We start from the raw sequence: 230,686 nt of genomic DNA on the forward strand, positions 1-230,686 counted from the left end.
TATCAAAGTTAGTTGTAAAAACATTAGCTTGATAATTCATACCACTAATCAATGGAATATTAATATCCTCATTAACCAATGTTACCCCTTTCATTTTTACTAGTACTTGTTTAGGAATTTGTAGAGAAGCAACCAGATATTGCATACCATCTTCTATACCTTTGGGATAATATATTGAAATTATAATTGCCTGTTTACTCTCCTGTTTTATTGCAACAAGTTCTCCATTTTGACCTTTACTAATATCCCAGTGATCTTTTAAATTAACTACAATATTTTTATATTTTACTTCTTGAGCATATGTCGAAGTAAGTAAATTAAAAAAAATAAATGATAGTAATAATATTCTCTTCATAATAATTTCCTTTTTTTATTCATGAAGAATAATATTAAATATCACTAAAATAGTCTAATCTATTCAATAATTTAATATTTTTAGTCTTATGATTGATTAATCATTGTATGTGCCCATAACGATAAAGACTCTAAAACAGGCTTAAAAGACTGGCCTAATTCTGTCATTTCATAGACCACTTTAATCGGTGCTTTTTCACCATAAACGGTTCGAGAGATTAAGCCACTTTGCTCTAATTGCTTGAGTTGAAGGCTTAAGGTCATTTCTGTGATCGTTGGCATTAATTGATTGATTTCATTAAAACGTTTTGGCCCATCTTTTAGATAATACAAAATAACGCCTTTCCATTTTCCACCCACCAAATCCATAGCCATACTGATATGACATGGATAAGTTTTTCCATTCATGCTGATTTCACATTTATTTTCAGTATTTGCCATTTTTAACGCCACCTATCAACTTTGATAGTTATTGTACACGCATACTATAAAAATTATAGTGACTATGATTTTTATAGCTACAAGGCATTATTATGGCTTTACTTATTTTGGCCCATCCCTACTACGCTCAATCAATTGCAAATAAAACGATAGTGAATGAACTTATAAAAACCTATCCGGACCTTGAAGTCCGAGATATTTTTCAGCTTTATCCAGACTATAAAATTGACGTCAGCGCTGAACAAGAAGCGTTGTTACGCCATGACACCATCATTCTGCAATATCCAATGTTCTGGTTTAATATGCCGGCAATTTTGAAGTTATGGTTTGATGAAGTCTTTACGTATCAGTTTGCTTATGGCTCTCAGGGCGACAAATTAAAAGATAAAAAAGTCATTATTAGTATGACAGTCGGGCAGAAAGAAGCAGATATGGTAAATGAACGAGAAAACTTAATTGATAGCTTTTTAAAATCGGTTCAATATTCAATTCAATATACGCAAATGCAGTTAAGCAGCACATTCTTGCTTTATGAAGTTTCTCCGTTATCAGGTCATTCAGAGTCTGAAATTAAGTTAAAAGCGGTTGAACATGGTCATAAAGTATTAAAGCATTTGACCGAAGCATAATAAAAAAGAGAGCATCGGTATTGATGCTCTCTTTTGGTTTAAGCAACTGGTGCCAAGGTAAATAGCACTTGTCCCGTTTTTACAGTTTGACCTTTTTCAATAGTAATGGTTTCAACTTTCATGCGTTCGGGTGCAATAATTGGAATTTCAATTTTCATTGCCTCAATCACTGCAAGGGTTGCACCTTCTTCAACAATATCTCCTGATGCACATTCGATTTTCCAGATTGAACCCGGCATGTGTGATTCGACTGCACAGCCTCCTTCAGGGATCACCACGGTTTCACCTTCATCAACAGCATCTAGGCTTTCAGAAATATATTCTTGCAAGCCCGCTTCGTGCCAACGGCGGCGTTCAGCCTCAAAGTTAGCTTGTTGCATATCTTTAAAGGCTTGAATACTGTCGTGATGTGTTTTTAAAAACTCGTTGTATTCTTTTAAGTTGAGCACACCCTCTTCAATACGAAGTTGTAGGCGGCCCGCCTTAAAGTCTTCACGCATTTTTAAAAGTTCAGCCTCAGAAACTTCATAAAACTTAACTTGGTCAAAAAAGCGTAATAACCACGGTTTACCTTCTTCGAAGTTGGCATTTTTACGGTAACGACTCCACATTTGAGTGGTACGACCAACAAACTGGTAGCCACCCGGCCCTTCCATACCGTATACACACATATAAGCACCGCCAATGCCGACCGCATTTTCAGGTGTCCAAGTTCGCGCAGGGTTATATTTTGTGGTCACTAAACGTTGGCGTGGGTCGAGCGGTGTCGCCACGGGTGCACCTAAATACACATCGCCTAAACCCATTACTAAATAGTTCGCACTATAGACCACATCTTTAACTGCTTGCTTAGAAGCTAAGCCATTAATACGGCGAATAAACTCGACGTTGTCTGGGCACCACGGCGCATCTGGTCGAACAATTTGTGTGTAGCGTTCGGTGGCAAGCTGAGTTTGCGAATCTTCCCAAGCCAAAGGCAAATAGACAGTGCGTGAAGGTACCTGCATATTTTGAATATCGGGTAACTCGGCTTCTGCTTGCTGAAGTTTCTGTAGAAGCTCCAGTTGATCGAGTTGAATTGAATCAAAATGAATTTGTAGTGAACGAATACCCGGTGTTAAGTCGATAATACCCTGAATGTTTTGATCTTTGACCCATTGCATGAGCGCATGAATACGGAAACGTAAATTTAGGTCGAGTACTAACTCACCATATTCCACCAACAAATAGCTATTTCCTGCTGGTCGATAGGTCACGCTTGGTAAGTCAGCTTTACCGTCTAAAGTGGCTAAAACTGCATCTTTTAAAGTGGCTGGTTCTGCTTGAATGATTGGGTTGAAATCAAGACAAGTTGTATCAGCCGCGATTAAACTTTGATGATATTTTTGGTCGAGTGCTTTTGCTTGCGCATAACTTACAGGGACAAATTTAACTTTATCGCCTGCTTTTAGCTGCCCAATTTTCCAAAGCTCGGAATGAATGACTACCGCAGGGCAAACAAAACCACCTAAGCTCGGACCATCCGGCCCCAAAATAATTGGCATATCGCCCGTAAAATCAATTGCCCCAATCGCATAAGCGTTATCGTGAATATTGGAAGGATGTAAGCCTGCCTCACCACCGTCTTCACGTGCCCACTCAGGTTTTGGCCCAATTAAACGAATGCCTGTACGGCTTGAGTTATAGTGAATTTCAAACTCATTGGCAAAGAACGTATCAATATCTTGTTTGGTGAAAAAATCTGGCGCACCATGTGGGCCATACATCACTGCAATTTCCCAATTTTGGGTAAAGCTAGGAATTTGTGCTTGAGCTAAAGCTGTGGTCGATTGAGCGGAATATTCAGTAATCGGCAGCATATCACCAATTAATAAATTACGGCCCGCGTGTCCACCAAATTGCCCTAAAGTGAAAGTTGCCTGTGAACCTAAGTAGTCAGGAACATCGAAACCACCTTTAATGCCTATATAGCTACGGCAACCTGAACGGATAATCCCACATTTTAAAATCTGGCCTTTTTTCACATTAATGGTTTGCCACATCGGCACAAGTTCACCATCAAGTTTTGAAGGCATATCACCGCCCGTAATCACAATTTGGCTGTCGCAGTGAAACTTTAAAGTTGGCCCTTGCAAGGTACATTCAAGCCCTGCGGTATTTGGCTCATTGGCTAAAAGCTGGTTTGCTACAGTTAAACTGAGTGGGTCGATGGCACCTGATGGTGGCACACCAACATCCCAATAACCTAACCGACCTGTTACGTCTTGAATGGCAGTTTGAATACCAGCCTGCAACACCTCAATTTTTTGAGTTTTCCATTCAAACGTATTTAAAAACCGAGTGGTTTGAGTACCTAAAGCAAACACATCACAAGCAATAATGTTTTGTAAATATTCCAAATTGGTTTCGATACCAGCCACTTGCGTGTTGGCAAGACTGGCACTCATTGCCTGTATAGCTTGGTCCCGTGTTGCAGCAGTTACAATGATTTTGGCAATCATTGGGTCATAAAAAGATGACACCGTTGAACCTGTTTCCACCCATGTTTCGACTCGGGCTTGCGGGTCAAATTTAACATGTGTGAGTAGACCTGCACTCGGCTGGAACTGTTTAATCGGGTCTTCGGCATAAAGACGAACTTGAATGGAATGTCCTGTTGGCTCTAACTTTTCAGTGGGTGCTGACCAGTCACCGCTTGCCAAAGTAACCATCCACTCCACTAAGTCGACACCAAACACTTGCTCGGTCACACCGTGCTCGACTTGCAAACGCGTGTTGACCTCTAAGAAATAAAATTCTTGGGTTTCGGTGTCCATGACAAACTCAACCGTGCCTGCCGAACGGTAGTTCACCGATTGCATGAGTTGAATCGCAACTTTTTGCAGGTAGTCACGTTGCTGCTCATTTAGGTGTGGAGCGGGTGTTTCTTCAATCACCTTTTGATTACGGCGTTGCACCGAACAATCACGCTCACCCAACGCTAAAACTTGCCCTTTCCCATCACCAAAAATTTGCACTTCGATATGGCGTGCGTGTTGTACAAATTTTTCTAAATACAAACCCGCATCTTTAAAATTGACCTGTGCCAAATAAGACACGGTTTGATAGGCATCTTTTAACTCGGTTTCGTTCCAGACCAGACGCATACCAATACCACCACCGCCCGCGGTACTTTTCAGCATGACTGGATAACCAATACGAGCTGCCTCAAACAAGGCCTCGGCTTCATCGGCAAGTAATGAGCTACCCGGAAGTAAAGGCACATTGCTTTTAATAGCCAGCTCACGCGCGGTATGTTTTAAACCAAAATCGAGCATTTGGCTTGAAGTTGGCCCAATAAACGCAATACCTTGGCTTTCGCACAAATCACAAAACTCGGCATTTTCAGACAAAAATCCATAACCGGGGTGAATGGCTTCAGCTCCCGACTGTTTTGCTACCTCAAGGATTTTTTCAATATTTAAATAACTTTGATGCGCAGGTGCAGGCCCAATGAGGAAAGCCTCATCGGCCAAAGTCATGTGTAAAGAATCACGGTCGGCCTCAGAATAAACCGCAACCGAAGCGATCCCGAGTTTTTTAAGGGTGCGAATGACGCGACAGGCAATTGCACCGCGGTTAGCAATCAGAACTTTTTTGAACATGCTTACACCCCTTCCGCTTCACGGACAACCAGTTGAATTTTGGTTGGGTTATAGGCATTACATGGGTTATTGAGCTGCGGACAATTTGAAATTAAAACAATCAAATCCATTTCCGCCCGAACTTCGACATATTTACCCGGTCCTGAAATTCCATCATCAAATTTAAGCTGACCGTCTGGCGTAACAGGCACATTCATAAAAAAGTTAATGTTTGGGCCAATATGACGAACATTTAGCCCATGCTTTTTTGCAATCGGGTGTTTTGCCAAGGCATACATAAAGTTGTTACGGCAACTATGCATAGGGTACGTTTCATGTGCATAGCGAACCGTATTACTCTCACATGAACAAGCACCGCCAATCGTGTCATGGCGCCCGCAGTTATCATCATGAATAACCGCAATTGGTCGGCCAAAGTTACTATAGAGCTTAGTACCTTTTTCTAAATAGATTTGTTGGTTGATAGCCAGAGTGTCCATTGCGCTATAACGCTCAGTCGGGTTTTCGGCACTCATAAACAAAGTATCGACTGCTTGGTTTCCCTCAAGGTCAATAATACGAAAATATTGGCCCTTTTTAACCTCGCACATCCACGCTTCGCCAGCAGGACAAACTTCATTTAAAACTGCTTTTTCAAATGATTGTAAAACTGTCATGATGCTTCTCCTGATTTAAATATTGCTAAGTGCGTAGTAGCGGGCTGTGTTTTGGAATGCACGCTGATTTTGCGAACATGCATCACGACAAATATCGCTGTCTGTTAGAGAATTGGCTTTAAATAAACTAAGTTGAATATCGGCAGGTTGATAGCTTGGGCTGGTGTCTAAACCATGCGGTGCAGCAGATAAAAATAGCAAGCAGTCCATTTCAAAGCGCAGTTCAATGCTTTGATCGGTATTGTCAGAACTGACATAAGACAAAGCGCCGTTTTCATCTGGCACAACTTTAGAAAATAGGTTAACCGCGGCACTCAGGTCTTGGCTGGCAAGCCCGTATTTACACATTTCAATGAGTAAACTGTCTAAGCCATTTTGGTACATATCATTGCGGGCATCTTGAAAGGTGCGCGTACCAAATTGCTTTTCAACTTGTTCTGGTCGGCTTGGGCCACAAAGTGCATCATTCCAACCATGGTCATCATGAACAATGGAAGCCATGACACGGCCATGGTCTGAGTACAATACGTTGGAAGCTTTTAAATAGGCGGTGTGTTGCCCTTTTAAACTGTCAGGCATGTTAAAACGTTCAAGCACATCGGCAGCATTTACACAAAACAAAGAAACATTTGCCTGAGCGCCAAGCGATGTAAATCTAAGAATGGTTCCCTTTTGGATACGACCCGACCAGTGATGTCCTCCGGGTAAAAGTTCGGTCCAAATCGCCTGATTGTTATGATAACTTGCAGTGTTCATAGCTACTCCTGTCGGATAGTTTTAGACTTCCTCCCGGGCTTTTATCCCTCCGTGTAGTTCGCTAGGAACCGTGAACTCTCGGTCCAGTCATACGTAAAGTATCGGAACCCTAGATCACTTTTGATTGCTTAAGACTATGCAAAGGACATGCCAGCTTAGTATTACGGTTTTGGTTAAAAGTAATACTAATTTTGGGCAATTTGAGTGCGATTTAAAACACAAGATAAAAATCTGCACTCAAAATTGTGCATTTAAAAGTAACTGAACAAAAATTCCACACTATTAAAAAGCGTGATAATATTCAAATTCTGACAATTACTCATGTCAAATTTACTTTAGAGGGAACAAGATGTTAAAAACTCAAAAAATCAACATCGTACAAGAATTTGATGCACCTATAGACAAGGTTTTTGCAGCCTTGAGTGAACATGAAAACCTAAGCAAACTTTTTGCTCCTGCTAAAGTCACTCGTATTAGTAATGGCAAGGATGCACGTAACGGTGTTGGCTCTGCCCGCAAGATGTCTATTCCGTTTACACCTTCATTTGTTGAAACAAATTTAGTCTATAAAGAAAATGAACTGATCGAGTACGCGATTACAAGCGGCATTAGCCCAATTAAGGCGCATCGCGGTGTGATGCAATTTACTGACTTGGGAAATAACCGAACTCGTTTGAATTATACCATTAGCTTTAAAGGCCGCGTTCCTTTTATTGGCCCGATTATTAAAGGCGCTCTACAAAATGGCGTGAGTCGTGGTCTTAAAAAACTTAAGTTTTAACTCGTCCTATCAAATAAAAGCCCTATTACGGGCTTTTATTTTTTTAAATATTTCTACGAAAGAATTGCTATGAAATATGCGAATTGCTTATCCCGCTCATCTATATGGTTATCGGTGAGCCTTTGAATAATAGTTCCTTCAATTATATGCAGAAGTAGTTTGGCATCGTGAAATGAGGCATCGGCTTTTAGTAATCTAAGCTGGCTATAGATTTCATTGGTCAGCCAAGTTCTATATCGAATGGCAGTTTGGTAGGCGTTGGAATATGTATTTTTAGTTTCAAAAATGGTTTTAAATAACAGGTAATAAGACCCTTCTAAGTCAGTGTGTAAATAATACAATTTGTTGAGTTTGTCTCTCACGCTTGAGTCTTGGTCGTATTCCACCGTTGCAATGACTTTGTCTTGTAGCCGTTCTTTTTGCACGAGTAGGCAGATTTCAATAAACCGCGCTTTAGACTGGAAGTGATGATAAAAAGTCATTTTTGTAATTTCAGACTCTTTGATAATTCTATCGACGCCTACTAAATGGAATCCGTGATGGTGAAATAAATCAATTGCTTTATTCACAACTTTTAAAGCACGTGTAGAAAGTACTAAAGGTGACATAGTTGTACCGTTTAAAATAATTTTTTGTTGTATATAAAAGAGATAGAAATGCCATCACTCTTAAATTGAGTGCTAAAAACAGGCATGCAAAAGCAGCACAATAAAGGTGTGCTCGCCTATCTCGGGTTTATTGTTGCTATGATTTTTGAGTCTTAACGATTCTTAAGGTGTAGAAAACCTAGAGTCGATTAAACCGATTTAGAGAGTATTTAAACGGTATAAATAGAGAGCGTTTGGCAAAGGCCAAAAATTGAGAAGAATTAGTACGCATAGCGGACTCCTTTGGCTATAAAAGAAGTTTCACCGCATTACTGCTAAATAATGGTGGTGAAACGAAAGAGGGTTAGCAGACTGGAGCCAAAGAATCCAGCACACCCGAGGGTGTCCCCCTTCCGTTCCACCGCAAAGGGGGGCACACAGGGATTTCCACAAAAAAGTTACTACTTTTTCGTGTACTTTGGCTGATGGTCTGCTAAAACCAACTGGCAATGTAGGCCAGCCCGCAAAGGATAGTATTCGCTTTTGTTATCGTCAAGCGTAGGAAATGACAATCGTATTAAAGTAGAGCGGTTGGGGAATAAAATTTATTTAATAGGTTTAAGTTATAGTTTAGTTCATTATGAAATTTCTAATATTTTAGTATGATATATTTTCATTATAAAAATGATTAGAGTTATCTAATGACATTAAAGTCTTTATATATCGAGCTTTATTATGGAGAATATTCAGCTCAAGAAAGAACGAAAAAGATTAATAAATACATTGAAGAAAATGAAGATGTTCATATAGATTTTTTTACCGAATTACTACTACCATTTAATGACTATAATTCTTTATTACTACGAATCATAAACTTAACAGACCCTATTTTTTCATATAATTGTATTGAAGCAGAAATATTAGCAGCTAGATTTTTTTTAGATATTTTAAATAATTATCAAGAAAACAACCTAAGCCCAGTTCAGTTATGTACTATTTTCAATAATTTAGAAACAGGTTTTATGGGCGCACCAAGAAATCTTCCAGACAACATAATTTATTACCCTACTTGGCTCGAATCTTTCTACGATGCTTGCGATTGGTGCGATGAAACATGGACTTTAGAGAATTATCCTCACCTAATTGAAACCTCAAAACAGCAAGTCCATATCATAGAAAAATGGCTATTCTTCAAATAGTGATAAGGCATCTTTATTGCCATTTTCAGCTGCTTTTCTTAGCCACTTTTCAGCTAATTTTCTATGTTTTCCCAAAGTTACTCTATGAACATATATCATTGCCATCCTCCTGTATTTGAGAGAAGATATAGAATATTCTTATTGAGCACGAATATAAAACTGTAATACTAATTAATGCATTCACGTACAAAGCTTTCTTCGTCACCTTTAGAAGAAAATATATTGTGATCTTTAATACAAAAATTTAATGTTTGCATTACCACCCCAGGTTCATTAAAAAGTCCCTCTCTTGAAATAGAAATATAGTAAGGTTTCTTTTCTTCAATTCCGTTGCTTTTATAATTACCAATAACAATCTCGGCTACTCTTTTTTCAACATTTTTTTGCAAAATTTCCTTATATTCTAAACTATTTTCTTTCTTATCAACCAAGCTTCTTACTTCATACCCATGAACTATTATTCCATCTTTATTTAATAGAAAATGGATATCTGAGTTACTTATATTTACCTTAATTTTATTTTCTTCTTTTTTAGAAAAAAAACCAAATGCGATATAGCATAAATACAAGAAAAATATACCAAAAATAACCAATATTACTTTATTACCAACAGACGAATTTTTCACTTTAATAGTTCCTCGTGTATTTATTTTATTACTTGACGAATTTTTTGTTCATACATAGCAAGAACTTTATCTCTACTCTTACCTACAACATTCTTTCTATTTCTTTCAAGCATATAACTCACATCATAATTATTTTTAAACAACCAATAGTCAGCCAAAATTTCAGCCTGTGATTCTAAATTATAGTCTAAAAATCTTTTAGTCGTATTTTTATATTTAACAAACTCAGCAACAGTTGGGCTTTCCCATATATTGTATATATAAGGATCATATTTAAAATTACTAAGAACAGAACAAGCTTGCAAAGAATGGTATTCGCTTGTGTTGTCGTCAAGCGCGTGAAATGACAATCGTATTAAAGTAGAGTGTTTGTGGAAATAGAAAAGCCATTACTGGGTAGGTAATGGCTTGGTATCAGATAGATTTATTTTAAAATTTTAATTACATGTCGTATCTTCTGGACTTACGGCTTTAGCACTTAAAATACTTTTCTTTTTAGATATACAGATTAACTTAGAGAAATTTTTATTAGACTCTAAATTAATATCATATACCTTTTTATCTTCAAAAACTGAAGCAGGAATAGATAAACAATCTTCTGATTTAATAGGAAATTTTACACCTTTACCTTGATAAGTTTTATCATAAATACTTTCAAATTTTTGGTTCGGCTTATATTCTCCAACAAAGACAATGAAATAATTATCTGGATCAAGATATGTATTTTTATTATCAGTATAGATACATAAATCATTGTTTTTAACAATGGCTTTTAGCTCATGACTAATCGGTTGGGCACATCCAACATTCATTAAAATAGTGCAGATTAAAGCTAGAGATAGTTTTATTTTACGCATAATTATGATTTCGGCAGTAATGATTTATCATGAGGGTTATGCAAGAAATCTCTTAAAATTCTTTCAACATACCCTAAAAGTTTTAAACTTTTTTGGTGATGAGGTCTAGTCGGAAAATTATTTTGTAAATAACAAGCATCAAACCATAACTCAATAATCCGTCCTTGTTGTTCAAAATTAAAATCGCTAAATTTTTTATTTAAATCTCTTCCAGTTATATCTGTATCATAAGCTTTTAACTCATTGCTTCCAGAATCTGCAGAATTAACTTGTGAAGTATAACCGCCTTTACATAATTGCTTAAGACCCAACCAACCATTCGATACACCCATTTGATATTGCCATACATGCACCATTTCATGAATGAACCAATGTTGTGCATTTCCTTTTGCTGCACTGAAATCTGGATTTTGTATATAGTCATCTTTAGGCAAATACATTTCCCCTGCTGGAGTCATCGCATTACCAGTTTTAGTATGTATCATTCCACCAATGTGAATCCATACTTTCGAATAATCAATTGCATCTTTAAAGACTAACCGTGACATTGCTATTTCACCTGGGGTTAGTTGTCTTTTAGTATTAAGTTTAATAACTGAAGCTTTGGCCTTCATATCCCCATCTAGTTTTTTTAATTTGTCACTGAAAGTTGCAATAATATTACCCATGTGAATGCTCCTTAGAGATAATTCTTAACTCGATTTCTTCCATCTCATTACTTGTTATTAAATCAGTGTAACCATTTTTATCTGTTGTGCCGTGAACTACACTGCCATTTTTTTTATGTATTTCATAACATACCGTAGCTAAAGGCTCTCCAGTTAATTCATCCTGTAATAGAAATCTTTGCCCATATTCATGTTTTGTTTCCTCGACAAAATTATTCTGTGTAGTTGTCTTTGATGAAGAAGAATATGGACTACCACTCTCACCAACAACATGACTTTGTTGAGGTAAAAGTGTAGCCCCACACGACAGTTTATCACCTACATAAGCAACTGGTTTTCCATCAAAAATCACATGATCATGACTTTTAATAACTGTAGACCAACACCTACACTTAGGACAAACATGCCCATCCCCAGCACGAACAAATAAGTTACCCATTTGGGAACTTATCATTTGAGTTGAGGGAACAACTCCACCATGATCAGTAATAGCATTATGGATTGCAAAACCTTTCGACATCTTACTTATCCATTTATTTATTATTTAAAAAATCTAAAGGTTTTGGCCCATCATTATATATACATATATAAACTGACTTATTTGGACTCTCTATAATTTCATCATTATTATCTAAACGGGAACCAATTAAAGCTACTGATTGCCCTTCTATAGTTAAAGCTTCACCAGCACCTGTAATAATTTTTGCTGTTGTACCATCTGCATAAATTGCTTCATCACCCACCAATGCTAGTGAAATTCCTTTTAATTTTGAATGGTGTCCAGAAGCTCGAATAAGCCCACCATTTTTTGTTTTGGCACCATTTACTGCAATATAATATTTAGTAAATGGCTTATTTTGCCAATATAAATTTTCTGCATTTAAAATCTGTTGAATATCATTTTCTGAAAGATCTTGTAATTGTTCGTAAGAAAGATCTCTTAAAAAAGTAGGACTTGTCATTTTTTTACCATTCTAATTTTTTCAAAATTAATAATAGCAAAAATTTATTAATATAAAAAATAAACTAAACGTACTTTTAAAATAAAATTCTCATATTTAAATATAAAAAATAGGCCAGATTATAATCAAGCCTATTTAAAACCCTTTCTAATCCATCAGCTTTTTACGGCGATACAACCCACAATCCCCTGAAAATAGTGCAGCTAATAAACAGGTAATAATCGCATAAGTGGCAACATTCATTCCAAATAGCTCTATGGCTAAAATAATAGACGTTAACGGTGCCTTACTTGCCCCTGAAAACAAACTGACTAACCCTAAGCCTGCAAGCAGTGAAATGGGTAGGTTTAAAACTGCACCTAAAGCATTACCCAATGTCGCACCAACATAAAACAATGGCGTAATTTCACCACCTTTAAAGCCTGAACCTAAAGTAATGGCTGTAAAAACAGTCTTGTTAAAAAAGTCGTAAAATTCAATCGGCACATAGAAAGATGCAATGATTTTATCTGTACCCAAACCGTTGTACTGCTGATGTGCAGTGAACAACGTAAGTAGCATAATGATAATACCGCCTACCATTGTTCTTAATGGCAAATAGCGAATGTATTTATAAAAGAGGTCACTCGCCAAATGAATGGCAGCAATAAAGAAACGTGCAGCAAAGCCAAATACTAACCCCGCTGCAATTAAGCTCATGAGCGTGCCAAAATGAATGGCTGGAAACTCACTTATGACGTAAAAAACATGTGGATGAACTATATCGAATAGCTCAGGAATGGTGGAAGCAATCAGAGCAGACACAAAACATGGAAAAATAGCTGAGTATCTTAAATTACCTAAAGCGGTAATTTCTAAACCATAAATTGCACCAGCCATAGGCAAACCAAACACGCCAGCAAAACCAGCACCAATACTGGCGATTAAACAGATTTTGCGATTGTCTTCAGAGATTTTTAAAATATGGCTTAAGTGATCAATTAGAGCACCCGAAAGCTGTACCGCTGGTGCCTCACGCCCTGCGGAACCACCAAATAACTGCGTTAAAATTGACGTAATAAAAATGATGGGGCTCATTCGTTTTGGAATAAACGACTTGGGTTGATGAATCTCATCTATGAGTAAATGTGTTCCGCGTTCAATGGGCGATCCATATTTTTTAATGAGATAACCAATACCAAAACCCACGAAAGGCAAAAAGTAGATGAGCCAGTGATGCAAACTTCTGACTTTATTTGAAATATCAAAAGCCACAAAAATTGAGGTCGATGCCAGCCCCGCGACGACTCCAATCACAATGGATATGACGAGCCAATAAACACTGTATTTTAGAATTTGATCATATTCAGATGAAGGTAGAATTTTCATTCGCTTTCTTCAATTCGCCTTTGAGTGAGTGCCAAATTCTCAAATTATTTTTTATGCAGCCAGCTCATTAAGTGAGAAATGCTTAAACTGGGCTAAAAATTAAAGCTCGCATAAGCGAGCTTTAAATACAGTGATCAATATTTATATCACTTAACTGTGATAAATATCTCATAACCAGTACAGGCTTTCAAGTTGAAATTGGTTAATGAAAGGTTAAAACCATCGACTCAATTAATTAATAAACAATCAATAAAGTAAATAATTAATTAATACTCGCAATCACGGTTTCAGCATGGCAGGTCGCACCTTTCTCTGCGCTAATCTGAATCACACCACTACGGTGTGCCAGTACCTGCACTTCCATTTTCATGGCTTCCATAATGGCAACTACTTGCCCTTCGGTCACTTGCTCACCATTTTCGACTTTCCAAGCGCTAATCACTCCATTAATTGGGGCAAGTAAATGCTCGGCACTGACTTCTGGCTCGGCAATCTGCGCTTGAGCTGCGGTTACTGGGCCTTGTGCAAACATACCCGCAGGTAAACCTAAACGGTGTAACTTGCCATCAATTTCAATGTAGCTGAGTAACATCGGTTGTTGATGGTTTGGAATACCACGTTTGGTTGGCTTTAACTCTTGCTTAAAGTCATTTTCAATCCAACGCGTATGTACATTAAATTCATTTGTAAAGTCAGGTTCATTAAGTACCGCACGGTGGAAGTCTAAAACTGAAGCCACACCTTCAATTTTAAATTGCTTCAAAGCACGTTTAGCACGAGCAATTGCAACTTCTCGGGTTGGACCCGTCACAATCAGTTTTGCCATGAGTGAGTCAAAGTGACTAGAAACTAATGAACCAGTGCGAACACCTGTGTCCACGCGTACCCCGTTACCAAACGGCGCTTCAAACAAACTCAACACGCCAAAGGCCGGAATAAAACCACGTGCTGGGTCTTCGGCATTTATACGAAACTCAATGGCATGACCTTGTGCTTTTGGTGTTTCTTTAATCGAAAGCTCATGGCCCTGTGCCACGCGAATTTGCTCAACCACCAAATCGACTTTTGAAGTTTCTTCAGTCACTGGATGTTCAACTTGCAAGCGCGTATTTACTTCTAAAAATGAAAGCTTTCCATCACGGCTCAGTAAATATTCAACTGTTCCCGCACCCACATAGTTTGCAGCCTGACAAATATTTTTTGCCGAACTTAAAATTTGTTGATAAATCTCATCGCTAATAAATGGCGCTGGCGCTTCTTCGACTAACTTTTGGTTACGGCGTTGCAACGAACAATCACGTGTACCAAGCACCACAATATTGCCATGTTGGTCGGCTATGACTTGCGCTTCTACATGACGCGGTTTATCTAAATATTGCTCGACAAAACACTCACCACGGCCAAAGGCAGCTTTTGCTTCACGTACTGCTGACTCATAAAGTTCTTTGACTTCTTCGAGTTTCCACGCGACTTTTAAGCCACGGCCACCACCACCAAATGCGGCTTTAATGGCAATCGGCAAACCAAACTGCTTGGCAAACTCTAAAGCTTCATCTGCATTGTTGAGTGGGTCTTGCGTACCCTGAACTAACGGCGCACCCACCGAAGCAGCAATTTTACGTGCTTCGATTTTATCGCCTAGTTTTTCAATGGCACTTGGTGATGGCCCTACCCATTTTAAACCTGCATCAATCACGGCTTGAGCAAACTCGGCACGTTCAGATAAAAAGCCATAACCCGGATGAATCATGGTTGCTTTCGATTTTTTTGCAACTTCAATAATGGCAGGAATATTTAAATAGGTTTCACTAGCAGTCGCACCAGCCAAGCCCCATGCTTCATCTGCAAGTTCGACATGCATACTGCCAATATCGTCATCTGCATATAACGCCACCGATGCAATTCCCATATCACGGCAAGCATGAATAATACGAACAGCAATTTCACCACGGTTAGCAATCAATAATTTTTCTGTATTCATCATTCATTCTCAAAATCTGTAAATTCGGCAATTTTTTTAAATTTGATGTGGCAACCTGCCGGAATCTGTGCCACCAAGTCCCAATGGTGTTTAGCAACAGAGGCAATGACCGGATATCCGCCCGTTAAAGGATGATCATTCATAAACAAAACGGGCTGACCACTCGGTGGAATTTGCAAAGCGCCAATGCAAGTGCCTTCACTTTCCAACTCGTAGGTAATTTTGCGAGTTAGGGGCTGTTCACCTGAAAGTCTGAGCCCAACTCGGTTGCTTTCATTGGTCACGAGCCATTCTTGCTGACAGAGCAGTTCAATACTGTCTTGTTCGAACCAGTCTGTGCGTGGCCCCATTACAATATCTAGCTCAACCATTTCACCAACTTTTGGCAAATCGCTTTTGCCCACTTCATTTACGCTAATGTTGGCCGCCTTCACCTGTCCTTGATAAATGGTATCTCCAAGCTTTAAAGGCTCTGGCCCTAATACTGCCAAGCTGTCAAACGAAGCACTATTCAGTACTGGTTCAACGTGTATTCCACCACGAACAGCCAAATAGTTTCTTAAGCCTGCTGTTGGTGGCTGAATTTGAAATTCATCGCCTTCATCCAAATCAATCAGTTGATAGCTTGCAAAGTCTGCGGTTTGACCATCGGCAAATTTCACACGAATGTTTGAAATAGCCCCAGCCACCGCAATAACGCCAGCATGCTGCATTTTGGCTTTTAGGCCGCCATTTAAAACTTCAATGACTGGTGTATCGGTTGGATTACCGACAATACGGTTAGCACTATGCATGGCAGATAAGTCCATTGCACCCGCTACACCAACCCCAATATTGGTCTGGTTTAGGCGCCCTTCGTCTTGAATGAGCATCTGTAAACTTGGCGCAGTAATCGTAAATAGTGGCAGAGATTGTTTCGGCTCAACCTTATGTGTGATTTGCTGCGGTACATTTACAGTGGTTGGACTATGCGTAACATCTTCAAAATGTACAGTCATGCCCGGTAACAACAATGCAGGATTTTTACGCTCTAAATCCCACATTTTTTCTGATGTTGTCCCAATCAGCTGCCAGCCACCCGGACTGTCTTTTGGGTAAATACCAGAGTATTTTCCAGCCAAACCCAAAGAGCCTGACGGTATTTTTTTACGGGGAATAGTTAAACGTGGAATATCGGTAAAAGGCTTATCGGGACTACTCATATAAGCAAAGCCCGGCGCAAAACCAATAAAAGCCACGTTCCACACACTTTGGTGATGTTTTCTAATCACATCAGCTACAGACAGCCCTTGTAACTCGGCAACCTGAGCAAGGTCTTCGCCATCGTAACGAATCGTAACAATCACTTCTTGGCTACTGCGCTCAAATCCAGAATCAACTTTAAGGCTCTGAATTGAAGCAACCAGCGTTTTAAAGTTGGTTTCGATCTCATTGAAAAAAACCAAAATTGTTTTGGCAGCAGGGACTAAGTCTTTAATTCCATTCAATTGCGTATTTTGCAATTTATTGTACAACGCCAAAGTTTCTTCTAGGCTCGCAAGCTCAATCAAGAAACAATCGGCGTTTACCGATAAAAAACGCATTTGCTTATCCTTTTAATTCTTCTTTAGTCCAATTAGCCAATCCAAGCGCGGTCAGGAATGTCGGTAATAAACATATGACCCGGTGCATGGCTAATCGCAAAAGGAATTTTCGAGTTCATCACCGCAGCTTGCGGTGTTACCCCACACGCCCAAAACACGGGAATTTCACCTGCTTCAATACGAGAAGCATCGCCAAAGTCTGGCTTGCTTACATCCTTAATGCCTAAGCTTTCAGGGTGCCCAATATGGACAGGTGCACCATGCACACTTGGCATACGCGATGTAATTTGTACCGCTTCACTAATTTGATGGGATGGAATTGGTCGCATGGAAACCACCATATTTCCTGAAATACGCCCTGCTGGTTCACACTGTATGTTGCTCAAATACATCGGCACATTGGTGTCGTCATGAATATGGCGAACTTCAATACCCGCTTCTTGCAGAGCGGTTTCAAACGAAAAACTACAGCCAATTAAGAAAGTCACCAAATCAGGATGAGCGTTATAAATCTCACTTGCATCGGTCACTTCATCGACCATTTCGCCATCTTTCCAAATGCGATAGCGCGGAAAGTCGGTTCGAATGTCTGAGTCTGCTGCAAGCTTAGTTGCATAAATGCCTTCTTCGAGCACATCAAGCACTGGGCAGCTTTGAGGGTTACGGTGTGCATAGAGCAAAAAGTCATATGCCCACTCTTTTGGCACCGAGATCATGTTGACCTGCGTCATACCTGCGGCCATGCCCGCTGTTGGTTTATCGAAACCTGCACGGATTTTTAAACGCGCATCTAAAGCGGCTTCAAGCTGAGCTGGGTCGACTTTAATATCCTTATACATGATGCTCATCCTTATGCTTTGTTTACAAATGGGCGGATTTCAATATTATTTTTTACAAGCTCGGCTTTAATGGCTGCCGACATCTCTAGCGCACCGTCGGTATCACCATGTAAGCAAATGGTGTCGGCTTGAATTGGGGTAAATACGCCGTCAATTGACTCAACTCCACCATTTTTAAGCATAGACACCACACGGCTTGCGACAAATGCCGAGTCGTGTAAAACCGCACCTTCTAGACGGCGAGATACCAATGAACCATCGCTGGTATAAGCACGGTCTGCAAATGCCTCAGATACCACTTTTAAACCAGCCGCTCGTGCTTGTTCCACTAAGTTCGAACCTGCCAAAGCCACTAAAACCAGTTCAGGGTTATACATTTTAATCGCATCAATTACTGCAGCTGCCTGTGCTTGGTCATGTGCAATAGTGTTATAAAGTGCGCCATGTGGTTTAACGTATTGCACTTTTGAACCTGCCACTTTAGCCAAGCCATCCAGTGCAGAAATTTGATAAAGCACATCTGCAATCAGTTCATCACGTGATAAATCCATATTACGGCGGCCAAAGCCTACAAGGTCTGGGTAAGACACGTGAGCACCAATAGTTACGCCAAGCTCCACTGCTTTACGAACCGTTTTTAAAATACCCAGCGGGTCGCCAGCATGGAAGCCACAAGCAATATTGGCACTGGTCACGACTGGTAAAATCTGGTCATCATTACCCATTTTCCATGAGCCAAAGCTTTCACCCAAATCACTATTTAAATCTACAAACATGGCATTATTCCTTTATTACTTTACGCAGTCTGGCTTAAAGCTTGGTCAAATAGTTAAATACTGTCGTAAATGACATATAACCCATCCACCACGTCAACAGACATGTTAAACCACCCAAAATAAGTAACCATTTTGGATAGTTATAATTACCCATCAAATCTTTTCGGCATGCAGCAACATACACAAAAATTGTAAGACCAATTGGCAACACCAAACCGTTAAAACCACCTACAAAAATGAGCAGACCTGCTGGAGTTGCACCCAATAACACATACAACAATAAAGCCAATGCGATAAAGGTAATGGTCGTATAGTTGGTTTGTTTTGGAGTTAAATTCTTTTTAAATGCAGTAAAGAATGAAACCGAAGTATATGCTGCGCCGATGGTGCTACTAATACCTGCTGCCCAGAAAATTAAACCAAATAATTTAAAACCAAATGTACCCGCTGCATATTGGAATGCTTGAGCTGCCGGATTGGCATCATGGCTCGCTAAATCAATAGTTGCACCGCTCACCACCACACCTAAGAATGCTAAGAACAGCACATAGCGCATGATACCGACAACAATAATGCCCTTGGTCGCAGCTTTTGCAACTTCATCAATATTTTCAGGGCCAACCGCGCCTTTATCGAGTAAACGATGTGCGCCTGCATAGCAGATATAGCCACCAACCGTACCGCCAACAATAGTGGTAATAATGGCAAAGTCGATATGATCTGGAGCAAAGGTTTGATGTACAGCTTGCCCAACTGGAGGCATTACAATGACGGCAACAATAATAATCAGAAGGATTTTAAGCAATCCCAACACAATCATGCTTTTATCCATGGCAAGCGTTGCTTTTCTTGATGCAAAAATCAAAATCGCTAAAGCACCACTTAAAATACCGCCCCACTTTGTGTCTAGGCCAAAAAGTGCATTTAAACCTAAAGCCGCACCTGCAATGTTACCGACACTAAAGAAAAAACCGCCCAAAATCACCAGAAACGCCAGTAAATAACCACTACCCGGTAATGCTTTATTGGCAATATCTGATGCACGCATTTGAGTGAGTGTGACCACTCGCCAAATGTTTTGTTGAACGACATAATCAATGAGAATGGAAACTAAAATTGCAAAGCCAAATGCAGCGCCTAACTTTACTGTAAATACAGCAGTTTGGGTTAAAAATCCGGGCCCCATTGCAGAGGTCGCCATCATAAAGATTGAGGCAACAATGGCCCATTGGCGATCTGATAAAAAAGAAGATTTTAGTAAAGACATATTAATGCGTTCCTCATCCATTTGAGCTTAACAACGCTATTTCAAGTTGAACCAAGAACACCATTTTTTGTCCCAAACGATATTCTTTAATCCTTTAAAATGACAAAGATTCCCTATTCCCCAATCAACTTAATCGGTGATCAAATCTTGTATCTCAAATAAAAACATAGCTCATCCCTACGGACAATAAGACTTTTTACATAAATTAAAATTTATAAGTATTTAATTTTTATTATTTTTTAATTTCATTAAAAGTCAGGATAAATTTTACTTATCGACTTTCATAAGCTGCCTTTATGACTTTGCATACAAGCAGCGATAATTTAGAGAAGAAAAATGAGATGAAAAGATCACCGATTCTACTTATTTTTTAATTTGCTCATTCAGCCTTTTCATGGCACTCGCTGAGACTTTAACAGCGACCTCGGTTAATTTTTCTTTCAAGGCAACGTCATTTCCGTGAATATAAATAGACGTGAAATGAAAGGTTTTTAAGCGAATAGGCGTATCTAATATTTCCAATCGCCCGTCTGTAATTTCCTTTAAAGCCGTTAAGGTCGGTACGACTGCAATACCTAAACCTTGCTCAGCAAGACGCAACAACGTCGCTAATGAATAACTGGTAATTGAAAGCGGCTCATCAATGCCCTGTTCTTTCATTTTGGCCTTTAATTCCTTATAGGGATAGGTAATTTTTGGATAGGTTAAAATGGTATGCGACATTAAGGCTTTAAAAGACATTTGCCCAATTCCACCTTTAAACGATGGTGCTGCTAAGAAACTGAGTTCAAAGTTACAAAGGGACTGCTCAATACATTCAAAAGCCAAGGTTGGGCCAAGTAAAAAGGCCATATCCAAGTCACCTGTACGAATGCCTTCTTGTAAATTAGGTGTCAGGTCAACCACAATTTCGACCGAAACTTTTGGAAATTCTTGTTGAACTTTTTCGATATATTCAACCAACCACGTATACACAATGGTTTCGGAAACGCCTAAACGTATGGTTCCCGTCAGATGCTGGTTTTCGGTAAGCTCTGCGACCAGATCGGTTTCTAAACGCATAAACTTTTCGGCATATTTAAATAAAGTCATACCTTTATGGGTCAGTTTAAACTGCCGCAAGCTTCGGTCTAAAACCTTAAAACCTAATTCATTTTCAAGAGATGTGATTTTTTGAGAGACAGCAGGCTGCGTCGTTTGTAATTTAATTGCCGCCTTATTGAAGCTATTTAACGTCACAACCCAATAAAATGCTTCAAGATTCTTTAAATTCACGTTTCATCCTGTCTTAAAAATTCCTTTACTTTTATAGTATGTAAGCTTTTAACCTGTTAAGGCCAGCAATAAATAAATTTTTAACTAAAGTTAGTTATCCAAATTTTTAAATGCTTTGGAAAGCTGACTAATTGTTTTGATCTGTTTTGCATAACGGCGGCATGATCGGCATGCCAACAAATGCAGTTGTAAACTACTTTGCTCACGTAAAAAAAGCGGTCTATCTTGTTTTTCAGACAACAGTTGAGTGGCTTGTCGACATGTCAACATGAACAATGCTCCTTCAGTAACCATTTATTTTCTAAGCATTCCCGTAAACGGGTACGACTTCGATACATCAACACATTAAAGTTTGAAATAGATAACTCCAGCTTGCTACAAATTTCGTTAGAACTCAGCTCTATCATTTCTCTCATCATAAAAACTTGAGCATATTTGGCTGGTAAATGATCTAAGCAAGCTTCAAAAACTATCCAAAAATCTGACTGCTCTATCATTTCTTCAGGGCTTTGCCATGCTTGAGGTGCTTCATATTTATGCCAGTGTCCTGAAGCATCAAATAATTCATCAACACTGAGTTCACTTTCTTCGTCTTTAAATAATTCAGACATGGCAACCAAGCGCGACTTTTGCCGAAGTACATCAATAATTTTATTTTTTAAAATAGAAAATACCCATGTTTTGAACGCAGCTCGCCCTTTAAATGAATCTAAATGTTGAAAAGCGCTCGTTAATGCTTCTTGCACCACATCTTCAGCTTGCGGAAGTGAGGACAACTGTAAAAAAGCAAATTTAATCATTTGCTGCCTTAAATCTTGTAAAAAGGCTGGGTTATGCAGTTGATCCCCTAGGTCGTCATGATGTGATGCCGCGGCCGAAGTCATCCTTGTACCTCTTTAAAATCATGGGGAATTTGAATTAATTTTAGTCGTGTTAAGAGGTTTTTGAGTTCTTGAATTTGCAGATAAATTTCAGGCTCAGACAAGTCAGTAAGTACAGAATGAATGAGTATGAAAATATCATGGTCAGTTAACGCTATATTTTTCGTTAACTGTTCAATCAGCATAGCAAACAAAGGCGAAAGCTGTTCTATACATACTTTATCTTGTTGATCGCGCCAGACCATTACTGCACCTGGTGCAAGTTCAACTTGTTGTGGCGTCATCAAAGTCGTCCACGTATAAACGGGATATTGATAAACCAATACCCATACTTTGGTGGTTAACTGCCAAGCACAATTTTCGTGTAAAACATCATTTTCAATTTCGACAGTATCTAAATACAGTTCAAGCCATTCAAACTGCAATAATTCAGCCAACCAAGGATATTCTTGCAATATTGGATGCTGTTGCTCTGTTAAATACTCTCTAAATTCTAAAGAAATATCATTATATAAAGGTGAGCGGCTCTTAGCTTTTTGAAAGAACTCTAACAGCAATTGCTGCCACTTTAATTCTGGCAACATCGCACGAGCTACCGGATAAACTAACTCAATAAATGAGCTGACATTATTAAAAAGTAAGTCCCGATAAATTTGCATTCTTTGAGGAGGAAGTGCTTGAGGTAATTCCAAATCAGGGTCACGAATCCAGTCACAAAACTGTTGCTGCATGGTTTGGAAGGATATTTGATTTCCCTTCATAGCCAGTCTCCTGTTGTTGAATGAGTTTGATTTTGGCGAGTTCCTCTTCTAATTCTTGCCATGATGGAATATTAAAATCGCGTTCCAATAATGTCGGTTTTATTCCGCATACTTGATAGGTATATCTCAACAACTCCCAAACACGGTCACAAACTTCCGCCCCATGGGTATCGATTAATAAGTTCTTCTGAACTTTTTCATGTCCAGCAATATGTAAGTAACGAATTCGTTCCTTTGGCATGTTCTGAATAAATCCGAATGCATCGCTACCATGATTGGTACTGTTGACATAGACATTATTTACATCAAGAAGCAAATCACAGTCAGCATGTTGAATCACTTCACGAATAAATTCGGCTTCACTCATTTCGGCATTCGGCATGACGTAAGTAGAAACATTCTCTATGACTAATCTTTTCCCTAAAATATCCTGTACACGCAAAATGCGTTCAGCCACATATTTAACAGCGGCTTCTGTCATAGGTATTGGCAACAAATCGTATAAATAGCCACCATCATTTGTATAGCTTAAATGTTCAGAATAAATAGGCACTTCGTATTGCTCTAAAAAGTTTTTTACTCGACCTATAAATTCGATATTAAGTGGATGCGGCCCCCCAATAGATAATGACAAGCCGTGACAAATTAATGGCGCTTTTTCAGCACATTGTGCGAGTAATTTTGCATGTCGACCACCAAAACCTAACCAATTTTCTGGGGCAACCTCAATAAAGTCGGGATATGTTTTTGCCGTTAGAAATGCATTTATAAAGTCACGTCTTAAACCAAGCCCTACACCATTCAACTGCATCATGGTGACTTCTCCTTTTGGAAATGATGCCGACACTTAATAGAAGGCCGACATCATCCATGATCAGATGGTTTACTTAGCGCCACACTTGCCATCAGCAACTTTTTTATCTGCACCGCACTTACCGTCCGCTGCTTTTTTAGTTGCACCACATTTACCATCTGCTGCTTTTTTAGCTGCTCCACATTTTGCTTCCGCAGATTTTTCATGTTTTTTCATTTTGTTAGCTCCGCATTTCGCTTCACCACATTTACCATCAGCTGCTTTAGTTGCATGTACTTCAGTTGTTGTATTGGTTGCTGCTACAGCCATTTGCGTAGCACCTGCAACTGAAAGTGCTAATAATGCTGCCACTGAAGTCATTGAGTTGAGTTTGTTCATTTTCGTATTCCTTTAATGCTAATTTCTCGGTTTGTACACATGTACATAAAGTTAGACGGACCAAATCCTTTTTTATTACACCGTAAATAAAAAAATTTTTATGTAAGAAATACAGTTTCCATCCGACTAATTATTATTCAATCGCATTGGATGTGAAATTATCATGAAGAACTTTATTTATGTCTTATCTCAATATTATCAAAATCTCGGTAAGTCTTTACAACATATTGATGGCATTGCAGCACTTGCTCTTCGATTGTACCTCGTCCCTATATTTTGGATGGCGGGTACAAATAAATTGATGCACTTCAATGACATTGTAGAATGGTTTGGCAGTTCAGATGGAGGATTGGGCCTTCCCTTTCCCTATTTAATGGCCGTGCTTGCAACGTCAACTGAACTAGCAGGTGCCATACTTTTAACATTAGGTTTATTTACCCGTTTAATTAGTATTCCTCTTATTATTACCATGTTAGTTGCAATATTTACGGTACACCTCCCAAATGGATGGCAAGCAATTGCAGACCCGCATGCTCCCTTCGCGAACATGCAAGTATTGGCTTCCGCTGAAAAGTTAAATAAAGCTCGAGAGATCTTACAGAACTATGGCAACTATGACTGGCTTACATCGAGCGGCTCGTTTGTTATTTTAAATAACGGAATTGAATTTGCCGCGACCTATATGATTATGCTACTTGCCCTTCTTGTACTTGGAGGCGGCCGTTATTTCAGTTTAGATTATTGGATTAAAAATAAACTACGCTAATCGATTATTGTGCCAGCAGTCATGTTTACAACCGTTGCGGTCATTGAGTTCGCATGTTCCGATGCAAGAAAAGCAACGGTTTCTGCAACTTGTGAAAGTGTCGGTAGTCGTTTTAACATGGTGCTCTGAGCAGCACCTTCAAGCCATTGCCCTATGCTGAGCCCCATGGCCTGTGCTTTAGACTCAAACAATTCGCGCGTATAAGAACCCGCTTGAACAGCATCAATAATTGCATGTGAGCGCACACCGAGTACCCGTATATTCTTAGGGCCTAGCTCACTTGCAAGCGCTTTAATAAATGCCTCAATACCAGCACAGCCCACAATATGTCCTAAATGTCCTGGTATCGCCATTCGTGCTGAAGGTGCCACAATTGAAATGATGGTTCCGCCGCGCTTACCGCCCATATAAGGAACCACAGCTTTAGAGATATTAAACTGTGCTGTAAGAAATGGCTGTATTCCCCCGACAAACTCCTCAAGGTTTAATTCTAAAATTTCTTTGCCTTGATTATGAATAAAACTGGTCGCATTGATGACGATATCTAAACCACTCGTCGCTTGAGCAATTTGAGCAACTACCTCACTGATTGCTTGACTATCTAACACATCGACACTGACGGTATGTACCGCGCCTTCGTATTTTTGCAGTTGTGTCGCAATGTTTTGCAGTTTATTTAAATCCCTTGCGCATAAATAAACATGTGCTCCTTCACGAAGGAAAACCTGCGCAATCGCAGTGCCAATTGCACCACTGCCTCCAAAAATTACTGCTACTTTTCCCTTGAGCAACATACGGCATCCTCTTGTTATTGTGCGCCATAGTTAGGTTATGACACACAATCAAAAGTGATGCAATTTTATACAGATTAAAGTTTGTATGAGCTTATGGCAGATGAACAAAAATAACGTCTAAGTCTTGTTTTGGTACAAACTTGGTTTTGGCCATTTGAAATTGAGTCGGACTAATTTTGTTGACTTTGCCATCCCAACAAAATGAAACCAGTTCGTCTTTATCACGCTCAATCGTTAACTTAAAGTTTTCAATAGGCTTTGCCCAATTTGCGCCTGTCGTCAAAATATAACCTAAAGCACTAAACGGCGAATGTTCTGCCTGAGCTTTTTTAAGACCCTGCTTAAATTGTTTATCCATGCAAAATTGTTTGCTATCTTCGTCTGGATAAAGCGCAACAGAACCGCCGACCAAAGGTTTATATTCATGATGAATTTTAGTTAAACCATTTACTTTAAAAGTTTGCTTCCAGCTATAAATGACTTGAGATGACCACGGAATCACATCATCTTTTTCAAATTGGGCTACAATTTTCTGCATTTGTGGTTTATTACATTGTTTTAGCTTATCTACATAATCGTCATAATTATCATTGTTGCGCGTCCATGGATTGAGCATGTCTTTTTCAGTAAAACCACATTGCTTAAACTCATCGGTTACATCCAGTAAAGGCGATTTTTCATCTTTTTGAATAAACGTTCTGACATGCATTTCGGGTTTTATATTTTGGCCATCCACTACAATTTTAAAGCTTTTTAAAAGTGCTTCAGTATTTGCAAAATCTGCTTCAAAAAAGTTATCAACACGTGGCAGCGGAAATAAAACGGTTTCAGTGACATCCTTGTTACTTAAATTTTTATATAGATAATCGACTTTAATTATCTTTTTACTAATAAATAAATCTTCACTTTGCATCGCAACTTGTGCGTTTTTTAAATACTGAATGCCACCTGTGCCGACATAACCCGTAGAGTCATTGGCGAAGCTACAGCTTGAGAGTGGAACCAAAACAGCTAAAGTGATTGCAAGCTTTTTCATTTTAAAGTCTCTATATCGTTTTTCATTATGGAGTATCAATCTCATATAAATAATAACGGTTTAGCTGTGCCGCAGTAAGCATTACATAATGCTATTTAAGAAAAATAAGTAATAGATAAGAAAATCTTTATTTATATATAACTAGATTGCTTATTTTGAAGCTTTTTTAATTTTCAATTTATTAACTTCAGAAACAATAAAACCGCCATACACTCATAATGCTTATTTAGCATTACACTAACATTCGCAAATATTAGTTACGGGTGTTACGACGGTTTTAAGAATAATTGATTAAAGTTTATTTTGTGGGGACTTCTTCATGACTATGGCTCTCTTCTTCATCTTTAGCCAAGAAGCAAACACCAGCAAAAATAAGAATAGCGCCAGTAACTTTTGTAAATGTTAATGGTTCATTAAACAGCCAAATCGACAAAAACATCACCGTGATGAGTTCTAAATGTGAAGCTGCAAAAGCCGGTCCAATAGGCGCATGCTTTAATAAATTCATCCAGATAAAAAAGGCACCTATATATCCAATAAAAGCCCCATAAATCCAAGGATGCCCAAAAACTCTGATTAGCCAATGTACATCAAAAGTCAAAGGCATCGCATGAATGGAAGCTAGCTTAAAACTGATCTGAGCCAAAGTATCGAAGAGCATTAATATTAAAAAACCAATAATATAAAATTTTTTCATGCCCCAATCCCAACAATAGTGACACCGATCGCTATCAGAACTACACCAATTAATCGATTTCGAGTTAATTTTTCATTAAAAAACAAGCGTCCAGCAAGCATAATCACAACAATGTTGATACAACCTAACATGACCCCAACAGAAAGTGGAACCAGCGAGAGGAAAGCAAGCCAAACGACAAACTCAAAGATATAACAAAAAACACCAAGCCATATCCATGGACGTTTCGCCATGAACCACCAATGCTCAAGCCCTTCATTGGTTTTACTTTCGTGAGCAGCGGCCTTAAAAGCCAACTGCCCAACAGTATCAATCAAAATGGTTAGCATCCATACACTGAACACTACAATATTCATAAAAGCTCACCAATTTTTTCAGGTGAAGTTCTACGTTCTTGACGAGTTGATGGATGCTCTAACTGCTTTTTTGGATGTTGGTACTGTTCAATAAATCGAATGGATTCATCAATCACTTGTTTTCGATCATTATCAATTGTAATCATGTGATAGCTGTTATAAAGCCAGATTAAGGTCTTAGGCCCCTTCACTTTGGCATAAATTAACTCACTATTTCTTCGGTGAGCAATATCATCGTCATAGGCATGTAATAACAGACATGGAGCCGTAATATTTGAGAGATTTTTACGAACATTCCGCGAAAGACGTTGTAACTGGAACAATGAATGCCAAGGGTTACCCGGCAAACCAGCTTCACTACTTTCGCCGCTGTTCATAGCCTGAACAATACGCGAACGCAATGCCTTATTTTTGATGCCATAAGGTTCAGCTTCGTCAAAAGTATTGTTACGACAAATATTTAAATAATGAACACTTGGCAGAACAATAGGTGCAAGCACTTTTGACCACAAAGGAATACTCCAACCGTCGTATTGGAAGGTCGGACTATAGGCAATGACGCCAGCAACTGGATAAGCCGATGCATATTTTAATGCCAGCAAAGAACCCATTGATAAACCGGCAACAAATATCTGATCTGCATGTTCTTTTAACTTTTCTGCGGCTGCAACAACACTATTAAACCAATCTTCCCATTGGCTATTTACCAAATCTTCAACATCGCCACAGTGTCCAGCCAACTGCACACCATATACGCTATAGCCTGCCTGATGAAGTACTCGCGCAATTCCTCTCATTTCATTCGGTGTACCCGTCAAACCATGAATGAGTAAAATACCAGTTCGGTTTCCCGATAAAAAAAATGAATTGTCTTTTATCATGTAATCACCGTTACTGGAGTATCTATTCCAAAATCACTACTGAGTAGCTTAGCCAAGGGTTGGCAAATTTCTACAAAGTTTTCAAACTTTGTGTGGAAAATCTGGTTTTCTTTGCAATGGTCTATTAGAGATTTCTTTGCAAAAACATAGTCTGCATTTCCCGCTAGACAATAATCTGAACGTCCATCGCCAATCAAGATAATATGCTTTTGAGGTTTTTGATTTGCAACCTTACATTTGCATGTTCCACTTTGACTTACGCAACTCGCTTCTTGATTTGGAAACTCTAATTTCCATGACCTTTCATCTGTCTGAATCAAATGATTTGCAATAATAGGTAAATGGTCTAACTGATATTTTTTTAAAATATGGCGAATAACAAAATCGAGCCCATCACTCACAATAGTCAACGGAATTTTATACTGAGCAGTGATCTTCACTAATTCGATGAAGCCAAGGTCAATTTCAATTTGATCAAGGCAATCGCGCAGCTCATCAATAGAGACATCCAAGAGTTCGATCTGTTTTTGCATACAAACTTTGGAACCAATTTTCCCTTGCTCCCACTCTTCCTCAATTTCTTCCCAACCAGCTTTTGCATAAGTTTCAAGCAAATAGTCCGTTGTATCTTTTAAACTGATTGTTCCATCAAAGTCACATAAAATATGCCAAGGTACAGTGTGATCTGTATAGTAATGCTGGTCGACCATGAACATAAAATGCCTCACACAAATAATTTAAGAATTTTTATAAAAATTACAATTTGACTTTATGCGGGAAATCTTAAAAATTCTTTAATTAATAGTATTCAAAAAAAATTTGAATAAAGTATTATATGATTCAACTAATTACAAAAGCATAAATAGTGAACAAATGAGTTAAAATTTTCAAACATACCAAGCATTTAATTTATTTAAAATCAACAATTTAAAAACATTTTTTAATAAAATTAACATTTATACTTTCACATTTAGAGTGTTTTTTATTCAGAAATCAAATTATTTGACTGAAAAATACAAAATTAAGTTATTTTTAATTTTTTATTAAGATTTGTATAAGAATTAACTTTTATATTCAAAAAAATTTTGAACAGAACACAACCAAACATCGACCATTTTTTATCATAGAAAGACTGAATATGATTAAACCATTGAAAAGAATTTCCATAGCAATAGTAATGAGCAGTAGCTGTTTTTACTGTTCTGCTTATGCACAAGATGCGCAAGAAGAAAGCTCATCACCAGATTTCACAATGGGTTTTAACTATTCTGTAAATTTTCAAGCTTATAAAGGTCATAAAACCTCTCAAACGCTTTTACCTGTTTTTTTCTATGACAATGACAAATTTTATATTGAAGGCGATGATGCCGGTTATTACCTGTTCAAAGATGATAAAAATCAATTACGCCTCGATGCTCACTATGATGGCAACACTTATGATCCAAGCGGCGAACTCTATCTATTAGATAAACGCAAATGGTCTGTTCTAGCAGGTGCAAGTTATATGCGAATTACACCATATGGCGGTTTTAAAGCACGGCTTAATACCGATACGTTATCCCGTAGTAAAGGAACCATTTTAAGAGCTTCTTACCTTACTGAATTAGACAGAGGTAATTTAACCGTCTATCCAGAAGCTGGTTTTCAGTGGAACAACGCAAAATATAACCAATATTACTATGGCGTCAGTGATGCTGAAAGTAAACGTAGTGGTATCGCAGCATATGAGCCGGGCCAAAGTATATCGCCTTTTGTAAGCATGACAGCCAACTACAAACTTTCCAAACATGTGAATGCTTTTAGTTCTGTTGAATTTAATTATCTATCAAACGAACAGTTTAAAAGTCCGATGGTAAAAAAACGCACAGATATTACACCAGCTGTGGGGCTTACCTTTACCTTTTAAACACGACAACTCTTTTCACTCAGCCTCTGTATCTAAAACATACATACTGAAAATACCAACCGTAAAAGGAATAGAAGTATGAACAACAATCATACATTCAAACAAGAACGCACTTCTGCAACTAGTTCTAATAACCGCGTTCCACTAGATGAAGCGCAACTTCTAGCAGATGAGGCAAAGTATTGTTCACACGGCGATACAGTACACTATGTAAACCCACCTAAAATTTTTACGGATTGTCAGGGTAGCTATATTTTTGATGACCAGAATATCCCATATCTAGACTTACAAATGTGGTATTCAGCGGTCAACTTTGGTTATAAAAACCCACGTTTAGATCAAGCGCTTATCGACCAAATTCATAAACTTCCTCAAATTGCCAGCCAATATTTACATCCAACTAAAATTGAACTCAGTAAAGTGATTGCTGAAGACATACTCAAAAAGACGGGTGTACAAGGTCGTGTTCACTACAACGTTGGTGGTTCTCAAGCAATTGAAGACTCTCTAAAAGTTGTACGTAACTTTACTAAAGGCAAAAGCCGTATGTTCGCTTTCGAGGGCGGTTATCATGGCCGTACTTTAGGTGCATCTTCAATTACTTCAAGCTATCGCTACCGTCGCCGTTATGGTCATTTTGGTGAGCGTGCCCAATTCATTCCATTCCCATATCCTTTCCGTCGTCCTAAAGGTATGACACCAGAAGAATATGCAGATAAGTTAGTTGCCGAATTTGCACGTCTTTTTGAAAATGAATACCACGGCGTTTGGGATCCTAAAGTTCGTGAAAGTGAATTTGCTGCTTTCTATATCGAAACAATTCAGGGTACTGGCGGTTATGTTATTCCACCGAAGAACTTCTACAAAGGTTTGAAAAAAGTTCTAGATGATCATGGTATTTTATTGGTTGTAGACGAAATTCAAATGGGCTTCTACCGTACCGGTAAACTTTGGTCTTTCGAACATTTCGATATTACGCCAGACGTTGTTGCATTTGGTAAAGCGTTGACCAACGGATTAAACCCTCTTGCTGGTATTTGGGCAAAAGAAGAAATGATTAATCCTGAGATTTTCCCAGTGGGTTCAACTCACTCGACGTTTGCATCTAACCCGCTTGGTACGGCAGTAGGTCTTGAAGTCATGAACATGTTGGCTGAAAAAGACTATGAAAAACAAATTATGGAAAGTGGTGCTTATTTCCTAGAAGGTCTAAAAGAATTACAATCACGTCATCCAGAAATTGGTGATGTTGATGGTTTAGGGCTAGCATTGCGTGCAGAAATTTGTCAGGCTGATGGTTTTACTCCAAACAAAGAATTGTTGGATAAAATGGTTGATATCGGTCTTTCAGGTACCCTTGAATATCAAGGACAGCAATGTGGTTTGGTGTTAGATGTAGGTGGTTATTACAAGAACGTAATTACTTTCGCACCTTCACTAGAGATCTCAAGAGCCGAAATCGATCAAGCAATGGTATTACTTGACCAATTATTAGTTCGAGCTAAACGGGAAATATAAAATTACTTTATGACTATAAACCTGAATCAGTTAGAACCTCAGGCAGTGGTGGATGCTTTTTTAAAGCATCCACCTTTAAGTTTTCAGGTTCATTCGCCTAGCGATTTTTTACCTTATTTTTATACAGAGTTTGATTTATTAACGACTCTAGATACAGACCTTCTTAAAAAAATTAAAGCATTGCCAGGATATTCAACCTGGGGGAAAATTCTTCATTTTAAAACATGTTTTATCGGGACAACGGTCACAGAATACAGCTTATTACCTAGTGAACTTCCTCTAGACTCAATAGCAGATTTTTTAAAGAATAATGATCAAAACATTAAGTTAGGTATTATTAAAGATCTTCCGTTAGATTCACCTTTACTCAGCGAACTTGAAAATAATTACAGTCACAATTTTATTCAAGAAGCAGAAAAAAAAGGTTTTATATCTGTAGAAGGACAAGCTTTAGCTTATGTCCCTATCGATTTTTCAAGCCGTGAAGAATATCTCTCTAGATTATCTAGGCCACGCCGTAAAAACTTTAAACGCAAACTCAAAAGTTTAAATGAATTAAACATTGAACAATTGTCTACAGGCGATGAACGCTTTAATGATCCTGAGTTTAGAACATATTTATATGAACTCTATCTAGCCGTTTATCACCAAAGCGAAATACATTTTGACCTACTTAGCCCTGAGTTTTTTTCAGAAATTCTTCAAGATGTGCACAGTGGCGGTAAAGTCTTTTTATATTGGGCAGATACAACTCTAGTCGGTTATAACATTTGTTATGAATACAAAGACAATCTGGTTGATAAATATATTGGTCTCAATTACCCGCTCGCAAAAGAATACAATTTATATTTTATTAGTTGGTTCGTAAATTTAGATTATGCATTAGCTAACAACCTCAAGTACTACATTGCAGGATGGACAGACCCTGAAGTCAAAGCCCAACTCGGGGCTAAATTTACATTTACCCGTCATCTGGTGTGGATACATTCCCCTGCCTTACGTTTTGTTTTAAAAAAATTACGACCTTTATTTGAAGCAGATCATCATTGGCATGTTAAACAGGAAACACGATCATGAGTTCAGTAAATAACAGAACACCTGTCGTTTTAAATTTTGACGATTCTGCGGGTGATCCTGATGATGCGGTACGTATTGACCTAACTTCATGGCAAGAAGTGATTCGCTTTGGTTGTAAATTAAAAGAATTTGATGAGTTACGTACACACATTAACCAGCATTTACCTTCAAAACTGGGTTGTGTTCTTTTAGGTAGCGGTGATTATCACCACGTTACTCAGCTTTTACTCGAAAGACTGCCGTCTGCTGAACCTCTTCACCTCATTGTCTGCGATAACCACCCTGACAACATGCGTTACCCTTTTGGTATTCACTGTGGCTCATGGGTGTATTGGGCAAGCAAGCTTCCTCAAGTTGCCAGAATTGACGTGCTTGGGATTAGTTCAAGTGATATTGGATGGCTACACGCCGTAGAAAACCATTGGTCGCCTTTACTAAAAGGCAAACTGCATTATTGGAGTATTCAGCAAAATGCATCATGGGTGCGTTTTACAGGCAAAAAGAAAGCATGGCAAAACTTCGATCATCCAGATGAGTTACTAACTGCATTTCTCACAGAAATAAAAGCATCGAACTTACCTGTTTATTTATCGATTGATAAGGACGTGCTGTCGAGCGAAGTCGTCATGACAAACTGGGACCAAGGTAAGTTTCTAGAGAAGCACTTACAGAGCTTAATTGAAGCATGCAAGGGCCGATTAGTAGCAGCTGATATTACAGGTGACGTTTCTGCCTATCATTATAAAAACTACTTTAAACGGTTTTTAGCAGCTTCGGATGGACAACAAGAACCAACTGCCGAAGAACTCTCAAATTGGCAATTAGAACAGAAAGCACTGAACCTACGGTTAATTGATGCCATAGATTCAGCTTGGTCAAATCAATAAGAAAAAATCCACAATCTGTGGGTTCTCTTTTAATTATTGTGCTGCATTCACACCAACAATAAACTGGCTACAATTAGAACCTTCAGAGGCATTGCCTAACTGCTTTTCAGAAAACTTAAATTTTGATGCTACAGAAGCATAATCTTTCTTAAGAGTTTGACCTGTAAGCTCACCTAACTCTTTTACTTGTTCAGGCTTTAAAATCTCGTGTTCAACTGCTTGATTGACCATTACACATGCTGTGGTCATCGCATCATAACGTGCAGCAGTTTTAGAATAACCTAGAGCACCCACTACACCACCAACAATTAAACCGACTACTACAGCCAAAGTTACATGCATTTTATTCATTTTAAATACCTAAAAATTTAACGAAAAGACGAGCACCTTAAGAGTTTGTGCCCAAGTACAATTAAGATAACTGCTTTTATTTGATATAAAAAGTTAGATTCTGTCAGATTTATTGATAGTTGAGGTGTCTGTTGAATTTCAAAAAACTTGTTGTGATTGCCATTCTTTATATTTTAAGTTCTTTCTTGTACCAGCATTTATTTTAACTACCAGCGTTACATTTTAATAACTAATTAATTCAGTCCTCATTTAATTCTCACCATCCCAGCACCAATGCACTTCACCCCAGTGCATTTCTGAAAGTATTGGCAATATGGCTCCTTGCGTAAAATACAGTCGTGTATCAGGTTTAGCTGAAGTAATCCAATAGCCTGTTTTAATACAAGCTTCGCCACCTTTTACTTTTATACGTTCTAGCTGTTCCTCATTTGGAACCACATTTGATTGTGTACGCGCAAAATCAACTAAGTCTTTTGGATAGAACTCATGCTCACGATATAAGGTATCATCTATACCTAACAACCATGTCACAGCTGCTGCTTCCCATGACCAATATCCGAAATAGCTAATGCCCGACCTCAAATCAGTTTGTGGATGTTGATCATGATAAGGTTCTCGACGACTCGCCTCATACCAGCTTTCTAAATATTGCAGCATTAAAGCTGGGCGTTGTTCAGGTGCAGCATTAAATACTTTGATTAACTTTCGATAAGGTAAATGTCTTCTGGCCTCATCAGGTGGAGTTCCACGGTCTGCTACAAATGGGGCAATCAAACGCTCGATTAAACCATCTTTCTCTTGCCCTTCTGGTGTGGCTTCAACATAGTCAATAATCGGCATAATACGTGCCATTTGATCAGCATAGCCAGTCAACAAACCAAAACAGATCAACCGTAAAGCAATATACCAATAATCTTCTGTACCTAAACTGATATGCCAGACATAACGCCCCCCAGCATCAGGACTTAGATTATATAAATGGCTGGTTTCAGCATATTCCTCAGTCCAATGTAGTAAGTAGGGATACAGTTCCTTGATAAAGCCGATATCCCCACCCGCTGAATATTGTAAAGACATTAAATCTAATACATCTTGTAAGCGTTGATGCCCTGCACTCATCATTTTTCCAGCTTTGGCATTAGCTTTATATTTCCGAAAACCATCAGTCACTGAGTAAATACCATTTAGAATGGTATTAAATCTTCTTTGATACATTTCTGCTTCTAGAAAACTATCTCTATAACTATCTGAATCTTTGATTTCCTGATCAAACCACTTCTGCCAATCTATTTCCTGATTATTGACTGTTATTGACATTCTTAACGCTCCAGCATTTCATTTGGCATTAAAAATTCTAAAGTAATTGCATGTGCAGTCACTGTACGAGTACATTTCGGTTTATGAATCAGTTGCAAATAAAAATGCCCTTGTGGACATTCAATTAATCCTCACCATCCCAAGTCCAATAAACTTCCCCCCAATCAGTTACTAACTGAGGAAAAGCATCGCCTTGTTTAAAATAAGCTCTCGAATTAGGTTTCGCAACTGTATACCAATATCCAGTTTTAGGACATTTTTCGTTTGCATTCACAGTTAAAGATATTTTTTTATATTCTTTGTTATCTGGATGATCAAAAATTTTCCAAGAATTTCCATCATATCTACCTATAAGTTTATTAGTAAAAATCCATAATGTATTCTCAGTAGAATCTACTTTAAAAACAAGATTATTATCTATTTCCTCATGAATATTCACTTTAGTAATTTTATTTTCATAAAATTCATATAAACCGCATGCTGAACCTATATAAAGAATATCGTTAAATTCAGTTAAAGAATAAAAATCATCTTTAATACTTAAGTTTGTTTTCCGATTAAGAGTAGCATCCTGATTAATTTCTATTAAATTTCCATATGTTCCACATGCTATTAATTTTCCATCTTTTTTCGGAATAATTGAATATAATGTAGCAGGTTTAACTTTTTTCAATACATTCCATAGTTTACCATCATAATTAGCAATTAATCCATTATCTCCGATACGACCTACACAGAAATAATTACCACTTATTTCACATATATCTATAACAGAAATATCATCTTCATTTTCAAGAGATTCAAAATCTAGTATTTGATTATTACTCGATTTTAAACCATTTGATAAGTCAAGCCAGTTAAATTCGTTAATATAAACTTGCCCATCATAGCCACAAGCAAACAACTTATTATTTTGAAATTTTATTGTGGAGAGATAACCACGACCTTTACTCCACTCTTGATTTAAACCAGCTCCATCTATATTTTTAAAATTACTAACTTCACCATCAAACTCTTCAATTTCACCTTCATCACTTAATGCTATTAACTTTTTATTATTTTCAACATTATAAAAACATACATCAACTACAATAAAATTAACATCATGATAATACCATCCCTCTCCATTCTCTTCTGTATAATCGTACATAAACAATCGACTAAATTGTTGATTGTCATCAAAGTTATCCAGTGAGCTTGCTACATATACCATATCATCTGAGATAGCACATCCTGAATTAAAAGTAATAGGTGTTTTTTTCATATCCCAATAACTTCACTATTTTTTCACGTTTGCATTCATATATTTAAAAATAGAATAATGAAAAGCCCTAACGGGCTTTAATCATCCTTTCCTAGGCCTTGTTCATCCACAAATTTCCCGATATCGAGCATCATTCGTGGTGTATCAAGAGAAGCTAAAAATTGTAAATGTGAAATAATCGGTAACTTGCGAACATTTTCCAGTTTTGCTTCACCACCTAAAACTAATGCAGGTTCAAAGCCAAAGATCTCGTTCTTGGTCAGTTCACCGTATTTTTTAACAGCCCGATCAAATAATGGTTTGTTTTTATAGTCTTTTATATCTATAAATCTTTTTTCTTTAGAAGACATAAAAATTCTTATTAGTAAATCTCCCTCATCTTTTTCCATAATTTCCATACTTGGAAATATTTGATTTACAAGTGGCGAAATAGTAAAGCATTGCCCATGTATAGTCCCCCATACACTTAAATCACCAAAGGCTGTTCGGGCAATCACAAAATATTCTTCGTGAGGAGGGAGTTCAACATGCTCCAACCAAGCATCCAAAACATCTTGGTAATCCTCGGGATTTACCAGCCAAAATAATCCATTTCCCCATCCTGAAAAACCATAGACTTTCCAGTATTCAAGTAATTGATTAGGTAATTTCCCTTGATATTTTTTTATGGTTTCTTCGGAAACAGTTTCTGAATAAATTGGTGGTCCAAAACTCTCATCGTGATAGAAAATTTCAAAATTTTCATCCATTATAACTTCACTCATTTTTTACACCTTTCCAATTTTGCATTTATGTCTTTAGAAAATACAAAATAGAATAATGAAAAGCCCTAACGGGCTTTAATCATTCTTTCCTAGACCTTGTTCATCCACAAATTTTCCGATATCGAGCATCATTCGTGGTGTATCAAGAGAAGCTAGAAATTGTAAATGTGAAATAATCGGTAACTTGCGAACATTTTCCAGTTTTGCTTCACCACCTAAAATTAAAGCGGGTTCGAAACCAAACATTTCATTTTTATTCAATTCCCCATATTTTTTTACTGCTCGATCAAATAAAGGCTTATTTTTCCAGTCTTTAAAATCGAATGTTTTTTTTGTTGGAGTTGAAATGTAATTTCGTAGTATAAAATCTTCTTCACCTTGCTCCATTTCTTCCATATTTGGGAATATTTGATTCGTGACAGAAGATATTTTTAAACAACGACCATGTCTAGTTCCCCAAATAATTAAGTCACCAAATGCACTGCGCGCAAAAACAAAATACTCTTCATGGGGTGGCAACTCTATATGCTCTAACCAAGCATCCAAAACATCTTGATAATCCTCTGGATTTACAAACCAGAATAATCCATTGCCCCATCCTGAAAAACCATAGACTTTCCAGTACTCAAGTAGTTGATTAGGTAATTTCCCTTGATATTTTTTGAGAGTCTCCTCATGTACAGGTTCAGAAGTAATAGGTGGTCCAAACCCTTTATCATTATAAAAATAATCAAAATCTTCATCTATTAACAATTCACTCATTTTTTACACCTTTCCAATTTTGCATTTATGTCTTTAGAAAATACAAAATAGAATAATGAAAAGCCCTAACGGGCTTTAATCATCCTTTCCTAGACCATGTTCATCCACAAATTTCCCGATATCGAGCATCATTCGTGGTGTATCAAGAGAAGCTAGAAATTGTAAATGTGAAATAATCGGTAACTTGCGAACATTTTCCAGTTTTGCTTCACCACCTAAAATTAAAGCGGGTTCAAAACCAAACATCTCATTCTTGCTCAGTTCACCGTATTTTTTAACAGCCCGATCAAATAACGGTTTGTTTTTGTAATCATTTATATCTAATGAGTCTTTATCTTTTGACGAAAAAAATATCTTGATAAGTAAGTCTTCCTCACCTTGCTCCATTTTTTCCATTTTTGGAAAAATTTGTGAAGTCGTTGCCGAAATAGTAAAGCATCGACCATGAATTGTTCCCCATACGCTTAAATCTCCAAAAGCTGTACGAGCGATCACAAAATACTCTTCATGGGGTGGCAACTCTATATGCTCTAACCAAGCATCTAATACATCTTGGTAGTCTTCTGGGTTAACCAACCAGAACAATCCATTCCCCCAACCAGAAAAACCAAAAGCTTTCCAATACTCAAGCAGTTGATTTGGTAGTTTGCCTTGATACTTTTTCAGAGTTTCTTCTGATACAGGTTCTACAAAAACTGGCGGTCCAAAACCTTCATCATGATAAAAAATTTCAAAATTTTCATCCATTATAAACTCACTCATTTCTTACACCTTTCCAGTTTTGCATTCATCCCTGTCGTACTTCTTTCACTAACAGGAACTTTTGCTGCCGCTTCATCTAATGCTTGAACTCTGGTTTTCCACTGACTACCAATAGAGGAATTGACATTTTTTAGACCAATTGCTTTGGTATCAACTTTATTTGCCCCACCTACAAGCTGATCAGGGTTATGTAGAGCAGCCATTTCATTCATGATTCGTCCTGACTTTTCCTTAGCAAGTTTCTTTGCTTCTCGAGCACCTATATTTTGTTGCTGATATTCTTTCTCATATTTTTCAGCAAGGTCAGCCCCATATTTTTTTCTAGCTTGCTCAGCAGGTGCACCACCACCACGCCCCTCTGTATTAAAAGCCTTCCGTCCTTCAATATAGTCCTCTACACTCATCTCATTGAGACCTTTTTGTTGATTTGCCAACTGCCAATCAGTCTCTTTATTTAAGTATTCTTCAACCGCTAGACTGTTACTGTCCTTCGGGTAGTTTTCTTTAATCATCTTATCAGCATTTTTTCTTGCAGAAGATGTATTAACAGGATTAAAGCATTTTACCTTTGTCTCAGGCATCTTCTTGGTAATCGGCTCTTTCACTTTTGGCTGATGTACATTTTCAGGTGTTTTTCTCGCAGCACTCGAAGCTGTGCCTGCACTATGTGCAGCATTTGCCTGAGCAGTTTGAGGGAAAGATGGTCTAACTGTTTGAGTAGGCGCAGGAACAGGCTTCACCTTTGTACCCACAGTAGCATAAGCAGGTTCATACTTAACTGATTGCTTTAATAAGTTTTGCAAATGCTCATCAAATTCTTTAAAGCCTTGTTTAATTTTTATGGCTGATTTTTGGATCATTGAAACTAAAGCGGCCTCAAATCTCTCCATTCTTACATAAATAGATTTAGCCCATCCTAAACCCATCCAATTAATTTTAGCTCCATAGCTTAACAGTGACTTAACACGTTTTACCAAACCTAATAATTGATTAAGTATTGACGTGATAATATTAGTAACAGAGGTAGCATAATCTGAATACTTTATCCTTTTCAGTGTCGGAATAATATTTCCTTTCATAAAACCGTTTAGTTTAGAGACTATCGTCGCTAAATGAGGTGTTTTTTTAATAAGGAATAATCCCACACATTTAACTACATTACCTATTTCACTACCAACAGCCCCACCAATAAGACCACCCACACCAGCTCCGGGAGCTGCACCAACACCACCAAAAACAGCCCCACCTGCTCCACCAGTTGCCGCACCTGTCGTGGCAGTCACACCAACTAAAACAAATGGAAGTAAGTAAACAGCTAATAACATCCATTCCTGTACATCATCTTGTTTCTTGGGATCATTTAGCATCCGCATTATGACTGCAACCGCATCACGAGCACTAAATACAAGAACTGTCCCAGGAACAAAACCTGTAAGCATTTCTGTGACAATCACAGAGACAGGGCGTTCATCGGTATTGAACTCCCCATAAATAAAACTTTTAACCCAACTTTGAGCACCGTCTAAAGATTTACTATACTGTGCAATAAGCTCATTAAGCTCTTTCTCTATCCATGTTGCTGTCTGATTAAAATTGGATTGCAAACTGATGACAGATTGATTAAAACTTTTCTGAAGCTGTCTTTGATAACCACTAAATGTCTGTAACATATCCATAATTAATCTTCTGCTTGATCATCTGCAAGTGGGAGTACAAAAATTTCAGTTTTAAATAAGTTATCTATCTCTTGCTCAAACCTCATTTCTAACGCTGAACCTAATGGGTTCCGATCTTCCCCATATTCAATGACAGCACGTCCATTTTTCTGGTCATTATAAAACGCCATACCATTCGAATCAGTTTTACCCTTTTGTGTGGTTCCATCAGGCAAATGAATTGTATAAGGAATATTTGGACTAGGCATACCATCCGCATATACCTTTCTAAATTCAAGCTGTTTCTTAGGTATTGAGAAAGCAGGTAAAATTGGTAAGTTCTGTGTTGCTGATGCTCCTCCCATAAACACATGCTGCCCAGCCTTCACCTCAAACTTACCACCAGTGACAGGGAAAATACCCGAACCATTAATCTTGATTTGAGAACTACCGGCTGTAATAACAATTTCTTTAGAAGCATTAATAGCAATTTTGTCTTCTGTTGAAATAATCTGAATGCCTTTACGAGCAATTAAATCTGCTCCATCACCTTGGGCTTGTATTTCAACTTTTCCTTTGCCCGCATACAACCGCGCTCCCTGTTGCGCTGCAAAAAGGCTAATTTTATTTTGGGCGTGTGCAATCAGGTTCTTTTGAGTGCTTAGGTTAATGCTGTCTCCAGCGCTTTGGCTTAACTGAGCATCTGCACTTAAATGAATGTCTTCATTACTGGCTAGAGCAATACTGTTAGGTGCGCTTAATATCATAATCGCTTGCTTAAATAGAGCAGCTTTGTCTTTATCTTGTTGCTCAATTTGTTCCAAGAAAGTTTTTAAGTTCTCAAGCACTTCCAATGGGTCAGTTTGCTGGTTTTTAGCAACTTCACTCAGTGCCTTAGCATTATTAAGGCCACCTTCTATTTGTTGCTTAGCGTTGGCTGCGTCTAAATGTGTGCCTTGAGCTTGGTCTTGTTTATGAGTGGTAATGAGTAAGCCTTTGCCTGCTCTAACAGCACCCCACTGGTCAGTTCTCAGTTCAAAACCTTCACCACGACCATCACTTGTCGCACTGGCTTTTGGATGGCTTAAGTTACCCAAATTTAGCTGACTGGCCGCATGGCTACTTTGTAACTGGGCACTAATTTGTCCAGTAGTATCATCAAGACGTAACTGGTTAAAACCTTTACCACCTACTTCTTCTGAGCGGATGCCACTCAATTTCTTAGTGTCTGGTAGCTGTCCTTTCTGGTCAAACTGGGTTGGATGCCGTTCAGCTTCGTGAATGCGGCCCGCCACAAACGGGCGGTCAATATTGCCATCAAAGAAATTAATTACAACGATTTCACCCACGCGTGGTAAAAACCGTGCCCCATAACCCTTTCCAGCCCACGGAGTTACCACATCGACCCAAGCCGAATCAGTGTCATTGCCGTTACTTCCAGCCCCCCCATCATGGCGATGGTCATCACTGCGGGTGAACAAGAAACGAACTTTAATGCGTCCCCATTGATCGACATGAATTTGCTCACCCTCTGGCCCTACGACTATGGCACGTTGCACAGAGGCGTGAGGTCGATTCTCTAAAGGTTGATACGCAGGCACAACCTTAATATTACGGCGTTGTAAAATCAGTTCATTACCTTGGCGCTCGTCTGTATGACCAACTTGCCAATGGCTTTGTTGAACTAAAGCTTGAATTTGCTGGTTTAAATCTTTGGGTAAGTTATTTTGGTTGTAGTAATGCTTCCCGATAATCAGAAACTCTTTATCTGCACCGTCATGAAGATCAATTTCAGGATGTTCATTGAGTTCAAACCAGTAGCCAACTTGGGTATCCCGTACTGTGGTTTTTGCAATAAACTGCTTAGACTGAGCATCATGATAAGCACTTAGGTTCTGATTGAACTTTTCTAGTTGTTGGTTACTTGCTGAGGTTGCCCCATCTTCGCCTTTTAAATCCTGCATCCATGCCGGGCTAAAGTGCCATGCATCTTCAAGACTTAAGCTTTGATTGTCATAGTTGGCACTATGTTGATGTGTACTTTGTACACTGCCTACCCCATCTGTTTGCTCTAATACATCTGACTGCCAACGCTGCACAAAAACAGAAGTCGGCTGTAAACTACGATCAGCCATTAGACTAGTCATACTGTCAAATTGTTCAGTTGCATGACTTCGATGGTAGCGAATTGTTCTTCTTGTTAAAGCTTGATATTGGTTATTGTCATCAATAAGACCTAACTTTTGTGGCTGAATATGATCTGTATTGCTTGGTACAGTAAGCTCAGCTTCATCAATGAGCCAGTTAATGCCTTCACTACGCCATAAACGAGTTAAAAAGTCATAGTCACTTTCATTGAGCTGCATTACAAAAGGACGGACATCGTAGGTCTGTTTCAACCCGCTCAAATCTAAAGTCAGACTAGATGCAAATAATGGACTTTTCCCCTGCCATTCCTGAAAAAGAATCTCACTAATTTCTTTCACACTCTTGTTCATAAACACACGACTGTTTCTGCGTTTATGCCAGAGATAAGTTGGATCACTTATGGTGAGTTTATATAAGGTTAGAGCACCATCACTTTGCCCCTGTGATGCTCCTGTAATAATACCTGTAGTACGGAAAAAACTTCCTCAATCTGTTACTTGGTCAACAGCAACCCGCACTCCAATAAATGTCTTGAGTGCAATATGGGCATTAGTTGATAAGCAAATCAGCTCGGCTCTCATGCCCTGATTAAGAGAATGTTGCCCATCTATACGTTGTAAGAAAACCTGACTATTCAGTGATGCATCTGAAAACTGGAGATACACCGAACGATGTTGTGAGAGAAAACCTATACTCTCTAAAACTTGGGAAATATTATTAAACATTACATTTTTATAAATTGGGGTCATAATCAACTATATTTTATAACAAAATATACAGAACTGTCTATTTTATGGTATTTAAAAATAGGTTTACATGCTGATGAATTACACCTAATTAATACTAAATTAATGGTGAGCACTGCTCACCTACAATGCTCGCACTTCAGTAATCTCAAGCTCTACCATTAATTTAAAAAATTCATTTATGTTAAACAGATAGGCTTAAAGAAATACTCCACGGCTACATCCCTGTGTTCCAAACTGTTTGTACCTAAAAACTCAAACATTAAACCATCTATTAAGTTTAAAACCATCTCAGCATCTGGTTTTAACGCATGTATTTCTAAGCTAAAAATCAAATCAAAAATCTCATGAAGCAACCATTTCCTATACTCAACTGCCATACGATAAGCCTGCGGGTAAGCTACTTTAATTTCAAAAAAGGCTTTAAGTAACAAGTGATACAGACTATTAGAGTTAACATGTAGTACCACTATTTCTTTGAGTTTATCGATAGGCGTGCGGTAATGGCTCGAATAAATAATGGCGAGCACTTCTTCTTTAAGTAAACTTTTTTGAAAGGCAATGCACATTTCAATCAGGCCCTCTTTTGAACGAAAGTAGTTGTAAAGCGTAGCTTTTTGAACTTCGGACTCTTTGGCAATCAGATCTACGCCTGCTGTGTGGAATCCGTAAGTTGTAAATAGTCGAATAGACGTACGGATAATGTGTAATTTTTTGAAAGAGGTTTCTAAATTTCGCATAGTTTTTACCGTTATAAATTCTTGTTGTTTCTAAAAGAGAAAAAAGCCTGTGCCCTTTTTGGAAGAAAAAAAGGCACAGCAAAGCCATAAAGACTGTGCTTGGCACATCTCAAGTTTTATTGTTGATACAAATTTTTGAGCCGTAATGACTTAAAGCCTGAAAACCCTAAAGGCAATCAAGCTGTTTAAAGATGATTTAAGTAGTGTCGTTATAGCTTTTGGCATCGAGAGCCAAGAAATAATGGATGTGCAAAGCCAACTCCTTCTATTGGGAGTTTTGCCAGACATTAAAATTATGGTGGCAGAACGGAAGCGGGTTGACAGACTGGTAGGACTCCAGCACACACGAATGTGTCCCTCTCCCGTCCTACCGCTACGGGAGGGAACGAGAAGTACACATAGAAGTATCCCTCAGAAAGGAATAAATCTGATGCGGTCCTAAGTGGTCTGTCAAAACCACCTGGCAATGTAGGCCAGTTCGGAAAGGATATTATCCAAGTTACGTGCAGTCAAGCTTATAAAATGACATTTGCTTTAAAATAAATCATTAAAAAGTAAGGGTAAATAATTTAATTTTATTATTAAATTAGGGTTTATAAAATCGAAGAAATTTATATAGATATATAAATTTTGATGCGTCAAAATGAATGCTTATTTTAAAGCCATTTATAAAAAACTGTAGATGAGTCTAAATATAAGAGGACATTGAATGAAGAACTTTCTCACCAAGAAAATGTACACAACTATAGCTTTATTTTTTGCTGTAGGCGTTATGGCTTTAAATGTTTCCCCTATTGTTATTTCTACTACTCATGCAGCGACAGAACAAAAAATGGATACTTTATCGACTAAGCTTTCATCAATTTTTGCAGATAAACCCGTAGAGCCTGCTTTATTTAGTCCTCAATTTTTAGGACAAGTTTCCATAACACAAATTCAAAAAATTGTTGATGATTTAAAAGCCTCTTTAGGTTCTCTTAAAAGTATTAATGTTTCAAATGGCTCTGGGACGATTGATTTTGAAAAAGGAGAATTACCTGTTTCAATTAGCTTAGATCAGCAAGGGCAAATTAGTACCCTTTGGTTTAGCGCGCCTCATTTTAAAACAGTAAGCCTAGACGAAATGGTTAAAGGACTACATGAAAACGCAGTCGGTAAAACCTCTCTTTTAGTTGTTGTAGATAACAAACCTGTGATTGTTGAAAATGATAAAACTCCAATGGCTGTGGGTTCAACTTTTAAGTTACTCGTTTTAAAAGCGTATGAAGATGCGATAAAAAAAGGTGAATTAAAAAGAGAAACTATCGTTTCTTTAAAAGGAAAAAATCGCTCATTGCCAACTGGAGTTTTACAAAACTTGCCTGATGGCACACCTGTAAATCTGGAACTTCTCGCGCAGCTAATGATACAAATTAGCGATAATACAGCGACCGATAGTCTTATAGATGTATTAAAAAAGCCTCGTATAGAAGCACTATCACCTAGAAACACCCCGATGCTAACTACAAGAGAGCTATTTCAACTGATTGACCCAAGCAACGAAAAGCTAAAAAATAAGTTTAAAACAGGTACAAAGTCGGCTCGTTTAGAAGTGCTCTCTGAGCTAGACAAACTGCCACTTCCGAGTGTGAGTAGCATTGGAAAATCGGCTACTTGGCAAGATGCTGAATGGTATATGTCAGCCAATGAGATTTGTCCTCTGCTTGAAAGTGTTCAAGATGCGCCTGCTCTGAACAGTTCTTTAAATCCATTGTTTAAAAATTTAAATTGGCAAAAAATTGGTTTTAAAGGTGGTTCCGAATACGGCGTGATTAACTTTTCTGTGATTGGTAAAACTCAAAAAGGTCATAAAGTTTGTGCAGTATTTACCGCAAATGGAAATGAGCCGCAGCCTGAGTCAAAACTGGCAATATTATTTACAGGCATACTTCAAGCAGTTGATTCTATGAACCGTTAAGCATATAAGCCCATCATGAGTGGCTTTTAGCAACTCTTTATGATGGGTTGATTTGGAGTTATACAGATACTCGCGTACAGTCGTTTTTGAAGAATTTATTATTAAATAAATAATTGGTGATTAAGATGCCATTAATTATACCCGTAGCGATTAAAATAAAAATGAGTTATAGCTATAACTCATTCCTATAAAAGTTTATAAAATAACTTTAAGACACAACATCATTATACCTTTTCTCAACCTCATCATATACCTGTTCTACTTTCCAATCTGCATAACTCTTAAATCGATTATTTTTCTTAATATAAGCCAAGGACTCGTGTACTAACTGATCATATAGAGGATCATTTAAGTATTTAGCAAAGGTTAATCGATTAAATACTGCACCACTTGTAATATATTCTTTCTCATCCCCATGATTAAACCATTGATTCAAAGTTTCTAAATCTTTATGTTGTTCCGCATCATAAATTAAAAACTCATAAATTTGCTTAAAAATACTTTCAAGCTGTTGAGTATTCGTTATTGCTAAAGGTTTGCCTTCTATACCATGGAGTTCTGGTATAGATTGTAAAGTAAAGCCTTTAATAAAATGATCTCTAGGTATCCACAAAGCTTTATTTTCAGAATACTGAATATAACTACTCAATGAAATTTTTGAGAAACCTAACTCATATTTAGATAAATTTGATGCAGTTATTATGAGAATCTTCTCATATGAAATTTTACTAAAATCTCTACAAAAACCAAATTTATCATTATATTGATGCTTTTTTTCTTTCTCTGAAAATCCTAATTTTTTTTTCGTTCCTCTTTAACCATAGATGAAAAAATTGCACCAATTTATCTTGATTAGCCGGTAATATTTTAAACTGGTTTAACTGATCTTTAGTAATCGATTGAATGGTATGCAACCAATGTTTAATATCGGTCTGTTCCGGAAATATATTATCTTTACTAAAGAAAATATATGCCCCTGCATCAAAGCCCACTACATCATATTTTATAATCGCTTCAACAACAATTTTATATAAATATGGACTTTTTTCAAAAAAGTAACGATCTATATCTAATACATTTTGTTGTGTTGGGACAATATAACCTTCGGCATTATCAAAAAAATCTATAATATCTTGATCAAAATTTTCTACAAGTTCTGGGTCAGTCACTATTTGAATGATAGAGCGTAAACATTGCTGTAGTTTTTTGCTGTATCCCGTATTCTTTGGATGAGTTGCGTAATACTCAGCTTGTTCAAGATTATTAATTTGGACATCAGGATGATGCTCATTTGCGTCCCAAATATAAAATAATGATGACACGTGATTCCCCTTATAAAATTAAAACAAAGAAAAGATAAATGAATTTTCTTTTCTTTTATAATTAGAATAATTTTTCCGATGCTGTTTTTCAAAACGTCCAATCAAGCATCAAGTTATTCTTTCTAATCAAATAGAATCAAATCTTCTTTATCATTTTGATAAAAGATTTAACTCTAGTTAGATTGAACGCATTCTATGAAAAAAATTTCTTAAAAGTAAATCTTTATTATTTAATTCCGTATAAAAAATATTATTCAAGTATATAAATAAAACTCCATTAAATACTTAGGTGAACTATTATCCTCATAAAGCCTATTTGCAAACTACTTTTTAAATAAAAAAACCGCCCCAGAAGGCGGTCACTGAGTATAAACCAGCAGGTATATAGAAGTATGGTGGACGAATACTTCTATATTCTTTTATGAAGGATTTTTCTCGGTTTTCAGAAAATCTTTCGATTTAAAATAGCTAATAATCATATCTGCATGCTGTTCTTTTTGAGGCGCAGCGACTACAGGGAATGATTCTTTCGACATCTTAAATCCATGTGGAATGAGCTGTGAAATTGGCGGAAATTTAGGTTTTCCCCCTTCTGTAATCCGTTCAATAAAACTTGCCAACCAAAGTAAATACTCTCCTTCATTTTCAAACTTAGGCATTACACTTAAATCAACTTTGACTTTGCACTCACTGATTGGTTTAGTTAATTGCTCATCAAAATCGATGTAATTAAACTTAAGTTTAAACTCAGTCCCTTTAATGGCCTTACGTATCTGACTGATCAAACAATTCAGATTTTGTGTAAGGTCATTGGTGAATAAGTCGTCTTTTTGAATGTTCTTATAAACCTTTTCAGCCACGGCTAAATATTTTGGCATTTTTAACCTCCTCGATCTCAATTGTTATAAAGTTTTGATCTTAAAATGATTTATGGTTCTGATTATGATGAAACAAATGTAAAGGAGTGAAATGTTATTATTATTGAATGTAATTAGTTAAAGTGTTCTGTAAACCTTGCTAAACAATCACCTAAAAAAAGTATGGTTTTGATAACTCATCCACAATTTTTCTAAATTATTAAGATTTCTTGAAACATTTATTTTCAATTAAAATTTACCATTTGGTAAAATTAATAAGGCCGCATTTGCTGATCTCTTCTGACTAAACCCAAAACCGATCTACGAATCCTAATTTCTTCTTCAGAAAATGGCAAATGTTCTTTTAACTCATCTATAGAAAGCGAGTTATTTTCTATTAAAAAACAGTCTTGTTCAGTTGTCCAATGTGAAGCAGCCGATTCAATTTGTTTGTAGTATCGTTTCATATAGCTAAGTAAATTTATGACTTTAAAAAGCTTAGGAATAGAGCAAGCTTTTTATAAGTTTTGAGCAGAAAGAAGAATAGGAATATTACCGAAATACGCCACAACAAAAAAGCCAAACATTGCAGTAAAGCCCTGTTTGGCACTTCTAAAAAATGAGCTTAATCTAACTCTAACTGTAGTCTTAGCTTTAAAATATCGACTAGCCCTTTATCTCTTTTTTGAGATAAGTCGACATGTTTATAGTGGGTTAAAAGCTCTTTTGTTTGTGCTTCTAGCATCTCTGTAGTCTCATCAGAATGCTGAAACGCCTGCATATCATTCCACCATTCGGTCATAGGTGGCCCTAAGTGATGAATTGCCTCTTTAAAACCCTTCTGGTTTGCAAGTTCCATATTTATATAAGGGCCAAATAATGCCCATCTCAGCCCTGGCCCACTGGTAATTGCAATATCAACATCTTCGGCTGAACACACACCTTCTTTAACAAGTGAAAATGCTTCTCGCCATAAGGCTGCTTGCAAGCGGTTCGCAACATGACCTTTTACTTCTTTATTTAAAATAATTGGGTGCTTACCAATGCTCTGATAAAACTCGGCTGCGCGTCTTAAATGCTGTGGGTCTGTTAAATTTCCGCCTACAATTTCTATCAAAGGTAATAGATGAGGTGGATTAAATGGATGACCTAAAAGTATACGCTCGGGATGAGCTGCCTCTTTTTGAAAGTCTGAAACTTTTAGACCGGAAGAACTTGAGGCAATCAGCGTCTTTTCAGGACAATATGATGTGATGTCTTGATATAACTTTTGCTTTAAATCTAAACGCTCTGGTGCATTTTCTTGAATAAAATCGACATCGGCTACGGCATCTTTTAAGTTGTTGTGAAACTCTAGATTTGAAAGAACATCTTGCAAAGAATGGCTAGGCCGCGTTTGCAAATCTAAGTCTCGTAAATCATTTAAATTTGCTTGTATTCTCTTTTTAAATAATTCTTCATCTATGGGGTATGGGTCATATACCTTTACTTTAAAGCCTTTATATAAAAATAATGCTGTCCAACTTGCGCCAATGACACCGACACCAACCACACCGATTGTTTTAATTTCTTCCATACTTTCCTCACAACCCTATTACTTTTAAAAACTGTCCTTATTTCCTTACACGACTATAAAAATAGTCGACTTCTCATCTTATCTTGGTTACTTAAAGCCATTTAATAATAGGCAAGCTGAACCCAAAGTTCATATCATTATTGTACTTTTCTTGCATTATATTCATTTTTTAACAGCTAAAGATTGCAGCCCTAGAAGCGCTAAACGTGTATGATTGGCAGGGTTTTGAGCGATTTAAATTTCATATGACAAATACATTTTCTGACCACCAGCAAGTTGAGGTGGTGTCTACTTTTACTGAACTTGTAAATATACATTTTCAAGGACATAAGAATGCTATTTGTTGGCACAGAAATTTGCTTGGCGACTTTAAAGAAATTGTGGCTAAACTTCATTTAAAAGAGAATATTACCGAAATTTCTACTGAAGACTTGCTAGCACTTGAGCTTTCAAAACAAGGTGATTTGGCTCGAGACATTATTTTAAAAGACATGCAGCTCTTAACTGATATGGGTGCATCACCTGTTCTTAATTTACTTAAACACTATGAACGTGATGAAGAGCTAGATTTTATTTCAACAGATGTCTATTCGTTTCATGTTGATCGCTCGCCTATAGAAACCGATACTTTCTTATGTACCTATTACGGTGCGGCTAGTGATATTGTGCCTAACGATCAGGTTGAGCAAAAAGTTTTAATTCCAGAAATTAGAGGCAAACTCAAAGCATTACATGACGGCCCAGAAGCCGAATTTGAAAGCTTTTTAACAGAGTATTTTTTTGATTTACATTACCAGCCTAAAGCCCATGCACAACCAATAAATTTGGGTACAGGTCACTTGTGGCGTTTGGCAGTAGACCACCCTACTCAAAAGGTATTGCCTTGTGTTCATCGGGCACCTGTTGAAAGAGAAGGTGAATATCGGTTGCTGTTGATTTGTTAAGTATTCTCGCAACTGCGTTATATCGAGTTCCGACATGAGTTCTAATTCAATTAACATAGCTTTTTCATACCTGAATTACCCTGCCAGTAAATAGCATTTTTACAAGTTAAGATATATATCCATAAATAAAAAAGCCTACCCATCTGGATAAGCTTTTTTGAATGAAGCGATTGCTATGTGACGTTAACCTTACGCCAGCTTCTTTGTTTCAATAAAATGAATATCTGACATTTGAACATCCCAAAATTCATTCCATAAAGCGCAATACTCCATACACAGCTTGGTAAGACTTTCATAATCATCTTTGGTTATGCCTTGAGCCAGTGCAAACCACAAGTCATCTTCATGATCATCATCTGCTGCTTCTGATGTCTCGTCAGTCGACACACCATGTACATGGTAATAGCCACCACCCTCAACCTCAATTCCAACAGCTTTAGTCGCCTCACGTAGCGGAGGACTAAAAAGAATAACTTCTTCTTCTGCAACCGCAAGCAATGCAACAACTTTAATATAACTATCGTATGAAGATTCTAAAAATGTTCTTACCTGATCTGCGATTTTTGAAGGATGGTATGATCTTCGATCTTGTTCATTTAGACCATAATCATTAAGTAAATCTTCATAAAGTGGATAATGTGCATATTCAGGATTACCCAAATAATAATTATCTTGGTCTGTTCCAGGTCGAAAACCAAATTCATCTAGTATATTTAAACTTAATAAAACACGTGGGAACATTTTAGCTCCAGAGTGTAATTTCGGTTCTAATTGCTTAGTCTGAAATTGAGCCATTAATAAAGCATCCGTAAATACTTGTACAATAGCGTGACGATATTCCAAATGAATTTTTGTTAAGGTAAATTTATCAAGCTGTCCGTTATTTAAAATTTCAATTGCTGGATGTGTACATACTGGTAATTTAGCAATTTTTTCTCTTAATTGTTTGAGAAATGCTAGATTTTCTTCCCACTGTTGTGAAGGAATACTATTCTTCATCCCCAGTAAAGCTTTTTGTCTTGGATTATTAAAATCTTCAAATTTTTTTGACATAATCATTCTCAATAACAAATTAATTCTTATAGTTAGGTTTTGAGTTCTCCATTATTTTAATTGCGCATTCATTTGCTACTCAATAAAATTGTATACTCATCCCTAAACAATTCGATATTAGGTTTATTATTTACACAAATCAATCCATGTTTTAATAAATTTTTTTAATAAATTAATTAACAATTGATAGCAAAAAATATTGTCATTTTTATTATTTCATCTGTTGTATTACGACAATCTTTTCAATATGATTGAAATTAACTTTTATAAGAGACCACTTTAAAAAGAAACGGAATTCAAAAGTTTACAATGGGGAAATTGATGTCAAAAAGAGACACTATTATAACAACAGCTATAGCCCTTTTTAATCAGAAAAGCTATAACGGCATTGGAATTGACAAAATTATTGCTGAATCTAATGTAGCAAAAATGACATTCTACAAATATTTTCCATCCAAGGAAAATTTAATAGAATCATGCCTTTACAAGAGAAATTTCGATATTCAGGCAGCTATATTAGAAAGAATCAATACTAAAGATTTGCCTTTAGTTCAGCTCAGGAACTTATTTGATTGGTATATTGACTGGATTTATACCGACGATTTTAATGGCTGCTTATTTAAAAAGGCGACCATGGAAGTTGTACAAGTTTATCCTTCAGTAAAAAATCCTATTAACGACTATCGTAAATGGATCTATACGCTTGTTTTTTCGATATTAATTAAAGTTTATGTTGAGGATCCTGAAGCATTAACTACACTCTTTCTGAATATTCTTGATGGCATTATTATTGATGGCACAATTGATAAAGGTTTAGTTAATCGGGAAAAAACATGGTCTTATATTATTAAAATAATTGAGCTTGAAAAAACTGAAGCACGCATCGCTAGTTAAATTATATAAAAGAGATTTTTACATCAATTAAGAGATCTCTTTTAAAATTTCAGTTAACATCAAATTTATTAAAGCCTTATATTTACTCAATGTAATATAAGGTTTTATATACATCTTATATTATTCTAATACGATTAAGCGATTTTTTAAGTTTCAGGATGAGAAACCCTTGAGCTAACAGATTCAATTTAAAATTGTCCATTTCTTTTCATCAAAAGGTCTTAGTACAAATCATTCAGGCAATACTTGATTAGAGTTTGTGGGGCTAAGATGAAATTATTCTTTTTTTGTCAATAAAAAAGCCCTCAAATGAGGGCTTTTTCTATTCTACAGTACTAATTACTGAGGAATGATGTTTGTAGCGCTAGGGCCTTTTTGACCTTGCACAACATTAAAAGTCACGCGTTGACCTTCATGTAAAGTTTTGAAGCCAGAAGAAGCGATTTCTTTGAAGTGAGCAAAAACGTCTGGACCTGAATCTTGTTGGATAAAACCGAAACCTTTAGTTTCGTTGAACCACTTAACTGTACCAGTAGCTGTGTTGTTAGACATGATATACATCCTATTGATTTTTAAGAACTTGTGCCATGAGACATGACGGGTTTAACTTGGAAAAAATAACGAATTGAGCTTAAGATCTTAAAAACGGAGGATTATGAATAAAGCTTCGATACTAAAAGAGGATTTACTAAACTAATAAGTCTTTTTTCTAGTTGACTTCATTATACATCAAAAGAACACTTATTCAAGCAATTTATATAAATTAATTTACTGATTCTACAGAAAACATTCGCTTACATTTGTAAAAAACAATTACAATTTATTATATAAACAAATAGTAAATAATTTTCTATTTAATAGTTTAAAATTTTAAAACTATACTAAATAGAAATATAACTACAAATAATGAATAAAAAAACAGACTCATAGTCTTTATCAAATACAACAACTTACAATTTTTAAGTATATTTTTATATAATGTTAAACATCATTATTACTTATTAATTTTTTTAATAAGCACATAAATAAAAATAGTTAAAAAATTTATCTTTAAATCACAATTAAAACAAGAAAAATTAAATATATTTTAAAATTATTAAATAAATTAAATGATTATTTTTATTTTATATTCTTTTTTTAAATAATCGAATTAGCAATAACTGCAAAGAATATACCAAACTGGACCATATAACTTTGAAAAACTGGATGTGTTCACTAGCCCTTAAGCTTCATAACCTATCTTTGGCTTAGATCTAGCAATAAACCTATCTATACCTTCTTTAAATTTAGGGAACTATCATGCACCTACATTTTATTGTTCATGAAGATTTTGAAGCACCTGGTGCATATGAAATTTGGGGTCAAAATAATCACTGCAAAATGACATATTCAAGAGTGTATTTAAATGACCCCTTACCTTCTAAGGTTGAAGACATAGATTTCCTGATTGTGATGGGTGGCCCACAAAGTCCAGATACTACAGTTGAAATGTGTCCTCATTTTAATTCACTCGCTGAACAAGCGGTTATTAAGAAAGCCATCCAAGCAAAAAAAGTCGTTTTAGGGGTATGTTTAGGTTCACAGCTGATTGGTGAAGCTTTAGGTGCCAAGTTTGAACATAGCCCTGAAAGAGAAATTGGTAAGTTTCCTATTATGCTGACAGAGTATGGTTTTAAAAATTCTCTATTTTCACATTTAGGAAAAATGACAGAAGTTGGCCACTGGCACAATGATATGCCCGGGTTAACCAACGATGCAAAAATTATTGCTTTTAGTGCAGGTTGTCCGCGACAAATCGTTGAATACTCAAAATTAGTTTATGGTTTTCAATGTCATATGGAACTAACGCCTGAAGTTGTTGAATTACTCATTCAACATTCAGCAACTGAACTCAATCAAGCTCATGATTATAAATTTGTTAATACCCGAGAAGAATTGAGGAGTCATGACTACCAAGAAATGAACCAAAACTTGTTTATTTTCCTAGATAAATTAAAAGATGAGTATTTAAAACTTAGCTAAATGATGGCAAAGCCCTTTTAATAGGGCTTTCTTTCATAAAATTAGATGATCTATAAAGTTTAAATTCGCTTTTGCACCGACAGTAAACGAACATAATATCGCAGCAACAGAATCCCAGTTAGTAGATGGTCGCTATACAATATCTAATAAAATAATAGCCCCTGTCACACATAAAGCGGCTGATGTGCCAAGTTAGCCTTTAGACTTTAAGATACCTATATAACACTTTCAACAAGCCTTTGTTCTGCGCACTTTAGTGCATATTCCAAATCTTTTTGTAAATCGACTACCGATTCTAGTCCGATATTTAAACGTACTAAATAACCATCTTTAGGTAGATTGGTATGGGTTCGATAAGCTTGTCCAACAGGTAAAATCAGACTTTCAAATCCACCCCAAGACAAACCAATGTGAAATAATTGCAACGAATCAAAGAATTTTTGCACATAAGAAGATTCAGACTCTTTTAAATAAAAAGCAAATACTCCAGATGAGCCATGAAAATCTCTTAACCACAAATCATGATAAGGGCTGGTTTCTAAGCCCGGATGAAGCACTTCCTTAACAGCCGGATGTGTTGTTAGAAATTGAGCAATAGTTAGAGCACTATTTTGATGCTGTTTTAATCTTACTGCCAAACTTCGCAGGCCACGTGAAGCCAAATAAATGTCGTCTGGGCTTGTGGTCTCTCCAAACAAATGACCTGTTTTCGTAAGTTGTTCGTATGTTTCGGCATTTGCAGTAGCCACGCCCATGAGTATGTCAGAATGGCCACCAATGTATTTGGTTACGGACTGAATAGAAATATCAGCACCATGCTTTAAGGGTTGAAAAAGTAACGGCGTTGCCCAAGAGTTATCGACTAATACTTTTGCGCCATATTGATGACTAATTGCAGAAATTGCCGCAACATCACTCAGTTCAAATGTCATTGAACCCGGTGACTCAATGAACACCACACTAGTACGATGATTAATTTTTTCAGTTAATGCCTCAAGGTTAGTAGAGTCAAAATATTCAACACTTACCCCCATTCGGACTAATATATTGTCAGCAAAGTTTCGCGTTGGGCCATAGATGTTGTCGGCAATCAAGACATGGCTATTTGCCTCTACACAAGCCATAAGTGCATGTGTACATGCCGATAACCCAGAAGGAAACACCATACTACCAGCACCACCCTCAAGCGCATTGATTGCGCTTTCAAAAGATTTAGCTGTTGCAGCACCGAAACGGCCGTAATGTCGATACACCCCACCATTGCGTTTAAATTCTTCCCACTCACTAAAGCTATTTACAACAATAGTCGAACCGCGAAAAACAGGTGTATTGACTAGACCATCAAAGCGCTCGGGTGTTCGTCCTAAATTAATGACATCTGTGCTGAATTGATTCACTTTTATATTCCAAGAAACATATCAACTTTATTACCAATTCATGATAGTGAGGTTTCAATGGATATAAATTTTAATCTTTTCTATTTTTTATCTAAAAATTAGATTTATATTTCTTATTTTTACTTAAAATTAGAATTTTAATCCAATATTTATTTCTTATAGTAAAATATTATCTTATAGCGTACTTTGTGTTGATCTACTGGTTGTCCAAACTTGCTGTTATAAAAGGTATTTCTCACACTATTCTTCATCCATGATTTGCCTTAATTTGTACCGAACGTAAATAAGGTTTAGCTTCTAGCATTTTTGCTGGTCCTTAATTTTTAATAGTATTCGCAGTGTTTATTAGAAAAAATTTAAAGGAAGTTCTGTCGTATATTTAATTTGCTCCATAGCAAAGCTAGAACTCACATCGGCCAATCCGTTAATTTCAATTAATTTTTTATATACTTTATCGAACTCGGCAACATCCGATACAGCAACTTTAAGTAAATAATCTGTTTCACCTGCCATTCTATACACTTCGATCACTTCATCGATGCTATAGATATGAGAGTGAAATTTTTGAATCCACTCAATATTGTGTTGAGCAGTTTTAATAAACACCATCACAATCACATTAATGTTGAGTTTTTTACGGTCTAGCAAAGCGACTTTTGCACGAATAATACCCTCTTCTTCCATTTTATGTATTCTGCGCCAACAAGCCGTGTTGCTTAATCCCACCTTTTCAGCAATATCACCTATTGCCAATGTGCAGTCCTTCTGCAGAAGATCTAATATTACACGGTCATATTTATCTAAATTTAACTTCATACCTTCAAGCTTCTCTGCACTATGTATTTGCAATAAATCAAATCAATGAACAATATATTAGATTGTTATTCTAATTTTAATAAAAAAGATATTTACCCCACATTTTAAACGATCACTTCTCATTCGAGAGCATTTATTTCAATTGTTCACTAAATAATCTATTTTTAAAGCTTGAAAGTTTAGATGAGCTTTCATTATTATCTTGTACATATTCGGTACAATAAAAGAGACAAGAAAAATGCCAAATCAATTTGATGCTGTTTCTATAACAAAAAAAGCGAATGTTCATTACGAGGGACACTCTATTAGTCATGTTATTGAACTTGAAGATGGTACAAAAAAGACTTTAGGAGTAATTCTTCCAACAGAAAAAGCTTTAACTTTTAAAACCCATGTTTCAGAACGCATTGAGATCATTTCAGGGAAATGTAGTGTTCAAATTGGCGATGATCCAGATACTAAAGTCTATTCAAGTGGTGAATCTTTTAATGTTCCCGAAAATAGTAAATTTAAAATTATCACAGATGAAGTGATTGATTACGTCTGCCATTTAGAATGAATCAACATTACAAAGCCACACCTTTCATAGGATTTGGTTTTCCTATGAATATATTCATCTTTTCTTAAAAACTAGACGAGATGAAGTTTAAATTTTAGTATTTAAGCACTTTTACAATTATCTATAAGCTTCCACCACCATCAACATTGAGAACTTGGCCGGTAATAAAACCTGCATGATCTGACAATAAAAAAGCGACTGCATGTGCAACATCTTGTGGTGTGCCAATCCGTCCTAAAGGAATGCTTTCTAATATCGCTTTTTCAGCTTCACTTCCAACAGGTCGGGTTTTTCTAAAAAGTTCCGTTTCAATCGGCCCTGGTGCTATACAGTTTACCGTTATTCCAAACTCAGCTAACTCGAGTGCCCAAGTTTTAGTACACCCGACCAATGCGCTTTTTGCTGCCGAGTATGCTGTCCGTTGTTTTGCTCCGTAAATTGCTCTGCTGCCAATATTAATAATTCGTCCAAAGCGCTGTGCTTTTAGTTGCGCAACAAAATGCTGAGTCACTTGTATAGCCGCTCTTACATTTAAGTTCCAAACCTCCTCCAAGGCAAGAAAGGAAATCTGGCCTAAAGGTTGAGGCAAGCTAATTCCTGAGTTATTTACAATTCCATGTATGACATGAGATTTAGCAATTAATGCTATGGTTTCTTCAGTTTGTTCTATATTGGATAAATCACAACTAAAAAGCTGTCCGGGAAAGTCTATATGGTCGATATTTCTGGCAATGCCAATGACATGATGTCCCTGCAAGGACAGTTCTTCGCTAATTGCTTTTCCAATACCTTTTGTAGCGCCTGTCACTAAATAAGTGTTTTTCATAGCGGATCCTTATTAAACATAAAAATAGTTTCTGATTTGTTCTCCCCTGTTAACTACAAAAATAATAAAACACTCACTATGATTTTTTATGACGATAAACAGATTTATATAAATTCAAGAAAACTATAATCAATATCCCCAAAATGGACATGACTTTATTTTGATTTTCTTATTTGAAATGAAGAAGTGGTTGTATTTGTATACATTAAAAAGTTGTTATAGTCATTCGACTTGAGTTGGTCTTTCAATCTCTTAGTTTAAAGGCAAAATTGAGTGACTAAGTTTAAGTAAATACATTAAAAAGAGTAAGAAATAATGAAAAATTCAGTCGATGAGAAAAGAAAAATTTTCCGCGATCTCCATAAAGACGGATGCTTTATTTTACCCAACCCTTGGGATGCAGGCAGTGCAAAAATACTCGAACAACTGGGCTATAAAGCACTGGCAACAACAAGCTCAGGTTATGCATGGTCTTGCGGAAAGGCTGATGGTCAACTCGACCGAGATGAAACCTTGGCACATCTACGTTATATGGTTCAGTCCACTAACCTACCTATCAATGCTGACTTTGAAAGTGGCTTTTCAGATACAACTCAAGGCGTCATTGAAAATGTTCTAATGGCAATTGATACAGATATAGCGGGTATTTCTATTGAAGATTCAACGGGAAATAGTGAAAAGCCGCTTCGTGGTATTCCTGACGCAGTTGAAAGAATACGAGCGGCTCGCGTAGCGATCGACCAAAGCGGAACTAACGTCATGCTTATTGGTCGTGCTGAAAACTTCTTTGTGGGTGTACCCGATTTAGAAGATACCATTAACAGGTTAAAAGCATATTCAGAAGCTGGTGCTGACTGCCTATATGCGCCTGGTATTAAAACTCGTGAACAAATCATCGCTGTGGTGAATGCCGTTTCACCAAAACCTGTAAACGTTTTAATTGGTTGGGATAGTGATTTAACGGCAGCAGAACTTGCAGCCTTGGGTGTAAGACGTATTAGTCTTGGTGGAGCATTAGCTCGTTCAGCTTGGGATGGTTTTATTAAAACAGCAAGTGCGATTGCCGAGTCAGGCAATTTCCATTCGCTCAATACTTCTGTTTCAAGTGGCGATCTTAATAGTCGATTTAAATAAGATTTGGATAAACGGCTTTATTTAGTACTTTTTAGCTAGGACCTCTGTTATGCCTTTAAACATAACTCTTTCAAGCCATCGTATACGACTACGCATATTAACTATTGAAGATTCAAGAGACTTAGTTACCGCTGCTTCAGATGGAGAACTATGGAACCTCCCTTTCACTGTAGTCCCTTCAGCAGAAACCGTAGATGACTATATTCAGCATGCACTAGAAGGTTACCAAGCGGGTACGGTACTTCCTTTTGTAGTCGAAGATATTGCTACAGGAAAAATCATTGGGTCTACCAGATTTTGGAAAATAGATAGAAAAAATTTAAAGTTAGAAATTGGAAGTACTTGGTACTCAAAATCGTGGCAACGAACATACGCAAATACAGAAGCAAAATATTTGCTGCTTCAATATGCCTTTGAAGAGCTAAATTGCGTTAGAGTTCAGTTCACAACAGATGTACTGAATGAAAAATCACAGAATGCGATTTTAAGACTAGGCGCCCAAAAAGAAGGTGTTGTTAGAAATGAGCGAATTATGCCTAATGGTAGAAAAAGGAATTCTGTCAGGTTTAGTATCATCGATGAAGAATGGCAGAGCATAAAAGACAATCTAATTAAAAAGTTAAATTATTATTAATTTTTCCTACGGCTTTATTGCCTGCAAACCATTGCAAATGAGTCTCATTTATATATACTTTACTCACTTTTTTGAGTCTAGTCAGCACTCTTGTTTGTTCGCTTGAATAGTCGCTCTTTTTAGCCTTTCACGATTTTTATATCACTTAGGTATACTTATGTTTGCTTTCTCCCCGCGTAAAAATTTAATTACTGTTGAAATTTTAAAACATAGTAGCCCCTTACTTTTATCCCTCATCCCAATGATGTCTTGGGCAGAAACAACCGCGATTCAACCAGCACAACTAGAAACGATTAAGGTTCAGGCTGAAGCAGACTCAAGTTATATCGCAACACAAACGGCGTCGACGCTTAGAGGCAAACAAAAAAATTTAGAAAGCCCGCAAACTGTAAACGTTGTATCGAAGCAATACATGAAAGATTATTTGCCTGCAAACTTGGACAATGCATTGACCCAAGTCAGCGGCATTACGCAGGGCAATACTTTAGGTGGTACGCAAGATACCGTAATGAAACGCGGCTTTGGTGATAACCGTGACGGTTCAATTACTGTAAATGGCATGCCAATTGTGCAAGGCCGAACCATGAATGCGGCAGTTGAACAAGTTGAAGTTTTAAAAGGCCCATCTTCATTACTCTATGGCATTATGGACCCAGGTGGTGTGGTCAATGTCATTACAAAAAAACCTGAGACTACCCAGAAAACTGAACTTTCCGTATACGGCTCAAGCTTTGCTGCGGGTAAAAATGGTCTAGGTGCAAGCATAGATACCACAGGTGCAATTAGCGACAGTAACTTTGCTTATCGCTTTATTGCAGATCATTCCGACGCTGACTATTGGCGTAATTTTGGTAATCTCAAACAGACTTTAATTGCTCCGTCTGTCGCATGGGATAATGGTCAAACTAAAGTGAACCTGAGTTATCAATATCGTCACTTTGATGTACCTTTTGACCGCTCTACCGTTTTTGACCCGAAAACCAATAAAGCCCTACCGATCTCTAAATATCAACGTCTAGATGAAGCATTTAACCAAATGAAAGGTGAAGATCATTTGGCGCAATTGTTGGTAGATCACCAAATTAATGATAACTGGTCGGCTCACTTTGGTTATACCTACAACTACGAAACTTATGATGCTAACCAATTACGTGTAACCAAGTTAGATACAACTAAACACACCGTGACACGCCGTACCGATGCGACTTTAAATGCCCAAAGCGTAGATAGTAATGCTCAAGCATATATTAATGGTTCAACCAATTTGTTTGGTTTAAAGCATGATATTCAATTCGGTTCAGACATCGAATACCGTAAGTATTTCCGTCCAGATATGGTTCGTGGCAATACCTCAACTTTAGATTATTTAAATCCAAGTTTTGGAACTGTTGAGCCATCTCAAAATGTTGTGGCATCAGATAGTGACCAAACCGATAAACTGCATACCTACGGTTTTTATGTACAAGATGCAATTCACTTAAATGAAAAATGGATTGCTGTGCTTGGTGGTCGTTACCTGAACTATCAACAAACTGCTGGGCGTGGCAGACCGTTTAAAGAAAATACCAACACTAACGATGATGCTTGGCTACCACATGCAGGTTTAGTTTATAAATGGAATGACCAGCTTTCATTTTATGGTAGCTATACCGAGTCACTTAAGCCTTCTTCTTCAATTGCACCTTTGGGTGGCGATGCTGTTATTAACTCTGATGTTCAACCTGAACAAGCCAAGTCTTATGAAGTTGGCGCGAAATATGAGTTAAATGACCGTATCAAAGCTAACTTTGCACTCTACGATATTAAAAAGCGTAATGTTTTAGCTAAAGTGACTAACTCATCAACTGGTGAAGTTGAACTACATACTACGGGTGCCGTACGTTCTAAAGGTGCTGAACTTGACCTTACTGGCCGTATAACTGATCAACTTGATGCGACCCTAACCTATGCCTATACAGATGCGAAAGTAACTGAAGATGAAAGCGGCCTTGAAGGCAATCGCTTAAATAATGTAGCGAAAAATACTGCTTCTTTAGCATTAGCCTATAACTATGGTGAACTTTACAACGGTAATTTACGTTTTGGCGTAAGCGGTAATTATGTGGGTAAACGTGCTGGCGATTCGGAAAATACCTTTGACCTACCTGATTATACCCTTGCCAATGCCTTTGTAAGTTATGACACGACTATTGCCAAACAAGCAGTCACGTTCCAATTTAATTTAAATAATATCTTTGACAAAACCTACTACACAGCCAGTGTAAATAATTTGGCCGTGTCTCAAGGTGACTCTCGCCAAGCAGTATTACGTGCAACCTTTAAATTTTAAAACATGGGATCAGAGCAGTGCCTAAATCACTGCTCTTTTGAGAACATTATGAAAAAGCTTCTTTCCGTTGTCTTGTTGATTGGTACATTGTTTAGCTCAGCAGTTTATGCTCAAACACGAATAGCCCTCATCTCTCAAGTTAAAGGTGCATCGGCTGGTACAGATATTGCCATTCAAAAATACTTGCAAAGCAAGGGCTATCAAGTTGAGGTATTAGATCAATCTGTTTCACCCAATAGTTTAAAGAACACAGATTTAGTCATTATTTCATCTACAGTTGCTTCTAAAAACCTTCAATCTGGTTGGCGTCAACTGCCCCTTCCACTCATGACTTGGGAAAACGATTATCTAGATGACTTGGCTATGACAGGTAAACGTATAAATACAGATTTTGGCGAAGTCGAGAAAGAACGTTATTTGTGGTTGGTCAATGCCCCACACCCATTGTCTGCACAGCTTCCCGCCGGAACCCGCAATGTGTATAAAGCTCAAGCGCCTATGAGTTGGGGTAAGCCGGGTTTAGGTGCCACCATTATCGCAACGATTTATGGACAACCTGAGAAAGTCGCAATTTGGGGATATGAAAAAGGTGCAACCATGGATTATGAATCTTTAGCGCCAGCAAAACGGCTCATGTTCTTTCTTAACAATGACACGTTTACCAATCTATCTGACGATGGCTTAAAACTGTTTGATGCCTCAATTCAATGGCTCACTAACAAATAAAATCATTTATACAGCTCTCAAGGTCTTATTGATTACACCTTGCAGAGCTGCGATTAGTAGACAACATTCACACGAACCCAGTCTTCATACTTTGTAGCCTGCACATTGGTACTCGACTGAATGACTCCATAAATAGGAATATTTTCTTTCATTCCTGTTGCGATTCCTGAGTGCATTTTACTTGCTACATTTCCCCAAATTTGAGTATGCCCTGCATCTTGATACAGTATATATGCGACAGAGGCAGGACTTGTAGCAGATTTAAGCTCAAAATTATTGTCGGAAGTTACGGCCAATTGATACGGTGTATTATGGTTACATTGGACAGTTACATCGGTTCTAGCGGCAGCGACTGGCTGCGCACGTACAACAGAACCGAAATCTAAATTTCCTTGTGTTGAGACTTCGCAACTTTCTACAATAGTTAAGCTAACCTTTAATGAAGTAGATGCGCTTGCAGCCTCTGCACTATTTATTAAGAGTATTCCCATAAGAGAAAATAAGGCATGTTTAATGAGTTTCATTTCTTCTCCTTATCTTTATGTTCTAATGTCTTTTCAAATTTATAATGTCATTTTTCTGTTTTACTAAAGAAACAGTTTTTTCAGGTTCGTTTTATTTATAAAGCTTAATATTGCATACTGTCAATCGATAATAATCACATGATTTTCATATTATTCTTATAATTTGTGATGGGTTAAACGTAATTTATTTAGTTTAAAAAGTAGTTGATGTTTTTTATTTGTATTAATTACATTTCTTCACTTATTTAAGAATTACTCAATTAATCTTCCGAGAAATTAAAGTTTTATGATTATATTTTTAGATAAAATATTTGTATTCAAGTTATTAAAATTTCGCTCCACAAACTCATATAAAATTTTTAACAATTAGAGGGTTTTACAAATACTTTTAAAGCAATCTGTACAAGACAATAAAAAACAATCAGTTATTCCTTATTGTTTAAAGATTTTAGCTGATTTATCAATAAGTTTAGAAACTTGATCTGTGTGAGAAATTAGGGATAAATGATTCGAATTGACTTCTATTGCACTTGAGTGAGTTTGTTTTGAAATTAACCCCTATGTTCGAGGCTTCAGTGCATTATCGTTAGTCGTGATCAAATACTATGTTGGTTTTACACGCCATGCGACTTCAGAAATTTTGAGGCTGAGTAATTCTGTACATTCTCGCAATTGCATAAAAAAGGTGATCAAAATAATATAAAGCCCAATAAAATATAACTTTACATATTGTTTAGTTTATAGATTCAATACTAAGAAAACTGTGAAGTTAAATTTAAAATGAATAATTCTAGTGAATAAAATCATCCACCTTTAACTCGAGAAATCATGGATATGAAAAAATATTTATTATTACTTTTACTTAGCTTCTATTCGATACATTCATTTGCTTCGGACAAACTACATGGCAGTGTTTGGAAAACCATTGATGATGAAACAAATCAGCCTAGAGCACTGGTAAAATTTAGTGAAGATAAAAATGGGCTTCTTACTGCAAACATTGAAAAAATCCTTGTTCCAAGCGAAGCCAACAAATGTACGATGTGTGAAGGCACTTATAAAAACAAATCTTTAGTTGGTCTAACCATTGTCAAAAATTTAAAAAGCGTAGGTAAAAATAAATATGACAAAGGATCTATTCTCGACCCTCAGTCAGACAAAACTTATCGCTTTAGCGTAACTGTATCTCCAGACGGCGAAAAACTTACCGCGCGTGGCTATATTGGTATTTCTGCAATTGGCCGAAATCAAACGTGGTATCGAGTTAAATAACTCTTGAACTAGCTTGTGACCTACTCTCTTTAGCCACTCACCGATCATAATTACGGTCTATATGTGCACTATATAAATGATGTATGAAGACATTGTTATGATCGGTATTTAGCCTGAACACTCAGCATGATAATGACAAATAGCGAAGGTATTGCAGCAATCACAAATAAATGGGTAATGACCAAAAATTGAGAGAGATACCCACCAAATAGCGGGCCAATAACCGACCCTAAACGAGCAATTCCAATACTCCAACCTACTCCTGTAGTACGAAGTGAAACTGGATAATAGCTTGCAGACAGTGCATTAATAGCAGGCTGCCCACCAACAATTGCGAAGCCAGCTATAAAAATAATTATAAATAGTAAAGCAATATGGCTAACAGCATAGCCAATTAGAGCAACACTCATCACGGCAACGATAAAAACAGGAATGAGTACTTTATAGAATCCTGTCTTATCAATTTTAAGTCCCATCACAACACTACCAATCGTCCCGCCTAACTGTAAAGTGGAACCAATCATTAATGCCTGATTTAATGAAAGACCTGACTCTTTGGCTAAGGTGGGTAGCCAATTCGCCAGAAAATAGAGACTGATCATATTTAAAATACTGATGATCCAGATAGAATAGGTAAAAAATGCGCGCTGATTTTTAAACAATTCAAGCGGCGACTTTTTAACCTCGACTTCAGTGTTATTAATGATTTTTATTTGTGAATTGAATGTTAATGCAGGATAAAATTTCTTTAACCAAAATAAAATTTTAGGCGTGTTTTTGTTATCTTCACTCAGAAAATATAAAGATTCTGGCATCTTAAAGTATGTAATAAAGAAAATAATTAAAGGGATAATACCGCCAAAATAAAAAATCGACTGCCAACCGCCCCAAGGAACGAGTAAGGCGGATATACCGCCCCCCAACATTGCGCCGACTGTATAGCCACAAGAAATGACCATCATGGTAAAAATACGAGATTTGTGTGGAACAATTTCGGAGCTATAAGCCATCACATTTGGCATGATGCCGCCTAAAAAAATTCCTGTAACAAAGCGGATTACGGTCAATTGCTCAATATTGCCGACATGTGGTGTTAACAGCATTAGTACCGAGAACATAAAGGTCGAAATCAGTAGTATCGGACGGCGACCAAAACGATCAGAAAGTGAACTTAATAAAAATGATCCGACAAACAAACCAAATAAGCTTGCACTAAATACCACCCCTAACATGGTTTTTTGAACACCCCAGTCTTCTATAATCATTGGGGCTGCGTAAGCCATAGACTGAATGTCATAGCCATCCATAATCATGAGTAACAAACAGGTGATCAGAATAAATTTTTGATAACGTCCAACTTTTTGCTGATTGATCAAATCACTTAATGCAACTTCTTTCATGGTATTCCCTTCTCCATGACATGCTTTAAATTAATCCATTTTAATTACGTTATTCGTAATTTATTTACGATTGGCGTAATTAAAAATAGCAATATTACTCCCATAAAGTCAAAAAAATATTTTTTTGTAATATAAACAATATATTAAGTGAAATTGTAATTTTCTCCAATTCATCACGTCAGCTTATTGCAAGCGGCCTTTGGTCTGCTTATCTGGCAAAAATCAAGCAGACCATACATGCTATTACTTACATTATTTTAAAATTCAGACAGATGTTTTAAAAAACTGCTCCATCACAGCATCTCTTTCTTCCAAACTATTTGAGCTTAAAACTTGTAGCAGCAAACCATCTATTAGGTTTACCACCATGTGAGCATCGAATTTTGGCTCGCGAATTTCTTCATTAAAAATCAAATCAAAAATTTCATGGAGCAGCCACTTTCGATATTCAACTGCCATGCGATATGCCTGCGGGTAAAGCAGTTTTATTTCAAAAATAGCTTTAAGTAAAAAGTTATACAGACTGTTTAAATTGGCATGGAAAACCACTATTTCTTTGAGTTTATCGATTGGTGTTCGGTAATGGTTTGAATAAATAATAGAGAGCACTTTTTCTTTGAGCAGGCTCTTTTGAAAGGCAATACACATTTCGATTAAGCGTTCTTTAGAGTGGAAATAGTTGTAAAGCGTACCTTTTGCAATTTGGGTTTCTTTAACAATCAGGTCCACACCTACATGATGAAACCCATGTATCGTAATGAGTTGTATGGTGGTTTGAACGACATGTAGTTTTTTGGAAGAGGTTTCTAAATTTCGCATAGTTTTACCGTTATAAAATTCTTGTTGTTTCTAAATGAAAAAAACTGTGCCCTTTTGGGAGAAAAAAAGGCACAGCAAAGCCTTAAGACAGTGCATGGCACATCTCAAGTTTTTTGTTGCTAAGTTTTAAGTAAAAATGACTTAAAGCCTGAAAACCTTATAGAGTTCAAGCTGCTGTAAATTTTTAAGCTGTGTCGTTATAGCTTTTGGCAAAGGCTGCCAAGAAATAATGGATGTGCAAAGCCAACTCCTTTTTTATTGGGAGTTCTGCCGACATTAAAATTATGGTGGCAGAACGAGAAAGGGTTAGCAGACTGGTGAAAGATATAACCAGCACACCCGAAGGTGTCCCTCTCCCGTCCTACCGCTACGGGAGGAGACTAGGAGTTTACACATAAGAGTATTCCTCAGACGGAATAACTCTGATGCGATCTTTCATCACGGTCTGCTAAAACCGACTGGCAATGTGGCCAGCAGGCAAAGAATAGTGCCCAAGTTTATTGGCGTCAAGCACACAAAATGACATTTGTTTTAAATTAGATCATTAAAAAAGTAAGGCTAAACAATGAGTAGGTTATTGTTAAATTGGGTTTATAAAGCAGGCATTCTATCTCCATTACAACCTCTACTCTACAAATAGTACTTTGAAATAAAGTGCAAAACCTTTCTTGCTCATGCAACCAATTTACTTAAAAAAGTTTTATAGGCAATATAATTTAAGGTTTTGGTTTAAAAATTAGGTCTCACAATTTTTCTATCAATAGATTTCTAATTTCTTGTTAAATCTAGTTTGTTATCTTTTGATCTATTTCAGACTAAAAATTATGTGATTTCTATTATTTAAAAATCAAAATTTATTAACTTAAATTAAAAATCTTAAATTTAAAAATGTTAACCAATCAACATTTCCAAGATAAAAATAGGACTTATCCTTTCATTTTAAATTCAATTTTAATATAAGAACAATAACTCATTTTATTAAAACTTAAATAGATTTTTAATTACTCATTTTTCCTTTTTAATTTAATTATTTCAACACTAAGATAATTCAAATAATTTTAATAAAACAATTTCCAATTCCTCTACCAAGTTTATTATTTTTATGAGAAAATTACAAAAACATACAATTTTTTACATGATGAACAAATTCACCACTTTATTTTTACAAAACACATTTGCTGGGGCACTCTCTCTTTTAGCAATAAACTCTGCTCAAGCAGATGATTTATATACATTATTTAATAAAGCAAAATTATATTCCCCGCATTTACCATTGGCCTATACTCAAAGTGAAATTGCTAAACAAAAAACAAACCAAGCACTTGCCAGTAAAGATCCAAAAATCAATTTTACAGCTCAAGAGAAAAAGGGATTTAATAAACAACCAGCCCACGAAGAAACCGATTATCGTTCAAGAAATTATGCGGTTCAGTTTTCTATTCCCGTTTATAACAAATCTCAAGATGAAGCAATTAAAACAAATAAAATTGGAGAGAAAATTGCTTTAGAGCAACTACAAGCAAACTACAATGAACTCTTACAAAATATTGTGGAGCAGTATTTTAAAATTTTAAATCTCAACTCTAAGCTTAACCTTATTCAACAACAGCAAATTTTAGTTCTTGAACAAAAGAAAATGGCAACTGCAAATTTTAATCAGGGAATGGTATCTATTACTGATTTAAGAGAAGCAGAAGCAAAGCTATCTACCCTGCAAAGTCAAGAAAATAGTATGCGTTTTGAAATAGCGAAAGAAAAAAGTATATTAGCCGAGTTTATAGGAACTGATACCATCAGTTTTGTTGAAAATAAAACATCTTTAGAAAAACTCCCTCCTCTCTCATATACCGATCAGGCACACTACAATCAGTTACTACTAGAAAAGAATAATCAAATTAAGTTATCAGAACTCAATCTAGATGTAGCTAAAGGTGAGATTAAACAATCTGAAGCAGAAAGATATCCTGTTTTAAATTTTTCTGCGAAATTAACTAGAAATCTGGACTCACAAGATTCTGCGTTTACTAGTAAACAAAATGGCCTAGATTACTTATATGGCTTTGAATTAAATATTCCAATGTATAACACTGAAACGTCTTATAAAATTAAGGAGAAAAGAGCAAGTTTAGAAAAAAGTAGATATGAACTACAACTCTCAACTCAAAAACAAAAAGCACAGATGCTCGATGCCTTTTACAGCACTTTATCTGCAATTAATAAAGCAAACGGCATGAAAGATGCCGAAGATTCATCTCAAAAAGCATGGATTGCCAATAAGCGTGCCTATGAAGTAGGAATGCGAGTAAATGCTGAGGTCTTGGAAGCACAAGCAAAATATTTTGAAAACAAACAAGAACGTTTAAGTGCTTGGTATGAGGCTTGGCAAAACTATATCAAACTGAAAATTACGACAGGTATTTTAACTGAACAGCAAATCATTGATATAGACCATATTTTTTATTCAACCTCTTCCCAATTAAGTTCTCGTTATGACAGATAATAATTTACAAAATTTACCAGATACTATTCAGCACTGGTTACTTAACCTTAAACGTCTGAATATTAATGTATTGGCTGTTTGTTATGAAAATTTAACAGATTTTGGTAGTCATGCTTTTGAAGACTCTCAAATTAATGAGTTATGGAATGTAATCAAACAACAGTTAACACTAGATAAACCTGTTGCTATTCAAAAAAGTGAACAAGGTTATCTTATTGGCTATTTACTGATAAATTCTAGCTCATCCTCGTATCTTGGGTTATCCATCACACCACCTATTCATGAAACGACGCTGGAACTTATACGAACCAGCATGGGGTGGTTATTTTACGAGCAACAAAGTCAAAAGCTTCAACATGCGATTCAAGCAGAACAACTTCTTGAAATTTTTGCACATGTCATTAATCAAACACAGTTCCAAATTGCGGCACAAGAATGGGTCAATCAAACCACGACTCAAATTCGTAAACAGTTTGCGCAATATCAGGATATTCAATTAAATTATTTCTTAGTTAAAGATGCTCATAAAGTGAAATGGGTTGTCTCCTCTGAACTGTCATGGACAGAAAAAGGAGCAGCAGAAATGCAAAAACTCAATGAAATCGCATTACAAGCATTATTTTTACAGCATGACCTCAAAGAATATCAGTGGTTCGCCTATCCTATTTTTCATCATGGAAAAATTCAGGCTATTTTAGTGGCGAAAGACCGTGATTTTGAACAATGTGAAGTACATAATGCGTTAAGCTTATACTTAAAAAGCAATATCGATTTAATTCATCCGCTTTTACAACATTGGTATCAATCCGAACAAAGCCTTCTTCAACATAGCTTCAAGTCTGGAAAAAATATATTAAAAAAATACAGCACTGAAGGTCACTATGCTTGGAAAATTATTACAGGCCTTATTGTTGTATTTTTACTGTGTATTACTTTAATTCCGGTTGATAAGTTAGTCACTGCTAACCTAAATGTTGAAGGGAAAACTCGCTGGATTATTTCTGCACCAACTCAAGGTTTTATACAAACAGTCTTTGTCCGCCCTGGAGATAAAGTTAAGAAAGATCAAGCCTTAATCCAACTCGATAATACTGATCTAAAAATACAAATTGCTGAACAACAAAGTTTACTTGATCAGGCACAACATCAGTTCCGTGTGGCTATGGCAGATCAGAATCTGACAGATAGTGGTTTAGCTGCCAATCAGATTAGGCAACAAGAGGCAAAAATCCAGACCATTCAAAGAAAGATTAATCAAACTAAAGTAACTGCACCAATTACTGGAACCGTTATTGACGGCGACTGGGTTCAACAAATTGGAACACCTGTTGAAGATGGTAAAGAATTATTCCAGATCGCATCACAAGATGCCTATAAAGTCATTTTGCATGTTGCTGACAAAGACATTCACTTCATTCAAAAAAACCAGAACGGCGTTTTAAAGCTAACAGGTTTACCAGATCAAACTTTTCCAATTCGTATTACCCGTATTACTCCGGTTGCTTCAGTTCAAAACAATATAAATGGCTTTAAAGTTGAAGCTGCATGGATAGGTTCTCCGCCTGCCCTAACCCCCGGTATGCAAGGTGTTGGGAAAATTACAGTGGGTAAAACCAATCTACTCTTTCGCTGGTCACGAGATTTCATTAACTGGATGAAATTAAAGATCTGGTCAAATTGGTAAAGTCATGCAAAGTTTGTTTTCAGAACACTGGCATCTTGTACGTCATTTAAAACCTCAGTTGCGACAGAATGTTGAGGTTTTACCACGTATTTTACGAGGCCGTGCTTGGTTTTTATTATTTGAACCGATGTCACAACGTTTCGTTAGAGTTAACCCCGAAACATGGTATGTGATTACTCTTTTAGATGGCAAAACTAATGTTGAACAAATATGGGATAAAGCGGCTGAATATATTGAAAAACAAAATGTCAATCTCGACCAACACTACCGAGCAATTAGTCAAAATGAGTTAGTACAATTACTCACTCAGCTTTATAACAATGACTTATTACAAACTGAAGTGTCTTTTGACTCTGAAGAACTATTTAAGCGTTATAAAAAACAAAAATTTAATAAATTAAAGCAATCATTTTTAAACCCAATTAGTTTAAAAATACCTCTGCTTTATCCCGATGCTTTTTTTGGTCAATTAAGTAAATTAGCGCGTTCCATTTTTAGTGTATGGGGATTTTTACTCTGGTTTTTAGTCGTAACTCCTGCACTTTTATTGCTGAGTGAGCACTGGCAAAGTTTAACGAGTAATTTATCGGACCGAGTGTTATCAACCAGTAACCTTTTTATTCTTTGGCTGACATATCCAATTGTTAAATTAATACATGAATTTGCTCATGGTTTAGCAATAAAAGCCTGGAATGGAAATGTCAGAGAAATGGGACTTATGTTCATTATGTTCATTCCCATTCCCTATGTCGATGCGACCTCTTCTTACCACTTTGTTTCTAAATGGCAAAGGATTGTGGTATCGGCTGCAGGAATTCTCACTGAGCTTTTACTGGGCGCAATCGCAATTTATATCTGGCTATCGACTGAACAAGGCTTGATTCACGCATTTGCTTACAACGTCATTTTTATTGCCACTATTTCTACAGTATTAGTAAATGGTAACCCACTCATGCGCTATGACGGTTACTACATTTTGTCAGACTTGCTCGAGATTCCCAATTTGGCAGGTCGAGCGACTAAATATTGGATTTATTTATCAGACCATTATTTGTTTGGTGCAAAAACAGTACAGCCACCTTATGCAACTGAAAATGAAAGATTTTGGTTATTCATTTACGGTTTGCTGTCTCCTATTTACCGCATCACTATCATGTTCAGTTTAGTCTGGTTTATAGCACAAAAGTACTTTTTCTTTGGTGTGATACTGGCTGCTATCTCTGGTTTTATGACTATTGTTTTACCTCTATACAAAGGAATAAAACATATTTATCAAGGAGCGACCTTGTCAAAATATCGTGAACAGGCCATTCAACGTTTATGGATTATTATTGCGGCAATTGTTCTTATATTTTTTATTATCCCGTTTCCATATTACAGTACTCAGCAAGCTATTGTATGGATGCCAGAAGAATCTATTATTCGTGCGAATGAGTCAGGGCATATCCAAAGCATTAATTTTAAGAACAACCAGATTCAACAAAACCAAATCCTTTTTCAACTTTCTAACCCCGATTTACTTGAAAAATATGAGTTACAAAAACTTCAAGTTGAAGAGTTAGATTACAAGCTAAGACAAGCCTCTTTGGATGATCTGGCTCAACGTCGCAAATTAGAATATCAAAAGCAAGGTGCCGTTCAGCAGCTTCAACAGTACCAATATAAAATTGAACAGCTTCAAGTCACGAGCACAGTTTCCGGAAAATGGTTTGCTAAAGATGCTACTGAGATCAAGCAAAGATACTATAAACGTGGGGATATTATTGGTTATGTTATTAATCAACCTGCACAAATTGTTCGTAGTGCGGTTTTACAGCAAGATTATGATTTAATTCAGAACCGCTTAAAAAATATTGAAATCCGCTTTAAAAATCATTTTGATGTGATTTATACAGGGAAAATCATTAGAAGTACCCCGCAAACACAAAAGAAACTTTTATCTTCAGCATTAGGTAGTCAAGCGGGTGGAAATATTACAGTTGATCCTAATGATCAGGAAGGCAAAACAGCTTTACAGAATTATTTTGATTTAGATATTCAACTGTCACAACCATTAGACTCTTCTGTTTTCGGTGATATTGCATATGTTCGTTATCATTTAGGCTACTCGCCTCTTGCATGGCAGTGGACTAGAAAATTGCGTCAATTATTTTTGGAGCAATTCTATGTCTAATCTACGGGCCATCAAAAATATGTCACTGCACCCTTTTTATTTATCGAATGTGGCGCGAGTAGAACAAAAAGATATAGAGCTACATAAGCTTGAAATATTTTTTGCAAACTTATTAGGCTGGATTCCCGCAAAGAAAATTTCTAGAAGGCATATTCATAAATTTGCACAAGCAATAGCAGTTCATAAAGATGCTTTAAAAGAGCTAGACCAATCACAACTTATACAGAAATTTCAGCATACTGTTCAATTATTATCACGCGAGACCAATCATAATCAGTCTATCGCCTTAATATTTGCATATGTTGGAGAAGCGATTTCTCGCGTTTTTAATATCTATCCGCATCCTGTTCAATTTATGGGGGCATATATATTACTAACAGGTAGACTAGCTGAAATGCCTACAGGTGAAGGAAAAACACTTGTCGCAAGTATAGCCGCAACCATTATGGCTGCAACTGGTAATTTCGTTCATGTTTTAACTACAAATGCTTATTTGGCTCAACGTGATGAAGAAGAATTACGTCCCCTATTTGAGTTTTTCCAACTCAGCAGCGGTGCAATTCATAGTGAAATGGAAGTTCCGGAAAGGAAGGAAAATTATCAAAAGCAAATTTGCTATGTCAGTGCAAATGAAATCGTTTTTGATTACTTAAAAGACCACATTTCTGGAAAAGGTACTCAACCTAGACAAATTGAAAACTTACGTTCATTGGCAACTGGAAAAATCGCTGATGATACGATGATTGTACCAGCCCTACACTTTTGTATTGTAGATGAAGCTGACAGCGTGTTTATTGATGAAGCCCAAACACCAATGGTGATTTCGCAAGAAACCGAAGGCCTTATTGAAGCACCAGTTATTCATTGGGCAATTGCCCAAGCAAGAGCGCTTATTCGAGATGTCGATTTCACGATAATTGAATCTGAACACCATGTTGAAATAGAAAATATTTCTCCAGAAAAACAGGTTCCCTTACCTCAGGATGTCAGACCAATCTGGTATAACCATGCATGGAAAATGCTACTGGTTAAACAAGCACTTACTGCTTTATATCTTTATCATAAAGACCAGCATTATATTATTCAGGATAATAAAATTCAGATTGTGGATGAGTCTACAGGCCGAATTATGGCTGATCGCTCATGGGAACAAGGATTACATCAACTCATCGAAGCTAAAGAAAATATTGAGCTCACCAAAGGCCGAGACACTCTAGCCCGAATGACCTTTCAACGTTTCTTTAGAAGATATTTACTTTTATCAGGCTTAACAGGAACTGGGCTAGAAGTTGCACGGGAACTGTGGATGATCTACCGTTTAAAAGTATGTCAGATTCCTCCAAATATTCCGTCCAAACGTAAACAATTTAGACACCGATACTTTAAAACTAATGAACAGAAATATCAGGCGATTGCTAAACATGCTAAAGCAATTGCCGATACCAAGCGTTCAGTTTTAGTCGGCACACGTAGCATTGAAGCCTCCGAAGCGATTTCGGAAGCACTTACCCGACTCAGCATTGAACATATTGTATTAAATGCCCGCCAAGATGCGCACGAAGCTTCAATTATTGCTGAAGCTGGACACAGTGGAAAAATTACAATAGCCACCAATATGGCTGGGCGTGGTACAGATATTAAATTGCGTCCTGAAACCAAACAAGCCGGTGGCCTACAAGTCATTTTGACGGAGTTTCACGAATCAGCTCGAATTGACCGACAACTTTATGGTCGGGCTGGTCGTCAAGGTGATCAAGGATCATGTGTTGCCTATATTTCTGGTGAAGATCAGTTAATGCAGCAAAATATCCCATGGCTTATAAAGTTTATAAACTTCATTCCCTTCATTTATTTGCAATATATTTTTTTAATTTTTGCGGTAAAACGTATGCAAAAAAAATGTCAGAAACGTGCTTACCGAAACCGTATATCCATGTTTAAACATGACAAAAAATTAAATTCTCAAATTGGCTTTGCAGGAAAAATTTATTAAATGAAATATTCTTTTATTGTTCCTATTACGCTTCTTTTATCGGGTACGACTTATGCAGAAGCTATCAATTTCGCTTGTATGATACAACCGGCTAAAATTGTTGAAGTACGAAGTCCAATTACGGGGGTCTTACAAAATGTTCCTGTAAAAGCAGGAAGTCCGATTAAAAAAGGACAAGTTCTCGCTCAAATCGAATCGAGTGTTGAAAAATCTGCAACTCAATCTGCTTACTATAAAACCCAGCTTAAAGGTTCAGCCAACATAGCAAGATCTAAAATTGAGCATGCTGAAAGTAAAGTACAACGTATGAAACAATTATTAGCAGAAAATTTTGTTTCCCGCCAAGCATATGAAGATGCTTATAGTGAGCTACAACAAGCTCGCTCAGAGCTACAATCAGCTCAAGAAAATATCAAGCAAGCAGAATATGAATACAAACAAAGCCAAGCTGATTTAAACCGTAGAAAAATTTATAGTCCTTTTAATGGCGTAGTTATACAACAGTACATCCATGCAGGTAGCTTAGTCAGCCCAACCGAGGGTAAAAACCCAATTTTAAAAATTGCTCAAACTGACCAATTTAAAATAAATGCAATTGTGCCTTTAAAGTACTTTAATCAGATTAAAAAAGGTCAAAAAGTAAAAATTGTGCCTGAAAGCCCGTTTGAGAAGTTTGCTACTACCATTCAACTTGACCACGTTGATCAAGTCATTGATGCAAGCTCAGGTACTTTTAGTACAGGGGCAACTATAAAAAGTAATAGCGTAAAATTTCCAAGTGGTATTCGCTGTAAGATGTATTTATAACTTTGTGCTAACTTTCTTTAAATGTATGAGTATAAAAAGACATGAATATCCTTTTATACTCATACAGTATATTAACTTTCTAAAATATTCTGAATTTCTTGTTCCAATCTTTCATGAAACTGCTCTACCGTCATATCTTTAAAATACCTATTTCTACTTACATAAGGTATAGCTTCGCGAACCAATTGGTCATATAAAGGATCATTCACATATTTTGCCAACACTAAACGAGAGATTGCCCCTAAACCTGTAATATATTCTTTTTCATCACCATGGTTCAGCCATTGATTTAATGTTTCTATATCTTGATGTTTCTTTGCATCGTAGATTAAAAAATCATGTACTTGATCTAAAACATGCTTTAATTGACTAGGTTCACTAAAATGGCTTGGCTCACCTGTTGTACCATGAAGTTTTGGTAAATATTGTAAGGTGTCATCATTAATTAAATGCTGCCGTAATATCCGTATTGCTTTTTCAGGTGAAATTTGAATATAGCTTGTTAAGTTTACTTGACGATAAGCTAAAGTATCAGTTTTATTAGTCCCTAATATTATTATCCCTTCATAAATTTGATCATCGAACTCTCTAAAATAATTAGTTATTTGATTAAATTGATTACTTTTTCTCTTTCGTGTAAAACCTAAAGCTGCTTTATTTAACTCTATCCAGTGATCTGCAAATATACTCAATTTTTCTTTAGTTGAAGGTATTGCTTTAAACTGTTCAAGTTCTTCTTTAGTAACAGGCTTTACCGCATCTAACATTTGTTCAACGCTTTGCTGATCAGGGAATATTTTTTCACGACTGAAAAATATATATGACCTTACATCAAAGGCAACCAAGTCATGTTGGCGTAAAGTTTCAACTAAAACTTTATATAAATATTTACTTTTAGCCAACAGGCCTTGTTCAATACAAAATACATTTTCGGAATAATCAAAATAAGCTTTTACATTTGTAAATGAACTGATAATTTCTTCATCAAAGTTAGCTGCTAGTTCTGACTGATCCACAATACTTTCAACTGCCAATAACCAGTTTTTTAACTTGTCTGTTAAACCTGTTACTTGGGCATGAATTGCATAATATTCTGCTTGTTCTAATGTAGTAATTTTCACATCAGGATGATGCTCATTTGCATCCCAAATATAAAATAATGATGACACGTGATTCCCCTTTTTAATAAAAATAAAGAAGGGATGAATGAATCATCCCTTCTTTTTTAATTAAAACAATTGTTTCCAGTTTTGTTGTGCAGTCTGCTCCAAAGCTTTTAACCATGCCTCAGATTGCTCTTCCTGACCAAGTATAATCAGATCTTCGTCTTCATCTTTTGGCAGAATATTTAAATCTAACTGGGTTGAAAGCAGTGGAATCTGACATGACCAATGCGCTTTAACCTGTAATGGAATAGATTCAACGTGGTTCACCCATGTAGAAACAAAACCATTTACCAATTGCCAAGGGCTTACACATGCTTGTCCACCTAACATTTTCACGACGACTGTTTTTAAAGTACTCGCACTTTGCTGGTTACTTTGCTCAATTGACTTGGCCTTAACCTGAATAGTCATATCCTGATTAGAATCACTTGCAAAGTGGATTTGACTCCAGTCCCATAGTGTTATATCAACCAGTTGTTGAGTTGAACTTACAGTAGCGTAATGTGTTCCATCGGTGAGCACCGTACCTTGGTTAAAACCACTAAGCTCTAGCTTAAGTTGCTCTGAACCATCTTGGTCATTACTGCGGGCAGCAATTATTGGTAAATAACTGGTTTGCCCAATCATTGCATAGACCAAATTTTCAGTTGAGGTGTAAGTTTCAACTAAGCGAATATTGCTTATAAAAGCAGTTCGACCAAATGTATTACCCTCTAGCTGTAAACGAATTGTACGATTACAACCATTCCCCTCAAAAGACACCTGTTGCTCTTGCCAATTTAATGCATTTTGACCGCTAGCAGCATCAAATACCGCAATCTGCTGCCCATCAACATAAACTCCGACACGCCCCATATTTGCTGCTTGACCTAACAGACCAGCTAAATCAAAACTTAAGCTATAAGTTGTACCAGCGACTGTATTTACTTGACGTTCTATTGCAGTTTGCTGATATAGCGTATCTTTACCATCATTTAAACGAATCCAGACATTTGAGTTTAAACCTTGTAAAGGAATGTTTTGACCAGAAGTATTTTTGAGTTGGTCACCAGAGTGCCACACCTCAAAGGCATCTAATTTAAACAATTGCTCTTTGTGGGTTGTCCAACCATCCGAGCTCCAACCATAAACAACGGTCGGATTTTTATTTAGGATTGAGTTATACACTCCACGCCATTCTGTATGGAAAACTTCTCGACTCGTTAAAGCATGCTGAGATTGGTGAGTTTCTAAATTTGGCGCATCTGCAACTGCTTCTACAAATACAGTAAGCTCCTGAGTAGATGTAGCAATACTTGAATTTGATTGTTCAATACTACTTGCAATGACTTGTAACTTTAACTCTCCACTAAAATCTTTTGGTGGTGTCAATTTCAAGGTATCGAGATTCCAATTGGTAATATCTACTACCGTATGCAGTTCGTTTACTGTGAACTTATTTACACCATCATTAAGTTTACTACCTAATGGTAAGCCTGCTAACGCAAGTTTCAGTTGCTCTGAACCATCGTTATCTGTCAATTTGGCATGAATACTCGATAGCGCAATTGGCTGATCTTCTTGACCATGGTTTAAAAGCTTAGATTTAGATAAAACAATATTATCAATCATTGCTCCTCGACCACTTGCATGAGTGAGCGGAGCCTCAATGATAATTTGAAGATTTTGTATCTGCCCAGTTCCAATAAAGCTAAACTGAATATTTTGCCAGTTCAGTTGATCATTTGGACTCGTATTGGCATAACTTGCAATACGCTTGCCATCTACATAAATACCAATTTGAGTAAAGCTCTGGCTGAAACCTAAACGTCCTGCATAATCAAAAGTCAGCGTATATTTTTGACCAAGTACAGTTTGTACTTCACGCTCAATCCCTAAAGTTTGTGCGACAAATGCATCAGCATCGTTGAGTTCTAACCAGTTTTGTCCAGCTGCCATCTTATTGGCATATACAGTAATCATCTGATCAGCTGCATTTTGCATTTGATCGCCATTACTCCATATTTCAAACCCATCACGTCCTGTTTGCGAACGATTAGGAGTTTTAATTAAGCGCCAGCCATCCAAATAACGACGTTCTAAAAGTGTAGATGTCTTATCTTTATTTGGAGCAGCTTCCCAAGTGGTGCGGAACAATTCCTCTTGGTCTGTTTGAGATTCACCAATAACTAATTCTGGTTTATCGGCAACAGCTTCAATATCAATAGTCATTACAGTATTTTGACTTTGTGCTTTGCCATCTAATGCGACATACACAAACTGAGCATAGTGCTGTTTTTTGTTACCCAAGCCTTGTGCGAGATAACCTTGACCACCCGAAGCATTAAGCTCTGGTATAAATCTCAATTTTCCTGACTCTATTTCCAACTGAGTAAATACATCATTAATTCGAACGGCAACCCATTGGCCTTCTGAAGCTAAGTGCTGTAACTGACCACTGGCTGGTAACTCAGTAATTTTAATAGTTAATAAATCACCATCGACATCACTTACCAAAAAGTCATTCCAGTGTAGTAGCAGAGCTTGATCTTCTGAACCATAAATAGTTTTCGGAACTGCTACTGGTGCGTCATTTACCGCATTTACTGTAATAGACACATTCACTACTTGTGAGTTTAATTTGCCATCAGTCACAAAGTAACTAAAGCTATCGTCACCAAAGTAATTTGCATCTGGCACATATTGGTAATGGCCATTTGCTAACTGCTCTAAACGACCATGCTGTGGTAACGCGCTGAATTGGGCAGTCAGTTGGTCGCCCTCTGCATCATAAGCACTTACTAATGGGTCGAAAGCTAAAATTTGATCTTCATCAGTGCTTATAATCTGTTCATGTAACACAGGTGCTGTATTTGATGCCAATACATGAATAGTAAAAGTATAAGGTTGTGAAGATTCTGTACCATCCGTTAACACAACACTAAATGCATCATCACCAACAAAAGCTTTATCAACCAAATAAACATAATGCCCTGTTGCTGCATCATAATTGATCACGCCATTTTGTGGCTGCTGGGCAATTTGTACAGTAATCGGGTTGTTCTCAGCATCTTGAACATAGGCATCAAAATCTAATACCAATGGCTCACCTGCCACAATTTCCAATTGTGGTTGGATATTGAATACTGGCGCATCATTTACTGCGTTAATCTCTAATTGCACTGTAGCAACTTTAGATTGTTGACCATCAACAGTCGTAAAGTAATAGCTAAACTGGTCTTGACCAAAATAATTCGCGTGCGGTACGTAACTGAACTCACCATTGGCAAGTAATACCAATTCACCATGTTGTGGTGCTGTTACTAAAACGACATTTTCAATTGATTTCCCAATCAATAAGTCATTACTTAATACATTGCCTGTAATAGTTGTATCTTCATCGAACTGGTAGTGATCATTCACTGCTAATGGTTCAGCTACTAAACGGATATTGTTGAGTGTGACAGAACTATCTGCTGCACCAAATCCAAGTAAGTCGAAAGACAATAAAACATCTCTACCTGCTAGCGCTTGGTCTAAGTTAATAAAGAAAGTTTGGCTACCATCGCTATTGATTACTCTCTCAATTCCTTGTGCCAAATAGTTTTGACCATTTGCCTGTAGATTAAACAAAGCATCGGTATTGTTCAGGTCACTCACCTTAAATAAGGCTTCACCAGTGTGAGCATCTAACAATGCCACCTCAAAAGCATCATCTGGACTATTGTTATAGTCTGTTAAATGTTGATCTTTTACAGTGAACGTTAAGACCTTATCTTGTGTACCAAGTTTAAAAGCTTGTGAAAGATTTGTGTGGGTGTTGCCAACTTCTTGAAGAATAGCTGAGTTTTCTCCCAGTTTTACACTACCTCGTGCTTGCCACATTTGATTAGACTGATGTAACTCAACAAACTGTGGGCTGACCTCGATATCACTATACCAAGTTGAGGTACTATTAAATTGAGTATTACGTTTAATCAACAGTTGAATACCCTCAAAATTATGAGTGGTATTCGTTGAGTTTAATAAATGTACAACGTCCTCGTGAGTTGGTAAACGGCGCACTCCCGTTTCTAATACAGCATTCATGATGTCATGGTCATGGTTCGCATGATCTAGCCCCAGTACGTGACCTACTTCATGAACCAATACTGTCAGTAAATCAACCCGTTTTGTTAACTCTGCATCAATCGCTGTGCCGTAATCTTCATCCGTCATATTAAATTCAGAAGATTCTTCTGGCGTACTGTCTGCAAACCATCCCATGCCTGCTGCATTTGGTGAGAATATAATCTGGGTTTCATTGGTTAAAGCGGCTGCTGAATCGGCTAATTGACGAATATCAAAACTATAATGTGATAATTTTTGGTTAATTTCATATTCAGAAATACCTGCATCAATCCAATATTGTTTCGCTGCTGGTAATAATGATTCAACCATTTCAAGTGTCAGACTATTAACAGTAGTTTCTTCACCACCACAGTTATGTACCCAGATACCATACTCACCGACAAAATAAGTATGGGTATTTTCAACTTCCAGATTATAAACAGTAGTTGTTACATACCCCTCACCCTCATCCCATTGAATGGTTTCTGGATTAACCCAGTCACCCTGACTAAAACCATGAAAATGCGCATTGGCTCGGTCTTCTTCTGGAAGTTGCTCAAGCAAGTCTTCTTTCCAATGGGTATTTTTACTATATAACTTCCTTAAATTTGGATTATCTTTAATGGTCTCATTCCATGAAATGATATTACCCGTAAATAAATCAACAGGTATTCCTTCACAACTAGATTCCAAACCGTAATTTGGCATAACTCCAATATTTTTATCAGAAGTTGTATAAATCTCTGCATAAGGCTTAACATTATATCCATCAAAACTGAGACTATATTTATTCCCATTTTTATCTACAACTACATCCTGATTAGTAATTTGATTAGCAGTAACCCAACCTTTTCCTTCAACCCAGAATGGATGTTCAGGTGTTACAACGAATTGCACTGAAGGCAATGCTATACCACTTAAATTAAATTTTTTCAGTACTTCTTTTCGAATTCTTCTTGCTTCAAAGAAATCTAAATCTGGATCAATCCAATATCTAAATTTCACAAAGATTACAGGTTGATTTTCTGTTTTTATTACTCTCGTTACGGCTTGATAGCTTTGCTGTCCTGTTACTGGGTCAGCACTCAATACTTTATCCCCAATCTGAATATCCTGTATTTGAACTAAACCTCGCTCAGTATGAACTAATGTACCTCCAACAAAACAGGTGTGATCAGGTATATTCAATGCCTGTACTTTTTGATAATTAATCGCCAAACCGTTGTTAGTTACTTGTTCCAATACCTGTTTAAACATATCGGTATTTACAAAATCACGGCTTGGATCAGTGAGGTCTTTTGCCATTTTGATTTTTCCTTCCTGTAATAATTGAGTCTGGGTAACAGGCGTAGCTTCTAACAATCCATCTGCTGTCCTAGTTAAAGCAATCCAATTTTCAGGGTTTGGACGATAGCCTAAAGCAGTATCAAATTTATTTGCCTCAGCAAAATAAATTCTTTCATTTAACCAAGATAAAGGTCCTGACTCTTTAGACATTTCAGCATAAGTATTTGGATATTCCGATTTAAACTTCTCCATCATTGCACTATATTGATTTGGATTTTCTTTAAGATCTTCCAAGAAAGCTACTACATCCCGTACTGTCTGCCCTCGTTCAAATTCAAGTAAATGGCTATATTCAGTATTTTGATCTAGAGCTTTACTGGCACGATATAAACTCTCCAATAATTCAACCTGTTCTCCAATATTAGTTTCAATATTTTTCCATTTTGATTCAGACTTCGTATCCATCGTCACTGTACTAAATTCTTTTATAGGTTTACCTGTTTTTGGGTCTATAACAGGGTTACCATGCTCATCCAATACTGTCAGCATGACACGAGAATCACCAACTTTAATGTAGTACATTCCTCCATCAACAGGATTTATATATACTAAAGTAGATGAAATCGTAGAACGTGACCTATCCGTTACATTTCCATTTTTATCTTTATATTCATAAAGAATTGAAATGTTACCTTCTGCTTGTTGTTCATAAATAATATTATGTTCATGCTGCTTATTCGGATTGGTTTTCTCAAGGAAAGCTACCATAGCCTGTATATTTTGTTGAGCATTATTCCAGTCAGATTGTCGAACTGCTTTTTGCAAGTTCTTCATGTAATACCACAATCCCTCATTTGCCTTATCCTGTGGTAAAACAGGAACGGCATCATATATTGTTTTTAAAGGTTTTCCTCGACAGTTGGTATTGTGTACCCAAATCCCATTTTCACCAATAAAGTAAGTGTGGGTTTCTTCTACCTCAAAGTTATAAACAGTCGTTGTTGCAATACCATTCCGACCATTCAAGCTTATTTCAAGCGGACTTTGCAGCAAGTCAGCAGATGCTTTTAAGCGATTAGCAACAGGTTCATATACACCATAACATAATGTTTCGGCAGTCTCTAGGTGAATGAATCGACCTTGATAATCCTCACTTGATGGATCAGGAATAAAGCCAACATCACTCTGATCAGTTTTATAAATCACCTGTAACGCTTGATTTGTTTCACCTACAGCAATACAACAAGCCGTTGAACCATCTTTCAAGATAATACTGTCACCACCTTCCAAGAGTTGGGCAGCCGTCCAGCCATAACCATCCACCCAGAATGGATGGTTATCTGTTACCAAAACTTCAATCCGTTTTGAGTTATTTTCTTCTATAGATTCAGCCGTAAACGCAAGGTAATAGATTGGAACATTTTCTGTCTGAATAGTACGAATAACAGGCTTATATTCCAAATTTCCGACATTATTTTCATCTTTTGATAAGACCAGATCACCTACTTTAATTTGTTTAATCGGTACTAACCCATGGTCTGTATGAATTAAAGTATTTCCAGCAAAACAAAAAGATGGTCTCTCTGTTAAACTGGTGGTGTAAACATGACCCTCCATCAGATCATCAACTTGTTTTTGCAACGTTGTATAGGTTAAAGATTGACCACTATCTTCTGCCTTTTTCAAAGCACTCACCATCGCGGTAATACTATCTTCCATACGTGCTAAAGTCGTATTAAAACCTTCTGTACTTTTTAATAGTTCTTTGTTCATATATATAGTAAGAGGACTTTGATCCTTAACCCACATATTTGTATATGAGCTTACTGCGTCTTTACTATTTGGAATTTCAGCTAAACGGAAGGAAGCATCAACATTTTGACCAAATGCCTTAACTAAATAAGTCTCATCTACCATTACAATCTGGATTTTTTTAGTTATACCAACTTCCGTATTATCTGTTAGCCCTGTAAAATCCTCTACTTTAATAACAACAACATCTTCGGGTTTTATTTCCTGCGGTAAACTTTTTAATTCTTCTTCGGTCAAGCTTATTACTTCGACATTATCCCAACTTTGAAAAATATCAGTATCAGCTACATCTTTAATTAAATGATCCAAATTCATTGGTTTTTCAGTATAAGTCCAACTATCCTTATCAACTAACTGATCTTTTGTGGTAAGGAAAGATGCATCTTTTGAAACTGACTTAATATTAGTTGGCGTTTCTTCAGTTAATTGTTTGGTCGATGAGTTCAATATTTCATTACCTTTTTTACGCTCCAACTCTAAGAATTGCTTTTTGGCAATCGCACTGTAATATTCATTTTTATTCATGAGTTCGAGTTGAGTTTCTGCAAGCTTTTTATTTACAGCCATGACCTCATCAAGTTTTCCATTCTTTAATTCAATCAGCTTTGACTGTAAATAACGATGTTGCTGAACTAAGGTTTGCATACCCTTGGCTACTTCACCACGCGCACGTGCATCTAAACCAAATAGCCCCGCCGCCAAAATTAAATCAAAAATCTGTTGAGAATTACCATGGACTAAGGCTGCTTCTGCAATTTCTTCTGTTAATAAAGGTATACCAACTTTATATGGAGATATAATTGAGACATTTCCCGCACCAATTTTTACCAAGTTCCATATAGAAGGGTTATCTTTTATCGCTTCTTGCCCCATCTGACTTAACACTTCAAGGTCAGGCAAACTCACCGATATATCAGACCCCGTTACTTTTTCAATTTGGTCAAGCACACCCGCTTTTTCCAAAAGATTTTTATAGACTGTGACTTGTACAGCCATTGCTCTACTCAATAAATCTATAGTTTCTAGTGGAATTTCGGTAAGCGTAGAGGCAATACCATCAATCATTTTCGGTGCCCATGTATCAAAAATATAGGATGAATAATTCCCATTCGTCCATGAAGTATTGTCATACTGAAGGTTACTTAAGACATGTTGAGCATCTTTAAGATTCTCTTTAAACCAAGTAGCATCAAACCCTAACGCATTTCCAAATGAAGATACAAATCCATTTAATAAAGCACTAAAAGAAGCTGTAACTCTAACCGTCGCTCTTTCCCAATTAGACATATTCTCGGCAGGATCATAACTTGGTAAGTCACTTGGAATGACAATTGAAACAGGTGAGAATCTTAAATTCACAATCTCACTTGTTTTATGATAATTATCGAGTCCATAAATCCAGCCAAATTTATGATTTGATCCATCAGAACTATCAAATCTATATGGTACGGTTTCTTTAATTTGAGTAGATTGCTGAGTTCCGGCATTCACGAAGTTTCGATCTATTGGACGAACTAAGTCTTTACCATCTTTAATTATAGCCGCCTCAATTAAAGCCGATGTATTCCATACAAACAATGAATGATACATTTCCCAAGAAGTGTTAGTTCCCCATACATCTAGGCCACCAGCAATAAAGTCATCAATCCAAACACTTGCCTGTAAGAGCCCATCAGGTGTGATTGATAAACTTCTAATTGAACCTCCCGGAATTGGAGTTGTGGCGCCCAAATACCTAGGTTGTCCGTCATAACCAAATGGATCTTCAATAATTCCTAACTTACCTCCTATTTGGTGTCCAGCACCAAATCCATTGTCATATCCCCATGCTGTCGGCTCATTAAAGAGAAAATTATAATCAGCAACAATTGCATATAATTTGTTATTGAACGTCACTAAAACAGTATCAGATGAACGCTGGATATTCTGATAAAAGAATTTTTTATACCATTGATTATCTTGAGACGCTGGAGATAGATCAATATTTTTGCCAGTCACTGTACCAGTTAACTTTCCTGAATCATCCAATCCAATTGTAACTGCTGTAATCCCACTATTACGATCTCCAGCACTCGAAATAAGAAATTCACCTGCTCTAGGTCCTGCCTGAACATTTTCAATAATTTTTCCTTTGTTCGCGACTGGGAATGTTGAACTTGATAAGCTAACAACAGCATCACCACTTAAGGTACCATCAGTTGTAATTTTTGCTAAGTCAATTACATACATATTCCCTACAGGATACTGTGTACCTAATGTCGTAATTAAAGTATTTGATAGTGATGCGGTTACAGCTAAATATCGGCCAGCACTAATTGCCATATCTCCTAATCCATATGGAGCTATGAGATTGGGAATATTAATTTGCTGCTGTACTTTAAAGTATTCAGATGAAGTTGAATCAATTAAGATGCGAACTAGTTTTCCTGAATCATCCGTTACATACATCCACCCATCATTTGCTTCTAAGCTTCTAATTCTGGTATTAGAGTTACTTCCTAAAAGAGTAATTGTGTGGACTATTGTTCTGGTGATTGTATCTAGGACATATATTTTTCCATTTTTCCCCGCTATAAATGCTTGAGTACCATCTTGATTATAGGTAATAGGATCATTTTTATATCCCATTAGCTCAAGCTTATTTCCTTTTTCATCAACATCTAATGTTCTTACATATGAAAATTGCTTCTCCGCATTTTCCATATTGTCTTTGATAGACAAACGTCCCTTATAGATGATAACTGAAGAAGGAGTTAATACTATCGTTTCGTCATTTGGTTTAGCAGTCCAGGTCGTTTTCAGATCACTATAAACATACTCTTTATTAACTGTTTTTTCGCCATTGTAATATTCATAGGCTTGACGTTCTATATAAATATAATGTTGCGACAACGAAATCTTAGGATCAATTTCCAGTTCAATTTTATCGAAAGATACTACTGATGGGGTTATCGCTTTCCAGACCAACCCTCTGTCAGGTTTACCAGTTTCATCCATTGAATGATCTAACTGATCACCTCTAGGAATCAACCACACTTTTACATTAAATTGACTACTTGGCTTATCTTGTGGAATAAAATCTAAGCCTGTTAAGGTAATTTTATTAGTATCTGGAGCAAACTCTAACGAACTGATTTGCGGCTTAGCCACTGTAGTACGTGGTACCGTAGGATAGGTAAGTACTCGGTTTTCAAAGTCAATTGATGTATTTGGAACACGTAACTGGTAAGTACCAGCTAAAGTGTAATTCATAGTGAATAATGGACTTGAGGTTGCATAAAAAATAGCTAAACCAGCAGCAGCCATAATAGGATTAGCAGTCATCGCAATTGCTGAACTTGATGCCCACAAAGCCCCAACATTTACTCCCCTAACATGAACCTCACCAGTTTCTTTATTAACTACACTTTTTGTAACTAACCATCCACCACTGTAATTCACTCCTGTATAAGGTGGACTAGATGTTCTAGCAACACCATCTTCACCAATTACACCGTTATCTAATAACCACCAAGTATCGTAAGATGTGCCATTTTCATCAACAATAACGCCTTTCTTCCAAAAGAACACTTCTGTTCCGGCAGTAAGGTTCTCCATTAAACCAGTTTTTGGATTTTTAGCTTGCTGTGGAACCTTAATTGCAAGTTGTAAAGGTAAGTTGGCCTTTTCCTCACCAATATTAATATCAAATGCAGTCAATGAAGTCAGTACATCTGGCGCTGGTAATGGCATACCTACGTCATCTAATGATTTCGCTTTAATTGATACCTCTGTTCCAGCTTTAAGTGCATTTGGCGCTACCATTAAAATATTGCCTTGATCATCTTGTACCACTGCGCCTTTCTTGACATCTACAATGGCTGTGCCTAGTTCAGGCTGTTGGATAATCAGACTAAAAGTATATTGGTGCCCTTTATTAATTACAGTAACTTGCGCAGTTCCTGTTGCTTTGGCATGAATTAAACCATCCGCACTAATCTCGGCAATATTGCTATCACTGATGTAGTATTTCGTGCCTGTAGATGCTACTGAAACCTTGTTACCATCGACATCTGTCACTTTAAGCTGACGCTCACCATTGAGTGGTAACGTCACTACTTTTGGATAGACATCAACTTCAAAACCATTATCGTTAAGCTCAGGTTCATCACCGTTTAAACTCACAGATATTGCATTTACCCCCTCAATACCTCTAGCAGACACATGGACTGTGGCAATACCTGCCTTGTTCGTTGTGATATTACCTTTGGCATCTACCGTAAGCACATCTGGGTTATCACTTACAAACTGTAAATAATCAGCAGTTAAGGTAACGCCATCCTCATCTGCAAAATCACCTGTTACATGCAAGCCTGCACTATTGCCCAAAGCGACAGCAGCTAACCGCTCAATATGAATTAAGACAAGTTTTGCATCGCTGACATATATTTTCAGTTCAATTGGCCGTCCTTTGCTATATCCATCATCGGCTTGCAAAGTTACCGTTGCGTAGCCTGAGAAACCTACTTCAGGTTTAAAACTTAAATTTTTACCATTAGATGAGAGCTGAGCAACACCATGAGTACTGCTTAAGATATTCCAATAAACTGCATCACCTTCGCGATCAACTGCGATCTGGTCTAATTGACCAGTTACAGATAAATCACGATGTGTTTTTAAAGCTTGTGTCCCTTGTGCTACAACGTTGACAGGTGCCTGATTCGATTTCCAACCATAATTTGCATACAAAACTTGTAGATCAGCATGATTAATAAGACCATCACCATTTAGATCAAACTGATTTTGTCCTTCTTGAGCTTGTTGCAACAAGGTACTATCTAAACCATCGACATTACCATCATGGTTAAGATCCCCAACAATAGACAGTCGGACGGCGACTGCACCAACTCCACTTATAGCTAATTGCTTAAAGCCTGCTGACGTAATACGTACTAGGGTAAGTGTATGCTCACCATGTCGTTGTTGTGACACAATAGTTGCATCGGCAACATTAATATTTTGAACATTACCTTGAGTTTCAATTGCAACTAAAACAGCTCCTGTTGCACCCATCGCTTTAATGGTTGATGCTAGTTCTGATTCACGAATAGCAAAATCAAAATATTGAGTTTGATTATTTAGATCGCCTTGCCATTGTGGTGCAGAATTATTTTGATTCAACCAATCAACACTTGCACCTAAATAAGCTATCGCTTTTTCTAGACGGACTTCTCCTGTTGCAGTGTAACTATAGCGTTGAACTACTTCTCCAGTGATTAGATTACGTACTAACTCAAGTTGGTTGGCACTATTGTATTTATACAACAAACTGATCGGCTCACCTTGAATACCTTGCCCAAGAATCTGACTAATACGGCCTTGGCTATCACGTTTAAACTCAATACTTTGAGAGGTTTCTCCACCTACCAATACAATATTATTTTGACTAACAAGCCATTGCTCGCCTGTATTAAAGTGGATAGAAAGCACTTTGCCTGCTTGGTCTAGTAAATAACGTGTACCATCTGGTGCAGTCAGATTGAAATAACTCGGAACCCAAGCCAGACCTGTACTTTCGTTATATAAACTCTGACCTTGTTGAATCAAGTTATCGATATGAAGATCGGTCGAGCTATGTGCAGTTAAACTCCAACCTTGCGCATTACTAAACTGTGGTGTGAATTGATGAATACCCGTATTTTCGCTAGTCACATCTTGCGTCTGCAAATTCAGCGTAAAGTTCAAATATTGAGTTTGTATTGCAGTTACACCTGTCAAACCTTGTGGGATTTGCAACCAGACTTTTGCTCCAGTTTGCCATGCAGCAACAGTACCAACACTGTTATTTAAACGTTGGTTATGAGTCAGTTGGGTATCAAATAATCCAGTTGTCCAGTTGGAGAAATCACCATGGCTATCTGTCGTAATTGAGCGAACCAGATCAATTGTTTGCGAACCAATTTGTAAGCTAGCATCTACATGTGTTACTTGATTCAGTTGTTTTATAACGCTATCGATCTCAATATTGGCATATAGCTCTTCAACTCGACCAACCAAATCCCAAGCAGTTAAGCGTAATTGATATGCTCCATTTACAAACAATGCTGGATCAATTGTAAAAATATCTAGCGTTTGATTGCTATAACTTGCTTTCAACGACACATCTTGCAATGTATGCCATTGCAATAGTCCTGTTGTATTACGGGCAATTTCTAATTTATAGCCCATAAGCTGCTGTTCTTTAATCGATGCAGTCAGGTCAGTAATGTTTTGTACCACAATAGGTGCGGTCGTAATTGCTGCACCTTTAAGTTGTCCTTGCCATGCTAAAACGGGTGCCGAATTATCTTGCAGATCTTTAACACGAATGGTCTGAACTTGTTGCTGACTAAAACCATCAATATCTATAGCAGTTACACGGATTTCTATAAGTCCTGGCTGTTGCCCAGTCAGTTTAATTCGCCCAGTAGAATCCAAGCTTACTACTTGCCACTGATCAGTTCCTAACGCACTGCCTCGAACTTCAACCATAGTATTAGCAATAGCACTAAAGCTATCCGCTCGTACCGTCGCTGTGACAATTTGTCCTGCAACCACTGGAATTGCCGGGGTAGTTTCAATATGTAAAGTAGGTTCATAAGCATTACGATCTGCAACTACATTAAAGGTAATTGCTTGACGAACCGTATCATAGCCATCTGAAACTTTAACATAGGCTACAAACTTACCAATTTGCCCTGCATTTGGTGTCCATGATAAGCGTCCTGTAACAGCATCGTAGCTTGCGCCTTGTGGCAATTGGTCAAAGCTTACAATCAAACCTTGAGTCTGCGCTTGGCCATCAATATCAGATACATAAATATTTCTATTATTGTTTAAGCTATTTTGAGCCGACTTCACAATGTCAAGTTGGAACTGTTGGCCTACCACTAAAGTACGGTTACTACTTTGAATTTTCGGTGCCTTATTCACATCAAGAACACGAACCTGTACAGTTTTGAGAACAGATATTTGTCCATCAGTCACCATAAATGTCAGGTCAAACGCCTTCTGATCACCAAATTGGTTATCGACAATATTATTCGCTGGCGTCCACTCGAGGTAGCCTGTCGTTGCATCAACATAAATATCTGCTGGCGTATTAGCATCATGTACTAATTGGTAACGCAGCGCATCATTGTCACCATCTTGTGCTAATAAATTAAATGAAAGGGTTTCACCTTCATAAACCAGTTGTAATGGCAGACTTGTAAATACAGGTTGTTGATTAACATTTGCAACCTGTATTTGGACATTACGATTAAGTTTGGCACTACCATCGGTTACAGTTACGGTAAAGTTGTAGTTACCTAACTGGCTGCTTCCCAAACTGCTTTGTGCAGCAAACATAGATGGCAACCACTTCAATACAAGCTGGCTTTGTCCATTACCTAATGCTTGAGTGGTGATATTGACACCTTTTGGTAAAGCACTAAATGACCAGTAGAGTTGATCTAGATCAGCGTCCTTAACCGTCATAGTCCATGTAAGCGGCTGTCCTTCTTGTGCCTGAAGAATAATTTGGTCCGCTTGTTGTACAACACTTCCACCTTGTTGTACCTGTACATCAAGTAATTCTGGCGCAAGATTAGTTGCCCGTACTACTATGCGAATATCTTGTGCAACTACATTTGGTACAGCGACAAAACCTTCTGGAACTGGATAACCTAAATCTTTTGGCGGTAAGCCCTGATCTGATACCTGAACACTTAAATCGTATTGACCTACTTGATTTGCCGTTGGTGTCCAGACAATTTCTGCATAACCATATTTCGCACTTTGAACAAGTTGTGCACCCGCAGGTAAACCCTGCACGATATAATTTAACGTGTCCTGATCTAAATCTAATACAGTAATTGGTACACGTATTTGTTGCCCAACTACGGCGACGTTTCGTGTAGGCACACTGAGGTTAGGTGCTTCACTATAGCTTCTAACTGTAACGACAAAACTCTTACGCTCTACCTGTACTTGATTAATATCGCCATCACCATTATCTCTTGCTGTCACGGTAATCGTGTAATCACCTCGGTGACCTGCTTGCGGAGCAAAACGGATTACCCCCTTAACATTACTACCCGACTGGCTTTGAGTATATGTCGCAAAACTTGGTAAACCTTCAATTTGCAATTCAATCGGGTTACCATCTTTATCTGTTGCTGTAATTGGAATTTCAATCACAGCCCCTTTATCAACAATTACACTTTGAACATCACCAATTTCAGGTGTACGGTTCGCATTAAGTACGTTAATCGTAAAAGTGCGTTCTGTAGAAAGCGGTTGTCCAGTACCGTTACCATCATCAGTTGCAACTACTTTAATCTTGTAAATGCCTGATTGTTGGTAATTTGGATTCCACTCAATTTCCAGTGTTTCAGGGTCAAATGTTGCTCCTTCCGGTAAACCTGTTACCTCATAACTTACTGAAGCAGGAACATCAGACATTTGAACTGCTTTGCTTTGCGGATGCGATTTAAAAGCAGGTTCAAATCCTGGATTATCTGGATCAAAAGCAAATATATTTAAACGAACACTTGCACCTTCGAGCACAGTCCATGTTGGACTAGATTCAAATTGAGGCGCAGCATTAACATTGTTGACCACCAAAGATAATGTTTGCGTTGCAACTGTGCGAACAGGAATACCGCCATTAGTTGGGGTATATGTTGCCACTAAGCGAATTGGAATATCATAACTACCCGCCTGTGCATAACCCGGAGTCCATTCCAACCAACCGGTATCTTTATTTAAGACCGCACCATTCGGCAACCACTCAGCGCTATAGTTCAGTTTAATATCCTGACCAGCATACTGCATTAGTCCATGTGGTAAGCTTCCTGCTAACTGCAAACTAAAACGCTCACCTTCACGCAATTGCTGTGCCGCCACTGGCAATAACACAGGTTTTTCATATCCTTGTTTTACCGTAATATTAAACTGATAACGGCTTTCGTGTTTTCCATCAGATACAACTAACTCGATATTTTCATATTTACCAGCCTGATCATAAGCAGGTGTCCAAGTCAACATACCTGTAGTCACATCAAATTCAGCCCCAGCAGGTAAATTACGTACCACCATACTGATACGATCACCATCTTCATCTGCAGCCAATAACTGCTGACTGAGGCTTTGGCCTTCAGCTAAGTCAATATCTCGTATGGTAGTAATAACTGGCACATGATTCGCACCCTCAACTTGAATTTTAAGTCGCTTAAGTGCAAAACCGCCACGACTATCAACGACTTTTACTAAAATTTCGCTATCTACACGATCTTGGGTCGTTGGTGTCCAATGCAACTGTGCATGTGACTGATAGCCTTGATCAGAAGCTTGCCCTGTAGTCACAGCATCGATACTGACACCTTTCGGTGCTTCTACAATACTCCAGTAGAACTGTTTACCATCCTGATCAGTGGCTATTAAATCTAAATTCCAGCTCTCATTTACTTTGGCCTTGAGTTTAGTTTCATCATAACTAACTACAGGTGGCTGATTGTCATAAGGAAGTGCATAAATTTGGTGTGTCAGATCAAATTTTAATAAGCGAGCTGCATCATTAGATAATGCTAAATCTTCAGCTTTAACTACAGATACAGTAATGCCTGTGAGTTTCTCTCCAACTTTTAGAGATCCACCGTGAGCCTGTAAATAGCTGCTGACGTCGAGTAACCACAATTCATTTTGGATGCCTTGCCCTTGGGTTGCTGAGACAATCCCGCCATTAAAATAATGCCCTGGATCGAGTAATAACAGCAATGGACCTTGAATATTATCCTGACCGATATTGGTGATTTTTACATCATAACTCACTGTACCATTTAAGCGGTCTGCACGAGTTTTATCAAACTCAATGCTAACGAAAGCACTGTAATCGGTCACGGTAGTGAAAGCTGCGGTGTACACTCCCTCTAGACGAGTTTGTTTTGCACTTTGCACATTGGATGACACTTCAAGACGCCATTGTCCAGCTGCAATATTTGGCAAAGTTAAAATGACACTATTCGTTGCGTTATCCCATTGCACAGACTCAGGAGACAAGACTTGATTAACATTTTTGCCTATACCAACAAATCGATAATTTGCTGGATTTAAAACACTCGCAATATCTGTACTATCATTTCCATTATTACCTAACCACATTGCTTGATCAAAAGTAATAGTTGCATTAGCGAGTGGTAATGGAATATATGCTCCATCCTGAATTGAACTTGCAGTAATGGTTGGTGCTTTGAGTAATGCAATTTCATCAATGCGATTGGTTTGAGCAAGTAAAATACGCTGGTCATGCGTAATCAGAATTGATTCGCCACGAGAACCGCCTTGCGCCAATTGAACCGCTTGGCGTTTTGCCAAGCTAATCATCCAAACGGCGGCATTATCCAGTTTTGGCAATGACTTATTACTATTGCTTAATTGTTGGCTATTATTTGCAGAAGCAAATAGCAAACCTTCAAATGCAGTACCCTTTTGACCAAAGACTAAGCTATCAATTAAGCCATTTAACGTATATTCAACCTCGGCACGACCTTTCGTTTTCCCAGTTAGTGGCAAACTAATAATATCGGTTTTACCTAAATGAGAAAGAACATTAGCACTCGTCCAACGTACAGCCCATAAACGCCCATCTGGTGCAAAACTTAGATCCGAGACTAATGCATTAGAGAAGTGTGTCCATTGCTGTCCTTTTGGGGCATTAGAGTCAAAAATCTCAATACCATTTCCAGACGAAACATAAATACGATCAGTTTCAGGTTCAATTATCAAAGCATGTGTTAAAGGTTCATTTGCAGGACCTTTAATACGCTCAATAATCTGACCGGTTGAATAATCCAACAACCACAACTCTTGACCTGTTAATACCCATAGTTGGCCCTTAGAATCTAAGGCCATATCCATAATCGGCTGTTCAAAAGTATAGAGAGGTTTTTGTTGGGTTCCTCCATGCTCCCCATAAATAAACAGCTGATTACGATATTGCCCAGAACTGACTAAAATACGATGGTCAGGCAACTCAACCATTGCTAGTGCGCCTACTTCACCTTGGCTAGCATTAAAACCGCTAGCAAACGCATTTAAAGTAAATGGAGATAAAACTGTATTTAAATCGGTGTTTTGATTTTTATCCGTTTGACCCACTAGACCCTTTTGAGCTTCTGCAAAAATAGTGTTATTAAAATAACTACGATCTTGTGTTGCTTGCGGGATTTGAGCAGTTTGTTGCAATGCCTCATTACTACCAATTTGAGTTAGTAGTTGTTGACGTGAACCATCATCTGGAATTACTGCATTAGATACTTTAGCAATTTCTTGATTACCCGCCACATCTGTAGCAACTGCTAAAAATTCGTATTGGGTACCTGTTTGTCCTACAAATAGTAGCTCACCATTGGCTTGTGTCAGTTGCTTCTGCCAAATCTTAAAGTCTTTGCCATTTTCTGCAACATACAATGTCACATGTTTAATGCCGCTTACATCATCTTGTGCAGACCATTTGACTTTGTAATGTACTTGATTTTCAACAGCACTTTGCTCAGATACAACCTGCACTGTAGTAACAGGACGTTGATTATCCAGAATATACGTTGAACTTTGGCTATCAACAGGTGGTGTATTATTTAGATATATACGAGCTTGCGTGATAATTTCTTCACTAGATTTTGCTGTCCCTGCTGCTTGAATGGTATAACCAACAAAACCTTTGTTATTTTCACTCAATTTTAATAAACGATGTAAATTTTGCGTTGAGACTTCACCTGTAGTTGGATCAATCGCTTGAATCAACCATGTCACGATATGGCTTTCAGTATCAACACCTGCACTGACTCGCAAAATAAAGCCCAAGCTACCTGTAAAATCAAAGTCGCTGCTAAAACTACTACGATTTTCTGGCACATGAATATTAATGTCACCAATTTTCATATCCGTTAAATGTAGGCTAGATGGATCTAGCTGCTCATCAATTGCTGTAACTAAACGGATTTCATGAAGTGACTGCTCGGTTGTATTTTGGAAATTCAGTTTAAATGGTAACGCCGTCTCGCCTGGAACATAGCTCTTACCATCAGTATGTGGCATTACTGATGGGCCTTGTACATGTACCACATCGGTATTTACAGCAGCCATTTGCTGAAGATATTGACTCAAAGCAAGCGCCTGTGCACCTATTGGGCGAAACTCGCCATCCAATAAGCCTAAATGACGTAAGTACTCTAATTGAGCCTTGTCTCCAGCGAAAACATTAAAGTTGATAAAATGCGTATTGCTCACATTATTTAAAATAAGATCTTCTTCAGTAATATTTTTTGGTACAGGACTCGTGGCTGAATTACCTAAATCATCTTGGCGCAGTTCATAATAATCAATCTGAGCCTTTAACGCATTTGGATCACCAGCCCATTTAGAAGTATCACCATACCATTTTTGCATTTGCTCAAAGAAAGATAATACGCTTGCTTTCGTTTGGTAACTTTCACCAGCTTTCGATAGTAAAATGCCAGTTGCTAAATTTGCAGTAAGACTAAGGACTTGAATACTTTCTTTAATAGCAGGCGCCTGATTTTCAGGTCGTAATAATCCTGCATCTTCTAAAGCAGCTAACCAACCCTGTGTCCATTGAGTTTCATCCGCTGCTAATGCTTTCAAATTTGTACTAGCAGACTTATCTTGTAAAATCGCATCACGCATTTTTAATGCATGTTTGATTTGATCTTGAATAAATTCATTACGGGTAATCGGTGTTGCCGCTGCAGCAATATTAAAACGAAAGTCTAATGCGAGCATTTCTGTCTCAGTCAGACGGTTTTCTGTATCTAAGAATCGTTCTGCAAGCCCGCGTCGAATTTTATTTAGATCTAAAACTCCTCCATCTAATAGACCTTGTGATCTCCACTCTGGATGTATGATATAGAGCTGCTCACGTAACCCTTCAAAATCCATTTTTAGCCATTCTGCCAAACCTGGATAAGTTTTAATATTAAAGGTAAATCCAGTATAGCCAGCAGCATTAATATCAAAAGCATAGCCAGGTGCTAAGTTAATTCCAGCAGTATTTAATGTTCCATCTAGGCTTGCCCAAGGAATTTGATTAATTTTACTCTTATCTGTTGGAGTAACACCGTATTGCTGGGTATTTGCCTGATCACCAACGACTATACCTGACGGCTGCCCCCCTACATTTGAACCAAAAATTAAGAAAGGTAAATTTAGCCCTTCAATCAGTGATTCGTTATAACCCATCTCCACAGCACCAATATCCAGACGGACATAGGGTGTATCAACATTGGTTAAACTTTGAAGAGAAACACTGTAAATACCTGTTTCACCTGGGGCGATTTGGCTTAACCCACCTAAACCAATAGTGACATCTGGTTCAATCGCACGTTCAACTAAGTAGTGATATGGCTCAACAACTCGGTCACCATTTGGATTAGTAACTATAATGTCATATAAGCCATGTGGTACTTGGCGTAAATCAAATATTGCACGGATATGTGTAGCATCTAAAACTTGCCAACGCTCTGGTTCGACTTCATAAACACCAGGACGGCTGAGCTTGACTAAGGCGCCAGCAGCAAATCGAGCACCATAAATATCCATGGTTACCCAACGATAGTCATCTGTACCTGTACCACCCTGATCTGGCGTCACTTTAGTAATAGAGAGTGGCAAAGTTTCCGCAAGGATTGTTGCCGCAGTGCCTTTAGGAGAGTTGCTCGCTTTTACAAGAATATAATAAATACCCGCCTGTGTGGTTGGAACCATCAACTCCTGATCAGGAGAGTTAGGTACGGTATAAGCGTAATCATATTGCCCTGCACTAGGTACGGCTTCGTAACGGATATACAACTCCGTAGAACCTTTCAAAGCACTAGAGTCTAGACGAACACGAAGTGTTTCTCCTTGTCCAACCTGAAGTTTGTAAAGATACTGATCACCACTACTTAATTCCAAGTCAGTGCTAGTATTCAACAGTAAGTTAGGAACTGTTACGTTAAAAGTAGTGGCTGAAGCGGTTTCATTATTCGCTTCAGCAGGAGCAATATTTAAACCCGTTTCGCTATAAACAATATCGCCTTCATATACTTCGTTATAAATATCTGGGCGAACAACAATATACCATTGCCCATCCTGAATCATTGGTAAAAGTGCATCAACAAATCCGGTATATTGTTGATGAGCATCTAAACCACCTTGACGCGTAAATCGTCCCAACAAAACATCCTGGTTATCCCAGCTATTATTTCTAGACAGATATACCGCATCTGACCACTGACCATGTGCTTGGTAATCAGCTACATTTTTTACAGTGTATTCAATACGAACTTTTTCACCTGTTTTTACTTGCTTAGGCAATAAAACATCAGTGACCTGTAAATCGACTGGATCAGGTTGAATGATTAATAATGGTTGTTCAGACGTAAGCGTATTATTTAAATCATTTTCAAACTCTAAAACTTTACCTGTTGCTCCACCTCGATAATAAGCGGGGTCTGTTACCACAAATACATAGTATGTTCCTTTTAATTCTGTAGGAATTTTTGCTTGAATAGAGGCTGAATATTCAGCATTTGCAGCTAATCCACCACTATGATCAACGAAACCTAAAAGTTTATCTTTACTTAAATCTAGCACTCGGTCGGTAGATAAATAAATGAGATCAGTCCAAGTACCTTGATCTGAAGGTGTTCGTCCTCCAAAATTTTTGACTTTATAAGTAATATTAACCTTTTGCCCCGAAATGACACTGGCTGGGCTAGTAACGTCTACAACTTGTAAATCAGGTGGACTAACATAATTAATTGTTAAAGCAATTGATTTTTCATTATTCGCTTCGTCTTTAAACTCTAAAACAGCACCTTGATCATAATTAGATAACTTCTCAAGTGTATGTAGTGATTTTCGAATACTTGAAGATGCAGAATATCCAAAAACATAGTTAGTATCTGCTTTAACAATAATATTAAAATCCCCACCGATTGCCGATGGTATGGTAAAAGTAGCCGTTTGAGTATAACTCTCACCAATTTTTAGAACATCTACTTTGCCTTCTGCATTTCGAATAAGTGTTTGCTTAACTTTCAGGCCAACTTCAAATTCATTACCACGATCAACTACTGGATAATCTGACTTATCAATAGTTTTATCATTTGATAGATAGATACCATCCAACCAAGAGGATACACGTGTATCACGACTGCCTTCATTTTTAACTGTCCAGCTAACCGTAACAATATCACCAGCATTTGGGTTCGGATTAGAAATCTGAATATCTTTAATAACCAGATCGGGCTCACGATAAACAATATTTAATGAAGCTCCAGACACATTGTTCTGTGTAATATTCTTCTCAAACACGGTTTCTTGATAAAGCCCTGAAGCAATTTCGTTATAAGTACCTTCTAAAACATCCCTGTTAAAATAAGGTTGATCTAAATCTAATTTAGCATCACTTAATACAAAAATATAATATTGCCCATCGTAGCCGACCGGTACCTTAAATTGGCCAGTTGCGGTATAACGCTCTCCAGTCTTCAAACCTTGTGCATTAGAATGCTGCACAGTACCTATTAACTTTGAATACTCCCTCGTATATTCCGGATATGCACTGATAACAATATAATCATTCCATGATCTTGTACCAGCCCAAACATCTGCACCCTTATTTTCTACAGTCCAAGTAACATTAACAGCTTCACCTGAAAATACTTGTTGATCGACTACAATCTGAGTAACAGCCAAATCTGAAGCAGATGCCGTCACCTGTGAAGCAACAGCAAATGTATTATTCTGTTTGTTTTTTTCTATTTTTGATTTGCCATTAGAGTCTTTTAAATCAGTTACATTAGTTTTTACAACCAAGTGAAGACCTGTCACCGATGGCGCTAATAATGGAATCGTCTGCTCAACAGTGTAAGTTTCGTTATAACCTAATTTTCTCTTTTGAGAAAACTCACCTAACTTCCATTTTATTGTAGCTTTAGATAAATCAGCTTGGTCTGCTAACCAAACTTCATCCGTCCACGAGCCATCAAACTCATCTCCAAGATTCTTAACCGTATAACTAAATTGATAGCTTCCTCCAGCAACTGCCTCTCGAGGTGCCTGAATATCAATTACAGAGAGATCTGGAGGTGCAAAACCTAAAATATCAATAGCTCTGGCTTTAAAATTATTATTATCTACCTGAGTTGGATCATCCAGATTTATATTTGTCGCAAGCGTATCTTCTAAAATTGCATCATAAGTATCGCTCCACACAGTAATGTAGTACTTACCTGAATATGTTCCCTCAGGTATGGTTACAGTGATTTGCCCTAGATAATCTTCACCGACCTCAAGATGACCAGTATGGCGAATATCACCTAACTTAATGTCACCTTTTGATGGATTCGGTTGACGTTTATCTACAGTTAACCAAACACTATCTACCCAACTATTAATATTACTTTGATCGCCTTGAGTTTTTGCCGATCCCTTATTTGTTACCTTGTAGTCAACTGTAATTTTACTACCATGACTTGCTTGATCTGGTGCAACTACATCACTTGTCACCAAATCAGCAAAAGGTATAGGTTCAATATAAAGTTTTTCTACTCGAATATTATTGTTTTCATTTGGATATTCATCTAAAACATTACCAGAGTCGGCGACCACAATAATGTAAACATCACCTCTATAACGTAAAGGTACAGTAAACTCATCAGTGGTAGTTGTATAACTCTGTGTAGGTGCTAAAGCTGCTCCACTGCTATAACGACCTACTAAAATATCATCTGAACTGAGATTTCCATCAAGCGATAAGTATACTGAGTCACTCCATTGAGTATTCGTCACTAAAGGACCCATATTACTTACTGTAAATTTTACACTTGCTTTACCACCAGCAATCACTTTATCTGGTGCTTCAATCGATGTAACTCGTAAATCTGGTTTTGGATTTAGGTTTATTTGTAAAATATCATCTGAAATTAAGCTATTATTTTGACGGGCGGTAGCATACTCATAAATTTGACTAGCTGAATTTTTACCTAGCTCAGCATTAGTGATAACTTCTAAACGCCATGCTCCCTCCATACGAGAAGGCAGGCGAACCTTTTCAGTACGGCTATAAGTCTTACCTGACTCTAAACCTTGAGTATAAGTATAATTACCTAAAGAAATTGCTGATTTACTACCATCGAGAGAAATCAGGCGAAGACTATCCGTCCAACTACCATTTGCATTCTTTGGACCTTGGTTAGTAATAGTCCATGTAAACTCAACTTCTGAACTTTCAGTTGCTGTATCTGGTAAAGTAATATTTGTTACAACAAGGTCAGGATATTCAGCAAGTTGTATAGGAACAGCTAAACCGGTTTTTTGGTTATTATCATTATAAATAAACTCAAATACACTATGATCAACATTCGTACCGACATTTAAGTAATAATTTCCAGACAGACCATCAGGGAGAGTAATAGTAAGCGAGTGTTCATAACTATCACTCGCTGCCAAATAACCTAGATGTTGAACTGAACCAAGATCCCATAATTGCCCTTTTCCATCTGCCTGACTGCTTAACCATACATGGTCAAACCATACATCTTTATCTGTAATACCAATGCCGTTATTACTTACTGACCATCGAACAGTTGTAGATGAACCACTGATCAACTTTTCTGTATTATCAATTGATAGTGAAGTTAATTGTAAATCAGCATAAGCTCTTGGCATTACATCAACCAGATGATCGAATTCCACTGTATTATTCGCTTCGAGATCATTTTCCCAAACTTGCTTTAAGCTATCTGTTTGAACAAAAACGTGACCATGTCTAGTAAAATTAGGACCAAAACGATACTGAATAGACGAGGTATAACTATTGTTTTTTCCCAAAGCTCCATCATGTACAACTTTGCCTAAAACAATATCATCTGAGTTACCGATAATATCGTCAGTAGAATAAATAACGGTATCTGTCCATATCGTGTTTAATCCAGTGCCTGTTCCAATGTTAGACACGGTCCACTCAACACTTAAAGAAGCAGGATCACCAATAACTTGGGTTGGAGCCTTAATATTGCTTACGATCAAGTCTGCATATTCTGCTTTAGCAATCTCTAGACTTTGCTGATACTGATTATTTTGTTCAGCATTGTATTCAAAGTTTTTATTGTCAGCATCAGTAACAATAAGTAAACGCCAACGTCCAGATAAACTTTCAGGAATTTTATAATTTAAAATAGATGAAATAGAGTGTTGACCCTCTATTGCTGAGTGAACTACTTCGCCAATTTTAATATCTTTATAATCAATGACATCATCAAGTGATAAATAAACGATATCTTTAACCTGAGCCGCTTTTGTAGTTCCCTGATTATAAGTTGTCCATGAAATATCAATATTTTGTCCACCTTGTAAAACTCCTGTTGTTTTTAAATTATCAACAACAAGATCAGGACTCACAATTTCAATGTTCTGTGTACCTTGATGGCTTACTAAATCTAGCTCACGAACATAATTATTAACATCAGAAATAACTTCTAAACGCCAAGCTCCTAAACTAAGCGCAGGTACATTTATCATTATTTGCTGTTTAATACTTCCTCCTTTTTGAATGCTGCGGTTAAAAGAAGGTGTTGCTAATACATAAGTTTGGGTAGGGTTTGTGATATTTACTAAACGGAGATGATCATATACAAAACCTGTAAAGTCAGCTGTACCCATATTAATTAAGGTATAGGTCAATTGAACCTGATTTCCAGACTGCCATTGTGTCTCGACTGAAATATCAGATACTTGAATATCTGGAAGTTTTTCCGCTTCTAGAGTAATTGCAGTTTTCGCAATATTATTTTCTGTATGCTCAGGTTCATAAGTTGAACCAAAACTATCTGTTTTCACAAATAGATAGTAATTTCCAGCTGCTAATGAAGACTGAATATCTAAATATGCTTCATATGACTCATTTAATCCCAAATATCCTAAGTGAGTGACTGACCCTAAAGCGACAGCCGTAGAATCTAATATCGCATTAGACGAAATATAAATTGTATCTACCCAACGATTAATATCAGTAGGCAAGTTTCCTTTATTGGTTACCTTCCAAGTTACCCTTCCAGACTCATTGATACTTAAATTATTAGGAGATATTAAAATTTCAGGAATAAGATCAGTAAATGTCTTAATAATATTTATCGTATTTGAAATTAACTGATTATTAACTCTCGTATCAGGCTCTTTAATACTTTGATTAATATCACTAATGATAGCAATAGAATATTGACCTTCTAAGCGAGGAGGAATTTTTACAGATATATTCTGCTGATAAGTTTCACCTATAGCTAATTCCTTAACTCTATTAAAGTTAGCAAGTACAATATCATCTGCATTACCTATTATTGCATCACGGCTCAAAATTACTCGGTCAACCCATTGACCTGATGCAGCTCTATTCCCCTGATTCGTAATACTCCATTGAATTTGTGTAAATGCACCAGAAGCAACTTCTGTGGGTATCACAATATTTGAGATTTTCAAATCTGCATAAGTTTGTGCTGTAGAAGAAAATTGTGTACTTAGACTATTATTGGCTTCTGCATCACCTTGATTATTGACTTCATAAATAGCACCTTGTCCTACAATATTATTATCAGCAATAACCTCTAAAATAAATTGACCAACCCCAGCAATTCCTTCTGGTAAATTAAAACTGAAATGGCGATTTCTTGTTTCACCTGCTAACAATGCTTCTGCATCTTTTCCAGTAAAGGCAACTGCAAAATTAAGGACAATTTTTCCAACTGAACCATCCGTATTCTTTTCTCTAACAATGATACGATCTTGGTAGTTTTTAGGTGTTGCAACACTACCTTGGTTAACATCCTGCCAACTTAATGTAACTTGGTCACCTGCTTGCAATTGTTGCTGTTCAATTTTTAAATTTCTAACAATCAAATCAGGACCAGCAACTACCTCTACTTGAGCTTGATTATCAAACTCTAAAGAACCACTTTCATCGTATTCAGCAATCGTATTCAGCGCATCAACTTTAACAGTAACGACAAATCTTCCAATTGAATTATTTTCTGATGGCCAATTAAATGCTATTTGTCGAGAAGCAAATTCCTCATTTTCAAGATTCTGAGAATTTTGAATAATATCTTGACGGGTAATAACTGCACCAGTAGTTAAATTAGTAACTTCTACACGCTCAACCCAAGAACCCTTGGCAGTACTTCGTCCTATATTTTTGGTTATCCAGTTTAAGGTTACTAAATCTCCTGCTTGCCAATTTGCATTTGGAGTTAATGCAAGCTGGTCAACAACGAGGTTCGGATAATCACGTAACGCACTATTAAAAATAGCACTAAGATGATTATTTTGTTTTGTCTGAACAGTCTCTTTTTGCGAATTAAAATAATCACTGTCAATAATTACTTCAAATTCCCCAGCACCTAATTTACCTTCAGGCATACGAATATAAGATTTTCTTAATACACTTTGCTGAGGTAATAAAGCCCCTGATTCTTGCTCTATATAAGGTATAAGGCTCTGTGCTAAAATTTCACCTGTTGATTTACGCTTAATCAGAACTCGATCAGTAAAATCTCCGAAAGACGCTTGCTGACCTAAATTGCTGAGCGTCCACTGTATTTCTAATAAACTACCAGATTGAATATTTTGTTCTTGATAAGGTTCTATTACGATATTGGTTACATTTAAATCCGCTTTTCTTTCAGTGTTGTTAAGGTCAATAATAAGCGGTTGAGATGGCGCATGAACATAAACTGTCATACGGTAAGGTAATTCAATATCACGAGCATCCGATTCATCTAATAAAATAGTATATTTTCCAGAAACAGTAGCAACAAATTCTGATCCTAAATTATTCAAATCTGATCGAGAAATTACCTGAGACCGCCCATAAGGATCAATCACTATTAAATTAGTAGAGTAATTATATCTCCATTGCCCATTGTAGTATCCATAAGATGGTGCAGTTACATCTTCAAAATCAATGAAAATTCGATCACCAGTATTTGCCTCTATTTGATATACCTGTTTCTCACCTAGAGGGGTTAAACGATTTTCAATGACTTTCCCGCTCTCAATTTTTTGTGCTTGAGTAAGATCAAGTAATTTAAATCCGTAATTTTTAGTGCTAAATTCTTGTGTAAAAATTCTAAGTTGATAATTACCAGCACCCAATATAATTGGATTATAATAAGAATTTAAACTATAGTTTCCAATTGTAGTACCAGCTTGATTAATAATTTGTAGAGTAACACCACTATTATTAATATAATTTAACTGATCAAAATAAAGTGTAGTACTTTTATCAAGTTTCAAACTATATAAATGGCTTTGATTACTAGCAGTTAAAATTCCACTTGTTACTTCATTTATATTAAAAGTATGAATATTAGTAGAATTCTTGTCGCCTAACCAATCTATTTGAAAAGTTACCTGCCCCGCATAGTTAAATCCATCAACTTCATCATAATAACTTCCATTAGAATCAAAAACTATATAATAATAACCAGCACCACTTAGATAAATAGCATTAGAATCAACATTAGCCGAATTATTAATAGATGTAACTAATTGTCCAAAATGATTATATATTTTATAATTTAGGACATTTCCAGAATACAAAAGACTATTAAACTGAATATAACCTGATTTCTCTACATTAAATTCATAAATATTATTAGCCTGACGCGTTAAACTATTAGAAGTTGTAACCGACTGTCCAATATCAATGAGAGTCTTATTTTCTGAAATATTAATCCATTTTAGACTCACTGTACTTGATGAATAACTAGTTAAATTACCTCTTACAACATAACCACCTGCTTTTAAAAATACTAAACCATTAGAACCAGATAAAACCTGACTACCATCTTTTAAGCTAATAGTTTTAAATGTACCATTATAGAAATTTTGATAAGATGAGTTAATTCGATCCAAGTAATACAAACCATCTTCTTTAACTTCAAAATAAAATAGGTCCTGATCATTAATACCATTTAAAACTGTGCCATTCCATGTATTTTCATAAACTATATCTTTAGTAAAAACCTGAGGTAATACAAAGTTTACAATAGGATTTAAAGCTCCCAAACGACGTGCAATCTGGATAGAGTTTTTCCCAACTGTACCTGCAATAAGATTAGAATTATCCTTTGCGTTATAATTATTATTTGAAGATGCACTTAGACCAATATAGTAAACACCCGTAGTTGGAACAATATAACGATAATTATTATACGCATCTCCATATTGGGTACTATATACTTGTTGACCATTTGCATTAAAAATACGCGTAAGAAAACTATAGTTAGTATAAGCGTTAATTGCCAAAGTATCGCCAGCTATAAGCATGACTTGATACATATCCACATCTTTATTTGTATTGGCACCATCACCTATATATGTTTCTATTGTATACAACGCACCTTGAGGTACAAATATTTCTTGAGCTGTTCTTAGAGTTTCACCTGCATCTGAAACCATAGTTAGTTTACTATTTTTGCGTTCAAAATATAGCTCTCTTTGAACTAATTCTTGTTGGCTGGTAATTTTTACATAATAAATATCAGTAGAGGTTATAGAAAAACTACCTTCCTGATTTACTGCATTTAATTGTTCACCATTTTTTCCTAAAAGTGCTATTTCACTATTTTCAAGTCTTACAAAGAATTGATCATCCTGATTAAGCATAACACGATAATAACGCTCCGTTGAAACGGGTTGATCAACAAGAAGTGTCTTTTTACCATCAATAAATAACTCTCTTGCTTCAGAAATATTAGAACTTAAGCTTCCAGAATTATCATCAAAAATATAATTGGCATAAAATTGATAAGCGCTATCATTATCGTTATTTGAGCTAATTTCTAAACGGTACTGCCCAGCTTTCAAATAAATCTTTGCGACTTGGCTTGTCGTTAAATTATTGTACTGTGAAAGTAGATTATTATTTGGTCCAAATAACTTTAGATACATTGAAGACTGACCAAGTCTTAAATCTTTTAAGCTAAACCAACCATCTTTTTCTAAATCAAACTGATAAGAATGAGTGCTATCTGATGTATACAATGTACCTAACGTAAGTTGATCAAAAACTATAGAAGTAGTTGTATTCTCTACAGGATAAATCTGAGCAGTAATATTTTTTTCTACTACGGAATTATCTGTTCTTTTTACTAATAAATATAACTTTTCAGCATTAGCAATAAATGAAGGCGCAGTATTATCAGAATAATTATTATTAACTAAAATACTTCCCGACCCATCAAAAATAGAATAATACAAATTACTTGAATTATAAAAATCAATATTATATTTTTTACCAACTTCAAAATCTAATACATAAATTGCTAATTTTTGATTTACTGCCAACTTTGCAGATACGGCTTCACTACTATTTAAAATTTGTGAATTATCTTGCAATGACAATAACTTAAGTTGATAACTACCTAATGCTGTTCGATCTGAATAAAACTCAAATACATGATCCCCAGCCGGTAAAGAAATTACCTGATATTGATTTGAAGTTAAGCTAATTCCTCTTTGTTGACCAGTTACATCTTTTAGATATGCATAACCGACGTTACCCGAAATAGAGTCTAAAATTATTGTTTGAGTTTGTTCCAAATGTAATTTATAACGATGTACTTCACCTGCTTCAGATAAAGTACCTGCTATAGACTGGTTAAGCTGGATCTCTTGAGTAATTGTTTGTGGTGTACTAATTCGAATTGTTGTAGATCTGGCTTGTTGACGCTGTGACTCATTAGATCCATGAAGTGATAAATAATAAATACCATCTTTTTTTAGGTTAACTTTCACAGCATAATCATAGTTATAATACTGGTTACTGAAAGTAATATTATTACCTAAATCATCATATAAATACCAAGCTGCATATTGAGCTAGATTATTACTATTACGTGGATCGATAACCCAATTTTGACCAGCTTGACCAGTAATTTTCCAAACCGTTGTTTCAGCACTTTGATTTACAGTTTTAGTCACAAGTTGATCTAAAGGTAGTTCAATTGCCTGTTTTAAATCAGTAATAGTGAAGTTAAATTGGCGTGCTGTATTTGAATAGTTAAAACTATTAAGAACAACTAAATCATAGCTACCTGCATCCAAAGTAAGTATTTTATTTCCATAAGTATTACCTGCACTTAAACTCCACAATATATTAGTTGAGTAAGTTGGTTTAAAAATAAAATCTACACCATTACCCAAGGTCGCCAAATTTATTTGAGTTTTCTCTGTAACAGTAAATCTGTATATTTTTTGGTTATTATCTACATAATTAACTGAATCACTAACAAAATCACCAACACTATAATTATTTATTGCTTGTTTATTTTTCAATGAGAATTGAACTTTATTATTGTAACCTCTTAACTGCCAATTATTAGCATATGAATATTCTTGGCCTGAAGTTACTAAATAGTAATCTCCACTCATATCAACTTTTAAATTCGCCCCCTTATTTCCTTCCAATGTATAAACTAAATTCCCATCTTTATTAAATAAATAGTATTTTAGTCTTGAGCTATAAAAATAGCTTTCACTACTACTAGAATACGAATAACCAAAATTTGTATTTAAATCATATTCTTGGCCTTTCACTAAATTTAATTTTAAAATTTTATCTGGGATACTATTGGTATAGTTTACGGTAGCATCTATACTTTCGCTAATATCTTGTACAGGTTTAACTTTAGATATTTTAAAATTAAGCTTCCGAAGCTGATCAGTAATAAGCTGTGTATTTGTTATTTTTAACGTATATTGACCAGAATTTAAAAAATATGCTTTTTTATTTCCATACCAATAAAGTTGTTGGGCAATATCTTTCCCATTTTCATCAAGTAGTTGATGCGTATATTCAGTTTCATTTGGTAAAAACTCAACCAAACCAATTGACTCAACATTAAGCTGTACACTTCTAGTTTGATTTTGCTTATAAAATTCAACTACTGAATCCAACTCTAAAATAACTGGTATCGCTGAAGTAGCTTGTCCCACTAGAGAGAACTGGAAATTATTAATGATAGTGCTGCTATTAACAGAATAAACAACCAATTTATACTCAGAAAAATATTCATTTAGCGCAAGATCAACAATATTTCCATTTAAAATACCATTTTTTATTAGTTGACCTTTTAGATTATAAAGTCGATAATTTAAACCATCCCAACTTGTAGCGTTCTGAGCTTTAATATAATAATTTCTTTCTTGTTGAGTTCTAAAATTATATATAAATGTAGATTGATTAGAGAAATCAACTGTATTTACAGTGTTCTCAACTAAATTTGAACTTTGATTTATAACACTAAAAGTAAAGTTTTCTGGTTGTTTAATACCATAAAATTCAATACGATAATTTCCTTTGATTAACCATTGCATAAATCCAGTAGTATTTATACTACCTTCAAAAACACTGCCTTTATCAAGATCAACAATTCTTCCATAATTAAATGGTAGTTTAGTGAAAGTAAGTGCATAGGTATCTGATTGATCTACTTGAAATTCAAAAGCTAAATTTTCTACGACCTGCTGAGCAGAAATATTATTTGCCGTATTCAATTGAATAGGTTGAGCTACTCCAGGATCGGCCACTGGAGATACACTATCTATGATATTGACAGATAAGTCATGAATGCCTATTCCATGATTTGCAAATCCAATATAAATCTTTTTCTGATAAGATGTATAAAAGTCTAATTTAATTGTATTTTTACTACCATATGCAAGTACATTACCCATACCATCCCATACGGTAATATCCAAATCAGTAGATAAGGCTTGATCAAAAGAAATCGTATATTTTTTATTTTTTTCAACATTTAAAAAGTATTTATTGCTCTTTACTTCGGGCAATTCGACAGAAATACTTTTACTTAGTTGTAACTCATCAATTATTTTTTCCGAATGAATAGTTATTTTTTGATTAATTTCCTCAGAAATATTTTTGTTAATGACAAGCTGATAATGACCTTTCTCTAAATAAAATGACTGAACTTTTCCTAGCTGATTTCTTGAGATATCTAAACTTATATTGTTTCCAACTAATTTTATATCAGTTGCATATCTAGAACTATCTACATCAATAAAGTAAACCCCCTCTTCTTCAACATTAATATTATTAATTATTTTTTTATAATTTATACTATTATTAAGATTTAACTCTACAGATGTAACGGCATTTAAACTTACATTATTACTTTTAACTAAATTATTTTTATTAATCTCAACTAAATTAGTTTCAACCTTATTCTCCAAAACTCCACTATAAACTAACCACAAATACTTAGCTTTATTATTTACATCAATTAAATTACCATCTCCTTGTTGGATCTGTAGTCCATAATCATCTGTCAAATACCATTTTTTTTCATAATTTAAAAAACTTAATAATGTATAACTAAAGTTAGTTATGGTACTTTCATTATATTGTTCTGATGTAGTTAATTTTAATGTTAAATTAAGAACTGCAGATTCAGATCCACCCGTACTTGTCCCATCAACAATATTAAAACTAGCACCAAAACGATGGAATGCTAAATAAAAATCACCATTTTGATTAAAAGTATAATCTAGGTAACTATCATCTGCCGCGGCAACTCTATTTCCTTGAGTATCAAAGATACTTAAATAACCATCAAAAGATCCACCTATCAAATTTTGTCCATTTGGTGTTGACACATATAGCCTATCGCCTTTTTTTACATTTATTTTATAAACATCAACATCAGACTTTCCTGTACCATTATCACCTAAATTAACTTTAAGATTTTCATTTTTATTATTTCCCAATCGTAAAAATTGAGCAGTATTTAAACTACCACCAATATCTCCTGTTAAATTATTGATTTGATTTGCTTGATAAGTATTATAAATTTTTAACTTTATAATTCTATCATTTCCATTATTAACTGCTACATTTTTAAAAATATCAAATTCCTGATTTTCAACTTCAGTAACAGAAATAAAATATTCTTGATCTTTTTTAGAAGTATAATTAAAATCTTTTGTATTTTCGTTCTTAATTAAATTACCATTTTTATCATATACCTTGAAATTTAATACTTCTTCGGTTTTAAAATTTAATGTTTCATTTATTAATAATGTATATGAATAAATTGATGCTTTCTGCAATCCAATTTCTGTATCATAAATATGATTGTTGTTATCAAAAAATATTTGATCAACACCTTCGTCAAGCTTAATCACTTGTGTTGCGTTAGATAATGATTCTAAAGTTAATGCTTCACTTTGCTGCAAATTTGCATCAGGATTTAGACTAGATTTTACTTTAAAGTGTGAATTACCTATAGTATTTGAAAAACTACCTACTTCTATTCTGTATAGGCCTGTCTTTAAAAATATTGGAGTATAGGTAATATCGTTATCTAGTGTGTTGGATGAACGTAACTCTTTACCCCATTCATCTTTCACAGTAAAAGTATAATTATTGATTCCAGCTGATAGCTTATCAAATATAATCCATTGATCTTGTTCTAAATTTAATTCATATACATTAAGCTGTGATGGTGTTTTAAAATCTGCATCGATTTTTTGATTTACTTGAATAGTCTGAACTGTAGGTTGGGAATGATATAATTTAAAAGTAGTTTTTAATGTGTCTTTTAACTCCGTCCCTTCTATACTTAACCAATATGTTCCAGTTTTATCTACTGTAAAACCTTTGTCAGAATTCAAATTATTCTTATTAATAAGCACTTTAGCATCAGGATCGAAAACACTCCATGATCCATAAGATTGTTGTACGGATAATGAATCATAAAAAAAACGATCACCTGCTTGTGCATCAAAACGATATAATACTGCACTTGAAGCTGGAGATAACTCAAGCTGGGTGTCTTGATTTAAGCTTAATGAGTTTGCACCACTTTCACCAATAAGATGAAATTTAAAACTAGTTTTTGTATCATCTAAAGCATCAACAGTTAATGTATATGTATCTGGTTTTAAATCCAAAAATAAATGACTTTGATCAGTAAAATTCGTAGTACTAAATTGATTTTCTGTTTGAGCTCCTTTTAAACTCCACTGCATTTTATTGTTATCTACGCCATCAAAAAAGAATTTTGTTTTCTCTTTAATAACAAACTCATATTGTTTTTGTTGACCTGGTTGATCAATAGCTCCAGTAATTTCTTGTATTCCTGGCATTAAATCTGCAGAAAGCAAAAGTTTTGGTTCAAGTTGTTCAACTGTCCACATTTGCTCTTGTGCATTTGTATTCGTTTCTTGTTGGCTCATGCCTCACCCCAATTGTTACTAATTTGTGAATTTTTGTTAAAACAAGTTTATATATGAATTGTAAAGATTGTTTTAATAAGGATCAATTTATTTTTAATTATTTAAGTTAATAAAATCAGTTCCTTAAACAAAATAAAATACCTAATTAACTTTAAGTCAGAAATATAAATTTAATTAATCTTTATAAAAATGAAATAAAATCAAGAAAAATGTATAAATATATTAAATTAAACTAAACAATAAGTATTTTTTAATATATTTATGACTTAAAATTATAAATGTATTTCTAATAATTATTTCGAATAAAAAAACAGAATTAATTTTCTATCATTACATATGAATATTTTCTTAAAACATATAAATTACAAAAAAATAAATTTAAAAAAATCAAGAAATATTTGCAACTTAAATTAAAAAAATATCACTTTTTTTCCAAAAAAATTGATTTTAATCACATATATATTTATTTAAAAAATTCTAGTAAATTGGCAGTATTATTAAATACCACCACTTATTTGTTTTAATTTTTTTAACTCTAAATTAATTTATTTTTCACTCTTTTTAATGAATGCTTCAGAAAAGCAAGCTAATATAGCATCTCTTTTCTCTAAGATTAAAAGCCGAATAATTGTACCTTTAGTCATCTATGAAAATAATTTGGCATCATTAAATAATATATTGCCTTGTAACATTCAAAGTAAGCTATAGATTTCATTAGTCAGCCATGTTCTATACCTTATCGCGGTCTGAAAAGCATTTGGACAGTTATTTTTAGTTTCAAAAATGGCTTTAAATATTAAATAATATGACTCTTCTACATCAGTATGTAAATAATAAAGCTTTTTGAGCTTATCTATCCCGCTTGTGTATTGCTCATACTCGACAAATTCACGTGAAGAGACTAGGAATTTACATATAAGAGTATTCCTCAAACAGAATAAGTCTGATGCGAACTTTCATCACGGTCTGCTAGAACCGACTGGTAATGTGGGCAGTAGGCAAGGAATAGTGCTCAAGTTTATTGGAGGCAAGCACACAAAATGATATTTGTTTTTAAGTTAGATCATTAAAAAAGCAAGGATAAATAATGAGTAAATTATTGTTAAATAAAATTTTATAATATATACAAATTGAATTTAATCATATAATCAGCCTACTGAATGGATCTTATGTTTCAGTAGGCTGGTGAAAACCATCAAAAATAAAAGATAGAAAGATTTAACCTGTAGAAACTCTAGTTAGACCCAAATATTGTGCGACTCTTGAAATTTTACTCAAGCAAAACTTTTCGAGTAATAAAACAACAATTAAGGTTAAACCCAGTAACGGCAGTATTATGCCTATTATCATAATCAATACTTTCAATGATAGGCTTAGGCGGTAAGGTAAACTTATAGGTGGAGCACCTAGCTCATGTTGTGGTTTCCGCTTTATCCACATGATTAGTCCACTGATACTCACTAGAATTAGAGCAATGATAGTAAACACACCAATCATAAGATTTAGTAAACCAAACATTTGACCTTCATGAATCGCAACGCCATATCCAATCAAACGATCAAGCAGCAGTTTATTTGCAAATGTCTCATGTTTAATCACGTTTCCATGTTCATCAAAAATAAACGTTTCTCTTAAAGGCCTATTTTGAGTTTGTGATGAAATGCTCCAAGTCCCTGCCATTGCACCTGAAGGTTGAATTTGTATAGGTGGCTGTAGTTTGAAAGTATCAACTTTTGAAATTAAGTCATCCAGTATATGTGCCTGTTCAACATTCAATCGAGTGGTTTGGGATACCATCATATGATGATGCTCAGATTGCATATGTTTAACAGCTTGGTCGAACATTTGTTTTTGATGATGTGATTCTTCTTTGCTACTGGTCGTCCAATCTTGCTGAACTAAAGTTGGAGCAGACCATTGACGAATATTCTTTAGCATCCCGCCCCATGAAGCTGTCCACGGTAATCCTGAAATGAGTAGAAATATCGTAAAAAATGCTACCCAAAAACCTGTCACCGCATGGATATCTTTCCAAAAGGCACGGCCTTTACGGTTTAATCGCGGATAGACCATACCTCCAAATGAAAGCTTGCCACCTTTGCCCAACCATAAATAAATACCTGTCACAATCATGATAATGGTCCAAGAGGCAGCAATTTCTACAACTCTAGAACCATTATCACCCAGCATTAGCTCTCCATGTAAATGAAAAACCTGTCTGGTAAATTGATCATCTTGATTAATGATTTTCAAAATTTCTAAAGATTCAGGATGAATATAAACTTTATAAACTTCTGCATTTTTCGCGACTAAAACACGAGTTGCAGAATGCTCATTTGGCCCAAGTTCTACCGCAGAAAAAATAGAGTTTGGTACTGCTTTTAAAGCCGCATTCACCTGAACTGATGGCGACTTCGCTTGGTGAATAACCAAATTGTTATATGGTCGATCAATCCACTCATCAATTTGTGGTTTAAAAAGATAAATTAAACCTGTAAGTGAAAGCCATAAAATAAAAGGTATACAAAATAAGCCGGCATAAAAATGCCATCGCCATACTGTTGTGTAACTTAACCCTTGTTTTGGGTTTTTCTGTGTATGTATTTTCTGCTCTGTACTACGCTGTATCATCTGCATAGTGCGACCTCCATAGAAAAATACAGCGATTAAGACTAAAAGCTAAATCTCTGTATTTTTTACTCATTCAACAAAATGCAAGATTAAAAGGTGTATTTAGCGCCAACGGTGACTGCTAACGGCAATGCATAACTTGGAACAGTACCTGAACCTGAGGTATTTACACTGCCATCGGCCAGATAACTTAACCCTTGATCATAGTAAGACGTGTCACCAATATTTTGAGCAATCAGGTACAACTTTAACTTGTCATTGGCTTGATAATTGACACTAACATCTGCTGTCAGTGCGCCATCATTTTTCTGGGTATGTGCTGTATTGTTCCAGTAGTCAGGGAAATCTCTGAGTTGTAAAGCGATATTGAGTTTGTCTGTTGCTTGCCATGCAGCTCCAGCACTCACATTCCACAAAGGAATTTGACCAAGTTGTTGTCCAGTCGGTGTCACAGAAGCCGGATTAGTGGTCGATACTAGTTCTGCTTTAGTTCTTGTATAACCAGCGTTTAAACTAAGCCTGTCAAATATCTGCCAGTTTGCAATAAGCTCAAAGCCCTGCATTTTTGCATCACCAGCATTAATGTACTGTTTCAAGGTTTGAGCAGAAGTAACACCCGTACCACAGTAGTTATTGGCCACTGAACATCCTGTTTTTACAGTCGCATAGTCAATATAGTTATTTACTTTGTTGTTAAAATAAGTGCCTGACAAACTAAAGTCTTGGTATTTGAAATCGAAACCAGCTTCAACACCCTTGTTGGTTTGCGCCATTAAATCTGTATTTGGAATGGTGTAGCCCGTCCCACCCACAAAACTACGATACATTTGATTTAGTCCAGGCGCAGAAAAGTTTTTGTACGCAGCAGCACGTAAATCTAACATATCATTCACTTGATATTTTAAGCCTATACGTGGATTAAAATGATTTGATGACTGATCTGGCAATGCATTATTAATATCACTGCCGCGATAATTTCCATAGGTTTTTGCATCACTTGCTTTCCAATAGTCTTGACGTAAACCTAAGGTAATATCTAAAGGAATAACAAATGGTCTATACACTCCCTGAGCAAATATTCCTGCAAATTGGTGATTTGCTTCCGCAGTAATATTCCCCTGATATCCTGAAGCATTATAAATATTTAACGGATCTTTAACTCCAATTTGGCGGTAGTCCACACCAACTTTTAAGTCTGTTAAGTTTCTCCAAGCAGTTTGTAAATACATTGATGTTCCAAAGCTATCGTATTCAGCTTTTTCTTTTTGACTCACGAACGGCGTGCCATTATTTGGTGTTGCTAAGGTGTAACCATTGTTTGAAGCGTTCTGAGTCTCCATTTCGGTATATTGATACCAACCCAGCAGATTCAAGGAAGTGTCTTTGGTAATATCAGTCTTACCACCTAAAGAGGCTCGATAGGTATTCCACTGGTTATTTGCTAAAGCATATGTCGAATGATCTTCACTGGTTTGGCTAGCTTGTAAAGTCAAAAAATATTGTGAGAAGTCTGTAGGCGTATAAGTTGTCTTAAAATAAACATTATCTGTCTGCGACTGGGTTGTTGTCATTGCAGGATGTCTATATTGCTCTGGTATTTGTTGATAGCCATCCGATCGACTTCCGTCGTAACTTAGCCCGACTTCCCAATGATCATCAATTTTATAGCCTGTGCTTATGCCATAACTTTGACTATCAAAACTACCGGCACTCACACTTAACTCTGTTTTATTTTCAGGATGGCGAGTAATAATATTAATTACCCCACCCATCGCCATATTTCCCCACAAGCTCGTTGCACCGCCCCCTCGAATGACTTCAATTCTTTCAACTTGATCCTTTGGAATTTGCGCCCAATTGATTGTACGAAAGTATGGATCATTGACTGGAATGCCATCGAGTAACACAAGCGTTAAGCCATTCGTTGAAGTGCCAAAACCACGAATGTTTAGCATTTGCCCTGTAGGATGAATTTGTGTTGATGGCCGTGCAGGCACAACAATTCCTGGAATTTTATTAATAATTTGATCAATGCTTGTTTCTGGCGCATTTGAAATTTGTGTGCGCGTCAATACAGTTGTACTGATGTCCATATCTTTTAGCGCAGTACCACGACTCGCCATAACGGAAATTGTTGGTAATTGATCAACAGACTTTGCTGTTTCATTTGTGATTGATGGAGTGGTCGCTTCAGCATGAGCTTGTTGTATACCTAGCGTGATCAAGCTCATCGCAATAGTTAAAGCTTTAGGCAAATAATGTTGTTCAGCAATATTCATAAAATAACCCAATTCGGATCAGAATTTTTCAATACGATGACTCCATACCAAGCCTTATTGAATGTCGTTATACGACTCAACAGACTCAAATAAGGAAAAATAATGAATTAGATCAATTTCATACAAGTTGTATAAAATTAAATCGCGAACTGAATTTTTGGGGGAGCTCTATTCTGGAACAAATAGAAATAGAGTTTTTGATGTAACTTAAAGAAATATGCTGTTAGAGCAACTCGAACGGGTTCACAAAGCAAAATACTCAGTAAAATGAGTAAACAACTCAGTAATACTGGATTAAATTGATGTCCAAGAAGTAAACAGAATTTACACGATAAGCTATTAGCATGCTGATCATTAGCAGAAATATCAGAGGCTTTTATATGCTTGATAAGCTTTGAATGCTCTTCACTTTGTACATGTACTGTATGCTTCACTGAAGCCTGTGTATGATGCATTTCATGTGCTTGATGACTAGAAATTGATGGCATTACACTTACACTGGCCAACTGTTCACAAATACCGAAATTTAGCTCAGGATGTTTTACAAGAATAGGCGTAATAAAAACAGAAAGCTGCATTAGCCATGCAAAGATGGCTAAAAAAATACAAGCAGTCCGATGATTCAACATACGCAATGTACAAAAAATGAAACAGGCAGATTATAAAGATTTTTTTAATTATTGTTAGATATATTTATCTCTATTCTCTCGATTACTAATTGTGGCTAATTAAACTTATAAAATAGCAAAAATCAAAGTTTTATAAAAAAATCTATTTATGCCTTTAAGAAGTCAGATTTTTTGTTATAGTGTTGCGCAACTGATTTCCATAAAGTGATTATTTGGGTGTCAATGGTTTTAGGCAGATTGCTTGCTTTAGCAGCAATCTTGTTACAAATCGCTGTTTTCTTACAGCCATTACTACCAGAGAAATATCAAGTTTCTCCAGTATGTGAGACTATTGCCCAAGCACTTCAACTCAATCACTCTCCAGAGCAGCATTCTCACCATTCAATGCATCATGATGATTTATCTCATCATCAAATGCATGATATGACCTCTTCTTCCGTCACCAAAGCTGAAGCGAAGCAAAATACGACACATCATCATGATGCGGGTCATCAATGTCAGTACTGTGTTGTTTACAGTCACGTGTTGCCTTTGCCAGATCTGGATTTAAAACAAATTCTAGTCAGAATTCAGGTTCGGTTTCTTGCTTTTCTAGAAAACTTTTTTCATGTTTTCTTTAAGCTTCAACAGCTCTTTCTTATTCCCCAAGGCCGCGCCCCACCTTTATTACTATCAGTCTAACTTGATACTCAAAACTTTATGTTTTGAAAAAAATATATTTTTCAAGAGATTATAGTAATGCTTTCTTTTCAAAATCATGCTCTTAAACGGGTAGAGATAACTACAACTGTCGTTTTAGCAAATCAAATAAAATTTGAGGTGCTCCTATGACTCTAGGTTTAACAGCACTTGAATTGGCTCGAATCCAATTCGCATTTACCGTTTCATTTCATATTATTTTCCCTGCAATCTCGATTGGTCTTGCAAGCTTCCTTGCTGTTTTAGAATGGCGGTGGCTGCGTACTAATGATGCTATCTATAAAGATCTTTTTAAGTATTGGGTCAAAATCTTCGCGGTTGCATTTGGGATGGGCGTTGTCTCGGGTGTGGTCATGAGCTATCAATTTGGAACCAACTGGAGCGAATTTTCAAGATTTGCAGGTGGAGTTACAGGCCCTTTACTCACCTATGAAGTTCTTAGTGCTTTTTTCTTGGAAGCCGGTTTTTTAGGAATTATGCTGTTTGGCTGGGGCCGTGTGGGTAAAAAAGCTCACTTCTTCGCAACGCTTATGGTTGCGATAGGTACCTGTATTTCAATGTTCTGGATTTTATCTTCAAATAGCTGGATGCAAACCCCTCAAGGGTTCTCAATTGAGAATGGCATAATTGTTCCTCAAGACTGGTTTGCAATTGTATTTAACCCTTCCTTCCCTTATCGACTTGCGCATATGGCAATCGCAGCTTTTATGGTTGCAGCTTTACTTGTAGCAGGTACCGCAGCTTGGCATTTAATTAAAGGTCGCCGTGACGAGTTAATAAAAAAGTCGTTTTCTATGGCTCTTTGGCTGATTTTAATTTTAGCGCCAGTACAAATCTTTGTCGGTGATGCACACGGTTTAAATACCTTAGAACATCAACCAGCAAAACTTGCAGCAATGGAAGGTCATTGGGAAACCAATCATAACGAGGGAATGCCACTGTACTTATTTGGTATTCCAGATATGCAAGAAGAACGCACTAAGTATGCGGTTTCAATTCCAAATCTTGGAAGCTTAATTCTTACTCACTCCAAAGACGGAAGCGTAAAAGGTTTGAAAGATTTTGCACCAGAAGATCGTCCGAATTCGACTGTAGTATTTTGGAGTTTCCGAATTATGGTCGGGCTTGGCATGCTTATGCTGCTTTTGGCACTTACAGGATTATGGCTAAGAAAAACTGGCAAGCTTTATGAGAGTAAATGGTTTCATCGCTTCGCTTTAGTTATGGGCCCGTCAGGTTTTATTGCTTTACTTGCAGGTTGGTTTACTACAGAAGTTGGACGTCAACCTTGGGTTGTTTATGGGGTCATGCGAACTAAAGATGCATTATCTCCCGTATCTGCCGAACAAGTCGGACTCACGCTCATTATTTTTGTTTTGGTTTATTGCATCGTATTTGGAATCGGCATTTATTACATGCTGAAATTGATCAATAAAGGGCCTGAGTTCATTTATAGCCAAGTTAATGAGGTTGGCGGTGTTGGACACTTTAAAACACCAATGCGCCCGCTAAGTGCAACTGATGAACATATTGACGATCAAGGTCAAGGAGCATCTTCATGATTGATTTATCTTTGATCTGGATTGTCATTATTGCAATTGGCGTATTTATATACGTTGTACTTGATGGTTTTGATCTAGGTATTGGAATCTTGTTTCCTTTTATCAAAGACCAGCAGGAACGCGATGTAATGATGAATACCGTTGCACCTGTCTGGGACGGTAATGAAACATGGATGGTACTTGGCGGTGCTGGTTTGTTTGCGGCATTCCCGATGGTTTATTCAGCAGTTTTATCTGCTTTATATTTACCTATTATTCTCATGGTAATCGCTCTAATTTTTCGGGGTGTCGCTTTTGAGTTCAGATTTAAGGCGAATCGAACCAAATACTTATGGGATGCTGCTTTTATTGGAGGTTCTGTTTTATCAAGTTTCTTACAAGGCGTCATTCTTGGTGCGTATATTCAAGGTATCCATATTATTGATGGTCGCTATGCAGGCGGCGGATTAGATTGGTTAACGCCTTTTTCAGTTTTTACAGGGTTCGGCGTAATCATTGTATATGCAGCACTCGGTTGCGGTTGGCTGATCATGAAAACTGAAATGCAATTACAAACGAGTATGTATCGCTTAATGCCAAAACTAATTATGACGCTATTGTTAGTTTTTATTGCTGTGAGTGTTTATACCCCATTAGCTCATCCGGTTATTGCAGCACGTTGGTTCAATGCGCATCAGCTTCTTTACTTTAGTCCGGTACCTATTTTGGTTGTAGTTTTTACTTATCTCACCATTAAAGCTTGTCAAAAACAGCAAGAATCAATGCCCTTCTTATATACCTTGGCTTTAGTATTTTTGGCCTATACAGGTTTTCTGATTAGCATTTTTCCATACGTTATTCCGCCATCAATTACGATTTGGGAAGCCGCAGCGCCTGCCAATAGTCAATTGTTTGCACTTATAGGCGCGCTCATACTTATCCCTATTATCATCATCTATACCATTATGGCTTATTGGGTGTTTAGGGACAAAGTACGTGTAGGTGATAAAGGTTACCACTAAGAGTAAATGATATGAAATTATCTAAATTCCAATGGTTTATTTTACTCTGGGTTGCTGGTTTCTTAAGTCTACTCACTATTGCAATGTTCTTTAGATTACTTTTGCAGCTTGCTTATTAAAGGAGGATCACACAGTGGATATGCCCTCCATCATACAAATGCACGAGCAAGAGTTTGGCTATGAAATTATCAGAGCACGGCGCCAAATGAAAATTTCACAAGCTCAACTTGCAAGTAAGCTAGGAATATCAATACGCACTTTAGAAAGTTGGGAAAGAGGAATTAGGCACCCTTCTAAACCGTCTCAAGCACTTATTCGGCTATTTATTAAATCACCCGAATTTGTTTTGAAAAATCTGACCTAACAAGAAAAGACCATGCACAAGCATGGTCTTTTCTTCTTTATTTTTTACTTAATTAAAATTTATCAAGGTACTTAAGCCATCTAGCAAACTTGCCAGCCATTAATGTTATATTATAACATAACATTAATATCACAGTATAAGCCTCTAATAAATGAATCTTGTTCTCCCAGATATCTCTGCCGAGCCAACTTTACCAAATGCCTATAGCCACCGCCTTGATTGGGTGGGTATGGAAAACATCGCCTTACCAGTCCGAATTGAAAATACTTTATGCTCAAGTCACGTCAATGCTTATGTCAGTTTAGATGATCCCTTAGCAAAGGGCATCCATATGTCACGTCTGTATACACGTCTTTTAGAGTTAACATCCCTCGAAAATATTAATATGCTCGATCTAAAATTAGTCTTAGAAGATTTTTTAGAAAGCCATCAAGATTTATCGCAGCATGCAAAAATTGAAATTCACAGTAGCCTTTATATCGAACGACCAGCATTAGTCAGCAAGCTTTCAGGGTGGAAAAGTTATCCTTTTGTTTTGTCATGCCAACTCTTTGATGATCAATTCGAGGCAGAATTAAGAGTCGAGATTCCCTATTCTTCAACCTGTCCATGCTCTGCTGCACTTTCAAGAAATATTATTCAACAACGGTTTGAGTCTGCATTACAGAACCAAGAAATTCGACTTAACCCCCAAGACATTATGAGCTGGTTAAATACCACAGATGCAATTGCAGCAACGCCACATAGCCAAAGAAGCTTTGCCCTCCTTCAATTTAAATTAAACCAAGACTTTCACGAAATTCCACTCATCGCGTTTATAAACCAAGCTGAACTAGCCTTAATGACACCCGTACAAACTGCTGTAAAACGGGTTGATGAACAGGCATTTGCGGTTGCCAACGGTCAAAATTTAATGTTTTGCGAAGATGCATTAAGACGACTTTATGGCTCATTTATACATCACAAATATATTCATGGTTTCAAATTTAAAGTGACTCATGCAGAAAGCCTGCATGCACATGATGCTGTGGCTCAAGGGTCTTGGCAGTGGTAGGACTTTCTATAAACAACTGAAACTATGCGTTATTGGGTTCAAAAAACCTGTTTTTCCCATGAGTTAAATAGTTTCAGCTTATCCCTCTCACCATCTCAACTTAAATAAACTGATCTAAACGGTAATTCCATGCTACGTAAAAATCCATCTGGCCATCTCCCTGTTATTGATCAATCAGCCTATGTCGATCAAACCGCTATTATTTGTGGCAAGGTCATTGTTCATGCCAATGTATTTATTGGCCCTTATGCCGTAATTCGTGCAGATGAAACCGACGAAAATGGAGAAATGCAACCTATTATTATTGGCGCAAATTCCAATATACAAGATGGTGTTGTGATTCACTCCAAAGCTGGTGCATCAGTTGTGATTGGTGAAAGTAGATCAATTGCTCATCGTTCAATTATTCATGGGCCTTGTGAAATTGGTCACCATGTTTTCGTGGGTTTCAACAGCGTCATATTTAACTGCAAGGTCGGTAATTACAGCGCTATTCGCCATAACGCAGTCGTCGACGGACGTGATTTACCGAACCATTTTTATGTTCCCGCAATGAGCTACATCAACCCTAAAACTGACTTAGCGCAATACCCTCCGGTTGATATCTCTATCAGTGAATTTTCAGAGAGTGTTGTCTCAACAAACATTGAGTTGGTTAAAGGCTATAAGGCATTACACAATGAGTTTTAAACCCTATTCTAAAATTATTATTCGAGATGCCAATGTAGTAAATGAGGGAAAACAGCAATTTGTAGATGTACTTATTCAAGATGGACGAATCAAAAAAATTGCACCAAGCATTCCTCATGTTGTTAACGCTAAAACAATTCACGCTAACGGAAACTGGCTAATTCCCGGAATGATCGATGATCAAGTCCATTTTAGAGATCCAGGCTCAACCCATAAAGGCAGTATTGCTTCGGAATCTATGGCAGCAGTCATTGGTGGAATTACCAGTTATATGGATATGCCCAACACAAATCCACCAACCCTATCTTTAGATGCCTTAATACAAAAAAAGCAAATTGCTGCGCAATATAGCATGGCAAATTATGCCTTCCATTTTGGAGTAAGTTCTGCAAATTTAGATATTGTTGAACAGCTTAATCCCAAGCTCATCAGCGGTGTAAAAGTTTTTATGGGCGCCTCTACTGGCAATATGTTGGTAGATGACCCACAAGTGCTTGAACGTTTATTTGCAAATGTCCCAACCATTCTTTTAACGCACTGCGAATATACACCGCGCATTAAAGAAAGAGAAAAATTATATTTTGAGAAATATGGTGCAAACATTCCAGCACATATGCACCCTAAAATTCGGGATAAACAAGCCTGTTTTGAGAGTTCACGTTTAGCTGTCTCTTTAGCAGAAAAATATGGAACTCAACTGCATGTTTTACATATTAGTACAGCCAAAGAATTATGTTTGTTTAAAGATTTGCCCTTAAATTTAAAGCATATTTCTGCGGAAGTATGCATTCATCACCTTAGTTTTGATGAATCAGACTATGCTGCGCTTAGCCATTTAATTAAATGTAATCCAGCCATTAAAACCCAACAAGACAAAGATGCACTTATCACTGCCATCGCTCAAACTAATCGCTTAGATATTATTGGTACAGATCACGCACCGCATACCTGGGAGGAAAAACAACAATCCTATTTAAAAGCACCATCTGGCCTACCTTTAGTTCAACATGCTATTCCTGCACTCATGGAACTTGTCGCAGATAAAAAAATAAATATAGAAACAATGGTGAAGAAAACATCACACCAAGTCGCTGATTTATTTAAACTCAAAGATCGAGGGTATATACGCGAAGGCTACTGGGCAGATTTGGTTCTGCTTAAAGAAAATAAAGAAGCTATTACTGTTAAAGATCAAAAAAACTATATGCGATGTAACTGGACTCCATTTCAAAACAAAAGCTTTCGCTATGAAGTTGATACAACTATTGTTTCAGGACAGTTGGCTTGGCATCAAAATCAGTTATTTTTAAGTTGTCGAGGTAAAGCATTGGACATAGACAGATAACTCAAGTGAAAATTTAAAAATAATTAAATTAGATGTTATAACTTATTCAGATTGAACCATAAAAAACCCGCAAAATATTGCGGGTTTTTTTGTAGTTCATTGAATTACCAATGACCGCGTCTGTCATGATGTCGTTCAAAACCACGTTCACGATGTGCTTTATTATGATAGTACCCTTTACCATGATGATTGCCATGATAAGCATAAGCTTTACCATGATGCATACCGTGATAAGCATGACCATAACCATGATGTGATTCGCGATAACCATGGTCTTGTGCAAAGGTCGGAGCTGAAAGCGCGATGACCAATGCAGCGAAAATATACTTAATGTACTTCATACAAAATTCCTTTTTATTGTAGTACTGGAATTTAAAGTAAGACATAAGTCGGTAGCTAGTTACAAGTGCTGATCTGTACTAGAGTGTAAGCTACTAAGCAAAGATAAGAAGCAACTCAATCTTAAATAATGAAAGCAAAATCTATCAGTAGAATTTTGCTTCACCAATCGGACGAGTTTTAAACCGTCTATGAAACCACATGTATTGTGTTGGGGCGATTCGAATTTGATTTTCAATAATTTTATTGACGCGTTCAGCATCATTTACTTCGCATTCACTTGGAAAGTTTTCAAGTTTAGGTTCGACGAGCACATTGTATTGAGGGTTTCGAATATCCCCACTTCTATAAAAATATAGAGGTATTGCAACAGCATTTGAAATATCCATAAGTCTACGGTGGGCTGTTACTGTTGCCGCCTGTATTCCAAAAAACGATGCCATCACACCCTGCTTCAAACCAAAATCCTGATCAGGGCTATACCAGATTGCATGACCATTTTTCAGTTTCGAAATTAAGCTACGCATGTTGTCTTTCGCAATTTGGTTTTTATAAACCCGAGCGCGACTACGATGAATGAGAAAATCCATAAAAGGATTATTTTGCGGTCTATACACCACATCCATATCAAAAAATAAAGTACATGCAGCGCCACCAGCATCTAGTAAAGTACTATGTGTGCCTAACAACAAGATACCCTTATCCCGATTCTGTTCTAGATGTTCCAAGCCTTCTATACGAACTCTTTTTTTAAACCATTCAGGACAATACCAAGCGTTTAAGGCTTCAAATATCCCTATCATGGTGTCTTTAAAGACTAGTTTTGCTTTGGCTTCAATTTGCTCAGGTGTTTTTTCAGGGAAACAAGCTTGTAAGTTTCTTAATGTTGTTTTCCGTCTCGAAGCTAATAGTATCCAAGCAATTTTTGAGAAAACCTTTGCTAAACGCCACTGGATTGCCCAAGGCAAGTAGGCAAGAAACATGAGAATAAAAGCTGTGAACCAGATACCCCAATATTTTAATGATAGAAAGGAAAATTGAAACTGCCCAGATTGATACTGCGGTTCAAATTTCGTCATACTGTAAATATCTAGAGGTATAGGTCTTCATCCTAACACAGCCCGAATCTACATCCGTTTGCAAAGTGTGTCTTAATATGTAGATTAATTTATTAGAAAAGTTTATATCGCGTAATGACGACCCACCATATTTTATTTAAAAATTATATAATATTTAACAATTACTTATATGGTTTTAGTTATATAAATTAGTTTATAAATCATAGATAAAAATTAGAAATCCACACCTCGTATGACTTGCAGAAATTCTGAATATTCATCTTCATTTTCAAAAGTAAACTCTACGTCTGAGCCATCTGCGAATCGAACAAGAACAGAACTTAAATCAGAACTGGTTGTAAATTTAACAACTTGTTCAAGATTATAATGTGTTGAACCTACTTGGTAATATTTATATTCTCTTGGCATAACAATGTTCTATTATTTTATGAGATGTCACCACTATAGAACAAAATTTAGATCTGTTTTACTTATTTATTAAAAGTTGGCAACTGTTTAATAAAGTCATTTAACGGCATTGGAACGCCCCATAAATAACCTTGAAACTCGATACAACCATTATTTTTAAAAGCATAAAATTGTTCGGCCGTTTCTATTCCCTCTACTAACACTCGAAGGTTTAAATCTAGACCAATTTTAACAATACCCGAGACTAATTTATAACTGCGTTTATCATCCAACGCTGCCTGTACAAAGCTACGATCAATTTTGATTTGTCTAATTTGCATTTTTTGCAAATAACTTAAAGATGAATAACCTGTTCCGAAGTCATCAAGAGAAAGCTGAACTCCTCTTTCAGATAAGGAATTCATTTTTTCAATCATGCTCACACAATTGTTCAAAGCAATATTTTCAGTAATTTCCAAGATAAGCCGAGATGGATTTATGTCATATCTACGAATCATGCAAATTACAGTTTCCTCAAAGTTAGCTTGCATGAAATGATCAGCACTAATATTGATTGAAAGTGTCAAATCTTTAGTCTGTTCTTGTTTACTCCAATCTTGTAAAACTTTGCAGGCTTGAGCTAAAACCCATGTACCTATTTCAGGCATTAGTCCTAAAGTTTGTGCCGCAGGAATAAAATCTTGTGTGGGAACAGAACCCAAAACAGGATGATGCCATCTGAGTAAAGCCTCGGCACCAATTAACTTTTCAGAAGCATTGACTTGAGGTTGATAAAACAATTCAAATTGCTCTTTTCCGAGTGCTAGACGTAAGTCTTTCGCCATGGAATCTTCTATTTGTATTTCTAATTGCATGGTATAGATGGATATACAAATCATGAGCGTGGCGACGCAAATTGCAATCCATCGACCATGACTCCGAGTATTTTCCGATAGCGGTATAGCATGCTCTAAAGTAAAAGAGCTGCCACTAAAAAATATAAAGCACGCGATTGACAGTAAAATTAAAACGAGTTGTAAGAAACTCGGATTTCTGCGGTAGTTTAAGTATCCTAATATTGCCCCAGCAGGCAAAAACAAATGAGCAACTTGAGGATGATGAGTAGTCGCTATATCAAAAAATACGCAAAAAACGACTGGAAAAACAAGTAGAACAGCTTGAGATAAAAGAATACCCGCTGAAATTCGATTTATATAAATGAGAAAAAAACTAAAAATGGAAAGCAGTGTAAAAACGATATCCATATAAACAATGATCCACATTTTTGAAAATGCGAAATATATGGTCCAGAACAGGCAAAAAATAATACAAATAAAGATATTTGCTTTAGCTGCGATGGTAAGCTGCTGGTCTTTTATGTTGTGGTAATTATTTTTACATTTTTTTAAGTAAGACGAAGCTATCATAGGTAAATCAACCATAAATATAACAAAAGCAGTAACATTGCCCTTCATGCTCTATTTCAGAATTTAACAATCAAACTTAATTTTCTATAAAGTTTTTATTTATCTTTTATGCGTTTAGAAAGTATTTTATTACACAAAATAAAGTTCATTTGTTTAATAAATTTAGTCAAAAAAGAGGACTTTTCAAAGACCCCATAAGTTTAAATTATGATTCACTCAGGGTACAAGCCTCTGCTACTAAGGTACAGGGCATAAGTTATGAAAAATAGGACAATTGGTTAATTATTTACCGATTTTACAAGGTTATTAGCTCATCGTTTTTTAAGATTATCTAATCAATAGCAAATACGACGACTGAAACGCGCTGGCACATGTCCAGCGCGTTAATGTTTATCAGAGATAAATCACAACTAAAATTGCGAAAACACCATACAGCGCACTTACTGCAACCAATGATCGGTCATCGACTGTGCCACGGCGGAATAAATTCCACAGAAACACAATCGCTAATGCAGTAATAATGCCAGAGGCTAACAACAAAGTATCAAAGCGCCACGGCGTAAAGAAAATACCTAATGCACTTGGTATGGTGGCCTGAATCATCATCGCACCAGAAATATTTGCTAAAGCCAAACGCTCTTTACCTTGGCGTACCCAAATCAGCGCATTCATAATCTCAGGTAATTCGGTAGCAACTGGACTCAGTAATAAAGCAACCAAATGTGGCGGCCAACTTAGCGCTGTACCAATCGCTTCAAGCTGAGCAACAAAAGTATGCGACGCAACACTAATTACAACTAAAGCGACCAATACCTGTAGACCAGCCCACCCTAGTGATGGTTCGGCTGTATTAGGACGAAACTTGAGCGGTTCAAGGTCTTCTTCATCGGAAGATGTATCAGCTTCCTTAATCTCACGCCAAACATAAGCTGCATAAGCCGCTAAAAATAGAATGCCTAACCATGGTTTGATGGCAAATGCGACTAAACCAAGCGCTACTTTTAAAACGAAGATAGCAAGGAACGAGACTTGATCTCGGCTTAAACGGGCATAATCAACTTGAACTTTATGCGAAGTTCGAGCTAATTTTTTGCGATGAAGCATCAATACCAGACCGACTACGGCGTAACCCAAGGTCGCTAAAACCAATGGGCCACCCATTGCAGCACCAACACCAAGGTCTTTTTGTTCTGGGGTATCACCAAATACGACGGCCATAAAGGTCACCGCACTTTCAGGTAGCGCTGTACCAAAAGCTGCGAGTACCGAGCCTACTGCTGTTGCACCAAGATTAAGACGCTTACCAAACCATTCAATTCCATTGACGAAATATTCACAGGCTAGGTAAATTGCCGCGGCGGACACAAAGAATAAGATGAACGTGAGGAGCATAGGAATAGTCCAGCCGGGCGAATAAGAAACCATTGGCGCGACAACGCTCCTCGCCCGACTAGCAAAGTACGTTGCGGCCAAAGGTCTCGCCTAGCTCACACTGTGTATACAGTGGCTGAACACGCCATGAGATACTGATCTCAAGTTTGTTGACGTGGTCTTCCTAGTTGGGTACTAGGAATGGCTACTCCCCAATGACAATAGGTGAAGTTTACCAGTGATTGAAAAGTAACTCTACAAAAATGGTCTGACAAAATGATCAAGAGCTTTAAAAATTCACAGTCGGTTTTAAAACTCTCTTTATTGACTAAATAAAATGTATTTCTACACTGGCATGTACAATTTCTTCATGAATAGACAAAGCCCTTTTAACTGAATCAGGTGTTAAATCTGTTCGGTCTGTTTCTAAAGCCAAAATGCATGAAAATTTTCCTTTACCGACTTTCCATACATGTAAATCTGTAATTTTCACTTGTGATAATTGCTCAATCACTTCTTGGATTTCAGCGACTACTGGATGTGACATTTCAGCATCTAATAACGTTTTTCCTGTGTCACGCAAAAGCCCCCATGACCACTGTGCAACAAGTATCGCCCCTACAATACCCAGCAAAGCATCTAAAAAATTCCATCCAAAAAATTTACCCGCTATAAGTGCAGCTATGGCTAATACAGACGTTACGGCATCGGCAACTACATGTAGAAACGCAGCTTTATGGTTTAAATCGTGATGGTGATCATGATGATGGTGGTGACTATGCTCATGGTCGTGATGGTGGTGGTGATGTTCATGATTATCATGTAATAACCACGCACAAATTAAATTGACTGCCAACCCCACAACAGCAATAGAAATCGCCTCATTATAATGAATATCAACAGGATGGAGTAATCGCTCAATAGATTGAAATCCCATTAACAGTGCAACGACCATTAATATGATTGCACTGCTATATCCACCTAAAATTTCGATTTTCCAAGTTCCGAAACTAAAGCGTTTGTCATGGGCATAACGGCGAGCCATTTTGTAAGCGACATAGGCCAACCCTAGAGCAACCATATGTGAACTCATGTGCCAGCCATCAGCTAAAAGAGCCATGGAGTTAAAGATCCATCCACCCACAATTTCAAAAACCATCATCACGGCAGTTAAAATCGTTGCGATCAAAATTTTCTTTTGAGCAAGCGGGTTTCCTTCATCGAACTGATGAGAATGGTAACGTTCTAAATTGCTGTTAATTTCCATATTTATGGTCTTTTATTGATACTCCCCCATAGTATATATTTTTTTGAAGAAAAATAAGTTACATCACGACCAAAACAAGAAAACTTTTAGAGAAATCTTTACTGAGTCATGACCTAAAATTGATCTACTATATTTCAAAACTACTATAGATTGAGGCCCTCTGAATGGCTGAGTACATCCATTCATAGAGCTGCATGTGAGAGCAACTACAACACTCCTTGCAATTTTTTCACAAAAAATCTATATCTGAACCAATCAGATAACCCAGATTAAACTTAAAAAAATTGCTCCAACACCTCATCCCTTTCTTTCAAACTGTTTAAGCTTAAAACCTGTAACAGCAAACCATCTATTAGGTTTACCACCATGTGAGCATCGAATTTTGGCTCGCGGATTTCCCCGCTAAAAATCAGGTCAAAAATTTCATGGCGCAACCACTTTCGGTATTCAACTGTCATGCGGTAAGCCTTTGGATAAAGCAGTTTTATTTCTAAAATAGCTTTGATTAAAAAATGGTACTGGCTGTTTAAATTGGTATGTAACACAATAATTTCTTTAAGTTTATCTTTTGAACTGTAGTAACGGTTTGAGTAAATGATAGAAAGCACTTCTTCTCTGAGCAGACTTTTTTGAAAGGCGATACACATTTCAATCAGGTGTTCTTTAGAATGGAAATAATTGTAAAGCGTACCTTTGGCAATTTTGGTTTCTTTAGTAATCAGGTCTACGCCTGTATTGTGGAACCCATGCGCCGTAATGAGCTGTATTGCAGTTTGAACGACATGTAGTTTTTTGGAAGAGCTTTCTAAATTTCGCATAGTTTTACCGTTATAAAATTCTTGTTGTTTCTAAATGAGATAAAAAGCCTGTACCCTTTTGGGAGAAAAAAAAGGCACAGCAAAGCCGTAAGACGGTGCTTGGCACATCTCAAGTTATTGGTTGCTAAGTTTTAAGTAAAAATGACTAAAGCCTGAAAACCTTACGGCGCTCAAGCTGCTGTAAATTTTTAAGCTGTGTTGTTATAGCTTTTGGCAAAGGCTGCCAAGAAATAATGGATGTGCAAAGCCAACTCCTTTTTATTGAGAGTTCTGCCGACATTAAAATTATGGTGGCAGAACGAAGGGGGTTAGCAGACTGGCCGAAAAAACCCAGCACACCCGAAGGTGTCCCCCTCCGTTCCACCATAGAGGGGGCGTGAGGGTGTACACACTAAAGATATAAAACCTTTAATGCTTTTTCGGAACGGTCTGCTAAAACCGACTGGCAATGTAGGCCAGCAGGCAAAGGATAGTGCCCAAGTTTATTGCAGTCAAGCATACAAAATGACATTTGTTTTAAAATAGATCATTAAAAAGTAAGGATAAATAATGCCTGAGTTATTGTTAAAGTGGGGTTTATAAAAAGACGTTTTTCTTTCCCCCAAATGCTACGTTTTCAATACCATTTACACGTTATAGATTTAGTCGTCACTATTTTAATGTACGAAAAATAGTGACTTTAGAATTAGCTTATGGGCACACGTTTAGCCAGCTTCTTTTGCAAAATAATAACCAATATTGGGAACCCTGCTGCGGAAATTGCACATACCGTCAGTAACGTATTTACACTTTGTGGCGTCATGCCATGAGCAGGTAATAAAAAGGCAGATAAGAAAAATGCAACTGTTGTCAGCAAATACATAATAGATGTCTGTAATGAAGAAAATCCAGCTCGTTGTCGGTCGTTAGGAAACTGCATCGTAACCACTGAAGATGACACCAAACGACTATAAGATGCACCGAGAAATAAACTAATAAATAATGCTGCATGCTCATAGCCTAGCATTGGTATAAGCAAACTCACGATAAAGACTAGAGTCGAAGCTGTAGCCAGTAGTAAAGCAGAAAAACGGGAGGTTAACGCCCCTGTAATTTTTGTAGATACATAGCCCATCACGCCGCCACTAAAAAATAGCCAAGGCAGTAGGTCTTGCGAAGCGCCCAACTGTTGAATCATTAAGGGTGCCAAAATAGGAATAACCAGCATAGGACTAAACTGTACGAGCGCATTAGCAGAAGCGAACAGTAGAGTATCCGCATCTAAAGGCGGCGCACGAAACCTATCTAAAGAGACTTGGTCTTTGGGTATAAACGATACAATAAGTGGCAATGCCAACACACACAATGCACTTATGAGCCACAAAGCCACATGCCAACCATAGTGAGTGCATAGAAATAATATGGTGGGCATTCCGACAATACTTACTATTGAAAATGATGCAATCACCGTCGCTAACATTTTCCCCCGTAAATTAGGCGGTGCGTTGTTTATTAATATACTGATACCCACTCCCATGGTGGTACCACCAACCAACCCTGCACAAAATCGAAGTGCAAGTAAAAGACTAAAACTAGATGTGAAAGTTGTTAATAGTGTTAGTAGACCCAACAGCGCCATATTGATAATTAAAAACCGCTTTTTATTGAAATGATCAATCCAGTAAAAAGCAATAATTCCCGAAAGGACGGCGCCAAGCGTATACATCCCTGAAACATAACCTGAGAATGATACTGGCACTGCGAAATCTGTCGCCATAAAAACAAAAATAGGATTAAACACCATATATTCCAGTGCATTCGTGAACTGGACGAAAGCAATCACAGTGGCTATCCACATGAGGGCTTTATGATTAAACGTCTGTGTGGCTAGGGACATCGCAGTAACCTATAGATAAAAGATGTCCGAGTTTAACTGCTATCAATAGTATTGATTATATGGTAAAAATTGCATTTATTATTATCAAATATGGGATAATTGATGCGTCCGGCTCTGGATTTTAATACCCTGAAAGTATTCGTTGCTGTGGTCGAAAAAGAAAGTTTTGTCGGTGCGTCGAAACTCCTTGAAATGCCGACATCAAACGTAAGTCGCTGTATTTCTCAGTTAGAAGAAAAACTCGATCTTCAGCTCATTGAGCGCAGTACCCGACATATGAAAGTCACTCAGGCGGGGCAGCTACTCTATACTAGAGCAAAGCCATTACTCGAAGCGCTTGAGCAAACGGAGACAGAGTTAACATTGCGGCAAATGCAACTCAAAGGTCCTTTACGAATCTGTATTCCCACTGAAATAGGCCCTGCATTGCTAGGTTCTGTTATTGCAGAATTTGCCTATCAGTATCCAGACTTAGAAATAAGCTGTGTCACAAATTTGTCGGGTTTTGAGTCTCTGCGAGATGATCTGGATTTAGCTATTATTATTAGCCGCGGTCAAATGGATAATAGTGACTACATCGCTCGTCATCTGGTGACTATCCCTTGCACCATTGTGGCAGCCCCTTCTCTCATTCAGCGTTATGGCACTCCTACTCATATTCAACAATTTGAAGAATTACCGTGTATTACAACAGTCAGTGCACTCAAAGGTGCTCCTTGGCAATTTGTTAATAAAAAGGGTGAGTTCGAGACCATCAAGGTTAAAGGACACTATCGGGTAAACAGCGGAGAAATGGCGGGCCAAGCTGCTGTAGCAGGTATTGGGTTTGCAATTTTATCAAAACAAGCTTGCCAACCTTATATTAGTGACGGTCGCCTGATCGAGATTGAGTTTGAACAAGCAGTAGCGCCACTGCAATTGTTTGCACTTTATTCAGATCGCCGTTATTTGCCCGCTAAAACAAGAGCGCTTATCGATTTCATACAGCAGAAATTGGGGCATGTATCCTTATAAAACCTATCATTTCATACGCATTCTGAAATCGGCATATTTAACTATGTCAGTTTTATCAGGACTGCCAATCGTCAGTCTGTCTTATACTCAAACTGCTCAGGTCGCTTTCTTTTTGTTGCTTATTTCCTCGCTCATTTTAGGAATCCTTTTTGCGAATCAGTCTCAATTTGTTAAGATGGCAACCGTGAGAAATTAAGTTAAGCTCTTACACACTGATGACTCAATTTTGACATAAAAAAGGTACATGAAAAGGTATACTTTTTTCTTAGATTAAGTCCAATTCACACAGAAGTTATTAGAATTGGTTAGATGACCAACCGTAAAATATTATTGCTTTTTTTAAGGGTTTATTACGCATGAATAGCGCTGAAATCATGGCCGATCTCTCTAACCACACTCCAATGATGCAGCAATATCTCAAGGTCAAAAAAGATTATCAACATGCGTTGCTGTTTTATCGTATGGGCGACTTTTATGAACTTTTCTTTGAAGACGCACACTTAGCAGCCAAACTTTTAGGAATTACTCTAACCCATCGCGGTAAAGCAAATGGTAACCCGATTCCAATGGCTGGTGTTCCTTACCATTCAGCCGAAGGTTATCTTGCTCGCCTTGTCAAAGCAGGTCGCACAGTAGCCATTTGCGAACAAGTGGGTGAAGTTACTGGTAAAGGCCCTGTTGAGCGTAAAGTTGTTCGTATTCTTACACCTGGTACGTTAACCGACGACGCACTACTCACAAGCTATCAGTCATCCAACCTTGTTGCGTTATGTATTCATCAAAATCAAATCGGTTTTGCTTTGCTCGACTTAAGCGCGGGTATTTTTAAAGTTCAGCAACAAGACTACAAACCTGAACAACTTCCAATTGAACTTGCTCGCCTTATGCCAAGTGAAATTTTGATTGATGAAGATCTGGTTGACCCGAATATTATTGAACAAATTAAAAAACATTTAGATTGCCCTGTAACCAAGCGTCCAAATGTAGACTTCAATTTAAATAATGCACAAAAAACCTTATGTGACCAGTTCTCAGTATCAACGCTTTCTGGTTTTGGACTCGACACATTACCGTTAGCTAAGGCTGCCGCGGCAGCTCTGATTCACTACGCGAAAGAAACTCAGAAAACGGCGTTACCGCATATTCGTTCTATTCTTTTAGAACAAAGCACAGACTTTATTGCGCTTGACCCAATTACGCGCCGTAATTTAGAAATTATTGAACCTTTATTTGAACATGGTACGTCATTATTCCAACTGGTAAATGACTGCCAAACTGCAATGGGTGGCCGTTTACTCAGCCGTACACTCATGCAACCTGTTCGTGATACGGCGTTACTCGATGCCCGCTTAGATGCAATTGAACAACTCATTCAAGGCTATCAAGAAACTCCAGTTCGTTTAGTGCTTAAAGAAATTGGCGATATCGAACGTGTTCTTAGCCGTGTTGCGCTGGGTAGTGCTCGACCACGCGATTTAGTTCAGCTTCGTCATGCTTGCGCGCAAATCCCATTTTTAAGAAATGCTTTAGCGCCTGTTATTCAATCAAAAAAATCCAAGTTATTAATTCAACTCGATCAAGAACTTGGTGACTTTAAATCGCTTCATCAACACTTGATGGCAGCCATTGTTGAAAACCCACCTGTATTACTTCGTGATGGCAATGTAATTGCAGAAGGATATGATGCAGAACTTGATGAACTGCGTAAAATTCGTGATCATGCAGGTCAATTCCTGATTGATTTAGAAATAAAAGAGCGTGAACGCACGGGCATTAACACCTTAAAAATCGGCTATAACCGTGTGAGTGGCTACTACATTGAGCTTACGCGTGCTCAAGCTGAACAAGCCCCTGCCGACTATATTCGCCGCCAGACTTTAAAGAATGCCGAGCGTTACATCACACCTGAGCTAAAAAGCTTTGAAGATAAAGTTTTATCAAGTGAGTCTCGTGCATTAGCACGTGAAAAAGCGTTATTTGAAGCTTTACTTGAAAACCTCCGTGAAAATATTGCTCACCTACAAATGATGAGTTCGGCAATTGCGCACATTGATGTAATTGCAAACTTTGCTTATCAAGCACGTTTAAACAATTGGGCGCGACCTGAATTTACCCCAGAAACCGGTATTAAGATTCAAGGTGGTCGTCATCCTGTTGTTGAAGCATTAAACAAAGCACCATTTACACCAAATGATACTTTCCTTGATGCTCAGCACCGCATGGCAATTATTACTGGCCCGAACATGGGTGGTAAATCTACCTTTATGCGTCAAACCGCATTAATTAGTTTACTGGCTTACTGCGGTAGTTATGTTCCTGCGCGAGCCGCCAAGCTTGGCCCGATTGACCGTATTTTCACACGTATTGGTTCAGCCGATGATTTGTCGACAGGTAAATCAACATTTATGGTCGAGATGACTGAAACTTCACAAATCTTGCACCATGCAACCAATCAGTCGTTGGTGTTAATGGATGAAGTTGGCCGTGGTACCAGTACCTACGATGGACTTTCTTTAGCATGGGCTTGTGTGGTTGATTTAACCAAGCGCGTAAAATGCTTATGTCTATTTGCCACGCACTATTTCGAATTGACTGAGTTAGGCAGTGAAGCAGGTATTGATAACTATCATGTGACGGCGCAAGAGCTTAACGGCAACCTGATTTTATTGCACAAAGTTCAACAAGGTCCTGCAAGTCAAAGTCATGGTTTACAAGTTGCGAAATTAGCTGGTATTCCTGCCAATGTCATTAAAGAAGCTCAAAAACGTTTACGCATTTTAGAGAAGCAACAACAGCAACACTTACAAACTAGTGTTCAAGATGATTTGTTTGCAACTTTAGATTCAAATGCTAAATCAAGTACGCAAGTCATAGAGAAAGTGATTGAAATTGAAGTGCCTTCACCTGCCCTAGATTTGCTTAAGCAAATTGAAGTCGATAACTTGACACCTCGCCAAGCACTTGAACAACTTTATGAACTAAAAGCTGCGCTTAAATCATAATCATTGATTGAGCAAACATGTCTATGGGCATGTTTGCTCTTACTTTAAGGAGAATAAAATTTCTATTTTCTTAAGGCCACTACAATACACAGAGATCGATTTAATTTGGCAACACGTTAGTCGACGTGAACTCATTACCCAACTCTATATACAAAAACAAGAACAACTCGAATTAACAGATTGTTTTTACGATGTTGAAAATTGGGATGCCTATCATTTAGAAAATGACCCACCGAAGTTAAAAGAACTCTATCAACAAGGTGCTTCATTTGTAGGTGCTTTTAATACATCTGAAAAATTAGTTGGCATTAGTGTCGTATCGAATCAACACATTGCTGATTATCCAGATGCAAAATTACTGCAATACTTTTATGTCGATGCAGACCAACAAGGTCAAGGTATTGGTGCAAAGCTCATGCAGGCAGCCAAAGAGTCAGCTAAGCAACTGGGCGCACTGCAACTTTATATTTCAGCCACACCGAGTAAACGTACTGTCGACTTTTATATAAAGCATGGCGCAGTAGTATTAGGACATCCAGATCAGCACTTATGGGAGCTTGAACCAGAAGATATTCATTTGCTTTGCCTACTTTAAGTCTCGATATTTAAAGTTTTTTTGGGTATCAGTTCGGCATAAAAGTAAAATTTAAAACTGAAAGTTGTATTTAAGGTATCTAATCAAATAGATACCTTGACCTAAATGACATTTGCAACTATATGCAAAAATTTATTCAAGATGTTGTTTTTTAAAACATATTATTATCTTAATTTTACAATTTGGCCAATCTCAAGCTCACAACATTGTTTTAAATATCAATGTATTAACTTATCTTCATATGTATAAATAAACAATATCAATAAAAGCAATTGTTTGTTTACCCCTTTTTTGCCTAAAATAAGCTATTCGAAATGAAACCATATTTTTTAGGTAGCTGTCGCCATGACCTTTGTTGTCACTGAAAATTGTATTAAATGTAAATACCAAGATTGCGTAGAAGTTTGTCCTGTAGACTGTTTTTACGAAGGTCCGAATTTCCTAGTGATTAATCCGGATGAATGTATTGACTGTGCATTATGTGAACCAGAATGCCCTGCAAATGCAATTTTCTCTGAAGATGAGTTACCAGAAGGTCAGGAAGTATTTATTGAATTAAATGCAGATCTTTCTCAAAAGTGGCCTAACATTACTCAAATTGGTGACCAACCTGCTGACCGTGAAGAATGGAACGGCAAACCAGATAAGTTACAGTATCTAGAAAAATAATTTCAAAAAAGATCAGCAAGCGCTGATCTTTTTTATACCCTATTCAAACATTTCATTGCAAATTCCTCGTAATTTGTGCACTGTTTTGCATTAAAATAAGCGCAATATTTATTAAGCTTTTGATTTTTCTTATGCGGAAGTTTTTGCAGAGTATGTTGCCCTTATGCATAATCCCAGCGATTATGGTAGGTTGCGTCAGCTCTCCCCAACACACAACAACAGGCAAAACCTCTCCAAACGGTAAACGCATTTTTATTCCTCAAGAGCGCGTTATTATCGAACGTCCTATTCCACCTAAAGTTGAGCCTGCTTCTTATCGTGCCTGGTTAAATACTGGCGATCATTATGAGCGTGTACGAGAATATGAAAAATTTCTAGCGCGTAATAATGTTGCAGGCATCGTACCAAGCTTTGAATTATTAAGATCAGCGCGTGATTGGCAAAAGTGCGGCAGCTCGGAATATGCTGTACCAAACCGCGAACTTTGGAATAATTCTTTATCGACCTTACGTGTCTTTAAATATTTAATTGCGGCAAAAGTTCTAACTGACTTTGAAGTAACCTCGGTGTATCGTGATTTACCTTTAAATCAGTGTGCTGGTGGTGCAAGTTCGTCTAAGCATTTGTTTAACTCAGCCATCGATTTTCGTATTGGACCAGAAATTCCACAGCCACAAGACTACGCATTTATTGAAAATACAAAGTTTAAATTGTGTCAGTTCTGGGCTCAACATGGCCAAAGTTTAAACCTAGGTATTGGTTTATATAGTTCAGGACAAATCCATATTGATACTCAAGGCTATCGTACTTGGGGGCCTGACTTAACCCGTAATACTTCAATGTGTAATTTTTAAAATTAATATCCCCTAATATACTTTTGTATTAGGGGTTTTTTTTGTTGTTCTCACTTATATACCCTAGTAAGAAAAACACTGAAATTAATTACGAATTTGTACATTCCATAATCAACCAAAATTTCTTAATCCGAAGATTTTTGCACTCTAGTCATAAACGTTTAAAATACGCCTATCAACATACAGGTAAATTTGACTATGCAGCAGTTGTGGACAGACATTGACGAATATATCGACTCACATTTAATTCCCGAAGATCCTCGACTCGACTTTGCATTAAAAAATACCGACGAACATGGCTTTTCAAATCATCTTGCAGTTGCTCCAAACCAAGGGATGTTCTTGCAAATGCTTATTCAGATGAATAATTGCAAGCGTGTTTTAGAAATTGGAACTTTTGCAGCCTACAGTACCATTTGGCTAGGACGTGCCCTACCTGAAGATGGTTATTTACTGACTATTGAAGGCCGTGATACTCATGCAGAAATGGCTCAAAAAAATATCGACCATGCGAATCTTCCTGTAAAAGTTGAGCTAAAAGCAGGCCGTGCTGCCGATATTCTTTCAGCAATTGATCCACAGTCAATTCAACCTTTCGATTTTATATTTATTGATGCCGATAAACAGGGTTATCCTGAATATTTGGAACTCAGCCTAAAGTTTTCAAAATCAGGCACGATTATTGTGCTAGACAATGTCATCCGTGGTGGCGATATTTTAAATCCTGAAAACAAAAAACCGAGTATTGAAGGTATTCGCGAAACTTTTAAAGCCCTCGAAAATCATCCGCAAATTCTGTCTTGCACAGCTTTACAAACGGTTGGCTCAAAAGGTCATGATGGTTTCGCTATAGCGATTGTGAAATAATGATCAAAAAATCATCTTTTTTATTTTATTATTTATAATCAATAGATTACTTTTATTGCCCTCGCTTTTCCATATAGTTATCCACAGCATTTGCGGATAACTATATGCAAATCTCATCATTTAGCCACAAGTAAAGGCACAGTTGCATTTCGGAATATCGTCGTTGCGATACTGCCCAAGAAGAACTGATGAATCTTGCTATGACTAAATGCACCAAGCACAATAATTTGAATACCATGCTCTTGTTGATATTCAAGAATATTCTGAGCTACATCACCATAGCGGTAAACAGTAACAACCTCTAGACCAGCTTGTTTAAGATAATGCTCAGGTTCATTTAATATTTCAGGATGATCACCCACATACACTAAATGGCATTGTAAAGTCCGTAATAGGTCACTTTGGGCAATACGGCGCATCATCTTTTGACATGTTGGTGAATATTCATAGGCGAAAATAAAACGTGTTGGCACTTTAAAGTTTTCACCAATGGTCAACACTGTGCAATTCGCGCCGCGAATGAAATTTTCAACATTACTACCAATAGGTTTGTGCTTTTCAGCTGCTCTTTCGCCAACTCGACCTAAAATAACAATGTCATTTTCATCGAGGAGATTAAAGCTTTGCTCTAAAAAATCACCCTTTTCTTGAATTTTTGAGCATGTAATTCCGTGTTTTTCTTTAATTAGGTCAGAAATATGTCTGAGTAAATTATTGCTGTAATCTAAAGCGAGTTCACTTTGTTTTTGCTCTAATTCAGCTAACTCTTTAAGCAACATCGCATTGCTTTCAAAGCCGATTACCCCACTAATCTCACCAAGGTGATAACTTGCTGGGTAGTAATCTAGAATTTGTAATAATACAAGCTCTCGTCCAGTTGCTTTTGCAACCCACGCTGCTGCATCTGCAATAGCATTAATACAAGGTGATGAGTCAATACACGCAATAACACGGTTCATTGTTTGCCTCTCTTCTTCAGGTCTATTTGCCTTGGAGATTTTTCTATAACTTAGCTTTAACTTAACATAGATAAAAATCTGTATGTTAAGGTTTATGTATTAAAATCCACTTTTTTGTTTAAAGATCAAACATTTTATTACACTCTTAAGACTGTATTACTCTCTTAAGCGAATAAATTTCGCTGGGTTTCCTCCCACAATATGATAGGGTTCGACATCCTTAGTCACCATACTATTCATACCAATAACAGCATGTTTTCCAATTTTAATACCGTCTTTTATTCCTACATGTGCACCTAACCAAACATCTTGCTCAATTTCAATTCCCTGAGACCGAACAGGCTGTTGGTAAAGTGGACGGTCTAATTGCATACCGTGATCAAATGCATAGAGATGGCAATAAGCAGCTATACGAACTTGGTCATGTAGTTTGATGCCAGCTCGCCCACCATCTAAAATACAATGATGGTTAATTGCGACTTCGTTACCAATCTCAAGCGGTCCATGCAAACTACAGTCGGCTGCAATAAAGCAATTATCACCAATCTTAATTTTTCGACCAGGCTCGGCAAAAATATGAGCTAAAGGTGAAATAAAACAGTTCTCACCAATCTCAACTGTTTCCATGTCCATTAAATAAGCCTGATATTCTTTTTGCCACTCTTCAGCCCATGCACGGTGTTTAGGTTTTAGTGTCCAATATAACCACGGCATATAATTTAAACGGTGTTTATGTTGCTCACGGTACTTGAGTAAGGAGTCAGTCATCAGTTAATTCCTCCTCAACTTTTAATTCTTCACGGCCCCGCGTCACGTCGCGAAGTTTCAAAGCAAGTGGTTCAATTTGGTGGACTTGTAGTCTAGCTTCAATATCTACACCTGTTGCGGTATAAGTTTCTTGGTATTCTATTTGATGCTGTGAAAGTTCATATTGAAAAATAGCCCATTCATTAAAATGACAAGAAAAGTGAATGGTTTTCTTTGCAATGAGTTCAATCCGTTCAGCTAACAATAAGGATTGCCCTGCACAACCGCCATAAGCCCGTACTAAACCACCAGTTCCCAGTTTTATACCACCATACCAGCGGTTCACCATGACGATGATGTTAGTTAAGTCGTTACCTTCAATAGTCGCCAAGATTGGCCGCCCTGCCGTACCAGATGGCTCGCCATCATCATTAAAGCGGACGTTATGTCCAATTTTCCACGCCCAACATTGATGTGTGGTCGATATATCTTTATTGAGTTCTAAAAATTCTTTTACTTGTTGCTCATTTTCTACTGGCGCAGCAATTGCCTGAAATCTACTTTTTTTAATTTCTTCTTCAAATGTAACAGGTGACGCAATCGTAAAAGCCATAAAATAAATAAAGCATAATAAAAATCAAATTATAGCGTGAATTTAATAGAAGCAAACCCATAAAAAAGCCCCGAATTTCGGGGCTTTTACTATTATCTTTCTCGTAATGCTTCTTTCGCTTTATTAAACGGTTTCAGCAAGTAATCCATTACAGTTTTCTCACCCGTACGAATATCTACAGTTGCCACCATACCTGGTGTAATACCGAAAGCTTTACCTTGTTTGTTGTAGAGCTTATCTGTATCAGTGCGGATATAAACACGATAGTAGAACTGATCTTGTTTAACTTCATCACGAATCGTGTCTGGAGAAATAACGGTAACTTTACCTTTTAAACCACCATAAATTGAATAGTCATACGCTGTGATCTTCACCAAAGCTTCTTGACCCGGACGAATAAATGCAATGTCACGTGGCAAAATACGCGCTTCAATAAGCAATTGTTCATCAATTGGCACAATCGTCATTAGCTTACCGTTTTGTGGAACAACACCACCATGCGTTGTTACTGTAATTTCTTTTACAACACCTCGCACAGGCGCTCTAAATACAGCACGATCTAAACTATCACTACGGCCTAGTACAATTTGTTGTTGAGTTTGGCTATCTGTATTGGCTTTAGATAACTCTTCACGAGCCTTCACATAATACTGGTTACGCGCATCGTTCATTTTATTTCGCAAATCATTCGCTTCACGGCGTAAGCGTAAAACTTCCACTTCACTAGCAGCGCCTTTAGCAACTAAAGGTTCAGTCATCGCCAGTTCTTGTTGAACCAATTCTAATGCTTGCTTTAAACCTGAAAGTGTTTGCTGTAAATCAGCTCGACGAGACTCATATAAAGCCGTCTCTTCATGAACAAGTTTTGGATCTTTTGCAACAATTTCAGGAAAAACTAACGGTGTACCGTTCACTTCTGCACGCAAACGTGCTGCTGTTGCCTGAGCCGCAATTAATAAAGATCTCGACTCACCTACATTTGATGCAAATCGGGTTGGATCTAACTGAGCAAGAATTTGTCCTTTTTGAACAATGTCACCTTCTTGTACATCGAGTTTAGTTAAAATACCGCCTTCTAAAGACTGGATCACCTGTTCCTTAGACGATGGAATAACTTTACCTGTACCCGTAGACACTTCCTCTAACTTAAAAAACCATGCCCAAATAAGCAAACTAACGAGCCCAATACCAACAATCCAGATGACTAAACTGGCGCGTGGTAATGGTGGTTCACTATAAGATACATTCATTGAACGGGTGAGTTCTTGTTGTTGTTCGCTCATGAATTATCCCCCTTGGCTTACTTGTTTTTGTTGGGCTGTTGATTGATTAAGCACTTGATCTCTTGGCCCATCCATCACGATCTTGCCCTCATTCACGACAATAATACGGTCGACCAGTTCTAAAACAGCACGGCGGTGTGTTGCCACAACCAATGTGCGATGCGCCAGCCAGCCTTTTAGATGATCAATAAGTTGCTTTTCTGCCACATCATCAATCGCCGCTGTCGGCTCATCGAGTAATAAAATATTGGGTTGACGAATCAATAAACGTGCAAGCAATAACGCTTGCTTTTGACCACCAGAGAAACCGACACCACCTTCTAAAATCAGGTGATCGAGCCCTTCTTTCTTCTCTTGAATAAAAGGTAATGCACCTGTCACCACCAATGCGCGAATAATATCTTCATCGGTGGCAAGTGGTGCACCTAAGGTTAAGTTTTCACGAATCGTACCGTAAAATAAATGAGCATTCTGGTTAAGTAAGCCCATATCACGACGTACATCAGATGGGTCAATTAAAGAAAGATCTAAACCATCTAAATGCACTGCGCCTTGAGTTGCAACTTGCATACCTGCTAGAAGTTGAAGCAGTGTCGACTTACCTGCACCATTACGCCCTAAAATTGCAACTTTTTCACCAGCACGAATCTGTAAATGGCGAATTGCAAGACTCGGTTTCGGATCATCATCACCATATTGGAACGCTAGATTTTTTAATTCGTAATTACCATTTAGAACTGCTTTATGAACTAAATGCGCACGATCCGCCTGATCAATTGGACGCTGCATGAGCTCATCTAAACTTTGTTTAGCAACTTTTGCTTGCTGTAAGCGACCCAACACTCCAGTAATTTGGGCAATTGGCGCCAACATACGTGAAGAAAGAATTGAACATGCAACAAGTGCACCCGTGGTCATTTCGCCATCCATCACGGCAAAACAACCAACTAAAACCACAATGGCATAAGTTAGACCTTGAATCATCTGGGTCCAAGCCATTAAAGTACCGACAATTTTACGCTGTTTCATCCCAACATCAGCGGCAACCTCATTCATGTGGTTCCACTGGTTTTGGAAACGTGATTCAGCACGTAATAGCTTAATGTCTTCAATACCCTGCACCGCTTCTACAAGAATTGCGTTACGGATTGAAGATTCTCGCATACCTTCTTGAGCAAGTTGAGCCAGTTTCTTTTGTACCAAAACACCTGGCAAGATCATAAGAGGCACAATAACGAGCATAACCCAGAATAATTTCCCACCAATAATCCCAAAGATGATCAGGAATAAGAAAAAGAATGGAAAATCGGCAATTGCACTAATCGTTGTTGAGGTAACTAGCTCACGAACGCCTTCGAGTTCACGAATTTGAGAAATAAAACTACCGGTAGATTTAGAGCGGTCTTTATTTTTAATACGTAAGGCATGACCAAATACGCGGTCAGACACACGTAAGTCTGCACGCTTACCAATAATATCGGATAAATACACCCGTGATATACGTAAGGTAAATTCGAAAAGCGCTGCAATGAGAACACCACCTGCCAGAACCCATAGCGTTGGAATCGACTGTGATGGCACAACACGGTCATAAACCTGCATCGAGAAAATAATGGTTGCCAATGCCAAAATATTGGCAATGAGCGAGGCAAACATAATATCAATGTAGCGTTTCCAGTCTCTTAGAACGATTGACCAGAACCAGTTTGCTTCGTATGGCTTGATATATTCATCAATACGCGCATCTGGAATAGATGTCTCAGGACGCAAAATATAGACATTTTTAATTGTCGTTTTTAAAGCGTCTAAAGATAAATTTTGCGAAAGCCCCTGATCACCACTGAACTGGATACTAACGTTTCCTTGCGTATCGGCTTTATCAATAACACCCACTTGCCCATCAAAAAACTCTACCATAACTGGTAAACGCCATGGATTTAACAAGTCTAAAGAAAATGGTGCTTTACGCAGATTCATGCCGACCTGACGCGTCATTAACTGTAACACGTCATCTAAATTCTGATTTTGATTCCAATCGAGTTGTAAACGAATTCTTTCTTCTGAAGGTTCAATTCGATAGTGTTTGGCAATAGTTAAGACCGCCTGTAACCAAGGCTGGTAATTTATTTTTGTCATCATGGTTGTACTTCGAACCCCTGAATTGAAATATTATTTAAGCCGTAGGCTTGGCGGGAACGTCCTGTTGCTGCTATGTACTGAACAATACTGTTATAAATATCATAACGTGCTGATTCGAGGTCAGAGTCAGCACTGTGAATCGCTTGTTCAGCATTTAATAAATCGACGAGTGAACGGGTACCGAGTTTGTATTGTTCTTGGTACAGTTCGCGCGTACGAACCGTGGTTGCTTGGCGGCTTACTAATACCTGTATTTGCCGTTGTTTATTTTCAATTTGTTCACGACTTGTTCTAATTTGATCCAGAACTTCCAGATAAACAGAATTCACCTTAGATTTAGCTGCTTCTTCAGCATAGCTTGCCATTTTTACTTGTGAAGCAGTTGCCCCACCTTGATAAAACTGGCTTGTTGCCTCAAGCATGACGGAACTATATAGACCGTCATCTTTATCATTATTTGGATTTTTACCGTTAATTGCCTGACTGACCGAGCCTTTGACAGCTAAAGTCGGGTAGCGTGTTAAACGAGTTTGCTCTTTTTGTGCTTTAGCGACTTCAACACTTGCTTGTGCTGCAATCATTTTAGGAATGGTATTAAATTCAGGTTCGCTATATAGGTCAGATTGCTTAACAAGATCATCGGAAATAACCCAACCCGTACGACTAACATCGGCACCTAATAGCGTTCTTAAATGCTGTTGATACTGTCTTAGCAATGATTGCTGGGCAATCAATGTAGCTTGTGCAGCTTGTAAATATGACTGCGCTTGAATAGGGTCAGCTTGACTCGCAACACCTGCATTTGCACGCAAGTTAGCAATGTCTTGAATACGTTGAATACCTGCTATTTGCTGCTCAGCAATTTTATTAAGTTGCAGATAACGCTGAATATTGACGATAGTCTGCGCAACATCAAGCGCTAGTGTGTCGATACTGACCAATACATTGGCTTGTTCAACCTGAACTTTAGATTGTTCAATATTGACGCCTGATTTGACTTTACCAAAGTCATAAAGCATTTGAGTAGCACTTAAAGTAAGTAACTGTCTCCCTCTTTCTCCAGTGCCTAGATCACCTGTTGAAATCCCTCCAGCGAGCTGGGGATAGTAACCTGCTTTAGCAACGTCAACTCCTGAATTTTGACCTGCTAAAGTTGCAATAGATTGTGAAATATCTGGACTACGCTGAATGGCAATTTTTACAGCATCTTGTAAGGTCATCGTTCTAGACGACAAGTTGGCTAAAGATGAGGCCGACTTATCATTAAGCTGAACAGTTGGAAATTCCTGTGCAATAGAACGATCGAGCTTAAAATTACTAAGCTCTTGCATCTTGGCTACTTTAAAATCATCACTACTTTTCGGGACAAAAAGTTGTGACAAGTTATCTTTCAGGGTGTGATATTGCTCACTTGGTTTAGCAGCGTATATCACGACAGGTACATGTAGTGAACTTAAAAGCATTAGCCCTTTCAGGAAAGCTTGCTTTCTACATTTCCCTTTCTTTCTTTTCTGGTTATATCCAATCATGCTTATCTTGTTGATGTTGTTTGTTATCGTTTAAAAGCATCTCCATTCTACAGAGTTTTTTATTTAAAACAGCATAATTGGCGGAATAAATCACACATTATTTTTTTATTAAATGAGTGGTATATATTATTGTTTTTATTTACAAAACCTCCAGAAAACAAAAAAGAGGCCTTGACCTCTTTTTAACCAAACAGATTAGTGGCTTTAACTAAACTGTAAAATCATCACCCAAATAGACTTTACGAACTTGTTCATTGTCTAAAATCTCTTGTGGCGTACCTTCTGCAATTACTGAGCCTTCACTCACGATATATGCACGCTCACAGATTGCTAAAGTTTCACGAACATTATGATCTGTAATGAGTACGCCAATGCCACGATCTTTTAAGGTCTGGATAATGTCTTTAATATCCCCAACCGAGATTGGGTCAACACCAGCGAAAGGTTCATCTAAGAGCATAAATTTAGGATCTGCTGCTAAAGCACGCGCAATCTCTGCACGGCGACGTTCACCACCCGATACACTCATTCCTAATGAATCTTTAATATGACTAATTTTAAAGTCATTCAATAACTCATGAAGACGTTGTTGACGTTGCTGTTTATTCAAATCTTTACGCGTCTCTAAGATCGACATAATATTTTCAGCAATTGTCAGTTTTCTAAAAATAGAGGCTTCTTGAGGTAAATAACCAATACCTTTACGTGCACGCTCATGCATCGCCAAATCGGACATATCTAAGTCGTCAAGATGGATCTCGCCTTTATCCATGCGTACCAGTCCAACGACCATATAGAAGCTCGTCGTTTTACCAGCACCATTAGGACCAAGCAAACCAACAATCTGTCCACTTTGCATACTAAAAGAGACGTCTTTAACTACCCAACGCTTACTATAGTTTTTTGCTAAGTGCTTAATACACAAAGTTTGCGGTTGTTGAAGAGCTTGCTGCATTAGTCACGCGCTCCTGGGAAACTTTTTGAACTTGACGGTGGAATAATAATTTGTACACGGTTTGAAGAAGAGCCTTGAGCTTCGACATCACCTTTATTCATACTATATTTCAGAGAGTTACCACGAATACTTGAACCATCTTGATATAAATATGCACCACCAGACAAAGTAATAATGCCAGTATCAGCATTATAAACAATGGTCTGACCCTCACCACGCGCTAAGCCTTTATTCGCATTGACTTGCTGCTGAAACTTAGCAGGTCTACCCTTTGCAGTGATAACCTGAATTTCACGTTTCGAGTTAAGATTAGCAACAATCGAATCTGCTTGTAGCTTCATCGTACCTTGCTCAATCACAACATTACCGGTATAAGTCGTCAAACCAGTTTTTTCATTATATGTTGCGCGGTCTGCAACCAATGAAATTTGTTGATTACGGTCAGACGGCAAAGCAAACGTCGAAGCAGATGTTAAAGCAACGAATGTAATTACCGCAGCTTGTTTTAGGAAAGCTGAAGAACGTTTTAAATTAAGACTTTGGTGCATACTTTCCTCGAATATTAAAAAATTCGTACTGACCGTTATTCAAATTGCCTTTTAATCCTTTACTCACAAACTCGCCTTGTGGAGACTGAACAATCACTTGATGATTGGTTTCAATATCTCTATTTTTTGGATAGGCAGTTAACTGATCGGTTTGAAACTCAATTGTTCCTTGAGGTGCAATCTTAGTTGCAACCACATCACCCGATAAGACAACCTTTTGATTATCATCATAACCATAAGCTTGTTTAGCAAAGAATGTTGCATCAACTTTACCTAATTTATACATAGAGGCATTAAGTTGATCCAACTTCGACGTTTTTTGTTGCATATCCTGTTCAAGCTGACGAACTTCAGCACGAACATACAAATTGCCTTTGTCATCAGTTTGAGTCAAATGGACGCCCTGCGCCGAATAAGTCATATTCTTCGCCGAACCAATGTCCAGTTTTTTTGCCTTGCCACTATAGTAGTAGTAACCACCACTTACAGCAGCAACCACTACAGCAACAATATATAAAACTCTGGTATCCATGAGCAGGAATAGCCTACCTTTTTAAGTAATCTTGTTATTAATGCGGTACTGCAAGATATTTTTCAAGAAGTTCTTGGTAAATGCCTTTTGCGATCAGCAACATATCACAGACTTCACGCACAGCTCCACGACCACCCATCGCTTGGGTAACCAAGTGTGCACGGCGACGCACTTCTTCATGTCCATTTGGTACAGTAACGTTCATTCCGGCAATCGCAAAAGCCGAAAGATCAGGCCAATCATCGCCCATATATAAGCAATCAGAAGGCAAAATATTAAACTGTGCACAAGCTTCGCGAAGTGCTGAGCCTTTGTCTTCACGACCCTGAAAAACAAGGTCTACACCCAAATCAGACATGCGTTTGTCAACGATATTACTTTTTCGACCAGTAATGATAATGACTTTCATACCTGCTTTTTGAACAAGTTTCATGCCTAAACCATCACGAATATCGAATGATTTAATTTCATCACCCGTATTGGTTAATGTAACAAAGCCATCGCTCAAAATACCATCAACATCCAGAACCAATGCCTGTAAATGACGTGCTTGTTCTAACAATGCATACGATGCCATGAATTAATTCACCCCTGCCTGAATAAGGTCATGCATACTAATTACACCAATCACTTTGTTTTGGTCATCGACCACCACAAACTGACTAATTTTTTTCTGGTTAAGTTGTTGTAACGCTTCTACAGCACGTGCTTCTTGAGAAATAGTTGACGGTTTTTTTGTCATCACATCAGAAACAGGTAAATTCACATCAAAACCTTGCTGTTTATCAATGAGGCGACGTAAGTCCCCATCTGTAAAAATACCGAGCAAATGATCTTGTTCATCAACAATCGTCGTTAAACCCAAACGCTTATTCGAAATTTCATAAAGCACTTGATTCATTGGGGTTTCTGGCGAAACTTTTGGTAGTTCATCGCCTGTATGCATTAAATGTTTTACATGTAAAAGTAAACGCTTACCCAATGCGCCTGCTGGATGTGAACGAGCAAAATCATCAGCAGTAAAACCACGTGCTTCAAGTAATGCAACGGCCAAAGCATCACCTAACACTAATGTTGCCGTCGTACTTGATGTGGGTGCCAAACCTAAAGGACAAGCTTCATCAGACTCACCTAAAGTTAACGCAATATCAGCATTTTGTGGCATTGGGCCTTTATCAGTACGGCTAATCGTAATCATAGGTACGCCAAGATGTTTAATCAGTGGCATGAGCATCATGATTTCATCGCTTTTTCCAGAGTTGGAAATAGCAATAAGCACATCTCCACGAACCAGCATACCTAAATCGCCATGGCCTGCTTCACCAGGATGCATAAAGAAAGACGGCGTACCTGTAGAGGCAAATGTTGCCGCCATTTTTCGACCAATATGCCCAGATTTACCCATACCTGTAATCACAACACGACCTTTACACTGCAACAGTACTTCGCAAGCACGGTTAAAACGGTCATCAATTTGTGTTGCTAATACATCTATGGCTTGTTGCTCAATGCGCAATGTAGCTAATGCACTGCTTTGGAAATCTGTAGGATTAGGCATACGAGTGTGACTCAAAATAATTGATCTGATCTCTCTATTGAGATCGGTGATTTTAATCAAAAGATTTGGGGGCATTCTAGCATAACTCAATCAGTTACACGTTTTTAAATGTATAAGATTTCACAAGCTTATAAAATTAATGCATAAAACTTTTTTAAAAATGATGCATAAGTTATGATGTAACACTATTTTTGTTGAGTGTTTGAAAACCCTTATGCAACCATTTGTTTTATATAACTCTGAGCAACGAAAAAAAGTTGAATTTGTACCTCGCAAAGAAGGTCACATCGATATGTACGTCTGCGGCATGACCGTTTACGACTACTGTCATATCGGGCACGCTCGAGTTATGGTTGCATTTGACTACATTATTCGTTTCTTGCGTAGTCAAGGGTGGAATGTTCGCTACATTCGCAACATTACTGATATTGACGACAAAATCATCAAACGTGCTCAAGAAAATGGTGAAACCATCCAACAGCTCACCACTCGTTTTATTGATGCAATGAATGAAGATGCAGCCAATTTAGGTTGTGCTGCACCCGATGAAGCACCGAAAGCCACTGAATATATCGACCAGATGCAAAATATGATTGGCAATTTGGTCAATAAAGGCGCTGCTTACCCTGCTTCAAACGGCGATGTTTATTTTGAAGTGACCAAATTTGAAAAATATGGTCGCCTTTCTGGCCGTAAGCTTGATGATATGCAAGCTGGTGCAAGTGAACGTGTCGATGTAGAAGTTGAAAAGAAACATCCTTTTGACTTTGTACTTTGGAAACATGCAAAAGAAAACGAACCATCTTGGGCGTCTCCTTGGGGTAATGGTCGTCCGGGGTGGCACATCGAATGTTCTGCAATGTCGACTTGCTGCTTAGGCAATCACTTTGACATTCATGGTGGTGGTTCAGATTTAATGTTCCCGCACCATGAAAATGAAATTGCTCAAAGTGAAGCTTCAACTGGTGAGCAATATGTGAACTACTGGATGCATGTTGGCTTTATTAACGTTGATGGTGAAAAGATGTCTAAGTCTTTAGGCAACTTCTTCACGATTCGTGACGTGATGGAGAAGTTTCACCCTGAAGTGATTCGCTACTTTATTGTGTCTTCACACTACCGTAGCCCTGTGAACTTCTCTGATGTAGCGCTAAAAGAAGCAAAAACTTCTTTAACTCGTTTCTATCATTCATTTAAAGCTTATCAACAAGTGTATGGTCAAACGACAACTGAAACACTTGATCAAAACTTTATTGAACGCTTTAACAACGCAATGTGTGACGATTTCAATACGGCTGAAGCTATGGCTGTATTGTTTGAACTCAACAAAGAGTTAAACCGTGCTGTAAAAGAAGAGCAAGCTGAGCAAGCAACTGTGCTTTATTCGACTTTACGTCACCTCACCAACATTTTAGGTTTGGTACAACACAATGTAGATGATTTCTTAAAATCAGATATTGGACAAGAAGCGCTTGCTTTGTCTGATGCTGAAATTGAAGATTTCATTCAACAACGTGTTGATGCGAAAAAAGCGAAAGACTTTGCGAAAGCAGATGGTATTCGTCAGTCTTTGCTCGACCAAGGTGTGGTACTTGAAGATACGCGTCAAGGTACAGTTTGGCGTCGTGCTGATTAAACGTTCAATTAGATCACAAGAGTGTTGACACTTTAATGAAACACTCTATAATGTGCTCACATTGCGGGAATAGCTCAGTTGGTAGAGCATAACCTTGCCAAGGTTGGGGTCGCGAGTTCGAGTCTCGTTTCCCGCTCCAAAATTTGTTGTTAAAAATCAATAAGCTGAAAGATTCTAGTAATCTTTTGGCTTGTTTTTTATTGTCGATAGGTCAGCTATGACTATTCAAAATAGTCATATTTCACATTAAAAAACGCTTTATATTTCCGTGCCGCCGCCAAAAAAGTGGGTGTCATTTGTACATCTTCAATTTTTGACGGCAGTGCGCCACCATGAAATTTGGAGTGTTAAAAATGCAGAAACCGACCCGTCGCGGCAACGCTTGGCGTATTGAAGTTCGTTTTAAGGGCAAGCGCTATGCTGCCACTCGTGACACTGCTAGCGAATGTGAACAGTGGGCCGCCACAAAACTATTAGAATTACAAGCTGAACAGCCAACCTCAGAACCTGAAAAAATCCATATTTCTTTTCAAGCCCTCTTTGATATGTATTATCAGGATGAAGGCCGCAAAATGAAAAGCGCCCGTTTAATTGTGCAAATGCTCAAATGCTTAAAGAAAAATTGGGGCGAACTTGCTGATGAATCAATACACAACCTAACCCCCGCCCTAGTCAAGCAATGGCGTGATAAGCGTCTAAAACAAGTTAAAGGCGCAACAGTCATTCGAGAAATGGCAATGTATAGTTCAGTTTTTGACTTTGCACGAAAAGAATTATTTTTAACTAAAGAAAATCCATTCAAAGAAATTACAAAACCTTCAGCACCGCCGCCAAGACACCAACGTATTAGTGATGACCATATTAATAAAGTAATTAAAGGCTTGGATTATGAATGGGGTAAAACACCAACACAGCCGAGACACCGTGTTGCGTGGTCATTTCTCTTTGCCCTTGAGACTGCAATGCGTAAAGGTGAAATACTTAGCGTGCAAAAGTCTTTAATATTTACTGACTTTATCCGGTTATTAGATACTAAGAACGGCTCATCCCGTGACGTTCCTCTAACTGCCAAGGCCAAAGAAATGCTTTCATGGTTACCAGATGATCCAAACGATAGTCGCATGGTGCCGCTTACATCGAATGCTTTCCGCTTAATTTGGCAACGTAATTTACGCCGTGTTGGTTTAGATGGTGTTATTACTTTCCACGATTCAAGGCATGAAGCAATCACGCGCTTTGTTCATGACTATCGTTTGCCTGTTGAAATCCTTGCCAAAATTACAGGTCACAAAACTATTAGTGTACTGGTTAATACCTATTACAATCCGACCGCATCCGAAATAGCCAAAATGCTAAACGCTGCATAATAAGAAGCCCCTAAATAGGGGCTTTATTTTAGATGTCTTGTTTCTTGGTAAACTGCCACCAAGTTTTGTTGTAATAAACTTGGTTCTGCAAAAAGTTAATTTTTAATTCATTGCCGTTATAATCATAAAACTTGGTTACTTCACCGTTTTTATTTATATCAGCAAGCAAGTTGCATGTATGCTCAGCCTTACCCGCCTCCATAACCATAATCATCACTTGCGCCATTTTAAAAACTCAAATTGCCTTTACGCATAATGATACTTGAATATTGTTATTGATTGAATGCGCTGTGCACCCTGAAAACAGAATGCACAGTAGAGTAATAAAAGTTGCTAGCTTGGTTCTCTTACACAAAATCACTTTATGCGATCCGGTTACTAATCCATCCATAAAAGAATTGCTCTTGCGTGGGATTGCGTTCGCATATTTCAATATAACGTTGACCCTGCATAATATTTAGTACCTTAAGCATCACTTTCTCACCATCTTTACCACGTTTGGCAAGAAAGATTTTTAAGGCCCCTAACGTAGCTGAACCATAAATACCATCAACGGCTAGATCGGGCCAACCGCCTTTACCTTGGTTATTCAATAGATTCAATGCACGTTGCAATAAAGGCTTTGCAAAAGCTACACCGCAGTTAACACCAGTATCAAGCAACTCTTCAGCGATCAAAGGCGATAAGGTATTAACCTGGTCAAAACGAGGATTAATCCAATATTGTTGTTTATAAATCTGCTTTGCTAAATCTAAAGGCAGATCACGCATTGGGCCTTTCCAACCGTTTACCCGTGCAACTGCTTCAGTTATCCCATAATTAGTTGCACCGCCACGGTCGTTAGGGTTGTTAACATAACCACCTTCGCGCTTGATAAGGTCATCAATATATTTATCAACTGACATTTGCCCTCTCCTACTTGAATATAGCCTTGAATGCTTCTTTAACTTCAAAAATTAATTCACCCATGGTTTTACCCTTCCACAGTTGAATTGCTTGGTACCATATCCCTATGAGCAACATTCCAAAGACGGCAAAAATTAACATCACAAAACCCTGTGCCATATGTGAGTAGCGACTTAATTCAAAGTATTCAATAAAGGCTGAACCGCCATACAGACTTATAGTGATGCTTATAAATAGTTTTAAAATGACACTACGGTTGATTTTAATCATTCCATCGGTATTGATATCACCACTTAACATGAGAGCAAGAATCCCGCCCATCACTGCTGCCCAAATTTTTAATATCCAAGGGATGGATTTAGCTGATAAAGGGTCGTTCATTTTTGCCACCAATTTAATGTTTTCATTATTTTATGGATTGGTTTAATTTAAGTATCGTTTTCTGTTGACAGTAAAAAGCCCCGAATAGTCGGGGCCTTTTTAAACTATAAAGCTTGAAGCGTTAGGGGTACTTTTTTCCAAACTGATGCAGTGCCTAAGCCACTAGTTACACAAATCCATTTATCAATACCTGAACTCGGCATCGTGCAGTGAATAATGTCACCTGTGTTGTATTGAATATTCATGAGATTAAGAAATGGTGAATAGCCAACTTTAACTAGACTTGAGACTCCCTGATTACCTGCCACGTGAAACCCTTTGAGTTCAAACGGTGTAATTTCAAGTACATCGTAAGGATTACTGCTTCGTGTAGAGACAGCATTTCGATTGTTAGCCAAGCTTGTTGAGCCATAAAGCACTATTCCACTTACCCCGGTCGGAGATTTAACAACAACATTGTTGTATCTACCGCCATCAAGTGTAGGGTAAATAGTCTTCGTAGGGTCTGCCCTTAAATCGTTAATAACAACATTTTCATAGATACCATTCATAGCAGCTGTAGCAGAATCAGTGTAAATATTGAACTCGCTATTACGAATTGTTAGTCTATCTATGCTTCCAGAATAACCATAATCATAAATCCAACCAGAATTAAATATATTGAAATTACAATCATCAAATTTTGGATTAGCCCCAGAGGCATTAATTAAATATGTTGTTGCCTCAACATTCGCATTTTCGCTTGGGTCATCTGTGAATGTACATCCCTGATACAATGTTCTATCTTCTTCAATATTAGTTCCGTACTGCCCCTCCATATAACCATTAAAATAGCAGTTAAAGAATTTGAATTGTGGTTTACGTACCCAAGCTGTTACACCGCCTGCAGGGCTTAAAAAACGACTTGAGTAAAAGTGAACATTCTTAGTATTTCCACTATCTGCAACAACTTGTGTCACCGCATTATTAAAACTTTTTAAATTATAAAAACGAGCATTACGTATCGGAGAAACTTCTGCTTCAATATCAAGACCAGACATAGGCATAGACCGAACTTTCATATCTGGTGTCGCAGTATCGCTAAATGTGCAATCATAGAATGAAATATTTTGTCCACCACAAAAACTACAAGCTTGGCGAGAGTTATGATAAGAAACAATATTTCTTACAGACCCGAACACATCTGAAAGAACCTTGTCTGGTTCAGTTAATGAGTTATAACCAGCAATATAAAAGCCATCGAGTAGATGATCATGGGTATAAATGTTTTCTAAAGATAACTGCTTAATATTTACAACACGAAAGCCATAAGCCATCAATTGCCAACCAGAATCCCCGTATTGCCCACCAATAATTTGATTTTCCTGATTACCATCAATATCAATTTTACCCGAAAAACCAAAACTCCTAATATTAGAAAAATTAACTATATATCCAGAATCTGCTCTTGTTACTTTTGCCCCATCAGCAGCCCAAGATTTAGTACCAGGATAAAATGGCATAGTAGTTTGAAAAGGCTTTTTCGTGTTCTTATCGAAAATACCAAAATAAAGACCATCTCTTAACTTAAGTTTTGCACCATCTGATTTAAGCAAAATAGTTTTATTAACCATCTGAGAAAATTCAATACTCAAAACATGCTCGAAAGAAAATCCTTGTCCTGCTACAAAACTCTGTTTACCTACAATGTAGTCACCATCTGGTATATGAATACTTATTGCCTCAAGTTCTGAAGCCATTACTGCATTTGAAATTTTTACAAATGCTTCATGGTCATATTCATTGTCTGAGCCATCGCCAATTGCTCCGAAATTGTGAACATTGAAATAGCTCGGAGGAACTTGCCTAGTCCACCCATTGAAGATATTACCGCCATCACTTATTAATTGGTTTACGGCTTTATATTCAAAAAGTCCATTACCTTTATTAAGCCCATAATGGATTGACTTAAGATATACAACCTGACCATTCTTTCTTGGGGTGTAGGCAAGTAAGTCATTCAGAGACTCAAATATGCGCACAGATTTGTCATTAATCTGTTTTTGCGTTTCATCCCCATCAACTACAAATTCGGAAGGTAATCCCAAAACCGGTTTACCAATAACCGCACTTGCTATCCCATCTATATATGCTTTTAAATCTGCTTCACGCTGTTTTGCTAAATCATCATAGGCAATATCAGCTAAAATACGTGCTTTAGTTTCGAAATCTACTAAATGGTTCCATTCCTGCAGAATGGCAGTGATTTTGTCTAACGCTCTCTCCAAAGCATCTGGATAGAAGTTATCGTAATTTGTAATATCAAGAAGCTGATCTACAGGTGTTTTCCCTGCAACGTAAAAGTATGTTTGATTGCTAGGTGCTTCATTAAAAGTTACATACCCGCCCAAGTTATCTTGGTTAACCGTAACTGAGTATTTTGATTCATCGAGAAATTCAAAATCATTACCGACCTTTACTCTGACAGCAACGCCCGTCTCGTCTTCTTGATCAAAAACTCTAAATATGAAATCAAAGCGCGTGTTAGCTCCGTTCCCAACATATAGCTGGCTGAGCCGGTCGGTAACTTGAACTGTCATAAACTCACCAATAAAAAAGGCCGTATTCTCTACAGCCAATTTTAGGTAAGCTTACAAATAATAGGATGGTTATAGGTCGCGCAGTGTCAACAGGTCATTTTTTAAAACGCTAAATCCAGTGCCTCTTCTTCTGTATCCGCAAACCCAACAACTAACATTCCTAGATTTTCTATCCCTTCCCAAAGCAATTTGTTGCTCACCTCATCATATTTGTATGACTCTACACCTATAAATATTTCTTTATCACTTTTAAAGACAATGAACTCTTTGCCCCCTTGCTTCATGTTGTTTTTACCTAGATAAAAACCATGGCCTAAATCTTTAACGACTAAATAAATCATAATAAAAACTCCGCAATTTGGTCAGATATTGAACTAACAAAAGTACGTAGTCAACTATAAATTTTAGGCAAATTGTTGTTAAATAACGATAAATAACAACTAATCACGCTACATCATTATTTACCATCTTCAGGTGCATGTTTTCCTGTAATAGTTCCGCGAGTTGCATCGTAAATGCTGTCTGGTGCGTCTTTCTTTCCTTGAGCAACATCTAGCCAATAACCAAAGGGCTTACCTAAAACAGCAAATGGAATGCCAGTAGCAAGCGTTGCGGTATTCATTAAGTCTTTTGCTGCTTTCCCTTGGTTTACTTCTTTATCCTCATCTAAAGCACGGCTTGCATGTTGGATTAATGAAAGTCCACCATCAAACATACTAAACACAGGTGAGGCTGTATAGCGGTCGTTCATCACGTTTTTATCCGTATTGCTGATCGCAGCGTTCGCGGCATTACCTACATACGGCACAAAGGCCGCGAGCATTTTCACTTGCGAAATTGCAAGTTTTGCGGATAAATCATCCCACTTGTTATCGTCATCATCTTCATCTTTTAAGCCTCCCGCGAAAATTACGCCGAGCAATTCAGATAAAATTGAAGGAATGGAGATCATCATCAAAGCGATATAGGCCAAACGAGGTGAAGCTTGCACCCATGACCCGTTGCTTGCTTCAAGTGCTAACTTAGCTTCTGAACTCGTCGTGTTCCAAACCATATTGAACCAGTTGTAAAACATTAGAAACATGCGTCTAGCAGGCGTGCCGCGTTCAAGATTTGAAATACCTTCAGGTGACATATCCGTCATGTATTGGCGAATGACGGCATCAGCCGCATGAACCGCATCGTATTGCGTCATACCTTGTTCAGTGTAATGGTTAAATGCTGCTTGCCAAGAGATCATTTCCATAGGTCTTTGTATCGTTGTCTGCAATACATACGCGTGCTTCATGGTGAAATCTTTCACTGTTTGAATTGCGCCCTTTTGAAAAACAATCTCATCCACCGCATAACGGTATTCATCCGCTGCACGGTCGAAACGAGTTTTCATGAAGTCAGACATTTCCATGATGTTATTTGCCATGTCTTCACGGGTAGCAACTGAAGCAAAATAATGGGCCTGAGCTTTTAGCAATTGTTTCGGCGGTACTGCAACAGCAACTTGTGTAAAGCCTGTGAACTGCTCAACAGCATTTTTTAAGTTACCCGCCATAATCGCAATCCCAGTATTGCGGCGAAGTGTGCGGAAAATACTATCTAGCAAACTTACACCTGAGCTTTCATCGACCGTCTGATTTGCAATTGCTTTAAGCCAAGGGTTAAAGACTTGCTTAACACCAAATGGCATCACACGCTCAATTTCATTTCGAAAATCTTTATTCAGCAATAAACGACCAATTTGACGAATTTGTAATTCAAGATGAATATAGCGCAACTCTTTATCAAGATGGCTTGGTAAGCGAGACATATCAAGCTCAAGCTGATCGTGGTAACGATCTGCACGTGACTTGGTAAAGTTCGCGCCAGTCGTGGCGATATCTAATGCAGCTAAGTTATTTTCGGCTAAGTTTTTATCTTGAATGCGGTCTTGCTCATTTGAGCGAATACGGTCATAAGCGGCAGGCACATAACCGCCTTCATACTCACCAAATGGCGTACTAATAGGTGTACGTGGTAATTCATCAAAATAGCGACCGTTAATTTTTTTATGTGTGATTTGTGCTTGCTCTTTGTATTTATCAAAAAGATTCCAGAGTTTTTGGATGCTATCCATATCTTTTTTGGTAATCACACCCTCTTTAACCATCCGGCTAAAGAATTGATCCCATGCACTGAAATCGACCGAACCATCTTCTAAACGCGCACCCCACCCATAACCTAAAACAAGACGCTCTTTGTTGCTTAAATTACCTGTATGCAAAATCGCATGGAGCAATGATTGCTTACCCACGAAAGTAAAGTTATTAAGTTCAGGTGCAGCAATTTTTGAATTATCCAGTTTGCCAAATCCTTCAAAAATATCGACCACGTCTTTAAGCATCTTGGCTTTTTCAATACGATATTTAGCCAAGGCATCTTGCATAGGGTTGATTAGATAGGTACGGAATTTGCCATTTGCGCCACCGTCTAACCAAGTTACTACCTGGTCGACACGTTTTGCTGAAGCGCCTAATTCCATGAACTTAGCTTTAAGTTCTGCGGTCTTATCTCTACCCAATAATGTTTGCTGAATCTTCTCAACGCTTTTCTTACCGCCTGTTTGCTGTATTAGTTCTTCACGGACCTGTTCCCGCTCAAAGGCTTCATTGGTTGTATGCCAAATCTTATTTTCTTTAGATCGATGCCAAAGTGTTTCGACCGCAGCCATAACTGCATTGAACTGTTCAAGCGTTAATTCGCGATAGTTTTGGTTTTCAGGCAATGCGCCTATGTTCTGTATTTCGGCATATGTGGTCGGGTCATATTTACGAATCAATTCCAGTTGATGCTCATAATTTGTTGATTCGCGGCCAAGATCATATTTTCCCAAAATGCCACGGGCAGCGGTCACAAAATCAAAGTCACGGTTTTTAGATAACTTCTCGTTATTACCGAAAACCTTTTTGACTAAATCAAGATGTTTTTGAATCTGGTCTTTTGCATCGTAACTGTATTTGGTTGCATAGAACTGAACCAACTGATTGCGCTTATGGCGTGCAGCTTCTACCGTCTCCCCCTTTCTAAATGCTTCATTTGCCATGCGCCCTAAACGAGCATCATCTTGTGCACGTACATGCGGTCGAATATCTTTAATTTTTTGGCGCTGTACAATGTCTTGAGCAACTGTCTTTGCGGCTTCATTCAAAGCAGACTTGCGGCCAAGTAAACCGTTTAGTGCAGCCATTTCAGCGGAAAGCATACGCGCACGAACATCATTGTGTAATGCGGCTTCGACTGCTTCTATAATGCTTTGCTGATCGAAAAATTCAGAATATTGAACAGCCATACGCGCATCGGTGAGCTCATCAATTTTTTGCTTAGGACTCGGTGAATTAAGCAGGTCGCGAATCAATGCATCGCCGCTTTCATAGCCAAACATTTCAGCAATGACATCAGGGTTTTCACCACCGCGCTGTGCAAAACCATAAGCGCCTTTAGAAATGCTTTGGTAAATATCGCTGTCTCGTCCGTACTTGGCTTCAATCCAATCTAGTGACAACTTGCCTTTGGTTGTGCGGCCTTCTGCATAGCGTTGCAGCAAATCCATGTCCTGTGAATAATCTAACAACTCAGGGTCGACTTGATTTGAATATTGATTAACGCCGCGCAACTGTTCCGCAAATTTATCTTCAAGTTCACGGGTATCAAATTTGCCGTGTTCATCTAAAGTTAAATACCCTTCTTCACTAAGCTTCTCAGCCATCGATTCAATTGACAGGCCTTTTACTTTTGACTTTGAAGAACGTACGACAGGTTTATTTCCAACGCCTGATTTGGTTTTAGCAGCATCATCAATGCCCCAAGTGCTTTCTACTTCATTGGCATCAAGCCCGCCGAATTTAGCAATCGCTTCAAATAGGTTGTCGCGTTCAGGCTCAACCTTGGTTGAGTCACGCTTAGCAACTTGGTCAAGCGGTTGACGTAGAAATGCCATAGCCTGATATACGGGTTCTTGTGCAATTTCTTTTGCCATATCTTCGCGAACGGCAGCGCGCTTTTTATCAGCTTCTTTTTGCAATGTTTTCAAATACTTAGACTTCTGCTTTTGGTACCAAATCATATTGCGCAGCGATTTCTGCTCTAAAGTATTTATAGATAATTCTGTTGCAATTTCATGATCTTGGCGCATTTCGTCATAATCTTTTGGCGAAATACCAAGGCGCATTGCATCATCTTGATGAATTAGCATTTCAAGACTTGATGCAGCTTGTGCTTCCGCAATTGCACTTGATGATGCAAGCATACGGTCCATTACGCCTGTGATATCCGCATTCAATTCTGCACGGTCATTGATGCCCATAAACTTTTCAATGTTCCGGTACACGGCAATCATGAATTGTCTGAATCGGTTGAAAACTTGCTTTAATGCCGCGCTCGGTGCTTTACCCGTAAAAACATACTGTTCAAAAGTTTCTGCAAATTTTTCGTGTACTTCTGTTTTTTCTGCATCGGTGAAAAAATCCCATTCGCCCAGATCAGTTGTTTCTGGTGACGCCCACTTCATTACCGTTTCCATATCTGCACGGACTTGTGCGGGTGCGTCAGGACTTAGGGCGAGTTGCATATTCATTTCTAAGAAATGATGCCCAAGCTCATGCACAAAGGTTGAGAAATCAGCATTTTTGCTTAATACAATTGTTGAGCCATCTTGACTAATGCTGAAAGTAATTGAGCCGCGTGTACCGCCATTCGCTTGATTATATTTACGACCATTTGGTGAACGATACATACTTTCTGAAATTTCATAATCTTTATTGCGCCCCTTGTTTTCAACAAAGCCGAGTTTTTTATAAAAGCTTGTAAGTCTGCTTTTGTTGCCGCCGAAATCAGAGCTTGGAGTAAGTGCGATTGTTTTATTTTGCGAGTCAGCATAGTTAATAATATCCTGCATTGCTTTGGTGCCAGTGCCTTGATTACGCATAGCTTCAGGCACAACAATTTTATGCAATGAAGGAACATTACTTGATGTACTACCTTTTAGACCTAATTCAATTCCATATTGTTTTTTAAGGCCCTTAACAAAATCATCTACTGAGATTGTTTGTTCAGGTTTAGCACTTTGATTAAACGATGTGCCCTTACCTGTTGTCGGCTCATCAACAATACGGATTGGGTAGCGATCAAAAGCATCTTTTGCACTAATGCCGAGTTTATCGCCCAAGGTTGAGTAGAAAGCTGAAGTTAATTCACCCGCTGCACGATTGTATTTAGCCGTAAATGTTCCAACTTTAGCCAATTGGTTTTGCACTTCTGTTGCAACCAACTCTTTTGCATCTTCAGCACTTTCAAAACGGGCTTGCTCAGCCATATAGGTATCGGCTTCTTGCTGCATTTGTTCCGTTGTTTTTGCAAGGTTCTCTTGGGCTTCGCGATAAGTTGGCATGTCCGGGCTTGAACGAACGTTCTCAACAAAATCTGTTGGACGCTCGACAACTGACATTGCAGAAACAAATTCATTTACTGGTATCTGTAAGTGCCATTAAATGCTTCGGCTGTACCCAACTGATCTTGCAGACTTGGCGCACGTTCAAATAAATCGGTCGGCTCAATATTACGATCACGTAATAACTGGTTGAAGGTCTGACCATCTATATAAACTTCTTCAACCGCGCCGTGTTCTTCAACTGCCTGTTTGATAAATGCTTGGCTTGCAGAGTCATCACGTTGTGCTGTCTTGCTTTCTTTGTTGCGGTCAATAAGGTTGTTAAGTACAGCTGCAAACGTACTTGAACGAACAGCATCTTGCTGTTGATCTTGTCGCAATTGGTCTAATGCAAATTGTGCTGTACGTTGGTTTTTAACTTTGGCCGCAGATGTAATTGCTACTTCAGGCGCAGCGGTTGCAACTTCTAACAAACCTTCTAAAGCCATTTCGACTGGATCGGCTTTTTCACCAACAGCATCAGCCGCACCTTTTACGGAATACATGCCCGCAGCAGATTGAATGACAGCCTGCCCTCCGACTGTACGCAAAGGGCCGCCAAAAGTTACGGGCATTAATGCACCGCCCAACGCTGAGTATTTGGCTGAACCCCATGTCTTTGCGGCTGCATAATCAATCTGTTCTTGGCGGGTTAAAAACTTTTCACGGGCTTCTGCCATGTTCTGCCCATATGACACCAGAGCATCGGCCGTGCCTGCACCTAATGCGCCTTGTGCCGCATTACCTGCAGTTGTTACTCCGCGTACTAACTTAGCCGCCTTCTCTAAGTTCATCACCATAGGGGCATATTTAGCGGTATTTCGTATAAGTGAATTTGTTAAAGCTCCACCTGCCCCCGCGCCTGCATAATACCCAACTAATGCGGGGGGTGCTTGTTCAATTAAAAACTCACCCACTAAACCTGCATCAGCATTGCTAACCAGTTCTTGTGCAGCGCCCAATACACCTGCATCATTTGTCTGTGCTGCAAGTTGTGCTTGGTAAAGCGCTTGCGTCATTTCTTGTGATGGGGCAGCTTTATTTTTTACTCGTGTTGCCAAGTTAAGAAGGCTATCGTTTCCTGTTGCCGCGCTAATTACCGCGCCTTCTGTCTGACCAATAGCCGCAACAGCACGAATAGCCGCATTTACATATCGATTGCCTTGTTCTTGAGGGTTAGATGGCTCGGCGCTTGCTGTATGCTCCATCCAATAGACTTGGTTTTCATAGTACTTTTTAAACCGTTCGGCAGACATTACGCCTGCTGTTTTCTTGATGCGGTCGTAATGTTCTTTGAAAACTTGGTCTGATGTTTGGGGCACTAAAGATGTACTTAGCGTACCCAATAAATTAGGGTTTACATTCGGTTTGACCTGCTTTTGAGGGTCTTCGTAAATACCTAGTTCTTTCAGTCTCTTTTTTTGTTCTGGTGACGTACCTTTAGACAAAACATTTTGTATGTCTTGATATGAAACAGGTTCATACGGTTTATTCAAACTCGAACCCAATAAGGATACTTTATCGCTTATGTCTTTTAGATTTTCAAAGTCATCAAGTGAAACAGCGGCTTGATTTGGGTTAAGTGCGTATTTACCCAATACAGGGTCACTTGCAACCACTTCATTGACGCGCTTTTGAGTGTTTAACTCATCCGCAACAGAAACGATCTGTTCAGGCGTTTCTGTCATCTTGTTATAGTCTAAGCCCAACGAGCGAGCAGCCTTGCGCGCACGGGCTTCGGTATCTGCAATTTGTGTTGGGTTCTTGCCTTGGTTTAATTCAAATAATTGACCAATCGTAAGATTTGTATTTTGATCAGACATAATAAAAGCACTTAAGACTACGGTTATTTGTAATCTTAAATGCTGTTATTGGTTAGACTGCCGTTTGCTGTTGACAGCTTATAACTACAACAATATTGTTCCTTGGTAACGTGAATTGCTCAAAATGTTTTTTCTTGGTTTAGATGCGTAGCAAGTTTTTAAAGTATCTGGTTAATAATACATATTAATCTTTCTATTAATGGGATATATTTTGATCTTAAATAATCAGACCATGGGTACCAATGCATGAAAAAATTAATGTTAATTCTAACTTTATCTATACCATTTTCTGCTGCATTCGCGGGGAGCTGTGATCACAGCTGGCAAAATGCTAAAGATGGTTCTTCTTGTGGTGATCGGGCAGCGGACCAACGTAAAGGTGGTCGCTAAAACATAAAGGCGCTTAACGCGCCTTTATTTTAATCTTGCTTTGAAGGTAAAAATACCACTGTAACCGTTAGCGGTTATTGAATTAAATCTTTAACCTTCACAATACTATCTATATACAACACCCCACCAGAGCCGCACATGTAAGTCGAAAAAATTAGATCACTCTTATAATTAAGTAATTCCGTAATTCTTTTTCTATCTGAATTTTCAAATGTTTTTTCGGATTCCGCACTTATTAGAAGGTGGTCTTTAGTTCTATTCAAGAAAGCATTGTTTACGTTTACCTGAAAATAATCACCATAATCTTTATAATCTATAACTTTGCCTTTGAAAAATTTTACACCACAGTGGGGGTCGTTATTAGCTATATCTAAAGCAAGATCTTTGACACCATGAACACCTGTAACTTTTTTCCAATCAGGTGAATAAGATAACGAAAACCGTGGGGCTGCCGTTGCTGCGGCACAAAGCAAAACTCCACAGATTAAAGGTAATATCTTTCTCATTAAAAACCTCTTCTAGCCATTGAGTAGTAAGCATTAAGATATTCCGCCAAAGTTACTTTTGATAAATCGCGACCTTGCTTTTTAAATAAATCGTCAATTTTCTTTTGGGTATTAGGAGCTATATCGTCTTTACTTTTAACCGAGTATATTCTATTTAGATTGCTTTCAGAATCGCCAAATGAAACACCAAGGAAAGACCGCGAAGTCGTGATCTTTGTGTTTAATCCAATTGTTTTTAAAATAATTCGCCCATATTCATCCTTAGTTAGTTTACTTCCCTTGCGTGCTTCAGCTTCACGCAACGTTTGAGTAACATCTGCTTGTACCGCAGCATAATGGTCTATTTGCTTTTTATTAGTTTTATTAGTGATACCAAGCATTGGTAGATATGGATTTAAATAATCGGAAACCGTTTTAGGGCTGACCTCAACAAAATCGCCTTTTTTATCTCCTTTTGTTGGGTTGTTTACGTCGATATACATCTTAGTAACTGCACGATAATCCGTTGGCGATAATTTATCAGCATATTGATGTAATACTGATTGCGGTTTCCCTTTAAATAGCTCATCTTTATTCAACATGATCATGCTGTAAACAGTTGGATCAGTCTTAATATCCTTTTTAAATTTAGAATTGCTAACCGCTTCTAGACTCTTTATTTGGTTAGGTTCAAGGCTATTAATATCTGATGCAGGTATTTGTTCATATGCGAACTGTCCCGCGTTAATCCCTTTAAAATAGTGATCATAGATTTTGTTTTGGTTTTCTTCTTTAGCTTTATCTTGACCGTTATAGTATCGATCAGTAAGTATCAACGCCTTGCTTTTTACATCAACAGATGCATCGCTATTCCAAATTTCTTCTTGGGCTTGCGCACGTGTCTTTGCAGGCTTTTGTGCGTAACTTCCGAACTCCTGTGTCAACCATTTATCCATTCGTTCTAAGTACGCTTTACCCCTAGGTCCAATAGGTTGTCCTCCGGCTAATACTCGTCGAGCATCCCCATCCCCACCATGGTAGTAGGCAGCAATAACCATTGGGTCTTTAGTCTTATATTTTTTGCTAATATCTGAAATAAAGTCTAAAGCAGCATCTATCGTATCAGCGGGGTTGTTGATATCACGCTCACCATTCTTGCTGTATTGTTTCCAAGTATCTGGCATAAATTGCATTACAGATTTAGCACCCTTTTCAGAAACAGCACTATTATCAGATTTTTCACCTGCTAATCTTAGCCCCAAAATTAGGGGTGCTGCCCATTCCATACCTTTTTCTTTAGCAGCATGAACAGTGTATACGTCTAAGCGCTGATCATTATATTTAATACTTTTCATTTGCTGCGGTGTAAGGGACTTTAATTCTTTAGCAATTGCAGCTGAGGCTTGAGGTGGGGCATTTAATGCAGGGTTGCTGTTTTCTTGAGTACCAGTAGTTGCTTTGTTTACAAGAGCCTCAACTTGCTGATCTTCAAGTTTTTGATGAATGCGTTGATCTACCTTAAAGCTATCTGCTAATGAAATCTCGTCTTTATATTTATTTTTATAGGCAAGTGCTGCTTTTAAATCACCATTTTCGACAAAGGCGCTAATATTTGTGATGTGGGCCACTGAGACATTTTTAAGATAAATGTTTTCAGCTTCAGTCGCTGCCTTTCCTTCAAGATTCATTAATTTACCTAATGAAGCTTTAAGATTAGCACGGCTTTCATCAATCTTAGTGAAGTCACCAGGGTTCTCGTTTATTTCTCGAATAAAGCGATCTGCAGAAGATGAATAAACGCTTTGTTGATAAACGTCATTTTCACGTACAAAGTAATTTTGTAATGATCCTTTGAACTGAACTGCGTCACGTTCAGACATTTCTTTAAACAAGGCACGTTGACGGCTATTACCTAAAGTATTTGCAATTTGCCCAACACCATCTTGATATGCTTTTGTATAGTAGTCTACAAACCCACCACCATTGCCATCATCAAAACTTACAACATCTACCCCTTTTTTGTTGCCGTACCCATCGACATCATTGTTTTGCAAATGGAGTTTTAATTCAGCGAGTTTATTTTGGGCATCAATAACCCGTACGCGGTCTGCTTCATCTTGATATGCTTGGTACGCATTCAAACCTGAATTAAGTGCACCAACTAAGCTATCAGTTTTATTACCAACTAGGCTTGCCGCTTCGCCTGCTGACATGCCCCCATTAACTTGAACATTTGGAGCGCTGTTGTCCGAAACTTGCCGATTAAATTGTGGAATACGCATTAATTAACTCCGAACCAGTTCCAATTGTAGTTTTGCCATGATGCACCTTGCGAATTACTACCACCGATACCGTAAAGGCTTGAAGCAAAGTCAGAACCGCCACTAGATGCAGAACCGCTTTCAAGCCCTCCACCTAAACCGCCTTTACCCATACTTGAACCAAAAGCGGAAGCAGCTTCACCGCTAAGGTTTAGTATCGTGCTTAATACAGGTCTAATGGATTTTGCAGCAACACGATAATTTTCGGCTTGATTGCGGTAATTTGTAGCTTGAACCTTGTGCCCCCAAGACTGAAGTGCGGCATTGTATTTAATTGAATCAATATCGCCTTGAGCAAGCATCTCTGTTGAAGCAAGTAAATCAATGGCTGAACCTTGTGTTACATCAATACCGTTTTCAGCAAGGGCGTTAATTTGGCTTGATTTAAAGGCGGAAACGTTACGCTGATAATCAGTTACAGCATTGGTACCGTCTTCAATAGCTTGCCGAGCCTGATTATCTGAAAGGGTTGCATTGTAAAGGGCGAGCTTTTCTTGGTCCTTAAACGCCTGTTTTTGCGCCTTCATTTTTGCGTAACTGGAAAGCGCTTCTACACCTTTAACCGCTGCATATGCATATGGGTTTGTCATAACGCCCCCATCACAAACGGATGGAACATTTTATTGTTCGCGCCGTATGGTTCTGCTTTTTTTAAATCAAAGCCTAGTCTTTTTAAGAAACGTATAGCATTCTCGTTTTTTTCATACACATGATTTACAAGAACGGCATACTCCGACCGCATTTCCTTTAAAATACTTTGGCATTGTTTGTAAAATTCAAACGGATATTGTTTTATGAAATTTGTGCCAAGTAACCATGGGCAACCAACGTTGCCTATTAAACTTGACATTCCAACACCACAAATAAAAAGCAATTTACCGTTAACTACTACAGTCCAAGCATCGCTTGAATGCTTGATAGACATTTTGATCATCCAATGAAAATTGTCATTGAAGTACGCTTTCATTTCGTCTTTATCGGCATCACGCAGGTTTTCAACAAGAATACGAATATCGCGCTCAGTCGGCTTACGAATCTCAATATTATTTCGTCTCATGTCATTTCTACCTCAAGGGCCAATATCTTCATTGGTAAAGGTTTATCATGTTTTACAGTAATTTGAATGTCTCTTTCGTAAGTGCTGTCAACTGGTACTTCTACCAAACCCGAATACAATTTAAGGGGGCTACCATAGCGTTCATTGCTACGCGGTTTAAACTCATCAATTGGTGTGCGATCCTCAATATCCTGATTAGCACCGGCCAAAATGTTTTGAGACTCTCTTACTCTTAGGTGAACCTTATTCACGACTTTAGGTTTAACAGGGTCTTTTTGTTCTTGAAAAATTGGCAATGTTTGTAGTTCAGCCTCGTAATTCAGGCCAACCCAAATATTAGATAATTCACGTGGCAGTTTTATTGTGCCGTTTTCTACTTTTACATTGGGTTTGACACCCCCATCTGCAAATACAGATACTGTTTGACCTTCAAGCCAATCTAAGCCGGATAAAGTTGCTGTGGGGTCGCCCTTATACTGAATGCTACTGTCTAGGTAACATTTATCTTTCATATCTATCGGCTGCCTTGTAAGCATACGTTCAATGGTATAAAAACCGTCACGCTCAATAAACGCATATAAAACAGATTGATCATCTTCCGGTATTTCTGCAATAGACAAAAATTTACCGTTGGTGTGATGCTCTGCCCAAGCCCAAACCTGTTGCTTTGGCTCATATGTTAATGAAAGCAAAACACCATCGCCACGTACAAAATATATAATATTCAAAGGGTTACGCAATAATGCACAATCAATAATTTTTTGCCCATCAAAAAGTTGTGGGCACATTATTGATAAGTCGATTGTTTGATAAAAAGATGCGTTGTATCCGCTTGCCAATGATATTTCGTGTACGTGCCCTGTTTGATCAGAGGAAAAAATTGTTGCGCCATCAACTTCAACGGGTGTCACATCATTTGCACCTGTACTGTACTGCTTGTTCATATTCACACTAGCAGCTGTTACGGCTCCATCCGCTGACATTTTCCAAAGTGCCCCACTTGTCAAAATAAGTAAATCACTCATTGTAACTAGGTGTTTAACACCGTTACCGTCGCGGGCAGCAAACCGTATTTGAATTGAATCTGTATCTTGAGTAGGAATGTGGTACCCGAAATTGTCATCCGTTGCCGTACGCGACATGCGAATCCATTGGGGGGATTTATAACCACCGCCATATACTTTTCGCTGACCATGGTATGCAACTGCGGTCGGGTAAAATTCAAAAGGATTACGAATTAATGGCGGTGTGATTGAACCGTTTGTCTCAATATTATCGTCAGTAAAACTTGTTTCGGTTGTTTCACCTATGAAGCTTGCTAAACCAGATCGTAGTTTAAAAATGTTGTAGCGGTTAGCACCAGTTACCGCACCCCATGTAATCGTGTTGTAATTCCCTGCGAGTGTTAAGTCGTTTTGTACAACAACCTTTAAAGATGCAGCAGATTCATTTTGTTCATCTACTGCGGTGACTTGGTAAGAATAATAACGCTCAATGTATGAGTCGTGCATACTTCCACCGGGTTTATACTTATCTTCAATATGGGCAGTTGCGGCAACATTTTGTGGTGTGCCAACGCCATATCCCACTGTAACCAGTTCTGTTATCCATTCCGTTGCGCTTTTACGAATAATTTTTCTAGGTGGATAGTTAGGATGGGTTATTGTCACAACGTCCGCAGATTGAGCATAGCGGAGTTGCATTAAATGATCTTCGGCATACGGTACCGCAACTTCTAAAGGTTCATTGTTTTCATTCAGCAGCATACCGCCGTCAGCAAAGAAATTTATAGCGCCTGCACGAATAGCCAAAACAACGGCTTGCTCTTCACTAAAAACAAAACGGATTAAACGCATTTTGCCCATTGTTTTCGGGTAATGGTGTACGTAGCGGAAGCCTGCACGATAGACAACCCCGCCAAACAGTTCGACATAAAGGTTTTTGCATTTAGCTACACCAGTCTGATATTTCGCCTGATCAATGCGGCCAAACATATCCGGCGAAATTACGCCACCATTAAACGAATATTGCATTTATCGCGCCTCAAACATTGAGCCTGTATGCTCAGGCCGTGCTTCAATCCGATGTTGTTGCAGGTCAATGAAAATTGCTTTGTTCTTTTCAATTTCATAAAGCTGCATCATGGAGATTTGTTTTTGCTCATTCTGTGTCAAAGGGCCTGATATTCGTGCGGCCAACAAATAAGATAGAGCGGTCTTGAAAGAATCGGGCATTAATGCCAAATCTTTCACATCGTGAACATAGCGTAAGATTGGTGCGGTATCTTCTGTGAATAGAAGATTGCCTTCTACATAGAATCGACTGCCTGATTCAAGCTGAAATATACGGACCTTATCACTTGGCAAAACATACGCCGTGCCAAACTCATACCCTGCATCGACATTCAAGCGAACGCGCTTAACGGCAAACGTCCATTGATGTTCGTTGTCCAACAGCTCTCTACGGCAAATTGGGTAAAAGGTATTACACAATCTTGCATGCTTTGTCGGTTCGGTTAGTTCATTTACAACATAGCCCTGCGCGAGATGCGACAGGGCTAAATTGCAAAGATCAACAATTGATCTCATAGGCTTTACCCTGTTTAGAACTGTTTATCTAAATCAGCTTGATAAAGTTTTTCCTTCAACAAGTATCCTTCTAACTGCCAAATTTTTTCACGGGCGTTTTTATACGCTACTTCTTGGCCGACGAACGGATCAAAGTTTTCAGGGGCTACACATGCGCTTTCACCAGTAACGGTAAAGCCATTCTCTAAAACGATTGTGCAAAAGGTTAAACAACGCAATGCTTGGTAGGTCTTTTCATCCATAGCTTGTTTAGGATCAGCATTTGCTAGTGGTGAATGGTAGTAAACATTCTTGATTTTTGAATCAAGCTGATCAGGTGTTATGCGCGGGGCATTTAGTCCTTTTGCTTGAATCTGTTTTTCGATTTGTTCTTCAGACATTTTTATGAACCTTTAGCTACGTTTGCTTTGTGATAAAAGCCCGTACTAATACGGGCCCTTATTAATTACTCAGCTGTTAAAAGCTCAATAATTTGCGCTTTGGTTTCAGCCCCTGTTAACTGAATGCCTTTTTCAACAGCAGCTTGTGTGAGCGCGTCTTTATTCATTCGTGTATATGGGTTACTAGGGTCTGCATTTTGCTGTTCTGAAAATACATAATTTTCATTAACAGGTTTAAACCAAGTTTTTTTACCTGTAAGCAAATCGGAAGGCACAAAAAACTTAGTACCAACATCACGAATGCCGTGATAAAAACCCTTTTTAATCGCAACAACTTCAACTTGATTTGACATCTACCAACTCCTTAAACTGGAACAGTTGCGCCGCTTACAGCGTCGTAGTTTGTACGGATATCCGCTTCATTGCCCAACCAAGCCGAAATAGAACCAGTGGGCGCATTGGCGACTGCATAAGACAAACGGATAAAACGTTTTGTCGCACTGTTCACGTAAAAGAACGTACCTTTGTTCAGTTCAGCAGCTTTAAACGCTTTTGATGCGGCTGCCGCTGTAAAAGTTGTACCGTCCGCACTTTCTTCAAGTGTCACTGTAACGGTAGCATTTGCAGGTCCAACTACATGCCCTTGAAGGCAGATAGGTAAACCTGCTGTACCAACAGATTTATGCACTGTGTCCAAAGTGAAAGTACTAGCACCCGCCGCAATAGCTTGCTTATCGGAGAACTGTAGTAATTTATCAACTAATGCCATGGTTAAATTCTCCTTAAACTACACGGGCTTCAGTGTTAAGAATCACATCACAGATGCGAATCGGCTCACCATCCCATGCTTGAATTTTGCGGCTACCGTCTTTACGGAAGTCTTCAAGAGTCAAGCGCACATTTTTAAAGTGATTGACTTGGCCTTTAAGCGCTTGGTTAACAGTACGGTTCATGTAGATTGCTGTACGTGCTGAACCTGCAAGTGGTAAGAGAGAAAGTGCTTCGTCCAATAAATCAATAAGATTTGCACCAGTAGATGCGTCTTTTGAAAGTTCCGAAACATCAATGTTTGCGATGCGAACAACCGAGCGCCAGTCACGTACAGATAAGCCCACGTCCCATTGGAAGTATGTTCGCATTGCCTCGTAACGGCCGCCTTGCGCATCAAGTACCGTTTGTTGTCCTTTGTCTTGGATATCAAGACCCGCTTGCGTACCTTGCGGATAGAACAAGTGAGTTTTTTCACGCCCCCACTGCACAATGTAAATTGCCGTATTGTCAGTACCTGTACCGCCTGCATCCAGAATGTTTACAGCGTTTGCAGGTGCTACGCCTGTTTCAGGGTCAATAAGATGATTGTATCGCGTTGCTAAACCGTTAAAGGTAGATACATCGCCTGCCACATCACCGTAGATAATGTTTTCCATTACCTCTTGTGACATACCCTCTAAGAAGCCTGCATCTTCTTCAGAGCGCCATTGTTTTTTATTTTCGCCCTGAAGGTCGTACAAGGTTTTATCAACTTCTGAATATGAAGTTAACTGACCAGTACTATCAGAGACTTGAACACGTGATGTCTTTTCAGGTTGCACACCATAGTTCAATTTACGCCATGTACCTTTTGGTAAACCTGAGCGAACGCTAGTTTTATTGTGGGTACCGCTATTTGCTTCAAGCACTACAGCATCGTCAAGTAAGTCTTGACGCTTGTTGAGTACTTCGATAATCGCCCCAACTTTAGAGTTCGTACCAATGTTGTGGGCAACGTCGGCTAATGTTGGATTTGTTTGTACAATCGTAGGCATCTAAGTATTCCTTATGATTTGTCATACCATACGGCCGCTGGTGCCACGTTCGCTGTATTTGTGCCTTTTCCATGGGTCATGTTGTCACCTTCTAACAACTTGCCAACTTCTGTCATAAAGCCAATTACAGCGGGATGGTTACCGAGTCCGCTCTTAAAGAGAATCTTAGAGATTTCAGCGCCACGTGGTAAGCTGAATGCGCGTTGTGCTGTCAACAGGTTTTCCTTCAATTTTTCCCCGCCGTATTCAGGGTCTGCTTTAGCTGCATCAACCCAAGAAGCAATTACTTTTTGCTGTTCCTGTGCTTGTCGTTGTTGCATTTGCACCCCTAAATCGACAAGTTTTTGCACCGCTTCTTGCGGCATTTTGAACTGCTGCCCAAGTTCCTGAAGCGTTTTTGAATCTTCTGGATTCAGTGAATACCCTTCAGGCATAGTGAAATCTGTGTATTGAATCTGCTGTTCAGCAGGCGGTTCTTCACCACCTAATAAAACTTCGGGCTTTGTTTCAGTATTTTCTGTAGTGGTGCTTGTAGTAGGTGTGGTTTCAACCTGAGTTGTAGCAGGATTGCCCCCACCTGTTTCAGTAGCAGTTGTAGTTGCAGCAGGTGTATCCGTTGTATTAGCGGTAGTTGCTGCATCAGTTGCTGTCGTAGTTGTTGTCACTTCGCTCATGGTTCACCTTCTCTTTAAGTTTTGAAAATCGTTGTTTCTGCATGTCTAGCCATGCATCTGAATTGGCTTGTGTGATTTCACCAAGGATGTATAGGCCAAACTCTCGGCGACCTTCCATGAAAGCAAAATCACTGATTTGTGACCCACCGCCATAGGTGGGTTGAAATATGCTTGCCCGATCAATTAATCGCATTAGAAAACGTTTACCGTGTTCCGTTTCCAAGATTGAGCGCAGGTCATTTAGTTCCTGGTCACGTTCACTCTTATTTTCTTTAGCTTTGGTTTCTAAATCGCTCATGCGCCACCGCCTTGCAAGAACATGTCAGACAAAGTTTCTGCATCTGTATCGCTTACGGTCTTAACCGTATTGGCGTTAGTGTTTTGCGTTTGTGCTTGTTGGGCAGCAAGGGCTTGTTGCTGTGCAATTTGTTGTTGTGCTGCACGGTCACTACGGATTTGGTCAACGATACGTTGAGGACGGAAAATATCAGGCGATACGCCGTTAATCTCTGCGTATTCATCCATAAATTTATCTGTATCAACTTTATCAAGTACTTGCGGGTCGACTTGGGCTACTTGCCCAATCATGGCAAGGGCACGTTCAAGAATTGCCGAACCAGAAGATTTCTGTGCAAGTGCAAGTATGGATACGAAATTGATTTCGACATCGGCGTTTTGAATAGCTTCTGGTGCAATTTGGCGTAGGTATTCACTGTTTGCTAATACACGCTCAACGCAGATTTCAACGAGAGGACGCAATAATTCATCAATTTGACGTTCTACTACCGGACCAAGCATGAGCATCTTTTCAGATTTGCGTTCATATACTTCTGTAGCGGTCATTTTGCCTTTATCAAAAGCATCAAGCATCATGAACAAATCTGTATGAAATGCGCGTTTAACACGCTCTTGACATTGTGCAATCTGCGCCATAACACCGTTCAAATCGAATTGCACATTCAACATTGCTTGAACTTGTGCAACTTGGCTCGTTGGTGACGCTTGGTAAAATGCAATACCGTTTGGCAATGTCTCACGCTCATGACCTTTCAAGTAATCAGGTAAAAGCAAAGGCGGTCGAACTTGATAGTCCACACCTACTGCAATTTGTTGATGACCTTTCTGTAATGCACGTAAATCACCAATGCAATCGCTTGCAGGTCCTTCGCCGTACACATCACTACTTGAAACAGTCCAACGTCCGCAAATAACCTGAAAACTCATTAAGCCACTTTCGCGTAGCAATTTATTTGATGAACTTGGTTCATAGTAAATTGAAGCGAAAGGCATGTTTTTAGGTCCATACCCTTTTGCATCTACTCGTTCATAAATTGCATGGCAAACTTCAAACTCTTGTTCGTAGTTTTTATTTTCAAACGCGTTCTTAATAGCATCCGAAACGTTATCCAATCCAAAATATTTAACCATGTTGATAGAGGTTAATTTGAATTTGCGATAAACGCCGTTCGGTTTATTAAACTCGTCCGTTGTGATAGCAAACTCACCGAAAGTAAGCGGTATTAAATCCATGAGTTGAGCTTTTGAATTGCGGCCATGTTCAGGAGCTAGTGCCGCACCGATGCCGAAAGCGCCTTCTTGCATGTAAATATGATGCACAGTTCGATAAACATTGCTTTTTGAAAAAGCAACATAACAAGCATCCTCAACAGCTTTAAGCCATTGGCGAACTTCAATATCCTTTTGCAATGATTCATCTGCGGCTTGCAAGGTGAACCATTTACGACTTGGCGAACAAGTGCCCGATACCATACCCGCTGCAAGGGTTTTCAACGAGTCTTTACCAGTGTTATCAACAATTTTGGACCATGCAGATCGGTCATGCTTTTCTTGGTCTTTAATCGTTTTGATGGCAGCAGGCAAAACGTGTAATGCTAATTCGGCACAATAATCGTCCATATCATTTACACGTAATTGCCAAACAGCATCAAACCGTTTTTTCAGCGCTCTGATATCGTCTTCAGTCATCTTAACCGCCTAATAAAGTTTTCTTGCCTAAGCGCAAATCTTCGTCACTCACGCCTTGAGCATCGGTATAAAGCGTATTTGCAATACCACCAGACATGGAATTTTGTGCTTGCTGTACACGGTCAATGGTCGCGGATGAATCAGGAGATTTAGAATCTTGGCGCGTTGGTTGCTTTGGCGGTGCAATGACTTGCGCCTTTGGTGCATCCATCCCAAGAATATTGGTTACGCCGTCAAGAATATTTTTCACGCACATTGAAGGGCTCCGATTAGTTTTGCCTTTTTCGACATTATGCGATTGGCACATTGAAAAGGCCCTGTTTCCTGTTGACACTACGCGTATGGGTCGTAATCACGTCTAGCAGCTGATGCATTGATCGCCTGCATAATGTGGCGTTTAGGCGTATCAATTTGCGCATTGATAATTGCTGAACCGTAATCGGGACTGCGGCCAATACGCTTAATAATTTCCTCTCGAGATTCCACTTTGATTTTGGTTCCCTGCAATCCCCAACGTGGCGCCGTTAAATCTGCTAAAAGCTTTGGTTCAGGTGGCAATGCAACTGTGCTGCCGTATGCGGGGTCCAATGCTTCGCGGAACTGCCACCAGAGTTGAGAACGCAAGTTGTAAAAACTAAGTTGCCCTGAACGGTCGAAAGAAGTTGCAGCATTGCGTACGTCTACAGGTACAACGTGAATGCCTGATTGCTTTAAGAAATCGTACGTACTTGCGCCAACGCCGATGACATCGACATGGATAGGCGCATGGTCACGAACATGTGAAACAGCAAACGATGCGCTTGTCGGCCCGTCTGGTGAATCCTTGCCCTCAAGTACGTTTGGGTTGTCATACCAATGTGCATATCGCGCGAAGCCGATCGTCTTGTCACCCCCGCCACGTGCAACGTCTAATCCGTAAGAATCCATCTTGAAATCGCCACGATGCAAAATCCGCATGTCTTCAAGTGGTTTCCAACGTGCTTGAGCTGCTTCAACCCATTCTGTAGGGATAACTTGCCAAGGGTCATCTTCAATACCCGCACCGAAATCGCCGTATAACATTTGTGACCTCAAAGGTTCAGGCAATGCTTGCAAGGTACTCATGTAGCCTGTTTCCATGTAGTACTTGTTGTCAGTCACACGTGCAGGAATGAACGTGCGTGAAGTTGGTTTAATGATGTGTTCAGGGGTAAAGTCTTTCGGGTCAAAGTCATAAACAATTTGCTCATCGACAATGACAAAGGGCTTATTGCTTTCAACTTCTTGTTCTTTGCCGTTCACCATAGCGAACCAACGTAGTTCGCCGGGCTTCGCAGGGTTTGGATACCCTTTCTTAATCCAAGGTGCAAAGAAATCAATTACCCATCTGCCTTCTGCAGTAGTTGGAGGGTTAAAGGTCAAAAGGCATTTAGGTTTAATTGTCGGGTCACTGGTACGATTCCACCCCATAATGAAACGTGCTTGTGATTCACGGATTTCTGTAGCTTCATCAAGCGCCTTTAGATCATGTGCACGACCTTGCCAACGCTTCTCATCACCTACGTTATCCAAACCGCCAAACTCAATAAGGCGGCCTTTGCCCAAGTTCCAAGCAGATTTTTGCGAGTTGTATCCGTTCTTGTGGCCTAGAATCTCTTCACCACGTTGCACAATGCCGTCTGTCTGTGCTTTTTCACGACGTACAACCAAGCTACGTTTATGCGTGGTTATACATGAGCCAATGACTAAGTCTGTCTTGCCCCCGCCCGCTGCACCGCCGTAGCCGATAACGTCAGCATCCGATGTGTATGCAGCCATTTGCGGACCTTCAAGCGGGAACCACACAGGAGCATTTGCAAGTATTCTGCTAATAACTGCTCGTTCATCTTCATCAAGCGAATTAATGAATTGCTCAATTTCCGATTCGCTCATATCCGCAATTAATGCGAGTAGTTCGTCATCAGTGGTTTTGGTCATACATCCCCCAATCTTCAGCGCCGTACACAATGGTGTATCCCATTGCGCAAATGAACCAAACGTCTGAAAGGTCCTTATAGTGCTGATTGCCAAACAACTTAAAATAAAGACCAACGGCAAATATGAAAAACAGCCATGTGAAGTAAGAAAATGCGTTTTTCTTGCTAATACATTTCATCTTGAGCATTAGCAGGGTTAATAAGCCACAAACAACAACCATGAAAGCAAGAGAAAAAATTACGGCAGCAATAAGCATGATTCACCCCCAAATAATCCAACCGATGAATACGCCAATCAAAAGGATAATTAGTGTCATGAAAAATTGTTCTATATTCATTTCTCACCTGCCTTGCAACACGGGCACTCTTCAAGCTCTGGTGGAATAACCTGATCGTTAGAATCAAATTGCAATTGGCCTAATGCAGACCAATAAATCTTGCGTAGCTCAGGCGTGTCTTGCAGGTTGTGAAATGCAAGTTCAAATTGATATGTGCATGATGTGTTGTGGTTTGGGCCTTGAATCCCCAATATTACCCATCCTTCTTTCAGTCCATAGCCGCTCAATACGTATGAAACTGTTTTGTGAATTTCATTACCTGAATACAGAAGTGGCTTGCCTTGCTTAATTTGTTCACCTGAGTAAATCGTCTCAAGTAAAATCAAATCATCACCAACTTTGAAATCTCGATCATTGAAACGAATCTCAAATGTTTTACGGCCATCAGATACCGCTTGAAAAACTTCTGAATCGGTTTTTAAGGTATGAACTTTATGCATCGTCTTCCCCCTTATTTTTAGCCTTAGCCTTTTTCAACTTGGCAAGTAGGCTTAGCTGTGTGCTTGCTGCTTTTGGATCGGTTAGCGGGTTTTCTGGGTCGTTACCAAGTTCCACACGCTCTTTGAACATGCCAATGTGTTGGCCAGCTTTAATCAATGCCGCCACTTGGTCATTCATTTTGATTTCTATGCCGTGTTGAGATTCTTTAATGCCTGCATAAAGCAATTTGGCTTGGTCACTTACACGTGTCGTATCTGCGATATACGTATATCCAACGCCTTCCCCTTTACATTCAGGGCAATCAGGGTTAGGCGCTTTGGTCTTATCAAAGTCAAAACCGCCATCACAATCGGGTTTAGGCTTCTGATTTACTAACGCGTTATAGCAGGCATTGTGATATTCACCCTTAGTCCACTGGTAATAGTGATCAACTCCCCAACAGTAACGACAGTTCACACGCACGTATCGGATTAATTCGTTAGGGTCAGCCGTTGCCATTTCCCACAAGCGATTTAAAACCTTGTCTTGGGTGATCTTGTTACGTTCTGCAAGTTCGGCTTCACCTTTTGATATGTGTTCTTGAACTGAAGTTTTCTGAAGGAGTTGATACCCCATTTGTTCAGCAGTTTTTGCAGAATATCCCGCACGAATCGCTGCTTGTGTTGCATTACGATCAATTAGATATTCATCAACGAACCGTTGTTGTTTCCCACGTAGAGCCATCAAATCACCTCCTTGTAGCAAACCTTGGTGCAAATACGTCTACACATCTCATGAGAAATATCGTACTTGTTCGCTAACTGACGATAAGACAAGCCTTGTGTATGCAAGGTTCTAATATTTTTTACGTCTGATTCTGTTACCTTTGGCGTTGAATCGCGTTTGACTTTGTCTTTCACGATGAACTCAGGTAGAAACGCAAGTACTGGCATAAACATTTCTCCTAAACCCACATTCCCCAAATCAACATTCCCGCATCGCGTTGCTCTTGATTTGTTCGGCCTTGCCAACCTGTGATTCGGTTAAAATCATCTGAATTGACTTTAGTTTTAGTTGGTTTTACTTCGATAACGGCTAAACCCATGTGTTGGGCCATTTGAACAAGCAATTTACCTGTTGCATGGTTTTCACCTACACGCTTTGAAATCTGCTCATTTACAGCAAGGGATTTATTAGCGCCATTTCTAAAATTGGCTTTTTTATTTAACCAACCTGCTTCAATTACGACCTTTTTGATTAAGTCCTGTTCTGCTTTGAATAGCTCCACCACTTCTGCAAAGCTGAGATTTTTTAATTCAAATTGTGATTTCCCAAGTATTGCAACACCTGATTTATCCAAATCAGGGTCAATGCCGATAATGATCTTAGACATAATCACCACCTACACGAGCATCGGACCAATTGCACTCAACAGTACGTAAACCGTCATGCTGAAAGCGTGACCATAGACGGTCACCTAAATCAGTTTTGAGTTTGTTCATTGAAAAGTTTGAAATGAGCATCGTTGGTTTTTTACGGTCATAACGTGCTGTCAAAATCTTATGAATAATTTCAAGTCTGGTACCACGGTCATGTAAACCGTATTCATCCAAGATCAATAAGTCGTATGTAGTGAACTCATAGATTACAGATGCTTCTGATTGATCTTTTGTGTCCTTATCCCATGCATTCATGACACGCTGCGCAAGCTCTTCACTTGTGATGTATCGAACGTACAGGCCTTTTTTGAGAAGTGTTTTTGCGGTTGCACAACCTAGATGGGTTTTACCCGTACCAGTTGAACCAACCATAATGAAATTGGATTTACTTGTAGGTTTAGGATTTTTTTTGTCCTCAGCATAAGCTGCAAGTAATTCTTGTGCATATTCGATGCATTCAGTAAGCGTATTTGCTTGTGCATGAGTAAGTGTTTTGTAGTTATCAAATGCAGATTGAGCATGACGTTCAGGAAGCATTGCACCACCAAAGTGTTTGTCACGTACCATTTGATCAACACGTGCCTGTTCACCTTGCTTTGAGTCATGAACATGATTGATTGCACAGCTTGGGCAAATTTGATGCAGTCCCGCTTGTACTTTTTGCACCTGGTGTATTTCGCAAAATCCTTCAGCTAATTTGAAGCCGTTTAAAAGATTCACCATCGCATTCATATTAAATCCTCCGGTATGTGCACAGTTCCTGTGAACGGGCGATCATCTGATTTAGGCTCGTCTTTCCAAGCGTCATTGACGTTTCTTGAATCGTTAGCCGAATTTGTTTTTGCAGCGGGTTTTGCTTTAGCAAGCCGACTTGCTTTCAAAGCATCGTCTTTCACCCACTGGATGTATTTCGCGTAAATCTTGTTTTCAATGAGACGACCTGAACGTATTTCAGGTGCGTAATGCGGTAGGAAGGTAATCATGAAGGTGTCAAACTCTTCCTGAGTCGTTTTAGTTAGCCCTGCTCTTTGTCTCCATGAGTTAATTTCATGAAGTGAAGGCTTCCACAAACTCAGATCCTCATCGAGGGAATTCGGCGTTTCTGATTGTGTATGTATATATATAGATGAAGGTGACGATGAAGGGCATGTCTCAAGCATACCTTGAGCAATGCTTGCATCATGCTTATGCATAGCTTGTGCATATGCATTAGCATTGCTAGATTGATGCTCATTAGATGCATTAGTGTTGCTAGAATCCTGCTCTTTATTCCATCGTGCTTCGGCTGCTTTCTTTGCGCGCTCTGACTTTGAAGACTTATTGCTTTCAGCTTGAGACTTTAAATCGTCCAAATATTTTGAAGATAATTCACTGTCTTTTACTTCAAATAAATTTGAATTTATCAAGATAGTTTTTAAAGCCTTCGCTTTACTCAAATTTGAACGAATTACGCTTGCAATAACGTTGTTGTCATCTGGTATTGCACCGTTACGCCAATAATCCATCATGAGTAAAAATGACGCACCGATTTGCTCGGTGGTCATTCGAGTGGTCTTAGCAAGCATGTCGCCAATATAAATTGGCATCCAAATATCTACGTCTTGGTTGCTCATACCACCTCACTTGCTCGATACATAACTTGTCGGCCAGATATTTCACGTGAACCAAGCAAGCCTGCACCGATTACCCTACCTTCGCAGGTAGCGCACATAGGACGATTAGCGCTTGGTGTATCAAGTAAAATCCCTGTTCCTTTCCCTGTGCCACCGACACACATGGTCATGCCGCACCAACAATGCACGGCAAAATGTGATTTATTTCGGAAAGTAATAAGCGTTACGTGGCGAACTCGATGTGTGTATTCGCCACGACGTGCTTCAACAAAAGGAACTGATTGTTTAATTGCTTTGCAGTTTTCATTGCCAAAGCCTTTACGCTTCATGTAACGGCTTGGTTCAAGGGTGATCATCGCTGTCATGCTGCCCCCTGATATTTCTTTTCGTGTGAGAAATTAGCTCTTACAAGTGCTTCAGAAAGCTGAGGGCAAACAGAGTTACCGACCATGCGCGTTTGTTCTGTTTTAGTCAGTTTTACAGTGTTCCCGTGCTCATCAATTCCATAACTGAAAATGTAATCATCAGGAAAACCTTGAGCCTTGAATAACTCATGTGGTTGAAGCATACGAAAGCCAATATCAGCAATCTGATAAGTCTGACCTTCAACAGTAACTAGACCGAATCTATCTCTTGTTGGAATAGTGCGCAGCGGATTATCAATGCTGTTTCCATCACGTTCATTTCCATAGAAAGCAGTAAGGAATGCACGAACTTCAGCAAAGTGTGCACCGCTTGAAGTAATAGTGTGAATAGGTTCATCAACACGATGACCGATATTATTATTGCGTAGCTTGACCAGGTGACTAGCCACAATGCTGTGATGATCTTTCGATGTAATTGTGTGAATAGGCTTATCAGCATCACTACCAATTACACCAGTGTAATTTTTGGCTAAAAATGCAGAAACAAGTGCATGATGCCCGCCTTTCACACCGGCACAAATTGTTCTCAGTGGTTCATTAGCAGGCATACAACGTGGGCTTGATGCATTAGCGCATTCAGTCAAAACAGGCATTGCCAGTGCATAACCATTTTTACTGGTCATTGCCTGTAATGGTGATTCAATTGCTTGACCACGGAATGTATCCCCACCGTGGTTCGATTTCACAATAAATGGCTTAGGGTTATCGATAACATAACGCATAGTCCCCATTGCAATACGACGCAAAGTAGCTTCAGCAAGTGGCTTTTGTCTTGTAAAAATACTTGGACAAGGCAATGACCAATCAATACATTCTGCTGCGGTACGCCAAGGTTTTAATTTTCCAGTCAAAACAGCTTTAGATTCAGGGTCGCCATGCGTTTGTTTAGGCCAGACGATAGGCAAACCGTCACGACGAGCAATTAAAAAGAAACGCTTTCTTGTAGTTGGAGAGCCATAATCACATGCTTTAAGTTCACGCCATTCAACGTTATAACCTTGATAGCGCAAAGCCTTCACAAAACTACGGAATGTTTCGCCCTTATGTTTCGGACAAGGTTTGCCATCTTCACCAAGACGGCCCCAAGTTTTAAATTCTTCAACGTTTTCAAGCATAATTACGCGCGGACGCGTTAAATCTGCCCAACGCAAGGCAATCCAAGCAAGGCCACGAATTTTCTTTTCAACAGGCTTACCGCCTTTTGCTTTACTAAAGTGTTTACAATCAGGTGAAAGCCAAACTAAACCAACAGGCTGATTTTGAGTTGCTTCAATAGGGTCTACATCCCAAACAGATTCGCAATAATGCTTAGTATCTGGGTGGTTAGCACGGTGCATTGCTAAAGCTTTTGGGTCATGATTGATTGCAATATCAACAGCACGACCAAATGCGGCTTCAAGGCCAGTACTGGTACCTCCACCGCCCGCAAAGTTATCAATGATTAATTCATTTGGGAAAAGTGCTAGATTCATGACTGCACCTCGAATACTTTTCTAAGTGCTGCTACGACTTGCTTTATTTCTTCTTCAGTGCGCCACCAACCGAAAGGAATGTGTTGCCCTACATATTGAGATTCTCTATAGCAATCTTTTGCATTATCTAAGATGAATCCAATATCACTATGTTTAGGCTTAAACGGTGCAGGAACTTCAACACCGTTAATCAAAATGGTTTTAGGCTTGATGCGGAAAAAGACTTTTTGCACGCCTTCAGACATGCCAGTAAAGAAAACTTTAGTTGATAGATCGTCTTCAAGAGGATTGAAGGTATCCCAATTTTTTTCTTCCCAAGGTTCCACACTGATTTGAACTGTTTCACCTGCCAATGCAGCAGTTAAAGCAGCTTTACCGTCAACCAATCCTTCAAGGCCTTCAACTTTGATTGTGTTGTATTCAGTAGGTGCGCCAGATGGTTGAGCTTTAGGTAATAACGGTTTTTCCCACATTGCTTGTCGCATTTCATGACATTGCAATTCATCCCAACCATCTGAGCGATAGATATAAGACTTGTCATTTGAGTCTTTAAATATCTGATCACCACCTTCGGTTTCCCAATTCGCATCATTAACATCATTACGATGTAGAACAACAAGATCATTTAGCTGTGACAAAATTATGCTTGTGTGAATTTCTGGTTCATCTGCACTGGTGTAAATATTTCCATCTGAATGTGCATAAAGTGCAGTTACAAGAGGATGGAGATATGATTCTCGTCTAGTAGCTAATGAATATCCAAGTTGCAAAAAAAGATTGATAGCTTGGCTTTTATCATTACGCCCAAACAAAAATATTTTGTAGTTATTCATGACACCTCTCCCATTGCTTGATGAGCACGGTTGAGATGCATCAATACATCACACGAAGTAACGTGACAGTTTTTAGAAACATGATTTTCAATGTGACGGTCATCGCCCATATCTTCAATTTTTCGCTGTTCTACTGGTTGAACTAAACAGTGGTTACACTGCTCTCCTTTAAACTCAGGACATTTGTTTTTGCACTTATGTTCTGTTAAATTAGTCATGTGATTTAATCCCTATGGTTAATGAACGCGAAAAGCTCGACCCGCAACGTCGGGCTTTTTTAATGCGTGCAAAAAAGCTCTTAAATTTCTGAATACATTTCTGTATTCGCTTGATTTCGTTGTATTCCTTGTTTCAACAAGCTCTTCTGTTGATGATATTCCCAAGTCAACTTTGAGCTTTAAATCTATGGCCTCTCTCATCCACTTAGCGCGATCACTTCCATTTGAATTCGCTATGTCATCTATTAGTTGCTTTACTTCTACAGGTACGCGAGTACTCATATTTTCGAGCAACTTACCAACTAACAATTTGTTGCTATTGGGATCATTCGAAATTTCTTGGATGTGCATTTCTTTTCCTTTAACTCCTCATTTTGTTTACGAACATATTCATAATCAGCACTTGGACAGAGATCATCACAACGCACTGAACCTTTACTTTCACGGTCAATTGCAATTGCCAATGCCGCGCCACAAGAAGTCTTGCTGTAAATGATTTGGTTTAAATTTCCGAGCGTTGTTCCGCATTTCTCTGCAAATGCAATTCTTTCAGCCTTAGTAAGCGGTTTAAGAAATTGCTTTAGCTGAGTTTTGCCAACATCGACCATGGGTAACTCCACTAAAATATCATTTAGTAAATACTAATTATTTAGTGAATTTTCGTCAACACCTATTTAGTGTTTACGAATTTAGTTTTTACTAAAAACAATTTAGAATACGAGCATGAAAACTGAATACTTAAGACGCATTAACTTGCGCAAAGCGATAGACACGATACGGCTTAGAGATAAGTTGAAATCAGATGCAGCTTTTTGTGATCAATTTGGATTAACACCAAGTCATATTTCCCAGATGATTCGTGGGAAAGGTAGCTTTGGTGAAAAAGTTGCACGCGACTTAGAAAGCCAAATTGGTTTAGCAGAGTATTATCTTGATCAAAATCATAGTTTTCCGATGGATGATGATTTTCTTGAAAAAGTTTTTGGTAAAGAATATAAAGAAATAAAGTTAAACGAGACTTCTAATCAAAGTGATAGTAATAACTCTATAGAACTCATGATCTATGAAGATGGTGATCCGGTACCTGATGGATATACAGCTATTGATTACTATGATGATGTTTTTGTAAGTGCAGGAAATGGATATTTGAATTTAATGCAGCCAAGCGCTAAAAAATTCTTTGTTCCGACATATTTAATGCGTGAATGTAATGTTCAACCTTCAACAGCCAAAGTTGTTAAAGTCCGTGGGGATAGCATGTTTCCAGTGCTACAGGATGGACAACCTATTTCAGTTGATATGTCAGCAAAGAGAATTATTGACGGTGAAATTTACGCTTTCCAAGTTGGTGATGAAACAAAAATTAAGTATTTATCTGTATGGAATGATGAAGGAAAAGGTGGCTTTAAGGCTACATCTGCGAACCAGGATAAAAACCGATATCCAGATGAATATTACTCCCCTGCAAGAATTGCTTCTGAAGGGGTTGAGATAATTGGGCAGTATTGGATGAAGTTGGATACAAAAAAAATTAAAAGATAAAAGTAAATTTTAGAATTAATCCCGCATTTAGCGGGATTTTTTTTGTTTAGTAAATAATAAGAAAAACGTTTAGTAAAAATTTAGTATTTACTATTGACTTTGTATTTAGTAAATACTAAATTTATCTCACCAACTACTAAATGGAAAGTTAGGTGAATGTTATGCCAACTAAGAACACTTCATTCAGTCAAACCCTAGCAAACCTTCAACGTGGCGACACGATCGAAGAATTAGACGCACTTTTGACTGAAGCACTCCAAGCTTCAAACGACACAGGCAAAGTATCAAAAATTACTGTTACTTTGACTATTAAGCCTAATGGTCGTGGTACCTACAAAATTCAGGACGATATCAAGTCCACTCTTCCAAAATTCGACAAAGAACCAACTGTTCTATTTACGGATGGTGACCAACAACTCGTGCGTGAAGACCCACGCCAACAGAAATTGAATCTTGAGCACATTGACGCGGGCACACCTGCTGAGCTCAAGCAAATTCCTACTGAAAATAAACCAACAATTAAGTCTTTAAGTTAATTAATTAGCTTACTTAATAACTGTTTTTATTAAATTTTTTCTAAACAAGCCATTACAGGTAAAAATCAATGAGCGAACTTAACAATATTGCTGAAACCAATTACAAGCTTGGTCAAACAAGCCTGCAAAATGTCACTCAATCAACAGGTGTGTTGCCTTTTGTTGTAGTGCCACATGGTAGTGAAGTTCATGAATTTGAAGCATTACTACAACGCCCTCTTACTTTAACGCAAAGCGTTAATTTACATACAGCAAAGGACTTTATTGCGTATGTCTCTCGTTATGCAGATAAGAACTCTTTAGTGTTTGTTGATGTATTGAAAGGCAAATTTAAAGCTGTGCTCGATTATCACGAAGTCGAGAAAGAAACTAATATGGGTTCAGTACTTGCGCCACGACATGGCAAACATGCACCACATTTTATTGCTGAAAAAACGCCTGAATTTCAAAAAGTTGAAGGCAACTCGGGCCGTAAGTTCTCACAAACTGAATTTGCTTTGTTTTTAGAAGATGTAATGCCTTACATCAATCAACCAGACGCAGCAGTTTTGTATGAAATCGTACAAACATTAAATGCAAAAACGAATGTTGATTTTAAATCAGGCATCCGTACCGATAACGGCCAAGTTCAATTGACCTACAACGAAACAATTGAAGCGCGTGCCGGTACTGCGGGCAATCTCACTATTCCTGAACAAATCGTTTTCGGTATTCAAGTACATCGTGGCGGCAATCACTATGCCCTGCCTGCGCGTTTCCGCTATCGCATTAAAGATGGTGTGATTACTTTCTGGTACGACTTAGACCAACTTGAAAAAGCTATCGAAAAATCAATGGAAGACACCGTTGAATACATCCGTGACGGTAAAACCATTACTAAAGATGGTAAGGAAATTGAATTTTCAGGCCTGCCTGAATATGTGCAGATTCTGGAAGGTTCAGTTTAATTTTTTCTAACTTTTAGACATAAGAAAGCCCCGAAATTTTGGCGAAGGACGGGGCGATCTAAACAAGCATTACTTCTTCACTGTTATTCAACAGCTAAAGATAACGGGGTCATTATGGAACAGAACATTATGGTTAGTCAAATCTCAAATAATCATCGTAATCTGATTAAAGGATTAATACGAAAACAAAAAGTAAAGCGTATTAAAAATGCTTTGCGAAATAAACGTAATCAATTATTTGCGGCAATTAAAGACGCATATAAAAACAGCCCTGCTTTAGGTTTTGGAACTTGTTTTATTGGCGGGATTGTTGTTTTGGTGGTGACGATGAGTTTTGCCCTAGCGTCTGCACACATGGCTTATAAGAATTTAGGCCCACAACAAATAAGTATTTTCTCCCCTATTTATTCAGTCGATGACTTGGATTTAGGACCTTACAACGACTGCCACGTTGATTGTCATGCATCAATTCTTACCAGTGATATGCGCTTTCGCATTGAAGTTGGTTTTGACTTCTCAGGATATGACAACAGCAATGGTTTTAACCGTGCTACAGGCATTCAAATTGAACGTTTAGAACCAATCAATGTTGTTGATGAAGATGGTGTTGTAAATGCCTATATCGACCGCTTTGAGCTTGTAAAGATCAATGAAGCACTTGAAGAATCAATTGAAACTAAATTAGCGAAGTTGGGTGGCTAACATGAATACACATGTAGATCGTGAAACATTCCTAGCAAACCGTAAAAAAGGTATTGGCGGTTCAGATGTAGCAGCCATTCTAGGTTTTAGTCCTTATAAATCACCTTATCAATTATGGCTAGATAAAACAGGCCGAAGTGAAAAGTCAGAACAAAATGAGTCTGCCCACTTTGGTAATTTACTTGAAGATGTAGTTGCTAAAGAGTTTTCACGCCGATCAGGTATGAAAGTTCAGCGCGTAAAACAGCAGTTATTTTTGGAAGATCACCCTTGGGCGCTTGGAAATATTGACCGTGCCGTGATCAATCCTGAAATTTCAGGAAACGTACGCTTTAAAGATGGTGCTTTGACGACTGATCAATTACTTGAGTGTAAAACAGCAAGTGAATACATGAGCAAGTTATTCGGGGAACAAGACACCGACCAGATACCAGACTATTACCTAACTCAATGTCTTTGGTACCTGATGATTACAGGCTGTCATGTTATTCATTTAGCTGTGTTAATTGGCGGCAATAAATTCCGTATGTACCGCATCGAACGTGATGAAGATTTAATTAAATCAATTTTCAACCAAGTAAAAGCATTCTGGTTTAACCATGTGCTTGCAGATGTGCCGCCTGACCCGACTTGCTTTGATGATGTTCTACATCGTTGGTCTAAACACGTGGTGGGTAAACAGGTTGAAGCAACACGCGATCATTTAAAACTAGCTGACGAACTAATCAAAGTTCAACAAGCCAAAAAAGTTGCAGAAACGCGTGAAGAAGCTATCAAGCTAGAAATTGCTACTTCTATGCAAGATGCAGAAATGATGATTAGCCAAGGCAAAGCAATCTGCACTTACAAAGAACAATCTTCAACACGCATTGATACGAAGCTGTTGAAGAAAGAACAACCCGAATTATTCGAGAAATACAGCAATAGCAGTAGTACGCGCGTATTTCGTATTTCAAACAAATTTAAAGAATCTCTAATTTAAGGAAACTTATCATGAATGCATTAGTTCAAAACACTGGCTTTTTAACTCCAACAACATTAGCTGAAGCAATGCAGGTTGCGGATTTATTGGCAAACTCTGAAATTGTTCCAAAGGACTATCAGAAAAAACCAGGCAACATTTTAGTCGCAATGCAGTGGGGTGCTGAAATTGGCTTGCAACCACTTCAAGCAATGCAAAACATCGCGGTAATTAATGGCCGCCCTTCTCTTTGGGGTGATGCTGTACTTGCTCTTGTTCGTAGCTCAGGTTTGCTTGAACAGTTTGAAGAAACTCAAACAGAAGATATGGCGACTTGTACCGTTAAACGTAAAGGCCAAAAAGCTGTAACTAAAACTTTCACTAAAGAAGATGCTAAACGCGCAGGTTTATTAAGCAAGCAAGGTCCTTGGACACAATATCCAAAACGCATGATGCAAATGCGTGCACGTGGATGGGCATTGCGTGATGAGTTCACAGATATTCTAAAAGGCTTTGGCGTAGCTGAGGAAGAGCGTGACAAAGAAATTGATGTAACACCTGAGCCATCGAAGCTTCCAAAACATCAAGGTACTGCGGGTTTAAAAGCTCAGTTAGCCGAACGTGAAGAACAGCAAGATAAAGTAGTTGAATTAAAAGTCTCTTTTGATGTTGAAAAATGCATCGAAGATATTGGCAAGGTTGAAAACCTAGCTGATTTAAAATCACTTGGCTCAACCATTCCTTCTAATCTTGGTGAACCGGCACAGACAGATATTAAAAACGCTTACGCAAATCAGAAATTCTATCTTCAGCTTTTAGATGATTTGGAAGTTGCAAACTCAATTGAAGCAATTAATTCAATTATGGAAAAGCAATTTGAGCCAAACTCATCATTCTTAACTGATGCACAGATTGATTCTGTCAGTGCATTGTTTGAAAGAAAAACGGCTGAATTAACAGCATAACTCACTATCACTTTTTAGATAAATTTTATACGAGCGCCCTTAATTTTAAGGGTGCTTAGGGAAATTCACCCATGAAACCTACTCTTGAACAAAAACAAGCCATTGATATGGCAATTGATGGTGAGTCTTGCAAGGTAACTGCTTATGCGGGCGCAGGAAAAACATCAACGCTTAAATTGATAGGGAATGCTAAAAGCTATCAATCTGGCATGTACTTGGCGTTTAACAAAGCAATTGCTACTGAAGCACAAGGTAAATTTAACAGCAACGTTCGTTGCAAAACCTTCCATAGTCTCGCATTTAATTCGGTACCGCGATGGTTTACTAAAAAACTTAGCAATCGTCGCTTAATGTCGAATCAAATTGCATCACGTCATGACCTTGAGTCGTATCAAGTGCCTGTAGCCTTAACAAAGCAACGTGGTGAAGATGACCAAAAACGCTTATTTAACAATAAGCGCATGGCTACATCTTTAATTAATGCAGTTGGCTATTTCTGCCGATCTAATTATTCAGAAATCCAGTTATCACAGGTTTACGCTGCTTTACCCGATTGGATGGAAGAAACACATCGTGCGGAACTAGCCAAAATTCTTTTACCAAAGGCAAATGACTATTGGCAAGATATTCTCGACCCGTTCGGTGTAAACCGTTTAGAACATGATCATTATTTAAAGTATTGGGCACTCAGTAAACCAGTCATCAACACAGATTTTATTCTGTTTGATGAAGCACAAGATGCTGACCCAATCATGCTGAACGTTTTAAATAATCAAGCTGCTCAGGTCATTTATGTTGGGGATAGACACCAACAAATCTATGCATTTCGTGGTGCAGTAAATGCAATGCAGTCTTTAGAAATACCAGAAACACGACTCAGCCAGTCATTCCGTTTCGGCAATGAAATTGCAGACCTAGCAAACAAAATTCTATTCAATGTGCTAGATGAAGAAATTCCTTTACGCGGTTTTGAACAAATTGACTCACAAGTTTGTGAAGTTCATGACAGCGTTGCCGATGCAATTATTTTCCGGACTAATGCCGCTGCCCTTTCACACATGGTTGAGCTTATCCAGTTAGGGCGTGAACCACGTCTTGAAGTTGATACAGCCACTTTAATTAAAAATATTGAAGATGCCAAAAAGGTTAAAGCAGGTGTACGCGTAGCCGATGGAAGTGCATTTGAAGGCTTCAGCACTTGGGAAGAAGTGCTTGAATACAGTCACGAAGTTTCAAACAGCGACCTTAAACCACTTGTGAGTTTGATTGAAAAAGTAGGCGAAAACGCACTTATTGAAGCTTTATTGAAAAGCAGTTCTAACGACTATGACTGTGTTGTGACAACGGCTCATAAATCCAAAGGCCTTGAATTTAATAAGGTCAAATTGGGCGGTGACTATTTCTATAAAGAGGCAGTTTCTGAAGGTGAAAAGCCATTAACACCAGATGAAGCACGCCTGTTATATGTGGCCGCAACCCGTGCAAAAAAACAACTGGATATTACCGCCCTCAACCCTCTTTTCAAAATCATTAATGCAGGAGTAGCAGCATGACTACAACAACCGTTGTTTCACTCGATCAAATTAGAGCTGCACTTGAGTCCAACACAACCAATGCACATGCAGAAGTAATGGCACTCCTAGAAAAGCCTTTACTTGAATAAACATTGATCAAAACACGTGGCAACCAAACTAAGGCAGCCGAATTGCTTGGCCTGAACCGTGGAACGCTACGCCAACGTTTGAAAGCTCACAACATTTTAAAAACTAAGGTGACAGCATGATAGCCGAAGAAATTGAAAGAAGTAATTTTGAACTATTTGAACTAAGCAAAAGACCTTGCGCTAAACGTGAAAGCTTATTTGAAAGATTCGATTCAAATGGACTTGGCGAATCAGAACAACATTATGTTGGTAAATATGTTGATAGTTACATGCAAGAGAAATGGGAGTTGTGGGTAAAAGCCAAATCACAAACGGCACCAAATGAAGTCATCAATGATATCCAGTCTTGGATTGCTGTTAAATCATTCGCTGTAGAAGATGCACATCCAGATTTGCCAATCATTGATGCTAATGAATTGGCTGAATTTATCGATAAATTAGTTAAAGGCCAATTGGGAGCAGAGGGATGATTAATCAATTAAAACCAACTGAGATTATCAGAGATGAAATGGGCTGTTGGGTACATCCTGAATTTCTTAAATATCTAGATGACAATCATGCTGATCAAGAATGGTTAAGTCAAGGCGATTGGGATCAACTAAAGGAGCACTTCAATATTGTCACTACTCGACTTTATTTAGAAGGAAGTGTTTCTGATGATCAATTTTTGGAAATTATGGACTCATCGGATTTATCTAAATGGGATCCGATTGCACCACATGGTTTTTTCTTAATAGATATCGGTTTTACTGAAGATGGTGCAGAAGCTTTGTTTGCCAAAGAGAAACTAATAGAAGGAGCTGAACAATCATGAAACCATTTTATTTAGTTTGGAGCGAGGGCCGCGGCAATCCTACTTATAAACATGAAAGTTATGCGAGTGCTGAACGTGAAGCACATCGATTGGCGAAACTTAATCCTGGTGAAGAATTTCATGTTTTAGTATCAAGTTGCACCCTTCATATTCCTGACCCAGTTATTAAAACAGAGCATTTGGAAGACATACCTTTTTAAATATTTCTATTGAACATTCTTAGCAATGTTCTACAGGCGTAATCGCATTGCTGACCCTCTGTGATTACACCTGAGAACATTGCTACAACATAAGGTGTATAAAGATGGGAAAATATATTGTTGTAGTTGAATCTGAAAAACCGCCTCAAATTTTTATACATGACGATGTACCAAATATTGGGAAAGTCTTGGAAATTAAAGCGGAAGAAATACCGAACCGTGTGCCTGCTTCATGGCTAATGGAACGGTATAATTTATCTAGAAAAACCATTATTGATGAATTAAGAGCGTTTAATCTTGGCAGTGATGGGAAGCACCTTTATAGTCCTGCGACTGTCATGCCAATTTTAGATAATCTAAATAAGGCTAAAGCCCAAAGGCAAGCAAGACGCAAAAACTAACAAGGGGCTTTATGCCCCTTTATTTATTTTGTTTTTAAGTATTTAAAATAAAAATCAGACATTTCTACAGAACAAAAAAAATCAAACTTTATTATGGAATCCCTCCAACTTTCCAAAACATCTGAACACTGCGGACTTGTACTTATAGTATAAAATGGAAGTTTAGATACAAACTCATCATTAATTTGCGAAATTCTAGTACTGTATTTCTCCAACCTATCCCTATGTTTTTCCAAAATTTCATTTGAGTCAAAAGTAGAAAGACAACTTTTATATTCTAGGAGGGATTTTTGAATATTTGTTAATTCTGATGAGAACAATCTAATTTCAACACAAGCATCAATCCATTTCTTTTCACCTTCTTGCACAGTAGAACCTTCAATCGTGGCAAACAACACCTGAGATTTTCTAAAATGATCAAGCAATTTTGCCCCTTTGATCTTTAAATAGTCCTGATGCTGTTTCAATAGATTGAATTTATGCTCATCCTTCCAATCGGTATAAAAATAAAATGCAGCAGTAGCAGCAACAATTGTTGAAAATGCAGAAAGATAATCACCATCAATATTAAATTGATGCTTAAAGAAAATTGAGCAACTTAAAAAAAATAAAAAGCTAAAAATTAGGGTGCATATAATTTTAAATTTTTTCATGTTAAATTTAGGTACCAATGAATAAGAATTATTTTAAACAAAATGTAGGTAATTTAAATATTTTATTACAATAAATTGTCCTGCCACCACTGCGCCACCACTCAATTTTAAGCAATTGATTTATTTAAAATATTACAACCTTGCCAAGGTTGGGGTCGCGAGTTCGAGTCTCGTTTCCCGCTCCAAAATTCAAAAACCACTTAATTCGAAAGAATTAGGTGGTTTTTTATTGGCCATATATAAATTTAGAGAAGTTTTATCACTCTTCTTTCCATACAAACAAAAGCTTTTATATTTGTAAGATTAAAATTTTTTAATTCTTTATATGTCCAATTTGTTGTAAATAGGCGACGACCATTAACTTTAAATGAGACTCTAATACCTGCTCCACTTTATCTGTTACCTGATTTTCAAGCACTCTTCTTATTAATCCCATAATTGCACCTAAAACAAACTCAGCGACGATCTGACTATCATCAAACTCAATATCCGACGCACTCTCCAATAAATTTGAAACAGCGGCTGACATACGGTCATTCATTCGCTTTGAAAGATCCAATCCCCCTCTTTCTCCTGAAATAGCATATAGCGCCTTTGATTCCTCAGGATTACTTAACTTTGCCAAGATTATTTCATCGACTAAAGCTGAGATTAGAGTCCTAATTGAAGTTTTTTCATATTTCAGGCAAAGCTCTTCAATTTTTTCTGCAACGCGATCAAGATGACGTTGCAAAACTGCAGCTAATAAAGAATCTCGGTTTGGATAGTATTGGTAAATACTACCGACTGATACACCCGCTCTTTCAGCAATACGTGTGGTATTACATTTTACAATTCCTTCTTTGAGTAAAACCTGAATGGTTGCTTCATGAAGAACTTCTATTGTTGCTGTTGAACGCGCCTGAACTGGTGATTTTCGTGGCTTCAGAGCAGTTTTATTTATAGACATAAAATGCGAATTCTAAATGTGAAGGATTCTTCATAAACTTTATCTTTAACAATATTGAAAGTAAAGTCTGAGGAAAACTTATGTCCGATCTTATAAATCTTTCCGACACATACAAACTTGGAAATAAAATTGTAAATAGAATGGGCTATGGTGCAATGCAACTGGCAGGTCACCATGCATTTGGACCACCAAAAGATAAAAATGCTGCAATAAATGTCCTAAAAATCGCTATCGAGTTAGGTATTAATCATATCGATACCAGCGATTTTTATGGCCCTCACATAACCAATCAAATCATTCGAGAGGCTCTATATCCTTATCGAGATGATCTTACCATTGTCACAAAAATTGGAGCAAAGCGTGGAGAAGATGCTTCTTGGCTACCAGCTTTTTCTGCAGAACAAATTGAAAAAGATGTACATGATAATTTGCGTAATTTGAGTCTACAAACTTTAGATGTTGTAAACTTTCGAGCAATGTTTAACCCCATGCAGCCTTCTGAAGGTTCCATTGAAGAAGTAGTTGTTGTACTGGCTAAATTAAAAGAAAAGGGTTTAATTCAACATATTGGATTAAGCAATGTTACAGAAACTCAAATTACTGAAGCTGAAAAAATCACAGATATTGCTTGTGTACAAAACCAATATAATCTGTTCAATCGTCAAGATGATGTATTAATTGATCAATTGGCTAAGAAAGGAATTTGTTATGTACCCTTTTTTCCGCTAGGTGGTTTTACACCTTTTCAATCAGATACATTATCTGCTGTAGCAAATGATCTTGGTGCAACTCCGAAACAAGTCGCATTGGCATGGCTATTAAAACGATCACCTAATATCTTATTAATTCCCGGCACATCATCGGTAGCTCATTTAGAAGAAAATATTGGTGCTTCCAAATTGATATTGTCAGATGAAGTCTACAATTTACTAAGCTCTTTAAATAACAGCTAATTGTTTGGCTAGAAGTAAGTTGAAGCATATGCCAAGATTCCAAAATTTAAACCACTTAATTTGAGAGAATTAGGTGGTTTTTTTATTGCTTCTCAATTAGAAAAATCCAGCTACGCCCGACTGTTTCTTATCTAATGGATCTTAAAAACTAATATTTAAAATTATTCCGACATAACTAAGAAAATTAATTTGAAACTATTTCAAAGTAAATTTATAGGTTCTAGAACCACTTTATAGAAAGACAAAATGGCCTTAATCGAGTGTAAAGAATGTGAGAAAAAATTTAGCAATCTTGCTTATGCATGTCCCAAGTGTGGTGCACCAACAACATACTCAACAGGAACAAATGAGGTATCTATTCAAACTGAAAACCCCTCTTCTTTTGATTTACTTGAGAAGGAAACTCACAATCAAATCATGACTTATTATTGGAGTTTACATGATCGGATCGCCCAGTTAGGTGGTGACGTGCCTGAAAAGCCAAATTATCCTGAAGAAGAGATTGTAAGAGCAATAATTACTAGAATAATGCACTCTCAAAGGATGTTTTTAACTATTAATCATTCTGATGGAAAACCTCAGATCCAATTCATTCCGAATGATTGTTGGATTTTAACTAGTGAGAATATTGTAAAAATTATTGCTGACCGCGAAGGTCCTAAAAAAGAGCTTTTACCCGATATTATTCAAGCAGCTGTGAATCGCTTGGCTAAAGCACCTTAGGGTGCTTTCTTATTTAAGCAAACAAATCTCGCACAACGCGGGTTAATTAAATAAGAATATTTATTGAATATCTGCAAGTGATTCAAGTATAAATTTAGGGCGACTATTACCTACACGAATAACAGTAAATTTTACTTGAGCTGCTTTTTGGAACCAATCTGAATTAAGTTTTTCTGGATTAGTTATATCCTTCCCAATTTTACCTCTTATAATTTCACCCTCTATTTCAGTCTTGAATTCAAACGTTCGTGCAGAAGGTAGAGCCCCCTGGAAAAAACCTTTAAAAGTCACTATTTCTTCATGGATATTATTGTCATCTAGTCGATGGATTGCATTTTCCAACTGATCTTTATCATTAAATCTAAAGAATTTGTTATTAAACTCCAAACCACATTTTGCATCTTGTTCTTCCAAAAATTTTAAAAAATCATAAATTTTTGCTACAGCTCTAGGGTGGATTTCTTCTACTAAATCATTCAACTCATCATCCGTTCCTAAAGCTGCTGATTCAAATAATTGTCTAATATCATCAACTGCTTTTTCAACAATAGACTCTTCAGGACATAAATCAAAATTATCAGGTTTTGGCAATTCAAATTCAAAGCCAAATGAGCCTATAGCGGTACCAGTAATCATTAGTTGGTTTAAACTACTATCTGGAACAGGTCCTTTGAAGTTTAATTTTCCAGTTAGACCTGCAGAAACAGCAGCTACAGCATCTGAGAAGAATTTAGTCGCTTTAGCTGCAAAAGTTGCCGATATAGCTTGACTTCCCTCAACAGGTTGGCCCCTAAATGTTAGCTTTGCTCTTTTATTAATATGAAAAGGATTTACACAGCGTAACTGTTGCTCTACCTCTTCAAGCCTGCTTTGTATGCCAAGTTTATCTATGACATTTTCCTCTGGAATATTTTTTAATAATTCTTTGAGGGTGTTAGCCTCAGAGGAAAGGTTCGTATACAGTATTGCATTCATCACACTATCCCTCCATGCTGCTTAGGATTTTAAAGGCGGCTGCATCTTCTAACGGAGAGAGTTCAACCTGAAGGAAGCCTTTCCATATATTATCACCTTTGCGATGCGACCACATACTATACCAATAAGTTATCCTATTGATTAGCTCTGGCGTCAAATTCTGTCCAAGGATCACAGGGTAAGCATCCACTTTAAAATTGGCTTTTGTATATTTTGAAAGAAGCAATTGCCCAGTTTTTGGTAAAAAACTTTGCTGTGTTTCACCTTGAGGTAAATAGAAAAAAGTTACTATATCAATATCATTTGGGGCTCGCTTTTCAAGGGTTTCTATATCTGTAGTAAAACTACCATCAAGCCACTGATAACCAGAAATTATACCTACACGATATAGTTCAGCCCTATACTCAAGCAATCCCTTTAGGATAGTCACTCTTTCAGATGTAAAAGAGAAAATATCAATCAACTGGGTTATAGAAATAACATAAGGCGATCTATTTGGACTGCTTCCATCGACATCATTTACAGGGGGAATCACACCAGCCATGTTAAATATGTTTGGCTTGACATTCATAACTGTGAAATCCCTCTGTTACCAAACCATTTAAAAACACCATGTCAAATCACGGTTTATAATATTCTATCATTAGCATGAATATACCCCAGATCGGAGTAATTTTAAGCACTATTGTAAAAATAAATTTAATAACACCAACATATTAAACATAAAATATGGGAATCTTTAATTAAAACAGGTATGTTCGGGCCAATTATAATTAGACCATAAGATAAGTCCTTTTTGGCTATATAAGATCAATTCAAATAAAATCCCCCAAAGGTGGTTTAGTGTGTAGAAATATCTTTATGCATCAAGATAGAAAACTGTTTTGCTCTTTAAACTCATTTTCTTGTTTGATAATTGCTATAAACTGTAGAAAATTGGCTGTTTATAAACGAATTAGGTAGTTTTTCTATTATCTACCAATAAACTATCTCTCACTAAAACCCTCACATATTTTTAGCCGATTCTTTTGCTAAATATTATTCATGCCACGTGGTTTGAAAGTTCACAACAGCCTTTAACTTGATAAGAGGAGCATCAAATAATTTTGAAGAATATGCAGATTTGATAAGCTCTTGATAAAGTTGTTTGGATTGATGTTCTTCAAGATAATCTGTTATACATCACCTTCTTTATTGACTCAATTTCATATATACTGACCTTAGTATGAGATGAGCCTTATATAGTTCATTGCTAGATCAATGAATGACTAAGCCCTTAGCTTTCGAGCAAGGGCTTTTTTACGCCTAAAATAAAGTATTCACAATATTTTATTTAACCTTTTGCACTTGAGTATCTGAACCTCTGAGCACTTTTCCATCTTGTCCAACGGGTGCCATAAATGGAATTTGCTGACCTGTATTTTTATCAATTAGTAGAGAATGACGCTCACCACTTTCAAATAAGTTTTGCTCTCCCCATTGTCGTAAAGCTACAACGACTGGGAATAAACTCTCCCCTTTATCGGTCAATACATATTCCTGATAAGCCGTGCCATCCGAAGCATCTTGCATTTCAAGAACACCAGCATCTACTAACTTTTTCAATCGATCAGAAAGAATATTTCTAGCCACTCCTAAGCTCTGCTGAAAATCTTTAAAACGGCGCATTCCATCAAAAGCATCACGCACAATAAGCAGTGACCATCGGTCTCCTATAAGGTTGACGCAGCGCGCAACAGGGCAAGGCTCATCTTTTAACAATGTAGAGTTCGTCATTGAGTTTCCTTATCAATAATCAGTAACAAGCCATCCAGTTGCATTTTAAAACTAGTAGACTTAACATTCAACTAGTTGCATTTTAAAACCAGATTGAATGGGTTTAGGCCATGAAAGCTTCTTTTGCATCTTCTACTTCACACGCCAAAAGTGATAAACCGCTTTCAAGCATGCCTCGTGGCGTAATTTTGCTGTTTGCTATAGCCAGTGGTGCGAGTGTGGCAAATGTCTATTACGCGCAGCCTTTGCTCGACATATTGGCTAAAGACTTTAATGTTAGCCATGTCTCCATAGGTGGTGTAGTGACAGCCACACAAATTGGCTGCGCTCTTGCCCTATTGTTTCTAGTACCGTTGGGTGATCTTGTAAATCGAAGTCGATTAATGACCCTACAATTACTGGCTTTAGTATCTGCATTGCTCGTGGTTGCCTTTGCTCATTCTGTAAGTGTTCTATTGGCAGGAATGCTTGCTGTCGGTTTACTCGGCACAGCCATGACTCAAGGACTAATTGCTTATGCTGCAAGTGCTGCTGCCCCACATGAGCAAGGACATGTAGTAGGTACTGCACAAAGTGGTGTGTTTATAGGTTTACTGCTTGCCCGGATATTTTCAGGAGGAATTAGCGATATTGCTGGTTGGCGTGGTGTGTACTTTTGCGCAGCAATACTTATGCTCATCCTTGCATTACCACTTTGGAAACGCCTTCCTCATTTAAAAACTCAGCCTGTTAACATGCGCTACCTACAGCTTTTAACATCAATGTTCAAACTGCTTCGCCAAGAGAAAGTTTTACAAGTACGCGGTGTTTTAGCTTTACTCATGTTCGCGGCATTTAATATTTTTTGGAGCGCGTTGGTACTGCCGTTAAGTGCAACACCATATAGTTTTTCGCACACTGTAATTGGGGCTTTTGGACTTGTCGGGGCTGTAGGTGCATTAGCTGCCGCACGAGCTGGGCACTGGGCTGACCACGGTTATGTTCAACGTACAAGCGCCATAGCACTCTTAATATTGCTAAGCGCATGGGTACCACTCTCGCTCATGGACTACTCACTTTGGGCGCTCATAATTGGCATAGTATTGTTAGATTTAGGTGGACAAGCTCTTCATGTGACCAACCAGAGTATGATTTTTCGTACTCATCCAGAAGCGCATAGTCGGCTCGTTGGGCTATACATGCTCTTTTACGCGGTAGGAAGTGGGCTAGGTGCAATTAGCACAACTGTTACTTACGCTTATGCTGGATGGCTGGGCGTATGTACACTCGGTGCAAGTGTTAGTTGTTTGGCGCTATTATTTTGGTGGATAACACGTAAAGTCTTTTAAATATCGATAAAATCTAGCCTCAAATAAAAAAACCACATCCCCCAACAGAATAATGCGGTCTTTCTAAGAGTTAATTTAATGAGCTGTCTGTGCTGCTTTAGGTTTGAAGACCATTAAACAAATCACGATAAAAACCAACAAAACGAAAGATGCACTAAATCTACTTAGCTCTAACCCGCCATGTGCAATGGGTTTATCGAGGAAATCTCCCAATACTGCACCTAGAGGTCTGGTAAGAACAAAGGCTAACCAGAATAATAATGTTCTTGAGATTTTGGTATAAAAATAGCAAATTGCTAATACCAATAATAAAGTACCAAAAATTAAAGCCGCGCTCGTATAGCCCAACCCTTGGGTATCTGCAGTCCAGTCACCTAATGCTGTCCCTAATGTTTGAGAGAACATGATGGTTAACCAATAAAAAGCTTCGCTTTTAGCAGACTGAATGCTTTTTACCGAAATTGTGCCGCAACTTAAATACCAAACAAACAGAGAGAGTCCTAATAAAATAAGTAATATTAAACTACCACCTGCATAGCCCACGCCTAAAGTTCGGTCAACAAAATCGGCAATTGTAGTCCCCAGCGTGGTCGTAGCAATAATAGTCGCCCAATAAAAAAATGAATTATAGTTCTTAGCTTTAATTTGCAAGCCAACAAAAACTGCAAATATCACCGCGAAAATGGCTGTACTGATCACATACCCCAAGTTCAGGGACATAGATAGCGCATCTCCAGCTGTTTCGCCCAAAGTTGTGGCAGCAATTTTAATGATCCAGAATAGCAAAGTGACTTCTGGAACTTTACTTAAACTTTTAGATAAACTTTCATGACTTATCATTGTATGTTCTCCAAACATACTTACTGATTCGCCCATATCTAAGAGTTCCAGCCTTAAGTTCAAATTAAGAGTAAAAACAAACTACAAATTTTGCCTATAATGAGTACTTTTAATAACTAGAAGACATAATTAGCCTTTTATTTGTTGTAAACATTTTGCGATGCACAACCGTTTAATAATCATGTCATAAAAGCTAAATGAGCTATAAAGATAGTGGAATGCGACACCTATTTTTATAGTATCCGATGCAGCATTTTTTTAAATTCTTTAGTTAATTGAAATAAAAAACCCACTCAATGAGTAGGTTCGATTTACATGTAAGTTCAGCTTATAGAACTTTTGATTAAACATTTTTCATGCCATGCCGTTTGAAAGTCTTCGACAGCTTTTGTCTTAGTCAAAGGATCTTCAAATAACTTGGAAGAATATGCTGTATCAATAAGCTGTTGATACAACTGCTTTGCCTCTACTTCGTCAAGATGACTCGCAATCTCTTGTAGTTCAATCACTGGCACATCATGCTGTCTTGCATCCATCACTCCTTTTGCAGCATTTTTCACAAGCTGACAATAGTGAATCTCCATTGTTTCTGATGCCGCATAACATGGAAGTGTGATAGCGCTCATAAAGAGGAATATAAATTTCATAGTCTCACCTTAATTTCACGCGCAAGGGTAGCAATTTATCCTCTAAAATTTAAGTCTCAAAAGATCAACTTTTAAATTAGGCAACCTTCCCCATCACAATATATAAATAAATTCCTAGATTTTTTAGCTAGATTCTTTATCAAGATTACGACCTACTGAATGTATAATTTCTAATTAATTCAAAAAATATACTTTATGACTATCGATAATTTCACCTCTAGAAGTCATTAAAATTTAAAAATAAATATCGTCTTAATTGCCCTACAGCATATTATTACTATTGCTTACCTCTCTGAAAATTTAAGAAAAACTTAATTAATGAGTAAATTATAACAATCATCTTATCTGTTATATTTTTTTAAAAAAACTCTGTATCTATGATTACACATCGAATCTGTTCATGATGGTACATATCTAGACACGAGGTAGCTAACATGAATTTTTTGAGAAAGAAAAATAAAGCTAGTTTTGTATTATTTATTATTACTCTCTACTCAATGTTAGGGTTTGGCATCGGCTTTATTATTTGGGAATATTTTCTTAAACTTCATTGATTTAAAAGTTTGAAGTTACGAAGTGAATTTAGAAGAGCTTTCGTTAAGATTAAATACACTAAAATGTTTATTCAGCAAGCACATGGTTAAAGTGACTGTATCAAGTACCTTTCAACAATTTGTTATTTCAGGGTTAAAAGGTACTTGGTTAGAAATAAAAACTAGTGTTTGATAATTTCAGCGTTAATCTCTGCACTTATTTCTTTACTACGGTGATACGCTGCTTTTAAAGCGAGTCGAATATCATCAGAAAGATTACCTAATTCAAACATCCGTAATGCAGATTCAGTGATTCCATTAGCCAATGTCACCTTTCCACATAACTCACTTGGCTGAACGTTACTTTTACGTACCATTTCCACAGCACCCGATGCAGCTTGTAGTGCTAGATCTAAAGCAAATTGCTTATCTAAACCCATAGCCGTACCTGTTTTGATCATACTGTCGAGAATATAAAAGAAATAAGCTGGCCCTGAACCTGATAGCGCAATAATCGCATCAGCGTCTGATTCAGAATGTGCCCAATACGTCTTACCTGTTGCTGAATAAATTACCTCAATGACCTCTTTATCTAAAGGTTCCAAGTATTCAGAACCAATCAGCACATGTGTACCGCTATAAGTTAATACTGGGGGGTTTGAAATAATTCGTATAATTTTTTGTGAGCCCGTCATACTCATAAGTTGTTTAATATTCACCCCAGCCATCATCGACACTATAGTTTTATCTACTAGCCATTTTTTTAATGGCGCTAGTATGGCTTTTAAGTTTTTGGGATCTAATAACAGAACAACAATATCAGCCTTTTTTACCTCATGCTGCTTTTGCTTGAGAATGATTTCATTATCAAACTTTACTTCTTCTATAAGATTAATTTTTTCTTTTTGAAATCCCTTTAAAACTAAACCTCCAATCAAAGCTAAAGACAAATTACTGCTGCCAATAAAGCAAATATTAGGCTGTACTATATTCAACATTTAGAGTTATTTCCTTCCTTTAGATATACTACAAAAAGAAATATTATTTATGACTTAAGTCATAGACCGTTAAAACTATAAAAATTTAATAAACTTTTATAAATATTAAGTTTAATTTTACAACAAAGTTATATTCTGAGTTAAGAGTACTCTTCACTCATGACTTTATGAATAACAAAATAACTTAAATTGTTAAAAATATGTAATTAAAAATAATATTTAGCTTATCTCATTTGAGAAATTGAGTCGTTAAATTTAAAGTGCTTTTAATTAAAATTAACTTAAAAATCTTTCTTATTTTTTAATAAAACTCTCGGCAATTTTTAATGCTTCTTGAAATTTTATGTCACTACACACCCAAAAAGATAAAATCTTCCCATTTAAATGAAAATACTGTTTCTCATATTTAGTTACTTCATCTGAGTGAGGATTTCCCGCACTAAAATAATTTTCGTTATTTTTGCAAACTTTGCCATTTAAAATACCGCCAATACAAATATCCATTTTTATACCAATTATTGATTTAACTTTTTAAGCATAAGTTTAATTTTTATATTATATAAATAAAATAATCAACTTATTTGATTGTTCATGTAAAAAAACCCACAAAGGAAGAAGTGGGTTTTTTAACTAAATTAATGATTTTTAAAAATTACTTGAGCAATTTACTCTAAAGATAACCCAATAAAATCATCAAATTATATAAATTTAAGCATTATTCACAATAGTGATATTTGATGCTTGTGGGCCTTTTTTACCCTGTGTAACAGTAAACTGAACACGTTGGCCTTCTAAAAGAACTTTGAAGCCTTGTGTTTGAATTTCAGAAAAATGTGCGAAAACATCTTTACCTTCATCAGATTGAATAAAACCAAAACCTTTAGTTTCATTAAACCATTTTACTGTACCAGTAGTATTAGACATAAATTAATCCTAACTTTTAAAAAATTATCATTTGTTATTGGAGAAACCAATTAAACTCAAAAATATGCGTTTACTTAAATATCTTATAAAATACGGAGGATTATAAATAAAACTGCGAAAAGAAAGATTTAGGTTAACAAGAATATTTTTGTAGTTATGCTCGACTATACACGCTTCTTATCGAATTGCAATCTCTATCTCGATTAATTGATTTTTTACTCATTTCGATCACAGACACCATCTTCTTATTTATTGATTTTAAATACTATTTACAATAAATTTAATTGATTTAATATTGATATATTCATTAGATATATCTCATTTTTTTTTACACTCTGAAAATTTTTTCTTCTATAGATTTTTAAGGCTTACTATAGGCTTCATACTCACTTTGATGAATTACTAAAATATTTTATTATTTTATAAAATATACAGACTTGTATATACATATTATCTCTTCTACTTTAAAGTACGCGTGCAGCTTAATATGTTGATGATAAACAGGAAGTAACCACGTGAACGGTCTTTTAGTATTTATAACCATTGCTTTTCTCACGTTATCCAGCCCCGGACCAGGCGTTTTATTTACAGTAACAAATTCAATCAATTATGGTGTACGAACAGCTTTATTCGGTATTAGTGGTTTAATCATTGGTATGTTTATTATCGCTGTAATTTCTGCAAGTGGTGTTGGGCTTATTATTACCAGTAATCCCACTATCTTTACTGTTTTAAAGTTTATTGGAGCCTTTTACTTGATGTATTTAGGCTATAAAAACTTTATCAAAAAGTCCCCTACTCAAGATTTACTAGAAACTGCACATGACGAGAAAGGTGTAAAGAAATCAAAACTTTTCTATCAGGGATTATTTGCATCACTACTGAATCCCAAAACAATTGTCTTTTTTATCGCACTTTTTCCACAATTTATTGATATTAAAAAAGAAATATTAAATCAGTTTTTAGTTTTATCTCTAACATTTTGCTTTATTGGTTTTTTAATTCATTTAGTCTATGCCAATTTTTCTTCAATTTTTAAAGAGAAAATGCTCGCTGGGAATAATTTTGCAAAACTAAATAAAGTGAGTGGCTGTATTTTCTTCCTTTTAGCGATTTTACTTATTACTCAGTAAAGTAGTTTTATTTATATAAACCAAACAAAAAACGACCAACTTGTTAAGTGTTTTACAGCCCTTTTGCTTAAAACAGCTTTAGCAAGTTGGTCTTTTTATAAGCTCACACGATTGGCAATCCATCCGAAAAAAAATTGCTCATATTTTGGATTCTTTTCTGTAATTTCAATATAGCGCTGACCTTGCATAATATTAAGGAGACGTACGAGTACCTGCTCACCTTCATGACCGCGCTTATCAATATACATTGATAAAGCCTGCAATGTAGATGGTCCATATTCCCCATCTAACTTAAGATCTGTCCAGCCCTCTTTTCCTTGGCGATTTAACAAGTTCAAAGCCCGTTGCAGAAGCGGTTTTGTAAAGTTGATTCCACAATTTACTCCAGTATCAAATAGTTCTTCAGCAGTAGTGGGACTGATTAAATTAACTTGATCAAATCGTGGTTCAAGCCAATATTGTTTCTTATAAATCTCTCTAGCAATTTCTAAAGATAAATCCGTCATTTCACCTTGGTATCCATAACTACGAGCAACTGCTTGAGTAATTCCAAATTTTGTCGCTTGGCCAGAGTCCAATGGGTCATTTACATATCCACCTTCACGTTTTATAAGTGCATCTAAATATTGTTCAATATTCATAGGACTGTCCTCATTTATATCACCTTCTGTTAAATATTAATTTTGAATATCATCTTTTGCTTTTTTTAAGTCTTTCATCACTTCAACAATGGTTTTTCCTTCTTGTTTATTAATAAAGTTAAATATCCACCTCACAATCGCCCAGCCAGGTAATCCACAAATAAAGAAGAATCCACCTAAAGTAATCATTCCCCATATATCTGTTACCCACTCATGCAAGTTCCATTTCATGATAATGAATGAGCCACCTGTCAAGCTTGAGACAATCGTACAAATCAAACCAACTACCCATTCTTGAGGTGACCGTGGAAAACGCATGATTAGAACAACAGCAACAACCAAACTTATTGCTAGGCCAACCATTATTACTGTCCCATAGAGATTAAAAGCAGTCACTAATCCATCAGTCGTTAAAAACTTTCCCATAACTCAATCCTCACACGCTCTAAAAGGATAAAATCTTATAAACCAATGTTATTTAATACCTTTTTAGAGAAACTATTTAAATAAAATCGCTCAATCTCATAAACCTTTTTACCAGCACTTAAGCATTAGCATAAGAACAAGAAAAAAGAGTAAAGTTGATGAATTGCTTCACTTTTTTGACCAAAAATTTGACATAACATGCTGCCGTATATCGGAAACTTTTGTGAGTCATTAAATTCTTTGTTAGATTCTTCATGTTCTTGATACCCTTTATCGACGAACATTAAGCCTGATCCACGGAATCGGGCTTTTTTTATTTCATTTTTTGTTTTTGATAGCTGATCTCTATCACTGATTCACTATCGCCATTTTTTATATTCTGTCGTCCATTGAGGCAGAATAATAATCACTACTTACTAAGCCATTGATAAAAATTAAAAATATATTTAAGTAAAATATTTAGTTCATTCTATCAATGGTTCCTTATAACTGATATTATAACTATAGTTATTATTAGTCAATAACTATAGTTGTTTTACTAGATATAACTTAAGTTATATATTTGTTATAAATTAGCTGGTGCGATCACTATGGCTCTTAAAGACCGTTTAAAAGATTCAAGGATTAAAGCTAAGAAAACTCAGGCAGAAGTTGCTGAAGCAGTAAAAATGTCTCAGCCTGCCTACCAAGCTTTAGAATCGGGAAAGAACTTAAAATCTGCTTTTCTTCCACTTATTGCACAGTTTTTAGGTGTAGATGCTTATTGGCTTACCACTGGTAACTCAGAAGATTCTTTTAAAGAAAGTGATGTGTTTAGTCCTACTGTAGTAAGTCATGATGCAGTAGATCAATATCTATGGATTGATGTGGTTGAAGCAAGTTTTTCTTGTGGTACAGGTGAATCAATCGAATTTCATTTTGATGCAATTAATGGAAAAATTCCTTTTCCTGCTTCTTTTTTTAAAGAAAAGCGCGTTCCTCAAGAGTGTATGCGGATTATTAAAGCCAAAGGCGATAGCATGACCGATTACATTAAAGATGGGGATTTGGTTGGCATTGATATTTCTCAGACTGAAGTCATTGATGGTGAGATTTATGCTGTTTATTTCGCTGGCGAAGGAATGATTAAACAAATTTTTAAAGAAGCAGATGGTTCTTTAATTTTGCATAGCTTAAATGAAAAATTTAGAGACCGCCGTGTAACTGAAGAAAACGGTAAAAACTTTAAAGTTATGGGCCGCCAGTTCTGGCGAGCAGGTTAATTAAGTTATTAAATATAGCTAAAATAATAATTTCAAAATTTACGTAGACTTTACTTTTTTATAGTTTTAATTATTTCTATATTCTATAAATATAAAAAAACCTATCTCCATAAAAAGAGATAGGTTTTTCCGCTTTAGTGCCATGTGTTATCAACAATATGTATTTAAACGATAAAGTTGATTAAAACCAGCATAGAAGCTTTTTCCATCTTGGTTTAGCTCAATTTCTTCACCAGACTGAAGTTGAATTTTTTTACCAACTTCAACCCAACGATATCCATCGAGAGAGTTTTGTTTACGCACATGAGGAACAATCCTCACATTAATCTCATTACCATTTACGGCTGTGGCAATGTGCCACTCATTTACTATATTCACAATCATTTACTCATTACTGAGCTCATGTGATTTTACGGTATGTAATTAGAACGCTAGATTTAAGGTATGGACAGTTCGTCTAGAATTTAATATTTAGCTTGATATAGGGTTATTTATAAGCTAATTGCTTTTCATGAGTTCGTATCATGAAAAGTGATACATCACAGAGCATAATATTTTTGGATGCGGGAGTCGGATTTGAACCAACGACCTTCGGGTTATGAGCCCGACGAGCTACCAGACTGCTCCACCCCGCAATTGGAAGTAAGCTTTATACGCCTATATATTTTATAAAGCAAACTTTATTTTTTAATCGGTTGTAATTATTAACAATTATCTTTTTATTAATTTTTCATTTTTTACCACTTGCTCTAAATAGGCGTATCAATTTCCAACTTTTAGCTCGTTAAATTGTTGTATTTATTTTAAATAGAACCCGATATTTATAGACACCAATTGCCTTGCTTGGATAGCTTTTATACTATCTAGATTCTTTCTCTCATTAATACATTTATAGTTTATATGTCTGATCCTCAGTTCTCGCTCAGCGAATATCTCGGCACTGTGCAGGAAGTCATACGCCTGACCTTTGACGATCCCGTATGGGTTAGAGCAGAGATTCGGAATTTAAATATTAAAGGTGGACATTACTATTTAGAACTTGCAGAGAAAGACGCAGATACAGATAAAGTCATCGCTAGTTGTAAAGCAACCATCTGGAAATTTTCAGCGAGTAAAATTGTTCTTAAGTTTGAACGTGAAACAGGAATTGAGTTAGCAAGTGACTTAAATGTTTTAATTAAAATTAGAGCGCGTTTTGATCCGCAATACGGATTTTCAGTCAATATTGAAGAGATAGACTCAAGTTTTACACTTGGTGAAATTGCAAAACGTTATCAACAAATTGTGGAGCGTTTAACTCAAGAAGGTTTAATTCATAAAAATAAACTCATCCCTACTCCTTTTGATATACAAAATGTTTTAGTGATTGCTCCACAAAATGCTGCGGGCCTCGGTGATTTTAAAAAAGATGCAGATGCTCTTGAGCGAAATGGGGTTTGTCATTTTGTTTATCAAAATGCAACCTTTCAGGGCAATACGGCTGCCGTTAGTCTGATGGAGTCGTTGGCAACTGGTTTAAAGCAATGGGCAAACCGTTATAACTTCCCACCCGATCTGATTGTAATTATTCGTGGGGGTGGCGCTGTAAATGATTTAGCTTATTTAAATGATTATGAGCTCGCAGCCCTACTCTGTAAACGCAGCGTACCAATTTGGGTTGGTATTGGACATGAAAAAGACCGTACCATCCTTGATGAGATTGCACACCGTTCGTTTGATACTCCAAGTAAAGTGATTGCTGGTATTCGCAACCATATTGTTGAACGCGTACAAGAAGCACTAGATAGTCTACAAACGATTAAGCTGCTTTCTCAGCATCAAATCACGACGTATCAAAGCAAAAATGATCAACTGCTTCAACACATTAAGTCTTCGGCACAAAATCAGCTTAACTCGGCGCATCGTCTACTTGACCAGATGAAAGAACGTATTCAGTTTAGCTCACAGCAACAAGTTAAATTTTCATTAGCGCAAATCGAATCTTTAATGAAGGAAATTCTTTTGCAAAACCCGAAACAGGTTCAAGCTAAAGGCTATGCAATAGTCAGATCTGAAGGAAAAGCGATTCGCTCTATACAGCAAATTTCAAGCCCCGCCATTGCAATTGAAATGCAAGATGGTGTGATTGAAGCCAACATTACACAGGTAATTCCAAATGAAGAATGAAGAGTTAACGTTTAAAGATGGTCATGATATTTTGAAGAAAAATGCTGAGTTATTGGAATCTCAAGAAAGTCCCGATATTGATAATTTAATGAAAGTTGTTGAAGAGTCTATTAGCGCTTACAAAGCTTGCAAGTCTCGAATTGAAGCTGTTCAACAAGCTTTAGATGAAACTTTCAAAGAATAAGATTTCATAAAAAAAGCCCATTCCTACTTCTCATTGAAGGAATGGGCTTAGTGAATACCACTTAGTCCTGAAATGCAAAAATGAGGATTAGGTCACATTTTTGCAAAAACATAGTCCCATAATGACTACCAATGTTCAATATTTTAATTGTGTCTATACGTTAGTTTGGCTTAATTTCCACCATTGAGACTCTAATAAACACAAACTATGTAGTTAGTTATTGTTAAATTTAATTTAATAGTTATTCCTCACTGAATGCACCAATTAACTGATAAATTTTGCCGTCTTTAGGGTTTTCATATAATAAATCCATATTGGGCAAAATGATATCGTCATTAATTTCAATATGTTCAATGCTTTTATGAAGTTCAAGTGCATGGTCATTCATTGGTCTAACTTTTGCCAAAGCAATTGATTCTTTGTCAAACTGATCCTTGATAATTACTTTTAATCTTTTCATAAAAATCTCCTGAAAAATAAATTTTTAATATAAATAATCGGTTAAGTTTAAAATGAGCTAATCGCAGAATAGCCGATTGGCATCGCAAAAAAAGTTAAAATAAATGCAGCCGTACGTTGTAAATTACGTTGATTCAACCAAGTTACTTTATTTGAAATCAGTACAGTTCCAAACATAATCCATAAAAAAGCAATTGGGGTAATTAAAGATAAAAAGACAACAATGTGAATAAAATACAAATTCGGATTTTCCCACGCTGCATGTGGAAAAATCGCTGAAGCAAACAGTAACGCTTTAGGGTTTAAAAGTGTCGCAACAAATAAAGCCTTTGGCGTGATCAGTGGTCGATCTAGCTTAATATCTTCAGTCGATGTTATCCAAAGTTTAAAAGCAAGATAGAGAATGAAACTCGCGCTCATCAATTTTAATATAGCTGGAAGCCATGGAATAAAATGAGATACCGACTCAAGTAAAACACCCCATGAGGTAATCGCGATCAGGTAACCTATGACCTCTGCTGGAATTAACTTAAGAGAATGCTTTACCCCTGCTTGCAAGCCAGCCGAGGCTAATAATGTATTTGTTGGTCCTGGAGTCAGCAAGATAGTGACTACAAGTCCAATAAATAAAAATGACACCATAGGCCAAAACTCACTGATTGCTCTAGGCGAAATATGTCAAAAAAGAGCATCTATTGTCGACAAAATCGTTGTAACAAGAAATATTACAAATACTTTTTATTTTTTAAAATTAATAATTTAATAAAAAGTGAATTTATATTCATTAAAATTTGTTCCAATTTTAAATTTGCAAAATGCGTCACACATTTATAAAAAAACACTGCATTAACTTAAAAAGATATTAAACTCCAAAATCATATATTTTTTTAAAAATAAGTGATTATTTATATATTTTTTAGGCCATTTCCCACTTCTTAAATAGCAAAAAAAGAAATATCACACGCCTTGAAATTACCAAATTGATCAATATATATACACATGAAAATCGTGATTTTACTGAGTAGATGTATCGTTCCCCATCAATTCATTAATCGCCGCTTTCATCGAATTAAATAGTTGATGGAGGATGCATGATGAATGCTTATGTTCGCCCTCATCCCGATGGTTTTAAAGCTTATTTAGGAAAGGATGCAAAAACCGGCCTCTACATTGTAAGAGTTGGTTGGACAATATATGAAACTAATGCCAATGGTTCTGTTTTGTATATTGTTAAGCAGGAAAGTAAAATTCCATTGGATGTAGAAAAGTTTAAAACTGATCGTTCCAAAATTTATGACGCACTTTTAAGTGAAGTGCAATTTCAACGCAAAAAACAACTGGCTATTGATCTTCAAAAGTCCAATATTCCCTCTTATGATCGTAAAGCCTATAAAAAACGGCGCGGCTTTACAGGCTCTTAAACAAAACTATCAATAGTCAATAGATACAGAAAAAGCACCCGTGGGTGCTTTTTCTTTTAACGACCAGTTGCGATTAATACAAACAGGCTCAGTATTAATGTGCTTAATGATCGTTTGCAGTGTACGTGGACTTCATGCTCAGCTCCGTGAGCGTACTGTTCAATGTTTTCCATTACGTGTGCCCTTAAAGTTCACACTGATAATTTGCCTAATTTTCATCCATAAAAAAATTAGCCAAAAGTATTATATGAAAATAAATTTTGTAGTTTGTCTTGAGCAATCTATTTTTTACCTTTTAAAAAATTTAATTAGAAAAGCACTTGTAACATTCTTATACGAGGTTAATTCCTTATTGAGCATTTGTAGACCTTTCATTTCAAAGTGCCCAATAGGAAAAATGATTTTATAAAATGAAAAAAGATAACAATATTCTGTTTTTTAATAATAGCCTTTCAAAAGGAGAATATTAAAATGAATAGCTCACAAGAACCAAATCAATCTCTGTTTAATCAAGCATCTACTTCAGTTCAAGCCTGCATTGAATGCATGTTTGCTTGTAAACATTGCGCCTCAGCATGTTTGCAAGAAGAACATGTGCATATGATGCGTGAATGTATTAAACATTGTTTAACCTGTGTCGAAACCTGTCAGCTTTGCACATCTTTAGAATTAAGACATTCGGAGCTTGCTGAACAAGCCATGCAATTATGTGCCAGCGCGTGCCAACTTTGTGCAGCTGAATGTAGCAAACACGAACATGAGCATTGCCAGCTTTGTGCCAAAGCTTGTTTAGCATGTGCTAAAGCTTGTCTGGCATATCGTGCTTAACTTCTAGTTTTATTGTAGAAACCTACGGCCTATTAGGCTCGTGGGTTTTAAATATTTAAAGAACAAACAATTAGAAAATTAAAATTTTTAGATGAGATGAAAAACTACTTTTCTTTAGGCATAAAAAAAACCCGCATCTTGGGGAAAATGCAGGCTCTTAGATCTCCCACAACGACCATGAGTTCATTATTAAGCTTGAACTTTAAACCGTTGACTAAATGTACCCTTAATAAAAACAAATTGCAATACAGAATAGTCTGTATATTTAAAATATTTTGTTATTTTTACATTACTTTTTCATAAATAGTTTAAAAAACTATAATCTTTCTAAATAAGAAATAGTTTTTACAAGCATTAAAAAAGCCCGTTTCACGGGCTTTTCTGCAACGGTGAGCAATCTAAGATTTGTGTCTATCCATCTCTTACATGCTCTTTGCTAGCTATATGTAAGGTTTTATCGTATCTTTTGCCCTGTCCCAAGTTTCCCTGTGGATCGAGGAGATATTACGATTACCTTAGGTACAGTTATAGCACATTATTTATTCATGACTAGTCTTGTTCACGTTTTTTTACAAATGAATAAAATACGATCCAACCTTAATATTTAAGGGTTTTCTACTCCATTTTGATATTGGCTAGCACTATCGCAAATTGGATACCATTTCACTTTTGAAGACACAAAAGCATGAGAAATGACAGATGTCGATATTTCTTCATTAATGAGTCCTACCCTCAAACGCACTACTTCAGGCTTATCTAGACGTTCACTCCAGATCGGTGAACCACAAGTTTTACAGAACACTCTCTTTTTATTAGGTGATGCAAAATAAGCCTGTAAAAGATTTTCACCCTGCACAATATTTAAGTCATTTTTTTGTACTTGAGTAATGGCAGCGAAAGCAGCACCTTGGGCTTTTTGACACTGTGTGCAATGACACACCATGATGGGTTCTAATTCGCTATTAATTTGTAGTTGGATACCATTACATAGACAAGATGCCGTATACACTATAATTTTCCTTTTTTATTTTAATGAAACTTAGCTTACACCCACACCTTTTTCAATGTGATCTAAGATCGCACAAGAAGCTTGCTGGTTGCCGCAGCAATCATCGGCTGAAGCCTGCAAAATATTAACCATTTCTTGGAGATGGGCAATTTTCTGTTTTAATTCGGCAATGTGTTTTACCGTTAAGGCTTTCACCTCTGCACTCTGCCGGCCTGTATTTTTCCAAAGCGAAATAAGCTCTTTCATCTGTTCAGATGAAAAACCTAACTCTCGAGCATGCTTTAAAAAGTTTAAAGTTTTAAGGTCTGTTTCTGAATAAATGCGATAGCCAGAAGCAGAACGCTGAGCTGCTTCAAGTAAACCGATTTCTTCATAGTAGCGAATCATTTTCGCCGAAATACCCGAATGTTTGGATGCCTGACCGATATTCATCTCACACCTCAAATATTAAATTTGGTTTAAGACCTGCTGTCATGATCTTAAACCAAAAGTTGATTTTCAGCACCCTTACTGTACGAGCGCATGAAAACGTTTTAAGCGTAATGCATTGCCTAAAACAAAAACCGAAGAAAGTGCCATCGCGCCTGCTGCAAACATCGGTGAAAGTAATACACCAAATGCTGGATATAGCGCACCTGCTGCAATTGGAATTAAAGCAACGTTATATACAAATGCCCAGAACAGGTTTTGACGTATGTTTCGCATGGTTGCTTTACTTAATGCAATTGCGTTCGGTACGCCTTTTAAACTACCTGACATCAATACAACATCGGCAGCTTCAATGGCAACATCTGTTCCTGTACCGATGGCTAAGCCAACATCTGCTTGCGCCAAGGCTGGTGCATCGTTAATACCGTCACCTACAAAGGCCAAACGACCATATTGTTTTTGCAGTTGGCGAACTGTGTCCACTTTGCCTTCGGGTAAAACTTCTGCCACAACTTCATCAATATTCAGCTTTTTGGCAATTGCTTGCGCCGTATGACGGTTGTCGCCTGTAATCATGGCAACCTTGAGACCTAATTGATGCAAGGCCTCAATCGCAGCATAGGTTGTTTCTTTAATTGGATCCGCCACAGCAATAATTGCAGCTAGTTGTTGGTCAATAGCAACATACAGCGGTGTTTTGCCTTCTTCACCTAATTGAGCAGCAATCGCGTAGAATGAGTTGGTGTCTAAACCAAGTTGGTGGATATAACGATCTGCGCCAATTTGCACTTTTTGGCCTGAAACTTCCGCCTCAATACCTGAACCTGTAATCGAGTTAAATGCTGTTACCGGTAATAAGTTTAAGCCTTCACTTTCTGCTGCTTGAACAATCGCAAGAGCAATTGGATGTTCAGACTTAGCTTCGACTGAGGCAACTAAAGTTAGCACTTGTTCACGTTCAAAGCCAGATTGCACATTAAAGTCTGTTAGTGTCGGTTTACCTTCGGTCAGTGTGCCCGTTTTATCAACTGCAACGACCTGCGCTTCTTGCAAAAGCTGCAAAGCTTCACCTTTACGGAACAGAACCCCTAACTCAGCACCACGTCCAGTACCGACCATAATAGAAGTTGGTGTTGCAAGCCCCATCGCACAAGGACACGCAATAATCAGTACCGCAACAGCATTCACTAAACCAAAAGTCAACGCAGGTTCTGGCCCAAAAATAAACCAAACCAAGAAAGTAATTGCAGCAATTAACATCACTACAGGCACAAACCACATAGTGACTTTATCAACTAAACCCTGAATCGGAAGTTTAGAACCTTGGGCCTGCTCAACCATGCGAATAATTTGTGAAAGTACAGAAGAAGAACCTACTGCGGTTGCCCGAATGTTTAGAGTACCGTTTTGGTTGACCGTACCACCGACCACTTGATGGCCTACTATTTTTTCAACTGGGACAGGTTCACCCGTAATCATAGATTCATCAATGTAGCTGTGTCCTTCGACGACTTCACCATCGACTGGCACACGTTCACCCGGACGAATTTCTACAATAGTTCCACTGACCACTTCAGCAACTGCAACTTCCACCACTTGACCATCACGCTGGATACGAGCAGTTTTCGGCTGCATTCCCACTAGGTGTTGAATGGCTTGTGAAGTACGTCCTTTGGCTTTTGCTTCGAAATATCGTCCAAGCAAAATTAAACTGACAATTACAGCAGCCGCTTCAAAGTAAACATTGACCGTGCCTTGGGGTAATACGTGTGGCATAAAGGTTGCCACAACTGAAAAACTGTAGGCAGCCAAAGTTCCAACTGCCACTAGCGAGTTCATGTCTGGCGCTAAACGCCATAGAGCTGGAATTCCTTTTTGATAAAAACGGCGACCTGGAAAAACGAGCACTAATGTGGTCAAAGCAAACTGTAAAAGCCAGCTATTGTATTGACCAATCGTATGCATGACCCACATGTGAAAAGCTGGAATGAGATGTGAACCCATTTCCAGAATAAACACAGGTAAAGCCAATACAATCGAAATGATTAAATCTTTTTTAAGCTGATCTAACTCTGACGCTTTTTTGTCGAGTTGCTCATCTTGATTTTTTTCAGATGCTTTCGCGTCGTAACCTGCTTTTTTTACAGCGCGAATTAAGTCTTCAATATTGACTGATGCATCTGCCTGCACCCAAGCTTGCTCTGTTGCTAAGTTGACTGTGGCTTCTTGAACGCCGTCTACTTTTTTAAGGGCTTTTTCAACACGTGCAACACAAGATGCACAGGTCATGCCCTCAATAGACAACTCCACTGGTGCAGCTTTTGGAACATCATAACCCGCTCGTTCAACTGCTTTAACCAGTGCTTCACGGTGGATCGGTTGATTTGAATAAACAACGGCTTTTTCTGTTGCCAAATTAACGTTAGCAATCTCTACATTTTCAACTTTCTTAAGTGCTTTTTCGACACGACCTACACACGAGGCACAGGTCATACCTTCGATTGGAAGTGTTTCACTATATGCTGGCAATTTTGTGTTTTTTGAGTCCATCAAACACCTCTGCAAATCTGCAAAATTTAATATTCTGTATTGAGCATACAGATTCCCATCATGGGAAGGTCAAGCATATTTTTTTAAAAATTGGTCTTGACCTTACAATCATGACAAGGTTTAGACTCAGTGTTATCCAAACAAACATCTCATTCTTGATGGAGTATGAACATGAAACTACTTATTGAAAATATGACTTGTGGTGGCTGCGCTCGTGGAGTGACTGCGACGATTCAAGATATCGATCCAAATGCAAAAGTAGATGTAGATTTAGCAACCAAAATCGTGACTGTTGAAAGCAGTGAAAGCGTCGATAAAATTACCGAAGCACTTGAAGAAGATGGTTTTCCAGCTCAAGTACAATAATGAATAAGGCCTAACGTTTAAAGTTAGGCCTTTATTTTGTGTTTGTTGATATTAACTCAAAGCTGAAATTTTTTAATTCGATAGTCTAGTGCTGCCCGAGTTAGCCCCAATAAACGTGCCGCTTCAGACACATTATGATTTGCCTTTTTTAAAGCTGTTAAAATTAACTGCTTTTCGTGTTCTTCTAAATTAAACTCTGCCTTTAATAATTGCTCAAAGTCAGTTTCAACAGCTACAGCCTGCTCTGGGTCATGCTTGATCTGTGGAAAAATGGCATTTAACTTAATCAGTTGCTGATCGTCCGTTAATAAAACCGCCCTTTCTAATAAGTTTTCCAACTCACGAATATTTCCCGGCCATTCATATTGCTGCATAAAAACTTTGGTCTTTTCACTTACGCCCTGAATAGTTTTGCCGTACATTTTTTCAAAGCGATGAATAAAGTGTTCAACCAATAAACGAATGTCTTCACGGCGCTCCCGCAAAGGCGGAATCTGAACTGGAAAAATATTTAAGCGATAATACAAATCTGCCCGAAATCGTCCTGTTTTCACAGCTTGTTCAAGGTCTTCATTGGTTGCTGTAATTACACGGACATCTAAAATACGTGTCTGCGAATCTCCAACTCGCTCAAATTCACCTTCTTGCAAAATGCGTAATAGTGCCGCTTGTGCACGAGGTGAAAGCTCAATCACTTCGTCTAAAAAAATAGTACCGCCATTGGCTCGTTCAAACTTGCCCAAGCGAGACTGATGTGCCCCCGTATAGGCACCCTTTTCTACCCCGAATAATTCGGACTCAATTAACTCTGGGGGAATCGCTGCACAGTTTACCGCAACAAAAGGTTGGTCTTTTCTTTGGCTATTTTCATGAACCCCTCGTGCAAAAGCTTCTTTACCAACGCCAGTTTCACCTTGTAGCAAAATAGAAACTTTCGAACCTGCTGCTTTGGTTAGTAATGCACAGACCTGTTTATAAGATGCTGACTTACCCACAGAACTAAATAATTGGTAATCGGCTTCACTGTCACTGTAAATTGATTTTTTAAGCTCAAAAAGTTCAGCCTGTAACGCAATGAGTTCTTTTTCCATAGGTTCGGGTGACATGAACTGAATCAGCTCATCTGCATTTTCCCACTCTTCTAAAGGCTTACCGATAATACGGCAATGCTCATCGCCGCAGGCCTTACACTCTATTTCTTGATAAATAATGGTCATGCCCGTCGCAAAACTGCTATATCCGCATGCATAGCCAAGTAACATCCAACATGAAGGTACATCACTCGGACCAAAATGCTCTAAATGCACATCGGCTTCAAAAGAGTTAAGCCAATTTAAATCGGCATAAAACTGTTTTTTATCGTGGCTTAAATTGAGCTGATTGGCCTGTACTTGTACCATTCCACGAATGGCGTGCATTTGTGGACCCGCCATAAAAGCATCGTGTTCATTTAAATCGGGACGCATTTTTGTTGTAACTTCTGCATCTTTTAACCCAGCTTGATAGCCCAATCGAATAAAGAAACGCTTGGTCCGCTCAAGCCCAATCATGTGTGCTAAATCTTTACGCAAATATCCCATAATGCTGGTGTGTAAAAGCAGCATCCGATATTCATCAAACCAGATTTGGCCGTGGGCAGTATCAAAGTGCAGTTTAGACAGCAAATCGTGAATTTCTTGCGGATGATCTGCGTATCGTCCCGTTGTATCGTATTTTACTCGAGCCATGAGTGATCTGTTTTAATCCATTAAACACATTTGGGTGTTATCTCATCTTATAGAAGAACCAGATAAATATCCTAGTACCTTAAAGACATAACTTCATACTAAAAAAGTATTTCTAAATCTCTCCTTTTAAAGCTTCAAACATTCTAAAAAGAAATTTTTACGACCCTCTTCATCAAATCATGAATATATCTATTTCACTATTCAAAAAAATTCATGAAATGGTGAATTTTGAAAACAACTCACTTTCCATAAAAATCTTAATTAATTGTTTTTAATAATAAAAAAAAGTTGGCATAGCTTTTGTAAAGCTTATAGCGAGAGCAAGGAGCATTCATCAATTTCAAGACCATGTCTTGATGGAGTACAGCATGACGCAACCTCAAGTCGAAGTATTAACCAAATATATTCGGGTCACTGGCGACTTAAACGCAGAGTTTATCGAATTCGATTTTGCCATTCACGACCCAAGTCTATTTGTGGAACTGGTTTTGCCTAAACATGCATTTAATGATTTTTGTAAGACCAATCAAGTAGTTGAAATGACCCAAGAGCAACAAGCTTTTAATGATGCTCAAGAAGAAAAATGGCGCTATGGCACTGAAGCAACCTTAGTCGGCACGCAACGTAATAGCAACGATCACGATGATCAGATGTAAAAAATATAAGGAGATAAAGCCATGACTTTAGAAATCAAAACGTCAAATGTCGAACCTATCCGCCAAAACTACGCCTATATCGAAAGACGATTTGGTAGTAAGCCAGCAACTCGATATCAAGAAGTAAGTTTCGATGTACAGGCAGAGACTAACTTTCACTATCATCCTTTGTGGAAACCTGAAAAAACCTTAAATGATAAAACCCATACTGCCCTGCAAATGCAAGACTGGTACGCATTTAAAGATCCACGTCAATTCTATTATGGAACTTATGTTCAACACCGTGCACGTTTGCAGGACACAGCCGAAAGTAATTTTGCTTTTTTTGAAAAACGTCAGCTTGCAGAACATTTATCTGAAGAAGTCAAAGCTAAGATCATTGAATGCCTATTGCCATTTCGCCACGTTGAACAAACGGCCAACTTACACATGATGTCTGGTAGTGCCTATGGTTATGGCACCGTACTTACCCAAGCTTGTATTTATGCCGCGATGGATCATTTAGGTATTGCGCAGTACATCTCACGGATTGGCTTAGCTTTAGATGGTAATAGCGGCGACTCACTACAGCAGGCAAAACAGGCTTGGATGCAGCATCCTGCATGGCAAGGCTTACGCCGTCTATGTGAAGAAAGCCTCACCGAGCAAGACTATTTCAAACTCTTCTTATTACAAAATCTTGTGATTGACGGCTTTGTGACAGAGCTGGTCTATCAACAGCTTGATCATTGGTTAGTCACTCAAAATGCTCGTGACTTAGCCATGCTAACTGAGTTTATGAAAGACACTTTAGGTGATTTACGTAAGTGGTCAGACACCGTCATTAAAACTGCCGCAGCAGAATCCGATCATAACAAACAGCTATTAAATGAATGGTTCACCCAGTCTTTAGCTCAAGTAAAAGCAGCTTTTACGCCGTGGGCAACAGCAGCCTTAACAGCAGATGCAGTTGATCAAGCAGAACAAGCCGTTATTGAACGTGCAAAAAAACTCGGCCTACAACCACTTACAAATGCTTAAGGAGAAGCAATATGTCTAAAGTCTATCTCGCATTACAAGACAACGATACCTCACGCTACATCCTCGAAGCGATTGAAGAAGATAACCCTGAAGCTTCAATTCAGTATTTACCCGCCATGATTCGAATTGAAAGTGAAACTGATTTGGTGATTAAAGCCGAAACCGTATCTGAAAAACTAGGCCAAGATTGGGACATCCAATCATTACAACTCAACATGATTACGCTGGGCGGCAACGTCGAAGAAGATGACGATACTTTCCGCCTTCACTGGAATTAATCACAACATAGACGTTGTTTAACAAAGATTTAAGGATGATCAATCATGACAACTCAAACCAAAGAAACCAGCAAAAAATTAAATGCGAAAGATCGTTACCGCGCATTAACCCGTGATCTAGACTGGGACTTTTCCTATGCTGACCGTAAAGAGGCCTTCCCTTATGAAGAGTTTGAAGGTATCAAAATTACTGACTGGTCTAAATGGGAAGATCCATTCCGTTTAACTATGGATGCTTACTGGAAATATCAGGCAGAAAAAGAGAAAAAACTTTATGCCATTTTTGATGCTTTTGCTCAAAACAATGGTCAGATGAATGTCAGCAATGAACGTTACTTAAATGCCATCAAACTCTTCTTAACAGCGGTGACCCCACTTGAATATCAGGCCTATCAAGGCTATGCCCATGTAGGTCGCCAGTTTAGTGGTATTGGAGCACGTATTGCTTCTCAGATGCAGTCGATTGATGAGCTGCGTCATGTACAGACCCAAATTCATGCCATGAGCCATTACAACAAGTTCTTTGATGGTTTTCAGGACTGGGCACACATGCATGACCGCGTTTGGTATTTGTCTGTGCCTAAATCATTTTTTGAAGACGCTCGTTCCGCTGGCCCTTTCGAGTTTTTATTAGCAATTAGTTTTGCTTTTGAATATGTACTTACCAATTTGCTATTTGTGCCGTTTATGTCAGGTGCAGCTTATAACGGCGATATGGCAACTGTAACCTTTGGCTTTAGTGCGCAGTCAGATGAAGCGCGCCACATGACGCTTGGTCTTGAAATCGTAAAATTCTTGCTCGAACAGCATGAAGACAACGTACCGATTGTGCAAGAATGGATTGATAAATGGTTCTGGCGTGGGACACGTTTGCTTTCAATTGTAGGCATGATGATGGATTACATGCTGCCAAACAAAGTGATGTCTTGGAAAGAAGCGTGGGAAGTTTATTTTGAACAAGCAGGCGGTGCGCTATTTAAAGATTTAAGTCGTTATGGCATTCGCATGCCGAAATATAGCGATGTGATTGTGAAAGAAAAAGAGCATGTCTCGCATCAAGCATGGTGGATTTTCTATAACTTTGGTCATGCTGCCGGTTTCCATACTTGGATTCCAACCGACGAAGAAATGGATTGGTTATCTGCTAAATATCCAGACACTTTTGATAAATACTACCGCCCAAAATGGGAGTTGGCTCGCAAAATGGAAGCCGAAGGTAAACGCTTCTACAGCGCAGGTTTACCACAGCTTTGTCAGGTTTGTCAGATTCCAATGACCTTTACCGAAATGGGCGATGATCCGACTCAGTTTAGTTATCGCCATAGCATCTACCAAGGCGAACGCTACCACACCTGTTCAGATGGCTGTCATGACATTTTCGAGCGCGAGCCTGAGAAATATATACAAGCATGGCTCCCTGTAAATCAAATTTTGCAAGGTAACTGTGGTGGCGGTGACCTCGAAACCATGCTCCGTGATTATTACCGCATGAATGTCGGCGCCGACAATCTGGATATTGAAGGTTCACCAGACCAACGGCGCTGGAAAAAATGGAAAGGCAACGCAGCTTAAGCACAAGGAATTGTTCAGGCAGTCATCAAGCTGCCTGATAGGAAATAAGGAGATTGAACATGACTGTTCGCGCGATACACAACAACTATCAATTTGAACCGCTTGATCTACAAAAAAATTATGGCGATCAATTCTTACTTTATGTGGGTTGGGATCATCACACCCTTTTTTGCTCGGCACATGCCATGCTTGCCTCGCCTCAACAAACTTTTGGACAGTTGATTGAGCAACAAATTACAGGTGGTTTTGCCCAACATCCAGATTTTGACAAAATTGATTGGTCAAAAGTGCAATACACCTTAGATGGCCAAACAATTAGCCCAGAGAGTACACAAAGCTTGGCAGAGCTTGGTTTTGGGCATAAGTCATTACTTCGTTTCGTTACGCCAGAATTAAATGGCTATAACGACAGTTACGTTTAATTCGGAGGTGTGTCATGAGTTATCAAGTCACCATTGAACCGATCGGAACAACGATTGAAGTAGAAGAAGACCAAACCATTTTAGATGCCGCTTTACGCCAAGGCGTTTGGTTACCCTTTGCCTGTGGTCATGGCACTTGCGGGACATGTAAGGTTCAAGTCACCGACGGTTTTTATGATGTTGGTGAAGCCTCTCCATTTGCGCTCATGGATATTGAACGCGATGAAAATAAGGTGCTTGCCTGCTGCTGCAAACCACAATCCGACATGGTCATTGAAGCTGATGTCGATGAAGACCCAGATTTCTTAGGTCATTTGGTTCAAGACTATCAAGCGACCGTCATTGATATAAAAGACTTGTCGCCAACCATTAAAGGAATCCGACTACAACTAGATCGCCCAATCGAGTTCCAAGCTGGCCAATATATCAATGCCCAGTTCCCAGATATTGAAGGAACTCGTGCATTTTCAATTGCCAATTCACCAAGTGAAGTGGGCATTGTTGAGCTGCATATCCGTAAAGTTGAAGGCGGTGCAGCGACGACTTATGTACATGAACAACTTGCCACAGGTGATCAGCTTGATATTTCAGGCCCTTATGGTCAATTTTTCGTACGCAAGTCAGATGATCAAAATGCCATTTTCATTGCAGGAGGTTCAGGTCTTTCAAGTCCACAATCGATGATTTTAGATTTACTTGAGTCGGGAGATAGTCGCACGATTTACCTCTTCCAAGGAGCACGAGACTTGGCAGAGCTATACAACCGAGATTTGTTTGAACAACTCGTAAAAGACTATCCAAACTTCCGCTATATCCCTGCCCTGAATGCACCAAAACCAGAAGACCAATGGACTGGATTTACCGGATTCGTGCATGAGGCTGTTGCCGATTACTTTGAAAATCGATGTGGTGGACACAAAGCGTATTTGTGCGGTCCTCCAATCATGATCGACTCGGCAATTTCAACACTCATGCAAAGTCGCTTATTCGAACGGGACATTCACACTGAACGGTTCTTAAGTGCAGCCGATGGTGCTGCTGGACAGTCACGTTCGGCTTTGTTTAAGCACATCTAAAGACAAACCATTCGACAATCCGCTTTTTCAAATGAGCTTTGTATTTGTAATTTAGAAAGTAAATACAAAGCTCACAGGAGTTCTGCATTCCAAATTTACAGGTTAAACAGACTCAAATTTTAAAGACCGTTAAGGAATAACGTTTTTTAGTGTCAAGCCAAACAACACAGAATAGGACATTCTATGAATAACAAAATTGCTGCAATCATATGTGGTGTAATCGGCGCCCTTTACCTTCCCTCTGCATTTGCGACAGAAAATGGCTCGGACTCTTTTGCTTTAGGTGCCGAAGGTATGATGGCGGGTGCCTTACCACCTGCTGGGGTTTATCTACTCAGTTATTATCAAAATTATCACGCATCAGAGTTTCAAAATGGTCCCGATCAGTTCCATGTTGATGTCAATGCCGTGGTTCCTCGTTTGGTCTGGATGACCGAACAAAAAATTATGGATGGACAACTCGGGTTTTATGCAGCCCAACCATTGGTTGATCTACGGCTTAAAGTAAATGGGATGGCTGACTCAAACCAAGGACTCGGAGACTTGATTTTGGGTGGTATGCTCGGCTGGCATCAAGGAAATCATCACTGGATTGCAGCTCTCGAAACGGTACTTGGGACAGGTGAATACGACACTCCAAGTACGACACATCCAGTTGAAGCCAATCTCGGGAAAAACTATCACACCATTCGACCGATTATTGCCTATAGTTATACCAACGCGGCGGGCTTAGATCTTTCAACTAAACTGTCTTATAGCTGGAATACACGTAACGACGCGACCGACTATCAGTCTGGACAATATATTGCGGGTGACTATAGCTTAGGTTACCGCATTAACCCCAAACTCAAAGTGGCAGTTGAAGGCTATGCTTTTAAACAAACCACAGATGACAAAGTAAATGGAAATGATATTGGTTTTAAAGGACAGGCTTTTGCAATTGGTCCAGGCATTCAATATGCCGATAAGAACTGGTCTATTGAAGCCAAATTTTTAAAAGAAACCGAAGTCGAATATCGTCCAGAAGGACATACCAGCTGGCTAAAACTGATTTGGGCTTTCTAAAACACATCAACGCATAGCTTCAGCTTTTGAGGCTATGCCCTGCTTTATTTAAAAATCGATACCGTCTGAATCATCTATCGGATTCTGATCGAGCGTGAAAACGGTACGTTTATATGGAATACCTTCAAGATCATACACCTGATAAATACAATCAAACAATGACTGTAAATCTTCACTTCGGTCCATTGCCCTTGCAGTAATAAAAATTGGACTGACCGCGCCGTTATCTAAAATCGGAATATAGTTTAAGTGGGGAAATCGAATGGTATCGGCACTTGCTGGAATAATGCAGATCCCTTCTCCCGCTGCAACTAAGCCCAAAGCCAGCTGAATTTCCCGTATTTCATGCATATTTTTTGGAACCAAACTATGCTCGGCAAAAATATTTAAAAGCTGGGTCGAAAAATTGGGTTTCGGCGAAGTGGGATACATAAACATCTTTTCATCAATGAGATCGGCCAGATATACCCCTTCTGTGCGCTGAGCAATAGGATGGCTGGTATGTGCAGCAACCACCAAACGCTCTTTACGTAGCAGAATACGTCTCACCGCAGGGTCACTAATTCTTAAACGACCAAATCCAACATCAATACGCCCTTCTTTTAATGCCTGTAGTTGTTCGGTCGTACTCAACTCCATCAATTGAATATTCAAATGAGGTTGTTGTTGCCGAAATAAATAGATGATTCGAGGCAGTAAACCATAGAGTAAAGAACCGACAAAACCAATCGTCACACTACGTTCAATGAGACCAATACGTTTGGTCATACTTTTTATTTCTTCAGCATTCGACAAAAGTTTAAGGGCATGCTGATAAAAGAAATGTCCGGCTGGGGTTGTCTGTAAAGGACGGCTTCCGCGCTCAAACAGTTGAATTCCAAGCTCACTTTCCAAATTTTGAATCTGTCGACTCAAAGGTGGTTGAGCAATAAATAGTTTTTCTGCGGCTTTTGTAAAGCTCTGCTCTTCAACAACAGCCACAAAATACCGTAAATGTCTTAGTTCCATAAGGCTTCCATACCTTTAAGATATAAAAAAATGCAAATTCAGTCTTAGACACAGTTTAACCATTCTTTTAAGGTATATACAAGCAACAAACCGATGAAGTGATGAATTGCTTTGTGAAAAAGCCCTCTTGCCAATCTTCCAGTGATTCATCTTCATCAATTCACGGTTAAACACCCAGCGCACTCATGCGCTTCATTGACAATATTAGGATATCAAGACCTTGTAGATCGTAGCTAAGGCCTTGGTGACTTCCACACTTTTGGAAAGTCGGAGAACGGACATGCCACGTATTCCTGTAATCAATACTAGCCATCTTGACCGTATTGATGAATTACTTGTAGATAATATCGATACAGGTGAATTTAAACTTCATCGCTCAGTGTTTACTGACGAAGCCCTATTTGACCTCGAAATGAAATATATCTTCGAAGGTAATTGGGTTTACTTAGCACACGAAAGTCAAATTCCAAATAATAATGACTACTACACCACTCACATTGGTCGTCAGCCTGTCATTATTGCCCGCAACCGTAACGGCGAACTCAATGCCATGATCAATGCGTGTTCACACCGCGGAGCACAACTTTGCCGTCACAAGCGTGGTAACAAAGCAACATATACCTGCCCTTTCCACGGCTGGACATTTAACAACTCAGGTAAACTTCTAAAAGTTAAAGACCCAAGCGAAGCTGGTTACTCTGACTGCTTTAACCAAGAAGGCTCACATGACCTTAAAAAAGTGGCTCGTTTTGAGAGCTACAAAGGTTTCTTATTTGGTAGCTTAAATCCCGATGTTCCTTCACTTGAAGAATTCTTGGGTGAAACTACCAAAATCATCGACATGATTGTTGATCAGTCTGAACATGGCCTTGAAGTTTTACGTGGTTCATCTACCTATACCTACGAAGGCAACTGGAAACTCACCGCTGAAAATGGTGCCGATGGTTATCATGTTTCTGCTGTGCACTGGAACTACGCAGCAACAACTCAACACCGCAAAGAAACACAAGCTGCCGATAACATCCGTGCGATGAGTGCAGGTTCTTGGGGTAAACAAGGCGGTGGCTCGTATGGCTTTGAAAATGGCCACATGTTGCTTTGGACACAATGGGCAAACCCAGAAGATCGTCCAAACTTCCCGAAAGCAGATGAATACACCGAAAAATATGGTGAAGCGATGTCGAAATGGATGATTGAGCGTTCACGTAACCTGTGTCTCTATCCAAACGTTTATTTGATGGATCAGTTCGGTTCGCAAATTCGTGTACTTCGCCCACTTTCGGTTAATAGAACTGAAGTCACCATTTACTGTATCGCACCTAAAGGCGAAGCACCTGAAGCTCGCGCACGTCGTATCCGTCAATATGAAGATTTCTTTAATGCTTCAGGCATGGCAACACCAGACGATTTAGAAGAGTTCCGTGCTTGTCAGGCAGGCTACGCAGGTATTGCCCTTGAATGGAATGACATGTGCCGTGGTTCAAAACACTGGATTTATGGACCAGACGATGCAGCGAACGAAATCGGTTTAAAACCCATGTTAAGTGGTATCAAAACTGAAGATGAAGGTCTTTATCTTGCCCAACATCAATATTGGTTACACACCATGAAACACGCGATTGCATCAGAGAAAGAAATTGCTGATCAGGGAGAAACAGCATGAGTGCTCAAGACAAAGCAACTTTAGAAAATATTGCTCAGTTTCTCTATCGTGAAGCTCGCTTTTTAGATGATGAACAATGGGAAGATTGGATTGAATGCTATGCACCAGAAGCGTCTTTCTGGATGCCAGCTTGGGACGACGACGATAGATTAACTGAAGATCCGCAATCTGAAATTTCACTTATTTATTATCCAGACCGTCAAGGTTTAGAAGATCGTGTGTTCCGTATCAAAACTGAGCGCTCATCTGCAACCATGCCGGACACACGCACAAGCCACAATATTGCCAACGTTGAAGTCGTAGAACGCGACGGCGACAAAGTCACGGTCCGCTTTAACTGGAATACCTTGAGTTTCCGTTACAAGACAAATTACAGCTATTTCGGTATGTCACGTTATGTGATCGATTTTTCAGGTGATCAACCAAAAATCTTGAGCAAGTATGTCGTTTTGAAAAATGACTATATCAATCAAGTCATTGATATCTACCACCTTTAAGACATACCCCCTCAGTTAAACGGACTGTTGGCTGAGGGTAAAAGTTTCAAATATTTTGTAGGATACATGCCATGTCAAACCACAATGTTGCACTTCAATTTGAAGATGGTGTTACACGTTTCATTAACGTAGCTCAAGGCGAAACTCTATCTGACGCAGCCTATCGCC

198 protein-coding genes, 2 tRNA genes, 8 pseudogenes and 2 riboswitches (2 of these 210 only partly in view) are annotated in these 230,686 nt (G+C 37.7%); of the genes and pseudogenes, 73 read left to right on the plus strand and 135 right to left on the minus strand.

Annotated elements, in window-relative coordinates:
* Both ACLCEG_RS03810 and ACLCEG_RS03815 read right to left on the minus strand, forming a co-directional pair.
* Positions 1–355 carry the 5' portion of a hypothetical protein gene (locus ACLCEG_RS03810; protein WP_410565959.1) on the minus strand. Its footprint begins 185 nt before the window's first position, so only the first 355 of its 540 coding nucleotides appear in the window; its start codon is at positions 353–355; its stop codon lies off the left edge, out of view.
* Between the two features lie 86 nt (positions 356–441).
* A complete protein-coding gene (locus tag ACLCEG_RS03815; RefSeq protein WP_191108417.1) occupies positions 442–795 on the minus strand; it encodes a winged helix-turn-helix transcriptional regulator in 354 nt (117 codons plus the stop codon).
* Between the two features lie 92 nt (positions 796–887).
* Here ACLCEG_RS03815 and ACLCEG_RS03820 point away from each other — a divergent pair, with 92 nt between their 5' ends.
* Positions 888–1,424, plus strand: coding sequence for an NAD(P)H-dependent oxidoreductase (locus tag ACLCEG_RS03820; RefSeq protein ID WP_410565963.1), 537 nt, complete (start codon positions 888–890; stop codon positions 1,422–1,424).
* A gap of 38 nt (positions 1,425–1,462) precedes the next feature.
* Here the strand turns inward: ACLCEG_RS03820 and uca are convergent, their stop codons facing one another.
* Genes uca through ACLCEG_RS03835 form a run of 3 tightly spaced genes read right to left on the minus strand, consistent with a single transcriptional unit; the run spans position 1,463 to position 6,480 of the window.
* Positions 1,463–5,068, minus strand: coding sequence for an urea carboxylase (uca, locus tag ACLCEG_RS03825; RefSeq protein WP_410565966.1), 3,606 nt, complete (start codon positions 5,066–5,068; stop codon positions 1,463–1,465).
* 2 nt (positions 5,069–5,070) lie between these two features.
* Entirely contained in the window at positions 5,071–5,724 is a 654-nt protein-coding gene (locus ACLCEG_RS03830) for an urea amidolyase associated protein UAAP2 (RefSeq protein ID WP_000217380.1), read from the minus strand.
* A gap of 15 nt (positions 5,725–5,739) precedes the next feature.
* Positions 5,740–6,480 carry an urea amidolyase associated protein UAAP1 gene (locus ACLCEG_RS03835; RefSeq protein WP_410565969.1) on the minus strand — a complete coding sequence of 247 codons (741 nt, stop codon included), beginning with the start codon at positions 6,478–6,480 and terminating at the stop codon, positions 5,740–5,742.
* Positions 6,481–6,508: 28 nt separating this feature from the next.
* A riboswitch (guanidine-I (ykkC/yxkD leader) is annotated at positions 6,509–6,604 on the minus strand.
* Positions 6,605–6,829: 225 nt separating this feature from the next.
* Between ACLCEG_RS03835 and ACLCEG_RS03840 the strand changes: the two genes are divergently transcribed.
* Positions 6,830–7,261, plus strand: a complete 432-nt coding sequence (locus ACLCEG_RS03840) for an SRPBCC family protein (RefSeq protein WP_410565972.1) — start codon at positions 6,830–6,832, stop codon at positions 7,259–7,261.
* A 53-nt stretch (positions 7,262–7,314) separates the two neighbouring features.
* Here the strand turns inward: ACLCEG_RS03840 and ACLCEG_RS03845 are convergent, their stop codons facing one another.
* Positions 7,315–7,869, minus strand: a complete 555-nt coding sequence (locus tag ACLCEG_RS03845; protein WP_410565975.1) for a TetR/AcrR family transcriptional regulator — start codon at positions 7,867–7,869, stop codon at positions 7,315–7,317.
* Positions 7,870–8,549: 680 nt separating this feature from the next.
* Between ACLCEG_RS03845 and ACLCEG_RS03850 the strand changes: the two genes are divergently transcribed.
* The gene (locus tag ACLCEG_RS03850; RefSeq protein ID WP_410565978.1) at positions 8,550–9,047 is read left to right on the plus strand and encodes a hypothetical protein; all 498 of its coding nucleotides are present in this window, start codon (positions 8,550–8,552) and stop codon (positions 9,045–9,047) included.
* Here ACLCEG_RS03850 and ACLCEG_RS03855 read toward each other — a convergent pair.
* The 19 genes and pseudogenes from ACLCEG_RS03855 to ACLCEG_RS03945 all read right to left on the minus strand — a co-directional run.
* Positions 9,033–9,107, minus strand: a pseudogene (locus ACLCEG_RS03855) (sel1 repeat family protein); the annotation flags it as partial. The gene ACLCEG_RS03850 and the pseudogene ACLCEG_RS03855 overlap by 15 nt on opposite strands.
* A gap of 107 nt (positions 9,108–9,214) precedes the next feature.
* The gene (locus ACLCEG_RS03860) at positions 9,215–9,673 is read right to left on the minus strand and encodes a hypothetical protein (RefSeq protein WP_396482335.1); all 459 of its coding nucleotides are present in this window, start codon (positions 9,671–9,673) and stop codon (positions 9,215–9,217) included.
* A gap of 20 nt (positions 9,674–9,693) precedes the next feature.
* On the minus strand, positions 9,694–9,978 hold the full coding sequence (locus tag ACLCEG_RS03865) for a hypothetical protein (protein ID WP_410565981.1): 285 nt from the start codon (positions 9,976–9,978) through the stop codon (positions 9,694–9,696).
* A 132-nt stretch (positions 9,979–10,110) separates the two neighbouring features.
* On the minus strand, positions 10,111–10,530 hold the full coding sequence (locus ACLCEG_RS03870) for an NF045616 family extracytoplasmic (lipo)protein (RefSeq protein WP_410565984.1): 420 nt from the start codon (positions 10,528–10,530) through the stop codon (positions 10,111–10,113).
* Positions 10,531–10,532: 2 nt separating this feature from the next.
* On the minus strand, positions 10,533–11,198 hold the full coding sequence (locus ACLCEG_RS03875) for a hypothetical protein (RefSeq protein WP_032009789.1): 666 nt from the start codon (positions 11,196–11,198) through the stop codon (positions 10,533–10,535).
* Complete coding sequence (locus ACLCEG_RS03880; RefSeq protein WP_410565988.1) at positions 11,191–11,718, minus strand: PAAR domain-containing protein; 528 nt, start codon at positions 11,716–11,718, stop codon at positions 11,191–11,193. Before ACLCEG_RS03880 ends, ACLCEG_RS03875 begins: the two co-directional genes overlap by 8 nt.
* A gap of 13 nt (positions 11,719–11,731) precedes the next feature.
* Positions 11,732–12,160 carry a PAAR domain-containing protein gene (locus ACLCEG_RS03885; RefSeq protein WP_032009787.1) on the minus strand — a complete coding sequence of 143 codons (429 nt, stop codon included), beginning with the start codon at positions 12,158–12,160 and terminating at the stop codon, positions 11,732–11,734.
* A 147-nt stretch (positions 12,161–12,307) separates the two neighbouring features.
* The gene (locus tag ACLCEG_RS03890) at positions 12,308–13,528 is read right to left on the minus strand and encodes a chloride channel protein (protein ID WP_039255009.1); all 1,221 of its coding nucleotides are present in this window, start codon (positions 13,526–13,528) and stop codon (positions 12,308–12,310) included.
* Positions 13,529–13,790: 262 nt separating this feature from the next.
* Positions 13,791–15,509 (minus strand): acetyl/propionyl/methylcrotonyl-CoA carboxylase subunit alpha, encoded by a 1,719-nt coding sequence (locus ACLCEG_RS03895; RefSeq protein WP_410566553.1) that lies wholly within the window; start codon positions 15,507–15,509, stop codon positions 13,791–13,793.
* On the minus strand, positions 15,509–17,092 hold the full coding sequence (locus ACLCEG_RS03900; protein ID WP_410565992.1) for a 5-oxoprolinase/urea amidolyase family protein: 1,584 nt from the start codon (positions 17,090–17,092) through the stop codon (positions 15,509–15,511). The genes ACLCEG_RS03895 and ACLCEG_RS03900 overlap by 1 nt, the downstream gene beginning before the upstream one ends.
* A gap of 32 nt (positions 17,093–17,124) precedes the next feature.
* The gene (locus tag ACLCEG_RS03905) at positions 17,125–17,940 is read right to left on the minus strand and encodes a putative hydro-lyase (protein WP_410565995.1); all 816 of its coding nucleotides are present in this window, start codon (positions 17,938–17,940) and stop codon (positions 17,125–17,127) included.
* 2 nt (positions 17,941–17,942) lie between these two features.
* Positions 17,943–18,707 (minus strand): LamB/YcsF family protein, encoded by a 765-nt coding sequence (locus ACLCEG_RS03910; RefSeq protein WP_174744805.1) that lies wholly within the window; start codon positions 18,705–18,707, stop codon positions 17,943–17,945.
* Positions 18,708–18,741: 34 nt separating this feature from the next.
* Positions 18,742–19,995, minus strand: a complete 1,254-nt coding sequence (locus ACLCEG_RS03915) for an NRAMP family divalent metal transporter (protein ID WP_077164203.1) — start codon at positions 19,993–19,995, stop codon at positions 18,742–18,744.
* Positions 19,996–20,337: 342 nt separating this feature from the next.
* Positions 20,338–21,249 carry a LysR family transcriptional regulator MumR gene (mumR, locus tag ACLCEG_RS03920; RefSeq protein ID WP_077168284.1) on the minus strand — a complete coding sequence of 304 codons (912 nt, stop codon included), beginning with the start codon at positions 21,247–21,249 and terminating at the stop codon, positions 20,338–20,340.
* Between the two features lie 90 nt (positions 21,250–21,339).
* Positions 21,340–21,519, minus strand: a complete 180-nt coding sequence (locus ACLCEG_RS03925) for a zf-HC2 domain-containing protein (RefSeq protein WP_004702527.1) — start codon at positions 21,517–21,519, stop codon at positions 21,340–21,342.
* The gene (locus ACLCEG_RS03930) at positions 21,513–22,133 is read right to left on the minus strand and encodes an RNA polymerase factor sigma-70 (protein ID WP_410565999.1); all 621 of its coding nucleotides are present in this window, start codon (positions 22,131–22,133) and stop codon (positions 21,513–21,515) included. The genes ACLCEG_RS03925 and ACLCEG_RS03930 overlap by 7 nt, the downstream gene beginning before the upstream one ends.
* A complete protein-coding gene (locus tag ACLCEG_RS03935; protein ID WP_410566002.1) occupies positions 22,130–22,891 on the minus strand; it encodes a DUF2063 domain-containing protein in 762 nt (253 codons plus the stop codon). Before ACLCEG_RS03935 ends, ACLCEG_RS03930 begins: the two co-directional genes overlap by 4 nt.
* Positions 22,842–23,705, minus strand: coding sequence for a DUF692 domain-containing protein (locus ACLCEG_RS03940; protein WP_410566005.1), 864 nt, complete (start codon positions 23,703–23,705; stop codon positions 22,842–22,844). The genes ACLCEG_RS03935 and ACLCEG_RS03940 overlap by 50 nt, the downstream gene beginning before the upstream one ends.
* A 69-nt stretch (positions 23,706–23,774) precedes the next feature.
* Positions 23,775–24,083, minus strand: a complete 309-nt coding sequence (locus ACLCEG_RS03945) for a hypothetical protein (RefSeq protein ID WP_004702533.1) — start codon at positions 24,081–24,083, stop codon at positions 23,775–23,777.
* Between the two features lie 163 nt (positions 24,084–24,246).
* On the opposite strand from ACLCEG_RS03945, the gene ACLCEG_RS03950 reads away from it, so the two are divergent.
* Positions 24,247–24,849 (plus strand): DoxX family protein, encoded by a 603-nt coding sequence (locus tag ACLCEG_RS03950; RefSeq protein ID WP_410566008.1) that lies wholly within the window; start codon positions 24,247–24,249, stop codon positions 24,847–24,849.
* Here the strand turns inward: ACLCEG_RS03950 and ACLCEG_RS03955 are convergent.
* From ACLCEG_RS03955 to ACLCEG_RS03980, 6 genes are all read right to left on the minus strand, one after another.
* On the minus strand, positions 24,846–25,643 hold the full coding sequence (locus ACLCEG_RS03955) for an SDR family NAD(P)-dependent oxidoreductase (protein WP_410566011.1): 798 nt from the start codon (positions 25,641–25,643) through the stop codon (positions 24,846–24,848). The genes ACLCEG_RS03950 and ACLCEG_RS03955 overlap by 4 nt on opposite strands.
* 91 nt (positions 25,644–25,734) lie before the next feature.
* Entirely contained in the window at positions 25,735–26,679 is a 945-nt protein-coding gene (locus ACLCEG_RS03960) for a DUF4424 family protein (protein ID WP_410566014.1), read from the minus strand.
* A gap of 298 nt (positions 26,680–26,977) precedes the next feature.
* Complete coding sequence (locus ACLCEG_RS03965) at positions 26,978–27,376, minus strand: DMT family transporter (protein WP_410566017.1); 399 nt, start codon at positions 27,374–27,376, stop codon at positions 26,978–26,980.
* Positions 27,373–27,732: an EamA family transporter gene (locus ACLCEG_RS03970; protein ID WP_068935921.1), complete on the minus strand. Its 360-nt coding sequence runs from the start codon at positions 27,730–27,732 to the stop codon at positions 27,373–27,375. Before ACLCEG_RS03970 ends, ACLCEG_RS03965 begins: the two co-directional genes overlap by 4 nt.
* Positions 27,729–28,613, minus strand: coding sequence for an alpha/beta hydrolase (locus tag ACLCEG_RS03975; RefSeq protein ID WP_410566020.1), 885 nt, complete (start codon positions 28,611–28,613; stop codon positions 27,729–27,731). Before ACLCEG_RS03975 ends, ACLCEG_RS03970 begins: the two co-directional genes overlap by 4 nt.
* On the minus strand, positions 28,610–29,329 hold the full coding sequence (locus ACLCEG_RS03980) for an MtnX-like HAD-IB family phosphatase (RefSeq protein WP_077168276.1): 720 nt from the start codon (positions 29,327–29,329) through the stop codon (positions 28,610–28,612). The genes ACLCEG_RS03975 and ACLCEG_RS03980 overlap by 4 nt, the downstream gene beginning before the upstream one ends.
* Positions 29,330–29,751: 422 nt before the next feature.
* Between ACLCEG_RS03980 and ACLCEG_RS03985 the strand changes: the two genes are divergently transcribed.
* From ACLCEG_RS03985 to ACLCEG_RS04000, 4 genes are all read left to right on the plus strand, one after another.
* Positions 29,752–30,519: a MipA/OmpV family protein gene (locus ACLCEG_RS03985; protein ID WP_410566028.1), complete on the plus strand. Its 768-nt coding sequence runs from the start codon at positions 29,752–29,754 to the stop codon at positions 30,517–30,519.
* Positions 30,520–30,597: 78 nt separating this feature from the next.
* On the plus strand, positions 30,598–32,037 hold the full coding sequence (locus tag ACLCEG_RS03990) for an aspartate aminotransferase family protein (RefSeq protein WP_077168274.1): 1,440 nt from the start codon (positions 30,598–30,600) through the stop codon (positions 32,035–32,037).
* A 9-nt stretch (positions 32,038–32,046) separates the two neighbouring features.
* Complete coding sequence (locus ACLCEG_RS03995) at positions 32,047–33,114, plus strand: GNAT family N-acetyltransferase (RefSeq protein WP_410566032.1); 1,068 nt, start codon at positions 32,047–32,049, stop codon at positions 33,112–33,114.
* Positions 33,111–34,001, plus strand: coding sequence for a hypothetical protein (locus ACLCEG_RS04000; protein ID WP_410566035.1), 891 nt, complete (start codon positions 33,111–33,113; stop codon positions 33,999–34,001). Before ACLCEG_RS03995 ends, ACLCEG_RS04000 begins: the two co-directional genes overlap by 4 nt.
* A gap of 33 nt (positions 34,002–34,034) precedes the next feature.
* Here ACLCEG_RS04000 and ACLCEG_RS04005 read toward each other — a convergent pair whose 3' ends face one another.
* The 10 genes and pseudogenes from ACLCEG_RS04005 to ACLCEG_RS04050 form a co-directional block, all read right to left on the minus strand.
* Entirely contained in the window at positions 34,035–34,352 is a 318-nt protein-coding gene (locus tag ACLCEG_RS04005) for a hypothetical protein (RefSeq protein ID WP_213702727.1), read from the minus strand.
* Between the two features lie 249 nt (positions 34,353–34,601).
* Positions 34,602–35,669 carry a PoNe immunity protein domain-containing protein gene (locus ACLCEG_RS04010; protein ID WP_410566039.1) on the minus strand — a complete coding sequence of 356 codons (1,068 nt, stop codon included), beginning with the start codon at positions 35,667–35,669 and terminating at the stop codon, positions 34,602–34,604.
* A gap of 2 nt (positions 35,670–35,671) precedes the next feature.
* Positions 35,672–35,755 (minus strand): annotated as a pseudogene (locus ACLCEG_RS04015) (hypothetical protein); the annotation flags it as partial.
* A 38-nt stretch (positions 35,756–35,793) separates the two neighbouring features.
* On the minus strand, positions 35,794–36,933 hold the full coding sequence (locus ACLCEG_RS04020) for a hypothetical protein (protein ID WP_410566042.1): 1,140 nt from the start codon (positions 36,931–36,933) through the stop codon (positions 35,794–35,796).
* A 77-nt stretch (positions 36,934–37,010) separates the two neighbouring features.
* Positions 37,011–37,697, minus strand: coding sequence for a GAD-like domain-containing protein (locus tag ACLCEG_RS04025; protein WP_410566045.1), 687 nt, complete (start codon positions 37,695–37,697; stop codon positions 37,011–37,013).
* A gap of 75 nt (positions 37,698–37,772) precedes the next feature.
* Entirely contained in the window at positions 37,773–38,459 is a 687-nt protein-coding gene (locus tag ACLCEG_RS04030; RefSeq protein ID WP_410566048.1) for a GAD-like domain-containing protein, read from the minus strand.
* Positions 38,460–38,534: 75 nt separating this feature from the next.
* Entirely contained in the window at positions 38,535–39,221 is a 687-nt protein-coding gene (locus tag ACLCEG_RS04035) for a GAD-like domain-containing protein (protein WP_410566051.1), read from the minus strand.
* Positions 39,218–40,897, minus strand: a complete 1,680-nt coding sequence (locus ACLCEG_RS04040; RefSeq protein ID WP_410566054.1) for a polymorphic toxin type 15 domain-containing protein — start codon at positions 40,895–40,897, stop codon at positions 39,218–39,220. The genes ACLCEG_RS04035 and ACLCEG_RS04040 overlap by 4 nt, the downstream gene beginning before the upstream one ends.
* Positions 40,898–40,899: 2 nt before the next feature.
* Positions 40,900–43,749, minus strand: a pseudogene (locus ACLCEG_RS04045) (type VI secretion system Vgr family protein).
* A 200-nt stretch (positions 43,750–43,949) separates the two neighbouring features.
* A complete protein-coding gene (locus ACLCEG_RS04050; protein ID WP_410566057.1) occupies positions 43,950–44,510 on the minus strand; it encodes a TetR/AcrR family transcriptional regulator in 561 nt (186 codons plus the stop codon).
* A 709-nt stretch (positions 44,511–45,219) separates the two neighbouring features.
* Between ACLCEG_RS04050 and ACLCEG_RS04055 the strand changes: the two genes are divergently transcribed.
* Positions 45,220–46,467, plus strand: coding sequence for a serine hydrolase (locus ACLCEG_RS04055; protein WP_410566060.1), 1,248 nt, complete (start codon positions 45,220–45,222; stop codon positions 46,465–46,467).
* 208 nt (positions 46,468–46,675) lie between these two features.
* Here the strand turns inward: ACLCEG_RS04055 and ACLCEG_RS04060 are convergent, their stop codons facing one another.
* The 5 genes from ACLCEG_RS04060 to ACLCEG_RS04080 form a co-directional block, all read right to left on the minus strand.
* On the minus strand, positions 46,676–47,116 hold the full coding sequence (locus tag ACLCEG_RS04060; RefSeq protein ID WP_410566063.1) for a hypothetical protein: 441 nt from the start codon (positions 47,114–47,116) through the stop codon (positions 46,676–46,678).
* Positions 47,117–47,225: 109 nt separating this feature from the next.
* A complete protein-coding gene (locus ACLCEG_RS04065; RefSeq protein ID WP_410566066.1) occupies positions 47,226–47,789 on the minus strand; it encodes a hypothetical protein in 564 nt (187 codons plus the stop codon).
* A gap of 419 nt (positions 47,790–48,208) precedes the next feature.
* Positions 48,209–48,667: a hypothetical protein gene (locus ACLCEG_RS04070; RefSeq protein ID WP_077164220.1), complete on the minus strand. Its 459-nt coding sequence runs from the start codon at positions 48,665–48,667 to the stop codon at positions 48,209–48,211.
* 251 nt (positions 48,668–48,918) lie between these two features.
* On the minus strand, positions 48,919–49,113 hold the full coding sequence (locus ACLCEG_RS04075) for a hypothetical protein (RefSeq protein ID WP_410566069.1): 195 nt from the start codon (positions 49,111–49,113) through the stop codon (positions 48,919–48,921).
* Between the two features lie 158 nt (positions 49,114–49,271).
* Positions 49,272–50,222, minus strand: coding sequence for a 3-hydroxyacyl-CoA dehydrogenase NAD-binding domain-containing protein (locus ACLCEG_RS04080; protein WP_191015118.1), 951 nt, complete (start codon positions 50,220–50,222; stop codon positions 49,272–49,274).
* Between the two features lie 245 nt (positions 50,223–50,467).
* On the opposite strand from ACLCEG_RS04080, the gene ACLCEG_RS04085 reads away from it, so the two are divergent.
* Positions 50,468–51,166: a DUF1826 domain-containing protein gene (locus ACLCEG_RS04085; RefSeq protein ID WP_410566555.1), complete on the plus strand. Its 699-nt coding sequence runs from the start codon at positions 50,468–50,470 to the stop codon at positions 51,164–51,166.
* 189 nt (positions 51,167–51,355) lie between these two features.
* Here the strand turns inward: ACLCEG_RS04085 and ACLCEG_RS04090 are convergent, their stop codons facing one another.
* Positions 51,356–52,219 (minus strand): hypothetical protein, encoded by an 864-nt coding sequence (locus tag ACLCEG_RS04090; protein ID WP_410566072.1) that lies wholly within the window; start codon positions 52,217–52,219, stop codon positions 51,356–51,358.
* A gap of 321 nt (positions 52,220–52,540) precedes the next feature.
* Between ACLCEG_RS04090 and ACLCEG_RS04095 the strand changes: the two genes are divergently transcribed.
* Positions 52,541–53,113, plus strand: coding sequence for a TetR/AcrR family transcriptional regulator (locus ACLCEG_RS04095; protein WP_410566075.1), 573 nt, complete (start codon positions 52,541–52,543; stop codon positions 53,111–53,113).
* Between the two features lie 339 nt (positions 53,114–53,452).
* Here the strand turns inward: ACLCEG_RS04095 and ACLCEG_RS04100 are convergent, their stop codons facing one another.
* Positions 53,453–53,665, minus strand: coding sequence for a cold-shock protein (locus ACLCEG_RS04100; protein WP_002054492.1), 213 nt, complete (start codon positions 53,663–53,665; stop codon positions 53,453–53,455).
* Between the two features lie 747 nt (positions 53,666–54,412).
* Between ACLCEG_RS04100 and ACLCEG_RS04105 the strand changes: the two genes are divergently transcribed.
* Entirely contained in the window at positions 54,413–55,135 is a 723-nt protein-coding gene (locus ACLCEG_RS04105; protein ID WP_410566078.1) for a type 1 glutamine amidotransferase, read from the plus strand.
* A gap of 215 nt (positions 55,136–55,350) precedes the next feature.
* Here ACLCEG_RS04105 and metC read toward each other — a convergent pair whose 3' ends face one another.
* On the minus strand, positions 55,351–56,532 hold the full coding sequence (gene metC / locus ACLCEG_RS04110) for a cystathionine beta-lyase (RefSeq protein ID WP_410566081.1): 1,182 nt from the start codon (positions 56,530–56,532) through the stop codon (positions 55,351–55,353).
* Positions 56,533–56,877: 345 nt separating this feature from the next.
* Positions 56,878–57,348: an Lrp/AsnC family transcriptional regulator gene (locus ACLCEG_RS04115; RefSeq protein ID WP_004702573.1), complete on the minus strand. Its 471-nt coding sequence runs from the start codon at positions 57,346–57,348 to the stop codon at positions 56,878–56,880.
* Positions 57,349–57,586: 238 nt separating this feature from the next.
* On the opposite strand from ACLCEG_RS04115, the gene ACLCEG_RS04120 reads away from it, so the two are divergent.
* Positions 57,587–57,907 (plus strand): pyrimidine/purine nucleoside phosphorylase, encoded by a 321-nt coding sequence (locus ACLCEG_RS04120; protein ID WP_004702576.1) that lies wholly within the window; start codon positions 57,587–57,589, stop codon positions 57,905–57,907.
* A 121-nt stretch (positions 57,908–58,028) separates the two neighbouring features.
* Here the strand turns inward: ACLCEG_RS04120 and ACLCEG_RS04125 are convergent, their stop codons facing one another.
* The gene (locus tag ACLCEG_RS04125; RefSeq protein ID WP_410566084.1) at positions 58,029–58,733 is read right to left on the minus strand and encodes an SDR family oxidoreductase; all 705 of its coding nucleotides are present in this window, start codon (positions 58,731–58,733) and stop codon (positions 58,029–58,031) included.
* A gap of 315 nt (positions 58,734–59,048) precedes the next feature.
* On the opposite strand from ACLCEG_RS04125, the gene ACLCEG_RS04130 reads away from it, so the two are divergent.
* From ACLCEG_RS04130 to ACLCEG_RS04145, 4 genes are all read left to right on the plus strand, one after another.
* Positions 59,049–59,867: an isocitrate lyase/phosphoenolpyruvate mutase family protein gene (locus tag ACLCEG_RS04130; protein ID WP_410566087.1), complete on the plus strand. Its 819-nt coding sequence runs from the start codon at positions 59,049–59,051 to the stop codon at positions 59,865–59,867.
* Positions 59,868–59,916: 49 nt separating this feature from the next.
* Entirely contained in the window at positions 59,917–60,501 is a 585-nt protein-coding gene (locus ACLCEG_RS04135) for a GNAT family N-acetyltransferase (protein ID WP_410566090.1), read from the plus strand.
* A 157-nt stretch (positions 60,502–60,658) separates the two neighbouring features.
* Positions 60,659–62,830 carry a TonB-dependent siderophore receptor gene (locus ACLCEG_RS04140; RefSeq protein WP_410566094.1) on the plus strand — a complete coding sequence of 724 codons (2,172 nt, stop codon included), beginning with the start codon at positions 60,659–60,661 and terminating at the stop codon, positions 62,828–62,830.
* Between the two features lie 48 nt (positions 62,831–62,878).
* Positions 62,879–63,556 (plus strand): hypothetical protein, encoded by a 678-nt coding sequence (locus ACLCEG_RS04145; RefSeq protein ID WP_410566097.1) that lies wholly within the window; start codon positions 62,879–62,881, stop codon positions 63,554–63,556.
* Between the two features lie 53 nt (positions 63,557–63,609).
* On the opposite strand, the gene ACLCEG_RS04150 is transcribed toward ACLCEG_RS04145, so the two are convergent.
* Positions 63,610–64,080 carry a spore coat U domain-containing protein gene (locus ACLCEG_RS04150; RefSeq protein WP_004702585.1) on the minus strand — a complete coding sequence of 157 codons (471 nt, stop codon included), beginning with the start codon at positions 64,078–64,080 and terminating at the stop codon, positions 63,610–63,612.
* A gap of 834 nt (positions 64,081–64,914) precedes the next feature.
* Here ACLCEG_RS04150 and ACLCEG_RS04155 point away from each other — a divergent pair.
* Positions 64,915–65,352 carry a DUF2147 domain-containing protein gene (locus tag ACLCEG_RS04155; protein ID WP_025465118.1) on the plus strand — a complete coding sequence of 146 codons (438 nt, stop codon included), beginning with the start codon at positions 64,915–64,917 and terminating at the stop codon, positions 65,350–65,352.
* A gap of 95 nt (positions 65,353–65,447) precedes the next feature.
* On the opposite strand, the gene ACLCEG_RS04160 is transcribed toward ACLCEG_RS04155, so the two are convergent.
* A complete protein-coding gene (locus ACLCEG_RS04160; protein ID WP_410566100.1) occupies positions 65,448–66,752 on the minus strand; it encodes an MFS transporter in 1,305 nt (434 codons plus the stop codon).
* A gap of 264 nt (positions 66,753–67,016) precedes the next feature.
* Positions 67,017–67,571 carry a TetR/AcrR family transcriptional regulator gene (locus ACLCEG_RS04165; RefSeq protein ID WP_410566103.1) on the minus strand — a complete coding sequence of 185 codons (555 nt, stop codon included), beginning with the start codon at positions 67,569–67,571 and terminating at the stop codon, positions 67,017–67,019.
* Between the two features lie 1,102 nt (positions 67,572–68,673).
* Between ACLCEG_RS04165 and ACLCEG_RS04170 the strand changes: the two genes are divergently transcribed.
* From ACLCEG_RS04170 to ACLCEG_RS04190, 5 genes are read left to right on the plus strand one after another with little or no spacing between them, the layout of a single operon-like run.
* Positions 68,674–70,071 carry a TolC family protein gene (locus tag ACLCEG_RS04170; RefSeq protein WP_410566106.1) on the plus strand — a complete coding sequence of 466 codons (1,398 nt, stop codon included), beginning with the start codon at positions 68,674–68,676 and terminating at the stop codon, positions 70,069–70,071.
* Positions 70,061–71,755: an efflux RND transporter periplasmic adaptor subunit gene (locus ACLCEG_RS04175; protein ID WP_410566109.1), complete on the plus strand. Its 1,695-nt coding sequence runs from the start codon at positions 70,061–70,063 to the stop codon at positions 71,753–71,755. Before ACLCEG_RS04170 ends, ACLCEG_RS04175 begins: the two co-directional genes overlap by 11 nt.
* Positions 71,756–71,759: 4 nt before the next feature.
* Positions 71,760–73,928: a site-2 protease family protein gene (locus tag ACLCEG_RS04180; protein WP_410566112.1), complete on the plus strand. Its 2,169-nt coding sequence runs from the start codon at positions 71,760–71,762 to the stop codon at positions 73,926–73,928.
* Positions 73,921–75,921, plus strand: coding sequence for a hypothetical protein (locus ACLCEG_RS04185; RefSeq protein ID WP_410566115.1), 2,001 nt, complete (start codon positions 73,921–73,923; stop codon positions 75,919–75,921). Before ACLCEG_RS04180 ends, ACLCEG_RS04185 begins: the two co-directional genes overlap by 8 nt.
* The gene (locus ACLCEG_RS04190) at positions 75,922–76,728 is read left to right on the plus strand and encodes an efflux RND transporter periplasmic adaptor subunit (RefSeq protein WP_077162519.1); all 807 of its coding nucleotides are present in this window, start codon (positions 75,922–75,924) and stop codon (positions 76,726–76,728) included.
* A 71-nt stretch (positions 76,729–76,799) separates the two neighbouring features.
* Here the strand turns inward: ACLCEG_RS04190 and ACLCEG_RS04195 are convergent, their stop codons facing one another.
* The 6 genes and pseudogenes from ACLCEG_RS04195 to ACLCEG_RS04220 form a co-directional block, all read right to left on the minus strand.
* Positions 76,800–77,897 carry a hypothetical protein gene (locus ACLCEG_RS04195; protein WP_410566118.1) on the minus strand — a complete coding sequence of 366 codons (1,098 nt, stop codon included), beginning with the start codon at positions 77,895–77,897 and terminating at the stop codon, positions 76,800–76,802.
* Between the two features lie 60 nt (positions 77,898–77,957).
* Positions 77,958–113,399 carry a CARDB domain-containing protein gene (locus ACLCEG_RS04200; protein ID WP_410566121.1) on the minus strand — a complete coding sequence of 11,814 codons (35,442 nt, stop codon included), beginning with the start codon at positions 113,397–113,399 and terminating at the stop codon, positions 77,958–77,960.
* 545 nt (positions 113,400–113,944) lie between these two features.
* Positions 113,945–114,283 (minus strand): annotated as a pseudogene (locus ACLCEG_RS04205) (TetR family transcriptional regulator); the annotation flags it as partial.
* Positions 114,284–114,617: 334 nt separating this feature from the next.
* Positions 114,618–116,036 carry a PepSY-associated TM helix domain-containing protein gene (locus tag ACLCEG_RS04210; RefSeq protein ID WP_410566124.1) on the minus strand — a complete coding sequence of 473 codons (1,419 nt, stop codon included), beginning with the start codon at positions 116,034–116,036 and terminating at the stop codon, positions 114,618–114,620.
* Positions 116,037–116,119: 83 nt separating this feature from the next.
* On the minus strand, positions 116,120–118,309 hold the full coding sequence (locus ACLCEG_RS04215) for a TonB-dependent receptor plug domain-containing protein (RefSeq protein WP_410566127.1): 2,190 nt from the start codon (positions 118,307–118,309) through the stop codon (positions 116,120–116,122).
* Between the two features lie 137 nt (positions 118,310–118,446).
* Positions 118,447–118,938, minus strand: a complete 492-nt coding sequence (locus tag ACLCEG_RS04220) for a hypothetical protein (RefSeq protein ID WP_410566130.1) — start codon at positions 118,936–118,938, stop codon at positions 118,447–118,449.
* 222 nt (positions 118,939–119,160) lie between these two features.
* Here ACLCEG_RS04220 and ACLCEG_RS04225 point away from each other — a divergent pair, with 222 nt between their 5' ends.
* From ACLCEG_RS04225 to ACLCEG_RS04255, 7 genes are all read left to right on the plus strand, one after another.
* A complete protein-coding gene (locus ACLCEG_RS04225; protein WP_410566133.1) occupies positions 119,161–119,619 on the plus strand; it encodes a DUF2946 domain-containing protein in 459 nt (152 codons plus the stop codon).
* Positions 119,620–119,765: 146 nt separating this feature from the next.
* On the plus strand, positions 119,766–121,199 hold the full coding sequence (locus tag ACLCEG_RS04230) for a cytochrome ubiquinol oxidase subunit I (RefSeq protein ID WP_004702604.1): 1,434 nt from the start codon (positions 119,766–119,768) through the stop codon (positions 121,197–121,199).
* Complete coding sequence (cydB, locus tag ACLCEG_RS04235; RefSeq protein WP_410566137.1) at positions 121,196–122,200, plus strand: cytochrome d ubiquinol oxidase subunit II; 1,005 nt, start codon at positions 121,196–121,198, stop codon at positions 122,198–122,200. The genes ACLCEG_RS04230 and cydB overlap by 4 nt, the downstream gene beginning before the upstream one ends.
* A 139-nt stretch (positions 122,201–122,339) precedes the next feature.
* Complete coding sequence (locus ACLCEG_RS04240; protein WP_200001260.1) at positions 122,340–122,564, plus strand: helix-turn-helix domain-containing protein; 225 nt, start codon at positions 122,340–122,342, stop codon at positions 122,562–122,564.
* Positions 122,565–122,715: 151 nt separating this feature from the next.
* On the plus strand, positions 122,716–123,618 hold the full coding sequence (gene folE2, locus ACLCEG_RS04245; RefSeq protein ID WP_410566140.1) for a GTP cyclohydrolase FolE2: 903 nt from the start codon (positions 122,716–122,718) through the stop codon (positions 123,616–123,618).
* Positions 123,619–123,747: 129 nt separating this feature from the next.
* Positions 123,748–124,308 (plus strand): carbonate dehydratase, encoded by a 561-nt coding sequence (locus ACLCEG_RS04250; protein ID WP_410566143.1) that lies wholly within the window; start codon positions 123,748–123,750, stop codon positions 124,306–124,308.
* On the plus strand, positions 124,298–125,653 hold the full coding sequence (locus tag ACLCEG_RS04255; protein ID WP_410566146.1) for a dihydroorotase: 1,356 nt from the start codon (positions 124,298–124,300) through the stop codon (positions 125,651–125,653). Before ACLCEG_RS04250 ends, ACLCEG_RS04255 begins: the two co-directional genes overlap by 11 nt.
* Positions 125,654–125,757: 104 nt before the next feature.
* Here the strand turns inward: ACLCEG_RS04255 and ACLCEG_RS04260 are convergent, their stop codons facing one another.
* The 8 genes from ACLCEG_RS04260 to ACLCEG_RS04295 form a co-directional block, all read right to left on the minus strand.
* On the minus strand, positions 125,758–125,994 hold the full coding sequence (locus ACLCEG_RS04260) for a hypothetical protein (RefSeq protein WP_004702617.1): 237 nt from the start codon (positions 125,992–125,994) through the stop codon (positions 125,758–125,760).
* Positions 125,995–126,138: 144 nt separating this feature from the next.
* On the minus strand, positions 126,139–127,071 hold the full coding sequence (locus tag ACLCEG_RS04265; RefSeq protein WP_410566149.1) for a lauroyl acyltransferase: 933 nt from the start codon (positions 127,069–127,071) through the stop codon (positions 126,139–126,141).
* Between the two features lie 213 nt (positions 127,072–127,284).
* Positions 127,285–127,479, minus strand: coding sequence for a hypothetical protein (locus tag ACLCEG_RS04270; RefSeq protein ID WP_004702621.1), 195 nt, complete (start codon positions 127,477–127,479; stop codon positions 127,285–127,287).
* A gap of 62 nt (positions 127,480–127,541) precedes the next feature.
* Complete coding sequence (locus ACLCEG_RS04275; RefSeq protein ID WP_410566154.1) at positions 127,542–128,933, minus strand: putative bifunctional diguanylate cyclase/phosphodiesterase; 1,392 nt, start codon at positions 128,931–128,933, stop codon at positions 127,542–127,544.
* A 345-nt stretch (positions 128,934–129,278) separates the two neighbouring features.
* Complete coding sequence (locus ACLCEG_RS04280; protein ID WP_019457377.1) at positions 129,279–130,310, minus strand: sodium:calcium antiporter; 1,032 nt, start codon at positions 130,308–130,310, stop codon at positions 129,279–129,281.
* Between the two features lie 59 nt (positions 130,311–130,369).
* A riboswitch (yybP-ykoY riboswitch) is annotated at positions 130,370–130,482 on the minus strand.
* A gap of 102 nt (positions 130,483–130,584) precedes the next feature.
* Positions 130,585–131,523: a CDF family Co(II)/Ni(II) efflux transporter DmeF gene (gene dmeF, locus ACLCEG_RS04285; protein WP_039250620.1), complete on the minus strand. Its 939-nt coding sequence runs from the start codon at positions 131,521–131,523 to the stop codon at positions 130,585–130,587.
* Between the two features lie 275 nt (positions 131,524–131,798).
* Entirely contained in the window at positions 131,799–132,341 is a 543-nt protein-coding gene (locus ACLCEG_RS04290; protein WP_410566158.1) for a TetR/AcrR family transcriptional regulator, read from the minus strand.
* A 685-nt stretch (positions 132,342–133,026) separates the two neighbouring features.
* Entirely contained in the window at positions 133,027–134,217 is a 1,191-nt protein-coding gene (locus tag ACLCEG_RS04295) for an MFS transporter (RefSeq protein WP_410566161.1), read from the minus strand.
* Positions 134,218–134,319: 102 nt separating this feature from the next.
* Between ACLCEG_RS04295 and ACLCEG_RS04300 the strand changes: the two genes are divergently transcribed.
* From ACLCEG_RS04300 to ACLCEG_RS04325, 6 genes are all read left to right on the plus strand, one after another.
* Complete coding sequence (locus ACLCEG_RS04300; RefSeq protein ID WP_410566164.1) at positions 134,320–135,231, plus strand: LysR family transcriptional regulator; 912 nt, start codon at positions 134,320–134,322, stop codon at positions 135,229–135,231.
* Between the two features lie 356 nt (positions 135,232–135,587).
* Entirely contained in the window at positions 135,588–138,233 is a 2,646-nt protein-coding gene (gene mutS / locus ACLCEG_RS04305) for a DNA mismatch repair protein MutS (protein ID WP_410566167.1), read from the plus strand.
* Positions 138,234–138,297: 64 nt separating this feature from the next.
* Positions 138,298–138,828, plus strand: a complete 531-nt coding sequence (locus ACLCEG_RS04310) for a GNAT family N-acetyltransferase (protein ID WP_410566557.1) — start codon at positions 138,298–138,300, stop codon at positions 138,826–138,828.
* A gap of 345 nt (positions 138,829–139,173) precedes the next feature.
* Positions 139,174–139,497, plus strand: a complete 324-nt coding sequence (fdxA, locus tag ACLCEG_RS04315; RefSeq protein ID WP_003650851.1) for a ferredoxin FdxA — start codon at positions 139,174–139,176, stop codon at positions 139,495–139,497.
* A gap of 131 nt (positions 139,498–139,628) precedes the next feature.
* Positions 139,629–140,351, plus strand: coding sequence for a D-Ala-D-Ala carboxypeptidase family metallohydrolase (locus ACLCEG_RS04320; RefSeq protein ID WP_174742285.1), 723 nt, complete (start codon positions 139,629–139,631; stop codon positions 140,349–140,351).
* Between the two features lie 198 nt (positions 140,352–140,549).
* Positions 140,550–141,218, plus strand: a complete 669-nt coding sequence (locus tag ACLCEG_RS04325) for an O-methyltransferase (protein ID WP_004702639.1) — start codon at positions 140,550–140,552, stop codon at positions 141,216–141,218.
* A 116-nt stretch (positions 141,219–141,334) separates the two neighbouring features.
* Here ACLCEG_RS04325 and ACLCEG_RS04330 read toward each other — a convergent pair whose 3' ends face one another.
* The 11 genes from ACLCEG_RS04330 to ACLCEG_RS04380 all read right to left on the minus strand — a co-directional run bounded on the left by ACLCEG_RS04330 (position 141,335) and on the right by ACLCEG_RS04380 (position 152,081).
* On the minus strand, positions 141,335–142,177 hold the full coding sequence (locus ACLCEG_RS04330) for a universal stress protein (protein WP_004702641.1): 843 nt from the start codon (positions 142,175–142,177) through the stop codon (positions 141,335–141,337).
* Positions 142,178–142,333: 156 nt separating this feature from the next.
* On the minus strand, positions 142,334–142,945 hold the full coding sequence (locus ACLCEG_RS04335; protein ID WP_039250632.1) for a chloramphenicol acetyltransferase CAT: 612 nt from the start codon (positions 142,943–142,945) through the stop codon (positions 142,334–142,336).
* Positions 142,938–143,537 carry an IMPACT family protein gene (locus tag ACLCEG_RS04340; RefSeq protein WP_004702645.1) on the minus strand — a complete coding sequence of 200 codons (600 nt, stop codon included), beginning with the start codon at positions 143,535–143,537 and terminating at the stop codon, positions 142,938–142,940. The genes ACLCEG_RS04335 and ACLCEG_RS04340 overlap by 8 nt, the downstream gene beginning before the upstream one ends.
* A 92-nt stretch (positions 143,538–143,629) precedes the next feature.
* Positions 143,630–144,820 (minus strand): HlyD family efflux transporter periplasmic adaptor subunit, encoded by a 1,191-nt coding sequence (locus ACLCEG_RS04345; RefSeq protein ID WP_410566170.1) that lies wholly within the window; start codon positions 144,818–144,820, stop codon positions 143,630–143,632.
* A gap of 3 nt (positions 144,821–144,823) precedes the next feature.
* Positions 144,824–146,959 carry a type I secretion system permease/ATPase gene (locus tag ACLCEG_RS04350; protein ID WP_410566173.1) on the minus strand — a complete coding sequence of 712 codons (2,136 nt, stop codon included), beginning with the start codon at positions 146,957–146,959 and terminating at the stop codon, positions 144,824–144,826.
* Positions 146,956–148,422 carry a TolC family protein gene (locus ACLCEG_RS04355; RefSeq protein WP_410566176.1) on the minus strand — a complete coding sequence of 489 codons (1,467 nt, stop codon included), beginning with the start codon at positions 148,420–148,422 and terminating at the stop codon, positions 146,956–146,958. The genes ACLCEG_RS04350 and ACLCEG_RS04355 overlap by 4 nt, the downstream gene beginning before the upstream one ends.
* Before the next feature lie 274 nt (positions 148,423–148,696).
* Complete coding sequence (gene lptB, locus ACLCEG_RS04360; RefSeq protein WP_002051056.1) at positions 148,697–149,443, minus strand: LPS export ABC transporter ATP-binding protein; 747 nt, start codon at positions 149,441–149,443, stop codon at positions 148,697–148,699.
* Entirely contained in the window at positions 149,443–149,991 is a 549-nt protein-coding gene (lptA, locus tag ACLCEG_RS04365) for a lipopolysaccharide transport periplasmic protein LptA (RefSeq protein WP_004702651.1), read from the minus strand. The genes lptB and lptA overlap by 1 nt, the downstream gene beginning before the upstream one ends.
* Positions 149,975–150,523: an LPS export ABC transporter periplasmic protein LptC gene (lptC, locus tag ACLCEG_RS04370; protein WP_004702654.1), complete on the minus strand. Its 549-nt coding sequence runs from the start codon at positions 150,521–150,523 to the stop codon at positions 149,975–149,977. Before lptC ends, lptA begins: the two co-directional genes overlap by 17 nt.
* Before the next feature lie 37 nt (positions 150,524–150,560).
* The gene (locus ACLCEG_RS04375; RefSeq protein WP_004702656.1) at positions 150,561–151,100 is read right to left on the minus strand and encodes a KdsC family phosphatase; all 540 of its coding nucleotides are present in this window, start codon (positions 151,098–151,100) and stop codon (positions 150,561–150,563) included.
* Positions 151,101–151,103: 3 nt separating this feature from the next.
* Entirely contained in the window at positions 151,104–152,081 is a 978-nt protein-coding gene (locus ACLCEG_RS04380) for an SIS domain-containing protein (RefSeq protein WP_019457396.1), read from the minus strand.
* 214 nt (positions 152,082–152,295) lie between these two features.
* Between ACLCEG_RS04380 and cysS the strand changes: the two genes are divergently transcribed.
* The 3 genes from cysS (at position 152,296) to ACLCEG_RS04395 (ending at position 155,084) form a co-directional block, all read left to right on the plus strand.
* Positions 152,296–153,717, plus strand: a complete 1,422-nt coding sequence (cysS, locus tag ACLCEG_RS04385) for a cysteine--tRNA ligase (protein ID WP_004702659.1) — start codon at positions 152,296–152,298, stop codon at positions 153,715–153,717.
* Between the two features lie 63 nt (positions 153,718–153,780).
* Positions 153,781–153,856, plus strand: a tRNA-Gly gene (locus tag ACLCEG_RS04390).
* Between the two features lie 214 nt (positions 153,857–154,070).
* Positions 154,071–155,084: a tyrosine-type recombinase/integrase gene (locus tag ACLCEG_RS04395; RefSeq protein ID WP_410566179.1), complete on the plus strand. Its 1,014-nt coding sequence runs from the start codon at positions 154,071–154,073 to the stop codon at positions 155,082–155,084.
* Between the two features lie 28 nt (positions 155,085–155,112).
* On the opposite strand, the gene ACLCEG_RS04400 is transcribed toward ACLCEG_RS04395, so the two are convergent.
* From ACLCEG_RS04400 to ACLCEG_RS04425, 6 genes and pseudogenes are all read right to left on the minus strand, one after another.
* Positions 155,113–155,310 carry a hypothetical protein gene (locus tag ACLCEG_RS04400; protein ID WP_046693112.1) on the minus strand — a complete coding sequence of 66 codons (198 nt, stop codon included), beginning with the start codon at positions 155,308–155,310 and terminating at the stop codon, positions 155,113–155,115.
* Between the two features lie 136 nt (positions 155,311–155,446).
* Positions 155,447–155,989, minus strand: coding sequence for a glycoside hydrolase family 108 protein (locus ACLCEG_RS04405; RefSeq protein WP_000109879.1), 543 nt, complete (start codon positions 155,987–155,989; stop codon positions 155,447–155,449).
* Positions 155,990–155,999: 10 nt separating this feature from the next.
* Positions 156,000–156,371: a hypothetical protein gene (locus ACLCEG_RS04410; RefSeq protein WP_002070019.1), complete on the minus strand. Its 372-nt coding sequence runs from the start codon at positions 156,369–156,371 to the stop codon at positions 156,000–156,002.
* Positions 156,372–156,475: 104 nt separating this feature from the next.
* Positions 156,476–158,950, minus strand: coding sequence for a hypothetical protein (locus ACLCEG_RS04415; protein ID WP_410566184.1), 2,475 nt, complete (start codon positions 158,948–158,950; stop codon positions 156,476–156,478).
* Positions 158,951–159,051: 101 nt separating this feature from the next.
* Positions 159,052–159,291 carry a hypothetical protein gene (locus tag ACLCEG_RS04420; RefSeq protein ID WP_410566187.1) on the minus strand — a complete coding sequence of 80 codons (240 nt, stop codon included), beginning with the start codon at positions 159,289–159,291 and terminating at the stop codon, positions 159,052–159,054.
* 116 nt (positions 159,292–159,407) lie between these two features.
* Positions 159,408–166,231, minus strand: a pseudogene (locus ACLCEG_RS04425) (GNAT family N-acetyltransferase).
* A gap of 246 nt (positions 166,232–166,477) precedes the next feature.
* Here ACLCEG_RS04425 and ACLCEG_RS04430 point away from each other — a divergent pair.
* Complete coding sequence (locus ACLCEG_RS04430) at positions 166,478–166,621, plus strand: hypothetical protein (RefSeq protein ID WP_254954109.1); 144 nt, start codon at positions 166,478–166,480, stop codon at positions 166,619–166,621.
* A 74-nt stretch (positions 166,622–166,695) separates the two neighbouring features.
* On the opposite strand, the gene ACLCEG_RS04435 is transcribed toward ACLCEG_RS04430, so the two are convergent.
* From ACLCEG_RS04435 to ACLCEG_RS04570, 28 genes are all read right to left on the minus strand, one after another.
* A complete protein-coding gene (locus tag ACLCEG_RS04435; RefSeq protein ID WP_254954110.1) occupies positions 166,696–167,127 on the minus strand; it encodes a hypothetical protein in 432 nt (143 codons plus the stop codon).
* Positions 167,127–169,388 (minus strand): transglycosylase SLT domain-containing protein, encoded by a 2,262-nt coding sequence (locus tag ACLCEG_RS04440; RefSeq protein ID WP_254954111.1) that lies wholly within the window; start codon positions 169,386–169,388, stop codon positions 167,127–167,129. The genes ACLCEG_RS04435 and ACLCEG_RS04440 overlap by 1 nt, the downstream gene beginning before the upstream one ends.
* Positions 169,388–170,017, minus strand: a complete 630-nt coding sequence (locus ACLCEG_RS04445; RefSeq protein ID WP_254954112.1) for a hypothetical protein — start codon at positions 170,015–170,017, stop codon at positions 169,388–169,390. The genes ACLCEG_RS04440 and ACLCEG_RS04445 overlap by 1 nt, the downstream gene beginning before the upstream one ends.
* On the minus strand, positions 170,014–170,484 hold the full coding sequence (locus tag ACLCEG_RS04450; protein WP_001254054.1) for a phage protein Gp13 family protein: 471 nt from the start codon (positions 170,482–170,484) through the stop codon (positions 170,014–170,016). Before ACLCEG_RS04450 ends, ACLCEG_RS04445 begins: the two co-directional genes overlap by 4 nt.
* On the minus strand, positions 170,481–172,517 hold the full coding sequence (locus ACLCEG_RS04455) for a hypothetical protein (protein WP_410566192.1): 2,037 nt from the start codon (positions 172,515–172,517) through the stop codon (positions 170,481–170,483). The genes ACLCEG_RS04450 and ACLCEG_RS04455 overlap by 4 nt, the downstream gene beginning before the upstream one ends.
* Positions 172,518–173,072 (minus strand): hypothetical protein, encoded by a 555-nt coding sequence (locus ACLCEG_RS04460; protein ID WP_252472850.1) that lies wholly within the window; start codon positions 173,070–173,072, stop codon positions 172,518–172,520.
* A gap of 14 nt (positions 173,073–173,086) precedes the next feature.
* Positions 173,087–173,452: a Gp49 family protein gene (locus ACLCEG_RS04465; RefSeq protein WP_254954127.1), complete on the minus strand. Its 366-nt coding sequence runs from the start codon at positions 173,450–173,452 to the stop codon at positions 173,087–173,089.
* 65 nt (positions 173,453–173,517) lie between these two features.
* A complete protein-coding gene (locus ACLCEG_RS04470; protein WP_410566196.1) occupies positions 173,518–173,805 on the minus strand; it encodes a hypothetical protein in 288 nt (95 codons plus the stop codon).
* 11 nt (positions 173,806–173,816) lie between these two features.
* Entirely contained in the window at positions 173,817–174,221 is a 405-nt protein-coding gene (locus ACLCEG_RS04475; RefSeq protein ID WP_001229564.1) for a Bbp16 family capsid cement protein, read from the minus strand.
* A 13-nt stretch (positions 174,222–174,234) separates the two neighbouring features.
* Positions 174,235–175,257, minus strand: coding sequence for a major capsid protein (locus tag ACLCEG_RS04480; RefSeq protein ID WP_254954150.1), 1,023 nt, complete (start codon positions 175,255–175,257; stop codon positions 174,235–174,237).
* A gap of 11 nt (positions 175,258–175,268) precedes the next feature.
* Positions 175,269–175,931 (minus strand): hypothetical protein, encoded by a 663-nt coding sequence (locus ACLCEG_RS04485; protein WP_153518393.1) that lies wholly within the window; start codon positions 175,929–175,931, stop codon positions 175,269–175,271.
* Positions 175,897–176,229: a hypothetical protein gene (locus ACLCEG_RS04490; protein WP_001281314.1), complete on the minus strand. Its 333-nt coding sequence runs from the start codon at positions 176,227–176,229 to the stop codon at positions 175,897–175,899. The genes ACLCEG_RS04485 and ACLCEG_RS04490 overlap by 35 nt, the downstream gene beginning before the upstream one ends.
* Positions 176,226–177,917 carry a portal protein gene (locus ACLCEG_RS04495; RefSeq protein ID WP_000133665.1) on the minus strand — a complete coding sequence of 564 codons (1,692 nt, stop codon included), beginning with the start codon at positions 177,915–177,917 and terminating at the stop codon, positions 176,226–176,228. Before ACLCEG_RS04495 ends, ACLCEG_RS04490 begins: the two co-directional genes overlap by 4 nt.
* 1 nt (position 177,918) lies before the next feature.
* Positions 177,919–178,173: a hypothetical protein gene (locus ACLCEG_RS04500; RefSeq protein ID WP_000337838.1), complete on the minus strand. Its 255-nt coding sequence runs from the start codon at positions 178,171–178,173 to the stop codon at positions 177,919–177,921.
* 77 nt (positions 178,174–178,250) lie between these two features.
* Positions 178,251–179,873 carry a terminase gene (locus ACLCEG_RS04505; RefSeq protein WP_410566203.1) on the minus strand — a complete coding sequence of 541 codons (1,623 nt, stop codon included), beginning with the start codon at positions 179,871–179,873 and terminating at the stop codon, positions 178,251–178,253.
* On the minus strand, positions 179,857–180,129 hold the full coding sequence (locus tag ACLCEG_RS04510; protein WP_410566206.1) for a hypothetical protein: 273 nt from the start codon (positions 180,127–180,129) through the stop codon (positions 179,857–179,859). The genes ACLCEG_RS04505 and ACLCEG_RS04510 overlap by 17 nt, the downstream gene beginning before the upstream one ends.
* A 77-nt stretch (positions 180,130–180,206) precedes the next feature.
* A complete protein-coding gene (locus ACLCEG_RS04515) occupies positions 180,207–180,650 on the minus strand; it encodes a DUF3850 domain-containing protein (RefSeq protein ID WP_410566208.1) in 444 nt (147 codons plus the stop codon).
* A complete protein-coding gene (locus tag ACLCEG_RS04520) occupies positions 180,643–181,374 on the minus strand; it encodes a terminase small subunit (protein WP_410566211.1) in 732 nt (243 codons plus the stop codon). Before ACLCEG_RS04520 ends, ACLCEG_RS04515 begins: the two co-directional genes overlap by 8 nt.
* Positions 181,374–181,583: a hypothetical protein gene (locus ACLCEG_RS04525; RefSeq protein ID WP_083008904.1), complete on the minus strand. Its 210-nt coding sequence runs from the start codon at positions 181,581–181,583 to the stop codon at positions 181,374–181,376. The genes ACLCEG_RS04520 and ACLCEG_RS04525 overlap by 1 nt, the downstream gene beginning before the upstream one ends.
* Positions 181,584–181,594: 11 nt before the next feature.
* Entirely contained in the window at positions 181,595–182,023 is a 429-nt protein-coding gene (locus tag ACLCEG_RS04530; protein WP_188198463.1) for a hypothetical protein, read from the minus strand.
* Complete coding sequence (locus ACLCEG_RS04535; RefSeq protein ID WP_306715803.1) at positions 182,016–182,801, minus strand: ATP-binding protein; 786 nt, start codon at positions 182,799–182,801, stop codon at positions 182,016–182,018. Before ACLCEG_RS04535 ends, ACLCEG_RS04530 begins: the two co-directional genes overlap by 8 nt.
* Entirely contained in the window at positions 182,798–183,682 is an 885-nt protein-coding gene (locus ACLCEG_RS04540; RefSeq protein ID WP_246892805.1) for a DUF1376 domain-containing protein, read from the minus strand. The genes ACLCEG_RS04535 and ACLCEG_RS04540 overlap by 4 nt, the downstream gene beginning before the upstream one ends.
* Complete coding sequence (locus tag ACLCEG_RS04545; protein WP_196256147.1) at positions 183,679–184,047, minus strand: hypothetical protein; 369 nt, start codon at positions 184,045–184,047, stop codon at positions 183,679–183,681. The genes ACLCEG_RS04540 and ACLCEG_RS04545 overlap by 4 nt, the downstream gene beginning before the upstream one ends.
* A complete protein-coding gene (locus ACLCEG_RS04550) occupies positions 184,044–185,579 on the minus strand; it encodes a DNA cytosine methyltransferase (protein ID WP_140983304.1) in 1,536 nt (511 codons plus the stop codon). The genes ACLCEG_RS04545 and ACLCEG_RS04550 overlap by 4 nt, the downstream gene beginning before the upstream one ends.
* Positions 185,576–186,412 (minus strand): hypothetical protein, encoded by an 837-nt coding sequence (locus tag ACLCEG_RS04555; protein WP_239933593.1) that lies wholly within the window; start codon positions 186,410–186,412, stop codon positions 185,576–185,578. The genes ACLCEG_RS04550 and ACLCEG_RS04555 overlap by 4 nt, the downstream gene beginning before the upstream one ends.
* Positions 186,409–186,630 carry a hypothetical protein gene (locus ACLCEG_RS04560; protein ID WP_000183472.1) on the minus strand — a complete coding sequence of 74 codons (222 nt, stop codon included), beginning with the start codon at positions 186,628–186,630 and terminating at the stop codon, positions 186,409–186,411. The genes ACLCEG_RS04555 and ACLCEG_RS04560 overlap by 4 nt, the downstream gene beginning before the upstream one ends.
* An 18-nt stretch (positions 186,631–186,648) precedes the next feature.
* Entirely contained in the window at positions 186,649–186,981 is a 333-nt protein-coding gene (locus ACLCEG_RS04565; RefSeq protein ID WP_000548018.1) for a hypothetical protein, read from the minus strand.
* A complete protein-coding gene (locus ACLCEG_RS04570) occupies positions 186,933–187,238 on the minus strand; it encodes a YdaS family helix-turn-helix protein (protein WP_000228677.1) in 306 nt (101 codons plus the stop codon). The genes ACLCEG_RS04565 and ACLCEG_RS04570 overlap by 49 nt, the downstream gene beginning before the upstream one ends.
* Positions 187,239–187,353: 115 nt before the next feature.
* Here ACLCEG_RS04570 and ACLCEG_RS04575 point away from each other — a divergent pair, with 115 nt between their 5' ends.
* From ACLCEG_RS04575 to ACLCEG_RS04630, 12 genes and pseudogenes are all read left to right on the plus strand, one after another.
* Entirely contained in the window at positions 187,354–188,172 is an 819-nt protein-coding gene (locus ACLCEG_RS04575; protein ID WP_002028691.1) for a helix-turn-helix transcriptional regulator, read from the plus strand.
* 161 nt (positions 188,173–188,333) lie between these two features.
* Positions 188,334–188,708, plus strand: a complete 375-nt coding sequence (locus ACLCEG_RS04580; RefSeq protein ID WP_001142429.1) for a hypothetical protein — start codon at positions 188,334–188,336, stop codon at positions 188,706–188,708.
* A gap of 68 nt (positions 188,709–188,776) precedes the next feature.
* Positions 188,777–189,655 (plus strand): DUF2303 family protein, encoded by an 879-nt coding sequence (locus ACLCEG_RS04585; protein ID WP_410566220.1) that lies wholly within the window; start codon positions 188,777–188,779, stop codon positions 189,653–189,655.
* 114 nt (positions 189,656–189,769) lie between these two features.
* The gene (locus ACLCEG_RS04590; protein WP_246892799.1) at positions 189,770–190,357 is read left to right on the plus strand and encodes a hypothetical protein; all 588 of its coding nucleotides are present in this window, start codon (positions 189,770–189,772) and stop codon (positions 190,355–190,357) included.
* A 1-nt stretch (position 190,358) separates the two neighbouring features.
* A complete protein-coding gene (locus ACLCEG_RS04595; RefSeq protein WP_246892798.1) occupies positions 190,359–191,339 on the plus strand; it encodes a YqaJ viral recombinase family protein in 981 nt (326 codons plus the stop codon).
* 11 nt (positions 191,340–191,350) lie between these two features.
* Positions 191,351–192,283: a transcriptional regulator gene (locus ACLCEG_RS04600; RefSeq protein ID WP_246892797.1), complete on the plus strand. Its 933-nt coding sequence runs from the start codon at positions 191,351–191,353 to the stop codon at positions 192,281–192,283.
* Positions 192,284–192,354: 71 nt separating this feature from the next.
* Positions 192,355–193,836, plus strand: coding sequence for a UvrD-helicase domain-containing protein (locus tag ACLCEG_RS04605; protein WP_032055459.1), 1,482 nt, complete (start codon positions 192,355–192,357; stop codon positions 193,834–193,836).
* Positions 193,833–194,066: pseudogene (locus ACLCEG_RS04610) on the plus strand (helix-turn-helix domain-containing protein). The gene ACLCEG_RS04605 and the pseudogene ACLCEG_RS04610 overlap by 4 nt, the downstream one beginning before the upstream one ends.
* The gene (locus tag ACLCEG_RS04615; protein ID WP_246892796.1) at positions 194,063–194,416 is read left to right on the plus strand and encodes a hypothetical protein; all 354 of its coding nucleotides are present in this window, start codon (positions 194,063–194,065) and stop codon (positions 194,414–194,416) included. Before ACLCEG_RS04610 ends, ACLCEG_RS04615 begins: the two are co-directional and overlap by 4 nt.
* On the plus strand, positions 194,413–194,760 hold the full coding sequence (locus tag ACLCEG_RS04620) for a hypothetical protein (RefSeq protein ID WP_032046289.1): 348 nt from the start codon (positions 194,413–194,415) through the stop codon (positions 194,758–194,760). The genes ACLCEG_RS04615 and ACLCEG_RS04620 overlap by 4 nt, the downstream gene beginning before the upstream one ends.
* The gene (locus tag ACLCEG_RS04625; RefSeq protein WP_032055466.1) at positions 194,757–194,960 is read left to right on the plus strand and encodes a hypothetical protein; all 204 of its coding nucleotides are present in this window, start codon (positions 194,757–194,759) and stop codon (positions 194,958–194,960) included. Before ACLCEG_RS04620 ends, ACLCEG_RS04625 begins: the two co-directional genes overlap by 4 nt.
* A 104-nt stretch (positions 194,961–195,064) precedes the next feature.
* On the plus strand, positions 195,065–195,361 hold the full coding sequence (locus ACLCEG_RS04630) for a hypothetical protein (RefSeq protein WP_031995641.1): 297 nt from the start codon (positions 195,065–195,067) through the stop codon (positions 195,359–195,361).
* Positions 195,362–195,384: 23 nt separating this feature from the next.
* On the opposite strand, the gene ACLCEG_RS04635 is transcribed toward ACLCEG_RS04630, so the two are convergent.
* Complete coding sequence (locus ACLCEG_RS04635) at positions 195,385–196,014, minus strand: hypothetical protein (RefSeq protein ID WP_031995643.1); 630 nt, start codon at positions 196,012–196,014, stop codon at positions 195,385–195,387.
* Positions 196,015–196,327: 313 nt separating this feature from the next.
* On the minus strand, positions 196,328–196,963 hold the full coding sequence (locus tag ACLCEG_RS04640; RefSeq protein WP_410566229.1) for a TetR/AcrR family transcriptional regulator: 636 nt from the start codon (positions 196,961–196,963) through the stop codon (positions 196,328–196,330).
* A gap of 80 nt (positions 196,964–197,043) precedes the next feature.
* Here ACLCEG_RS04640 and ACLCEG_RS04645 point away from each other — a divergent pair, with 80 nt between their 5' ends.
* Together ACLCEG_RS04645 and ACLCEG_RS04650 are read left to right on the plus strand one after the other, a co-directional pair.
* Positions 197,044–197,916 carry an aldo/keto reductase family oxidoreductase gene (locus tag ACLCEG_RS04645; RefSeq protein ID WP_410566232.1) on the plus strand — a complete coding sequence of 291 codons (873 nt, stop codon included), beginning with the start codon at positions 197,044–197,046 and terminating at the stop codon, positions 197,914–197,916.
* A 246-nt stretch (positions 197,917–198,162) separates the two neighbouring features.
* Positions 198,163–198,639 carry a hypothetical protein gene (locus ACLCEG_RS04650; RefSeq protein ID WP_410566235.1) on the plus strand — a complete coding sequence of 159 codons (477 nt, stop codon included), beginning with the start codon at positions 198,163–198,165 and terminating at the stop codon, positions 198,637–198,639.
* A 60-nt stretch (positions 198,640–198,699) separates the two neighbouring features.
* Here ACLCEG_RS04650 and ACLCEG_RS04655 read toward each other — a convergent pair whose 3' ends face one another.
* The 3 genes from ACLCEG_RS04655 to ACLCEG_RS04665 form a co-directional block, all read right to left on the minus strand.
* Entirely contained in the window at positions 198,700–199,614 is a 915-nt protein-coding gene (locus tag ACLCEG_RS04655) for a hypothetical protein (RefSeq protein ID WP_410566238.1), read from the minus strand.
* 4 nt (positions 199,615–199,618) lie between these two features.
* Positions 199,619–200,185, minus strand: coding sequence for a DUF6932 family protein (locus ACLCEG_RS04660; RefSeq protein ID WP_410566241.1), 567 nt, complete (start codon positions 200,183–200,185; stop codon positions 199,619–199,621).
* A gap of 758 nt (positions 200,186–200,943) precedes the next feature.
* Complete coding sequence (locus tag ACLCEG_RS04665) at positions 200,944–201,390, minus strand: winged helix-turn-helix transcriptional regulator (protein ID WP_410566244.1); 447 nt, start codon at positions 201,388–201,390, stop codon at positions 200,944–200,946.
* A 110-nt stretch (positions 201,391–201,500) separates the two neighbouring features.
* Between ACLCEG_RS04665 and ACLCEG_RS04670 the strand changes: the two genes are divergently transcribed.
* Entirely contained in the window at positions 201,501–202,718 is a 1,218-nt protein-coding gene (locus ACLCEG_RS04670) for an MFS transporter (protein ID WP_410566247.1), read from the plus strand.
* Positions 202,719–202,793: 75 nt separating this feature from the next.
* Here ACLCEG_RS04670 and ACLCEG_RS04675 read toward each other — a convergent pair whose 3' ends face one another.
* Both ACLCEG_RS04675 and ACLCEG_RS04680 read right to left on the minus strand, forming a co-directional pair.
* On the minus strand, positions 202,794–203,558 hold the full coding sequence (locus tag ACLCEG_RS04675) for a hypothetical protein (RefSeq protein ID WP_410566250.1): 765 nt from the start codon (positions 203,556–203,558) through the stop codon (positions 202,794–202,796).
* A gap of 323 nt (positions 203,559–203,881) precedes the next feature.
* The gene (locus ACLCEG_RS04680; RefSeq protein WP_134263320.1) at positions 203,882–204,205 is read right to left on the minus strand and encodes a hypothetical protein; all 324 of its coding nucleotides are present in this window, start codon (positions 204,203–204,205) and stop codon (positions 203,882–203,884) included.
* 434 nt (positions 204,206–204,639) lie between these two features.
* Between ACLCEG_RS04680 and ACLCEG_RS04685 the strand changes: the two genes are divergently transcribed.
* A complete protein-coding gene (locus ACLCEG_RS04685; RefSeq protein WP_004702673.1) occupies positions 204,640–204,759 on the plus strand; it encodes a hypothetical protein in 120 nt (39 codons plus the stop codon).
* A 161-nt stretch (positions 204,760–204,920) separates the two neighbouring features.
* Here the strand turns inward: ACLCEG_RS04685 and ACLCEG_RS04690 are convergent, their stop codons facing one another.
* The 3 genes from ACLCEG_RS04690 to ACLCEG_RS04700 all read right to left on the minus strand — a co-directional run bounded on the left by ACLCEG_RS04690 (position 204,921) and on the right by ACLCEG_RS04700 (position 206,660).
* The gene (locus ACLCEG_RS04690; protein ID WP_004702676.1) at positions 204,921–205,736 is read right to left on the minus strand and encodes a pyrroline-5-carboxylate reductase family protein; all 816 of its coding nucleotides are present in this window, start codon (positions 205,734–205,736) and stop codon (positions 204,921–204,923) included.
* 294 nt (positions 205,737–206,030) lie between these two features.
* Positions 206,031–206,240: a hypothetical protein gene (locus tag ACLCEG_RS04695; RefSeq protein WP_134263319.1), complete on the minus strand. Its 210-nt coding sequence runs from the start codon at positions 206,238–206,240 to the stop codon at positions 206,031–206,033.
* 204 nt (positions 206,241–206,444) lie between these two features.
* The gene (locus ACLCEG_RS04700) at positions 206,445–206,660 is read right to left on the minus strand and encodes a cold-shock protein (protein WP_004702680.1); all 216 of its coding nucleotides are present in this window, start codon (positions 206,658–206,660) and stop codon (positions 206,445–206,447) included.
* Positions 206,661–207,175: 515 nt separating this feature from the next.
* Between ACLCEG_RS04700 and ACLCEG_RS04705 the strand changes: the two genes are divergently transcribed.
* Complete coding sequence (locus tag ACLCEG_RS04705) at positions 207,176–207,793, plus strand: LysE family translocator (protein WP_004702682.1); 618 nt, start codon at positions 207,176–207,178, stop codon at positions 207,791–207,793.
* Between the two features lie 95 nt (positions 207,794–207,888).
* Here ACLCEG_RS04705 and ACLCEG_RS04710 read toward each other — a convergent pair whose 3' ends face one another.
* Both ACLCEG_RS04710 and ACLCEG_RS04715 read right to left on the minus strand, forming a co-directional pair.
* Positions 207,889–208,434, minus strand: coding sequence for a glycoside hydrolase family 108 protein (locus ACLCEG_RS04710; protein ID WP_410566253.1), 546 nt, complete (start codon positions 208,432–208,434; stop codon positions 207,889–207,891).
* Between the two features lie 36 nt (positions 208,435–208,470).
* A complete protein-coding gene (locus tag ACLCEG_RS04715) occupies positions 208,471–208,860 on the minus strand; it encodes a hypothetical protein (protein ID WP_004702686.1) in 390 nt (129 codons plus the stop codon).
* Between the two features lie 590 nt (positions 208,861–209,450).
* Here ACLCEG_RS04715 and ACLCEG_RS04720 point away from each other — a divergent pair.
* Complete coding sequence (locus tag ACLCEG_RS04720) at positions 209,451–210,122, plus strand: XRE family transcriptional regulator (RefSeq protein ID WP_019457418.1); 672 nt, start codon at positions 209,451–209,453, stop codon at positions 210,120–210,122.
* Positions 210,123–210,272: 150 nt separating this feature from the next.
* Here the strand turns inward: ACLCEG_RS04720 and ACLCEG_RS04725 are convergent, their stop codons facing one another.
* Positions 210,273–210,506, minus strand: coding sequence for a hypothetical protein (locus ACLCEG_RS04725; RefSeq protein ID WP_002119938.1), 234 nt, complete (start codon positions 210,504–210,506; stop codon positions 210,273–210,275).
* A gap of 174 nt (positions 210,507–210,680) precedes the next feature.
* Positions 210,681–210,757, minus strand: a tRNA-Met gene (locus tag ACLCEG_RS04730).
* A 265-nt stretch (positions 210,758–211,022) separates the two neighbouring features.
* On the opposite strand from ACLCEG_RS04730, the gene xseA reads away from it, so the two are divergent.
* Together xseA and xseB are read left to right on the plus strand one after the other, a co-directional pair.
* A complete protein-coding gene (xseA, locus tag ACLCEG_RS04735) occupies positions 211,023–212,288 on the plus strand; it encodes an exodeoxyribonuclease VII large subunit (RefSeq protein ID WP_348901545.1) in 1,266 nt (421 codons plus the stop codon).
* Complete coding sequence (gene xseB, locus ACLCEG_RS04740; RefSeq protein ID WP_004702693.1) at positions 212,278–212,472, plus strand: exodeoxyribonuclease VII small subunit; 195 nt, start codon at positions 212,278–212,280, stop codon at positions 212,470–212,472. The genes xseA and xseB overlap by 11 nt, the downstream gene beginning before the upstream one ends.
* A 241-nt stretch (positions 212,473–212,713) precedes the next feature.
* On the opposite strand, the gene ACLCEG_RS04745 is transcribed toward xseB, so the two are convergent.
* Together ACLCEG_RS04745 and ACLCEG_RS04750 are read right to left on the minus strand one after the other, a co-directional pair.
* On the minus strand, positions 212,714–212,932 hold the full coding sequence (locus ACLCEG_RS04745; protein ID WP_004702694.1) for a hypothetical protein: 219 nt from the start codon (positions 212,930–212,932) through the stop codon (positions 212,714–212,716).
* A 47-nt stretch (positions 212,933–212,979) separates the two neighbouring features.
* On the minus strand, positions 212,980–213,573 hold the full coding sequence (locus ACLCEG_RS04750) for a LysE family translocator (protein WP_004702695.1): 594 nt from the start codon (positions 213,571–213,573) through the stop codon (positions 212,980–212,982).
* Positions 213,574–214,022: 449 nt separating this feature from the next.
* Between ACLCEG_RS04750 and ACLCEG_RS04755 the strand changes: the two genes are divergently transcribed.
* Together ACLCEG_RS04755 and ACLCEG_RS04760 are read left to right on the plus strand one after the other, a co-directional pair.
* A complete protein-coding gene (locus tag ACLCEG_RS04755; protein ID WP_022574738.1) occupies positions 214,023–214,352 on the plus strand; it encodes a hypothetical protein in 330 nt (109 codons plus the stop codon).
* 471 nt (positions 214,353–214,823) lie between these two features.
* Positions 214,824–215,180: a four-helix bundle copper-binding protein gene (locus ACLCEG_RS04760; protein ID WP_002048782.1), complete on the plus strand. Its 357-nt coding sequence runs from the start codon at positions 214,824–214,826 to the stop codon at positions 215,178–215,180.
* A 604-nt stretch (positions 215,181–215,784) separates the two neighbouring features.
* Here ACLCEG_RS04760 and ACLCEG_RS04765 read toward each other — a convergent pair.
* The 3 genes from ACLCEG_RS04765 to ACLCEG_RS04775 all read right to left on the minus strand — a co-directional run bounded on the left by ACLCEG_RS04765 (position 215,785) and on the right by ACLCEG_RS04775 (position 219,168).
* Positions 215,785–216,192 carry a GFA family protein gene (locus tag ACLCEG_RS04765; protein ID WP_410566559.1) on the minus strand — a complete coding sequence of 136 codons (408 nt, stop codon included), beginning with the start codon at positions 216,190–216,192 and terminating at the stop codon, positions 215,785–215,787.
* Between the two features lie 27 nt (positions 216,193–216,219).
* Positions 216,220–216,621 carry a Cu(I)-responsive transcriptional regulator gene (gene cueR / locus ACLCEG_RS04770; RefSeq protein WP_191015205.1) on the minus strand — a complete coding sequence of 134 codons (402 nt, stop codon included), beginning with the start codon at positions 216,619–216,621 and terminating at the stop codon, positions 216,220–216,222.
* Between the two features lie 75 nt (positions 216,622–216,696).
* Complete coding sequence (locus ACLCEG_RS04775) at positions 216,697–219,168, minus strand: heavy metal translocating P-type ATPase (RefSeq protein ID WP_410566258.1); 2,472 nt, start codon at positions 219,166–219,168, stop codon at positions 216,697–216,699.
* A 165-nt stretch (positions 219,169–219,333) separates the two neighbouring features.
* Here ACLCEG_RS04775 and ACLCEG_RS04780 point away from each other — a divergent pair, with 165 nt between their 5' ends.
* The gene (locus ACLCEG_RS04780) at positions 219,334–219,534 is read left to right on the plus strand and encodes a heavy-metal-associated domain-containing protein (RefSeq protein WP_077162564.1); all 201 of its coding nucleotides are present in this window, start codon (positions 219,334–219,336) and stop codon (positions 219,532–219,534) included.
* 56 nt (positions 219,535–219,590) lie between these two features.
* On the opposite strand, the gene mobR is transcribed toward ACLCEG_RS04780, so the two are convergent.
* Entirely contained in the window at positions 219,591–221,261 is a 1,671-nt protein-coding gene (mobR, locus tag ACLCEG_RS04785) for a phenol degradation transcriptional regulator MobR (RefSeq protein WP_410566261.1), read from the minus strand.
* Positions 221,262–221,629: 368 nt separating this feature from the next.
* Between mobR and ACLCEG_RS04790 the strand changes: the two genes are divergently transcribed.
* The 7 genes from ACLCEG_RS04790 (at position 221,630) to ACLCEG_RS04820 (ending at position 227,350) form a co-directional block, all read left to right on the plus strand.
* A complete protein-coding gene (locus tag ACLCEG_RS04790; protein WP_049065253.1) occupies positions 221,630–221,917 on the plus strand; it encodes a phenol hydroxylase subunit in 288 nt (95 codons plus the stop codon).
* Between the two features lie 21 nt (positions 221,918–221,938).
* Positions 221,939–222,937, plus strand: coding sequence for an aromatic/alkene monooxygenase hydroxylase subunit beta (locus ACLCEG_RS04795; RefSeq protein ID WP_410566264.1), 999 nt, complete (start codon positions 221,939–221,941; stop codon positions 222,935–222,937).
* Between the two features lie 11 nt (positions 222,938–222,948).
* Positions 222,949–223,215: an MmoB/DmpM family protein gene (locus tag ACLCEG_RS04800; protein WP_000049450.1), complete on the plus strand. Its 267-nt coding sequence runs from the start codon at positions 222,949–222,951 to the stop codon at positions 223,213–223,215.
* A gap of 45 nt (positions 223,216–223,260) precedes the next feature.
* Positions 223,261–224,787: an aromatic/alkene/methane monooxygenase hydroxylase/oxygenase subunit alpha gene (locus tag ACLCEG_RS04805; protein WP_410566267.1), complete on the plus strand. Its 1,527-nt coding sequence runs from the start codon at positions 223,261–223,263 to the stop codon at positions 224,785–224,787.
* Between the two features lie 59 nt (positions 224,788–224,846).
* Entirely contained in the window at positions 224,847–225,209 is a 363-nt protein-coding gene (locus ACLCEG_RS04810; protein WP_044100884.1) for a phenol hydroxylase subunit P4, read from the plus strand.
* A gap of 14 nt (positions 225,210–225,223) precedes the next feature.
* Entirely contained in the window at positions 225,224–226,285 is a 1,062-nt protein-coding gene (locus ACLCEG_RS04815) for an NADH:ubiquinone reductase (Na(+)-transporting) subunit F (RefSeq protein ID WP_151741871.1), read from the plus strand.
* A gap of 183 nt (positions 226,286–226,468) precedes the next feature.
* The gene (locus ACLCEG_RS04820; RefSeq protein ID WP_410566270.1) at positions 226,469–227,350 is read left to right on the plus strand and encodes a transporter; all 882 of its coding nucleotides are present in this window, start codon (positions 226,469–226,471) and stop codon (positions 227,348–227,350) included.
* 48 nt (positions 227,351–227,398) lie between these two features.
* Here the strand turns inward: ACLCEG_RS04820 and ACLCEG_RS04825 are convergent, their stop codons facing one another.
* Together ACLCEG_RS04825 and ACLCEG_RS04830 are read right to left on the minus strand one after the other, a co-directional pair.
* Positions 227,399–228,358, minus strand: coding sequence for a LysR substrate-binding domain-containing protein (locus ACLCEG_RS04825; protein ID WP_410566273.1), 960 nt, complete (start codon positions 228,356–228,358; stop codon positions 227,399–227,401).
* Positions 228,359–228,402: 44 nt separating this feature from the next.
* A pseudogene (locus ACLCEG_RS04830) lies at positions 228,403–228,532 on the minus strand (hypothetical protein).
* Positions 228,533–228,638: 106 nt separating this feature from the next.
* Between ACLCEG_RS04830 and benA the strand changes: the two are divergent.
* The 3 genes and pseudogenes from benA to benC all read left to right on the plus strand — a co-directional run.
* Positions 228,639–230,021, plus strand: a complete 1,383-nt coding sequence (gene benA / locus ACLCEG_RS04835) for a benzoate 1,2-dioxygenase large subunit (protein WP_004793610.1) — start codon at positions 228,639–228,641, stop codon at positions 230,019–230,021.
* A pseudogene (gene benB, locus ACLCEG_RS04840) lies at positions 230,018–230,537 on the plus strand (benzoate 1,2-dioxygenase small subunit). The gene benA and the pseudogene benB overlap by 4 nt, the downstream one beginning before the upstream one ends.
* A gap of 52 nt (positions 230,538–230,589) precedes the next feature.
* On the plus strand, positions 230,590–230,686 hold the start of the coding sequence (gene benC / locus ACLCEG_RS04845) for a benzoate 1,2-dioxygenase electron transfer component BenC (RefSeq protein WP_151741868.1). It continues 920 nt past the right edge of the window; 97 of the gene's 1,017 nt are visible here — the first part of the coding sequence; its start codon is at positions 230,590–230,592; its stop codon lies off the right edge, out of view.

The organism is Acinetobacter sp. H1(2024) (genome assembly GCF_046557555.1).
Classification (GTDB): domain Bacteria; phylum Pseudomonadota; class Gammaproteobacteria; order Pseudomonadales; family Moraxellaceae; genus Acinetobacter; species Acinetobacter seifertii.

Bases quoted from the DNA above. Each gene is read 5' to 3' on its own strand.
- ACLCEG_RS04605 (WP_032055459.1), top strand. From the start codon at position 192,355: ATGAAACCTACTCTTGAACAAAAACAAGCCATTGATATGGCAATTGAT.
- ACLCEG_RS04395 (WP_410566179.1), top strand. From the start codon at position 154,071: ATGCAGAAACCGACCCGTCGCGGCAACGCTTGGCGTATTGAAGTTCGT.
- ACLCEG_RS04480 (WP_254954150.1), bottom strand. From the start codon at position 175,257: ATGCCTACGATTGTACAAACAAATCCAACATTAGCCGACGTTGCCCAC.
- ACLCEG_RS04095 (WP_410566075.1), top strand. From the start codon at position 52,541: ATGTCAAAAAGAGACACTATTATAACAACAGCTATAGCCCTTTTTAAT.
- ACLCEG_RS04275 (WP_410566154.1), bottom strand. From the start codon at position 128,933: ATGAAGGGCAATGTTACTGCTTTTGTTATATTTATGGTTGATTTACCT.
- ACLCEG_RS04375 (WP_004702656.1), bottom strand. From the start codon at position 151,100: ATGGCATCGTATGCATTGTTAGAACAAGCACGTCATTTACAGGCATTG.
- ACLCEG_RS04485 (WP_153518393.1), bottom strand. From the start codon at position 175,931: ATGAGCGAAGTGACAACAACTACGACAGCAACTGATGCAGCAACTACC.
- ACLCEG_RS03850 (WP_410565978.1), top strand. From the start codon at position 8,550: ATGACATTAAAGTCTTTATATATCGAGCTTTATTATGGAGAATATTCA.
- ACLCEG_RS03950 (WP_410566008.1), top strand. From the start codon at position 24,247: ATGAAGAACTTTATTTATGTCTTATCTCAATATTATCAAAATCTCGGT.
- ACLCEG_RS03985 (WP_410566028.1), top strand. From the start codon at position 29,752: ATGATTAAACCATTGAAAAGAATTTCCATAGCAATAGTAATGAGCAGT.
- ACLCEG_RS04750 (WP_004702695.1), bottom strand. From the start codon at position 213,573: ATGGTGTCATTTTTATTTATTGGACTTGTAGTCACTATCTTGCTGACT.
- ACLCEG_RS04430 (WP_254954109.1), top strand. From the start codon at position 166,478: ATGAAAAAATTAATGTTAATTCTAACTTTATCTATACCATTTTCTGCT.
- ACLCEG_RS04680 (WP_134263320.1), bottom strand. From the start codon at position 204,205: ATGAAATTTATATTCCTCTTTATGAGCGCTATCACACTTCCATGTTAT.
- mobR (WP_410566261.1), bottom strand. From the start codon at position 221,261: ATGGCTCGAGTAAAATACGATACAACGGGACGATACGCAGATCATCCG.
- ACLCEG_RS04130 (WP_410566087.1), top strand. From the start codon at position 59,049: ATGAAAAATTCAGTCGATGAGAAAAGAAAAATTTTCCGCGATCTCCAT.
- ACLCEG_RS04180 (WP_410566112.1), top strand. From the start codon at position 71,760: ATGCAAAGTTTGTTTTCAGAACACTGGCATCTTGTACGTCATTTAAAA.
- ACLCEG_RS03915 (WP_077164203.1), bottom strand. From the start codon at position 19,995: ATGGATGAGGAACGCATTAATATGTCTTTACTAAAATCTTCTTTTTTA.
- ACLCEG_RS04790 (WP_049065253.1), top strand. From the start codon at position 221,630: ATGACGCAACCTCAAGTCGAAGTATTAACCAAATATATTCGGGTCACT.
- ACLCEG_RS04715 (WP_004702686.1), bottom strand. From the start codon at position 208,860: ATGGGAAAGTTTTTAACGACTGATGGATTAGTGACTGCTTTTAATCTC.
- ACLCEG_RS03900 (WP_410565992.1), bottom strand. From the start codon at position 17,092: ATGCGTTTTTTATCGGTAAACGCCGATTGTTTCTTGATTGAGCTTGCG.
- ACLCEG_RS04010 (WP_410566039.1), bottom strand. From the start codon at position 35,669: ATGTCAATAACAGTCAATAATCAGGAAATAGATTGGCAGAAGTGGTTT.
- ACLCEG_RS04580 (WP_001142429.1), top strand. From the start codon at position 188,334: ATGCCAACTAAGAACACTTCATTCAGTCAAACCCTAGCAAACCTTCAA.
- ACLCEG_RS04025 (WP_410566045.1), bottom strand. From the start codon at position 37,697: ATGAGTGAAGTTATAATGGATGAAAATTTTGAAATTTTCTATCACGAT.
- ACLCEG_RS04175 (WP_410566109.1), top strand. From the start codon at position 70,061: ATGACAGATAATAATTTACAAAATTTACCAGATACTATTCAGCACTGG.
- ACLCEG_RS04595 (WP_246892798.1), top strand. From the start codon at position 190,359: ATGAATACACATGTAGATCGTGAAACATTCCTAGCAAACCGTAAAAAA.
- ACLCEG_RS03945 (WP_004702533.1), bottom strand. From the start codon at position 24,083: ATGAACAAACTCAACTCAATGACTTCAGTGGCAGCATTATTAGCACTT.
- ACLCEG_RS04510 (WP_410566206.1), bottom strand. From the start codon at position 180,129: ATGCTTATTGCTGCCGTAATTTTTTCTCTTGCTTTCATGGTTGTTGTT.
- ACLCEG_RS04005 (WP_213702727.1), bottom strand. From the start codon at position 34,352: ATGAATAAAATGCATGTAACTTTGGCTGTAGTAGTCGGTTTAATTGTT.
- ACLCEG_RS04805 (WP_410566267.1), top strand. From the start codon at position 223,261: ATGACAACTCAAACCAAAGAAACCAGCAAAAAATTAAATGCGAAAGAT.
- ACLCEG_RS04635 (WP_031995643.1), bottom strand. From the start codon at position 196,014: ATGAAAAAATTTAAAATTATATGCACCCTAATTTTTAGCTTTTTATTT.
- ACLCEG_RS04000 (WP_410566035.1), top strand. From the start codon at position 33,111: ATGAGTTCAGTAAATAACAGAACACCTGTCGTTTTAAATTTTGACGAT.
- ACLCEG_RS04550 (WP_140983304.1), bottom strand. From the start codon at position 185,579: ATGAATCTAGCACTTTTCCCAAATGAATTAATCATTGATAACTTTGCG.
- ACLCEG_RS03980 (WP_077168276.1), bottom strand. From the start codon at position 29,329: ATGTTCATGGTCGACCAGCATTACTATACAGATCACACTGTACCTTGG.
- ACLCEG_RS04535 (WP_306715803.1), bottom strand. From the start codon at position 182,801: ATGAATGCGATGGTGAATCTTTTAAACGGCTTCAAATTAGCTGAAGGA.
- ACLCEG_RS04525 (WP_083008904.1), bottom strand. From the start codon at position 181,583: ATGCCAGTACTTGCGTTTCTACCTGAGTTCATCGTGAAAGACAAAGTC.
- ACLCEG_RS04250 (WP_410566143.1), top strand. From the start codon at position 123,748: ATGCTACGTAAAAATCCATCTGGCCATCTCCCTGTTATTGATCAATCA.
- ACLCEG_RS04270 (WP_004702621.1), bottom strand. From the start codon at position 127,479: ATGCCAAGAGAATATAAATATTACCAAGTAGGTTCAACACATTATAAT.
- ACLCEG_RS04825 (WP_410566273.1), bottom strand. From the start codon at position 228,358: ATGGAACTAAGACATTTACGGTATTTTGTGGCTGTTGTTGAAGAGCAG.
- ACLCEG_RS04450 (WP_001254054.1), bottom strand. From the start codon at position 170,484: ATGAGACGAAATAATATTGAGATTCGTAAGCCGACTGAGCGCGATATT.
- ACLCEG_RS04755 (WP_022574738.1), top strand. From the start codon at position 214,023: ATGATGAATGCTTATGTTCGCCCTCATCCCGATGGTTTTAAAGCTTAT.
- lptA (WP_004702651.1), bottom strand. From the start codon at position 149,991: ATGCACCAAAGTCTTAATTTAAAACGTTCTTCAGCTTTCCTAAAACAA.
- ACLCEG_RS04145 (WP_410566097.1), top strand. From the start codon at position 62,879: ATGAAAAAGCTTCTTTCCGTTGTCTTGTTGATTGGTACATTGTTTAGC.
- ACLCEG_RS03975 (WP_410566020.1), bottom strand. From the start codon at position 28,613: ATGATAAAAGACAATTCATTTTTTTTATCGGGAAACCGAACTGGTATT.
- ACLCEG_RS04615 (WP_246892796.1), top strand. From the start codon at position 194,063: ATGATAGCCGAAGAAATTGAAAGAAGTAATTTTGAACTATTTGAACTA.
- ACLCEG_RS04350 (WP_410566173.1), bottom strand. From the start codon at position 146,959: ATGATGACAAAAATAAATTACCAGCCTTGGTTACAGGCGGTCTTAACT.
- ACLCEG_RS03995 (WP_410566032.1), top strand. From the start codon at position 32,047: ATGACTATAAACCTGAATCAGTTAGAACCTCAGGCAGTGGTGGATGCT.
- ACLCEG_RS04260 (WP_004702617.1), bottom strand. From the start codon at position 125,994: ATGAAGTACATTAAGTATATTTTCGCTGCATTGGTCATCGCGCTTTCA.
- ACLCEG_RS04340 (WP_004702645.1), bottom strand. From the start codon at position 143,537: ATGGCTTTTACGATTGCGTCACCTGTTACATTTGAAGAAGAAATTAAA.
- ACLCEG_RS04080 (WP_191015118.1), bottom strand. From the start codon at position 50,222: ATGGAAGAAATTAAAACAATCGGTGTGGTTGGTGTCGGTGTCATTGGC.
- ACLCEG_RS04020 (WP_410566042.1), bottom strand. From the start codon at position 36,933: ATGAAAAAAACACCTATTACTTTTAATTCAGGATGTGCTATCTCAGAT.
- ACLCEG_RS03875 (WP_032009789.1), bottom strand. From the start codon at position 11,198: ATGGGTAATATTATTGCAACTTTCAGTGACAAATTAAAAAAACTAGAT.
- ACLCEG_RS03970 (WP_068935921.1), bottom strand. From the start codon at position 27,732: ATGAATATTGTAGTGTTCAGTGTATGGATGCTAACCATTTTGATTGAT.
- ACLCEG_RS03870 (WP_410565984.1), bottom strand. From the start codon at position 10,530: ATGCGTAAAATAAAACTATCTCTAGCTTTAATCTGCACTATTTTAATG.
- ACLCEG_RS04460 (WP_252472850.1), bottom strand. From the start codon at position 173,072: ATGAGATCAATTGTTGATCTTTGCAATTTAGCCCTGTCGCATCTCGCG.
- ACLCEG_RS04280 (WP_019457377.1), bottom strand. From the start codon at position 130,310: ATGGTTTCTTATTCGCCCGGCTGGACTATTCCTATGCTCCTCACGTTC.
- ACLCEG_RS04465 (WP_254954127.1), bottom strand. From the start codon at position 173,452: ATGTCTGAAGAACAAATCGAAAAACAGATTCAAGCAAAAGGACTAAAT.
- ACLCEG_RS03955 (WP_410566011.1), bottom strand. From the start codon at position 25,643: ATGTTGCTCAAGGGAAAAGTAGCAGTAATTTTTGGAGGCAGTGGTGCA.
- ACLCEG_RS04570 (WP_000228677.1), bottom strand. From the start codon at position 187,238: ATGGTCGATGTTGGCAAAACTCAGCTAAAGCAATTTCTTAAACCGCTT.
- ACLCEG_RS04405 (WP_000109879.1), bottom strand. From the start codon at position 155,989: ATGTCAGTTGATAAATATATTGATGACCTTATCAAGCGCGAAGGTGGT.
- ACLCEG_RS04410 (WP_002070019.1), bottom strand. From the start codon at position 156,371: ATGAACGACCCTTTATCAGCTAAATCCATCCCTTGGATATTAAAAATT.
- ACLCEG_RS04540 (WP_246892805.1), bottom strand. From the start codon at position 183,682: ATGAGCAACCAAGACGTAGATATTTGGATGCCAATTTATATTGGCGAC.
- ACLCEG_RS04445 (WP_254954112.1), bottom strand. From the start codon at position 170,017: ATGACAAACCCATATGCATATGCAGCGGTTAAAGGTGTAGAAGCGCTT.
- ACLCEG_RS04435 (WP_254954110.1), bottom strand. From the start codon at position 167,127: ATGAGAAAGATATTACCTTTAATCTGTGGAGTTTTGCTTTGTGCCGCA.
- ACLCEG_RS04585 (WP_410566220.1), top strand. From the start codon at position 188,777: ATGAGCGAACTTAACAATATTGCTGAAACCAATTACAAGCTTGGTCAA.
- ACLCEG_RS03885 (WP_032009787.1), bottom strand. From the start codon at position 12,160: ATGACAAGTCCTACTTTTTTAAGAGATCTTTCTTACGAACAATTACAA.
- ACLCEG_RS03910 (WP_174744805.1), bottom strand. From the start codon at position 18,707: ATGTTTGTAGATTTAAATAGTGATTTGGGTGAAAGCTTTGGCTCATGG.
- cueR (WP_191015205.1), bottom strand. From the start codon at position 216,621: ATGAATATCGGTCAGGCATCCAAACATTCGGGTATTTCGGCGAAAATG.
- ACLCEG_RS04515 (WP_410566208.1), bottom strand. From the start codon at position 180,650: ATGCATAAAGTTCATACCTTAAAAACCGATTCAGAAGTTTTTCAAGCG.
- ACLCEG_RS03935 (WP_410566002.1), bottom strand. From the start codon at position 22,891: ATGAAGGGAAATCAAATATCCTTCCAAACCATGCAGCAACAGTTTTGT.
- ACLCEG_RS03820 (WP_410565963.1), top strand. From the start codon at position 888: ATGGCTTTACTTATTTTGGCCCATCCCTACTACGCTCAATCAATTGCA.
- ACLCEG_RS04700 (WP_004702680.1), bottom strand. From the start codon at position 206,660: ATGTCTAATACTACTGGTACAGTAAAATGGTTTAATGAAACTAAAGGT.
- ACLCEG_RS04720 (WP_019457418.1), top strand. From the start codon at position 209,451: ATGGCTCTTAAAGACCGTTTAAAAGATTCAAGGATTAAAGCTAAGAAA.
- ACLCEG_RS04265 (WP_410566149.1), bottom strand. From the start codon at position 127,071: ATGACGAAATTTGAACCGCAGTATCAATCTGGGCAGTTTCAATTTTCC.
- benA (WP_004793610.1), top strand. From the start codon at position 228,639: ATGCCACGTATTCCTGTAATCAATACTAGCCATCTTGACCGTATTGAT.
- ACLCEG_RS04135 (WP_410566090.1), top strand. From the start codon at position 59,917: ATGCCTTTAAACATAACTCTTTCAAGCCATCGTATACGACTACGCATA.
- ACLCEG_RS03990 (WP_077168274.1), top strand. From the start codon at position 30,598: ATGAACAACAATCATACATTCAAACAAGAACGCACTTCTGCAACTAGT.
- ACLCEG_RS04185 (WP_410566115.1), top strand. From the start codon at position 73,921: ATGTCTAATCTACGGGCCATCAAAAATATGTCACTGCACCCTTTTTAT.
- ACLCEG_RS03840 (WP_410565972.1), top strand. From the start codon at position 6,830: ATGTTAAAAACTCAAAAAATCAACATCGTACAAGAATTTGATGCACCT.
- dmeF (WP_039250620.1), bottom strand. From the start codon at position 131,523: ATGGAAATTAACAGCAATTTAGAACGTTACCATTCTCATCAGTTCGAT.
- ACLCEG_RS04665 (WP_410566244.1), bottom strand. From the start codon at position 201,390: ATGACGAACTCTACATTGTTAAAAGATGAGCCTTGCCCTGTTGCGCGC.
- ACLCEG_RS04230 (WP_004702604.1), top strand. From the start codon at position 119,766: ATGACTCTAGGTTTAACAGCACTTGAATTGGCTCGAATCCAATTCGCA.
- ACLCEG_RS03960 (WP_410566014.1), bottom strand. From the start codon at position 26,679: ATGAAAAAGCTTGCAATCACTTTAGCTGTTTTGGTTCCACTCTCAAGC.
- ACLCEG_RS04190 (WP_077162519.1), top strand. From the start codon at position 75,922: ATGAAATATTCTTTTATTGTTCCTATTACGCTTCTTTTATCGGGTACG.
- ACLCEG_RS04160 (WP_410566100.1), bottom strand. From the start codon at position 66,752: ATGAAAGAAGTTGCATTAAGTGATTTGATCAATCAGCAAAAAGTTGGA.
- ACLCEG_RS04075 (WP_410566069.1), bottom strand. From the start codon at position 49,113: ATGAAACGATACTACAAACAAATTGAATCGGCTGCTTCACATTGGACA.
- ACLCEG_RS04325 (WP_004702639.1), top strand. From the start codon at position 140,550: ATGCAGCAGTTGTGGACAGACATTGACGAATATATCGACTCACATTTA.
- ACLCEG_RS04695 (WP_134263319.1), bottom strand. From the start codon at position 206,240: ATGGATATTTGTATTGGCGGTATTTTAAATGGCAAAGTTTGCAAAAAT.
- ACLCEG_RS04105 (WP_410566078.1), top strand. From the start codon at position 54,413: ATGCACCTACATTTTATTGTTCATGAAGATTTTGAAGCACCTGGTGCA.
- ACLCEG_RS04295 (WP_410566161.1), bottom strand. From the start codon at position 134,217: ATGTCCCTAGCCACACAGACGTTTAATCATAAAGCCCTCATGTGGATA.
- ACLCEG_RS04380 (WP_019457396.1), bottom strand. From the start codon at position 152,081: ATGCCTAATCCTACAGATTTCCAAAGCAGTGCATTAGCTACATTGCGC.
- ACLCEG_RS04685 (WP_004702673.1), top strand. From the start codon at position 204,640: ATGAATTTTTTGAGAAAGAAAAATAAAGCTAGTTTTGTATTATTTATT.
- ACLCEG_RS04225 (WP_410566133.1), top strand. From the start codon at position 119,161: ATGGTTTTAGGCAGATTGCTTGCTTTAGCAGCAATCTTGTTACAAATC.
- ACLCEG_RS04710 (WP_410566253.1), bottom strand. From the start codon at position 208,434: ATGAATATTGAACAATATTTAGATGCACTTATAAAACGTGAAGGTGGA.
- ACLCEG_RS04240 (WP_200001260.1), top strand. From the start codon at position 122,340: ATGCCCTCCATCATACAAATGCACGAGCAAGAGTTTGGCTATGAAATT.
- ACLCEG_RS04590 (WP_246892799.1), top strand. From the start codon at position 189,770: ATGGAACAGAACATTATGGTTAGTCAAATCTCAAATAATCATCGTAAT.
- ACLCEG_RS04210 (WP_410566124.1), bottom strand. From the start codon at position 116,036: ATGCAGATGATACAGCGTAGTACAGAGCAGAAAATACATACACAGAAA.
- ACLCEG_RS04490 (WP_001281314.1), bottom strand. From the start codon at position 176,229: ATGAGCGATTTAGAAACCAAAGCTAAAGAAAATAAGAGTGAACGTGAC.
- ACLCEG_RS04820 (WP_410566270.1), top strand. From the start codon at position 226,469: ATGAATAACAAAATTGCTGCAATCATATGTGGTGTAATCGGCGCCCTT.
- ACLCEG_RS04125 (WP_410566084.1), bottom strand. From the start codon at position 58,733: ATGAAAAACACTTATTTAGTGACAGGCGCTACAAAAGGTATTGGAAAA.
- ACLCEG_RS04670 (WP_410566247.1), top strand. From the start codon at position 201,501: ATGAAAGCTTCTTTTGCATCTTCTACTTCACACGCCAAAAGTGATAAA.
- ACLCEG_RS04495 (WP_000133665.1), bottom strand. From the start codon at position 177,917: ATGACTGAAGACGATATCAGAGCGCTGAAAAAACGGTTTGATGCTGTT.
- ACLCEG_RS04500 (WP_000337838.1), bottom strand. From the start codon at position 178,173: ATGTGCGTGAAAAATATTCTTGACGGCGTAACCAATATTCTTGGGATG.
- ACLCEG_RS04290 (WP_410566158.1), bottom strand. From the start codon at position 132,341: ATGCGAAATTTAGAAAGCTCTTCCAAAAAACTACATGTCGTTCAAACT.
- ACLCEG_RS04165 (WP_410566103.1), bottom strand. From the start codon at position 67,571: ATGCGAAATTTAGAAACCTCTTCCAAAAAACTACATGTCGTTCAAACC.
- ACLCEG_RS04120 (WP_004702576.1), top strand. From the start codon at position 57,587: ATGCCAAATCAATTTGATGCTGTTTCTATAACAAAAAAAGCGAATGTT.
- ACLCEG_RS04600 (WP_246892797.1), top strand. From the start codon at position 191,351: ATGAATGCATTAGTTCAAAACACTGGCTTTTTAACTCCAACAACATTA.
- ACLCEG_RS04555 (WP_239933593.1), bottom strand. From the start codon at position 186,412: ATGAATAACTACAAAATATTTTTGTTTGGGCGTAATGATAAAAGCCAA.
- ACLCEG_RS04400 (WP_046693112.1), bottom strand. From the start codon at position 155,310: ATGGCGCAAGTGATGATTATGGTTATGGAGGCGGGTAAGGCTGAGCAT.
- ACLCEG_RS04780 (WP_077162564.1), top strand. From the start codon at position 219,334: ATGAACATGAAACTACTTATTGAAAATATGACTTGTGGTGGCTGCGCT.
- ACLCEG_RS04320 (WP_174742285.1), top strand. From the start codon at position 139,629: ATGCGGAAGTTTTTGCAGAGTATGTTGCCCTTATGCATAATCCCAGCG.
- ACLCEG_RS03880 (WP_410565988.1), bottom strand. From the start codon at position 11,718: ATGTCGAAAGGTTTTGCAATCCATAATGCTATTACTGATCATGGTGGA.
- ACLCEG_RS04545 (WP_196256147.1), bottom strand. From the start codon at position 184,047: ATGACAGCGATGATCACCCTTGAACCAAGCCGTTACATGAAGCGTAAA.
- ACLCEG_RS04440 (WP_254954111.1), bottom strand. From the start codon at position 169,388: ATGCGTATTCCACAATTTAATCGGCAAGTTTCGGACAACAGCGCTCCA.
- ACLCEG_RS04560 (WP_000183472.1), bottom strand. From the start codon at position 186,630: ATGACTAATTTAACAGAACATAAGTGCAAAAACAAATGTCCTGAGTTT.
- ACLCEG_RS03830 (WP_000217380.1), bottom strand. From the start codon at position 5,724: ATGACAGTTTTACAATCATTTGAAAAAGCAGTTTTAAATGAAGTTTGT.
- ACLCEG_RS04675 (WP_410566250.1), bottom strand. From the start codon at position 203,558: ATGATAAGTCATGAAAGTTTATCTAAAAGTTTAAGTAAAGTTCCAGAA.
- fdxA (WP_003650851.1), top strand. From the start codon at position 139,174: ATGACCTTTGTTGTCACTGAAAATTGTATTAAATGTAAATACCAAGAT.
- xseA (WP_348901545.1), top strand. From the start codon at position 211,023: ATGTCTGATCCTCAGTTCTCGCTCAGCGAATATCTCGGCACTGTGCAG.
- ACLCEG_RS04220 (WP_410566130.1), bottom strand. From the start codon at position 118,938: ATGTTGAATCATCGGACTGCTTGTATTTTTTTAGCCATCTTTGCATGG.
- ACLCEG_RS04745 (WP_004702694.1), bottom strand. From the start codon at position 212,932: ATGAAAAGATTAAAAGTAATTATCAAGGATCAGTTTGACAAAGAATCA.
- ACLCEG_RS03930 (WP_410565999.1), bottom strand. From the start codon at position 22,133: ATGACTTCGGCCGCGGCATCACATCATGACGACCTAGGGGATCAACTG.
- ACLCEG_RS03890 (WP_039255009.1), bottom strand. From the start codon at position 13,528: ATGAAAATTCTACCTTCATCTGAATATGATCAAATTCTAAAATACAGT.
- ACLCEG_RS04795 (WP_410566264.1), top strand. From the start codon at position 221,939: ATGACTTTAGAAATCAAAACGTCAAATGTCGAACCTATCCGCCAAAAC.
- ACLCEG_RS04100 (WP_002054492.1), bottom strand. From the start codon at position 53,665: ATGTCTAACAACACAGCTACTGGTACAGTTAAGTGGTTCAACGAAACT.
- ACLCEG_RS04775 (WP_410566258.1), bottom strand. From the start codon at position 219,168: ATGGACTCAAAAAACACAAAATTGCCAGCATATAGTGAAACACTTCCA.
- ACLCEG_RS04655 (WP_410566238.1), bottom strand. From the start codon at position 199,614: ATGAATGCAATACTGTATACGAACCTTTCCTCTGAGGCTAACACCCTC.
- ACLCEG_RS04215 (WP_410566127.1), bottom strand. From the start codon at position 118,309: ATGAATATTGCTGAACAACATTATTTGCCTAAAGCTTTAACTATTGCG.
- ACLCEG_RS04505 (WP_410566203.1), bottom strand. From the start codon at position 179,873: ATGACCAAAACCACTGATGACGAACTACTCGCATTAATTGCGGATATG.
- ACLCEG_RS04040 (WP_410566054.1), bottom strand. From the start codon at position 40,897: ATGGATATGTTACAGACATTTAGTGGTTATCAAAGACAGCTTCAGAAA.
- ACLCEG_RS04455 (WP_410566192.1), bottom strand. From the start codon at position 172,517: ATGCAATATTCGTTTAATGGTGGCGTAATTTCGCCGGATATGTTTGGC.
- ACLCEG_RS03925 (WP_004702527.1), bottom strand. From the start codon at position 21,519: ATGTTGACATGTCGACAAGCCACTCAACTGTTGTCTGAAAAACAAGAT.
- ACLCEG_RS04355 (WP_410566176.1), bottom strand. From the start codon at position 148,422: ATGCTTTTAAGTTCACTACATGTACCTGTCGTGATATACGCTGCTAAA.
- lptC (WP_004702654.1), bottom strand. From the start codon at position 150,523: ATGGATACCAGAGTTTTATATATTGTTGCTGTAGTGGTTGCTGCTGTA.
- ACLCEG_RS04300 (WP_410566164.1), top strand. From the start codon at position 134,320: ATGCGTCCGGCTCTGGATTTTAATACCCTGAAAGTATTCGTTGCTGTG.
- ACLCEG_RS04335 (WP_039250632.1), bottom strand. From the start codon at position 142,945: ATGACTGACTCCTTACTCAAGTACCGTGAGCAACATAAACACCGTTTA.
- lptB (WP_002051056.1), bottom strand. From the start codon at position 149,443: ATGCAGCAAGCTCTTCAACAACCGCAAACTTTGTGTATTAAGCACTTA.
- ACLCEG_RS04520 (WP_410566211.1), bottom strand. From the start codon at position 181,374: ATGGCTCTACGTGGGAAACAACAACGGTTCGTTGATGAATATCTAATT.
- ACLCEG_RS04620 (WP_032046289.1), top strand. From the start codon at position 194,413: ATGATTAATCAATTAAAACCAACTGAGATTATCAGAGATGAAATGGGC.
- ACLCEG_RS04415 (WP_410566184.1), bottom strand. From the start codon at position 158,950: ATGACAGTTCAAGTTACCGACCGGCTCAGCCAGCTATATGTTGGGAAC.
- ACLCEG_RS04035 (WP_410566051.1), bottom strand. From the start codon at position 39,221: ATGAGTGAGTTTATAATGGATGAAAATTTTGAAATTTTTTATCATGAT.
- ACLCEG_RS04530 (WP_188198463.1), bottom strand. From the start codon at position 182,023: ATGTCTAAGATCATTATCGGCATTGACCCTGATTTGGATAAATCAGGT.
- ACLCEG_RS03835 (WP_410565969.1), bottom strand. From the start codon at position 6,480: ATGAACACTGCAAGTTATCATAACAATCAGGCGATTTGGACCGAACTT.
- ACLCEG_RS04055 (WP_410566060.1), top strand. From the start codon at position 45,220: ATGAAGAACTTTCTCACCAAGAAAATGTACACAACTATAGCTTTATTT.
- ACLCEG_RS04810 (WP_044100884.1), top strand. From the start codon at position 224,847: ATGACTGTTCGCGCGATACACAACAACTATCAATTTGAACCGCTTGAT.
- ACLCEG_RS03815 (WP_191108417.1), bottom strand. From the start codon at position 795: ATGGCAAATACTGAAAATAAATGTGAAATCAGCATGAATGGAAAAACT.
- ACLCEG_RS04690 (WP_004702676.1), bottom strand. From the start codon at position 205,736: ATGTTGAATATAGTACAGCCTAATATTTGCTTTATTGGCAGCAGTAAT.
- ACLCEG_RS04575 (WP_002028691.1), top strand. From the start codon at position 187,354: ATGAAAACTGAATACTTAAGACGCATTAACTTGCGCAAAGCGATAGAC.
- ACLCEG_RS04565 (WP_000548018.1), bottom strand. From the start codon at position 186,981: ATGCACATCCAAGAAATTTCGAATGATCCCAATAGCAACAAATTGTTA.
- ACLCEG_RS04150 (WP_004702585.1), bottom strand. From the start codon at position 64,080: ATGAAACTCATTAAACATGCCTTATTTTCTCTTATGGGAATACTCTTA.
- folE2 (WP_410566140.1), top strand. From the start codon at position 122,716: ATGAATCTTGTTCTCCCAGATATCTCTGCCGAGCCAACTTTACCAAAT.
- ACLCEG_RS04050 (WP_410566057.1), bottom strand. From the start codon at position 44,510: ATGCGAAATTTAGAAACCTCTTTCAAAAAATTACACATTATCCGTACG.
- ACLCEG_RS04345 (WP_410566170.1), bottom strand. From the start codon at position 144,820: ATGAGCGAACAACAACAAGAACTCACCCGTTCAATGAATGTATCTTAT.
- ACLCEG_RS04200 (WP_410566121.1), bottom strand. From the start codon at position 113,399: ATGAGCCAACAAGAAACGAATACAAATGCACAAGAGCAAATGTGGACA.
- ACLCEG_RS04140 (WP_410566094.1), top strand. From the start codon at position 60,659: ATGTTTGCTTTCTCCCCGCGTAAAAATTTAATTACTGTTGAAATTTTA.
- ACLCEG_RS04330 (WP_004702641.1), bottom strand. From the start codon at position 142,177: ATGAACCGTGTTATTGCGTGTATTGACTCATCACCTTGTATTAATGCT.
- xseB (WP_004702693.1), top strand. From the start codon at position 212,278: ATGAAGAATGAAGAGTTAACGTTTAAAGATGGTCATGATATTTTGAAG.
- ACLCEG_RS04800 (WP_000049450.1), top strand. From the start codon at position 222,949: ATGTCTAAAGTCTATCTCGCATTACAAGACAACGATACCTCACGCTAC.
- ACLCEG_RS04645 (WP_410566232.1), top strand. From the start codon at position 197,044: ATGTCCGATCTTATAAATCTTTCCGACACATACAAACTTGGAAATAAA.
- ACLCEG_RS04470 (WP_410566196.1), bottom strand. From the start codon at position 173,805: ATGTCAAATCAAGTTGAAGTTGTTGCGATTAAAAAGGGTTTTTATCAC.
- ACLCEG_RS04115 (WP_004702573.1), bottom strand. From the start codon at position 57,348: ATGAAGTTAAATTTAGATAAATATGACCGTGTAATATTAGATCTTCTG.
- ACLCEG_RS03905 (WP_410565995.1), bottom strand. From the start codon at position 17,940: ATGAGCATCATGTATAAGGATATTAAAGTCGACCCAGCTCAGCTTGAA.
- ACLCEG_RS04630 (WP_031995641.1), top strand. From the start codon at position 195,065: ATGGGAAAATATATTGTTGTAGTTGAATCTGAAAAACCGCCTCAAATT.
- ACLCEG_RS04085 (WP_410566555.1), top strand. From the start codon at position 50,468: ATGACAAATACATTTTCTGACCACCAGCAAGTTGAGGTGGTGTCTACT.
- ACLCEG_RS04170 (WP_410566106.1), top strand. From the start codon at position 68,674: ATGAGAAAATTACAAAAACATACAATTTTTTACATGATGAACAAATTC.
- ACLCEG_RS04420 (WP_410566187.1), bottom strand. From the start codon at position 159,291: ATGATTTATTTAGTCGTTAAAGATTTAGGCCATGGTTTTTATCTAGGT.
- ACLCEG_RS04070 (WP_077164220.1), bottom strand. From the start codon at position 48,667: ATGCCAAAATATTTAGCCGTGGCTGAAAAGGTTTATAAGAACATTCAA.
- ACLCEG_RS03845 (WP_410565975.1), bottom strand. From the start codon at position 7,869: ATGTCACCTTTAGTACTTTCTACACGTGCTTTAAAAGTTGTGAATAAA.
- cydB (WP_410566137.1), top strand. From the start codon at position 121,196: ATGATTGATTTATCTTTGATCTGGATTGTCATTATTGCAATTGGCGTA.
- cysS (WP_004702659.1), top strand. From the start codon at position 152,296: ATGCAACCATTTGTTTTATATAACTCTGAGCAACGAAAAAAAGTTGAA.
- mutS (WP_410566167.1), top strand. From the start codon at position 135,588: ATGAATAGCGCTGAAATCATGGCCGATCTCTCTAACCACACTCCAATG.
- ACLCEG_RS04650 (WP_410566235.1), top strand. From the start codon at position 198,163: ATGGCCTTAATCGAGTGTAAAGAATGTGAGAAAAAATTTAGCAATCTT.
- ACLCEG_RS03940 (WP_410566005.1), bottom strand. From the start codon at position 23,705: ATGATGCAGTTGAATGGTGTAGGGCTTGGTTTAAGACGTGACTTTATA.
- ACLCEG_RS04815 (WP_151741871.1), top strand. From the start codon at position 225,224: ATGAGTTATCAAGTCACCATTGAACCGATCGGAACAACGATTGAAGTA.
- ACLCEG_RS04255 (WP_410566146.1), top strand. From the start codon at position 124,298: ATGAGTTTTAAACCCTATTCTAAAATTATTATTCGAGATGCCAATGTA.
- ACLCEG_RS04155 (WP_025465118.1), top strand. From the start codon at position 64,915: ATGAAAAAATATTTATTATTACTTTTACTTAGCTTCTATTCGATACAT.
- ACLCEG_RS04030 (WP_410566048.1), bottom strand. From the start codon at position 38,459: ATGAGTGAATTGTTAATAGATGAAGATTTTGATTATTTTTATAATGAT.
- ACLCEG_RS03965 (WP_410566017.1), bottom strand. From the start codon at position 27,376: ATGAAAAAATTTTATATTATTGGTTTTTTAATATTAATGCTCTTCGAT.
- ACLCEG_RS04660 (WP_410566241.1), bottom strand. From the start codon at position 200,185: ATGAATGTCAAGCCAAACATATTTAACATGGCTGGTGTGATTCCCCCT.
- ACLCEG_RS04090 (WP_410566072.1), bottom strand. From the start codon at position 52,219: ATGTCAAAAAAATTTGAAGATTTTAATAATCCAAGACAAAAAGCTTTA.
- ACLCEG_RS04760 (WP_002048782.1), top strand. From the start codon at position 214,824: ATGAATAGCTCACAAGAACCAAATCAATCTCTGTTTAATCAAGCATCT.
- ACLCEG_RS04640 (WP_410566229.1), bottom strand. From the start codon at position 196,963: ATGTCTATAAATAAAACTGCTCTGAAGCCACGAAAATCACCAGTTCAG.
- uca (WP_410565966.1), bottom strand. From the start codon at position 5,068: ATGTTCAAAAAAGTTCTGATTGCTAACCGCGGTGCAATTGCCTGTCGC.
- ACLCEG_RS04625 (WP_032055466.1), top strand. From the start codon at position 194,757: ATGAAACCATTTTATTTAGTTTGGAGCGAGGGCCGCGGCAATCCTACT.
- ACLCEG_RS04475 (WP_001229564.1), bottom strand. From the start codon at position 174,221: ATGGCATTAGTTGATAAATTACTACAGTTCTCCGATAAGCAAGCTATT.
- ACLCEG_RS03895 (WP_410566553.1), bottom strand. From the start codon at position 15,509: ATGAATACAGAAAAATTATTGATTGCTAACCGTGGTGAAATTGCTGTT.
- ACLCEG_RS04725 (WP_002119938.1), bottom strand. From the start codon at position 210,506: ATGATTGTGAATATAGTAAATGAGTGGCACATTGCCACAGCCGTAAAT.